This window comes from Bordetella petrii, assembly GCF_017356245.1.
GTDB lineage: Bacteria > Pseudomonadota > Gammaproteobacteria > Burkholderiales > Burkholderiaceae_B > Bordetella_A > Bordetella_A petrii_D.
In genome coordinates this window covers 956,900-1,135,150 of the sequence record NZ_JAFMZZ010000004.1, presented here as the reverse complement: position 1 = coordinate 1,135,150, position 178,251 = coordinate 956,900, and the positions used below count along the sequence as shown (strand labels likewise).

Below are 178,251 nucleotides of genomic sequence, written 5' to 3'. Positions count from 1 at the left end.
TCCTTCGGTTTCCCTCGCTCGGCCCCGAGGCGCCCCGCCCGCACCGCCAACGCCCAACCGACTCGCATTGGCCTCAAGCCCGGACATCGCCGGGGCGGGTGGGGTTCTTGCCTGTTTGGCTCATGCTTCTGGGAAGGGAAAAATTTTGCGGGGCCGCGATATCAGGCCGCCCAGCGCGGCCCGATATCGCATTCGGGCGGCGCAATGCGCAGTGCACGAATGGCCATCGGCGCCGCGCAGGGCGGCGCCGATGGCCGGCCCCGCACGATTTTTCTCTTTTCAAGGTGCAATCCCCCACGAAGGCAAGAACCCCAGCCGCCCCAGTGGTGCGTCGAATATGGACTACCGCGAGCCGAGGCGGCGCCCTGGGGGTGGGCGGGCGCCTCGGGGCCGAGCGAGGGAAACCGAAGGAGGCCGCAGGCCGACGAGGTTGACAACGCGTTGTCTGGCGCGAAGGCGCCAGACCGGTCCCGTGAAGCCCGCCCACCCCCAGGGCGCCGCCTCGACGCCCAGAAGAACCATCAACTACACAACAACTAGAGCACCACCCGCAAATGCTCATCCAGATGCACAGTAGGCGTCACTCGCCAGCCGCTTTGCGCGTATCGCAGCCAGCGCCCCAGCACCAGGTGGGTCAGCAGGCTGGCGTGGGCGGTGATGTTGGCGTCGGGGGCCAGGTCGCCGTCGCTGACGGCCACGCGCAGCGACTGCTTCAGCGTGGCTTCGATGCGGTCATTGATGTGGTTGATGCGTTCCTGCAGGCGGTTGTCTTCGGTGACCAGCGCGTCGCCGGTCAGCACCCGCGTCATGCCCTTGTTGCGCTCGGAAAACGCCAGCAGCATCGACACCGTCTTGCGCGCCTGGCCCAGGCCGTGGGGTTCGGCGGCGGCGATCTGGTTGACCAGCGTGAACAGGCTGACTTCGATGAACTCGATCAGGCCCTCGAACATCTGCGCCTTGCTGGCGAAATGGCGGTACAGCGCGGCTTCGGAAACCTGCATGCGCGCGGCCAGCGCGGCCGTGGTGATGCGCGCCGCGTGCGGCTGCTCGAGCATTTCCGCCAGGGTCTGCAGGATCTGGGTCTTGCGCTCGCCGGGTTTGCTTGCCATGGGATGACAATGGGTGGTGGAAGAGGGGCCGCGGCTAGCCGCGCAGCGGACGGCGGCGCAGCAGCAGGTCGCTGACCGAGTTTACCCGCAAGTCGACGTAGCCTGGCCGGTGGTTGGCGCCCCGTGCAAATGGCGTGCCCGGGTGATACACATGGACAGTGCGCAGCCCGGCCTGGCGGGCGCCGCGCAGGTTCAGCAGCGTGTCTTCGACCAGCACCGCGCGCGCCGCGGGCACCCCTTCGCGCGCCAGCACGTAGCGCAGCAGCGCGGGCGAGGGTTTGGGGCGGAACTCGCCATGCAGGCGCATGTGCTCGATGGCCCACAGGCTGTCGAAATGGCGCAGGATGCCCAGGCGCCGCAGCACGGCGCGCGCGTAATGGAAGGGCGCATTGGTCAGCAGCACCTTGCGGCCCGGCAGCTGGCGCAGCTTGGCCGCCAGGAATTTCTCGGCGCGCACCAGCGGATCGATGTCGAAATCATGGCTGCGGCGCAGGAAGGCGTGGGCGTCGATGCCGTGGTGGCGCACCAGGCCGATCACGGTGGCGCCGTAGCGGCGCCAATACTGGGCGCGCAGCCGGTTGGCGGTATCGATGTCCACGCCCAGCGTTTCAGCCACCGCCTCGGTCATGCCCTGGTCGATGCGCGGGAAAATCGCGTACGAGGTGTCGTGCAGGGTGTTGTCCAGGTCGAACAGCCACAGGCGGTCGGGCACGCCCGTGGCGGCGCGGCGCGAACGGCGCTGGCGCGCCGCCGGCCGCAGCAGGTGGCGATGCACCTGCATCAGTGCGAGCTGATCATGGTGCCGACGCCCTGGTCGGTCAGAATTTCCAGCAGCAGGCAGTGGGGAACCCGGCCGTCGACGATGTGAACCGAGTTCACGCCGTTCTTGGCGGCATCCAGCGACGAGGCGATCTTGGGCAGCATGCCGCCCGAGATGGTGCCGTCGGCGAACAGTTCGTCGATGGTCTGGGCCGACAGGCTGCGCAGCAGCTTGCCGCTTTTATCCAGCACGCCCGGGGTGTTGGTCATCATCAGCAGTTTTTCGGCGCCCAGCACTTCGGCCATCTTGCCGGCCACCACGTCGGCGTTGATGTTGTAGGCCGTGCCGTCTTCGCCGTAGCCGATGGGCGAGATCACGGGAATGAACTGGTCGTCTTGCAGGGCCTTGACCACCGCGGGCTCGACCTGGGTGATGTCGCCCACGAAGCCGATGTCGATGGGTTCGTCGGGGTTTTCTTTGTTGGCCATGAGCTTTTTGCGGGCCTGGATCAGCATGCCGTCTTTGCCGGTCAGGCCGACGGCCTTGCCGCCGACCTCGTTGATCATCATGACGATGTCCTGCTGGACCTGGCCGCCCAGCACCCATTCGACCACTTCCATGGTCTCGGCGTCGGTCACGCGCATGCCCTGCACGAAAGTGCCCTGCTTGCCGATGCGGCGCAGGGCGTCGTCGATCTGCGGGCCGCCGCCGTGCACCACCACCGGGTTCAGGCCCACCAGCTTGAGCAGTACCACGTCGTGGGCAAAGCTGCGCTGCAGGCGTTCTTCGGTCATGGCGTTGCCGCCGTACTTCACCACGATGGTCTTGCCATGGAATCGTCGTATGTACGGCAGCGCTTCGGAAAGAACGGCCGCTTTGACAGCGGGCGACGAGACGGCGGCAGGGTCGGGGGTGTCGGTCATGGCAAGAAGAGCTCGGCTAAAGAGTGAAAAAAGACGTGAAAAGGAAAAATGCCTGCGCCGGCGCGGGCTCGGCGCTGCCAGGGCAAGCATACGGCAGATTGTAGTCCGGGCTCGTTACTTATACCCAAAACCTATGATGTTATGCCCGACAAATAACCGGCATTCAGGTAAATTGGGGGCGTTTTTGCAACGGCCGCGGCCTATCCGGCCCAGGCGGCCCTTTCCGTTCCATCCCACGAGGTTACCTATGCGCTTTCTTCTTGCCCGGACAGCCCTGCTGGCGTCCGCTTTCTTCCTGGCCGGCGCCGCCCACGCCGACAAGCTCATCGTGGGGGCCACCCAGGTGCCGCACGCCGAGATCCTGGAAGTGGTCAAGCCCGTGCTGGCCAAAGAAGGCGTCGAACTGGACATCAAGGTATTCAGCGACTACGTGCAGCCCAACCTGCAGCTGGCCGACAAAGAACTGGACGCCAATTTCTTCCAGCACAAGCCGTACCTGGATACCTTCAACAAAGACCGCGGCACGCACCTGGTGTCGGTGGGCCTGGTGCACGTCGAACCCTTCGGCGGCTATTCGCGCAAGATCAAATCGGTGGCCGACCTGCCGTCGGGCGCCACGGTGGCCATCCCGAACGACCCGTCCAACAGCGGCCGCGCCCTGTTGCTGCTGCAGAAGCAGGGCCTCATCAAGCTGAAAGATCCGTCCAACATCGTGGCCACGCCGCTCGACGTGGTCGAGAACCCCAAGAAACTCAAGTTCCGCGAGCTCGAAGCCGCCATGCTGCCGCGCGCGCTCGACGACGTCGAGCTGGCGCTCATCAATACCAACTACGCGCTCGAAGCCGGACTGGTGCCCACCAAAGACGCGCTGTTCATCGAAGGCGCCGATTCGCCCTATGCGAACCTGGTGGCCGCGCGCCCCGACAACCAGAACTCGCCCGCCATCAAGAAGCTGGTCGATGCCCTGCATACTCCGGCGGTGAAGCAGTTCATCCTGGATAAATACAAGGGCGCGGTGGTGCCGGCCTTCTGATTTTTTCCGCCCGCCGGCCTGCGCGAACGCCCCGCTTATGCGGGGCGTTCGCCTTTCAGGGTGATGCGGTGCATGACCCGGCGGTGGCCGTGGTAATCGTTGACCGGATTGTGCTGGGTGCAGCGGTTGTCCCAGAAGGCGATAGTGTCGGGCTGCCAGGCGAAGCGGCAGGTGAATTCCGGCTTGACCTGGTGGTTAAACAAGAACTGCAGCAGGGGCGCGGACTCTTCGCGGCGCATGCCCTTGATGCCGATGGTATGCGCCACGTTCACGTACAGCGCCTTGCGGCCGGTTTCGGGATGCGTGCGCACCACCGGGTGTTCGGCCACGTATTCCTTGGGCGCCGCCTCGCGGCCATCGGTGCGGACGCGGTCTTCGCGCGTCTTGGACACGTCGGCCTGGGCCGAACTGCTGATGCCCACCAGTCCGTCCAGCAGGCCGCGCATCGTGTCCGACAGCGATTCGTAGGCCAGGTACTGATTGGCGAACATGGTGTCGCCGCCATAGGGCGGAATTTCCCGTGACAGCAGCATCGAGCCCATGGGAGGCTCTTCCAGGTAGGTGGTGTCCGAATGCCAGATGCCGCCGAAGTTCAGGGTTTCGTGCTCCAGCTTCTTGATTTCGATGATGGTGGGATAGCCTTCCAGGCCGCGCACGAACGGGTATTCGATGGGTTCGCCCATGGCCTGCGCAAACGCCAGGTATTGGGCAGGCGTGAGCTTCTGGTTCTTGATGAAAATGACCTGGTGGTCGAGCAGGGCCTGGCGCACGGCGGCGGCCTGAGCGGCCGTCAGGCCGGGGGCCAGGTCGATATCAGACAGTTCGGCGCCCAGCGCGCCGGCGATTTTCCGGATTTTCATGGCGGTCGGTTCCAGGGCGGGGCGCAGCGCGCCCCTGCAACGGACTACATGTTATGCCGGGCCGGGGGTGGGGACAAATCAAATAATATTAGGGATTATTCAGGGGGATTGAACAATTTCCACCCCTGGATGCCGCCGGGCCGCTAGCCGGCGGCCAGCGCTTTTTCGATGGCGGCGTGGAATTCGACGGGGTCGTATTCGCCCAGGTAGCGCTTGATGATGCGCCCCTGCTTGTCGATCAGGAAGGCGGTGGGCGTGAGCTTCACGTCGCCGAAGGCGCGGGCCACATCGCCCTTGACGTCGAGCGCCACGGGGAAGGGCAGCTTGCGCGTTTCGGCGAAATTCAGTACATAGTTGGGCGGGTCGTAGCTCATGGCCACGGCCACGGCTTCGTAGCCCTTGGGCGCGTATTCGTTATAGGTTTCGATGGTGCCGGGCATCTGCTTGACGCAGGTGACGCAGCTGGTGGCCCAGAATTTCACCAGCACCACCTTGCCGCGCAGGTCGTGCATGCTGAAGGTCTTGCCTTCGATGGTGGTGAAGGCCACGTCGGGTGCGGCGGGCGCCGGCCGCCACACGAACCAGGCGCCGATGCCGGCCGCCACCAGGATGGCCAGGGTGAGAATGAGCTTTTTCATTTACTTGATCGGTATGGCCTGCACGCCGTTGACCGCGCCGCCGCCGCCGGATTCGATGGGAGCGGCGTGCTGCTGCGTAGCAGTATTGGACTGGGCGCCTTGCGGCTGAGTTCCCGGGCCCGACAGCCGCAGGGCTTCGTCGCGGCTGATGACTTCGAACAGCTTGACCACCTTGGCCACGCCGCCGACTTCGGAGGCGGCGGTGGCGGCATAGTTGCCTTCGGCTTCGGTGACCAAGCCCATCAGGTATACCACGCTGCGGTCGGTCGTGACGGCGATGGTGGCCGACGGCACGTACTTGGTGTTGAGCAGCGCGGTCTTGACCTTGGAGGTCAGCCAGGTGTCGTTCGAGCGGGTGCCGAACGAGGCGGCCGGGCCGATGTTGAGCTGGTTGACCACCGACTTGACGTGCTGGATGCCCTGCGCCACCGTGGTGGCCTGGGCCTTGGCGGCCTCGGAGGGCACGTCGCCGGTCAGCAGCACCACACTGTTGTACGACATGGCATTGACGCGCGCGGCATCGCCCAGTTTTTCGCTGATCTGGCGCTCGGCCTTGAAGGCGATGTTCTGGTCTTCGAGCTGCGCGCCCGAGGTGCGGCGGTCGGTGATGACCACGGCGGTAGTGGCGGCGGCACCTCCGACGACCAGCGGCGCGCAGGCCGACAGGGACAGGGCGGTGCCGAGCAGGGCGGCCAGCAGCAGGGGGCGGGCAACCGTCTTGGCGTCGGGCATCATTCGGTGTCTCCTAGAAGAAGGGCATCTATACCGTCGCACAGCGCATGCAGCAGCAGGCCGTGGATTTCCTGGATGCGCATGGTGCGGTCATGCGGCACACATAGATGGACGTCGTGCGCAGCCAGGAGTTCACTGACCACGCCGCCGCCCTTGCCCGTGAGGGCGATGACGGACATTTCGCGCTCGTGGGCGGCCTGGATGGCGCGGATCACGTTGGCGGAATTGCCGCTGGTGGAAATCGCCACCAGCACATCGCCGGGCTGGCCCAGCGCGCTGACCTGGCGTTCGTAGATTTCTTCGAAGCCGTAGTCGTTGCCGACCGCGGTAAGAATGGCGGTGTCGGTGTTCAGGGCGACACCGGCCAGGGGCAGGCGCTCGCGTTCGAAGCGGCCCACCAGTTCGGCGATGAAATGCTGGGCGTCGGCGGCCGAGCCGCCGTTGCCGCACGCCAGTATCTTGCCGTTGTTGGCCAGGGCCGCGAACAGCAGGTCGACCGCGCCGGCCAGGGGGCCGGACAGCGCGTGCATGCTTTGTTCGCAGACGGCCATGGCGTCGCGGAAGTGCGACGTCATCCGAGAGGTCATATCCATGGCCGGCATTATCTCACGGCGCCGGGCAGGCTACAGGGTGAAGGCGGCCGGCAGCCAGTCCGCCTGGCCGGCCTCGAAGGCCACCACGTCGAAGCGCACCGGCGGAATCCGGCCGCCCCAATGGCGGCGCGCCAGGTCGGGCAGCAGCAGGGCGGCGCTGCGCAGCAGGCGGGCCCGCTTGGCCCGGCCGATGCTGGCCGCGGCGCCGCCGTAGCGGCCGCTGGCCCGGGCGCGCACTTCAACGAACACCAGCGTGTCGCCATCGCGCATTACCAGGTCGATTTCGCCGGTGCGGCAATGCAGGTTGCGCGCCAGCGGCACCAGGCCGGCGCCCGCCAGCAGCCGCAGGGCCTGGTCTTCGTGCGCGGTGCCGGCCCGCTGCGTGGGCGAAGCGCGCGGGGCCGGAGCCGGGGCGGGCCCGCGCGCGGCCCGCCGCGCGGCGGCCCGGCGCCGCTTGAGCAGGCGCTGCTGGGCCTGGCGGGCCCGCTCGTAGGCGATATCCAGGAAAAGATCGGACATGGGGGCTCCAGGGGGTGTTCGGGGCTTGGGTACGCGCTGGCCAGGGCGGGCGGCTACACTGGCACAATTTGCCGCCTAGCCGCCAGCCCCCCATGAATCAGAATGTCTCGCCCGAGCCCGCCGGCGACGCCTGGAGCCGCATGGCCGAGCGCGTGGCCGGCCAGCACTGGCCCGAAGCCGCGCTGTACGTCGTGGCCACCCCCATCGGCAACCTGGGCGACCTGGGCCTGCGCGCCTGGCAGGCCCTGGCGCGCGCCGACGTGATCGCCGCCGAAGATACGCGGTCCAGCCGCAGCCTGCTGGATGCCTGGGGAATCACCACGCCGCTGATGGCGGCCCACCGCCACAACGAAGCGGCCGCCGCGCAGGACATCTGCCAGCGCCTGGCGAAGGGGCAGCGGGTGGCGCTGGTGTCCGATGCCGGCGCGCCGGCTGTCAGCGACCCGGGCGCGCGCGTGGTGCGGGCCGTGCGGGCCGCGGGTTACGCCGTGGTGCCGGTGCCGGGCCCCAGTTCGGTTATTGCCGCGCTGATGGGCAGCGGAGCCACGTCCGACGAAAACCCGGCCTATGCGTTCGCGGGCTTCGCGCCGCCCAAGGCGGCGGCGCGCCAGCGCTGGCTGCGCTCATGGTGCGCGCTGCCCGCGCCGGTGGTGTTGTTCGAGTCGCCGCATCGGCTGGCGGCCTGCCTGGCCGACCTGCTCGAGGTCTGCGGCCCGGCGCGCATGCTGACCATCGCGCGCGAGCTCACCAAGCGGTTCGAGCAGATCGCCACGCTGCCGCTGGCGCAGGCGGCCGAATGGCTGGCCGCCGATCCGCACCGCGCGCAGGGTGAATTCGTGCTGATCGTGCATGCGGCCGAGGCCGCGGCCAGCGCCGCCGGCCCGGACGACCCGGCCACTGCGGCGCTGCTCGACGCCCTGCTCGAAAGCCTGTCGGTGCGCGATGCGGCGCGGGTGGCCGCCAAGGTCACCGGACAGCCGCGCGACGCCTTGTACGCGCTGGCCCTGGCGAGAAAGGAGTCCGCATGAAGCGCCTGGCGGCGAATGAAGCGGTGGCCTACCTGGACGCCGACACGCCGCTGGGCGGCTTGCGGCTGGCCGCCAGCGACGACGCGCTGCGCGGCGCCTGGTTCCTGGACCAATGGGACCTGCCGCCGCCGTCGCCGGCCTGGCGGCTGGCGCCCGACCATGCCGTCCTGGGCCAGGCGCGCGACGAACTGGCCCAGTGGTTCGCCGGGCGGCGGCGCGAATTCGACGTGGCGCTCGATCCGCAGGGCACGGCGTTCCAGCAGGCCGTGTGGCGGGCTTTGCTGGGCCTGCCTTTCGGCACGACTTGCAGCTATGGCGACCTGGCCCTGTCCATCGGCAGGCCGAAGTCGGTGCGGGCGGCGGCCCAGGCTATCGGGCGCAACCCCATTTCGATTTTCATCCCGTGCCATCGCGTGATCGGCCGCGACACCTCGCTGACCGGCTTCGGCGGCGGCCTGGCGCGCAAACAGGCCTTGCTGGCGCATGAGGGGCACCGCTATGCCGGGCGCAGCGCCCGGACCCGCCGCATCGACAACGGCCAGGCCGAACTGCCCTGGTAGTGGCGGCCCAGGTGTCTGACTCCCGCAGGGTGTCAGACACCGTACGACTGGGATGGCTGTGGCCTGCAGCGGTGTCAGGCACCTGCGGAGCCTGACACCTGGCTCCCCGGTTCAGGGAGTAGCCAGGCTGGGCAGGATGCCGGTGCGGTCGGCCACCTGACGGGCCGCGCCCAGGGCGGCGGCCCGGTCACTGTAGGGGCCGATGCGTACCCGGTACAGGCTGCCGGCCTGTTGCACCACGGCCGATGGTGTGCCGGCCGCGGCGTCCAGCTGGCTATTGACACGATGCATCAGGGTCTGGGCGTTGGCGGGCTGGCTGAACGCGCCCACTTGCAGGTACACGCCTTGCACCGTGGACGGCGCGGCAGCGGAAGCGGCCGCTGCCGGCGCGAGTTCGGTCATGGTCAGTTCGCTGCCGGCCGGCAGCGGGGCCGGATCGGCCGATGCCAGCGCGGTGGGCTTGCCGCCGGCCGTGCCCGCCGTGCCGGACACGGCCTTGCCCTGCGACTGGGCCACGCGGATTTCTTCGGGCAAGATGCGTTCGACCGTGACTTCGCCGCTGCCGGGCCCGATGATGCCCAGTTTGCGCGCCGCGGCATACGACAGGTCCATGATGCGGTTGCTGTGGAACGGCCCGCGGTCGTTGACCCGCACGATGACCGTGCGGCCGTTGATGCTGCTGGTGACCCGCGCATAGCTGGGCAGCGGCATGGTGGGGTGGGCCGCCGTCATGGCGTACATGTCGTAGATCTCGCCGATGGACGTGCGCTGGCCGTGGAACTTCTTGCCATACCACGAGGCAATGCCGCGCTCTTTGTAGGGATGGTCGTCGTCGGCCACCGGCACATAGCGCTTGCCGAACACGGTATACGGGCGGTTCGCGCCGCTGGCCAGCGGTTCGAGCCGGGGCACGGCATCGGGGATGTTGTCCAGGTCGGACGGCGGGTTGGCTCCCGGGCCGTCGTCCTGGTAATAGCCGCCGGCCTTGCGCGTGCCGGTCGACGAGCATCCGGTGACCAGCACGGCCAGCCCCACCAGCACCGGCGCGAGAATCAGGCGGCAGCGGTTCATGTGGGTTCTTCCGGGAATTGCGTGCGGTGGCGCACCAGCAGCGGATCGTGATCGGAAAAGCGCAGCGCCAGCTGCTCGACCACATACACCGAGCGGTGCTGGCCGCCGGTGCAGCCGATGGCGATCGTCAGGTAGTTGCGCGTATCTTGCGTGTACTGCGGCAGCCAGCGCCGCAAGTAGCCGGTAATGTCGTCGATCATCTGGCCGACGATCTCGAAGCCGGCCAGCCATGTGGCCACAGGCTCGTCGCGGCCGGTCAGCGGGCGCAGGTTGCGGTCGTAATAGGGATTGGGCAGGCAGCGCACGTCGAACACCAGGTCGGCGTCGCTGGGCACGCCGCGCTTGTAGGCGAACGATTCGAAGGTCAGCACCAGCGGCGGCCGATCGGCCTGGACCAGGTCGCGGATCCAGGCGCGCAGCTGGCCGGGCGTCAGGTCGGAAGTGTCGATGACGTGTTCCTGGTCGCGCAGCGGGGCGAGCAGGTCGCGTTCGAGCGCAATGCAGTCGAGCAGCGACGGCGCCTGGCCGCCGCGCGACAGGCGGTCGGTAAGCGGGTGGCGGCGGCGCGATTCGGAATAGCGCTGGGCCAGGGTGTGCGTATTGGCGTCGAGGAAGATCACGCGCAGCGAGGTGCCCATGGCGCGCATGGCGGTAATGACGCCCGGCAGTTCGGCCAGTTCGCCCGGCGAGCGCACATCGATGGCGATGGCGACGCGTTCCAGGCCGTCGTCGCGCGCGCCGGCGACGAATTCGCTGAGAAAACGCACCGGCAGGTTGTCGATACAGGTGTAGCCGGCATCTTCCAGCATGCGCAGCGCCACCGACTTGCCGGAGCCGGAGATGCCGGTAATGAGGACAACTTTTAGCATGGTCTTGATTGTTGCATGATTTTGCCGTCAGAATGCGCGCGCGATGTCATCTGATATGGCCGTAAACTGCACGACTGATCCTGTACCGCCCTGCCGCGGTGGCGTAACCTTGTGCCGCCCCGGGGGTTTCGCCCCGCTTATCGCATACGCAGCAATGTCAGCAATTCCCCTTTTCTACTATATGTCGCGGGTGCCGCGCTACCTTGCCGTGCTGGCGGCGGCTGGCGCGGCGCTGGCCTGGCCGGCCGCGCCGGCCGCCGCCCAGGATGCCGCCCAGGATGCCGCCACCCTGCGGCCCGGCACCATGCAGGCGCGGGTCGCGGCCTGTACGGCCTGCCATGGCGAACAGGGCAAGGCGGGGCCCGATGGCTACTATCCGCGGCTGGCCGGCAAACCGGCCGGCTACCTGTATCACCAATTGCTGAATTTCCGCGATGGTGTGCGCCAGTACCGTCCCATGGCGCATCTGCTGGCTGGGCTGCCCGACGCCTATTTGCGCGAAATTGCCGCTTATTTCGCCGATCAGCACGTGCCGTATCCGCCGCCGGTGCGGCCGGCCGCGTCGGCCGGCATGCTGGAACAAGGCCGCGTGCTGGCCATGCACGGCGACCCGGCGCGCGGGCTGCCGGCCTGCGTGGCTTGCCATGGCGCCGCGCTCAGCGGCCTGGACCCGGCCATTCCGGGCCTGCTGGGCCTGTCGCGCGACTACATCGGCGCGCAGATCGGCGGCTGGAAGAACGGCCTGCGCCATGCGGCCGCTCCTGATTGCATGGCGGACATCGCCAACAAGCTTACGCCGCAAGACATCGGCGCCCTGTCGGCGTGGCTGTCTTCGCGCCCCGTGGTCGAACCTTACGCGCCGGATCCGGCCGGTTCGACGAACTTGCCTGCCGAATGCGGCAGCCAGGCGCAACGCTAGGGGGCCGGCATGAAGCGCATCATCACCTATTGTCTGCTGACCCTGCTGCTGGCCTGCCTGGCGGTGGCGGCCACGCTGTACTGGATGGGCACGCGCGACGACACCTCGGCGGGCACCGCCGCGGCGCCGGCCGATGCCGCGCGCATGGTAGACCAGGGGCGCTACCTGGCGCGCCTGGGTAACTGCATGGCCTGCCATACGGCGCAAGGCGGCAAGGCCTATGCCGGCGGCACGGCAATTCCCACGCCGTTCGGCACGTTGTACGGCCCGAACATCACGCCCGACCCGCAAACCGGCATCGGCACCTGGAACGCCGACGATTTCTGGCAGGCGCTGCACAACGGCAAGTCGAAAGACGGCAGCCTGCTGTATCCGGCTTTCCCGTACACCGAATACACCCGCGTGTCGCGGGCCGACGCCGACGCGCTGTTCGCTTATCTGCGCACGGTCGAACCGGTCAGCCAGCCCAGCCGTCCGCATGAGCTGGCGTTTCCCTACAACCAGCGCGGCCTGCTGGCCTTCTGGCGCGCCCTGTATTTCCAGCCGGGCGTCTACCAGCCCGATACCGGCGAAACAGTGCCATGGAACCGCGGCCGCTACCTGGTCGAGGGGCTGGGCCATTGCGCGGCCTGCCACGCGCCGCGCAACAGCCTGGGCGCCACCCGCGCGGCGGACGGCCTGGCCGGCGGCCTGATCGCCGGGCTGGACTGGTACGCGCCGCCCCTGGGCAACGACCCCGCCACGGGGCTGGGCCGCTGGAGCGCGCAAGACATCGCCACCCTGCTGCAGACCGGCATGGCGCGGCATTCCACCGCCAGCGGGCCGATGGCCGAAGTGGTGCTGGGCAGTTCGCAGTACCTGAACGACGCCGATGCGCTGGCCATGGGCACTTACCTGAAATCTCTGCCGGCCGCGCCGGCGGCGGGGGGCGCGCAGCCGCCCGGGCCGTCGGCTGCGCTGATGGACATCGGCGGCAAGCTGTACCGGCAGCACTGTGCGGTGTGCCACCAGGACCAGGGGCAGGGCAGCGGCATCGCCTGGCCCGCGCTGGCGGGCAACCCCACGGTGACGGCGCCCTTGCCGGTGAATGCCATTCGCGTGGTGCTCGATGGCGGATTCGCGCCGGCCACGGCAGCCAATCCGCGTCCGCATGGCATGCCGCCGTTCGCGCCGGTGCTGGGCGACAACGACGTCGCCGCGCTGGTTTCCTATATTCGTTCCAGCTGGGGCAACCAGGCAGGCCGCGTCACGCCTTTCGAGGTCAAGCGCGTGCGCGATGCATCCACGCTGAATTAACCTGGCCCGGCCGCCGCCCGGCCGCGGCGCCGGCCAGCCAGGCGGCCCAGTTCGCGCACGGCGTTTTCCATGCGTTCGTCCCATGGGTGCCCGTAGTTCAGGCGCAGGGCATGGCCGAATTGCCCGCTGGCCGAGAAAATCGGACCAGGCGCCACGCTGATGCCCTGCGCCAGGGCACGGCGGTGCAGTTCCAGGGCCTCGGCGCCGGGCGGCATTTCCAGCCACACGAAGAACCCGCCCTGCGGACGCGTGACGCGCGTGCCCGAGGGGAAATAGCGCGCCACGGCATCCAGCATCCGTTCCTGCTGGGCGGCCAGCGTGCCGCGCAGCCGGCGCAGATGGCGGTCGTAGCCGCCCCGTTCCAGGTACTGCGCCAGCGCGCCCTGGGCCGGCCCCGAGGCCGACAGCGTGGTGGCCAGCTTCAGGCGCTGCACCGCCCGTGCGTACCGGCCCGCGATGGCCCAGCCGATGCGGAACCCCGGCGCCAGGCATTTCGAGAACGACGAGCAGTGCAGCACCAGGCCCTGCGTGTCGTAGGCCTTGGCCGGCAGGGGCCGCGCGTGGCCGAAATACAGTTCGCCGTACACATCGTCTTCGATCAGCGGAATCTGGTGGCGCGCCAGCAGCGCGACCAGGTCGCGCTTTTTCTGCTCGGGCATCAGGCTGCCCAGCGGGTTCTGGAACTGCGTCATCAGCCAGCAGGCCTTGGGGGCGTGGCGCGCGATGGCCGCTTCCAGGGCGTCCAGGGCAATGCCCTGGCGCGGATGGGTGGGCACTTCCACGGCCTTCAGCCCGCGCTGTTCCAGCGCCTGCAGCGCGCCATAGAAGGTGGGGGATTCGACGACCACCGCGTCGCCGGGCCGGGTGGCCACGTGCAGGCACAGGTTCAGCGCTTCGAGCGCCCCGGTGGTGATTACCACGTCGTCCGCGGCCACGGGCACGCCCGCCGCCCGGTAGCGCAGCGCGATCTGGCGGCGCAGGCGCGGGTTGCCGGGCGACAGGCCTTCTACAGTGTCGTGCGGGTCGAGGCGGCGCAGGTAGGCGGACATGGCCTGGCCCAGCCGCTCCAGCGGAAACAGCGTGGCGGCCGGGAATGCCGAGCCCAGCGGCGCGACCGCGCGGTCCTGCACGGAATCGAGAATGTCGAAGATGCGCTCGCTGATGGCCAGGGAAGTCGAGCCGCCCCCGGGGCGCGAGATCTCGGGCTCGGGCGGCAGGGCGCGGGGCAGCGCCCGCACGTAATAGCCCGAGCGCGGGCGGGCGTGCACCAGCCCGCGCGCTTCAAGCAGGTAATAGGCCTGGAATACGGTGGAAGGGCTGACGCCCCGGCTGGCGCAGGTTTCGCGCACCGATGGCAGCTTGTCGCCCTCGCACAGCAGGCCTTCGCGGATGGCGTGCGCGATATCGTCGGCCAGCGCCTGGTAGCGGGTCACGCCCATGGTGCCGGGGCCGCCATGGCGGCGCCCCTACTTGCTGCTTTGCAGGATCGCCATGGCCTGGCGTTCCATGAATTCGCCCAGGGTGTCGATGCCGCGCAGCTTCAGGATGGTGTTGCGCACGGCGGCCTCGACCAGCACCGCCAGGTTGCGGCCCGCCGCCACCTGCAGCATGACTTTGCGCACCGGCATGCCCAGCATGTCCTGGGTGATGTCCTGCAGCGGCAGGCGTTCGAATTTGTCCTGGGCGGTGGCGCGCACCAGGTGCACGATGAGCTTCAGGCGCATCTTGCGGCGCACCGAGGTCTCGCCGAAGATGGTGCGGATGTCGAGCAGGCCCAGGCCGCGCACTTCGAGCATGTTCTGCAGCAGCGGCGGACAGTGCCCTTCGATCATGCCGGGCGCGATGCGCGAAAACTCTACCGCGTCGTCGGCCACCAGGCCGTGCCCGCGCGAAATCAGTTCAAGCGCCAGCTCGCTCTTGCCCAGCCCCGATTCGCCGGTGATCAGCACGCCCAGGCCCAGCACGTCCATGAAGACGCCATGCACGGTGGTGGTGGGCGCCAGTTTCTTGCCCAGGTAGATGCGCAGCAGGTCGATGAGCTGAGCGGCCGCCACTGGGGTGGACAGCAGCGGCACCTGGTGCTGCTCGCACTGGTCGATCAGGTCTTGCGGCGGCGACAGGCCGTCGGCCAGCAGGATGGCCGGCACCCCGCCGATCAGCAGCTCGTCCATGTGGTGCGTGCGGCGGCGCAGATCGAAGCGGCTGTAGTAGGCCAGTTCTTCCTGGCCGAACACCTGGATGCGCGACGGGTGGATGAGGTTCAGGTGGCCGACCAGGTCGGCGGCCGCCATGCCGTCGTCGCGGATATTGCGTTCGGCGGCGCCGTGGCCCGCGATCCAGTTGAAGGGGATTTTGTCGGCGTTGTCGTCGACCAGTTCCTGCACGGTAAGCATGGCAGCGGCTCTGCGAGGGTCAGCGTTGGCCCGTGGTGAGCATCCGGTGGACTTCGGCCGGGTCGGTTTCGGTGGCCAGGGCTTCGCGCAGCGCCTTGTTGGACATCAGCTGGGCCAGTTCGGCCAGGATGTCCAGGTGCTGCTGCGTGGCGGTTTCGGGCACCAGCAGGCACATCAGCATGGTCACCGGCTGGCCGTCGGGCGCGTCGAACGGCACCGGCTGCGCCAGGCGCACGAAGGCCGCCAGCGGCTCTTCCAGCCCCTTGACGCGGCCGTGCGGCACGGCCACCCCTTGCCCCAGGGCGGTGGACCCCAGGCGCTCGCGGGCGAACAGGCTGTCGAACACGATGGTTCTGGCCAGGCCATGGTGGTTTTCGAAAAGCAGGCCGGCCTGCTCGAACGCCCGTTTCTTGCTGGTGGCGTGCATGTCGAGAACGACGTTGCCGGCGGGAAGGATGCGCGACAAATGATTCATGCGGGTCATTATATGGTTATATGCCGCAGTGCAAAAACCGCTTGCGGCCGCTCGCCTGTTGCAGAATCCGGCAAGCATAGTCGGTTCCGGGCGGCAGCGGGAGGGGGCAGGCAATGGGGGGTGATTTGCCGATGCCCCGGCGGGACAGGTACTGCATCTCGCGGGACACCGGGATCGGACAGATCCGCCAGTGGGATCAGGGTTCAAGCTCGGGTGTGTGTACGGCTCGAGCGGGGATGAAGCGCGGGACTACGGGGTTTGCTGCGTGGTCGCAGCGGCTTGTCGCTTCACTGACTCTGCCGTGTGGCTTTGCACCTTGTCTTTGTGCTTGAGGACCTGGCGGTCGATTTTGTCGGCCAGCAGATCGATGGCTGCGTAAAGGTTTTCATCCACGGCTTCGCAATGGATATCCTTGCCGCGCAGTCTCATGGTGATTTCGGCTTTATGCCGCAGGGGCTCTACTGAGAGCATGACCTGGGTATCGATCACGTGATCGAAATGCCGCAGCACTCGCGCCAGTTTATTCATGACATATTCCCGGATGGCCGGGGTGACGTCGAGATGACGACCGCAGATGCTCAGGTTCATAGTGCGCTCTCCTTCTGATAAGAGGAAATAGGTGCGCGGTAACGCGCGGGGTTTTTTAGGGAAGGGTCTCCTGTAGAGGGATGGGGATGGAGGGTGAAGCACCGGGCCGCCGCGGTGGTGCGACGGCCGTTAACACTAGTGTATAGACTCTGCCGGGTAAAACAAGCTGTCCCGGGACAAGCCCGGGACGCCCCTGGCGGGCGCGTCCCGGGCCTGGGGTTTTCCCAGGGGGCGGTTACATGCGGAAGTGTTCTCCCAGGTAGACGCGCCGCACGGCCGGGTCGCCGACGATTTCGTCGGGCTGGCCGTCGGTCAGCACCTTGCCTTCGCTGATGATGTAGGCGCGGTCGCAGATGCCCAGCGTTTCGCGCACGTTGTGGTCGGTGATCAGCACGCCGATGCCGCGGCCCTTCAGGAAACGCACGATGCGCTGGATTTCGATCACCGCGATCGGGTCGACGCCGGCGAAAGGCTCGTCGAGCAGGATGAAGCGCGGACGCGTGGCCAGCGCGCGGGCGATCTCGACCCGGCGGCGTTCGCCGCCCGACAGCGAGATGGCGGTATTGCCGCGGATATGGCCGATCTGCAGTTCATCGAGCAAGGCCTCGAGCTGTTCTTTGATCTGGGCTTCGGCCAGGCTCTTGCCCTGGGCGTCGACCTGCAGCTCGAGCACGGCCCGGATGTTCTGTTCGACCGTCAGGCGCCGGAACACCGACGCATCTTGCGGCAGGTACGACAGGCCCATGCGGGCCCGCTTGTGGATGGGCATCGCGGTGATCGGTATGTCGTCGATCTCGATGCGGCCCGCGTCGGCCGGCACCAGCCCGACGATCATGTAGAAGCTGGTGGTCTTGCCGGCGCCGTTGGGGCCGAGCAGGCCCACGACTTCGCCGCTGACCACCGACAGCGATACATCTTGCACCACGGTGCGGCCGTTGTAGACCTTGCGCAGGCCCGTGGCGCGCAGGCTGCCCTGCTTGACGCCGGAGGCGGATGGCGCGGGTGACGGCGTGGGGTTCTGAGTCATGTAAGTGCGGATGAAAACAGCGGGAAGGGGCGGTCAGCCGCCCTGCTTGGCGCCCGCGCCGCCCTTGGCGGCGCGGCATTCGGCAATGGCCGCGTCGGCCTTGGCGCGCGGCGCGGCGTACGAGCGCACGCGGCCGCCGGGCGCCGACGAGTTGGGCCCGCCCTGGGCCTGGTAGACGCCGGTTTTTTCGTTGTAGCGCACCCGCTCGCCGCGGATGGTGTCGAAGGGCTTGCCGCAGATGTAGCGGGTGACCAGCGCCTGGCCGATCAGGTCGAACTCGCCCTTGGTGCTGTTGTACTCGGCGCGCAGGCCCTTGCCTTCGATGACTTCGAAGGTTTCGGGGCGTTCCTGGCGGATGGTGACGAGCTTGCCCTTGTTGGCCGTGGCCGTGCCGAACTGGTTGCCGGCCTCGTCTTCATTGGCTTCCAGGCGGTCGGCCGTCAGTTTCATGAGGCCGCGCGTCAGCACGACATTGCCGGTGAAGATGCTTTGCCGCTTGATGTCGTCGTAATGCAGGGTATCGGACAGAATCAGCGTGCTGGGCTCTTCGGCGGGCTGCTGCTTCTGCTGCTGGGCGTGCGCGCAGGCGGCCGCGCTGAGCAGCACGGCGCCAAGGACGGCCTGCCACGGCCCGGCGGCAAAAGGCCGCCTCGAAGCGAGAGGGATGCGTGAGTGGGTCATGGTGAGTTCTGGGTGTTGCCGCCCGAGGGCCGCTTGCCTGTGTCGGAGCCGGCGATCTCGACGTCGGTGGAGGCCGACACCTGCAGTTGCCGGGTCGAGTTGTTGTAGCGCATGCCGGTGCCGCTCATGCGCGAATTGCCCTTTACCACCACCGCGGGCAGGTCGGTGTAGACCACGTCGTCGTCGGGCAGGATGATGAGCTGTTCGCTGCGCACGTCTAGCGCGTCGTTGTTGGCGTCCTGCTGGCGATGCACATGGGCGTTGCCGTTCATGACGATGCGCTTGCCGCCGTGTTCCATGATGGCGGTGTCCGAGGTGCCGACCGTGATGGGGTTGGCTTCCTGCTGGCCGATCGCCCGCGGGCTGGTGACGTGGTAGGAATCGTCGTCGGGGAAGTGCTCGGCGTATTTGCCTTCGAGGCGGTTGATCGGCTTGCCGGTGGGGGCGGTGCGCAGCATGACGAAATCGCGCGCCCAGGAGTCCATTTCGTGGGTCAGCCGCCGCGGCGGGTCGATGGGGATGGCGCGCTGGGCGTAGTCGGCGGCCCACCACGTGCCGACCACCAGGGCGATGAGCAGCGACAGTGCGATCAGGGCGGGGAAGCGTTCTTTCATGCCAGGTGGCGTGCGGTTACTGGATGGCGCCGGGGCCGAGCAGCCCGGGCGCCATCATGAAGGTGCCCAGCCGGCCCTGCGCGGCCAGCAGCAGGTCGCAGCATTCGCGCACCGCGCCGCCGCCGCCGGGCTGCGCGGCGACCCAGTGGGCCGCCTGGGCGATATAGCCGGGCGCATTGGCGACAGTGGCGGCAAAACCGGCCCGCTGCATGGCGGGCAGGTCGATGATGTCGTCGCCCATATAGCCGGTCTGGTTGAGTTCGACGCCGTTGCGCTGGGCAAGTTCCGCCAGGGCCGCGCCCTTGTCGCGCACGCCCTGCATGACTTCGGCAATGCCCAGTTCGGCGGCGCGGCGGTCGACAATGGGGCCCGACCGGCCGGTGATCAGCGCCACTTTCAGGCCGCCTTCGAGCAGCAGGCGCAGGCCGTGGCCGTCCAGCGCGTGGAAGCGCTTGAAGAGCTCGCCGTTTTCGCCGTAGTACAGGCTGCCGTCGGTAAGCACGCCGTCGACGTCGAACACCATCAGGCGCACGGCGGCGGCCCGTTCGCGCACCGCCGGCGTGATGCGGGCCAGCACCAGGGCTTCGGCGGGGTGGGTGGAAGAGCGTGGAGTTGTCATGGTCATACCACCTTGGCGGCCATCAGGTCGTGCATGTGCAGGGCGCCCAGCAGGGCGCCGTCGGTGTCCAGGACCAGCATCTGGTTCAGGCGCTGCTCGTCCATCTGGCGGGCCGCGTCCACGGCCAGCGCATCGGGGCCGATGCTGCGCGGCATGCGGGTCATGCCCTGGGCCACGGTCAGGCCGCGGATGTCGCCGTGGCGCTCGATCAGGCGGCGCAGGTCGCCGTCGGTGAAGATGCCGGTGGGCTTGCCGGCCGCGTCCAGCACGATGGTCATGCCCATGCCCTTGGCGGACATTTCTTCCAGCGCCGGGAACAGCGCGGACTGTTCGGCGACCGTGGGCAGCGCGGCGCCCTGGCGCATGACGTCGCGCACATGGGTGAGCAGGCGGCGCCCCAGCGTGCCGCCGGGATGCGAGCGGGCGAAGTCTTCAGGGCCGAAGCCGCGCGCTTCGAGGCAGGCCACGGCCAGCGCGTCGCCCAGCGCCAGCGCGGCCGTGGTGCTGGCGGTGGGCGCCAGGTTGAGCGGGCAGGCTTCCTGGGCCACGCTGGTATCCAGGTGCAGGTCGGCCAGCCGGGCCAGTTCCGAGGCCGGATTGCCCGTAATGGCCACCAGGCCGGCGCCCATGCGGCGGGCCACCGGCAGGATGGTCAGCAGTTCCTGGCCCGAGCCGGAGTGCGAGACCGCGATCAGGACGTCGTCGCGGGTGATCATGCCCAGGTCGCCGTGGATGGCTTCGGCGGCGTGCACGAAGAAGGCGGGCGTGCCGGTGGAGGCGAACGTGGCGGCGATCTTGCGGGCGATGTGGCCGGTCTTGCCGATGCCGCTGACCACGACGCGGCCGCGGCAGGCCATCAGCATGTCGACCACGCGCGTGAAACTGTCGTCCAGGCGCGCCGACAGGTCGGTAATGGCCTGGGCTTCGATCTGCAGGGTGCGGCGGGCCGATTCGAGCGCGGCGCCGGACGAGGAAGAGGGATGGTCGGTCATGGGCGGATTTTAATCGTAGTATCGCAGGTTGCCGCGGCCTGGGGGCTATGGCATGCTGGCGCGGAAAATTTCCGTTTCAACTCCCCCGATACAACTTTCGATCAGGTCCGCCATCATGTCCTCAGTTCCCGCGCCCGTGCTGGGCACGCCCCTGTCCGCTTCGGCCGTCCGCGTCATGCTGCTCGGCGCCGGCGAACTGGGCAAGGAAGTCACCATCGCCCTGCAGCGGCTGGGCGTCGAGGTCATCGCGGTCGACCGCTACGCCGATGCGCCGGGCCAGCAGGTGGCGCACCGCGCCCACGTCGTCCCCATGACCGACCCCGACGCCCTGCGCCGGGTTATCGAACAAGAACGGCCCGATGTGGTCGTGCCGGAAATCGAGGCCATCGCCACCGACGCGCTGGTCGAGATCGAAGCCGCCGGCATCGCGCGCGTTACGCCCACGGCCCGGGCCGCGCAGCTCACCATGAACCGCGAAGGCATCCGGCGGCTGGCGGCCGAAACGCTGGGGCTGCCCGTGTCGCCCTACCGGTTCGTCGATTCCGAAGCCGGGCTGCGCCAGGCCATCGACGACGGCATCGGCTATCCCTGCGTGGTCAAGCCGGTCATGTCTTCGTCGGGCAAGGGCCAGTCGGTCATCCACGGCCCCGACGACATCGCCGCCGCCTGGCGCTATTCGCAAGAGGGCGGCCGGGTGGGGGCGGGGCGCATCATCGTCGAAGGCTTCATCCGCTTCGACTACGAAATCACGCTGCTCACCGTGCGGGCGCGCGGCGCCGACGGCGCCATCCACACGCATTTCTGCGAACCCATCGGCCACCTGCAGGCCGACGGCGACTACATCGAAAGCTGGCAGCCCCATCCCATGCAGCCGCTGGCGCTCGAGCGCGCGCGCGACATCGCCCGCGCCATTACCGACGACCTCGGCGGCATGGGAGTGTTCGGCGTCGAGCTGTTCGTGGCGGGCGACCAGGTCTGGTTCTCGGAAGTCAGCCCGCGGCCGCACGATACCGGCATGGTCACCATGATCAGCCAGGTGCAGAGCGAATTCGAACTGCACGCGCGGGCCTTGCTGGGCCTGCCTGTGGACACCAGCCTGCGCCAGCCGGGCGCCAGCAGCGTCATCTACGGCGGCGTGGACGCCCGCGGGGTGTCGTTCCACCAGGTGGCGCAGGCACTGGCCGAGCCCGGCACCGACATCCGCCTGTTCGGCAAGCCCGAGTCCTACGTCAAGCGCCGCATGGGCGTCGCGCTGGCCGCGGCCGCCGACATCGACGCCGCGCGCGACAAGGCCAAGCGGGTGTCGGGAGCGGTGGCCGTCAAGGCTTGATGGCGCCTTCAAAAGCAAAGGCAAAGGCAGGCCGGGGCTTGGGGTAAGCCCTGAGCCCTGGCTGCGCGGGAGTCGGTTAGACTATTATTGAAATGTCGTTTCATACAATGAAATCAACGGCGCCCCTGGCTGCGCAATTCTGGAACGTCCATGCCGATCGATCTGCAGGCGCTTCGTGCCGCCGCAACGCTACAGTGCGCTGGAGATTTCGGCGGCGATGGCCTGTATGACGCCGCCGAACCGCTGTTCGAGCTCGGCGCGGGACATGGCCGAGGTATGCACGACGATGTTCACGCTGGCGATGGGTTCGCTGTCGTGCACGATGGCGCAGCCCAGGGCGCGCCCGTTGCTCAGCGTCTCGGTGTCGGCCACTGCGTAGCCGCGTTCGCGCGCCGTGGCCAGGATCGTTGCGAGTTCGGTTTTCGCCCTGGCGGGTTCGAAGTCGGGGCCGGGCTGCGCGGCCAGCTTGAGCAGGTGATCCTGCAATACCGCCGGCGCCAGGGCGGCCAGGTAGGCGCGGCCCAGCGCCGTGCGCAGCACCGGCACGCGCGAGCCCGGCTTGCGATTGATCGCCAGTACGCCCGCTTTGCGGCTGGTGTTCAGGATGACCATGGCGTCGTTGTCGAAGACACCCAGTTCGATGGGCCAGCCCACGGTTTGCCGCTGGGCGTCAAGAATGGGCGATGCCACCGCAAGCAGCTGAGCCTGGGCGTCGTAGCCGTTGGCCAGCGTCAGCACTTTCGCGGTCACGGTGTATTTGCGGCCGTCGTCGCAGCGCTGCACATAGCCGGTATGGGCCAGTGTTTCGAGAATGCGCACGATGGTGGGCTTGGCTATGCCGGTATGGGCATGCAGTTGGCCGACGCTGACGGGCCCCTGCTCATTGAGGCATCGCAAGACCTCGAGGCCCCGCATCAACGCGACCACCGGTTCGTACGAGCCCATCTTTTCTTTTCCTATTGCTGCCTGCTTGAATCAACGTCCTTGGTGCGCGCAGTGCCGTGCCCAGGGAACCCTGGAGACTACGCATGATACCTTACCGAAAAGCCCTGGCCGCGCTGGTTTGCGTTGCCAGCCTGTGTGCCGGCAATACCGCGTCTGCGGCGCCGGATGCCTATCCGCAGCAGCCTGTGAAACTGATCGTGCCTTATGCTCCGGGCGGCGGCACCGACAGCATGGCGCGCGCCCTGGCGCGCAAGCTCAGCGATATCTGGCACCAGAAAGTCATCGTCGAGAACCGGCCGGGCGCCAGCGAATCGATCGCGGCGTCGGCGGTGGCGCGCTCTCCGGCCGATGGCTACACGCTGCTGTTCGCGTCGGATTCCACCTTCCAGCTCAACCCGCTGCTCTACAACCACCTGTCGTACGACCCGGACAAGGACCTGGTGCCGATCACCCGCTTCGCCGCCAGCCCGTTCGCGCTGTTCGTCAATGCCGATACGCCGGTGAAGACGTTCCAGGATTTCCTGGCGTACGCGCGCCAGCACAAGGGCAAGACGTTCTACGGATCGTATGGCGTGTCCAATTCGACCAACCTGGGCCTGTCCTGGCTGTCGAAGCAGTTCGACCTGGACATGGTGCATATTCCGTTCGCGGGCCAGGGGCCGGCCATGATCGCCCTGCTGGGCGGCGAGATCCAGATCCTGTTCGGCAATATCATCCCGTCGAGCATCGGATTCATCGACCAGGGCAAAGTCAGGGTGCTGGTGGTGTCCGGCGAGCAGCGCCTGCCCAACGCCCCCGATGTGCCGACTTTCCGGGAGCTGGGCTACGACAATCTCGATACCGGCTATACGCTGGGCCTGGCGGCCCCGACCGGGGTGGATCCGCAGATCCGGCAGCGCATCGCCGACGCCGTGAAGCAGGCGGTGGCCGATCCCGAACTGATCAAATACGCGGCCGAGACGTTGTCGATCAGACTGTTCGCGGAATCTTCCGGGCAGTACCGCGACTTCATTGCCGACAGCCGGCGCATACTGCAGCAGCGCATCGAGGCCGCCGGCGTGGGCAAGCTGGATTAGCCATCACGAACAGGAGCACGCATGAGCAGGCAATCTTCCTCCCGTCTGAACAACCCCGAAGACGCCCGGCACGTGGGCCGTCCGCCCTTTGCCGGGCAGGGCGCGCTGTCGCTGGTCGCGCGCCCGCAGGCGTTGCACTTCGACCCCGCCTCGACCGCGCTGGTAGTCGTGGACATGCAGAACGCCTACGTGTCCGCGGGAGGCTATATGGACCAGGCGGGCTTCGACATATCCCTGGCTGCCGCGGCAGTGGAAGGCACCCGGCAGGCGCTGGATACGGCCCGCGCGGCGGGCATCCAGGTCGTGTATCTGCAGAACGGCTGGGATGCGCAGTACGTCGAGGCGGGCGGGCCGGGTTCGCCCAACTGGCACAAGTCCAATGCCTTGCGCGTCATGCGGCAGCAGGCTGGCCTGGACGGCAAGCTGCTGAGCAAGGGCGGCTGGGACTATGCCCTGGTCGAAGCGCTGGCGCCGCAGGCCGGCGATATCGTGGTGGCCAAGACTCGCTACAGCGGCTTCTTCAATTCCACGCTCGACAGCCTGCTGCGCGCGCGCGGCGTGCGCACCCTGCTGTTCGCCGGCATTGCCACCAATGTCTGCGTCGAGTCGACCCTGCGCGATGCCTATCACTACGAGTATTTCTGCGCGTTGCTGGCCGACGCCACCACGCAAGCCGGCCCCGCGTTCACCCTGCAGGCCACCCTGTACAACGTCGAGACTTTCTTCGGCTGGGTCAGCGACGTCGCCAGCTTGGCCCAGGCGGTGCAGCACAAGCCGGCCTGAATCTTGTCGCCTTGCAACAACGGCCGCCTGCGGGTGGCTTTTTTTCTGACTTGCTTTTGATTTTGGTTAATTCGATAATTTCAGTAATTTCTGAAATCAAAGTAACCAAATATGCCGCTAAGCCCCCAGACTGAGCGTTTCGTACTGCACTTCGGCGAAATGGGCAGCCGCTGGGGCGTGAACCGCACGGTGGGGCAGATTTATGCCCTGCTGTTCCTGGCGCCGCAGCCGCTGCATGCCGATGACATTGCCGAGGCGCTGGGATTCTCGCGCTCGAACGTCAGCATGGGGCTGAAAGAGCTGCAGTCGTGGCGTCTGGTCAAGATGGTGCACCAGGTGGGCGACCGGCGCGATTACTTCGAGACGCCTCAAGACGTCTGGGAAATCTTCCGCATCCTGATGGAAGAGAAGCGCAGGCGCGAAATCGATCCCACCCTGACGCTGCTGCGCGACACACTGCTCGAGCAGCCGGCCGGGGCGCCCGAGGCCCATGCCCAGCAGCGCATGCGCGAGATGCTCGAACTGATCGAACTGTGCACCGGGTGGTTCGACGAGGTGCACCAGCTGCCGCCTGAAACGCTGCAAAGCCTGATGAAGCTGGGCACCAAGGTACAGAAAGTGTTGGGTTTTGCCGGCAAGCTGCGGGGCCGGGAATGACATCGCTGCATCAAAAGGAAGACATCGCTATGAAGCTGCCTGGGAGGCCCTTATCATGGGTTACCTGTCGCGTCGGCGCGCGCGCGCCATCGTGGTTTGCCGTTCTTTCCTAAGGAACCTCCCATGATCGATCTCGACGTCGTCAACCTGTCGCGCTTCCAGTTCGCGGCGACAGTGATGTATCACTTCATCTTCGTGCCGCTCACGCTTGGCCTGTCGTTCATCCTGGCCATCATGGAAAGCGTGTATGTCATGACCGGGCGCGACATCTGGCGCCGCATGACCATGTTCTGGGGCACCCTGTTCGGCATCAACTTCGCGCTGGGCGTGGCCACCGGCGTGGTCATGGAATTCCAGTTCGGCATGAACTGGTCGTACTACAGCCACTATGTGGGCGATGTGTTCGGCGCGCCGCTGGCGCTCGAAGGCCTGATGGCGTTCTTCCTGGAAGCCACCTTCGTCGGCCTGTTCTTCTTCGGCTGGAACCGCCTGTCCAAGGTCGGCCACCTGGCGGTGACCTGGCTGGTGGCCTTCGGCACCAACTTCTCGGCTCTGTGGATCCTGATCGCCAACGGATGGATGCAGAATCCGGTGGGGGCGGTGTTCAACCCCGACACCATGCGCATGGAAATGACGGATTTCGCGGCCGTGGTGCTCAACCCGGTGGCGCAGGCCAAGTTCGTGCACACGGTCAGCGCCGGCTACGTGGCCGGCGCCATGTTCGTGATGTCGATCAGCGCGTGGTACCTGCTGCGGCGCCGCCACGTCGACCTGGCCAAGCGCTCGATGGCGGTGGCGGCCAGCTTCGGCCTGGCTTCGGCGCTGTCGGTGGTAGTGCTGGGCGATGAAAGCGGCTATCTCACCACCGAACACCAGAAGATGAAGATCGCGGCCATCGAAGCCATGTGGCACACCGAACCCGCGCCCGCCAGCTTCAACCTGTTCGCCATTCCCAACCAGGCCGAGCGCAAGAACGATTTCGCCATCGAGATCCCCTACGTCATGGGCATTATCGGCACGCGTTCGCTGACCACGCCCCTGCTGGGCATCGACGACCTGGTGCGGCGCGCCGAAGTGCGCATCCGCGAGGGCCTGGTGGCCTATGAGGCCATGCAGCGCATCCGCGCCAATCCGGAAGACACCGAGGCGCGCATGACGCTCGACCGCACCTGGCCGGAACTGGGCTACGCGCTGCTGGTCAAGCGCCATCAGCCCGATCTCAGCAAGGCCACCGACGCCGATATCGCGCAGGCCGCGCAGGACACGATCCCGAATGTGGCGCCGCTGTTCTGGGCGTTCCGCATCATGGTGGCGGTGGGCATGTACCTGATCCTGTTCTTCGCGGTGGCCTTCTGGCTGGCCTCGCGCGGCCGGCTGGACAGTCGGCCGGCGTTGCTGAAGGTCGCCTTGTGGAGCCTGCCCCTGCCATGGGTGGCCATCGAGGCCGGCTGGTTCGTGGCCGAATACGGGCGCCAGCCGTGGGTCATCGAGGGCGTGCTGCCCACGTACTACGCCGCCTCCGGGCTCACGCTGGTCGACCTGGCCATCAGCCTGACGATCTTCCTGGTGCTGTACACGGTGTTGCTGGTGATCGGCGTGAAGGTCATGCTGCATGCCATCAAGGCCGGGCCCAAGTCCGACCGGCCCGCGCCGCCTCCGTCGCCGGCCGACCCGGTGGCCGCGGCTGTCGATGCCTATTGATCACGGAGCGCGCAAATGGAAAGCTTGATTCCTTTCGACTATGCCACCCTGCGGGTGATCTGGTGGGTGCTGCTGGGCGTGCTGCTGATCGCCTTCGCAGTGATGGACGGCTTCGACCTGGGCATCGCGGCATTGCTGCCGGTCGTGGCGCGCACCGATACCGAGCGGCGCGTGGTGATCAATGTGGTGGGCCCCGTCTGGGAAGGCAACCAGGTCTGGCTGATCACCGGCGGCGGCGCCATCTTTGCCGCATGGCCGCTGTTGTATGCCGCCTCGTTCTCGGGTTTCTACCTGGCGATGATGCTGGTGCTGGTGGCCCTGATCGTGCGGCCGGTGGGCTTCAAATACCGCAGCAAGATGGAAGGCACCCGCTGGCGCGGCACCTGGGACTACGTCCTGTGCGCGTCGGGCGTGGTGGCCGCGCTGGTGTTCGGCGTGGCCATGGGCAACCTGCTGGTGGGCGTGCCCTTCGGCTTCGACCCGGCCGTGCTGCGGCCCGAATACCACGGGCACTTTTACCAGCTGTTCAGTCCCTTCGCGCTGCTGGCGGGCCTGCTCAGCCTGGCGATGCTGGCCATGCACGGCGCGGTGCTGCTGGTCTGGCGCACCGACGGGGCGGTGGCGGCGCGCGCGCGCCGCGCCGGGCGCCTGGCGGCCCTGCTCACCGCGGCGCTGTTCGTGGCCGGCGGCTTCTGGGTGGCCTACGGCATCGATGGCCACATCATGACCGGAGTGGCCGATGGCATGGCGCCGTCCAACCCGCTGCTCAAGAACGTGGTGGCGCAGCCGGGCGCGTGGATGGCCAACTTCGCCAAGTGGCCGCTGGCCTGGATCGCCCCGGCGCTGGGCGTGGGCGGGGCCCTGCTGGTCGCGGCCATGCTGGGCCGGCGCATGCAGGGCCTGATGTTCATCGTGTCGTCGCTGGCCGTGGCGGGCATCATCCTGACCGCCGGCCTGGCGCTGTTCCCGTTCCTGATGCCGTCCTCGACCGACCCCCGCTTCGGCCTGACCGTCTGGGATGCGTCGTCCAGCCGGCTGACACTGTGGATCATGCTGCTGTCCACGGCGTTTTTCCTGCCCATCATCACGCTGTACACCGCGTGGGTGTACCGCGTGATGCGCGGCAAGGTCACCAGCGAGTCGGTCGACGGCACGCCCAATTCTTATTAGGGAGTTTTCACGCATGTGGTATTTCTCGTGGATTCTCGGCCTGAGCCTGGCCTGCGCATTCGCCATCCTGAACGCCATGTGGTTCGAGCTGCGCGAAGGCGGCGAGCACGATCCCGCCAAGTCGCCCGGCGACGCGTGAGCAGTACGCCGGGCCTGGCGCCCGATTCCGCGGCCGCGCGGGGCCCGGCGCAGCGCGAGCATTCGCGCTGGCTGGCCGCGCAGGCGCGCGTGGTGCGCGCCCCGCTGGCGCTGGCGGCGGCCGCCCCCTTGCTGGGCGGCGCCTTGCTGCTTATCCAGGCCTGGCTGCTGGCCCGGGTGCTCGATGCGGCGATTGCGGGCCACGCGCCGCGCGCCGGCCTGGCGCCGGCCATCGGGGCAATTGCCGTGCTGATCCTGGCGCGCGCCGGGCTGGCCTGGCTGGGCGAGCGGGCCGGCGCGCGGGCCGCCGAGGCCATCAAGCAGCGCCTGCGGCTGGCCTTGTTCGACCGCCTGCTGGCGCGCGGGCCGGCCTGGTCGCGCGCCCGGGTGTCGGGCGAACTGGCCAGCGCCATGGTCGACCAGGTCGAGGCGCTGGACGGCTTTTTCTCGCGCTACCTGCCCGCCGCCGTGGCGGCGGCGGTGCTGCCGCTGGCCTTTGCCGCCGTGCTGCTGCCGTTCGACTGGATCGCGGGCTTGCTGCTGCTGGTGACCGCGCCGCTGATTCCGCTGTTCATGGCCCTGGTGGGTTGGGGCGCCGAAGCCGCCAGCCGGCGCCACCTGCGGGCCTTTGCGCGCCTGTCGGGCTTCTTTGCCGACCGCCTGCGCGGCCTGTCGACCCTGAAACTGTACGGCCGCGCCGAGGCCGAGGCGCAGTCGGTGGCGCTGGCCAGCGACACCGTGCGGCGGCGCACGATGGCAGTGCTGCGCATCGCCTTCCTGTCGTCCGCCGTGCTGGAGTTCTTTGCCGCGCTGGGCGTGGCCGGCATGGCGGTGTACTTCGGCCTGACCTACCTGGGCTTCCTGGACCTGCGCAGTTCGCCGCTGACCCTGCACGTGGGCTTCTTCTGCCTGTTGATGGCGCCCGAGGCCTATGCGCCGCTGCGGCAATTCGCCGCGCACTATCACGACCGTGCCGCCGCCCGCGCGGCCGTATCCCAGATTGCCGCGGCCTTCGACGGCTTGCCGGACCTGGCCCGCGCGGGGGGCGATGCTGCTGGCGGGCGTCAGCCCCCTGACACAGACGCGCCTGCCGTCCAAGCAACATCGTTCGCCGCCACCCTGGATGTGCAAGGCCTGACCGTGCGCGCCGCTGGCCGGCCGGCCGCGGTGCTGGACGATGCGCAGCTGAGGCTCGAGGCCGGCACGCATGCGGCCCTGATGGGGCCCAGCGGCAGCGGCAAGACCACGCTGCTGGAAACGCTGTGCCGGCTGCGCGCCGGGGCGGGCGCAGTCAGCCTGGATGGCGTGCCGTTGGTCGATTGGGACGAGGCCGCCCTGCGGCAGCGGGTGGCGCTGGTTGGCCAGCGCCCGTACCTGTTTGCCGGCAGCATTGCCGACAACATTCGCCTGGGCCGGCCGGACGCCACCGATGCGCAGGTGCGCGCGGCCGCGCGCCGCGCCTGCGTGTGCGAGTTCACGCAGGCCCTGCCGGCCGGGCTGGATACCCGGCTGGGCAGCCGCGGCGCGGGCCTGTCGGGCGGGCAGGCCCAGCGGGTGGCGCTGGCGCGCCTGTTCCTGCGCGATCCGGGCCTGATCCTGCTGGACGAGCCCACTTCCCATCTGGACGAGGCCACGCAGACGCGTGTGCTGGACGAGATTCTGGCGTTCGCGCAGGGGCGCACGCTGCTGCTGGCCACGCACGCGCAGGCCGTGGCGCGGCGCCTGCCGCAGACCGTGCGCCTGGCGCATGGCAAGCTGGACCGGGCATGAGGGCGCTGCTGCACCTGTTGCCGCTGTACCGGCGCCGAGCTGGCGGGCTGCTGGCCGCGTTGCTGCTGGCGCTGCTGACGATCGCCGCCGGTGTCGGCCTGCTGGGCGTGTCGGGCTGGTTTCTCAGCGCCGCGGCGCTGGCCGGCGCCGGCTCGGTGTTCAATCTGTTCGTGCCGTCGGCCCTGGTGCGCCTGCTGTCGTTCGCGCGCATCGCGGCGCGCTATGCCGAGCGCCTGGTGGGCCATGCGGCCACGCTGCGCCTGTTGACCGACTTGCGCGCCAGCGTATTCGACGTGCTGGTGGCCTTGACGCCGCGGCAATTGGCGCGCTACCGCGCCGGCGACCTGGTGGCGCGGTTGACCGGCGATGTCGATGCGCTGGACACGGTTTTCCTGCATGTGCTGGCCCCCATGGCGACCGCCGGACTGGGCGCCGCGCTGCTGGCCGCCGTAGTTGGCCATTGGGTGCCCGCCGCCGGCTGGACCCTGGCCTGGGCCATGTTGGCCGCCTGTCTGCTGGTGCCCGTCTGGCTGGCGTGGGCGACGCGCCGGCCCGGCCAGGCCATGCAGCACAGCCACGCCGATTTGCGGGCGGCCACGCTGGAAGCCGTGGAAGGGCATGCCGACCTGATGGCCTGGCATGCCGCCGCGCAGGTCCGCCAGGCCTACGCCGGGCATTGCGCCCATGCCGCGCGTGCGCGCGAAGCGCAGGTCAGGGCGGCCGCCGGCGGCCTGTGGATGCTGCAGGCGCTGGCCGGCGCCAGCCTGGTGGCGATGCTGTGGTTCGGGCTGGACGCCCTGCGGCAGCAGCGCCTGGACGGGCCGCTGCTGGCCGGCCTGTTGCTGGCCGTGATCGGCGTGTTCGAAGTGGCGGGCCCGCTGATGCGGGGCGCCGCCCGGCTGGGGGGCGCCATTGCAGCCGCGCAACGCATCCGGGCGCTTGCCCGCCTGGCGCCCGACCAGCGCGACCCGGCCGCGCCGCAGCCGCTGCCCGCGTTGGGCGCCATCGAATTCCGGTCGGTGCGGTTCGCCTATCCGACGGCGGCCGGCGAGCCCGGCCCGCCCGTGCTCGACGACGCCAGCCTGCGCATCGAACCGGGCGAGCACGTGGCCATCGCGGGCCCCAGCGGCGCCGGCAAATCCACGCTGCTGCATCTGCTGCTGCGCCTGGAAGATCCGCAGGCCGGCAGCGTGTGTTTCGGCGGCGTGGATGTGCGCCAGGCAGAACAGGCGCAGCTGCATCGGCGGGTGGCCTGGCTGGCGCAGGACGCACCGGTGTTTCTGGGCACTTTGCGCACCAATCTGCTGATCGGCGATCCCGGCGCCGACGATGCCGCGCTGTGGCGGGCGCTGGATGCCGCGGGGCTGGGGGATTTCGTGCGCGGCCTGCCCGACGGCCTGGACACCTGGGCCGGCGAAACCGGCGCCAGCCTGTCGGTGGGCCAGGCGCGCCGCCTGTGCCTGGCGCGGGCGCTGCTGGCGCCCGCGCCGGTGCTGGCGCTGGACGAGCCCACCGCCGGGCTGGACGAGGCCGCGCAGGCGGCGTTCTTCAGCGACCTGGCGCGGGCCGCGCGCGGCCGCACGGTGGTGCTGGTTACCCACGCGGCCTTGCCGCCGGGCGCGGTGCACCGCTGCCTGGCCTTGCGCGGCGGCCGCCTGGCGGCCGTTGATCTGGCTTAACCGCCATCGCACGGTTATAGTTCGCCTTGCTTTATTCTTCCCGGGGCGTGCCCATGCAGACCGACACCGCCGAACTCATCCGGCGCACCATCCGCAGCGTCCCCGACTGGCCCCGCCCCGGCGTGGTGTTCCGCGACATCACCCCGCTGCTGCAAGACCCGCGCACCTTCCGCGTCCTGATCGACCTGTTCGTCTACCGCTATATGCGCCAGCGCCTCGACCTGGTGGCCGGCGTGGACGCGCGCGGCTTCATCATCGGCAGCGTGCTGGCCTATGAGCTGAACCTGGGTTTCGTGCCGGTGCGCAAGCAGGGCAAGCTGCCGTACCGCACCGTGGCCGAGTCCTACACCCTGGAATACGGCAATTCGTCCGTGGAAATGCACACCGACTCGGTGCGCACCGGCCAGCGCGTGCTGCTGGTCGACGACCTGATCGCCACTGGCGGCACCATGCTGGCCGCCATCAAGCTGCTGCAGCGGCTGGGTGCCAACGTGGTGGAAGCCGCCGCCATCATCGACCTGCCCGAGCTGGGCGGTTCGGGCAAAGTCGCCACCACCGGCACGCCGCTGTTCACGGTGTGCAGCTACGACAGCGCCGAATAGTCCGCGTACCGCCAGCCGCGCCTAGGCGGCTTCGCTCATGGCCCACGAGCCGGGCTCGGTCAGCCGCGGCTGGATGAAATCGAGAAAGGCCCGCGTCTTGGCGGGAATGGTGCGCGACGGCATCAGCGCAAACAGCGGAATGGGCGTCAGGCTCCAGTCGGGCAGCACCGGCACCAGCCCCTTGCTGCGGATCGGCTGGCCGATCGTGTCGAATACCAGCAGCGGCGCAATGCCCAGGCCCTGGCTGGCCAGACGCGACAGAATGCCGACGTTGTTGGCCGCCAGGCGGCCCGACACCGAGACGCGCTCGATTTTTTCGCCCGAGTGCAGCACCCAGTACGAAAACGCCTCGCTCATGGCCGGACGCAGGCATTCGTGATGGCCCAGGTCGGAGGGCACGCGGGGCACGCCATGCAGCGCCAGGTACTGCGGCGAGGCATACAGGCGGTGTTCCATCAGCATGATCTGGCGCGCCACCAGGCTGGAGTCCGGCTGGCGGCCAAAGCGCAGCACCAGGTCGAACGGGTTGCTGATGGGGTCGATGTGCTGCATGTTAAGGTCGAAGTCGCACTCGATATCGGGGTGCTGCGCGCGGAACTCCTGGATCACGGCCGGCAGGAACAGCTGCGCCAGGCTCGACGGCATGGATACGCGCAGGCGGCCCTTGGGCTGGGCGGCCATGTCCAGCAGCTGGTCATGCGCCACCCGGGCCTCTTCGACAATGGGGCGGCATCGCTCGAAATACATCAGGCCGGCTTCGGTGAGCTCGATGCGCCGGGTGCTGCGGTTCAGCAGCTTCATGCCGATGTTCTGCTCAAGCTCGCTGACGCGCCGCGACAGGGTCGAGGCGGGCATGTTCAGGGCTTCGGCCGCGTGGCTGAAGTTCTTGCGCTTGGCGACTTCGACAAAGAGCGCGATGTCGTTGAGCTGGATGTCCATGGGGGATTCGGGGGCGATTCGTCTGTCTGATGGAGAAGATATCTCATCACGAGGAAGATATTGTTCGCCAAAAATGGAAAAGTCTGTTCCAGCGCCGCATGCCGGAGTTCGCCAAACGGACGGCGCCGGGTGCATCCAAGGGGCAGTATCATGAAAGCGCTGCCGGCCGCCCCGATGGCCGCAACCCTCACGGTGACAGGAATGTCCGCTCACGCCGAAGGTAAAACCCGCGCCCAGGTGCGCGCCGAACTCGCCGCCGCCAAGCAGGCCGGCGAAGTGTCGTTCGGCGAACTGGACTACCCGCCGGCCCGGCCGGCGGCCACGCACAAGACTCGCGCGCAGGTGCGCGCCGAACTCGACCAGGCCCGCGCGGCCGGCGAGCTCAGTTCGGGCGAGCTGGATTATCCGCCCGAACAGCCTCCCGCCACCCACAAGACGCGCGCCGAAGTGCGCGCCGAACTGGCGGCCGCCAAGGCCGCCGGCGAAGTCAGCTTCGGCGACCTCGACTACCCGCCCGACGGTCGCTGAACCTGTCGGGGCCGGCGCGCCGGATTCCTATAAGCGTTGTTGAATTGCAACGTCGACGTTGATGGCGGGCAAGTCGCCAGCGGCGGCGCCGGCCGTGCGCGGCCCGGCGGAAATCCGCGTCGCGCCTGGGCGGCGCGAACACCAAGGGCCGAGGTGCAAGGCTTTACCTTCATTTTTGAAAAACAACTCTCCAAATTCGTGGTTAATCCCTATTGCGCTTGGAAAGATACTTTTACCTGTGCATGCGCCGTCCGGCCTCGCCTCGGGCCAGCCAGGTAGCGCATGGCCTTTCCTGTCACTCTGCTTTAGGAAAACTCATCATGAAAAAAACGCTACTGGCCGTCGCGCTGGCTGCCGGCTTTGCAGGCGTGGCCCAAGCCGAGACCTCGGTTACGCTGTACGGGCTGATTGACGCAGGTATCGGTTACAACCAAGTCAAGGGCTCCAATGGCGACAAAGCCAGCCGTATCGGCGCTGTCGACGGCGTGAACAGCGGCTCGCGTTTCGGTCTGCGCGGCACTGAAGACCTGGGCGATGGCCTGAAGGCTGTCTTCACCCTGGAAGGCGGTTTCTCGCCCAACAACGGTGAGTCCTCGCAAGGCGGCCGCCTGTTTGGCCGTCAAGCCACCGTTGGCCTGCAAAGCGACAGCTGGGGCCGACTGGACTTCGGCCGTCAAACCAACCTGGCCTCCAAGTACTTCGCCGGCATCGACCCTTCGGGCATCAGCTACGACCAGGCCACTATGGGCACGTCGTTCAGCTCGGCCAACACCGTCCGTCTGGACAACATGGTGCTGTACCAAACCCCGTCGTTCTCGGGCTTCAAGTTCGGCGTCGGCTACTCGTTCAATGCTGACGACACCACCGCCACCGGTGGCGGCTTCCGCACCAACAACAACAACCGTGTTCTGACGGTTGGCGGCCGCTACCAAAATGGCCCGCTGGATGTGGCCCTGTCGTACGACAATTTCCGTCCGGACAGCAGCCGTACCAAAGGCCAATACGACACCGACAACGTTCAGTCGTACATCATCGGCGCTGCCTACGACTTCGAAGTGGTCAAGGTCTCGGCCGCGTTCGGCCAGACGTTTGACGGCTGGTTCGTCGGCACCAACATCGATGGCCTGGAAGACGTCGACGGCACGGGTCTGGGCAGCTGGAAACTGGCTGACGGCTCGCGCGTCAATTCGTACCTGCTGGGCATCAGCGCCCCGATCGGCGGCGCCAGCAACATCTGGGCTTCCTGGCAGCGTGCCGACGTCAACAACAGCCGTCTGGCTGGCGACGACGCCACGAGCAACACGTTCAGCCTGGGTTACACCTACGACCTGAGCAAGCGTACCAACCTGTACGCGATGGGCTCGTACGGCGACAACTGGGCATTCCAGGAAGACCAGCGCAGCACCGCTGTGGCGGTCGGCTTGCGCCACCGGTTCTAAGCGCGTCGTACGTCCGGCGCGGGTTGCCGAATGCACGGGTTGTCTCCGCTACCCGTCGAGTGACAACTGACCCCGCGAAGGTTTGCGCCGGACGTACGCGTGGCTGGAAAGGAAGGGCCCCTTGCGGGGCCCTTCCACTTTTTACGGCAGGCAAAAGGGCCCGCGGAAACCGGACGCCTACAAGAACAGCCGGTAGGCCGGGTTGTCGGTTTCGTTCCAGTGCGGATAGCCCAGTTCGGCCACGAAGGTCTTGAACAGTTTCTTGTCCGACGGCGGCACCTGGATGCCGATCAGGATGCGGCCGTAGTCGGCCCCCTGGTTGCGGTAGTGGAACAGGCTGATGTTCCAGTCGGGGTTCATGGCGTTCAGGAAGCGCATCAGCGCGCCCGGGCGCTCGGGGAATTCGAAGCGGTACAGCAGTTCGTGGCTGGCCAGGGCCGAACGGCCGCCCACCATGTGGCGCAAGTGGGTCTTGGCCATTTCGTCATGGGTGAGGTCGAGCGTGTCGAAGCCGTTGCGGCGGAAATTGGCCGCGATTTTGTCGGACTCGGCCGGTGAGTTGACCTGCACCCCCACGAACACATGGGCGCGCTGGGCATCGGAAATGCGGTAGTTGAATTCCGTGACGCTGCGGTGGCCAACCAGTTCGCAGAAGCGGCGGAAGCTGCCGCGCTGTTCGGGCATGGTGACGGCGAACACCGCTTCGCGCATTTCGCCGACTTCGGCGCGCTCGGCCACGAAGCGCAGGCGGTCGAAGTTCATGTTGGCGCCGCAGGCGATGGCGACCAGGGTCTTGCCCTTGAGCTTGTGCTGGGCCGCATATTGCTTGGCCGCCGCCACCGCCATGGCGCCGGCGGGTTCGAGCACGCTGCGGGTGTCCTGGAAGACATCTTTGATGGCGGCGCAGATGGCGTCGGTATCGACCACCACGAAATCGTCGACATACTGGCGTGTCAGGCGGAAGGTCTCGGCGCCCACCATCTTGACGGCGGTGCCGTCGGAGAACAGGCCCACGTCGTTGAGCTGCACACGGCGTCCGGCGCGCACGCTGCGCAGCATGGCGTCGGAATCTTCGGTCTGCACGCCGATGATCTTGATTTCAGGCCGCAGCTGCTTCACGTAGGCCGCCACCCCCGACACCAGCCCGCCGCCGCCGATGGCGACGAAGATGGCGTCGATGGGGCCCGGGTGCTGGCGCAGGATTTCCATGCCCACCGTGCCCTGGCCGGCGATCACGTCGGGATCGTCGAAGGGGTGCACGAAGGTGAGCTTTTCTTTCTTTTCGAGCGTCTGGGCATGCGCGTAGGCATCCGAGAAGCTTTCGCCGGCCAGCACCACTTCGCCGCCCAGCCGGCGCACCGCGTCGATCTTGACCTGCGGGCTGGTGGTGGGCATGACGATGACCGCCCGGCAGCCCAGCCGGGCCGCCGCCAGCGCCACGCCCTGGGCATGGTTGCCGGCCGAGGCGGCAATGACCCCGCGGCTGCGCGCCGCCGGCGCCAGGTTGGCCATCTTGTTGTACGCCCCGCGCAGCTTGAAGCTGAACACCGCCTGGGTATCTTCACGCTTGAGCAGCACCGTGTTCGAAATTCGCTGGGACAGCAGGGGAGCGGATTCGAGAGGGGATTCGACGGCGACGTCGTAGACCTTGGAGGTCAGGATGCGTTTCAGATAATCGGCGGACATGGCGACGCAAAGAGCGGTGACAGAGGGGAAAAAGGCGTCAGGCAGAATATCACACGGGGCCTTTTATGCTTCTTGCGTTGTGTGCGAGCAGTCGTTCTTGCGCCTACCCACCGCGACTCGCGGCGGATCCTGTTCGCCATATCGCTGGGAAGGGCAGGGTTCTTGCATTTTTGGGCCGCCGGGTGGGGAAGGGGAAAAAACTTGTGGGGCCGGCGCGCGACGCCGCCCTGCGCGGCGCCGCGCGCCATTCAAATGGCAGCATGCGTGCCAATACAAGGTGTCAGGCTCCCGAAGGGTGCCTGACACCGTATGACGGAGACGGCCGTGGCGCGAGGCGGTGTCTGACACCCTGGCGGGAGTCAGACACCAGATATGCCACTGAACAGCAGCCTTGGCCTTCCGCGCTCTGAATGGCATTCGCGGCCGCGCTGGGCGGCCGCGAATGCCGGCCCCACAAGTTTTTTTTCCCTTCCCCGCCCGGCGGCCCAAAAATGCAAGAACCAGATCGCCCCAGCGACGCCCCGATCATCCTTTACTGCGAGTCGTGGCGTGGGGGCGCGAGTGCCGCGGCGCCTCGGGGCCGGGCCCGGGCGCGCGGGGCGCCCGGACGGCACCGTGAAGCCAAGGCGCTCGCGCCCCCACGCCGCGACGCCAGAAGAAAGACGACCCATCGCACAACCCGACCCCCGCCCGGAACCAGCTAAACTGCCGCCCATCATGGAACAAAGCCTGCTGAACGCTGTCCACTGGCTGCTGGCGCTGGTGGCCCTGCCCGAAATCGGGTTGCCGGCCATTTTCCTGGTCAGCGTGGTCTCGGCGACTCTGCTGCCGCTGGGTTCCGAGCCGGCGGTGTTCGGTTTTGTGAAGCTGGCGCCCGACATGTTCTGGCCGGCGGTGCTGGTGGCCACGGCGGGCAATACCGTGGGCGGCGCCATCAGCTACGCCATGGGCCTGGGCGCCCACCGGGCGCTTGAGCGCTGGCGCGAAAAGCACCCGCATCCGGCCGATGCCGGGGCGGAACACCCGTCCGGGCGTCCCGGCGGGCCGGCCGACCGCATGCGGGGCCGCTGGCACCTGCGCGCCCACGACTGGCTGCATCGCATGGGGCCGCCGGCGCTGCTGTTGTCCTGGCTGCCCGCCGTGGGCGATCCCCTGTGCGCGGTGGCCGGCTGGCTGCGCCTGGCCTTCTGGCCCTGCGTGCTGTACATGGCCATCGGCAAATTCGCCCGTTACACGGTCATGACCGCCGGCCTGCTGTGGTTCTTTCCCCAGCCCGTCTGAGCCGGGCGGGAAGGGGGCCGGCGGCCGGCCCGCACAATGTCATAAAATGATTCTTTAAGGGCCTATTCCCCGGTTGTCCATGAACGCCCCCCTCGCCAGCCAAATTCTGTCCGCGGCGATTCCGCCTGCAGCTACCGCGCGTTTGCGCGAAATTCCGTACAACTACACGTCGTTCTCCGATCGCGAAATCGTCGGGCGCCTGCTGGGCGACGATGCCTGGCAGTGGTTGTCCGATTTGCGCGGCGAGCGCCGCACCGGCCGTTCGGCCCGCATGCTTTATGAAGTGCTGGGCGACATCTGGGTGGTGCGCCGCAACCCCTACCTGCAGGACGACCTGCTCGACAACCCCAAGCGGCGCAAGCTGCTGGTGGGGGCGCTGCACCATCGCCTGGGTGAGATCGACAAGCGCCGCGACCCGGATTCACCCACCCCCGATGGCCATGACCCGCAGCGCGACGCCAAGGTGGTGGAACTGCTGGCGCGCGCGCGTTCGGCCGTGGCGGCCTTCGAAAGCGAGTTCGACCAGACCGGGCACCTGCGCAAGCAGGCCCAGAAAGTGCTGGGCCGCATCACCGCGCGCGACAACATCAAGTTCGACGGCCTGTCGCGGGTGTCGCACGTTACCGACGCCACCGACTGGCGCGTGGAATACCCGTTCGTGGTGCTGACGCCCGACAACGAGGCCGAGACCGCCGCCCTGGTGCGCGCCTGTATCGAGCTGGGCCTGACCATCGTGCCGCGCGGCGGCGGCACCGGCTATACGGGCGGCGCCATCCCGCTGACCTGGAAGTCGGCGGTCATCAACACCGAGAAGTTCGACAGCCTGGGGCCGGTCGAGTCCTGTATTTTGCCCGGGCTGGCCGAGCCGGCCGCCGTCATCCATGCCGGCGCCGGGGTGGTCACCAAGCGGGTGGCCGAGGCCGCCGAGCAGGCCGGCTTCGTGTTCGCCGTGGACCCGACTTCGGCTGAAGCCTCCTGCGTGGGCGGCAACATCGCCATGAACGCCGGCGGCAAGAAAGCCGTGCTGTGGGGCACCGCGCTCGACAACCTGGCCTGGTGGCGCATGGTCGACCCCGACGGCAACTGGCTGGAAGTGACGCGCCTGGAACACAACCTGGGCAAGATCCACGACGTGGACGTGGCGCGCTTCGAGCTGAAATGGTTCGACGGCACCGCGCAGCCCGGCGAAAAGCTGCTGAAAACCGAACAGCTCGAGATCGCCGGCCGCGTGTTCCGCAAAGAAGGGCTGGGCAAGGACGTTACCGACAAGTTCCTGGCCGGCCTGCCCGGCGTGCAGAAAGAAGGCTGCGACGGCCTGATCACCTCGGCCCGCTGGGTGTTGCACCGCATGCCGCGCCACACGCGCACGGTGTGCATGGAATTCTTCGGCCAGGCGCGCGATGCCATTCCGTCGATCGTCGAGGTCAAGGGCTACCTGGACGGCGAGGGCCGGGCGCGCGGCGCCATCCTGGCCGGGCTCGAGCACCTGGACGAGCGCTACCTGCGCGCGGTGGGCTACGCCACCAAGAGCAAGCGCGGCACGCTGCCCAAGATGGTGCTGATCGGCGACATCGTCGGCGACGACGAAGACGCCGTGGCGGCCGCCGCCAGCGAGGTGGTGCGGCTGGCCAACACGCGGCACGGCGAGGGCTTCGTGGCCGTCAGCGCCGAAGCGCGCAAGAAATTCTGGCTCGACCGCTCGCGCACCGCGGCCATCGCCCGGCACACCAACGCCTTCAAGATCAACGAAGACGTGGTGATTCCGCTGTCGCGCATGGGCGAATACACCGACCACATCGAGCGCATCAACATCGAGCTGTCCACCCGCAACAAGCTCAAGCTGCTCGACGCGCTGGACGCGTACCTGGCGGGGCCGCTGCCGGTGGGCAAGGCCGAAGACGCCGAAGACGAGATCACGCGCGCCGAGGCGCTGGTCGAACGCACCCGCCAGGCCGTCGACGTGCTGGCCCTGGTGCGCAAGCGCTGGCAGTGGCTGCTCGACAACCTGGACCTGCCGGTGCGGCAGGCGCTGCCCGACCTGCCCGGCCTGGGCATGACGCCGCTGCAGGGCACGCTGTCGGACCGCGTGGCCGCCCAGCCGCAGGCCACCCTGTTCAACGTGCTGCAGGACCGCACCGTGCGCGTGTCCTGGAAGACCGAGGTGCTGGCGTCCATGCAGGGCATCTTCTCGGGCGCCACGGGCAAGCACGTTCTCGAAGAGTTCAAGGCCATCCACGCGCGCGTGCTGAAAAGCCGCGTGTTCGTGGCGCTGCACATGCATGCCGGCGACGGCAACGTGCACACCAACATCCCGGTCAACTCCGACGACTACGAAATGCTGACCGAGGCGCACCAGGCGGTGGCCCGCATCATGCAGATCGCGCGCGACCTCGACGGGGTGATCTCGGGCGAGCACGGCATCGGCCTGACCAAGTACGAGTTCCTGACCGATGCCGAGCTGGCGCCTTTCCAGGAATACAAGCGGCGCGTCGATCCGCGCGGGCACTTCAACGCCGGCAAGCTGATGCCCGGCGCCGACCTGCGCCACGCCTGGACGCCCAGCTTCAACCTGATGGGCCATGAGTCGCTGATCATGCAGCAAAGCGACATCGGCGCCATTTCCGAGTCCATCAAAGACTGCCTGCGCTGCGGCAAGTGCAAGCCGGTGTGCGCCACGCACGTGCCGCGCGCCAATCTGCTGTATTCGCCGCGCAACAAGATCCTGGCCACTTCGCTGCTGGTCGAGGCCTTTCTGTACGAAGAGCAGACCCGCCGCGGCGTCAGCCTGAAGCACTGGGAAGAATTCGAAGACGTCGCCGATCACTGCACGGTATGCCACAAGTGCTACAACCCGTGCCCGGTGGACATCGATTTCGGCGATGTGTCGATGAACATGCGCGCGCTGCTGCGCCGCATGGGGCGCAAGTCGTTCAACCCCGGCACGTCGGCGGCCATGTTCTTCCTGAACGCCAAAGACCCGGCCACCATCAACGCCACCCGCAAGGCCATGGTGGGGGTGGGCTACAAGGCGCAGCGCCTGGCCAACGACGTGCTGTCCCGGTTCGCGCGCAAGCAGACCGCGCACCCGCCGGCCACGGTGGGCAAGCCGCCGCTGCGCGAGCAGGTGGTGCACTTCGTCAACAAGAAAATGCCCGGCGGCCTGCCCAAGCAAAGCGCCCGCAAGCTGCTGGACATCGAAGACGCCGACTACGTACCCATCATCCGCGACCCGAAGGCCACCACGGCCGACACCGAGGCGGTGTTCTATTTTCCGGGCTGCGGGTCGGAAAGGCTGTTCTCGCAAGTGGGCCTGGCCACCCAGGCCATGCTGTGGCACGCGGGCGTGCAGACGGTGCTGCCGCCGGGCTACCTGTGCTGCGGCTACCCGCAGCGCGGCAACGGCATGAACGACAAGGCCGAGCAGATCATCACCGACAACCGCGTGCTGTTCCACCGGGTGGCCAATACCCTGAACTACCTGGACATCAAGACGGTGGTGGTCAGCTGCGGCACCTGCTACGACCAGCTGGCCGGCTACGAGTTCGACAAGATCTTCCCCGGCTGCCGCCTGATCGACATCCACGAGTACCTGCTCGAAAAAGGCATCAAACTGGAGGGGGCCAAGGGCGTGCGCTACATGTACCACGACCCCTGCCACACGCCCATGAAGCTGCAGGATCCGATGAAGACCGTGCGTTCGCTGGTGGGCGACGGCGCCATCAAGACCGACCGCTGCTGCGGCGAGTCGGGCACGCTGGCCGTCAGCCGCCCCGACGTGTCCACGCAGGTGCGTTTCCGCAAGCAGGAAGAACTGCAGAAAAACCAGGCCGCCTTGCGGCAGGACGGCTACGCGGGCGACGTCAAGGTGCTGACCTCGTGCCCGTCATGCCTGCAGGGCCTGACGCGCTACGAGGGCGACACCGCCATGGAAGCCGACTACATCGTGGTGGAAATGGCGCGCCACATCCTGGGCGAGCAGTGGATGGAAGAGTACGTGCGGCGCGCCAACTCGGGCGGGATCGAGCGGGTGCTGGTGTAGCTTCCTGGTGTCAGGCTCCGCAGGTGCCTGATACCGCTGTGTGCCGGGGCCGTCTCAGGTTTGCGGTGTCTGACACCCTTCGGGAGTCAGACACCTGCGGGCACACACCTGCCGGATACCGCCGGCCGCTTCAATCCTGCGGCGCCGCCCGCACTTCGATGCCCGCCGCGCGCAGCGCGTCGCCCAGCGCGCGGGCGAATGCCACGGCGTTGGGCTGGTCGCCGTGCACGCACAAGGTGTCGGCCTGCACCGGCACGTCGCGCCCGCTTACCGAACGCACCACGCCTTCGCGCACCATGCGCAGCACCTGCGCCACCGAGGTCTCGACGTCTTCGATCATGGCGCCGGGCTGGCTGCGCGGGGTCAGCGAGCCGTCGTCCTGGTAAGAGCGGTCGGCGAATACTTCGTGGGCGGCGCGCAGGCCGAGGTCCTGCGCGGCTTTGACCAGCTGGCTGCCCGCCAGGCCGTACAGCACCAGGCCGGCATCGACGTCGCGCACGGCGCGGCAGATGGCCTGCGCCAGCGCGGCGTCTTTGGCGGCCATGTTGTACAGGGCGCCGTGGGCCTTCACGTGGTGCAGGCGCGCGCCTTGCGTGGCGGCCACCGCCGCCAGCGCGCCCACTTGCACCACCACCATGTCGTAGGCTTCTTGCGGCGTGATCTGCATTATGCGCCGGCCGAAGCCGACCAGGTCGGGCAGGCCGGGGTGGGCGCCCACCGCGACCTGCTTTGCGACGGCCGCCGCCACCGTCTTGCGCATGGTGGAGGGGTCGCCGCCGTGGAAGCCACAGGCGATGTTGGCCGAACTGACGAGCTGCAGCACGGCTTCGTCATTGCCCATGTGCCAGGCGCCATAGCTTTCGCCCATGTCGCAATTCAGGTCGATGGCGGAACTCATGCGGGTGTCCTCAAGTGAAGAGCAGGGCGCGCAGCGGGGCCAGCGCGTCCTGCAATTGGGCGAACGCGTCTTCGCGTTCGCCATCGAGCTGCTGCGCCTCGTCCAGTTCGATGCGGGCGAACCGCAGCGCCTGGCCTGGCCCGCGCTGGGCCAGGGCCGGCAGGTCGGCCGAGATGACCTGGGCCAGCTTGGGGTAGCCGCCGGTGGTCTGGCGGTCGGCCATCAGCACGATGGCCTGGCCGCCCGCGGGCACCTGCATGGTGCCATAGCTGGCCGCTTCGGACAGGATCTGGCGCGGGGCCGTCATCGACAAGGGCGGGCCGTCCAGCCGGTAGCCCATGCGGTCGGACTGGGCGCTGATGCGGAATTCGGCATGCAGCAAGTGGCCGTGCGAGTCGGCGTCGAACTCGTCCCAGTGTATGCCCGGCAGCACGCGCAGGTGGCGGCGCGGGTGCGCGGCCAGCGTGGCCGGCAGATAGATGCGCTGCTGCCACAGAGCCTGGGCCAGGCGCTCCAGCGCGGCCGGCTGGCCGGGCAGCGCGGCCGCGAGGCCGATCGAATCGCCGCGGGCCAGCGCGCGGCCCGCGTGGCCGCCGAAGCCGCCGCGCAGGTAGGTGCTGGTGCTGCCCATGACCGGCGCGAGCGCGTAGCCGCCGTGCACGGCCAGGTAGGCGCGGATGCCGCCGTCGGGCCGCGCCGCGCCGAATGCCAGCACGTCGCCGGCGCGCGCCACCAGCGGCCGGTGGCAGGGCGCCGCGGCGCCGTTCAGGGTAGCCTGCAGGTCGGCCCCGCCTATGGCGAAACAGGCGGGCGCCTCGAACCGCAGGGTTGGGCCGGCCAGAGTGATTTCCAGGGTGGCGTGGTCGGCTTCGTTGCCGGCCAGCAGGTTGGCCAGGCGGTGGGCGCGGGCATCCATGGCGCCGCACACGGGGACCCCCAGGTGCTGGCTGCCGGTGCGGCCGGTGTCCTGGAAGCTGGACAGCAGTCCGGGCCTGAGTACGGTGATGCTCATTGCGCGGCCACGCGCAGGCGCTTGAACTCGGCCGCAGCAATGGGCACGAAGCGCACCCTGTCGCCGGGTTGCAGCAGCGCGGCCGGATCGCGCGCGGGGTCGAACAGCGCCACCGGCGTGGCGCCGATGATGTTCCAGCCGCCCGGCAGCTGGCTGGGGTACAGCACGCTCTGGCGGTTGGCCACGGCCACCGAGCCGGCCGGCACGGCCGTGCGCGGCGAGGCCCGCCGCGGAATGTCCAGCCGCGCGTCGTGCACGCCCAGGTAGGGCGCGCCGGGGGCGAAGCCCAGCATGAACACCAGGTTGTCGGAGCCGGCATGCAGGCCGACGACCTCGTCGGCGGAAATACCCGCGTGGCGCGCCACGTCGTCCAGGTCGGGGCCGTATTCGCCGCCATAACAGACCGGTATGTCGATCCGGCGGCCCGCCTGCGCGTCAGCCGTGACGCCCTGGGCCAGTATGCGCTCGACCTGCCCGGCCAGTTGCGGATAGCGGGGCCCCTGGCTGCCGGCCGGCCGGTAGTGCACGGCTACGGCGACGAACGAGGGCACCACGTCGATGACTCCGGGCAGCCCGGCCTGGCGCAGCATGCGCGCCGCGGCCAGGCACAGGCGGCCGGTGTCGATATCGATGCTGTCGCCGAAATAAACCAGCAGGCAGCGGTCGCCCTGCGGCTGGATGCGCCAGGCAGGGGGAATGGAAGCGGGCGGGGGAGTGTTCAACGGCGCAACCGCCTCCGGACGGATTTACTTGGCAAACAGCGAATCCAGGTTCTTGAACGACTTGAATTCCAGCGCATTGCCCGACGGATCCAGGAAGAACATGGTGGCCTGCTCGCCCACTTCGCCCTTGAAGCGGACGTAGGGCTCGATGACGAACTTGGTGCCTGCCTTGGTCAGCTTGCTGGCCAGCGCTTCCCAGTCGCCCATGGGCAGCACGGCGCCGAAGTGGCGCACCGGCACGTCGTGCGAGTCGACCGAGCTGGTGGACTTGTGGCCGCATTCGTCGGGCGACAGGTGGGCCACGATCTGGTGGCCGTAGAAATTGAAATCGACCCATTCGGCCGAGCTGCGGCCTTCGGGACAGCCCAGCAGTTCACCGTAGAACGCGCGGGCTTCGGCCAGGTCGCGAACGGGGAAGGCCAGGTGGAATGGGGGCAGGGTGGCGGTTGCGGTCATGCAGGGCTCCGGATTCGGCAAGATTAAAACAAAAAGGACAAACCCGGGCTGCCGGGCGGCCAACGGCGGCCGGCAAGCGCGGGAACGGCATGGCTATCAGTTTAGCGATTGTTTTTTTGATCGAAAAACGATATTTTTTTGACCTGAGCAGAAAGAAAATCGATTGTGATCCGCGAATTCAAGACCTTCATCGCCGTGGCGCGCGACGGCACCTTTACCGGCGCGGGCCGCCAGCTGGGGCTGACGCAGTCGGCCGTCAGCGCGCAGATGCGCCGCCTGGAAGACTACCTGGGGGTGGCGCTGTTCGAACGCACCGCCAAGTCGGCGGCGCTGAGCGCGGCCGGCCGCGAGATGCTGCCGCAGGCCGAAGAGCTGGTGGCGCTGGCCGAGCGCATGGCCAGTTCGGCCGGCGCCGGCCATGTCAGCGGGCAGTTGCGCGTAGGGGCCATCGCGTCGGTGCAGCAGAGCCTGCTGGTCGACGCCCTGGCGCAGTTCCGCGACACGTTTCCCGACGTGCGGGTGCGCGTGGTGCCCGGGGTGTCGCTGTCGCTGCTGGGCCAGGTGGACGCGGGCGAAATCGACATGGCGGTGCTGATCCGCCCGCCTTTCGCGCTGCCGCCCGAACTGGCCTGGCGGCCGTTGCTGCGCGAACCGGTCCTGCTGGCCGCGCCCGCCGGGCTGCCCGCGCAGCCCTGGCGCGAACTGCTGGCGGGCCAGCCCTTCATTCGCTACGACCGCTCGTCTTTCGGCGGGCGCTTGGTGGACATGTTCCTGAAGAAGCACCGCATTGCCGTGCGCGAGGCCGTGGAGCTGGACGAAATGGAAGCCATCGCCAACCTGGTCAGGCGCGGCCTGGGCGTGGCGCTGTTGCCGCGCACCCGGCAGTTCGATGCCACGGGCCTGCGCCTGTACGACCTGGGCGAAGCCGGCTTCAGCCGCGACATCGGCCTGGTGGCGCGCCTGCCGCACGATCCCGCCTCGCTGGCGGGGCACCTGGCCGAATGCCTGCTGCAGGCCGCGCAGGGGCGCGGGGCTGAAGGCGCCTGAGCTCGCCGCGCGGACCCGGTGTCAGGCTCCGCAGGTGCCTGACACCGTTGTGTGCCGAGGCTGTCTCAATGGCCCGGTGTCTGACACCCCCTGACGGGAGTCAGACACCGGGTCGGCAGGTCTCGACGCCTGGCATCGTTCCGCTACGCCAGGTCGCAGCGCACGGTGATGGGGTGGCTGCGCAGCGCCGCCATGACGGTGTCGCTGACCTGGCCGTCCACATCGGTGATCACATAGCCGATTTGGCCGCGGGTCTGCAGGCTCTGGCTGACGATGTTCAGGCCCTGTTCGGCCAGCAGGCTGTCCAGCGCGCCCAGCGCCCCGGGGGCGTTGCGGTGCATGTGCAGGATGCGGGCCGCGCCCACCCGTTCCAGGTAGGGCAGCTCGGGGAAGTTGACGGCGCTTTTGGTGGTGCCGGCCTGCAGGAAGCGCACCAGTTTCTCGGCCACTTCGCGGCCGATGTTTTCTTGTGATTCCTGCGTGCTGCCGCCGATGTGCGGCGTGAGCAGCACGTTGGGCATGCCGATCAGCGGGCTGGCCAGCGGTTCATCGACGCTCTTGGGTTCGGTGGGAAACACGTCCAGCGCCGCGCCCGCCAGGTGGCCCGAGGCCAGCGCCGCATGCAGCGCTTCGATGTCGACTACGGTGCCGCGCGAGGCGTTGATCAGGATGGCGCCGCGCCGCATGCGGGCCAGGGCATCGGCGTTGATGATGTTCTCGGTGCTCTTGCCGCCGGGCACGTGCAGCGTAACCACGTCGGCCTGTTCCAGCAGCTCGTTCAGCGAGCCGGCCGCGCGGGCGTTGCCCAGCGGCAGCTTGGCTTCCACATCGAAGAACACCACGCGCATGCCGATGCTTTCGGCCAGCGTGCTGATCTGCGAGCCGATGTTGCCGTAGCCGATGATGCCCAGGGTCTTGCCGCGCGTCTCGAAAGCGCCGGCGGCCGACTTGTCCCAGTGGCCCAGGTGCACGCGGGCGTTCTTTTCGGGAATGCGGCGCAGCAGCAGGATGGCTTCGCCCAGCACCAGCTCGGCGACCGAGCGTGTGTTGGAAAACGGCGCGTTGAACACCGGCACGCCGCGCTGCATGGCGTTGTTCAGGTCGACCTGATTGGTGCCGATGCAAAAGCAGCCCACCACGCGCAGGTCGGGCGCCGCGGCCAGCGCGTCGGCGTCGAGGTGCGTGCGCGAGCGGATGCCCGCCAGCTGCGCGCCGCGCAGGGCTTCATGCAGTTCGGCCGGCGGCAGGGCCCCGGCATACGTGGCGATATCGGTGTACCCGGCGGCGGTGAAAACTTCGCGCGCGCTGGGGTGGATGTTCTCGAACAGGACAATCTGGGCCATGGGTGCGACAGCAGGGAAAGTGAATGGGAATCTTTCCCTTATTGTGGCGCAGTTTGCCGCCAGGGCGGGCAGAGGCCATTTGGCCGGTGTGGCGATCAGGCGGCCACTACCCGTTCGGCCGGAAAGTGCAGGGCGAAGATGCTGCCCTTGCCGACTTCGCTGGTGATCAGCAGTTCGGCGTCGTGGCGGATGGCGATGTGCTTGGTGATGGCCAACCCCAGGCCGGTGCCGCCGGCGGCGCGCGAACGGCCCCGGTCGACCCGGTAGAAGCGCTCGGTCAGCCGCGGGATATGCAGCGCCGCGATGCCGATGCCGGTGTCCTGCACGCTGAAGCGCGCGCCGCCGTCGGCCTCGCCGTGCCAGTGCACCGTGATCTTGCCGCCGTCGGGCGTGTAGCGCACGGCGTTGGTCAGCAGGTTCGAGATGGCCGAGGCCAGCTCGGTTTCGGCGCCCAGCACATCCAGCGATTCGTCGATATGCCAGGTAAAACTGTGGCGCCCCGCCGACAAGGCCTCGATCTGCTGGCGCGTGGTCTGCAACAGGCTGGGCAGGTTGACCGCGCGCGGGTCCGTGCCGGGCGACGATTCCAGCGTGGACAGCGTCAGCAGGTCTTCCACGATGGCCTGCATGCGCTGGGCCTGTTCGTGCATCATGCCCATGTACTGGTCGCGCTGTTCGGTGCCCAGCGCTTCGGCCGGCATGTCGCGCAGTGTTTCCAGAAAGCCGGCCAGCACGGTCAGGGGCGTGCGCAGTTCGTGCGAAACGTTGGCGACGAAGTCGCGCCGCGTGGTTTCGAGCTTCTCGATCTGCGTGACGTCGCGCGAGATCAGCAGCCGCCGGTTGCTGGCATAGGCCGCCAGGTGCATCATCATGACGCGTTCCTGGCCGCCGTGCGCCAGCCGCACCAGAATGGGCTCGGGCCAGTCGTCGCGATGCGCGTAGGCCACGAATTCGGGCGCGCGCAGCAGGTTCAGCAGATTGTGCCCGCGGTCTGCGGGCAGGCTCAGGCCCAGGTGGTGGCGCGCCACGCGGTTGCACCATTCGATCTGGAAATCCTCATTCAGCGTCACCACGCCGTCGGGCAGGGCTTGCGCGGCCGCCAGCATGCCCTGCATGGTGCCGCGGGTTTCGGCCAGTTCGCGCGAGCGGGCCCGCGTGTAGCGGTACAGCGGCGCCAGGATGTCGTCCCAGGGGCCCACCGAGGCCGGCGGCGAGGTCTCGGGGTGGTGCGCCCAGTGCGACACCGCGCGCAGCCGCCAGCTGCGCCAGAACAGCATGGCCAGCAAGGCCACGCAGAACACCACCCAGCCGGCCGGGTCGCCGGCCAGCCATTGAATGAACAACGCCACGATCGCCCACAGGGCGACCAGGAACAAAGTGCGCAGCCAGATCATCGTGGCGATGTTTTACCGTGCCGGGACCTGTGCAGTAAACCGGTAGCCGCTGCCGCGCACGGTTTCGACGTGCGCGTCGTGGCCCGAGGGCTCCAGCGCCTTGCGCAGGCGGCGGATGTGCACGTCGACGGTGCGTTCTTCCACGAAGACGTGGTCGCCCCACACCTGGTCCAGCAATTGCGAGCGCGAGAAAACCCGCTCGGGGTGGGTCATGAAGAAATGCAGCAGGCGGAACTCGGTCGGGCCGATCGACAGCGACTGCTCGTTGCCCGACAGTCGGTGCGTGACCGGATCGAGCTTCAGCCCGCTGACATCGATGATGTCGTCGGTGAGCTGGGGCGCCCGGCGCCGCAGCACCGCCTTGATGCGCGCCATCAGTTCCTTGGGCGAGAACGGCTTGGTGATGTAATCGTCGGCGCCGGCTTCCAGGCCGTCGACCTTGTCCTGCTCGGCGCCCTTGGCGGTCAGCATGATGACCGGCACGGCGCGGGTGCGCTCGTCGTCGCGCAGTTTGCGCGCCAGGGTCAGGCCCGAGGTGCCGGGCAGCATCCAGTCGAGCAGGATCAGGTCGGGCAGTTCCGCGCGGATCAGGGTCTGGGCCTGTTCAGCGTCGAAAGCGCGCAGGACTTTATGGCCGGCGAACGAAAGGTTGACGGCGATGAGTTCCTGGATGGCGGGTTCGTCTTCGACAACAAGAATGGTGCTGGACATGGCGGTGGAGGCTGGCAGTGGGCGCCATGGGCGGCGCGAACATTGCGATAGTATGGCCGGAATATTTCAGGTATGTGACCGCTGGCCAGGTCGCTGCCCGGGTGTGGGGCTCCCGCGGCCCCCGATCGGCTACCATTGCCCCATACACCGGGGTTTCCATCATGCAACAACATTCCACGCCTTCTTCCGATCCGGACGCCAGCACCACGCACTTCGGGTTTCAATCTGTCCCCGAAAACGAGAAAGCCCGCAAGGTAGCCGAGGTTTTCCACTCGGTGGCGTCCCGCTACGATGTCATGAACGACTTGATGTCGGGCGGGCTGCACCGTGCCTGGAAGGCATTCACCATCGGCCGCGCCGCCATCCGGCCGGGCATGAAAGTGCTGGACATCGCCGGCGGCACGGGCGACCTGGCCAAGGCGTTCGCGCGCCGGGCCGGCGCCTCGGGCGAAGTATGGCTTACCGACATCAACGATTCCATGCTGCGCGTGGGGCGCGACCGCCTGACCGACGCCGGGCTGCTGCTGCCCACCGCCGTGTGCGACGCTGAACGCCTGCCGTTTCCGAATGGGTATTTCGACCGGGTCAGCGTGGCATTCGGCCTGCGCAACATGACCCACAAAGACCGGGCCCTGGCCGAGATGACCCGCGTGCTCAAGCCGGGCGGCAAGCTGCTGGTGCTGGAATTTTCGCGGGTGGCCAAGCCGCTGGCGCCGGTATACGACTGGTACTCCTTCAATATATTGCCCTGGCTGGGCAAGAAAGTGGCCGGCGACGAAGCCAGCTACCGCTACCTGGCGGAATCCATCCGCATGCACCCCGACCAGGACACCCTGGCTGACATGATGCGCACCGCCGGCCTGGAACGGGTGCAGTATTTCAACCTGACCGCCGGCGTCGTCGCCCTGCACGAGGGCGTGCGGCTGGGCTGAACGCCCGGCCGCGGGAACTTGTCGCCCGCCGGCTTGTCCGTTATTCTTCAGGTATTCAGTTTTCTGTAAGAAACCTGGCCAGAAAAAATGCCGGCCGCGCCGCGGCCCGGCGGCGTCCCCCTGATTAGGGGCGCCATTGCGCTCAAGGAGTCACGCAATATGTCCCGTCCCGGATTCACCCGGCTGCTCGCCGCTGCGCTGATCGCTGTCGCCGGAACCGCCATGCTGGCGGTGTCGTTCGACGCCGAGGCCCGCCGCATGGGCGGCGGCAGCAGCTTCGGCCGCCAGTCCACCAACATTACCCAGCAGCGCCAGGCCACGACGCCGTCCACCAGCACGACCACCACCACCAACCGGTCCACGGCGCCGGCCACGGGTACCGCCGCCGGCACCGCCGCCGCGGGCACGGCCGCCAAGAGCGGCATGTCGCGCTGGCTGGGCCCCATCGCCGGCATCGCCGCCGGCCTGGGCATTGCCGCGCTGCTGTCGCACCTGGGCCTGTCGGGCGCCTTCGCCGAATTCCTGTCCAGCATGCTGCTGATCGGGCTGGTGGTGTTCGCGGTGCTGTTCATCGTGCGCCGCCTGCGCGGCGCCGGCCCGCGCCATGCCACCCAGGGCGCCTACGGCGCCGGCTCGGCGCGCCAGGACGACGCTGGCCAGAGCCCGCAGCAGCCCCTGTGGCGCCAGTCGCTGGGCGCCTCGGCCGGCACGGCGCCGGCCGCCGCGCCGGCGGCGGCGGCAGCCCCCGCCGCCTCGCTGCCCGCCCAGGGCGACGACGACAACTGGTATATCCCTGGCGATTTCGATTCCACCGAGTTCCTGAAAAAGGCCAAAGAGCAGTTCGTGCAAATCCAGGCCATCTGGGACAGCGGCGATACCGACCGCCTGCGCGAATTCCTTACCGACGACCTCATCGCCGAACTGAAGCAGCAACTGGCCGAGCGCGGCGCCGCGCCCAACCAGACCGAAGTGGTGCTGCTCAACGCAGAAATGCTGGGCATCGAAACGGTGTCCGATGGCCACCTGGCCAGCGTCCGCTTCTCCGGCATGCTGCGCGAGGCCCCCGGCACCGAGGCCTTCCGCTTCGAAGAAGTCTGGAACCTGTACAAGCCCCAGCAAGGCGGCTGGCTGCTGGCCGGCATCCAGCAGATTCCCATCGAATACGCAAGCTGACGGCCGCCGGGCGCCATCCGCGCGCCCGGCCGTGCATGGCCTGCCGCCCCGCGCGCGGGGCAGGCGCGCGCCCGACCCGGTAAACTCCGGGTTTGTCCGTTTAATCGGCCGGGCCCGCGGCAGGCAGGCCCGCCCCGCATCGATGCTGCCCTTCTCTGTATTGCCCACTCCTCCGCGTCTGGCGGTTCGCGCGCTGAATGCCTTGCTGGCGCGCGAAGCCTGGGCGCGTGAACGCCTGGCGCGCCATGCCGGCAAGACTGTGCGTTTTGCGGTGGGCGGCTTCACGGCCGGCCTGGCCGTCAACAGCGAAGGCTACGCCGACCTGGCCGACACGGCCGTGGTGCCCGACGTCACCCTTACCGTCGATCCGGCCAAGTTCAATCCGCTGCGCCTTTTGCCCGGCCAGGACAGGCCCGACGTGGCCGAGGCCACCCATATCGAAGGCGACGCCGCGCTGGCGCGCGTGGTGGCCGATCTGGCCGCCAGCCTGCGCTGGGACCCCGAAGACGACCTGGCTCGCGTGGTGGGCGATATCCCGGCGGCGCGCCTGACGGCGGGCGCGCGCGCGGCCGGCGAGGGCATGCGCGCCGCGGCGGCCAGCCTGGGGCGCAACGTGTCCGAGTACCTGGCCGAAGAGCGTGGCGTGCTGGCCGGCGCGCCGCTGCTGGCCCAGTGGCGGCAAGACCTGGCCGAACTCGGCGCCCGCGGCGACGCCGTGGCGCGCCGGGCGGCCGACCTGGACGCGCGGCTGGCCCGCCTGGCCCGGCAGCGAGGCGCCTGAAGCCATGCCCAGTTTCCTGCGCGTGCTACGCATTTTGTATGTGGCGTTCCGGTTCGGCCTGGACGACCTGGTGCTGTCCAGCCTTGACCACCCGCTGGCCAACGGCCTGCGCTGGCTGATCCGGCTTGGCATGCGGCCGCGCGCCCCGCGCGGGCTGCGGCTGCGGCGGGCGCTCGAATCGCTGGGCCCGATTTTCGTGAAGTTCGGCCAGGTGCTGTCGACCCGGCGCGATCTCATCCCGGCCGACATCGCCGACGAACTGGCGCTGCTGCAAGACCGCGTGCCGCCGTTCCCGTCGGCGCAGGCGGCCGCCAGCATCGAGGCCGCGCTGGGCGCGCCGCCCGCCCAGCTGTTTGCCCAGTTCGACGTCGACCCGGTGGCTTCGGCATCGATCGCCCAGGTGCACTTCGCCGTGCTGCACGACGGGCGCGAAGTGGCCGTGAAGGTGCTGCGCCCCGGCATGCGCCAGGCGATCGAACGCGACCTGTCGCTGCTGCGCATCGTGGCGCGCATCGTCGAGCGCACCGGCCCCGACGGCCGCCGTCTGAAGCCGCGCGAAGTGGTGGCTGAGTTCGACAACTACCTGCACGACGAGCTCGACCTGGTGCGCGAGGCGTCCAACTGCAGCCAGCTGCGGCGCAATTTCGATGCCGCATCCGGGCGCGGCGACCTGCTGATCGTGCCCGAGGTCATCTGGGAATACACCGCTTCCACGGTGTTCACCATGCAGCGCATGTACGGCATTCCGGTGGGCCAGATCGACCGCCTGCGCGCCGCGGGCATCGACATTCCCACGCTGGCGCGCAGTGGCGTCGACATTTTCTTCACCCAGGTGTTCTCCGACGGTTTTTTCCACGCCGACATGCACCCGGGCAACATTTATGTGTCCGACCGGCCCGAGACCCTGGGGCGCTATATCGCGCTGGACTTCGGCATCGTCGGTTCGCTGTCCGAATTCGACAAGAACTACCTGGCGCAGAATTTCCTGGCCTTTTTCCACCGCGACTACCGGCGCGTGGCGCAGCTGCACATCGAGTCGGGCTGGGTGCCGCCGGACACGCGCGAAGAAGAGCTCGAAGGCGCCGTGCGCGCGGTGTGCGAACCGTATTTCGACCGTCCGCTGGCCGAGATCTCGCTGGGGCAGGTGCTGCTGCGGCTGTTCCAGACCTCGCGCCGCTTCAATGTCGAGATCCAGCCGCAACTGGTGCTGCTGCAGAAAACCCTGCTCAACGTCGAAGGCCTGGGGCGCCAGCTGGATCCCAACCTCGATCTCTGGAAGACCGCCAAGCCCTATCTGGAAAACTGGATGCGCCAGCGCATGGGCCTGGACGGCCTGCGCAAATCGCTGGCCAAAGAAGCCACGCAATGGTCGCAGATGCTGCCGGCCTTGCCGCGGCTGATGCACGAGCAGCTCAGCCGGCCCGACGTGGCGCCGCAGCTGCTGCTCGAAATGACCCGCCTGCGCCAGGCGCAGGAACAGGGCAACCGCCTGCTGGCCGCCTTGGCGGCCGTGCTGGCCTTGGCAGTGGGGGTGGCCCTGTGGGCCCTGACCCGCTGACCTGTCGCACCGCCGTGTCATGAATTCGTCACCAGACTGTCATGACAGTTTCGTACGGCGAGGCGATAAATAACCCTGCGCGATAGCGTGCAGGGCCCGGGCCGTGACAGCACGGCGTTTGTTTGAAGTCATAAGGCCCCACGCGGGACCAACAAGGGTACACCATGCTTTATCCTGAACTCTTCAAGACCATGGAAGCCGTACGCTGGAACATGGCAAGCGACATCCCCTGGGATGACTTCGACCGCAGCAAGCTGTCGGACGAGCAGGCATACACCATCAAGATGAATGCCATCACCGAATGGGCGGCGCTGCCGGCCACCGAAATGTTCCTGCGCGACAATCGCGGCGACAGCGATTTCTGCGCATTCATGTCGGTATGGTTCTTCGAAGAGCAGAAGCATTCGCTGGTGCTGATCGAATACCTGCGCCGCTTCTGCCCCGAACTGGTGCCCACCGAGGAAGAGCTGCACAAGGTGCGCTTCGAATTCGACCCGGCGCCCGAGCTCGAGACGCTGATGCTGCACTTCTGCGGCGAGGTGCGCCTGAACCACTGGTACCGCCGCGCGGCCGACTGGCATACCGAGCCGGTCATCAAGGCCATCTACCAGACCATCTCGCGCGACGAGGCCCGCCATGCCGGCGCCTACTTGCAGTACATGCGCCGCGCCCTGCACGACCGCGGCCAGCGCACCAGCGAGCAGGCCCGGCTGTCGTTCTCGAAAATCGGCGTGCTGATGGCCTCGGCCAGCCGCACGGCCCAGGCTATGCACCCCACCAACCTGCATGTGAACAAGGCGCTGTTCCCCAACGACACGGTGCAGTCGCGCCTGCCCGAGCCGGGCTGGCTGGAGCACTGGCTGGATACGCAGATCCGCTTCGACGGCGCCTGGGAACAGAAAGTGGCCAGCCGCATCCTGCACATCCTGTCGTCCCTGATGGGCCGCAGCTTCGAGTCGGTGAAAGACCTGAACCGCTACCGCAAGGAAATCGCCGGCCTGGCCGCGGCGGGCGCGCAGCCCGAGCTGATCGTTCCGGCCGGCGCCTGAGGCGCCGCCGGCGGGCGTGGGCGGCGGTATGGCGGCGTACAATCGCCGCATGCCTGCCGCCCGTTTCGAATCCAAGATCCTGTCCCGCCAAGCCTGCGCCGCGGCCATTGCCCAGGGCACGCTGCCCCGCCCGCTGGTGTTCACCAACGGCGTCTTCGACATCCTGCACCGCGGGCATGCCACCTATCTGGACCAGGCCGCGCAGCTGGGCGCCACGCTGGTGGTGGCCATCAACACCGACGACTCGGTGCGCCGGCTGGGCAAGGGCGCCGACCGCCCCCTGAACCGCCAGGAAGACCGCGCCGCGCTATTGGCGGCCCTGGGCTGCGTCAGCGCGGTGACCTGGTTCCATGAAGACACGCCGGTCGAGATCATCGGCGAACTGCGCCCCGACCTGATCGTCAAGGGCGGCGACTACGACATGGAAACCCTGCCGGAAACCGCGCTGGTCAAGACCTGGGGCGGGCGCGCGCTGGCGATTCCGTTTGAGTTCGAGCGGTCGACGACTTCGCTGGTGAAGAAAATCCGCGGCTAGGCGGTGTGTCTGCCCTTCAGGGTGCGGGCAGGCGCAGCAGCCGGTTGACGGCATCCAGGTCGGCTTCGGACAGGATGCCGCCCGCGGCCTTGAGCCGCAACCCGTTGAGCAGGGTGTTGTAGCGCGCCTGGGCCAGGTCGCGCTGGGTGGCATACAGCTGCTGCTGGGCGTTGAGCACGTCCAGGTTGATCCGCACGCCGATTTCATAGCCCGTCTGGTTGGCCTGCACGGCCGCGCGGCTGGACTTTTCGCCGGCTTCGAGCGCGGCGATGCGCGCCAGGCCGGACACCACGCCGGTGTAGTGTTGGCGGGCCGACTGGATGGCCTGGCGGCGCGCGGCCTCGTACTCTTTGCGCGCCTTTTGTTCCAGTTGGACTTTTTCTGTTACCTGAGAGGACACGCCGCCGCCGGAATAAATGGGCACCGACAGCACCAGGCCGATGGAGTTGTCGACGGCGCGGCCGCCGGCGGCGTCGCGATGCGAGCTGTCGGCGCTGCCGCTGGTGGCCCGTAGGCTCAGGGTGGGGTAGTGGCCGCTGCGCGCCACCTGGATATCGCGCTGGGCGATCTGCGTGTGCAGCTGGGCGCGCGCCACTTCCAGGCTGGCGGCCTCGGCCTGGGTGGACCAGTCGGCCAGGCGCGCCGGCTGCGGCGGCGGCAGCGGCACGCTGCGCGGCAGTTCGGCCAGCGCGCCGGGCGGCTGGCCGATGATCTTGCCGAGTTCGTCGCGCAGCACGTCCAGGGCGTGCTGCTGCAGCAGTTCTTGCGCCACCACCAGGTCGTAGCGCGCCTGGGCTTCGTAGGTGTCGGTAATGGTGGAATTGCCCAGCTCGAAATTGCGCCTGGCCGACTCCAGCTGGGCGGCCACCGCGGCTTTCTCGCCTTCGGTGGCGGCCAGGGTGTCTTGCGCGGCCAGCACGTTGAAATAGGCGTCGGCCACGCGCAGCAGCAGGTCCTGGTAGGCCTGCTGCAGCTGCAGTTCGGCGTCGGCCACGCCCAGCTTGGCCTGTTCGTAGCGCTGCCAGCGCGACCAGTCGTACAGGGGCTGGGTCAGGACCAGGTCCCAGGCGCCGCGGGTGCCGTCGCGGCTGCGCGACGACACGCTGCGCGTGGCGCGGGTTTCATCGTAGGCGCCGAGCACTTCGGCATTGACCGCCGGCAACAGGCTGGCGCGCGCCTGCGGCAGCTGTTCGATAGAGGCGCGGTAAGAAGCGCGGGCCGCGGCGTAGAGCGGGTCGCTGGCCAGCGCTTCGCGCCAGATCTGCAGCAAATCCTGGGCGGCGCCGGCCGGCGTGCTAAGGCTTGCGGCAAGCGCCAGGAACAGCGTGGCCGCAAGCGAACCGGCGCGCATGCGAAGTGGTTAGAACTTGAACTGCGAAACCGTGGCCCCGCGCAGCGGCTTGACGACCGTTTCGAACAGGTTGACGGTTTCGAAGCTGGCGGCCGTGGTGCGCGTGATGCGGCAGGCGGTCATGATGGGCGCCTGGCCCACGATGACCACCAGGCGGCCGCCGACGCGCAGCTGGTATTTCAGGGCGTCGGGAACCGTGGGCACCGAGCCGGTGACCAGGATGGCGTCGTATTCGGTGGTGCCCCAGCCGTTGCGGCCGTCGCCGGTCTCGACCTTGACGTTGGTGACGTTGTTCATTTGCAGGTTCTGCTGCGCGAACGCCACCAGGCGGTTGTCGATTTCGACCGAGGTGACCTGCTGCGCCAGGTGCGCCAGCAGCGCCGCCTGGTAGCCTGAACCCGTGCCGATTTCCAGCACGCAGTCGGTGGGGGTGAGCTGCAGTTCCTGCGCCAGGCGGGCTTCGACCTTGGGCGCCAGCATGGTCTGCCGGGTGTCGACCGCGTTGATCTGCAGCGGGATTTCCAGGTCGGAGAATGCCAGGGCGCGCAGCGCCGGCGGCACGAACTGCTCGCGGCGCATGGCGAACAGGGCGTCCAGCACCTTGGGGTCGAGCACATCCCAGGGGCGGATCTGCTGCTCAACCATGTTGAAGCGGGCTTTTTCTACGTCGGGCAGGGTCGAAGCGTTCATGACGGCAAAGGGGAAATCAGGAAGAAGCAACGGCACATTGTACTGATTCGTTGCATGTCTGGGCGCCTGGGCCGGCCGGGGTCAGACAAGTCTTACCACCAGGCATGGAAATGGTGCGTGGGGCCGTGGCCCGAACCCACCTGCAGGCGGTCGGCGTGGCGCAGCGCCTCGGCCAGGTAGGCCTTGGCGCGGCGGGCGGCCTCGGGCACGTCGCCGGTCTGCGGCAGCAGGGCGGCCAGGGCGGCCGACAGGGTGCAGCCGGTGCCGTGGGTGTTGCGGGTGTCGATGCGGTGGCCCGGCAGTTCGATCATGCGGTCGCCGTCGTGCAGCAGGTCGATGGTGTCGTTGCCGGGCAGGTGCCCGCCCTTCAGCATGACCCAGCGCTGGCCCGAATGCGCCATGATGCCGCGCAGGCGCTCGGCCACGCGGCGCATTTCTTTCACGGTCTCGACCGGGCGTTCGCCGAGCAGCACGCCGGCCTCGGGCAGGTTGGGGGTCAGCATGGTGGCCTGCGGCAGCAGGGCTTCGCGCAGCGCGCCCACGGCCTCGCGTTCGAGCAGCAGGTCGCCGCTTTTGGCCACCATGACCGGATCCAGCACCACATGGGGGGGCAGCCATCGGGCCAGCTTTTCGGCCACCACCAGGGTGACGGGCTGCTGGCCCAGCATGCCGATCTTGACCGCGTCGATGCGCACATCGGCGAACAGGGTGTCGATCTGCTGGCCGACAAAGGCCGGCGGCACCGGCGCGATGTCGGTAACGCCCTGGGTATTCTGGGCCGTGAGCGCGGCGATGACGGCGCAGCCGTAGGCGCCCAGCGCGCTCATGGCCTTGACGTCGGCCAGCACGCCCGCGCCGCCGGAAGGGTCGACCCCGGCGATGCTCAGCGCGTTGGGAATGGGCCGCTGCCCGGCGGCCGGCTGGCGCGCGGCAGTCATCGGGGGTTGGCCGGGGCGGCGGCGATCAGGCCTTCGGTGGGCGAGCTGGGCGCGCCGCTGTACAGCTTGCGCGGCATGCGGCCGGCCCGGAAGGCTTCGCGGCCGGCTTCCACCGCTTTTTTCATGGCGCCGGCCATCAGCACCGGATCTTGCGCGCCGGCGATGGCGGTGTTCATCAGCACCGCGTCGCAGCCCAGTTCCATGGCGATGGCGGCGTCCGAGGCCGTGCCCACGCCCGCGTCCACCACCACCGGCACGCGCGCCTGGTCGATGATCAGGCGCAGGTTCCAGGGGTTCAGGATGCCCATGCCCGAGCCGATCAGCGAGGCCAGCGGCATGACCGCTACCACGCCCAGGTCTTCGAGCATGCGGCACTGGATGGGGTCGTCGGTGCAGTACACCATGACCTTGAAACCGTCGGCCACCAGTGTCTTGGCGGCCTGCAGGGTCTCGGGCATGTTGGGGAACAGGGTGTGCGAATCGCCCAGCACTTCGAGCTTGACCAGGTCGTGGCCGTCGAGCAGTTCGCGCGCCAGGCGCAGCGTGCGCACCGCGTCGTCGGCGCTGTAGCAGCCGGCGGTATTGGGCAGCAGCGTGAACTGCGAAGGCGGCACGTAGTCGAGCAGGCTGGGCTCGCCGGGGTTCTGGCCGATGTTGGTGCGCCGGATGGCGACCGTGACGATCTGCGTGCCGCTGGCGTCGAGCGCGGCGCGCGTCTGCGCGAAGTCTTGGTACTTGCCGGTGCCCACCAGCAGGCGCGACGAGTATTCGCGCCCGGCGATGGTCAGGGTATCAGGAGTGGTCATGGCGATGCTTGCTGAGAAAAAGTGCGGCTGCCGGGGCCTGCGGCAGGCCGGCTACCCATCCATGATAAAGCACGCGGCGGTTCAGTCCGGCCGGCGCACGGTATCCAGCGCCGCGCACAGGCGCTCGGCCGCGTCGACCAGGCGCGGGCCGGGCCGGTACAGGGAATCGGCGTCCACGCTGAATACGTGGCCGTGCAGGGCGGCCGGCAGGCCGCGCTGGCGCCACGCCTGCCGGCTGGCCTGGGCGTCGCCGGGGCCCAGCACGCCCACCAGCACGGCGTCGGGGCGCGCCGCCAGCACGCTTTCCAGCGATACCTGCGGCGCCAGGATGGCGGCGCCGGCAAACACGTTCACGCCGCCGCACAGGTGCACGGCGTCGCTGACGATGCTGGCCCCGTTCAAGGTGTAGATGGGCTGCAGGCCGGCCTGGATGAACACCCGCACCGGCGCGCGGCCGGCATAGCGGGCCGACAGCGCCGCCAGCCGGGCGCGCAGGGCTGCCGCGGCGGGCACTGCCTGGTCTTCGGTGCCGAACAGCCGGCCCATGGCCTCGACCGCATCGGGGATCGCCGCCAGGGTGCGCGGATCGCTGTAGTAAACCGGCACGTCCAGCCGCCGCATCAGGTCGCCCAGCGGATCGGGCACGGCGGGCTGCCAGGCGATCAGCAGGTCGGGCCGCAGCGCGGCGGCGTGCTCCAGGCTGGGCCGCAGCGCGTCGCCGATCGAGGGCAGGGCGCGCGCGGCGGGCGGATAGTCGCTGCCGCGCGCGGTGCCGGCCAGGTAGCGGCCGGCGCCGGCCGCGTAGGCCAGCTCGGTGGCGTGGGGCGCGACGGTAATGGCGCGCCGGGCGGGCGCCGCCAGCGTGACCTGGCGGCCCTGGCCGTCGCGCACCGTGACGGGGTCTGCCTGCGCCGTGACCGCTGCCAGACTGGCCGCCAGCCCGGCGGCCAGCCACCACAGCCGTCTTGCTATTGCGGCAGCTGCCGCACGCTTCGGTGTCTGACACCCTTCGGGAGTCAGACACCTGGCGCGAGCAGTGCTTCGGGGGGGAAGCTTCATCTCAATAGCGGATGGTCAGCGCCGCCTGCACGTTACGGCCGGCGGCCGGGTACAGGTTGTAGGCGCCGGTCGGGCCGGTGCTGCCCGAGCGGATGCCGTAGGTGGCGTATTCGCGGTCGAACAGGTTGTTGACCGCCAGCGTGCCGGACACGTTTTCGGTAAAGGCATAGCCGATCTTGCCGTTGACCAGCACGTAGTCGTCGAGCTGCTTGTCGAATTCGTTGGCCTGGTCGTTGTCCATGCGCGCCTTGCCCACATACTGGGCCGCCAGACTGATGAACAGTTTGTCGTCCGGACGCCAGGTGGCGCCCAGGTTGGCCATCCATTTCGGCACCAGTGGCACGGTATTGCCCGCCAGATCCACGCCGTTGTCGGACCCCGAGCGGAACTCGGCCTGCAGCCAGGTCACGTTGGCGTCCATGGTCAGTGTGCGGGTCAGCGCGTGATGGCCTTCGAGCTCGACGCCCTGGCGGCGGGTGGGGGCCAGGTTGACGTTCGAGAACGTCACCGGGTTGTACTGGATCTCGTTGGTGAGATCGTAACGGAACCAGGTCAGCCGCGCGCTGGAGGCGCCCGACTGCCACAGGATGCCCAGTTCCTTGTCCACCGAGGTCTGCGGCTTGAGCGGGGTGGCCACGTACAGCACTTCGTCGGAATTGGCCAGGCGGAAGCTGCGCCCCACCTTGCCATACAAACTGAACCCGGCGCCGGCTTCCTGGCGCAGGGCCAGCTGCCAGGCCCCCAGGTGGCGGGTTTCGTCGGAATTGCCGCTGAAGCCCGACAGGGTTTCCAGCCGGTCGCGCGCGTACTGGCGGCGCCCGCCCAGCGTGATGCGGGTGGTGTCGGTGGCCTGCACCTGGGCTTCGGCGAACACGCCGTGCTGGCGCTGTTCGGCCCGCCAGTGGTCGCCCACCGGCGAGAACGAATAGGTGTTGGTGGCGTCCAGGTCGCTGTCGAGCATGTCCACGCCCAGGATCAGCGCATGCCGCTGCGCGATGGGCAGGTGGTAGCGCAGGCTGCCGGTGGTCTCGTCCAGGTCCTGGGTGCGCGTGGTGTCGCCGAAGGCGCTGCCGGTGAAGCCCGTCAGCGACTTGTCGCGCTGGCTCAGGTCGGCATACAGCGTGCCCGCGCCCAGGCGCTGCTCGACTTGCGCGCCGAAGGCGTCGGTGCGGGTCTCGATGTAGTCGTCGGGGGTCGACGTGCCGCGCGGGTCGTCTTCATATTCATCCAGGCCGGTGGCCGGGTCGACCCGGCGCGGGCCGGGCAGCCCCAGTTTCTGGTGGGTGGTGCGGGCGTACAGGCGCACCGTGCCGCTGTCGTGCTGGAAGCCCAGGCCCACGCCGCCGCTGTCGCGGCTTTCCCGGTTGTTGTCGCGGTAATTGTCGGTGCGCAGCGTCTGGCCGTACACATCCACGGTGACGTGCTCGTTCTGCAGGCCGATGGCCGCGTCGAGCTGGTGCAGGCCGTAGCTGCCCACGGTGCCGGTCACGCTGGCCGACACCGGTTTGCCGCTGGCATTGCCGCGCTTGGTGATGATGTTGATGACGCCGCCGGTGGTGCCGCCGCCATATTGCACCGAGCCGCTGCCGCGCACGATCTCGATGCGCTCGATGCGGTCCAGCGGCACCGTGCCCAGCGAGGGGGCCGACAGGTCGTTGTTGTTCTGGGGAATGCCGTCGATCAGGATCAACGTGTTGCTGGGGCCGGTCAGCCCGAAGCCGCGCAGGTCGACGGCCGCCTGCTCGGCGGCGCCGGTGCTGTTGATGACATGCACGCCGGACTGGGTGGACAGCAGTTCTTGCACGGTGACCGCGCTGCTGGTGCGGATCTGCTCGGCGGTCAGCACCGACACCTGCACCGGCTGGTCGCGGGCCTCGGTGGGCACGCGCGAGGCGGTGACGGTAACGGCATCGAGCTGGGGAACGGCGGCAGCGCCGGCGGGATCTTGCTGGGCGGCGGCCAGTGCGGGCACGGCGCAGGTCAGCATACCGGCTGCGCGCCGGAACAAGCGGGATTTCATCGGACGAACCTCGGTGTGACGCGCGACCCCGCACGTCGTTCTCGGTATGGGGGCGCGCAGGGCGCGTCCCCGGTGGGCGAACCGGCCGGTATCGGGCTGCCATGCGGCGCGGGGCGCGGCATGGTGACCGTTGCGGGGGCAGCACAGGCAGGGCGCGCGCGGCGCCTTCCTGTTTCCCGTTTACCTTCGGCGCGCAGGGCGCGCCGAAGCACCGGTTCGGGGCCGAACTGTATCACCTGCGGGCGGGGCGCGACCCATTTTGTTACCATCAAGTGTTGGTTTTCGGGCGTTTTTCGCCTTTTCGCCACATTTCCGAGACTTCCCGTGCCGTATCCCCGCCTGCCTTATCCGCCGTCGTCATATACCCGCGGCGGCGACTTCGCCCGCCTGCTCGGCCAGCGCATCCTGATTCTGGACGGCGCCATGGGCACCATGATCCAGCGCTACAAGCTGAGCGAGGCCGATTTCCGCGGCGAGCGCTTTGCCGACCACGGCAAGGACCTGAAGGGCGACAACGAACTGCTGTCGCTGGTGCGGCCCGACATCATCGATGAAATCCACCGCCAGTATCTCGAGGCCGGCGCGGACGTCATCGAGACCAACACCTTCGGCGCCACGTCGGTGGCGCAGGGCGACTACGACCTGCCGGGCCTGGCCTACGAACTGAACCTGGAATCGGCGCGGCTGGCCCGCGCCGCCTGCGATGCCTACAGCACGCCCGAGCGGCCGCGCTTCGTGGCGGGCGCGCTGGGCCCCCAGCCCAAGACCGCGTCGATTTCCCCCGATGTCAACGACCCGGGCGCGCGCAACATCACTTTCGACGAGCTGCGCGAGGCCTATACCGAGCAGCTCAACGGCCTGCTCGATGGCGGCATCGACATCGTGCTGATCGAAACCATCTTCGACACGCTCAATGCCAAGGCCGCCATCTTCGCCGTGGAGTCGGTGTTCGAGGCGCGCGGCGAGCGTCTGCCGGTCATGATCTCGGGTACGGTCACCGATGCTTCCGGGCGCATCCTGTCGGGCCAGACGGTCGAGGCGTTTTGGAATTCGGTGCGCCATGCGCGGCCGGTCACCATCGGCCTGAACTGCGCCCTGGGCGCCGCCCTGATGCGGCCCTATGTGGCCGAACTGTCCAAGATCTGCGACACCTACGTCTGTGTGTACCCCAACGCGGGCCTGCCCAACCCGATGGCCGAGACCGGCTTCGACGAAACGCCGGCCGATACGTCTGGCCTGCTGGAAGAGTTCGCGCGCGCCGGGCTGGTGAACATGTCGGGCGGCTGTTGCGGCACCACCCCCGACCATATCCGCGCCATTGCCGACAAGGTGGCCGCGCTGACGCCGCGCGTGGTGCCCGATATCGCGGTCAAGACGCGCCTGTCGGGCCTCGAGCCCCTGAACATCGATGAAGAGTCGCTGTTCGTCAACGTGGGCGAGCGCACCAACGTTACCGGCAGCAAGATGTTCGCGCGCCTGATCCGCGAAGAAAAATACGACGAGGCGCTGGCCGTGGCGCGCCAGCAGGTGGAAAACGGCGCCCAGATCATCGACATCAACATGGACGAGGCCATGCTGGATTCGGTGGCCTGCATGCGCCGCTTCCTGAACCTGATCGCGTCCGAGCCCGACATCGCGCGCGTGCCGATCATGATCGACAGCTCGAAATGGGAAGTGATCGAAGCCGGCCTGAAGTGCGTGCAGGGCAAGGCGGTGGTGAACTCGATCTCGATGAAAGAAGGCGAGGACGCTTTCCGCCACCATGCGCGCCTGTGCCGCCGCTACGGCGCCGCCGTGGTGGTGATGGCCTTCGACGAACAGGGCCAGGCCGACACCCTGGAGCGGCGCAAGGAAATCTGCGCGCGCGCCTACAAGATACTGACCGAGCAAGAGCAGTTTCCGCCCGAAGACATCATCTTCGACCCGAACGTGTTCGCCGTGGCCACCGGCATCGACGAGCACAACCACTACGCCATGGATTTCATCGAGGGCGTGCGCTGGATCCGGCAAAACCTGCCGCACGCGCGCCTGTCGGGCGGCATTTCGAACGTCAGCTTCTCGTTCCGCGGCAACGAGCCGATGCGCGAGGCCATCCATACGGTGTTCCTGTATTACGCCATCCGCGAAGGCCTGACGATGGGCATCGTCAACGCCGGCCAGCTGGGCGTGTACGCCGACCTGCAGCCGCAGCTGCGCGACCTGGTCGAAGACGTGATCCTGGACCGCGCCGAGCCCGTGGGCCGGCAGGACGCCGCCGACGAGCGCTCGCCCACCGAGCGCCTGGTGCAGTTCGCCGATAGCGTGAAAGGCTCGGGCGCCAAGAAAGAAGAAGACCTGGCCTGGCGCGCCGGCACGGTCGAAGAGCGCCTGTCGCACGCATTGGTGCACGGCATTACCACCTTCATTGTCGAAGACACCGAAGAAGTGCGCCAGAAAATCGACGCGCGCGGCGGCCGACCCATCGAGGTGATCGAAGGCCCGCTGATGGACGGCATGAACATCGTGGGCGACCTGTTCGGCGCCGGCAAGATGTTCCTGCCGCAGGTGGTGAAGTCGGCGCGCGTCATGAAGCAGGCCGTGGCCCACCTGATCCCCTTCATCGAAGAAGAAAAGCGCCAGATCGCCGCCGCCGGCGGCGATGTGCGGGCCAAGGGCAAGATGGTGATCGCCACCGTCAAGGGCGACGTGCACGATATCGGCAAGAACATCGTGTCGGTGGTTCTGCAATGCAATAACTTCGAAGTCGTGAACATGGGCGTGATGGTGCCCTGCGCGCAGATCCTGGAAAAAGCCAAGGAAGAGCAGGCCGACATCGTGGGCCTGTCGGGCCTGATCACGCCCAGCCTGGAAGAAATGGCCTACGTGGCTTCGGAAATGCAGCGTGATCCGTATTTCCGCGAGCGCAAGATTCCGCTGATGATCGGCGGCGCCACCACCAGCCGGGTGCACACGGCGGTGAAGATCGCGCCCAATTACGACGGGCCCGTCATCTACACCCCCGACGCCAGCCGCGCCGTGGGCGTGGCCGCCAACCTGGTGTCCGACCAGGCGCAGGCCTACATCGACGAAGTGGCGCAGGAATACATCGACGTGCGCCGGCGCCATGCCAACCGCAAGGCAACCCCGCTGGTCTCGCTGGCCGAGGCGCGCGCGGCGCGCCCGCAGATCGACTGGCCGGCCTATGTGCCGCCGCGCCCGAAGTTCATCGGCCGGCGCTCATTCAAGAGCTACGACCTGGCCGAGATCGCCAAGTACCTGGACTGGACGCCGTTCTTCCAGACCTGGAGCCTGTTCGGGCAGTTTCCCGCCATTCTGGAAGACAAGGTGGTGGGCGAGCAGGCGCAGAAGGTCTACGCCGATGGCCAGGCCATGCTCAAGCGCATTATCGAAGGCCGCTGGCTGACCGCCAATGGCGCGGTGGCGTTCTATCCGGCCAATACCGTCAACGACGAAGACATCGAGGTCTACGCCGACGAATCGCGCAGCGAGGTGCTGTTCACCTATCGCAATCTGCGCCAGCAGGGCGTCAAGCGCGAAGGCATCAGCAACAAGTGCCTGGCGGATTTCATCGCGCCCAAGTCCAGCGGAGTGGCCGACTACATCGGCATGTTCGCCGTGACGGCCGGGCTGGGCATCGAGAAAAAAGAGGCCGAATTCCAGGCCGCGCTGGACGACTATTCCGGCATCATGCTCAAGGCCATGGCCGACCGCCTGGCCGAGGCCTTCGCCGAATGCCTGCATGCGCGCGTACGCCAGGACCTGTGGGGCTACGCAGCCGACGAGGCGCTGTCCAACGACGAGATGATCGCCGAGAAGTACGCGGGCATCCGGCCCGCGCCCGGCTATCCGGCCTGCCCCGAGCACGTGGTCAAGCGCGACCTGTTCCGCGTGCTGGACGGCGACGACATCGGCATGCTGCTGACCGACAGCTACGCCATGTACCCGGCATCGAGCGTGTCGGGGTTTTACTTCAGCCATCCGCAGTCGCAGTACTTCAATGTGGGCACCATCGGGCCCGATCAGCTGGCCGACTACATCGCGCGCAGCGGGCGCAGCGAAGAAGACGTGCGCCGCACCCTGGCGTCCAGCCTGGGCTAGGGGCCCGGGCGCAGCGCGGCGGGTCAGTCGCGCTGCACTACCAGGGTGGCCGTGTCGCTGCTGAATGAGCCGTCCTGCGCGATGGCGTAGTGGCGGTGCACGGATTCCGGCGCGATGGCCAGCATGTGGCGCAGCGCCGCCACCAGCGCGGCCGGCGTGCGCATGCGCTCGACCCACGAGCCGAATTCCAGGGTGATGCGGCGCGGCGTGCAGCTGCGCAGCACGAAGCCCGCCTCGGCCAGCAGCCGCAGCCATTCGGCGACCGCGTAATTGCGCACGTGCGAGTTGTCGCGCAGCACTTCCAGCATCTGCAGCCAGGTATCGAGCAGCGGCTCGCCGGGCGAAACCACGTCGGCGAAGGCGGCGATGCCCCCGGGTTTGAGCACGCGCCGCGCCTCGCGCAGCGCCTGGCCGGGGTCTTGCCAGTGATGGGTGGAATAGCGGCACAACACCAGGTCGAACTCGCCGTCGGCGAACGGCAGGCGCTCGGCCTTGCCGCGGCGGGTGGCCAGGTTGTCCAGCCCGCGCCGCGCGGCTTCGGCTGCCACCACGTCCAGCATCGGCTGCGACAGGTCGTAGGCCACCACCTGGGCCACGCAGGGCGCCACCTGGAAACTGACATGGCCGCCGCCACAGCCCAGGTCCAGCACGCGCGCGCCGGGGTGTTCGCGCGCCAGTCCGGCCAGCTGGTCCAGGTCGGCGCCCTGCGCGTGCACGGCGCTGCTCAGGTAGGCGGCGGCGCGCGGGCCGAACTGGCGGTCCACGGCCTGGTCGTGGGAAACGAGAGAAGTCATGATTTTCCTGTCAGTCTGTAAAGCGTATGAAGCGGCCGGGATGGGCCGGGGCACGGTGTGCTGGGGGTAAGATAGGCATTCCGATATACGCGTACAAGACCATTACTTATCCTGGTATGAATGCCTCCACCCAAGCCGGTGCCCCGGCCGCCCACGAAAGCTCCGCACGCCGCCGCCATGCGCTGGGCGAATTCGTGCGGGCCGCGCGGGCGCGCATCACGCCGCAGATGGCCGGCCTGCCCGAAGGCATGCGGCGCCGCACGCCCGGCCTGCGCCGCGAAGAAGTGGCGCAGCTGTGCGGCATCAGCGTCACCTGGTACACCTGGATCGAGCAGGGCCGCGAGGTGTCGGTGTCGCCGGCGGTGTGGGCGCGCATTGCGGGTGTGCTGCAGCTGGCGCGCGCCGAACGCGCGTATTTGTTCGAACTGGCCGAATGCGCCGATCCGCAGCACCCGCGCGACGACGCCAGCGAGGCGCCCGGCCTGCTGCGCGAATGCGTGGATGCCATCAACGCGCCGGCCTACGTACTGGACCGCGCCTGGAACGTGCTGGTGCACAACGCGCCCATGCGCGACCTGTTCGACGACTGGCCGGTGCGCGATCCGCGTCCCAATTTGCTGCGCTACATTTTCCTGGACCCGGCCGCGCGCCATCTGGTGGTGGACTGGGACCAGCGCGCCCGCCGGGTGGTGGCGGAGTTCCGCGCCGACGCGGGCGCGCACCTGGACGAGGCCGACGTGCTGGCGCTGCTGGACGAACTGAACCGTGACAGCGATGTGTTCGCCCACTGGTGGACGCGCCATGCGGTGGTGGAGCGCGAAGGGGGCCTGCGGGAATTCCAGCATCCGCGCCGCGGCCGGCTGGCCTACCGGCAGACGACCTTCCGGCTGGCCACGCATCCGGACTTGAAGCTGGTGATGTTGCTGGAGGGGGAGTAGGTGGCGTGCGGAGGAATTGCGACGTGCGCAAAGGCGCGCCGCAAGCCTTGCTACCGGGTGGTGATGAAATAGACCGCGGCCGTCAACGCGCTGCAGATGCCGGTGGTCCAGGAGATGGTCCAGGAAATGATTTTCCAGGTTTGTTGGCTGATCTCGCGGTGCATGTCCGCCTTGGTGACGTAGTTCGACAGCACCACGGAGAGATCCTGGCGGATGAGCGCGACGTTATGTTCCAGGATTTCGACCCGGCTTCCCATGGGGCAGGTTTTTTTGCGTAGCCGTTCCATGACTGTGCGGTGGTGGTTGCTATCTGCCGCAGCATAGCCGCGGCCTGGTGGCCGGTCTATGCGTACTTCCCGATGTCAGACGGATCGCATGAGCGCACGCAAACTCAGTCTGGCAGCCCCGCGGCCAGCAGCCCGTCGAGCAGCTTGCGGATGGGCGCGGGCAGCGCCATGCCTGGCAGTTCGGCCGGGCCGGCCCAGCGCTGCGGCAGGCCCGGTTCCGCCAGGGTGGCGCCCGTTTTCACCGGCAAATACCAAGGCTTGATGTGCAGCCGGTAATGGGTGAAGGTGTGCGCGAAGGCCGCCAGTTCATACCGCTGCAGGGGTTCCAGGCCCAGCTGGCGCGAGGCCAGCGCCGGATCGCCGCCCGCCTCGAATTCGGGCAGGCTCCACAGGCCGCCCCAGATGCCCGGCGCCGGCCGCTGCTGCAGCAGAATGGCGCCGCCGCGCTGCAAGACCAGCATGCCGGTCTGGCGTTCGGGAATGGCCTTGCGCGCCTTGGGCGTGGGCAGTTCGCCCTGGCGCCCGTCGCGGCGCGCGATACAGGTGGCGGCCAGCGGGCAGCGCCCGCAGTCGGGCTTGCCGCGCGTGCATAGCGTGGCGCCCAGGTCCATCAGGCCCTGCGTGTAGGCGGCCATGTCCAGCCCGGGGGCGCCGGCGACCTGCGCCTCGGCCAGGGCCCACAGCCGCTGTTCGATTTCGCGCCGCGCCGGGTCGCCTTCGACGCCGAAATGGCGCGTGAACACGCGCTTGACGTTGCCGTCCAGAATGGGCGCGCGCTCGCCATAGGCGAATGCCGCGATGGCGGCGGCGGTAGAGCGGCCGATGCCGGGCAGGGTGGCGATCTGTTCGGCCGTGGGCGGGAACCGTCCGCCCCAGTCGCGCACGACCGCCTGCGCGCAGCGGTGCAGGTTGCGGGCCCGGGCGTAGTAGCCCAGGCCGGCCCAGTAAGGCATGACTTCTTCCTGCGATGCGGCCGCCAGCGCTGCCACGTCGGGAAAGCGTTCCAGAAAGCGCTGGTAGTACGGGATGACGGTGGCGACGTGGGTCTGCTGCAGCATGATCTCGGACAGCCAGATCCGGTAGGGGTCTTGCGTGCGCTGCCAGGGCAGGCCGTGGCGGCCATGAGCGGCCTGCCAGGCGATGATGCGGGGGGCGAAATCCATAATCGGGGATTATCGCATCGCGGGTTCCTTGTTAGTGTTCTTTAGCCGCCTGGGCGTGGCGGGCTTGGGGCCGGGCGTCGTCTCCGGGATTACTCAACGCAGTCTNGGCCTCGGGCTCGCTGCCCAAGGCGATCTGCATGATCTTGCTGGGCCTGCTGCTGGGCATGGTGGGCACCGACGTCAACTCGGGCGTGGCCCGCTACGACTTCGGCATCCCCGAACTGCAGGACGGCATCGACTTCGCCATCGTGGCCATGGGCGTGTTCGGCTTTGCCGAAATCCTGTCCAACCTCGAACAGAAAGAAAACCGCGTCGAACTGCAGGACAAGATCGGCTCGCTGTACCCCAACCGGCAAGAAATCCGCGAAGCCGCCCCCGCCATCGTGCGCGGCACGGCGCTGGGTTCGATGCTGGGCATCCTGCCGGGCGGCGGTTCGGTGTTGTCGGCCTTTGCGTCGTACACGCTGGAAAAGAAACTGTCGAAAGAACCCGAGCGCTTCGGCAAGGGCCACCCGGCCGGCCTGGCCGGCCCGGAATCGGCCAACAACTCGGGCGCGCAGGCTTCGTTCATTCCGCTGCTTACCCTGGGCATCCCGGGCAACGCCGTGATGGCGCTGATGGTCGGCGCCATGACCATCCACAACATCCAGCCCGGCCCGCAGGTCATGACCAGCCACCCGGACCTGTTCTGGGGCCTGATCGCCTCGATGTGGATCGGCAACCTGATGCTGGTGGTGCTGAACCTGCCGCTGATCGGCGTGTGGGTCAAGCTGCTGAAAGTGCCTTACCGCATCCTGTTCCCGGCCATTCTGGTGTTCTGCACGATCGGCGTGTATTCGCTGAACTACAACACCTTCGACATCTACACGACGGCCATCTTCGGCATCGTGGGCTACTTCTGGGCCAAACTGAAGTGCGAAGGCGCCCCGCTGCTGCTGGGCCTGGTGCTGGGCCCCATGATGGAAGAAAACTTCCGGCGCGCCCTGCTGCTGTCGCGCGGCGACTTCTTCACCTTCGTCGAGCGCCCGCTGTCGGCCTCGCTGCTGGCCGCCGCCGCGGTGCTGGTGGTGCTGGTGGCCCTGCCGTCGATCCGCAAGAAGCGCCAGGAAACCTTCGTCGAAGAAGAATGACGCCGCGGCCGGCGCCAGCCCTGGCGCCGGCACGCGAACAACGCTGTGCATGACCCCGTGCCAGACACTCCGGTGTCTGGCATTTTTTTTGCCCATGGCCGGGGCCGGACGCCCGGCAGCGCCTGGCATTCCGTACCTCATCAGCGCGGTTTTCACCTTGATCTAGGGCAATAACTAGTTGCGCCCGCAACCAGTCATGGATATAGTTGCGCACACAACCGCATCAAGGAGATGGCACGATGGAATCCGCGCCTCTGCCCGGGCACGTGCCCGTGCTGATCGCCGGCGGCGGCCCGGTCGGGCTGACGCTGGCGGCCCTGCTGGCCGAGTACGGCATCGCGTCGCTGACGGTCGAGGCCGACGACGGCTACTGCACCGGCAGCCGTGCCATCTGCATATCGCGCCGTTCGCAAGAGATCCTGGCCTGGATCGGCGCCGACCGGCCGCTGGTGGAAAAAGGCCTGCCGTGGAACAGCGGGCGCAGCTACTACCGCAACCAGGAAGTGCTGCGCTTCGAAATGCCCGGCGACCCCACCCAGCGCTATGCGCCCATGGTCAATATCCAGCAGTTCTACATCGAAGAGTACGCCCACCAGGCCCTGCGGCGCGGACGCGCGCCGGCGCAGGTGGCGTGGGCCAGCCGCGTGGCGCAGGTGCGGCCCGATGCCGATGGCGCCACGGTGCGCATCGACCATGCCGCCGGGTCGCACACGGTGCGGGCCGACTGGGTGGTGGCCTGCGACGGCGGACGCAGCACGGTGCGCGAGCAACTGGGCCTGGCCCTGCGGGGCACGCAATATGAAGGCCGCTACGTCATCGTCGACATCGAGCAGGCCTCGTCGCGCCCCACCGAACGGCTGGCCTGGTTCGACCCGCCCTCGAACCCGGGCTCGACCCTGCTGATGCATCGCCAGCCTGACAATGTCTGGCGCATCGACTACCAGATCGGCGACGACGAAGACGCGCAAGCCGCCGTGCTGCCGGAAAACGTGCTGCCGCGGGTGCAGAGCCACCTGGACATGATCGGCGAAACGGCGCCCTGGAAGCCGTTGTGGATCTCGATGTACAACGCCAAATGCCTGACGCTGGACAGCTACCGCCACGGACGCGTGCTGTTTGCCGGCGACGCCGGCCACCTGGTGCCGATATTCGGCGTGCGCGGCCTGAATTCGGGCCTGGACGATGCCGGCAACCTGGCCTGGAAGCTGGCCTGGGTAGTGCGGGGCCACGCCGGCGATGCGCTGCTGGACACCTACAGCCAGGAACGCGTGCATGCCACCCGCCAGAACCTGGGCTATGGCGCGAAAAGCACGGAATTCATGGCCCCGCCCGACTATGGCTTCCGCCTGCTGCGCGAGGCCGCGCTGCGCCTGTCGCTGGCCGACGCGAGCGTGCGTTCGCTGATCAACCCGCGCCAGTCGTCGGCGATTTCATACGAAGGCTCGGCGCTGAACGCCGCCGATGGCCTGCCCGAGGCCGGCCCGCAGGCCGCGCCGGGCCAACCCGCGCCCGAGGCCCTGCTGCGCCAGGCGGGCGCGGCCCGCCACCTGACCGAATACTTCGGCGGCGCATTCACGCTGCTGGCTTTCGATTGCGACCCCGCCGCCGTGGCGCAGCTGGACGACCTGACGCGCGCGGCAACGCCGCTGCGCGTGCTGCGCATCGGCTGCGGCGCCGGCGCGGCGCTGCACGATGCCGACGGCCAGGCATACGAACGTTACGGCGCGCGGGCCGGCACGCTGTACGCCATCCGGCCCGACGGCTATGTGCTGGGCCGCTGGCGGCAAGACGACATGCCGGCTGTCCGGCGCGCGCTTACGCCTTATCATCCACCTACGCAGGAGCCCCGCCATGACTGAATCCGACCTGGACCTGGCTTATACGCAATTGGCGCAGGCCCTGACGCGCGTGGGCGAAGCCCGGGCCCCCCTGTTCCTGTCGGCCCTGTGCCTGTCGCTGATCAGCCGGCAGGACGAGGCCGCGCCGGTGCTGGCCCTGATCGAGCAGGCCGAACACGCCCTGCGGGCCTGACCGCGCCGGCATTTGCCGTACCCTGTTTGCTGTATTCATTGCCAAGAACGCTGTACCCACAACACGGAGAGACAATTCATGAACCGTTACCTGAAAGCGGCCGCCGCCCTGTTGCTGGCCGCCGGTGCGCTGCAAGCGCAGGCCGCCGACTACCCCGCCCGCGCCATCGAATGGGTAGTGCCCTATCCGGCCGGCGGGGGCACTGACATCGTGGCCCGCACCCTGGCCGAAAAAATGACCACGTCGCTCGGCCAGCCGCTGGTCATCGCCAACAAGCCGGGGGCCGCCACCGCGATCGGCGCCGACTATGTCGCGCGCGCCCAGCCCGACGGCTACACCATGCTGTCCGGCGACACCGCCACCCTGGCCGCCAACCCGGCGCTGTACCCCAAGCTGTCGTACGACCCCGCCACCGATTTGAAATCGGTGGGCCTGATGGCGCGCTTCGCCATGATCCTGGTGGTGAACCCGTCGGTGCCGGCCAAGACGCTGGACGAGCTCGCGGCCTGGGTCAAATCGCAGGCCAAGGGCGTGGATTACGCCACCCCGGGCTCGGGCAGCCCGCACCACCTGGCCACCGAGCTGTTCCGCCTGCGCACCGGGCTGAACCTGGTGCACGTGCCCTATCGCGGCGCGGCGCCCGCCGTGCAGGACGTGATCGGCGGCCAGGTGCCCATGATGTTCGTCGATTCGGCCACTGGCCAGCAATACATCAAGTCGGGGCGGCTGCGCGCCATCGCGGTGGCCAGCGCCAAGCGGCTGGAATCGATGCCCGACACGCCCACCCTGATCGAACTGGGCCTGAAGGATTTCGAAGCCTATGCCTGGCAAGGGCTGCTGGTGCCCAAGGGCACGTCCGACGCCATTGTCGACCGCCTGAACACGGCCCTGCGCGGCGCGCTGGACTCGGCCGAGGTGCGCGAGAAGTTCAAGTCCATGGGACTGGAAGCCATTCCCAGCACGCCCCAGGAAATGACGGCTTATGCCGCGGCCGAGCGCGAGAAGTGGGGCAAGGTCATTCGCGACAGCAAGATCACCGTCAACTGATTCGATGGCGGGCCCGGCCCGCCGCCCCTATGCCCACTGAACCTTCCGGCGATGCCCTGCCCGCCCTCGAACGCTTCCTGACCTACCGGATGCACGTGGTCAACAAGATTTCCGACCGCGACTCCAACCGGGCGTACCAGGAAACCTGCGGCCTGCCGCTGGGCGAAGCGCGCTGCCTGGCGGCCATCGGCCGCTATGCGCCGCTATCGGTGAATGAGCTGGCGCGCGCCGCCAACCTGAACAAGGGCCAGGCCAGCCGCTCGGCGCAGGCCCTGGTGGACCGCGGACTGGTCAGCAAGCAAGCCTGCGAGAACGATGCGCGCGGCGTGCTGCTGGCGCCCACCGGCGCGGGCCAGGCGCGCTATGAGCAGATCGTGGCGCTGATTGCGCGCCGCAATGACGAGATCTTCGGCTGCCTCAGCGAGCGCGAGCAGGCGCAGTTCGGGGCGATGCTGGATCGGATCATCGCGCATATGGAAGGCGGCTGAGCAGCGTGGCGGTGTCGACGGCCCGGGCCAGCGCCTGGTAGCCGGCGTCGCCGGGGTGCAGGTGGTCGCCTGAATCGAAGCGCGGCAGCATGCGGGATGGAGCCGCGGGGTCGCGCAGTGCGGCGTCGGCATCCACCACGGCGTCGAATTCGCCGCTGTCGCGTATCCATTGGTTCAGCGCCTGCCGCAGGCGGTCTTTGGCGGGGCTGTAGTAGCCCGTGATCGGGGTGCCTTCCAGCGCGCCCTGGAATGGAGTCAGCGTCACGCCGATGACGCGCACGCCGCGCGCGTGCGCCTGGGCGATCAACTGGCGATAGCCGGCGATCAGGTCCGGCAGGCCGGGCGGCCTGCCATCGGGCACGAAGGCGCTGCCGGGCCAGCTGATGTCGTTGATGCCCAGCAGCACGATCATGGCCTGCACGTTGCGGTGCGCCAGCACATCGCGGTCGAGCCGCGCCAGCGCGCTGGCGCCCATGCCGTCCTGCAGCAGGCGCGCGCCCGAGATGCCGGCGTTCAGCACTGCCGTGCCCCCGGGCGCCAGCCGCGCCGCCAGGAAGTCGGGCCAGCGCCGGTCGGCTCCCGGCGTCGACCCCGCGCCGTCGGTGATCGAGTCGCCCAACGCCACCACCACCGGCGCGGGGACATCGGTTTGCACGCGGACTTCGGCCAGCAGCAAGTGCGCGCTGAGCGTGGCCGTGGGCGCCAGGCGGGCCTGGGTAGTTGCATTGCCGGCCGCCAGCCAGGCATCGCGGCGTCCTTCCCAGTGGAAGGTGCGCAGCGGCGTATCGTCGGGCAGGTAGATGCTGACCGCCACATGGCCCAGCGGCCGCACCGGCAGATCAGCAGGGTCGCTCAGCACCTGCGCCCCCGCGGGGATCAGCACCGAGGCCTGCCCGCCGAAAGTCAGCGGCCGCAACGATGCCGGCAAAATGGCCGGGCCCTGGCCCGCCGGCAGGGCCACGCTGGCCGCCCCGACCCGCAGCGGGGCTTTGCCATAGGCGTTGGACAGCAGCACCCGCAAGCGCGGGCCGCCAATGCTCAGCCGGGCCACTTCGCGCACCGTGCTGTCATGCAGGCGCTGGGGCACCTGGGTGGGCAGGGCAAAGCCAGAGGCCCACGTCGGCTGGGGACTGGCCATCCACGAGGGGCTCCAGGCGGGAACAGGCGCATCGGCGCGGGCTGCGCCGCCAGCCAGCGCAGCCATGGCGGCCAGGCCGGCCAGCCACCGGCGGGCGGGCGCCCGGCGCGACAAAAGCAGAGTGAAAAGCATAAGGGTTCCTGGGTTTGAACGGCGCGCCAACGCGCCAGGACGCCAAGATAGGTCATTCAATTTTTACGCGGTAGCCACTAGAATCGACTACAGCTAATTCCAATATGGAATGACATGGATACCTTGCAGGCCATGCGGGCCTTTGTGCGCGCCACCGAACTGGGCACGCTGTCGGCCGCCGCCCGCGAAGCCGGCATCGGCCAACCCACGCTCAGCAAATGGGTAGCCGGACTGGAACGCCAGTTGGGCGTGCGGCTGTTCGAGCGCTCTACCACCACGCTGGCCCTGACCGAACAGGGCCGCCGTTTTTACCAGCACGCCACCCGCGTGCTGGAGGAGTATGGCGAAGCCGTGGCCGATGCGCGCGGCCTTACCGAAAAGCCCCAGGGCCTGCTGCGGGTGAATTCCGCGCTGGCGGTGGGCGAACTGCGCCTGAACGGACTGGTGCACGAATTCATGGCGCAGTACCCCGACATCGAAGTCGAGCTCATCCTGAACGACCGCTATGTCGACCTGGTGGAAGAAGGCATGGACGTGGCGCTGCGGCTGGGCACGACGCTGCCGCCGCATGCGGTGGCGCGCCGCATCGCCCATTCGCCGCGCTACCTGGTGGCCGCTCCCGCGTACTTGCAGGGCCGGCCGGCCATTCGTGCGCCCACCGACCTGGCCGCCTGCCGGCAGGTGCGCTTTGCATGGCTGGGCAGCGGCGACACCATCGAGCTCGGTCGGCTCGACGGTGCCGGCGCGGCGCAGGCGGTGCAAGTGCCCAGCCGCTATCGCGTCAACAGCGCGCTGGCCGTTCGTGAAAGCATCATGCTGGGCGCCGGGCTGGGCCTGGTGCCGGCCTGGCTGGTGCACGACATGGTGGCCGACGGCCGGCTGCTGCGCGTGCTGCCCGATTGGCAGGCGGCGCCGCAGCAGGCGCATCTGCTGTATCCGTCGCGGCGCTACCAGCCGCTGCGCGCGCGCCTGTTCATCGATTTCGTGGCGCGGCGCCTGCCCACGCTGCCGGGCTTCGCGGCGGCGTAACGCGCCGGCCTCAGCGCGGCGGCAAGGCGCCCGATGGGTCTACCGGCTTGCCGCGGTAGCGCAGCTCGAAGTACAGGCCGGGGCCGCTGCGGTCGGTGCTGCCCATCTCGGCGATCTGCTGGCCCTGCGAAACTTTCTGGCCTTCTTTGACCAGCATTCTGTTGTTGTGGGCGTAGATGCTGAGGAAGTGGTCGGCATGCTGCACGATGACCAGGTTGCCATAGCCGCGCAGGCGGTTGCCGGCGTACACCACGCTGCCCGCGGCGGCGGCCCGCACCGGCGTGCCGGTTTTATTGACGATGGTGATGCCCTTCGACGAACTGCCGTTGTAGCGGTGCGTGACGGTGCCGTCGGCCGGCCATACCAGCTTGATGCCGCGCACAGCGGCGGCCGACGCCGCCGCCGACGGCGGCGGGCTGCTGGCGCTGGACGCGGAAGCGGCGGAGCCCTTGGCATTGACCCGCAGCACCTGCCCCTTGCTGATGCGATTGGGGTTGGACAGGTTGTTCAGGCGCATGAGCTCCGCCACGCTGGTATTGTGCTCGCGCGCGATCTTGCTCAGGGTATCGCCCGACTGCACGCGGTAAGACCCCGGCCCCACCTTGGTGGAACTGCACGCCGCCAGCAGCATGGCCAGGCTGGCGCACAGCACGGCGCCGGCCCGGCGCCATGCGGCCGTGGCCCAGGGGCGGCGCGGCGCCGCGGAAGAAACGGGTAGGGTCGAGATAACAGGCACTGACAGCGTATCGGTATGAAAGGCGGGGACCGGGAACATCCTCGCCCAGAAGGGTAACAAGAAACGATGTAACAGGCTTGTGCATTTGAATCAGGCCCGCTACGGCCGGCGGCTGAGCGCCTGCCGGCGCCAGGCGCGCGGCGCGCCTTGACAGCACCGGTGCGGTCTCAATAATATGATGACCATCATATAAATGGTTCATGCCATGGCCACCCAGCCCAGCCGCAAACAGCTCACCCATGACCGCATCCTGCAAACCGCGGCGCGCGCCATCCGCCGCGGCGGCTATGGCGGCGCGGGCGTGGCCGACATCATGCAGGAAGCCGGCCTGACCCACGGCGGCTTTTATGCGCACTTTCCCTCGCGCGATGCCATGCTGGCCGCCGCCGTCGAACGCGCCGGCCAGGAAAGCGCCGAACGGCTGGCGCGGCACCAGGACGCCCAGGCACGCCTGGGCATCCACCCCTTGCGCGCGCTGGTCGAATCGTATCTGTCCGATGCGCACCTGGCCGCCCCCGAGCGCGGCTGCCCGGTAGCCGCGCTATTGTCGGAAATGCCGCGCCAGGCCGCGCCGGTGCGCGATGCCTCGCGCGAACGCGTGCGCGCGCTGATGCAGCGGGTGCGCCAGGCCATGCCCGAGGCCACGCCCGAACAGGCCCACGCCGTGGCCGGCACGCTGGTCGGCGCGCTGCAAATGGCCCGCGCGCTGGGCGGCGCCGAAGGCAAGGCCGTGCTGTCCAGTTGCCGCCAGGTGCTGCTGAACCAATACGCCCATTCCTCGCCACACCGCGGCGCCTGACGTATCCAGGTTTGCCCGCCGTGTTTTCCTTCACCCAAAAATATGATGATCATCATATGAACTCGACTGCAGCTCCCTCCCCTTCCATCCCGGCCGACACAGGGCAGCGCCACGCCGGCCCCTGGCCGGTTTTCTGCATCGCCAGCATTGCCGTGTTTCTGGTGTCGCTGGACAGCACCATGCTGTTCGCCGCGTTCAACGCGTTGCGCGCGGGCTTTCCCGAAGCATCGGCCGCCGATCTGTCGTGGGTGCTGAACGCCTACACGGTGGTCTATGCCACCATGCTGATACCGTCGGGCGGGCTGGCCGACCGGCACGGCCGCAAGCGCGTGTTCATGACAGGCGTGGCCATTTTCCTGGCGGCTTCGGCCGCCTGCGGCCTGGCCGGCAGCGTGCAATGGCTGATCCTGGCGCGCGTCGCGCAGGCCATCGGCGCGGCACTGCTGACGCCGGCATCGCTGTCACTGGTGCTGGATGCCTTTCCGCAGGCGCGCCGCGCGGTGGTGGTCAGCATGTGGGGCGCGGTCAGCGCGCTGGCCGCCGCCGTAGGCCCCAGCCTGGGCTCGCTGGTGGCCGACAGCGCCGGCTGGCAATGGGCGTTTTACCTGAACCTGCCGCTGGGCGCCGTGTCGCTGTGGCGCGGCGCTTCCATGCTGCGCGAATCTTCGCGGCCCGAGACCCGGCGCCCGCTGGACCTGGTCGGCATGGCGCTGCTGATGGTGGGCGTGGGCGCCATCGCGCTGGCCATCGTGCAGGCCGACTCGCCCACGTGGCGGCGCGGCGATCTGCTTGCCGCGGCGGCCACGGGCATGGTGGCGCTGGCCGCGTTCGTCGCGTGGGCGCGCGCCGCGGCGGCGCCGCTGCTCGATCTGAGCCTGTTCCAGCATCGCACCTACCGCTACGTGAATCTGGCCACGCTGGCTTTCGGCATGGCATTCGCGATGATGTTCTTCGCGTTCTTCTTCTACATGATGGGCATCTGGCACTACAGCATGCCGCTGGCCGGCCTGGCCATCACGCCCGGCCCGCTGCTGGTGATACCCGCCGCGATCATCACCGGCCGGCTGGCGGCGCGGCACGGGCACCGGCCCTTTCTGGCCAGCGGCTCGCTGGTCTATGCCTGCGCGGGCCTGTGGTTCTTGCTGGTGCCCGGCGCCGAGCCCGACTACCTGCGCCACTGGTTGCCGGGCCTGCTGCTCAGCGGCCTGGGGGTGGGCATGGTGCTGCCCGCGCTGTCGGCGGCGGCGGTCAGCCGCTTGCCGGCCCGGCACTACGCGGTGGGCAGCGCGGTAAACCAGGCCACGCGCCAGATCGGTTCGGTAATGGGCGTGGCGGTGACTGTACTGTGGCTGGGCGCAGCCACGCTGCAGCGCGCCGACTTCACGCCGGTGTACGGCATGCATGTCGCGCTGGCCTTGCTGACGGGCCTGCTGTGCCTGGCGGTGGACACGCACCCGCGATCGCTGGCCGCGGCATCGCGCTGAACACCGTGTTGCGCAACGCGCCGCGGCGCGCCGCCGTTCAGCGCGCCGTCATGTTCGGCGCGCCCGCATACGTACCGATTTAAGCGGGCTTTCAGTTAGGCCCGCGAATCACGTCAATACATGCATTGGCGGGAACAAAATTCGCGCGGCCCTGCTCATATATCGCAGCAGGGCGCGCACGTGCGGCCACGCGCCGGCACAGCCACACCCTCGCTATCCGTTCTGTCGCCGACCGGCGGCGCCGCATCGCACCGATGCGCGGCCGCACCTGCCCGGCATTCGAGGAGACCCAAAAACATCATGCGAAAAGCGCTTTCCTTCCTGGCCCTTGCAGCGGCCATGCTGTTGTCCACGCCCGTGCTTGCGCAAGGCAGCAATATCAAGGGGCTGTACCTGGTCACCGACTATCCCGCCGTCACCGCGCAGCCCGGCACCACCTCATCCGTCAGGCTGCAGCTGCGCAACTACGGCCTGCCGCCCGAGCGGCTCGGGCTCAGTGTCGATGGCGTGCCCGATGGCTGGACCGCCACCCTGCTGGGCGGCGGGCAACCCGTCGCCGCGGCCATGCCCAGCACCGACGACAGCGTCTCGCTGCAACTGCAGCTGAAAGTGCCCGCCGACGCGGGCACGCAGCCGCGCACCCTGACCGTGGTGGCCGAAGGCGACGGCCAGCGCATCGCGCTGCCGTTGCACATCATGCTGGCCAAAGAACTTCCCACCAAGCTCACGCTGGACACCAAACTGCCGGCCATCAAGGGCGGCGCGCAATCGCCGTTCGACTACTCGCTGACGGTGAAGAACGACAGCGGCAAAGACCTGACCGTCAGCTTCGCGGCCAAGGCGCCGCAGTACTTCGACACGCGCTTCACCGAAGGCTACGGCAGCCAGCAGATCAGCGCGCTGCCGATCAAGGCCGGCGAATCGAAAGACATCAAGCTCACCGTGCGTCCGCCCGGCAACACCGAGCCCGGCAGCTATCCGGTGCAGGTCGTGGCCAGCGCCGATGGCATCGAAGCGTCCAGCCAGCTGAAGCTGGACATCGTGGGCCAGCCGCACCTGCAGCTGTCCGGCCGCGACGGCCTGATGAGCGGCAACGCGCAGGCCGGCAAGGCCTCGTCGATACCGGTGCTGATCCGCAACGACGGCGGCGCCGCCGCCGACAACGTCGCGCTGTCGGGCAGCGGCCCATCGGGCTGGAAAGTCGAGTTCGAACCCAAGACCATCGAACACCTGGCGCCGGGCCAGCAGGTTGAAGCGCAGGCCAGCATCACGCCGTCCGAGCGTTCGCTGGCGGGCGACTACATGACCCACCTTACCGCCTCCGCCAACGGCCAGTCGGCCAGCGGCGACTTCCGCATCACCGTTTCCACGTCCAGCCTGTGGGGCATCGTCGGTGTCATCATTCTGGCCATCGCCGTGCTGATCCTGGTGGGCGCCGTTGCGAGGTTCGGACGCCGATGAACGACTACCTGATCGAAGCGCAGGGCGTAACCAAGCGGTACGGCAGCCTGCGCGCCGTCGACGACGTGTCGTTCCAGGTCGGGCGCGGCGAAATCTTCGGCCTGCTCGGCCCCAACGGGGCCGGCAAGACCACCACCATCTTGATGCTGTTGGGCCTGACCGACGTCAGCGCGGGCTCGGTGCGCGTCATGGGCCGGGACCCCCAGCGCGATCCCCTGGGCGTGAAGCGCCAGCTGGGCTACCTGCCCGACGCTGTCGGTTTCTACGACTACCTGTCGGCGCGCGACAACCTGGCCTATACGGCGCGGCTGCTGGGGCTGGACGCGAGCGCGCGCGGCGCCCGCATCGACCAGGCCCTGGCGCGCATGCGCCTGTCGGACGTGGCCGACCGGCGCGTGGCCACGTATTCGCGCGGCATGCGGCAGCGGCTGGGGCTGGCCGAGATCATCATGAAAGACGCGCGCGTGGCCATCCTGGACGAACCCACCTCGGGCCTGGACCCGCAGTCCACCGAAGAATTCCTGGAGCTGATCCGCGCCCTGAAGGCCGATGGCGTCACCGTGCTGCTGTCGTCGCACCTGCTGGATCACATGCAGCGCATCTGCGACCGCGTGGCGCTGTTCCGGCGCGGCCGCATCGCGCTGATGGGCAGCGTGCCCGAACTCGCGCGGCAGGTGCTGGGCACCGGCTTCTCGGTCGACGTACAGGCCGACGGCGAAGGGCTGGATGCGCATCTGCGCCAGGTGCGCGGCGTGCACGCCGTCGATATCGTGGCGCCGGGCCACTATCGCCTGCTGGCCGAAGACGACGTACGCGCCGACGCCGCGCGCGCGGTCGTGCAGGCCGGCGGCGACCTGCATCGCCTGTCGGTCGACCTGCCCAGCCTGGACGCCATCTACAACCGCTACTTCCACGATGCCGAAGCCGGCACCCCGGAGAACCATCATGCAAAAGCGTAAAGGTTCGCCCTGGAAAGGGCTGGGCGCGGTCACGCTGAAAGAGTTCGCCGACCACCTGAGCAGCGCCCGCATGCGGGTGCTGGAATGGCTGATCGTGCTGACGGCCGCGGCCGCGCTGTACGGCGCCCTGCAGCAGATCCGCAATACCACGGCCGAAGATCCGTTCGTGTTCCTGCGGGTGTTCACCACGGCGCAGGCGCCCATGCCCTCGTTCGCATCGCTGCTGGGGTTCCTGATCCCCCTGATGGCGATCGGGCTGGGATTCGACGCCATCAACGGCGAATACTCGCGCCGCACCATGAGCCGGCTGCTGTCGCAGCCCATTTACCGCGACGCGCTGCTGCTGGGCAAGTTCCTGGCGGGCCTGGCCACCCTGGCCATCAGCCTGCTGTGCCTGTGGCTGATCGTCATCGGCGTGGGCCTGCTGGCGCTGGGCGTGCCGCCCAGCGGCCAGGAAGTGACGCGTTCGCTGCTGTTCCTGCTGATGGCCCTGGCATATGCGGGCGTATGGCTGGCCCTGTCGATGCTGTTCTCGGTGGTGTTCCGCTCGGCGGCCACCTCGGCGCTGGTATCGCTGGGCCTGTGGCTGTTCCTGGCCCTGCTGTGGCCGCTGCTGTCGTCGGCCCTGGCGCAGGCCATCGCGCCGCCGGACCTGGCCTCGCAGCTGCTGGGCCAGCCCAGCCTGCCCACCCTGGAATGGCAGCACGCCCTGCAGCGGCTGTCGCCGGCGCAGCTGTTCAACGAGTCCATCATCGCCATCCTCAGCCCCATGACCCGCGCCATCGGCCCGATTTTCCTGGATCAGCTCGAAGGCGCGGTGATGGGCGCCCCGCTGGCGCTGGGCCAGAGCGTGCAGATCGTCTGGGCCCAGGCGGTGGGCCTGATCGCCGGCGTCATCCTGCTGTTCGCGCTGACGTACGTGGTGTTCCAGCGGCAGGAGGTGCGAGCCTGAGCCTGGTGTGCATGCGCCGCCCCGGGTATGGCAAAATTTCTCCGCCATACCCATTCCCACGATGCCATGCCTACCCCACGCGCCGCCTTCCCGTACGACTATGCCCGTGTCGAGCAGGTGGTGGCCGAGTATGTGCCGCAGTGGCGCGGCATGCGGTTCGACGCGGTCGTGGCGATTGCGCGCGGCGGGCTGCCGGCGGCGCTGATCGCCAGCACCGCCCTCGACCTGCCGCTGCACGCGCTGTCGTACGAGCGCCGCACCCGCAAGGTATCGTGGTTCACCGCGCAGGTTCCGCCCGCCGGCGCGCGCGTGCTGCTGGTCGAAGACATCGCCGGGCGCGGCACCACGCTGTCGGACAGCATCGATTTCCTGGCCGCGGCGGGCTACGCATTCAAGGTCTTCACGCTGGCCTACGACGCCGAATCGCGGGTGCGGCCGGACTTCGGCGTCGAGATCCCGCCGGGCCTGCGCGCCTGGTTTCCCTGGGAACGCGAGTCGGTCACCCCGGCCTACGACGCCACCCGCAACCTGCCGCGCCAGCCCGCCGACGCCTATGCGTCATGGGCCATCGACCTGGACGGCATCCTGCTGCCCGATCTGTCGCCCGGCCTGTATGACACCGACCTGGCCGCCACGCTGGCGCGGCGCGACCTGCTGCTGCCCTGCGAGGTGCTGCCAGCGCGCGACCTGAGCCGGCTTACCATCATTACCGGCCGCCCCGAGCAAGACCGCGCCCGCACCCAGGGCTGGCTGCGCCGCCATGGCTTTCACGGCAGGCTGGTCATGCGCGACGAAACCCGCCACAGCGCCGGGCAGACGGCCGAACACAAGGCGCAGGCCATCATGGACGGCTGCCACACGCACTTCATCGAAAGCGACATGGCCCAGGCGCTGGAAATCGCCCGCCGCGTCCAGGTGGTGCGCGTGTATTGGTGGAACGGCCAGACCGCCCTGTCGGTATACGCCAGCCACGCCGCCGAACTGGGGCAGTAGGCGGCCGCCGGCGCTACAACGCCAGCGTGCCCTGCGCCGCCCCCAGCGGAAAGCGGCGGGTGTACAGCCGCACCACCAGCCCCGGCCCCCGCAAGGCCTGCACCAGGTCGGCGCGCAGGGCCAGCGCGCCCTGCGCCCTGTCTTGGCCGCGCAGCAAGTGGGCGATCACCGGGCCGCGCGCATCATGCCCCGACGGCGGCGCGTGCAGCGCCAGGACGATGACGGCATCGCCGGCCATCACCCCGGCCTGCGCATCGAAGCGCAGTGCCGCGCCGGGCAGATCGATTTCATAGCGCACCCGCGCGCCGCCCTGCCCCACGGTCTGCAGGCGCAGCGTGCCGCGCCGGGGCGCCGGCGCGCGGCCGTGCTGCAGGGGCGGCGTGGTAAACGGCGCGCGGCGCGGCCGCATGGCCTGTTCCCAGTGCCAGGCGCAGTCCAGCAATTGCTGTTCGGCGTAGTCGCGGCCCAGCAGTTCCAGCCCTACCGGCAGGCCGTCGCGCGTGAAACCGGCCGGCAGGCTCAATGCCGGCATGCCCGTGGCCGCGGCCAGCTGGCTGTTGGCGCCGGCCTGCGCGTCGCCGATCGAGGCCGGGCGGCAGCGCAGGGCGGGGTACGCCAGCACATCGACATTGTGGCGCTTCATGCAGGCCAGCACGGCGCGCCGCAGGCGGCGCCGCACCCGCAGCACGGCTTCGCGGCCCGAACCGTCTTCGTCGCGCAGCCCTTCACGCTGGCGCAGCACCGCATCCAGCCGCTCATGATGCAGGCCCTGCCGCAGGATGTCGGCCAAGCCGCTTACCGGCGCATTGCCCTGCGCCGCCAGGTGGCCGGCCAGCGCCTGGCGGAATTCGAAGGGCGTCAGGCTGCTGGCGGGCAGCAAAGACGCCAGCATGGGGATGTCCACCCCGGCCGGCCGGGCTCCCAGCTGCTCCATGGCGGCCAGCGCGTCGTAGGCCACCGCCGAGACATCTTCTTCGCCGGGCTGCGAGCCGAACAACACGTCGAGAATGCCGATGCGCAGGCCGGCCAGTCCGCCCGGCCGCAGGGCGGCGCGGTATGACGGCGGCACATGCCGCGCCGCGCGCGCCGTGCCGGGGTCGTCGGCGTCGGCGCCCGCGATGGCGTCCAGCACCAGCGCCAGGTCCGCCACCGAGCGCGCCAGGGGCCCCGCGGTGTCCTGGGTGCCCGACAAGGGCACCATGCCGGCGCGGCTGGCCAGGCCGCGTGTCGGGCGCAGGCCCACCAGATTGTTGGCCGCGGCCGGCACGCGTATCGAGCCGCTGGTGTCGCTGCCCAGGCCGGCCGCGGCGAAGCTGGCCGCCACGGCTGCCGCCGTGCCTCCGCTGGAACCGCCGGGCGCCCGGCCGGGCGCGTACGGATTGCACGTCTGGCCGGTCAGCGACGAGATATTGGTGATGCCGCAGGCCAGTTCATGCAGCGTGGCCTTGCCCAGGATGACGGCGCCCGCCGCGCGCAGGCGCCGCACCGCGCCGGCTTCGCGATCCGGCCGCCAGTCCGCCAGGGCCAGCGTGCCGGCGGTGGTGGGCAGCCCCGCCACGTGGTAGTTGTCTTTGACCAGCAAGGGGATGCCATGCAACGGCCCGCGCAGCCGGCCGGCGGCGCGCTCCGCATCCAGCGCGCGGGCCTGCCGCAGGGCGTCGGGATGCAGCGCCGCAATCGCGTTCAGCGCGGGCCCCTGCTGGTCGTACGCGGCAATGCGGCGCAGGCAGGCAAGCACCAGGGCCTGCGAGCTCAAGGCGCCCTGCGCCATCAAGGCCTGCAGGGTCGCGATGTCGGATTCGACGATCGCCCGGTCGGCATCCAGGATGCCGGCGGGTGCGGCGGGAGCATCGCGCATGCCAGCCACTTGGCCGTCAGGCAGCCGCGACGCGCTGATAGATGTGGTTGGCCAGGGCCACGTCTTCCAGGCCGATGCCCACCGACTTGTACACCAGCAAATCGCCCGCGCCCCGGGCCGCGTCGCCGTCCAGCAGCAGCGGCCCCAGCTCGACCAGCTTGTCGCGCGCGCCGGTGCCGGGCCCGGCCATGACCAGTTCGCCGCCTTCGCGCGCGGCCTGGCCGGCCGCCTCGACCACGATCACCGAGGCGCGCCGCAGCACTTCGTCGTCGAGCTCGCGCGTGGAGGGTTTGGATGAGCCGATCGCGGCCACCAGGGCGCCCGGCCTGGGCAGCTTGCCGTCGAACAGGGGCTCGGCCGCGCGCGTGGCGGTAATGATCACGTCGGCCCAGGCCGCCGCGTCGGCGGCGTCGGCGCACGCCACGGGCACCCCGTAGCGCTGCTGCCACTGCGCGGCCAGCCCGGCACCGCCGCTGCGCGAACACAGGCGGAACTCGGCCGCGTAGCCGTCCAGGGCGAAGGCTTCCACGTGCGCCTCGGCCTGCACGCCGCTGCCGTACACCGCCACGCGCCGGCCGGGTCCGGGCCGCAGGCGGTCGGCCGCCACCCGGGTGACCGCCGCCGTGCGCAGCCGCGTCAGGGCGTTGCCCGCCACCGTGCACAGCAGGCGCCCATCGGCGCAGGCGAACAGCGGAATAATGAAGTTGAACTGGCCGTTGATGGTGGGATACACCTTGGCCCCCATGACGCCGGCCCCGGTGTGGATGCCGCCCATCATCGACAGCGACACGCCCGCGTCATGCACGCGCACCCGCTCCTGGATCACGCCGGCATGGCGGCCCAGGTCTTCGAACAGCGCCCGCATGGCGGCCACCGCCTCGCGCATGGTGATCGACTGGGCGACCTGGTCATCGGAAATGAACAACATGGAAAGCTCCCTGCAGGCAATGGACGTTCAGCGGAAATGGCACGCCACCCACTGCGCCGGCTGTTGCGCGCCGGCCGGGCGCGGCGCCAGGGCCGGCTGCTGCTCGCGGCACACCGGCTGCGCCAGCGGGCAGCGCGTATGGAACCGGCAGCCCGAAGGCGGATTGGCCGGGCTGGGCGGGTCGCCCGGCAGCAGGCGCCGCTGCGCCGGCCGGTGCGGGTCGGGCACCGGCACCGCCGACAGCAGGATCTCGGTGTACGGATGCAGCGGGCGCGAAAACAGCGTGTCGCGGTCGGCCACCTCGACGATGCGCCCCAGGTACATCACGGCCACCCGATGGCTGATATGCCGCACCACCGCCAGGTCATGCGCCACGAACAAATAGGCTATACCCAGTTCGCGCTGCAAGTCCATCAGCAAATTGATGACCTGCGCCTGCACCGAGACGTCCAGCGCCGACACCGGCTCGTCGCACACGATCAGCTTGGGGCGCAGCGCCAGCGCGCGCGCAATGCCCAGGCGCTGGCGCTGCCCCCCGGAAAACTCGTGCGGAAACCGGGCCATGGCTTCGGGGCGCAGCCCCACCTTGGCGAACAGCCAGGCCAGTTCATCCTGGCGCGAGCGGCCGCGCTGCAGGTCCGGGAAATTGCGCATCGGCTCGGCCACGATCTGCCCGGCCGACATGCGCGGGCTCAGCGACGCGTAGGGATCCTGGAAGATGATCTGCATGTCGCGGCGGCGCTGGCGCAGCTGTTCGGGCGGCAGCGACAGGATTTCCTCGCCGTCCAGCTTCACCGACCCGCTGGTGGGCTGGATCAGGCGCAGCACCGACTTGCCGGTGGTGGTCTTGCCGCAGCCGGATTCGCCAACCAGGGCCAGCGTCTCGCCGCGCGCCAGCGAGAACGACACGCCGTCCACGGCCTGGACGACGCGCGCGGGCCGGCGCAGCAGCCCGCGCCGGCCCGCGAAGTGCATTTTCAGGTCGCGCACCTCGAGCAGCGGCGCTGCGGTGGAAACAGGCGGGCTGGCCGGCGCATCTTCGCGCCCGGCGCCGCGGTATTCGCCCTGCGTGCTCATACGACGGCTCCTTGCGGTTGGGCGGCCACGCGGGCGGCCTCGAAACAGGCCACCACGTGGTCGCCGCCATGCGCGTCCAGGCCGGGGATCTCGCGCCGGCAGCGCTCGGTGGCGTAGGCGCAGCGGGGGGCGAAACTGCAGCCCTGGCCCAGCTCGCTGGGCGCGGGCACCATACCCGGAATTTCGGCCAGGCGATCGGCCGAGGTATTCATCGACGGCATCGAGGCCATCAACGCGCGGGTGTACGGGTGCAGGGGCCGGTCGAACAGCTCGGCCACCGGCGCCTCTTCGACCTTGCGGCCGGCGTACATCACCACCACGCGGTCGCAGCATTCGGCCACCACGCCCAGGTCGTGCGTGATCATCACGATGCCCATGCCCAGCTTCTGCTGCAGCGAGCGCAGCAGGTCGATGATCTGCGCCTGTATGGTCACATCGAGCGCGGTGGTGGGCTCGTCGGCGATCAGCACTTCCGGATTGCAGGCCAGCGCCAGGGCGATCATGACGCGCTGGCGCATGCCGCCCGACAACTGATGCGGGTATTCGTGCACGCGGCGCGCGGGCTCGGCGATCTGCACCAGCCGCAGCATTTCTTCGGCGCGCCGGTAGGCATCGCGGCGGCTGGCGCCCTGGTGCACCATGACGGTCTCGGCGATCTGCCGGCCCACGGTCAGCACCGGGTTCAGCGAGGTCATGGGTTCCTGGAAGATCATCGAGATGCGGTTGCCGCGGATCCGCCGCATCTGCTTTTCGGTCAGGTCCAGCAGGTTGGCGCCGCGATAGCGCACCTGGCCGCCGGCGTAGCGGCCCGGCGGCGTGGGCACCAGGCGCAATATGGACAGGGCCGTGACGCTCTTGCCGCAGCCGGATTCCCCCACTACGCCCAGGGTGCGCCCGGCCTCTACCCGGTACGACACGCCATCCACCGAGCGCACCGTGCCGGCCACGGTATCGAAATAGGTCGACAGGTTGTCGACTTCCAGCAAGGGCGTGCCGGCCTGGGCCGGCGACGCTGAAGATACGGCCATCGCGGTCTCCTACAAGCGGTTGGCCAGGCGCGGGTCCAGCGCATCGCGCAGGCCGTCGCCCATCAGATTGATCGCCAGCACGGTCACGGCCAGCAGAATGCCCGGATACAGAATCGTGTAGAAGGCCACCGCCACGAAATTGCGGCCCTCGGCCATCATGTTGCCCCAGCTGGGCACCTGCGCCGGCACCCCCACGCCCAGGAACGACAGCACGGCTTCGGTCAGCACCGCGGTGGCCGCGATGAAGGTGGCCTGCACGATCAGCGGCGTGATGGTGTTGGGCAGCACGTGGCGCCACAGAATGACGGGCAGCCGCGTGCCGATGGCATGCGCCGCCTCGACGAACAGCTGTTCGCGCAAAGTCAGCGCCAGCGAGCGCACCAGGCGCACCACGCGCGGGATCTGCGGCACCGTGATGGCGATGATCACGGTTGTCAGGCTGGCGCGGATCACCGCCATCAGCGCGATGGCCAGCAGGATGTCGGGAATGGCCATCATGCCGTCCATGATGCGCATGATCACCGCGTCGGCCCAGCGCACGAAGCCCGCCAGCAGCCCCAGCACCACGCCCAGCAGGCTGGCCAGCACCGCCACGCAGACCGCCACCACCAGCGAGACCCGGCCGCCCCACACGGCGCGGCTGTACACATCGCGACCCAGCGCGTCGGTGCCGAAATAGTGCTCGGCCGAGGGCGGCTTCAGGCGCTGCAGCGGATTGATGGCCAGCGGATCATGGGTGGCTATCCAGGGCGCGGCCAGCGCAATGGCCGCCATCAGCAACAGCAGCAGCATGCCCAGCAGCAGCGTGGGATGCTTGCGTATCCAGCGCCAGCGCCGCGCGCCGGCCGACAGCGCCTGGTGCACCACGGCCGGGCTGTCCACCGGAGAAATCGTACTGTCGGACATTCGGGTCTTCCGGAAAGCAGGTCAGTAACGGATGCGCGGATCGAACAACCGGTAGCTCAGGTCGATCAGCAGGTTGATCAGCACGTAAGTGCCCGCCGAAATCAGCAGCACGCTCTGGATCACCGGGTAATCGTGGTGTTCCACGGCGTCGATCACCAGGCGCCCCAGGCCGGGAATGGCGAATACCGTCTCGGTGACCACCACCCCGCCGATCAGCAGGGCGATGCCCACCCCCACCGTGGTGGCGATGGGAATGGCGGCGTTGCGCAGCGCGTGCTCGAGCACCGGCAGCACCGCCAGCCCCTTGGCGCGGGCGGTGCGGATGTAGTCTTCATGCAGCACTTCCAGCACCGTGGCGCGCGTCATGCGGGTGATCAGGGCGATGTACACCAGAGCCAGGTTCACGCACGGCAGTATCAGGTTGCGCAGCCACGGCCACACGCCGTGCGACAGGCTGGTGTAGCCCTGCACCGGCAGCCACTGCAGCTTGACCGCGAAGCCGTAGATCAGCAGGTAGCCCACCAGGAACACCGGCACCGAAAAGGCCAGCACCGCGAACATCATCACCAGCCGGTCCACCCACGAGCCGGCGCGGTATGCGGCCAGCACGCCCAGCGGGATGGCGATCAGGATCGACAGCGACATGGTCAGCGCCGCGATCGACAGCGTCGGCTCGACGCGCTGCGCCAGCAAGTGGGTGACCGGCACATGCGTGAAGATCGACGTGCCCAGGTCGCCCTGCAGCAGCCGCCCCGCCCACAGCATGAACTGGCGCCACAGCGGCTCGTCCAGGCCCAGCGCCGTATGCAGGCGCGCGATGTCTTCGGCGGTGGCGAAATCGCCGGCGATCAGCGCGGCCGGGTCGCCCGGCGACAGGTGGATCAGCAGGAAGGCGATGACGGCCACCACCAGCATGACCGGCACCACCGACAGCACGCGACGGATCAGGTATCCCATGACGGCTCCGCCAGGACGCGAACGGACGCGGGCTTCACTTGTCCAGCACCCAGACGTTCGGCACGCTCCAGGCCAGGTCGAGGTTCTTCAGCGACTTGTCGGCGGAGAAAGTGCGCGAGAACTGGCCCACCGGGATATTCGGGAAGGCCTGGTAGGCGCGCTCCTGGAAGCGGTCGAGCAGCTGCTTGCGCTGGGCCGGATCCACCGCGGCGATCCATTGCGCGCGCAGGGCATCGAGTTCCTTGTCGCAGGGCCAGCCCGGCAGCGTGTTGCCGCAGCTGGCGGCCAGATAGGTGTTGTTCAGCGGCGAGTTCACGTTGAACTCGGACGCCGACGACAGGAACACATTCCAGCCGCCCTGGTTCAGCGGCGACTTCTTGCTGCGGCGCGCGGTCATCGAGGCCCAGTCCATCGACTGGATGTCCAGGTTCATGCCCAGTTCCTGCAGGGCCTGGACGGCGACCAGCGTGGCCGAATTCAGGTAGGTGGGCGTGGTGGGCAGCATCACGACGATTTTTTCGCCCTTGTAGCCCGACTCGGCCAGCGCCTGCTTGGCCGCGGCCAGGTCGGGCTTGGCGTACGGCTTGGAGCCGGCGTCGGTGGCGTTGGGCGAGCCGCAGATGAAGAAGGTGGCGCAGTAATCGCGGCGCAGGTCGGGCGGATACCCCATGGCGGCCACGAACTTGGCCTGGTCGATCACGTGCGCCACCGCCTGGCGCGCCTTGATATTGTTGAACGGCGGCAGCGCCTGGTTCAGCACCATGTAGGCCTGGTTCTGCTCGATGACGCCCACCTTGATGCCGGCTTCGGCGCGCAAGGGCTCGATGTAATCGGGCGGCGTCTGCTCGATCATGTCGACTTCCTTGTTCTTCAGCGCGGCCACGGCGCTGTTGGAGTCGGGCAGCACCACCCATTCGACGCGGTCGACATGCGAGCGCTTGCTGCCGGCCAGGCCCGACGGCGCTTCGCTGCGGGCAACGTAGCCGGGGTTGCGCACGAACACCACCTTGCTGCCCGGCAGCCATTCATCGCGCTTGAACAGATAGGGGCCCGAGCCCACCACTTCGGTCAGGGGACGGTCGGCCGGCATCTTGGCCAGCCGTTCGGGCAGGATGAACGCCGGGTAGCTGGACACCTTGGCCAGGCCGTCGAGCACCAGGCCGAACGGGCGTTCGAGCGTCAGCGTGAAGGTCTTGTCGTCCACGGCCTGCCACTTGCCGCCGGCCGCGCTCAGGGCGCGGCCGATGTTGTCGCGCGCCGTCCAGCGCTGCAGCGAGGCCACGCAGTCGGCCGCCTTCACCGGCTGGCCATCGCTGAACTTCAGGCCGTCGCGCAGGACGAAGGTCCAGGTTTTCTTGTCTTCCGAAGCCTTGTAGCTGTCGACCATCTGCGGCTGCGGCTCGCCCTTGGCATCCATGGCAAACAAGGTGTCGTACACCATGTAGCCGAAATTGCGCGTGATGTAGGCGGTGGTGAAGGTCGGGTCCAGCACCTTCAGGTCGGCGTGCGGCACGATGCGCAGCGTCTTGTCCTGGGCCTGCGCGCCGGCCGGCGCCAGCACGCAGGAAACAGCCAGCGCCGTGGCGGCAAGGGCGGTCAGCAGTCGGTTCTTTTTCATGGAGTCATTCTCCTGGGTATGTCGAATACTTCAATGGGTATGTCGAATACTGCTGGATGGGCCGCCGGCTACAGCGGCCACTTGGGCAGGCGGATTTTCTTGTACGGCAGGGTCTTCCAGTCGGGCGTGGCCACCCCGCGGCCGCCCACGTAGATGACGTGCCGCGCCACGGTCGAGAACGACGCGTAGAAATGCTGGGCCGATTTCACCACCACGATCTTCCTGGCGGACAGGTCGCAGTCGAGCTGCGTGAACAGGTTCACATTGATAGCCTGGTTGCGCACCGAGGTCAGCACGATCTCGATGCCCTGCGCCTCTACCAGCGCGCAGTCGCCCATTGCCGCGGGCGCTCCCGACAGGCCCGTCATGACCATGTCGCGCTTGAGCGCCTTGACCGTACAGCTCACGTCCACCGGATCGCCCGACAACGGGCCGATCTTGCCGCCCAGCCGCATCGGCAGAGTTGCGCCGGGCTGCGCGTCGAAAGCGATGCGCACCGCCACCGGATCCCACAGCGGGCCCAGCGCCACATTGCCGATGCCGCGCTCGAGCAGGCGGCGCAGAATGAAAGTGGAATCGCCGGGCGCGCCGCTGCCGGGGTTGTCGGGGCGGTCGGCCAGCACCACCGGCCCGCCATCGAATGCCAGGGCCTCGTCCAGCGCCTCGTCGATGCTGCGGTAGGGCACCATCAACTGTTCGCGCAGCCCGATCAGTTCGTCGGCCAGCTGGCGGGCCAGCCGGGCGGCCGCATCGGCGTCGCCGTCGCTGTACACCAGCACCTTGGTGCCCATCTCGGGCACGTCGCCGGTGGCGAAGCCCTGCGCCACCGATATCGACAGGATGCCGTCGCGGCCTTCCATTTCCTGGATGCGGCGCACAAAGCCGCGGGCCGGATCGCGCGAGGTGTGCATGGGCACGATCATTTCACAGTCGACCAGCGCGGCCCTGGGCGCGATGCGGCCTTCATGGGCCGCCACGCACAGGGTGACCAGCTCTTCGGCGCGCTCGCGGATATCGGTATGCGGGTATTCCTTGAACAGCACCAGCACGTCGGCCTGCTCTACCATGGCCGGCGTCAGGTGCGCGTGCGGATCGAGCTCGGCGCCCACGACCACGCCGGGGCCGACCAGGGCGCGCACGCGCGCCAGGATGTCGCCTTCGCAATCATCGTAGCCGTCGGCCACCATCGCGCCATGCAGACCCAGCAGCACGATATCGACCGGCATGGCCCGCCGCAGGTCGGCCAGCAGTTCGTCGCGCAGGGTCTCGTACGCCGCGCGGGTGGTGGTGCCGCCGGGCTGCGCCGACGTGACCATGCCTTCGTGCAGCTCCCAGCCCAGCGGCTTGCCGCGCAGCCGGGCCACGTACAAGGGCGCCCCGGCGAAGGTGACGGTATCGGGATGGGTGCCGGCGGGGTAGTAGTCGCGGTCGCGAAACGATGCCAGGCTGGTGGGCATCGGGGCGAAGGTATTGGTTTCCGTTCCCAGACCGCCACTGAATACGCGCATGATCGTCCTCTGCAAGCGGGAGAAGGACATGCGCGCCAGGACGCGGCGCGCCGGCGCGGGCCGGCGCGGCTGCATGCCGTGCCGCAGTGCGCGGCACGGGCCTGAATCATGTTTTCCCCCTGGGATTGTTGTTCAATCGGGAAAAGCCCCGCCTGCGGGTCGCGGCGGTCGCGTTATCGTCATCGCCCGCATGAACGGGCCGATGCAAGGCTCATCATGCAATCGTGCCCTGGCGCGGCACAAATAGCAAACGCAGCAGTACTCATAACCTTTTGGCATGGGGACCGCGGCGCAATGACCGCCTGGCGGCTCGCCTCAAGAAGCCTGCGCGGGGCCGGCGAGTTCGGCGATCAGGCGGCCCACGGCGCTCCAGTCGTCGTCGGCATGGCCGGTGTTGCACAATGCCTCGAGCCACTGCAAGGTGGCCGCGGCCATCGGCAGGCAGGCGCCGGCATCGCGCGCGGCATCCATCGCCAGGCGCAGGTCTTTGCGCATCAGGCCGGCGCGGAATCCCGGCTTGAAGTCGCCCTGCAGCAGGCGCAGCGCATTCTTCTCGAGAATGGCGCTGCGCGCCGCGCCGCCCAGCAGGGCCTCGCGCACGGCAGCCGGATCCACCCCGCTGCTGCGCGCCAGCGAAAATGCTTCGGCCACGCCCAGCATCACCGCGCTGACGGCTACCTGATTGCAGGCCTTGGCCACCTGCCCGGCGCCGTTGCCCCCCACACGCACCACGCGCGAGGCGATCGCCTGCAAGTACGGCAGGCACGCGTCGAAGTCCGCCTGCGCGGCCCCCACCATGCAACTGAGCGCGCCCTGTTCGGCGGCCTGCTGCCCTCCGCTGACCGGCGCGTCCAGCAGCGCCACGCCCTGTTCGGCCAGGCGCCGGGCATGGCAGCGGGTGGCCGACACCGCAATGGTGCTGGTGTCGATCACATAGCTGCCGGCAGGCAGCGTCGACGCCAGGCCCTGGGGGCCGAACAGCACGGCTTCGACCGCCGCGGTGTCCGACAGGCACAGCATCGCCACGTCTACCATGCCGCCCAGCTCGGCCGGCGTGGCGGCGCGGCGGGCGCCCGCCGCGGCCAGCGCGGCCTCGGCATCGCGGCCGCGATTGTGCACCACCACCTCATGGCCGCGGCGCAGCAGCGATGCGGCCATGCCGCGCCCCATGATGCCCAGGCCGATGAATCCGATGGCGCCAGGCTTGGTATGCGATGTCATGATGCGAGTCTCCTGTCCGGGAAATGCGCGGCCGGCTACTTGCGGGCCGCGCGTATGGCTTCGAGCGAATTGCCGATCAGCACGTAGCTGTCGTTGATTTCTTTCTGGAAGGCGGGGCCGTCGGCATAATCCGTGGTCAGTCCGCTGCGCTCGGCGTAGGCTTTCCACGACGGGCTCTGCAGGGCATCGTGGAATACCCGGTTCAGGTAGCGGTACACCGGCTCGGGCAGGCCCGCCGGCGCCAGCAGCCCCTTCATGTTGTCCAGCGCAATGGGATAGCCCAGCTCGGTCATGGTGGGGGTATCGGGCAGCGCCGGCACGCGCGACTTCGAAAACAGCGCAATGGGACGAATCTTGCCGGCGTCGATCAGACCGCGCACTTCCTCGGGCGCGCCGAAGGCCATGTCGATCTCGCCCGCGGCCAGCGCGGTCAGCGAAGCGGCGGCCCCCTTGTAGGGCACATGCAGGAAGCGCAGCCCGCTATTGGCCTCGAAGGCCAGCATGGTCGAGTGGAACAGGCTGCCGTTGCCCGTGGAGCCGTAGCTCAGCGCCTCGGGCTTGCCCTGCGCGGCGGCGATCAGCGCCTTCATGTCGCGATAAGGCGAGTTCACATTCACCGCCAGCACCGAGGGCAGGCGCGCCGCTTTCAACACAGGCGTGAAATCGCGGCGCGGGTCGTAAGAGATTTTCTGGTGGTTGCCCACGGACGTCGTTTCGCTGCCGCCGCCCACGAACAGCTTGTAGCCGTCAGGCTTGGCCGCGGCGATCTCCTGGGCGGCCAGCACGCCGGCCACGCCGGGCTTGTTGATCACCACCACCGGCACCGGCACGGTGTTCTTGACCGCCTCGGACAGCTGGCGGGCGATCTGGTCGGCCGAGCCGCCCGGCGCGAAGCCGACCAGTATCTCGATGGGATGGGTGGGGGTCCAGTCCTGCGCGGCGGCGGGGCTGGCCAGGGCGGCGGCCAGCGCGGCGCCGGCCAGCCATTTGAAGGCGGTGCTCATGAGTGTCTCCTCCGCTTCCGGGAAGCAGGGTTGTCGTTATAGGCCCAGGCACTCTAGCAACAACGATACTCAGAAGAAAGTGATAAATTTCCCTCGACTTTCATCGATTTCAGGCATCAATGCCGTGCCGGCCGGGCGGCGCGCCAGGACAGCCCGCATGACCTTCAAGCAACTCGAAGCCTTCTACGCCGCCGCGCTGTCCTCCAGTTTCGCGGCGGCGGCGGCGCACATCCATGTATCGCAGTCGTCGTTGTCCAAGCGCATCACCGAGCTGGAGGCCGACCTGGGCAAAACGCTGTTCGACCGCAGCGGCCACCGTTCGGTGCTGACGCGCGAAGGCGAGACCCTGCTGCCGCTGGCGCGCGAGATGCTCAGCGCCGCCAATCGCGCGCGCGCCGCCGTGGGCACCGACGACGGCCTGCAGGGGGTGTGCCGCTTCGGCATGGGCGAACTGGCGGCCATGAGCTGGCTGCCCAAGTTCGTGGCCCGCTGCCGCAAAGACTATCCCGAACTGCGCCTGGAACCGCATGTGGACGTGGGCCAGAACCTGGAGCGCCGGGTCGAGGCCGGCGAACTGGATTTCGCGGTGGTGGCGGGCTGGTCGTCGCGGCCCTCGATAGCCTCGCACACCATCGCCGAGGTGCGTTACACGTGGGCCGGCGCGGCCGCCCAGCTCGACGGCCTGCGCGTGCTGACGCCCGCCGGCCTGCAAGGCATGACGGTGATCACCATGCCCGCGGGCGCGGGGTCGACGCGCATCTTCGAAGCCTGGCTGCAGGAGAACAACCTGAGCGTGTCGCGCCAGCTGACCTGCAACAACATGGGCGCCATTGCCGGCATGGTGGCGGCCGGCGTGGGCGTAGGGTTCTTTCCGGAAGGCTGGATGCGCACCCTGTACGACAAGCACGCCATCCGCGCCATCGAGAGCGACCCGCCGCTGCGGCGGCTGCATTATTCATTCCAATGCCGGCGCGACGACATCCGGCCGCTGGTCACCGCCATGCGCGAGCGCGTCATAAGCGAAGTCGACTTCGCGGCCCCCCACCCCTTGTGGTGATGGCAGCGCGCCGGACAGGCGCCGGCTACATCAGGCAGGGCAGGCTGTCGAAATCGGCCGCCTGGGTCGCCAGCCTGCGCAGCTGCTGCACCATGGGGCGCGTATCGTCGCGCCGCCATTGGAAGGTGTAGGCCAGGGGCCGCAGCGGCGGCAGCCGGCCCAGCTCTTGCAGGTGGCCGCGCCGGACCAGTTCGGCCGCCCAGGCGCGCGGCAGAAAGCCGATGCCCAGGCCTTCTTTCAGCAGGCCCGCCACCGCGCCCAGGTTTTCGCAGGTCATGCGCCGCCCCGCGGCCACCTGGTGTTCAACCAGCCATTCATCCAGGATGCGCACCGTGCCGGCGCTGTTGGGCAGCGTCACCAGCGTCTGTCCGGCCACATCCTGCGCGCGCAGCGGCCGCTCTCCGGGGTACAGGCTGGGCGCGGCCACCCACACGAACTGCACCTGGCCGATGCTGTGCGAGGCGATGGCGGTGCGCGTGGACGGCCCGGCAATGATGGCGAAATCCAGTTCGCCGTCTTCCAGCCGGGTTTCCAGCAGCTGGCCCAGGCTGGCATGCGGCTCTACCGACAGGTCGGGATGCGTGCGCTGGATCAGCGAGATCAGGCGCGGCATCCAGGTCAGCGCGGTCAGCTCGCCCGCGCCGAAGCGGCAGCGCCCCGACAGCGTGCGCGCGTCGTTGGCCCGGCTCATGAAATGTTCGGCGCTGTGCAGCACGTCGCGGGCGTGGGCCAGCAGGCGGTCGCCCAGCGGCGTCAGCACCGCGCTGCGGCTGTCGCGGTTGAACAGGGCGGCGCCGATGGCCGATTCCAGTTCGCCGATACGCTTGGACAACGATGACACCGAGATATTCAGGCGGCCGGCCGCCACCGAAAAATTCTTGCAGGTGGCCGCCCAATAGAAGGCTTCGAGCTGCTTGAGCGTCATGACACTTGAAAAAAATAGAATGGATTTCACCAAATAAATTCGCTTTATTCTAACTTTTCGGCCCGCTATAGTGCGTCCATCCCGCCCGCCGACCGGGCATGCCTGCCGGAACCGCCATGACCCTGCCCGCCGAACCGAGCCCGTCGCCCGACCGGCCCCGCCCGCCCTATGTGCCGCCGCGCCCGGTGCGCCATTTCCTGTCGCTGCACGATTTCGAGGCCGCGGCGCGGCGCCACCTGCCCCGCCCCATCTTCGAGTATGTGGCCGGCTCGGTCGAAGACCGCCAGGCCGAGCACGACAACCGCAATGCGTTTTCCCGCTACGGCTTCCGCACCCGCGTGCTGGTGGACGTATCGGCCCGGCGCCAGGACATCGAACTGTTCGGCCAGCGCTACGCCTCGCCCGTGGGCATCGCCCCCATGGGCATCGCCGCCCTGACCGCCTACCGCGGCGACATCGTGCTGGCGCGCGCCGCGCGGGCGGCCGGCGTGCCCTGCATCATGAGCGGCTCGTCGCTGATCCGCCTGGAAGAAGTGATGGACGCCGCCCCCGGCACGTGGTTCCAGGCCTACCTGCCCGGCGACGAATCACAGATCGGCGCGCTGATCGACCGCGTGGCGGCCGCCGGCGTGCAGACGCTGGTGCTGACGGTGGACACGCCCGTGCAGGCCAACCGCGAAAACAACGTGCGGGCCGGCTTCAGCACGCCGCTCAAGCCCGGCCTGGGGCTGGCGTACCAGGGCCTGACGCATCCGCGCTGGCTGCTGGGCACATTCCTGCGCACGCTGGCCCGCCACGGCATGCCGCACTTCGAGAACAACTACGCCACGCGCGGCGCCCCCATCCTGTCCAAGCGCGTGCTGCGCGATTTTTCCGACCGCGGCCACCTGACCTGGACCCACGTGGCGCAGATCCGCCGCCGCTGGCAGGGGCCGATGGTGGTCAAGGGCATCCTGGGCGCGGCCGATGCGCGGCGCGCGCGCGAACAGGGCATGGACGGCATCATCGTGTCCAACCATGGCGGCCGGCAGCTCGACGGCGCGGTGTCGCCGCTGCGCGTGCTGCCCGAAATCCTGGAACAGGCGGGCGGCATGGCGGTCATGCTCGACAGCGGCGTGCGGCGCGGCACCGACGCCATGAAGGCCCTGGCGCTGGGCGCGCACGGCGTGTTCGTGGGCCGGCCCTTCAACTACGCCGCGTCGGTGGCGGGCGAAGACGGCGTGCGCCATGCCTTGCAGCTGATGCGCGACGAGATCGCCCGCAACATGGGCATGCTGGGCATTACCTGCCTGCAGGAACTCGACCGCTCGTTCCTGATGCCGCTGGATTGACGCCGGCGCGGCACACCCACCCGGACACGCGCCGGGCAATGTCGCCGCTGTTGTCGTCCATCATCAGCATGTGGGAATTGCCGCGCACGCCCATCTCGGCCAGCCGCCAGGTTTCGACAGCGGCGCCCTGGGCCGCCAGGGCCTGGGCGTACTGGCTGCCCGAGGCCGCCAGGCGCTGCCACAGCGGCGTGGCGTCCAGGTAGTCGCCGTACACAAACAGGAACGGCTTGCCGGCAACCGCCGGCCCCAGCACCGGCTCGGCAAAGCCCGAAGGCTCGATGGCGACCACGCCGCGCACCAGCGCCGGCCGTTCGTGCAGGGCGCGAAACGCCACTTCGCCTCCATGGCTGTGCGCCACCACCAGGCAGGGGCCGACGCGGTCCAGCACCGCGCACAGGCCGCGCAGGGCCGCATCGTTGTTGCCCACCCAGCGCGGCACGGCATGCTGGATGAACATGTCGAAGGCGGCCAGCGGGAACCGTAGCCCATCGAAGCCGCGCCGCTGCGCGAAGCCTTCGGGCGCCCCGAAACGGAACAGCGACCAGCTTTCTTCGGCATTGCGGATGATGGGCGCATCGGGCCAGACACTGCCGAACGGCGCCCAGCCGGCGCGGCCGCGCTCGACGTTGTCCACCACATACACCGCATGCCCCAGGCGCAGCAGGTGCTGCAGCCAGCCCGGCCGGCCGTCGGGCGTGGTTTCCCACATGGCGCCGGTCATGCCGCCGCCGTGCAGCAGCACCAGCGGCAAGGGCTGGCTGCGCCGCGCGGGCACGAAGTACTGCACGTAGGCCTGTTCGAAGTGGTAGTGCCCATTGGGGTCGTACTGCAGCGACGCCGTGCGCGTGAACGCCACGCTGCGCACGGGTTCGCCCGCGATGCGCACCGGCCTGCCGCCGGCAAAGAAGCTGCCGAAGTCGGCCAGTTCCAGCGGCTGCGTCATGGCTTGGCCAGCGGGCACTGGCTTTGCGCCAGCGGCCAGGCCAGCGCCTGGCCCGGAATGGTGCGCACCACGCGGTAGTAGTCCCAGGGCTGGCGGGATTGCGCCGGCGCCTTGACCTGCGCCAGCAGCATGTCGCGCACCACCAGCCCGTCGGCGCGGATGCGGGCGTTCAGGCTGAAGGCGTCGTCGATGGGCAGCGCCTTCATCTTGGCCATGACGGCCTGGCTGTCGGTGGTGCCCGCCGCCTGCACGGACTTCAGGTAGTGGCGCACGGCCCCGTACACGCCGGCCTGCAAGAAGGTGGGAGGATGGCCGACGCGCGCCTGGAATTGCTTGCTGAATGCGCGCGTGCCGTCATTCATGTCCCAATAGGACGGCACGGTCAGGTAAGTGGACTGCGCCGCCTGCAGGCCCAGGCTGTGCACGTCCGTCAGCAGCAGCAGCATGGCCGCCAGCTGCTGCCCGCCCTGGCCGATGCCGAACTCGGCGGCCTGCTTGATGGCCATGATGGTGTCGCCGCCGGCGTTGGCCACGGCCACGATCCGCGCCTTCGACGCCTGCGCCTGCAGCAGGAACGACGCGAAATCCGATGCGTTGAGCGGGTGATACACCGTGCCCAGCACCTTGCCGCCGTTTGCGGCGACCACCGCCGTGGTGTCGGCGGCCAGCTGCTTGCCGAACGCGTAGTCCGACGCCAGGATGAACCAGGTCTTGCCGCCTTCCTGCACCACGGCGTCGGCCGTGCCGCGCGACAGCGCATAAGTGGTGTAGGTCCATTGCACGCCATAGGGCGAACACTGCGCCTGCGTCAGCGCCGTGGTGCCTGGGCTGGAAAAGATCACCAGCTTTTTCTTTTCGCGCGCCACGGCCTGCACGGCCAGAGCCACGGACGAATTGGGCACATCCACGATCACATCCACGCCATCGGCGTCGTACCACTGGCGCGCCATGCTGCTGCCGATATCCGGCTTGTGCTGGTGGTCGCCCACCACCAGGGTGACAGGCTTGCCCAGCACCTTGCCGCCCATTTCCTGGATGGCCATGCGGGCGGCCTCGACCGAGCCCTTGCCGGTGGCGTCGGCCGTTACGCCGGCCATGTCGGTCAGTACGCCGATCTTGACGCCATCGGCGTCATTGGCGCGGGCCAGGCCTGCCGCCCCCAGGGCCAGGCACGCCAGCCAGGCCGCGGCGCGGCGGCTTGCGGAATTTTTCATGATTGATGTCTCCCCCGTCGCGGCGCCGCGCGCACATGCGAGCGGCCCCGGCCCGCATAAAGTACGGCGAAAGCCCGGGCCGCGCAATGGCCCGGTCAGGGTGTGGGCGCGGCGCGCAGGTCGGCCAGGAAACGGTCCTTCCAGGCCGCGAGGTCGTGCGTGCGTAGGCCCTGCAGCAAACTGCGGTGGCGTTCGGCGCGCTCGGCCAGCGGCATGCGCAGCGCCCGGTCGAGCGCAAGCGCCATGTCTTCCGGATCGTACGGATTCACGATCAGCGCGGCGTCTTTCATCTGGCAGGCGGCGCCGGCGAACTGCGACAGCACCAGCACCCCGGGGTCGTCCGCCGGCTGGGCGGCCACGTATTCCTTGGCCACCAGGTTCATGCCGTCGCGCAGCGGCGTCACCAGGCCGACCTGCGACGCCCGCAACAGCGGCATCAGGGTCGCCCTGGCGTACGAGCGGTTGATATAGCGCAGCGGCGCCCAGCCCAGCTCGCCCCATTTGCCGTTGATGCGGCCGGCGGAGCGGTCCAGTTCGCGGCGGATCTCGCGGTACCCCTGCACATCCGAACGCGACGACTGCGCCAGCTGCACGAACGACACATGGCTGCCATGATCGGGCTCGATTTCCAGCAACTGCTCGAATGCCGCGAAACGTTCCAGCAGACCCTTGCTGTAGTCCAGCCGGTCGACGCTGATGATCAGCTTGCGGTCGGCCAGCCCGAGCTTCAGCGCCACCACCTGGCTGGACCCCTTCTTGCCCGCCATGGCCGCCACGTCGTCCACGTCGATGCCGATGGGATAGGTGCCCACCTTCAACCGGCGTTGCGCCGTGCGCAGGCCGCCGGCTTCCTGCCCGGCTCCCAGGTGCCGCGCGCAGTATTCGCTGAAGGCCTGCGCGTCCGTCTCGGTCTGGAAACCCGCCACGTCATAGGCGCACATGGCCTGCGCCAGCGCCTGGTGCGGCGGAATCGTCCTGAATACCTCGGCGGCGGGAAAGGGAATGTGCAGGAAGAAGCCGATGCGGTTGCGCACGCCCAGCTCGCGGCAATAGCGGCCCAGGGCCAGCAGGTGGTAATCGTGCACCCAGACCACATCGTCGGGACGCAGCAGCGGCGCCAGCCGGCGCGCGAAATCGCGGTTCACCCGCAAATAGCCTTCGTAGTCGGCGCGGCGATAGCGCTGCAGGTCCGGCCGGTAATGGAACACCGGCCACAGCACCGCATTGGAAAACCCCCGGTAGTACCGGTCATAGTCGTGCTGCGCCAGCGGAAAAGTGGCGTACGTGACGTTGTCGCGCGTCATGGTCGACAGCGGGGCATCCGCGCCCGCGCCGCCGATCTCGCCGTTCCATCCCAGCCAGGTGCCTCCCGAATCGCGCAGCGCATCGTGCACGCCCACAGCCAGCCCGCCGGGCGCCCGCGCTCCGACGGGCAGGGCAACGCGGTTCGATATCACAATCAGCCGACCCATATATCTTCCTGTCTTGTATTGGCGGCCCGGCCTATGGCTCGCGCCGGGCGCCCAGCCTCCGCAGCCAGCCGGCCAGTGCTTGCGGGCCGTCCAGCCGCCACATGGCCGAACTGGGACCCGCGCCGATCTTGATGCCGTAGCCGCCGCCCTGGCGGGCCGCGATGAACCCCGCTTCGTCGGTCAGGTCGTCGCCGACCATTACCGGCACGCGGCCGGCATAGGGCGCCTCGCGCATGAAGGCCCGCAAGGCGCTGCCCTTGTCGATGCCGCGGGGCCGCAGCTCGAACACCATCTTGCCCGGCTGCACATCGAAGGCGGGCGCATGGCGCGCCGCGATCTCGCGCACTGCTGATTCCACGCGCGCGGCCATGCCGGGCGCCGCGCGGAAATGCACCGCCAGCCCATGGCCCTTGGGTTCGACCCAGACGCCCTGCCAGCCCGCCACGCGCTGGCGCAGCTGCGCCCTTGCCGCGCCCAGGCCCGGCGCAGCCGGCGCCTGCGCCACCACGCCATGGCGATCGCGGCGTTCCGCCCCATGGCCGGCGGCATACGGCAGCACCAGCGGATGCAGCAGGCGGTCCAGGTCGATGCCGGGCCGGCCCGACAATATGGCCAGCGCGCCGCCCAGGGCCTGGTCGAGCCGCCGCAGAATATCCAGCGTGTCGGGAGGAACCGACACCAGATCGGGATCGGGTTGTATCCCGGCCAGCGTGCCGTCCAGGTCCAGGAACAGGGCAATGCTGCCGGGATGCGGCACAGCGGGCTCCTGCCCTCCCTCTGGCAAGGCTTCCGACCGCGGCAAGAAGGCATCCTGCTTGCTGTGCATAGGCTCCCATCCGGCCGCCCCGCGGGGCGGCGCCTGGCGCATAATCGGCCAAGTGTGCAGTTTTCAACATACGGCAGATTCACCGGGTTGCGCAATGACACTCCGATTCATCACCTGGCTGCGCCGCCGCGCCACGGCGATCCGCAACCGATGGCGCTGGCGGGCGCACCTGGAAAACGGGTGCATCGTTGCCGTCCAGCCCGAAGGCGACCAGTGCAGCGTGCCGCTGGCAGACCTGCGGGCCATCGTCATCGAGACCAACGACACCGGTCCGTTCGGCGACGACTGCTGGTGGCAATTGCACCGGCAAGCAAACGGCGTGCCTGACTGCGTGTTTCCGCAAAGCGCCATCGGCAGCCAGGCCGTGGTGCAGGCACTGACCGAACTGCCCGGCTTTGATCACATGGACATGCTGATGGCCATGGGGTCGGTCGAAAATGCCCGCTTTCGGGTGTGGGTCCGTGCGCCGGAAAACTGAACAGGCCGCAGGCCGGCCCGAAGCGCTACCGCGCCATGCACTGCTTCCAGCGTCCGTGCACCCGGTCGGCAAACCACGCCGTGGTCAGATTGCGCGTGATCTTCGGGCTGGACAGCTTGATGCCGGGCAGCACGGCGCGCGGCACGCGCTTGCCGGCGTCTTTGTCGGCCAATTCGAATACGCGCCGGTACAACCGGGTGTCTTCGAATTCCAGAGTGCCGCCCTTTTCGAGTTCCGGCCGGATGCGGGCCTCGTTGATGTCCAGCCGCCGCCGGATTGCCCGCACCGCGCGTTCGGTGCGGCTGGGATCGATCGACCCGTGTATCAGCAGGTCGCCATCCAGGGCCAACTCGATGCCGGACAGGCGGCTGACCGCGGCCTGGAAGGCCGCATTGCGGCTGGCATACCAGCCCGCGTTGAAATCGGCGAACCGGTACAGCACCGAGTCGTAGCGGGCCGGATACCCCAGCAGGTGCGCGATGCCGAAGTACATGCCGCCGCGCCGCGTGAAGACCTCGCGGCGGATCGAGTCTTCGACTTCGTATGGGTAGTCTTGCGCATGCGCCTCGGCAAAGGCGATGCTGACCTGCATGGGGCCGCCGGTATGAACCGGGTTCAGGCCGCCGAACAGCTGCCGGCCCATGGGCACCATGCCGATGAAATCTTCGAAGATTTCGCTCAGCTGCTTTTCGGTGCGCACCGCGTCCAGCCGCTGGTTGTAGGTTTTACCGGTGGGCGACTTCACGTTCAACGCGGCATTCACCAGGAATGACGGCACATGCATGGCCTGCGTGCGGCGCTCGATCTCGCGCCGTGCAATGCCCGGCAGCCCCGGCACCACGGGGTCGGCGCGAAACGAGGATTCCTGCTCGGTGACGGCCACCACGGCGCACAGATTGGCCCGACTGGAATCCAGGCCTTGCGCGGTAAAGGCCACGGCGATGTCGCGCGCCCAGCCTGCGCGGTCGGGCACCTGGGCCGGCAGCAGGCGCTGCAGGTCGGCGCGTATGGCACTGGCGCCGCGGGTGGGTTCTTCGGGGATCTGGGTGGCGCAGCCAGCCAGCAGGACCAGCAGCAGCGCGCCCGCCCAACGGGCCTGGCGCAATGGGATGCGGGCAAGGGCGGATCGAAGCATGCGGGAGATTCTACCTGCGAATTTCAGCGCGCCGGCACGCGGCAGCGGAAGATATGAACTCGCGCGCATAAGGTCGTGCGCGCCATTTTATTTACCTGCTGATTACTTGACCCTGAAACCCGACTCATACACTCAAGCATCCGTACCCATTTCTTCGGGAAGCGCATAATGGTCCGGGTCTTCCCTAATGGAAGGCTCCAGCGATCTGTCGTTGGTGCTGTCTCAAGCTCGTAGTCCGTGTTTCCAGAATGCATGTTCTCAGTTGGGCGAGACAGCAGGAAGCAAACCTCGGAGAGTCATATGACAGAAGATACGCGGCCGCGCAGGCGATTCCTGCAGCAGGCATTGGCGCTGGTCCCCGCCTCGACGCTGGCGGGCGGCGTGGCGGTGACGCAAACGGCCTGTAGCAGCGAGACCGAACATGCGGCCGGCCCCGCCAAGGCCTATGAGCCCACCTACTTCACCCAGGAAGAATGGGCCTTCATCCACGCCGCGGTCGACCATCTGATTCCAGACGACGATTACGGCCCGGGCGCCATCGCCGCGGGCGTGCCCGAGTTCATCGACCGCCAGATGGAAACGCCCTACGGGCACGGCAAGCTCTGGTACATGCAGGGCCCCTTCCACCCCGATTCAGTCCCCGAGCTGGGCTACCAGATCAACCAGACGCCGCGCGACGTCTACCGCCACGGCATTGCCGCCTGCGACGCCTGGAGCAGGCAGGCTCACGGCAAGCCCTACGCCGAGCTCGACAAGCCCCTGCAAGAGCAGGCGCTGAAAGACATGCAGCTCGACAAGATCAAGTTCGATACGGTGCCCGCGTCCACCTTCTTCAGCCTTTTGCTGGCCAACACCAAAGAAGGCTTCCTGTCCGACCCGATGTACGGCGGCAACAAGAACATGGTGGGCTGGAAGATGGTGGGCTTCCCGGGCGCGCGCGGCGATTTCCTGGACTGGACCGACCAGCCCAACGCCAAGTACCCCTACGGCCCGGTCTCGATCTCGGGCGAAAAGGGGTAAGCCATGGCCATCAAAAAAGATAAAGTCGATGCGGTGCTGGTGGGGTTCGGCTGGACGGGCGCCATCATGGGCCAGGAACTGACCGACGCCGGCCTGCACGTGCTGGCGCTGGAGCGCGGCGCCATGCGCACCACCGCGCAGGACGCGCCCTACCCCAAGGTGCTGGACGAGCTGGCCCATTCGGTGCGCGGCAAGCTGTTCCAGGACCTGTCCAAGGAAACCGTCACGATCCGCCACGGGATCGACGACGTGGCCGTGCCTTACCGCCAGAACGGCTCGTTCCTGCTGGGCGACGGCGTGGGCGGCGCGGGCTTTCACTGGAACGGCATGCACTACCGCGTGCTGCCCGAAGAGCTCGAGCTGCGCACCCGCTACGAAACGCGCTACGGCAAGGATTTCATCCCGGAAGGCATGACTATCCAGGATTTCGGCGTCACCTACGATGAGCTCGAGCCGCACTTCACCCAGTTCGAATACGTGTGCGGCACGTCGGGCAAGGCCGGCAACCTGAACGGCCAGATCGTCGAGGGCGGCAACCCCCACGAAGGCCGCCGCAGCAAGGAATACCCGCTGCCGCCGCTGACCACCACGCTAAGCGCGCAGCTGTTCGAGAAGGCCGCCCGCGAAGTGGGCTTCAACCCGTTCCCGGCGCCCGCGTCCAACGCATCGGGACCCTACACCAACCCCTACGGCGTGCGCCTGGGTCCCTGCAATTTCTGCGGCTTCTGCGAGAACTACGGCTGCTACATGTATTCCAAGGCCTCGCCGCAGACCACCATCCTGCCGGTGCTGCTGAAGAAGCCCAATTTCGAGCTGCGCACCCATTCGCACGTCATCAAGGTGAACCTGGATTCCACCGGCAAGAAGGCGGTGGGCGTCACGTACATCGACGCGCAGGGCCGCGAGATCGAACAGCCCGCCGACCTGGTCATCCTGTCGGCCTATCAAATGCACAACGTGCGCCTGCTGCTGCTGTCGGGCATCGGCAAGCCGTACGACCCCAAGACCAATGAAGGGGTGGTGGGTAAGAACTACGCGTACCAGATGAACGGGTCGGTCAGCGTGCTGCTGCCCAAGGGCACGCAACTCAATCCGTTCATGGGCACGGGCGCGGGCGGGGTCAGCATGGACGACCTCAACGGCGACCAGTTCGACCACGGCCCGCTGGGCTTCCTGGGCGGAGCCAGCATCCGCCACGTGCGCACCGGCGGGCGCCCGATCAAGCAGGCGGCCACGCCGCCCGGCGCGCCGTCGTGGGGCACGGCCTGGAAGGGCGCCGTGCAGGATGCCTACCAGCGCTACATGGCAATCGGCATGTCCGGCTCGGTGATGTCGTACCGCGACGCCTACCTGTCGCTGGACCCCACCTACAAGGACATCTACGGCCAGCCGCTGCTGCGCATGACCTTCGACTGGCACGACAACGAGTTCAAGATGCTGGCCTATATGGGCGACCGCATGGAAGACGTGGCCAAGGCGATGAAACCGGAAAAGCACTTCCGGGGCGTGCGCAAGAAGGGCTCGCACTACGACACCCGCATCTACCAGAGCACCCACAACACGGGCGGCGCCATCATGGGGTCGAACCCGAAAGAGAGCGTGGTCAACAAGTATCTGCAGTGCTGGGACGTGCCCAACGTGTTCGTGATGGGCGCCTGTGCGTTTCCGCAGAACATGGGCTACAACCCCACCGGCCTGGTGGGCGCGCTGGCCTACTGGTCGGCGCAGGCCATACGCGAGCAGTACTTGAAAAACCCCGGCCCGCTGGTCCAGGCTTGAGGAGGCGCGCAAGATGATCAAGCACACCATCATCACGGCCGGCCTTGCCTTGCTGGCGGGCCCGGCCTGGGCCGCCGAAGGATCCGGCCAGGCCGACGCCCAGCTGCTCAAGCAGGGCGAGTACCTGTCGCGCGCGGGCGATTGCATCGCGTGCCACACGGCCCAGGGCGGCAAGCCGTTTGCCGGCGGCCTGGGGCTGGACTCGCCGCTGGGCACCATCTATTCCACCAACATCACGCCGGACAAGGACACCGGCATCGGCAACTACACGCTCCAGGATTTCGACCGGGCCGTGCGCCACGGCGTGGCCAGGGACGGCCATTCGCTCTACCCGGCCATGCCGTACACGGCCTATGCCCGCATATCGCCGGACGACATCAAGGCGCTGTACGCCTATTTCATGCACGGCGTGCAGCCGGTCAACCAGGCCAACAAAGACACCGACATCGTCTGGCCGCTGTCGATGCGCTGGCCGCTGGGGGTGTGGCGCTGGATGTTCGCGCCCGACGCGGTCGATGCCGCCCCGGCCAGCCAGGCGGCCGACCCCGGGCAGGCCGAAGTGCTGCGCGGCAAATACCTGGTGGAAGGGCTGGGCCATTGCAGCACCTGCCACACGCCGCGCGGCTTCGCCCTGCAGGAAAAAGCCCTGACCGACGCCGACGGCACGGCCTTTCTGTCGGGCGGCGTGGTCGAGGGCTGGCTGGCCAAGAACCTGCGCGGCGACGCCACCGACGGCCTGGGCAGCTGGTCCAGGGAAGACATCGTGGCGTTTTTGAAAGCCGGCATCAACAACCATTCCGCCACGTTCGGCGGAATGTCGCAGGTGGTGTCCGACAGCACCCAGCACCTGACCGATGCCGACCTGAACGCCATCGCGGCCTACCTGAAGACGCTGTCGCCGGTGAACAAGGACGCCACCCAGCCCCTGGCCTACGATGCCTCCGCCGCCCAGGCGCTGCGCACCGGCAAGGACCAGGGCGAAGGGGCCATCACGTTCCTGAACAACTGCGCCGCCTGCCACCGCAGCACCGGCAAGGGCTACGCGCAGACTTTCCCGCAACTGGCGCTGAGCTCGACGGTCAACTCGGCCGACCCGACCTCGCTGATCCACATCGTGCTCAAGGGCGCGCAACTGCCGGGCACGGCGGCGGCGCCCACGCCCTACGCGATGCCGGGCTTCGACTGGCGCCTGTCGGACCGGGAAGTGGCCGCGGTGGTCAGTTTCGTGCGGTCGAGCTGGGGCAACAAGGCGTCGGCGGTCAGCGCCGACGAGGTGGCCAAAGTGCGCAAGGACGTCGGGGCCGCGCCCCAGCCCCGCGCGCACGGCAACTGACGCCACGGCGCCTCCAGGCACCTGACGCCCGCGGGCGTCGGGTGCCGCGGGCACAAGGTTTGCGTCAGGCCACGCTCACGCCACCACTGGCCGCAGCCCGCCACCAATACCTTGAAGCGTACCGCACCCGCCCGGCGCTCTCCTGCGCATCAGGCTTTTCAGTTGTTGAAACAGCAGACGACCGCCTGCCGCGCAGTATTGGCGCTCGACGACATCCGGCTGCCGCTGCAGACGGCAGCCGCGGTGCTGCTGGCGTACGCCTGCATGAGATGGCGGGATTTGCCCGAGATCGCCTGGGGCGCATTCTCGGCGCTGTTCGTCGTAAGAGCCAGCGTAGAGGGCACGATCGGCGAGGCAACCGGCCGCATACTGGGGGCCTTGATCGGGATAGCCCTCGGCGTCTCGCTAGTGCTGCTGTCCCGGTTCGCGGAACTGGCGCCCGCCTGGGGCATCGCCTGCGGGGTGGGCCTGGCGGGCTACATTTCCATACGCTGGCCCATGCTCAGCTACAGCCTGGTCACCGTGACCATCCTGACCGTCACGCCGGACAGCGACATCGTTGCCGGGGCGATGCAGAAAACCATCGCCATCGCCATCGGCTCGGCGTCGGGCATCCTGGCCGCCGCCGCCGTGCTGCCGCTGTCGGCGCACCGCAACGTGTGCATCAACCTGGCCGCCTCGGTCGAGGCCTATGGCGACTTGCTGGCGCAATGGGCCGCGGCGTTCGGCCGCGGCGGGCGGCGCCCCCGCCTGTACAGCAAGACCGCCATGGAACAGGCGCGCCGCCGCGCGCGGGACATGTCGTCGCAGGCGCGCACGTTTCCGCTGGACATACTGTACCGGCACACGCTGGTCTACCAGCTGCATGACCGGGTGGAGCGATTGTGGCGCACCGCCGGGCTGATGGAACGTGCGGGCAGCCTGCCGCTTTCGGACCGGGTCCGCGGGCAGCTGGGCCCGGCGCTGGAAAAAGTCGCCGCGGCGGCCGGCGCGCAAATCGATGGCCTGGCGCAGGCCTTGCGCCGAGACGGCCGGGCCGCGATGCCGGGTCGGCAGCGCACGCCGCTGCAGCGCCTGGATGAAATCATCGAGGCGGCCGCGCGGCGGCAGAGTCTGGATGCGGCGGACAGGGAAGCGATAGAGGTCATCCGCTGGGCCTGGTGGGAAGTCGCCCAGGAGCTGGATTCGCTTGCCGATCACCTGGACAGCCAGCGTGCCCGGGCCAGGCGCCCGGGCAAGGGCCGATGACCCTCGCCGAGGGTCACTCGGACGCGCGCTGAGCGAAATGCTCGCGCGTCAGCTTCACCACCACGGGCGACAGCATGATCAGCGCAATCAGGTTGGGCACGGCCATCAAGCCGTTCAGGGTGTCGGCCAGCAGCCAGGCAAAATCCAGCTGCGCAATGGCGCCAAACGGCACGGCAACGACCCATATGATGCGAAACGGCAAGATGGCGCGCACGCCCACCAGAAATTCCCAGCAGCGCTCGCTGAGGTAGCTCCAGCCCAGAATGGTGGTGAACGCGAAGATTGCCAACGCAATGGCGATCACATAATGGCCGACGCCGGGCAAGGCAGCCTCGAAGGCCGACGACGACAGCACCGCGCCGCTGTCGCCGCTGGTCCACAGGCCCGAGCACACGATGACCAGACCCGTCATGGTGCAAATGACGATGGTGTCGATGAACGTGCCGATCATGCCGATCATGCCCGAACGTACCGCGCTGTTGCTGGTGCCGGCAGCCTGGACGATGCCGGCGGTGCCCAGCCCCGCTTCGTTCGAAAAAATGCCGCGCGCCACGCCGTATCGCATGGCGGCCATGACGGCCGCGCCGGCAAAGCCGCCAGTGGCCGCCACAGGCGAGAACGCGTGCGTGAAGATCAGCTGCAACGCCGCCGGAATGGCGTCGGCCATCAAGACCAGCGCGGCAACCGAAGCAACGATGTAGGCAATGCACATGAAAGGCACCAGCGCCTCGGCCACCGCGCCGATGCGCCGGATGCCGCCCAGCACCACCAGGCCGATCAGCACCATGGTAACCACGCCGGTCACCCAGTCGGGCACGCCGAACGAAGCCTGCAGCGCGTCGGACATGCTGTTGACTTGCACCATGTTGCCGATGCCGAATCCGGCCAGGCCGCCAAACAGCGCGAACAGCCATCCCAGCCATGCCCACTTGGGCCCCAGGCCGTTGCGTATGGCATACATCGGGCCGCCGGTGAATTCGCCGCGCGGATCTTTTTCGCGGTAGTGCACGGCCAGCAAGACTTCGCTGTACTTGGTGGCCATGCCGACCAGGGCGGTCACCCACATCCAGAACAGGGCGCCCGGCCCGCCCAGGAAGATGGCAGTGGCGACGCCCGCGATATTGCCGGTGCCCACGGTGGCGGCCAGGCTGGTCATCAGCGCCTGGAAAGGGCTGATCTCGCCCGTATCGTCGCCTTTCCTGGCCCGGCTGCGCCAGGCCAGCCGAAAGCCGGCGGCGATCTTGGTCAGGGGCATGAAGCCCAGGCGCAGCATCAGGAACAAGCCGGTGCCGAGTATCAGCACCAGCATGGGCGGCCCCCATACCAGGCCATTGAGGCCATTGACCACTGTGTCCAGCAATTGCACGGTCGTCTCCTGTTGAAATGGGCCGGCCGCAGGAGGACTTGGCCTACTGCGCGGCTCCGCATTCGCGACATCCTACATGACAAGCCCGTGCCTGGGCACCCGGCGCCGGAACGAGGCTACTTGCTTGCCTCGTAGCGGGCCTTGTTCTCGGCGTTGGGCGGATACAGCCCGGGCAGCGTGGCGCCGCCCTGCACTTCGTCCATGATCCAGCCTTCCAGCCGCTCTTGCTCGACCGCCAGGGCAACCACATCGTCGAGCAGCGCGGCCGGGATCACCACCGCGCCATCCTGGTCGGCCACGATCACGTCGTCCGGAAACACCGCCACGCCGCCGCAGCCGATGGGCTGCTGCCAGTCGACGAAGGTCAGGCCCGCCACCGATGGCGGCGCGGCCGCGCCGCTGGCCCAGATGGACAGGCCGGTGGACAGCACGCCGGCCAGGTCGCGCACCGCGCCGTCGCTGACCAGCCCCGCCACGCCGCGCCTGGCCATGCGGGCGCACAGGATGTCGCCCCAGAACCCGGCATCTTTGACGCCGTTGGCGTCCACCACGGCAATGCAGCCTTCGGGCATCTGCTCGACGGCGGCGCGGGTGGATTTGGGCGAACTCCAGGACTCGGGCGTGGCCAGGTCTTCGCGGGCCGGAATGAACCTCACCGTAAAGGCGCGCCCCACTTTGCGCGGCGTGCCCGGCGCCAGCGGAAACGCGCCGCGTATCCAGACATTGCGCAGCCCCTTCTTGAGCAGGATGGTGGTCAGGGTGGCGGTGGTGACGCCGGCCAGCGCCTGGAAGGCGGACGCGTCTTGCGGGGAAGTCATGGGCGGTCTCCGGTTCGGGATGGGCGCGCGCCGCTGCCGGCGCGCGTGTCCGAAAAAGTTATACCACCCGGCCGCCCTGCCGGCGCTTCATTCGCCCTGCAGCGTGGCCACTATCGTGCGCGCCCCGCCATGGTTGCGGTGTTCGCACAGGTAGATGCCCTGCCACGTACCCAGAAGCGGGCGGCCGTCGCCCACGGGGATGCTGAGGCTGGACCCGAGCAGGCTGGCTTTCAGGTGCGCGGGCAGGTCGTCGCTGCCTTCATAGGTGTGCTGGTAATACGGTTCGTTTTCGCGCACCGCATGGTTGAAATAGCGTTCGAAATCGGCGCGCACGGTGGGATCGGCGTTTTCGTTGATGGTGAGCGACGCCGAGGTGTGCTGGATGAACAGGTGCAGCAGGCCCGCCTTGATGCGCCCGATTTCGGGCAGCTGGCCCAGGATGTCGTCCGTGACCAGGTGGAAGCCGCGCCTGCGCGCGGCCAGCGTCAATGATTTCTGGATCCACATAGTGCCCGCCTGCCGGTACGCGCCCCCCGGTGCGAGGGGCGCTCAAGATTGTTCAATATGCACATTTGAACTATTATATGTTCAATATGAACATCAAGGCAGCCCCATGACCGCCCTGCACCGCACCCAGCCGTCTCCTGATGCCGTCCTGGCAAAGGCGGTGCTGCGGGCGGCCGATCAACTGGGCCTGCGGCAGGCCGACCTGGCCGCGGTGCTGGGCATACACCGCACCGCGGTCAGCCGCCTGAAGCAAAGCCTGTCGCTCGACCCCGGCACCAAGCAGGGCGAACTGGCCTTGCTGCTGGTGCGGGTGGCGCGCGCCCTGTACGCCGTAACGGGCGGCGACCCCGACTGGATCCGCCATTTCATGCACACCCCCAACAAGGTCACGGGCGGCGTGCCGGCGCGGCAAATCGAAACCATCCAGGGCCTGATGACCGTTCTGCGCTTCGTCGACGCCATCCGGGGCAAAATCTGATGATCTGGCAGGCCTGCCATGGGCCGCGGCACATCGGCCCCATCAGCGGCACCCTTTATCGCCTGGTCGAAAGCCAGGAGCAGGTCGCCACGCTGGGCTACGTCGATACGCTCGAAGAACAGGCGCTTCTGGAATCGCTCATCGACGCGGCCAAGCCGCCGTACCCGGAAGACGATGCCGGCTATCACTACCTGCTGAAAACGCCCTTCCGGTATCCGCCGCTGCCATGGGGCTCGCGCTTCGGACGCACGCACGAACCCGGCATCTTCTACGGCGGCCGCAGCGTCGGCACCACCCTGGCGGAATCCGCCTACTACCGCTTCGTGTTCTGGCATTCCATGGACGCGCCGCCGCCCAAGGCGCAAATCCACAGCCAGCACACGCTGTTCTCGGTGGCATACAAAACGCCGCAGGGCGTGCGGCTGCAGGCCCCGCCCTTCGACGCACACCGGGCCGAGCTGGCGCATCCCGCCCGCTATCAGGCCGCGCAGCAGCTGGGCACGGCCATGCGCGCCGCCGGCGTGCAGGCTTTCGAATACTTTTCCGCGCGCGATCCCGAAGGCGGCTGCTGCGTGGGCTTGTTCACGCTGCGCGCCATGGCGCAGAAGCGCCCGCGCGACACCAGCCAATGGCTGTGCCAGGCCAGCGCCGACACCATTGCCTTCAAGCAGGCCGGCGGGCGCGATGTCGCCACGTATCCGATAGCGGGCTTTCTGTACGAAGGCAGGCTGCCGATTCCGGCCTGACGCCGACGGTCAGCGTTTGCCCGGCGCCGCGCGGGCCCGCCGCCCCAGGCCCGCCGCCTGGCCGTCGCGGTCCCAATCGTACGATTGGGCCTGCTTTCCCACAAAGCGCTGCACCGCATCCCGATGCGCCGGCGTCGACATCGCCACCGCCTGCGATAAAGACTCCATATTGGCCATGGTGGCGTAGTCGGCGTCGAAACTCAGGTTGAGCAGGCGCTTGCTCATTGCCAGGGCATCGGCCGGCCCGCGGCATATCTGCTCTGCCAGCGCTTGCGCGGCCTGCGCCAGCTGCCCGGCGGGATGCAGGGCATGCACGATTCCCAGCGCATGGGCTTCGCGCGCATCGAGGGTGCGGCCGGTCAGCAGGATGCCCCGGGCGGCGGAAAGGCCCACGATGCGCGGCAGCAAATAATGGGCGCCGAAATCGGCCACCGCGCCGATCCGCGGAAACGACATGCTGAAACGCGCGTCCTGCGAGGCGACCACCAGGTCGGCGTGCAGCGCCAGGCTGAAGCCGGCGCCCGCCGCCGGGCCATCCACGGCCGCGATGACAATGGCGTCGAGCTCCAGCAGCCGGCGCAGCCACGGAGCGGATGCGCCAATCCGCCGGCGAGTGGCGGCGGGTGAACCATCGGCCGGGTCGCGCAGGCGATCCGCCATTTCGCGCAGGTCGCCGCCGGCGCAGAAGCTGCCCCCCGCGCCGCGCAGGATCAGCGCGCGCACCGAGCCGTCGGCCGCGACGGCGTCCAGCATGCGCGCGTAGTCGGCGCGCAGAGCCGTGGACATCGCATTGCGCGACGCCGGATGATGGTGAACGAACTCCGCAATCCCGTTCTCGATGGTAAGCGAGGCGGCATGAAAGGTCGGTGTGTCCATGTTCTGGGCCCGGGCAAATGGTTGGACGAAACGGCGCGGCCCGCGGCGGGCCGGCCCGAAACTTACGGCGCGGCGCGCCGGCCCAGCGCGGCCAGGCTTTCCCAGGCCTGGTCCATTTCCTGGACCAGCTTGCGCATCTGCTCGGCCACGCACGTCTCGCCGTCGATGCCGAACACACTCTGGCCCGCCGCTTCGTAGATAAGCCGCGGATCGCCGTGCTCGTGCAACGACGCAAACACGTCGCCCGTCAGCACCTGCTGCAACGGCATTTTCAAGGGCGCCGGCGAGCCGGCGGCTTCCCAGGCGTCTATCCATTCGCTGCGCACCACGCGGCAAGGCTTGCCGCTGTGGGCGCGCGAGATCAGCGTGTCTTCGCTGCCGCTGGCCACCAGGCGCTGCAGCAATGCCGCCGGCGTATGGTTTTCACGGGCCGCCATCCACAGCGTGCCCAGCCAGGCGCCCTGGGCGCCCATTCCGATGCAACCCAGCACCTGCCCGCCCGTGGCGATGCCTCCGGCCGCCAGCACCGGCTTGCCGCCTGCCGCCGCGATAACCTGGGGCAGCAGCGACATGGTGCCGACGGGCCCGGTGTGCCCTCCCGCGTCGTATCCCTGCGCCACCAGCACGTCCACGCCCAGCGCCAGCGCTTTCTGCGCATGCCGCACCGAGCCGACCAGGGAAAAGCTGAACTTGCCGCGCCGGCGGGCTTCCTGGATGAGCTCGGGCCGCAGGCCGATGGCTGTGGCCACCACGCGCGCGTTGGACTGCAGCACGGCATCGATCTGGGCGTTGAAAAGCGCCTCGGAGCGGGCATGCGACGTGAAGAAACTGGGCTTGAGCGGCGGCTTGATGCCGAAGCGCCGCCGCAAGCCGTCGACGAACTCGACATGCGCCTGCGGCAGCGATGCGCGCAAACTGGCCAGGTCGGCCCGTTCGGGCACATTGGCCGGCAGCATCAGGTCGATGCCGTAGGGCAGCCCCGCGAGCCGGCGCTCGACTTCGGCCACGATGTCCGGAATGCGCGCGGGCTCGTCACGCCCCAGGCCGAGCACCGGGAATCCGCCGGCCTGGGCGATGGCCACCACCACATCCGGCTCATGTGAAAAACCGAAGACGGGGTGGCGGATCTCCAGCAGATCGCAGATCGGCGTGCGGATGCGCGACATCTCAGTTCGCCTCGATGCCGGCCTGCTTGAATACCTTGCCCCATTTCTCGAATTCCGCCGCCACGAAGGCATCGAATTCGGCGGGCGACTGCAGAGCGAGTTCCATGCCCAGCGCAGCGAACTTGGCCTGCACGTCGGGCATGGCGACAATGGCGCTTACGTCGGCGGCCAGCTTTTCGCGCACTTGCGCCGGCGTCTTGGCCGGCGCAACCAGCCCGAACCAGGTGCCCACCGCGTAGTCGGGCAGGTTCGCCGCCTCGGCCACGGTGGGCAGGTCAGGCACGGCGCTGGCGCGCTTGGCGGTGGTCACGGCCAGCGCGCGCAGCTTGCCCGCCTTGACCTGCTGAATCGCCAGGGCCGCCGTCAGCGGCATCATTTCGACCCGACCGGCCAGCAAATCGTTCAGCGCGTCCGTCTGGCCCTTGTACGGCACATGGGTCAGCTTGATGTGGGCCTCTTGGGCCAGCAGCTCTCCGGAAAGATGATTCGACGTGCCCACGCCCGCCGTGGAATAGGTCATCGGGGGGTCGCTCTTCTTGGCCAGGGCAATCAGCTCGGCCATGGTTTTCACGGGCACGCTGGGATGCACGACGATGATGTTGGGCACGATGCCGAATCCGGCAATGGCCTTGAAGTCGCGCACCGGGTTCCAGGTGATGTTCTTGCGCAGGCTGGGCGCCACCGCGTGGCTGGGGCTGACCAGCAGCAGCGTGTACCCGTCGGCCGGCGCGCGCGCGACATAATCCGTTCCGATGGCGCCGCCCGCGCCGGTCCGGTTTTCCACCACGACCGCCTGGCCATACCGGGCGGCCAGCTTGTCGCCGATCAGCCTGGCGACCGAATCGACAATGCCGCCCGCCGAGAACGGCACGATGATCTTGATCGTCCTGCTCGGGTAATCCCCTTGCGCCATGGCGGGCGCCGAGGCAAATGCGGCAAGCGCGCAGGCCGCCAACAGGTGCGTGATTTTCATGGTGTCTCCTTGCTTTTTTATGGATATGGGCCGGGCATTCAACCCGGCATGGCCGCCATGGTCCGCTTTGCGATATTGGCAATGTGGATCTGGCTGGTTCCCTCGTACAGGCGGAACACCCGCACATCGCGGTAGAAACGTTCCGCCACGTTGCCGGCGATGTAGCCGGCGCCGCCGAAAACCTGCACCGCGCGGTCGGCGACCTGGCCGCACATTTCGGACGCGAACAGCTTGCACATGGACGCCTCCAGGGTCACGTCCTGGCCGTCGTCGCGCTTGCGCGCCGTCTCGAGCACCAGCGCCCGGGCCGCATGGACCGCCGTATTGCTTTCGGCAATCATCTGCTGCACCAGCTGGAACTCGCCGATTGCCTGGCCGAACTGCTTGCGCTCGTGCGCCCGCTGCACCATCTCGCGCACCAGGCGGATGGCGGGGCCGACGCACAGCCCGGCCAGGTTGATGCGCTGCTTGTTGAGCGCCTTCATGGCCGTGCGGAACCCCTGTCCCTCGACTCCGCCGACAATGGCGCTTTCGTGCACGCGCACCCGGTCCAGCACCACCTCGCCCACCGGCGACCCGTGCTGCCCCAGCTTGCGGTAGGCCGGCGGCGTGCTCAGCCCGGAAGCGCCGCGCTCGACCAGAAACGCGGTGATGCCGGCCGAGCCCTTGCTGCCGGGGTCGGTGCGGGCGAATACGGTGAACAGGTCGGCCACCGGCGCGTTGGTAATAAAGCACTTGCGGCCGGTTATCTCGTAGTAGGCGCCGTCGCGCACCGCCTGCGTCTTCTGCGCGGTGGCATCCGATCCGGCCTCGGGCTCGGTCAGCGCGAAGCACCCCGTGACTTCGCCGCTGGCCAGCAGCGGCAGGTACTGGCGCTTCTGCTGCGGCGTGCCGTCCACCACCAGCGATTCGGACGCGATGCCCGTGTTGCCGCCGAAGCGCGCCCGGAACGCCGTGGCCACCTGCGAGACCTCGATGTTCACCAGGGCCAGCTCTTCGGTGGTAAGGCCGGCGCCGCCGTACTCTTCGGGAATGCTGTGGCCGAACAGCCCCAGGTCGCGCATCCGCTGCACTACGGGCTCGGGAATGGCATCGGTCTCGTCCACCTGTTGTTCGATCGGCAGGCATTCGGCGCGCAGGAACTCGCGCACTTCGCCCAGCATTGCCTCGAATTTGATCGGATCTCGGATCATGGATTTCCTTGCATGAAGTGGGTTCAGTTCAGGCCCTGCTCGAATGCGAGCTTGTGCACCGCCTCTTTCAGCAGCGGCACGACCTCGTTCGCCAGCCTGTCTTTCTGCACCCGATGGGCCGCGATCGTGCAGTTCAGCGCCAGCGGCGGCTCGCCGTGGGGCCGGCGGATCGGCACGGCGACGGCGTGTATGTCCTTTTGCCAGTCACCTTTGGAATGGCAGTAGCCGTGCGCGGCGAAGCGCTTCAGGTCGGCTTCCCACACGCCGCGGTACTGTTCGAAAGAAGCGCGGTTCTGCACTTTCAGGTAATTGAGAATGGCGGTCCGTTCCGCGGCCGGATACGCCAGGATCAGCGCGCGGCCGATCGAACTGGCCAGCAGCGGGCGCGACGTGCCGATATCGGGCAGGTGCTGATTGGCCGAATCCGCGCGCACCGAGTCGATGTAGACCACGTTGTCCCGGTCCCGGATGCCCAGATTGACGGTGCAGCCCGTGGTCCGGGCCAGCGCCTCCATGATGGGCTTGGCGAGCTGGCGCACGTGCATGCTGGCAAGCAGCGGATGGCCCAGGGCCAGCACGCCCGGCCCCAGCCGGTACTTCTGCAGCTGCGGATCGCGGCTCAGGTAGCCCAGCAGCGTCAAGGTGTAGGTCAGCCGCGAAACGGTCGGCTTGGGCAAACCGGTGCGGTCGGCGATCTCGCGGTTGCCGAGCAGCGGCGCCGAGGCCGAGAACGCGCGCAGCACTTCCAGCCCGCGCGCCAGGTTCATGGCGAACTGGCGGTCGGAGGACAGGTCGTGCGGGTTGACCAGACCGGGAAGAGAGATGGCGCTCACTTTGCGATTTCGTTGTGTCGGCGCAGGCATGATTGGTCCTTCGAAATAAGCAGTCAACGATTCGAGAGTACTGTTTCGCTGTGCAAAACACATCATTGCTGGACGCCCCCGGCTCGGGCATAACGGGTGTCTGACACAACCTCGCTTCATGCCCGCATGACTCAGACACCCTTCTCTTCCGGCGCGCTGGCCGGCGTCCGGATCCTTGATATGGCGACGGTGCTGGCTGCTCCCAGCGGCGCCACGCTGTGCGCCGATCATGGCGCCGACGTCGTCAAACTGGAACTTCCCGACGGCAGCGATGCGCTGCGCCACATGCAGCCCATCAAAGACGGCTCGCCGCTGTGGTGGAAGGTGGCCAATCGCGGCAAGCGCGGCATCACGCTGGACGTGCGCAAGGAAAAGGGGCGGCAGATCCTGCTGTCGATGCTGCCGCGCTTCGACGTGCTGGTGGAAAACTTCCGCAGCGGCAGCATGGACCGCTGGGGCCTGGATATCGAAACCCTGCACCGGGCCAACCCCCGCCTGATCGTGGTGCGCCTGACGGGGTTCGGCCAGACCGGGCCGTACCGGTCGCGGGCCGGGTTCGCGCGCGTTTTCGAGGCGATGAGCGGATTCACCAACCTGACGGGCGAAGCGGGCGGCTCGCCGCTGCACAGCAATTTTCCGCTGGGCGACTCCATCGCCGGCATCTTCTGCGCGTTCGCCATCGCGGCGGAAGTGGCGCGCCTGCGCGGCGACCCGGCCTTGCTCGGCGCGGAAGTCGATCTTGCCGCCACCGAAGCGCTATTCCGCATGCTGGATCCCCTGCCGGTAGAACACGAGCAGCTGGGGCAGGTGCGGCATGCCGCGGGCAACCGCACCACGTATACCTCGCCTTCGAATATGTACCGCAGCAGCGATGGCGTCTATTTTTCGCTGGTCGCGTCATCGCAGGCGGTCTACGTCCGGCTGTGCAATGCCGTTGGAAGGCCGGACTGGATCACCGACCCGCGCTTCGATACGCTGCCCAGGCGGGTGCAGAACATGGACGCGCTGGACTGCGCGCTGGCGCAATGGTTTGCGTCGCACGCGTTCGCCGACATCTGCGCGCAGCTCGAGCCGCACGAGATTCCCTTTACCAAGGTCTACGACATCGAAGACATCAAGGCCGATCCGCATTTCCAGGCGCGCAACGCCATCATCCGGCTGCCCGACCCCGACCACGGCAGCCTGCCCGCCCCCTGCATCGTGCCGCGCATTGTCGGCCGCGACATGCCCATCCCGCGTTCAGGCCCTTCGGTGGGCGAACACAACGCCGAGGTATATGGGGAACTGGGCATCACCGCCGATCAACTTGCTGAACTGCGCGCGCAACGCGTGATCTGAGGCCCACCGCCATGTCCATTCTTCAGCTACCCGACACCTTCCAGGCATTGGTGACTCGCCGCCCCGATGGCAAGGTGCAGTCCGCCATGGAAACCGTATCCCTGCCGCAGCTGTCGGCCGGCGAGGTCGTGGTGCGCACCCGCTATGCCGGCATCAACTTCAAAGACTGCCTGTCCATCCGGGGCAAGGCGAAGATCATCGCGGATTACCCGCGCATCGCCGGCATCGAAGCGGTGGGCCGCGTGGCGGCCTCTGGCGTCGATGCGTTCGCGCCGGGCGACGAGGTGCTGGTCCACGGATTCCAGACCGGCATTGCGTTCGACGGCGGATTCTCGGAATGGATGCGGGTGCCGGCGGGGCACCTGCAAAAACTGCCGCAAGGCCTGTCGGCGCGCGAAGCGGCCATTATCGGCGTGCCGGGCTTCACCGCGGCCATGGCGCTGGCGCGATTCGAGTCGCACGGCCTCGGCCCGGCCGCCGGCCCGGTTGCCGTGTCTGGCGCCAACGGCGCGGTCGGCATGCTGGCCATCTCGATACTTGCCAGGGCGGGCTATCAGGTTGCCGCGATCACGCGCCGGCCGGAGCAGGCCGATGCGCTGCGCCGCCTGGGCGCCGCCGAGATCGTGGACGCCCGCGCGGCGCTGGATTCCACTCGCCCGCTGGAAACCGCCCGCTACGCGGCGGCCATCGACAACGTGGGGGGCGGCGTGCTGGCGTGGCTGCTGCGCTCGATGAAAGACGAAGGCCTGGTGGCTTCCGTGGGCAATGCCGGCGGGAACAGCTACGACGGCAGCGTGCTGCCGTTCATCATGCGCCGGGTGCATCTGTTCGGCATCGTGGCCAACGCCGGCTGGCCCCAGCGCAAGCGCCTGTGGCAGAAACTGGCCGCCGAGTGGGCGCCCGGCTTCGAGGCGCTGGCGCCGCACGTTCACACGATCGCGCTGGACGAGCTGCCCGCGCACGCCGACCGGCAGCTGCAGGGCGCCACCAGCGGCAGAACCCTCATAGACTTCGGCGAGGCGCCATGAAAGGCCCGCTGGCCGGATTTCGCGTGCTGGAGCTGGAAACGCCTGGCCCGGTTCCCTGGGCAGGGATGATGCTTGCGGACATGGGCGCCACCGTCATTCGCATCGAAAGGCCGACGCCCGCCGACATGGGCATCCCGCGCGACGCGCGCTTCGAACTGACCGCGCGCGGCAAGCAGGCGGTGGCCGCCGACCTCAAGACCGAAGCAGGCCGGCAGGCGGTGCTGGACCTGGTGGCGGATGCGGATGTCCTGCTGGAAGGCCTGCGCCCGGGCGTCATGGAGCGCCTGGGCCTGGGGCCGGACGCCTGCTGGGCGCGCAATGCCGCCCTGGTGTACGGGCGCGTCACCGGATGGGGCCAGACCGGCCCCCTGGCCCAGGCAGTGGGCCACGACATCAACTATCTGGCCGCCAGCGGCGTGCTTCATGGCATCGGGCCCGAGGCCGGCCCGCCCGCGGTTCCGCTGAACCTGATCGGGGATTTCGGCGCGGGCGGCATGCTGCTGCTGACGGGCGTGCTGGCCGCGCTGCTGGAAGCGCGGCAAAGCGGCAAGGGCCAGATCGTCGACGCGGCCATGGTCGACGGCGCGCTGTCGATGCTGGCGCCCATCCTGGGCCGCTGGCAGTGCGGACAATGGCGCGACCGCCGGGCCAGCAACCTGCTGGACGGCGGCGCGCCTTTCTATACGACTTACGCCACCTCTGACGGCAAGGCGGTCGCGGTGGGCGCCATCGAACCGCGCTTCTATGCCGCGCTGCTCGCGGGCCTGGGCCTGGACCCCGGATCGCTGCCCGGCCAGCACGACCAGGCCAGCTGGCCCGGCATGCGCGCCAGGCTGGCCGGCATCTTCGCCGGGCATACGCGGGATCACTGGGCCGGAGTGTTCCAGGATACCGAAGCGTGCGTCACTCCGGTGCTGTCGCTGTCGGAAGTGCCGCGGCATCCGCACTTCGTGGCGCGCTCCAGTTTCGAACGCATCGATCAAGTGCTGCACCCCGCGCCCTCGCCGCGGTTTTCCCGCACGCCCGGCGCGATATCCGCGCCGCCCGCGAAGCGCGCAGGCTGAACGGGCCGCCCACGCGGACGCACGCTAGCGCGCCACCGGATCGCCGCGCAGCCGGATCTCGGCCACGATCCGGTCGCCTTGCTGGTGCAGCGAAAATTCGTAGCGGCCCGGGTAGCACAGGGCCAGGCGGCGGCACAGATTGCCCAGCCCGCCCCCGCCTTTCGCCAGGTCGTACGGCGCGCGCAGCTGGCCCGGGTTGTCCACGGCGATGACCAGTTCGTCGTCCTGGCGCCGCGTGTGCAGATTGATCAGGAAGGATTCGCTGTCCGAGCGCATGCCGTGCTTGATGGCGTTTTCCACCAGCCCCTGCAGCGTCATGTGCGGGATCAGCCACCCAAGCGAGGCCGGGTCGATGTGGCAGCGGTATTCGAGCTGCCGGTCAAAACGCAGGGCCTGGATGCGCACATAGGCCTCGGCGGCTTCGATTTCCTCGTCCAGCCGGCACAAGCCCTGCCCGCGGCGGTCGAGCGAATAGCGCAGGTAGTCGGCCAGCCGGCGCGTCATTTCTTCGGCGATGGCGGGGCGCGCTTCGATTTCGGCCACGATGGTGTTAAGCGCATTGAACAGGAAATGCGGTTCTATCTGCGACTGCAGGTGCTCCAGTTCCAGGCGCAGGGCGTGCGTTTCGGCCTTCATCTTGGAAATGCGCTCGGTGCGCGCGGCAAGCTCGGCCGCCACGCCGAAATACACCAGCGTCCAGATGGACAGTATGCCCATGTAGTAAAGAAACCCCAGGCGATACTGGTTCCCGGGCATCACCCGCAGGCTTTGGGGCGGGAACAATTGATGGATGGCGTAGGCAATCGAGGCCAGCAGGACCGATGCCGCCACGCACAGCAACACCGAACAGGCCAGCACCAGCAGGGGCGAATGCTTGTTGGGCGCGCCGCGCCCGTGCCACATGGCTGCCGCGCTGGTCAGCAGGAAAGCCAGCGGCTCCAGGCTGAGGGTCAGCCAGAATGCCGCCTCGGGGCTGCCGAACACGGCCAGGCGGATGCAGAAGCCGATAATCGCCAGGAACAGCCAGCCCAGCACCTGGGCGCGCCAGAAGCCCACCGAAGACTCGCCTCGGCTGAGCTCCTGGCTGGCTGAACTGAACAGGGCGGAGGGGGAGTCGGGAAGTGCCATCGCGCCCCGATTATGTTGTTTGGGGTCTTGCGGAACAAGGCCTTTTCGACGAAAAGGCCCATTCACTCGACGAAACCGTTCGCCTGTCGCGGCGCGGGGCCGCGCTGGCGCCCTACGATGCGCGCGGCAGCGTGGCGCCGGTGTCCGCCATGATGGCCTGCACGCACGCGAGCAGGCGCTGCGCCACGGCGCCGGCCAGTGTTTCGGGCGGCAGCTTGAACGCGGGGCCGCCGCAGTTCAGGGAATAGATTTCGCCATCGGGCATCACCAGCGGCACGGCAATGGCGTTCACGTCGGGATGCCAGTCGCCGTACGACGCCACATAGCCGGCCTGGCGATATTGCGCGATGGCCTGGCGCAGATGCGGCGCGACGGCGGGCCAGCGGTTTTCCATGCTGATGCGCAAGGTGTCGATCAGGCGCTCGCGGTCGTCATCGGGCAGCGCCGCCAGGTAGGCCCGGCCGGACGCCGATGTGGCCAGCCCCAGCCGGTCACCCACGCCGATGCGCATGACCAGCGCGGCCGATACCGGACGCACCGTTTCAAGCAGCACCATTTCCAGCCGGTCGCGCGTGCCCAGGTGCACGGTGGTGCCCGCTTCCTCGGCGAACGCCCGCATGTGCACGCGCGCCTCGGCGCGCATGTCCAGCTTGTTCAGGTACGAATGGCTGAGCGCCATGATGCCGGGGCCCAGCGCGTAGCGTTCCGAGCCCGGCACGCGCTTGAGCAGGCCGGCCGCCAGCAGCGTGCCGACCAGGCGCAACGCGGTGGGCTTGGGAATGCCCGTGCCTTCGGATATTTCCTTGAGCGTGGCCGCGGCGTCGCTGGCGCCGATATAGCGCAGCACCGCCAGGCCGCGCGCCAGGGCGCTGACTTCGCCCTCGGCGGGTTCCCCTTGGGGGGCTTCGTGCATCAACACACTCCGATTCATGGTTCGCAGGCAGACAGGCGCGAAATTGTGGAATCAACAACCAGATAAGTGATTCTATCTGGCCTGAAAAATCCTTGCGCATTGATTTTTATCAAATATAATAAAATCAAATTTCATTAAACGGAGGACACATGCCGCTGTCGCTTACCCCCATCATGCCCGGCTTCGCGGCCGAGGCCGGTGGCCTGGACTTGTCGTCCCCCCTGGATTCCCCGGATATCCGCGCCATCGAAGCCGCCATGGACGAACACGCCGTGCTGGTGTTCCGCGGGCAGGCGCTGGCGCCGGAAGCCCAGCTCCGGTTCGCCCAGAACTTCGGAAAACTGGACCTGGGTTTCAAAAAAGCATCAAAAGCGCCCAACCGCCTGGCCCACGAAGCGCTGCTGGACATCTCCAACGTGGACGAGACCGGCCAGGTGGCCGATCGCAATCACCGCAAGATCGTGGGCAACCTGGCAAACCAGCTGTGGCACAGCGACAGTTCGTTCCAGAACCCGCCCGCCCGCTATTCCATGCTGCATGCCGTGGTGCTGCCCGCGGCGGGCGGCGAGACTGAATTCGCCGACATGCGCGCCGCCTGCGACGCCCTGCCGCCGGCGCAGCGGCAGCGCCTGCGGGAGCTGCGAGCCGAACACTATGCGCTGCATTCGCGCTTCCTGCTCGGCGACGACGACTATTCCGAAGCGCAGCGCCAGGCCATCCCGCCGGTGGTGTGGCCGCTGGTGCGCCGCCATCCCGGCAGCGGCCGCGAGCTGCTGTTCATCGGCGCCCACGCCAGCCGCGTGCTGGAACTGAGCGTCGCCGAAGGGCGCCTGCTGCTGATGGATCTGCTGGAACACGCCACCCAGCCGCGCTTTGTGTACCGGCATGCCTGGCGGCCGGCGGACCTGGTCATGTGGGACAACCGCAGCACGCTGCATCGCGGCCGGCCTTTCGATCTCGCGGCCCGGCGCGAACTGCGCCGCACCACGACCCTGGAAGCCGCCTCGGCGCAATAGCCGTCCCTTGCACAACGACATCATCCGCGCCAAGCGGAGAAGAACGGAGACAACCATGAAAAAAACACTGATCGCCATCCTGGCCTGCATGGCCGCCATCGTGTCGCCATTGAGCTGGGCGGCGCCGGCATTTCCAGACGGGCCGGTCCACCTGGTGGTGCCGTTTCCCGCGGGCGGACCCACCGACACGCTGGCCCGGATGCTGGCCGAGGGACTGCAGGCGCGCTGGAAACAGCCCGTCATCGTCGAGAACAAGCCCGGCGCCGGCACGCTGATCGGCACCGATCACGTCGCCCGGGCCGCGCCCGACGGCCGCACCATGGGCATCGTGATCAGCGCGTACACCATCAACCCTTCCGTGCGCCGCTCCATGCCATACGACACGCTGGCCGACCTGCAGGGCATTACCCAGCTGGCCGAATCGAAGCTGGTGCTGGTCACGCGCGCCGACGCGCCCTTCAACACCGTGGCCGAGCTCATTGCCCGGGCGCGCCGGCATCCCGGCGAGCTGACGTACGCCTCGCCGGGCGCGGGCACCTCTACCCACCTGGCGGGCGAAATGTTCAAGCAGGCCGCCGGCATCGACATCGTGCACGTGCCGTACAAGGGCAGCGGCCCCGCCCAGACCGACTTGGTCGGCGGACAGGTCGACGTGATGTTCGACGTGCTGCAATCGGCGCTGCCCATGGTGCGCAGCGGCCGGCTGAAAGTCATTGCCCTGGCGTCGCCGCAGCGCGATGCGGCGTTCCCCCAGTACCCGACGGTGGCGGAAACGCTGCCGGGCTTCGAGGTGGGCAGCATGTTCGGGCTGATCGCTCCCGCCAGGACGCCGGCGGCAACCGTGGCGGCGATCCGCGATGCGGCCGCCGCGGTGGTTCATTCGAAGCAGGTGGCGCAGACCATGGCCGGCCTGGGCATGACGCCGGTCGGGTCCACGCCCGCCGAGTTCAACCGCTTTCTGCGCGACGAAATCGAAAAATGGCGCAAGGTGGCGCAACAGGCCAACGTGCGCATCGACTGACCGCCCCGCGCCGCGCTATGGCGCCTTCACGATCTCTTGCGCGCACTGCAGCAGCGTGCGCACCCAGCGCCCCCGCTGCGACGGATTGCGCCACAGCAGGCCCAGTTCGCGCGGCGGCGGCGCCAGCGCGCCGCCCTCGCCCGGCACGGGCGGAACGGCGAGCTTGCGCAGGTGCTGGCCGGCCAGGCCCTGGCCGATATCGGGCACCAGCCCGACGCCCAGGCCCCGTTCCACCAGCAAAGCGATCGCCATGACGGAATTCAGCTCGATCCGCTCGTGCGGGCGTATGCCCTGGGCCTGCAGGTAGCGCTGCGCCAGGCTGCCGCCGGCCAGCTGCCTGTCGTAGCGCACCAGCGGCTCGTTGCGCAACAGCTCGAGCGGATCGCGCCCGGCATCGCGCGCATGCGCCAGCACCACCAGCGGCTCCTGGCGCAGCGGCGTCCAGCAGACGGTCTTGGGCAGGTCGAACGACAGCTTCAGGCACAGGGCTGCGTCCAGCTCTGACTGCACCAGCGCGCTGTACAGCGCCGGCGTGATGCCGATGCGCAGCGCGATGCGCACGCGAGGCTGCCGCTCGGTGAAGGCCTGCAGGATGTCGGGCAGGAAACCGTGCAGCGCCGTATTGACCGTGCCCAGGCGCAGCTCGCCCGCCTCTTCATCGGTGGCGACCCAGTCGCGCAGCGCGTCGGCGTCCTGCACCAGGGCGCGGCCGCGTTCGACCAGCCGCTGCCCGGCGGCGGTGGGCCGCACGCTGCGCCCCTGGCGCACCAGCAGGGAAACGTCCAGTTCGCGCTCGAGCGCGCGCATCTGCTGGGCCACGGCGGCCGGGCTCAGGCCAAGCTGGCGCGCGGCTTCCGACATCGAGCCGACGGCGACAACCTTCAGGAAGTGATTCAGGTAGCGGATATCCATTGCCTGTATTTTCTTTCATTTGATGAAAGCAGCGCATACTGTATTGCCATGGCCGCGGCGCACGACAATGTTCTGTTCGGCCCCTGCCGGCCCCCTATACGCAGAACAAGGAAATCCAATGAGCCGCCCCGCCCCGTCTTCACCTTCGCGCCGCCATGCGCTGGCCGCCGCGCTCGGGCTGGCCGCCGCGTCGCTGGCGCCGGCCTGGGCGCAGGGCGCCAGCCCCGCCATGCGCATCATCGTGCCCTTCGCGCCGGGCGGCGGCAACGACGTGCTGGCCCGCCAGCTGGCGCACGGTCTGAACGAAATGTTCAAGCTGGACGTGATCGTGGAAAACAAGCCGGGGGCCGGCGGCAACGTGGGCACCGAGCAGGTGGTGCGCGCCTCGGCGCAGAGCAACACCTTTTTGCTGGGCCATACCGGCACGGTGTCGATCAACCCGGTGCTGTACAAGAACCTGAAATTCAATGCCTCGACCGACCTGCAGCCGGTCGCCATGTTCGCGTCTTCGGCCCTGCTGCTGGTGGTGCCGGCCGAATCGCCCATACAGAGTGTGGCGCAGCTGGCCGACGCCTTGCGCGCCAAGGGGTCCGACATGGATTACGCGTCCAGCGGCACGGGCACCGGCGGCCACCTGACCGGGGAAATGTTCCTGCAGACCCTGGGCGCGCGGGCGGTGCACGTGCCCTACAAGGGCACCGCGCCCGCGCTGGCGGATGTGGCCGGCGGGCAGGTCGACTTCAGCTTCAGCGTCATTCCGGCCGCCATGTCGCTGGTCAAGTCCGGCAAGTTGCGCGCCCTGGCCGTCACCAGCGCCAAACGCATGCAGCTGATGCCCGATGTGCCCACCATGATCGAATCGGGCGTGCCGGCGCTGGCCGATTTCGAAAGCACGCTTACCTACGGCATCCTGGCCCCCAGGGCGGCGCCCGCCGACGCGGTGCGGCAGCTCGAGGCCCGCATACTCAAAGTTGCCGCCACGCCCGGCTTCCAGTCCAGGCTGGCGGTGGAAGGCGCCGAGCCCATGCTGGGCAACACCGCCGAATACGCGCGCCGGATCCAGGAAGAAAGCCGCAAGTGGGGCCACGTAATCACGGTCTCCGGTGCATCGGTATGAACACCGGCAAGCCCGCGATGGCAGCGTCCCTGATCGACCAGTGCCTGGATCCGGCCGGCGATACTGAACTGTTCTCGGACCGCCAATGGCTGGAGGCGCTGCTGCGCTTCGAGGCCGGGCTGGCCGCCGCCCAGGCCGCGGCCGGCCTGGTGCCGGCCGCGGCGGCGGCCGCCATTGCCGAGGCCTGCGCGGCCGTCGAGCTGGACCGCGGCGATTTCATCGAACGGGCGCGCCGCACGGGTGCGTTCGGCATCGGGCTGGTCGATCCCATCCGCGGCTTCCTGGCCGGCCAGGCCCCCGACGCGCTGCCCTACCTGCATTGGGGCACCACCACGCAAGACGCGGTCGACACCGCGCATGCCATGCTTACCAAGACGGCGCTGGCGGCCCTGCTGGACGAGCTGCAGGGGCTGGTGGCCGCGCTGCGCGCGCTGGCGCATGCCCATGCCGCCACGCCGATGATGGCGCGCAGCCTGCTGCAGCCGGCCCAGGTCACCAGCTTCGGTTTCAAATGCGCGCAGTCGGCCGCGGCCCTGCAGCGCAGCGCCAGCCAGTTGCGCGCGCTGGCCCCGCACGCGCTGTGCGTGCAGCTGGGCGGGGCGGTGGGCAACCGCGCCGCCATCGGCCAGCGGGCCGCGCAAGTAGAGCTGGTGCTGGCCGCCGAACTGGGGCTGTGGGCCAGCGGGCAAAGCTGGCATACGCAGCGCGACGCGTGGATGCGGCTGGCCATGGAAGCGTCCGTGTGCGCCGGCAGCCTGTCCAAGCTGGCGCGCGACTGGTCGCTGATGTCGCAGTTCGAAGTCGGGGAACTGGCCGAGGCGCCGCGCGGCCGGACTTCCAGCGCCATGCCCCACAAGCGCAATTCCGTGCACTGCATGCAGGCCATCGCCCTGACCCAGCCGGTGCCCGGGCTGGCCGCGTCGCTGCTCGGCGCCATGACGCAGGCGCATGAACGGGCCATGGGCGAATGGCAGGCCGAACTGTCGAGCTGGGCGCCGCTGTGGCGCCGCGTGCACGGGGCTGCCGCCGCGCTGCGCCTGGCCGCCGAAGGCGTGCAGGTGGATGCGGCGCGCATGCAGTCGCACATCGACGCCTTGTGCGAAGTCATTTTTTCCGAAGCCTGCACCGATGCGCTGGCTCCGCTGGCCGGCCGCGAAGCGGCGCAGCAGGCCATCGAGCAACTGGCGCCGCAGGCCCTGGCGCAGCGCCGGCCGCTGTCGGCCTTGCTGCGGCACTGGGTCGAAACCACCCGCGGCCCCGAGCCGGCGCGCGCCGCCGACCAGGCGCTGGCCGCGGCCACCGACCCGCAGCGCGCCGTGCACGCCTCGGCCACCTGCTGCGTGGAACTGTTGCGCACGCTCGATGCGGCCGAGCCCCCTTCTTCTACCCTGGAGCCCCATCATGTCTGATTCCCTTCCCCACGACGCGCTGGAACGCGGCCTGGCAAACCGGCGCAGGATTCTCGGCGACGCGTGGGTGGACCGCTCGGTCGGCAACGCCAACACCCTGAATGTGGAATTCCAGCGCATGATCACCTGCTACGCGTGGGACAGCATCTGGAGCCGGCCGGGGCTGGACCCCCGCACGCGCCGCATCCTGGTGCTGGCCATCACGGCCTCGATGGGGCGCTGGGAAGAATTCGAACTGCACATCCGCAGCGGCCTGCAGGCGCCGGCCGACGCGCCCGACGCGGCGGCGCTCGACCTGGACACGATCCGCGAAGTGCTGCTGCAGACGGCGGTGTACGCGGGCGTTCCGGCCGGCAATACCGGCATGGCCATCGTGCTGAAAGTACTGGCCGCGCTGGACCGCAGCCCGCCCAAAGCGGATTTCTGGAGCGGCGAGCCCGCCGCGTAGCAGGGCCCGGGCCGGCGCCCTAGCCCGGCGCCACCCGCGCCTGCTCGCGCTGCAGGCCTGCCTGGCGCACGGCGTCCAGCAGACTCAGCGCGGCGGGCGACTGCGCCACGTCGGTGCGCCGCAGCAGGCCCATGGGTTCATCGGTGCCGCCGAACGGCATGGGCAGGCGCACCAGCTCGTTGCGCGCCACGCGTTCCTCGACCAGGCTGGACGGCACGAACCAGACCGCGTCATTGCGCAGCGCCAGTTCCAGGCTCAGCGACACCGACAGGCTTTCCACGCGCGCCACCTGGCGCGGCAGGCCGAACGCGCTGATGACGCTTTCGGCCGACTGGCGGATCAGCGTGCCTTCGGGCGGCACCACCAGCGGATAGCGCGCCAGCGCCAGCGGAGCCAGCGCCCCGTCGCCCAGCAGGGCATGGCCGGCCCGCACGACCACCGTCAGGGGTTCGCGGAACAGGTGCTCGAAGCTCATGCCGGCCATCGCGTCCGGCTCGCCCAGGCGGCCCACGGCGAATTCGATATCGGCCGCCTTCAGTCTTTCCAGCAGTTCGGCATTGCGGCCCGTGTGCACGCGCAGGCTGGCCATCGGCCAGGCCTGCCGGAACACCCGCAGGGCCGCGGGCAGCAGCACGCTGGCCACGGTGGGCAGGATGCCCAGCGCCACCGTCACCGACGAGCCGTCGTCGGCATGGGCCAGCTGCCCGATGCCATCGCGCAGGCTGCCCAGGCAGGTATGGGCATAGGGCGCGAAGATCCGGCCGTCGCGGGTCAGCTCGGCGCCGCGCCGCCCGCGCTCGAACAGCCGCACGCCCAGCACGGACTCAAGCTCGGACAATGTCTTGGACACCGCCGGCTGCGTGATCGACAGCCGCTCGGCGGCGCGCTGCAGGTTGTTCAGCTGGGCGACCGCCAGGAAACACTGGATGTGCCGCAGCTTGATGCGCCCGCCCTGAAAGGGATTTTCCATAACTTTTTATGCAATTCAAACGCACGAAACATCACTTACCATAACTTTATAGCCCGATTACAGTGACGGCTCAATCCATCCTGAGCAGCCGGAGTGTTTCCCCATGGACGGTTCCACGCCACGCCACACGATTCTTACCCCTCGGGACTGGGACGCGCACCCGCCCTACCGCTACCCCGACTACAAATCGTCGGTGCTGCGCAGCCCCACGCTGCCCCTGATTCCCCTGGATGAATCGCTGAAGAACCGCCGGGCGCCCGTTTACGGCGCCAGCTGTCTGGGGCCGCTGGACCACGACCTGACGCGCAATGCCGCCAAAAACGGCGCGCCGCTGGGCGAACGCATCGTGGTCACCGGCAGGGTGCTCGACGAAGGCGGCAGGCCGGTGCGCAACACCCTGGTGGAAATCTGGCAGGCCAACGCGGCAGGCCGCTACGTGCACAAGGGCGACCAGCACGACGCCCCGCTCGACCCGAATTTCCTGGGCGCGGGCCGCTGCCTGACCGACAACGAAGGGCGCTACCGCTTCCTGACCGTCAAGCCGGGCGCCTACCCCTGGGGCAACCACAGCAACGCGTGGCGGCCCAACCATATTCATTTTTCGCTGTTCGGCGACTACTTCGGGTCGCGCCTGGTCACGCAGATGTATTTCCCGGGCGATCCGCTGCTGCAGCTCGATCCCATTTTCCAGGGCACGCCCACGGATGCGCGCGAACGCCTGGTGTCGCGCTTTTCGCTGGATGCCACCCAGGAAGGTTTCGCGCTGGGCTATGAATTCGACATCGTGCTGCGCGGCGCGCGCCAGACCCCTACGGAGTAAGCCATGCCTGTCCTGAAGCAGACGCCTTCCCAGACCATCGGCCCGTTCTTCGCGTACGGGTTGTGCCCCGAGCAATACAACTTCGAGCTCGCCAGCCTGTTCACGCCCGTGCTGGCCGAGCGCCACGCGGCCGGCCAGCCCATCACGATCGAAGGGCGCGTGTACGACGGCAGCGGCAAGGCCGTCGACGACGCCGTCATTGAAATGCTGCAGGCCGACGCGGCGGGGCAGTACGCCGAATCGCTGGAAGGCATTGCCGCAAGCGGGTTCAAGGGATTCGCGCGCGTAGGCACCGGCACCGATGCCCAATCGCGGTTCGTGGTCGAGACCATCAAGCCGGGTGCCCTGGGGCCGGCGTCGGCGCCGCACATCGATGTCATCGTCATGATGCGCGGCATGTTGCTGCACGCCTACACCCGCATCTATTTTGAAGACGACGCGGCGGCCCACGCCCAGGACGCCGTGCTGGCCGCCGTGCCGCCGGAACGCCGCGGCACGCTGATCGCCCGCCGCCTGCCGTATGCTGGCCGCAACGCCTACCAGTTCGACATTCATCTGCAAGGCCCGCACGAAACCGTGTTCTTCGACGTGTGAAAGCCCCCCCCGAAACACAGCCCGCGGTGAAGCCCTGACGCCCGGCTGACCTGAAGACGCCGCCCTTCCCTGCCCGCGCAGCCAGCCTGCAGCGGGCTTTTCGGCGTTGCTTCGCGCCCCCCGCAGAGGCAGGGAAATCCCCATTCTGAAAAACATTTTCTTGCGTCTCGACTCGTTGAATTATTCTTAGCTATCTAATATTATTTGGCTGCACGTCACGACATCGCTGGTTGCGCAAAAGGCGCACGACGCCCAGGCCTATCCCATTAAAGAACGTGCCAAGAAAAACGGAGAGAGACTCATGATTCACAATCGATCAGCACTTCGCCGCCAGGGCTGTAGCGTCATCCTGGCATCGCTGCTCAGCGCTTCGCTGGGCCTTGCGCTGCCGGCCGCCGCGCAGGCCGAACAGGCCTCGCAGTTCCCGTCGCGCCCCATCCGCTTCATCGTTCCCTATGCCGCGGGCGGCCTGCCCGACACCGTGGCGCGCGTGGTGGCGCAAGGCCTCACGATCAGCATGGGCCAGCCCGTCGTGGTGGAAAACAAGCCCGGCGCCAACGGCGTCGTCGCCGCGCAGGCGCTGGCCAGCAGCCCGGCCGACGGCTATTCGTACCTGGTCACCGACGGCTCGATGATGTCCATCAACCCGTCGCTGTACAAGAACCTGCCCTATGACCCCAAGCGCGACTTCGTGCCGGTTTCGCTGATCGCCACCTCGCCGCTGTTCCTGGCCACCAGCACGCAAACCGGCATCACCTCGCTGCAGGATTTCGTGAAGCGCGTGAAGGCCAAGCCGGGGGTCATGAACTACGGCTCGTCGGGCGTCGGCAGCTCGCACCATCTCACCATGGAAGCCATGAAGATCGCGCTGAAGCTCGACATCAGTCACGTGCCGTTCCGCGGCTCGGGCCAGTCGGTGCCGGCCATGATCGGCAATCAGGTCGATGTGGTGTTCGCCGCCCTGCCCTCGCTGTCGGGCTTCGCCGACAAGGGCCAGGCCAGGATCCTGGCCACCAACGCCGGCAAGCGCTCGGCCCTGGCGCCCGATATCCCGGCCATTTCCGAAATCATTCCCGGCTTCAACTTCGCCGTCACGGTGGGCGCGCTGGCCCCCACCGGCACGCCCGATTTCGCGGTGCAGAAGCTCAGCGCGGCCATCGCCAAGGCGGTCAAGGACGCCGCCGTCGTGAAACAGTTCAACACGCTGGGCATCGAGCCCGTCGGCGGCACGCCCGCCGAATACGAAGCCGCGATCGATGACGAAGCCAAACGCTATCAAAGCGCGATCCAGGCGGCGGGGATCAAGGCCGACTAGCCCTGTCCCCGGGCGGCGCGCGGGGCGGAACACCCCGGACCCGCGCGCCGCGGCCCATCGCGCGCCTTATCCCGACATGAAGGAGCCCCTATGTTGACGACTGAAGAAAATGAACTGCTGTGCCGGGTAGTCGGCGACGCGCCCATGGGCCAATTGATGCGCAGGCACTGGACACCCGTGTGCCTGAGCGAAGAGGTCAGCGAGCCGGACGGCGACCCGGTGCAGGCGCGCGTGCTGGGCGAAGACCTGGTGGTGTTCCGCGACACCGACGGCCGCGTCGGCGTCATGGACGAATACTGTCCGCACCGGCGCGTGTCGCTGGTGTACGGCCGCAACGAAGAATGCGGACTGCGCTGCCTGTACCACGGCTGGAAGATGGACGTGGAGGGCACCGTGATCGAAATGGTGTCCGAGCCGGCCGCCAGCACCATGGCGCAGAAAGTCAAGCACAAAGCCTACAAGGTGCAGGAATGGGGCGGCGTCATCTGGGCCTACATGGGCCCGCAGGACGACATTCCCGACTTCGCGCCGCCGCCCTGGGCGCCCACCGCCGACGCCAAGGTCAGCATCGCCAAAGTGATCATTCCGTGCAACTGGGCGCAAATCCTGGAAGGCGCGATCGATTCCGCGCACAGCTCCAGCCTGCACTCGTCGGATTTCGTGCCGGCGCGCGTCGGCGGCGCCGAGGCCACCGACAAGAACTGGCTGCGCCCGTCCACCGACAAGGCGCCGCGCCTGCAGGTGCAGCGCGCCTCGTTCGGCTTTCGCTACGCGGCGATCCGCCGGCCGATCACCAACGCGGCGCAGAACGACTATGTGCGCTCTACCGTGTTCGTGGCGCCCGGCACGGTGCTGATTCCGCCCAATAACCTGTACAACGTGGCCAACGTCAACGTGCCTCGGGACGACACCAGCACGGCGTTCTATTTCATCGCCTGGGGCGAAAAAGCCACCACGCCCGATACCGAGACCTGGCGCCGGTTTCTGGGCACCAGCGTGGGCATCGACCTGGACGAGCGCTACCGGCCGCTGCGCAACCCCGAAAACCGCTTCTGGCAGGACCGCCAGGCCATGAAGGCCGGCAACTTCACCGGCATACGCGGCTTTCCGAACCAGGACATCGCCATGTGGATCACCATGGGTCCGCTGGCGAACCGCGCGGAAGAGCGCCTGGGCGCCAGCGACCTGGCCATCGTCGAATTCCGCCGCCAGATGCTCGAAGCCGTGCAGGCGTTCCAGAAAGGCGAAGCCGCGATCGGCACGGGCGCGCTGCGCATTCCCGCCGAAGTCTGCTCGTTCCAGGCCATCGTGCCCAAGACCACAGACTGGCGCGAGTTCACCGCGCGGCCGGCCGGCGCGCAGCCCGGCAACGACCCCGAACTGGCCGGCAACTACCAGACCACCGCTTGAATCCAGGAGACCACGTTGGCCAAGCTACCGCTTTCCATCGCCATGGGCGACTACGACCGCAACCGCGCGCTGTACGACGGCGCCGTGCAGATTGACGGGGTGGACCCCACTTTCATGCTGCTGAACCCGGAAGAGATGTTCTTCCGCGCATTCCGCTTCCAGGACTTCGACATCAGCGAGCTGTCATTCAGCAGCTACCTGGTCAAGCATGCCCGGGGCGACTGTCCCTACATCGCGCTGCCCATTTTCCTGTCGCGCGCGTTCCGCCATACCTCTATCTATGTGCGCAAAGACCGCATCAAGTCGCCGCAAGACCTGAAGGGCAAGCGCATCGGCATCCCCGAATATCAGCTCACCGCCAACGTATGGGCGCGCGCGCTGCTGCACGACGACTACGGCGTCAGGCCGTCGGACGTGACCTGGGTGCGCGGCGGCATCGACCAGCCCGGCCGGCCCGAGAAGATCAAGCTGCAGCTGCCGGACGACGTGAAAATGATCGACGCCCCGCCGTCGACCACGATTTCGGACATGCTGGACCGCGGCGAGATCGAGGGCTTCATGGCGCCCCGCGCACCCTTCGGCGCGGCGCGCGCCAACCCCGACGTCGGCTGGCTGTTCGACGACCCCACCGCGGTGGCCAAGGACTACTACAAGCGCACGGGCATTTTTCCCATCATGCACGTGGTGGGCGTGCGCAAGACCCTGGCCGAGCAGCACCCGTGGCTGCCGGGCGCGCTGCTGAAGGCTTTCGAGCAGTCGAAGGCGGCGGCGCTGGCCAAGCTCGAAGACACGTCCGCCACCAAGGTCACGCTGCCCTTTGTCGAAGAACAGCTCAAGGCCGCGCGCGACACTCTGGGCGAAAACTACTGGGCCTACGGCGTCGACGCCAACCGGCCCACGCTGGAGGCATTCACCCGCCATCACCACGCGCAGGGCCTGTCGTCCCGCCACGTTGCGGTGGACGAGCTGTTCCATCCCGGCACCTACGAAACCTACAAGATCTAGGCGGCCCCCCGCAGTACGAGATTGCCATGACAGAGTCCATACCGGGCCAAGACGCCCTGATGCCGCTGCGCATCGCCAGCATCGTCGACGCCGCCGACGGCATCCGCTCGTTCGAGCTGCGCGATGCCGGCGGCGGCGAACTGCCGCCCTTCACGCCCGGCTCGCACGTGAAAGTGCGCGTGCCCAACGGCGAGCTGCGCAAGTATTCGCTGTGCAACGACGCCGCCGAACGCGACCGCTACGTCATCACGGTCAAGCGCGATGCACAGGGCCGCGGCGGCTCGATCAGCCTGGTGGACCAGGCCGCCGTGGGCGACACCCTGCCCACGTCCATGCCGGACAACGCCTTCGCGCTGGTCGACAACCCCGGCAGCCTGATCTTCATCGCGGGCGGCATCGGCATCACGCCCATCCTGTCCATGATCCGCTCGCTGGGCGAACTGCCCGAAATCGGCTGGAAGCTGTATTACCTGAGCCAGTCGCCCGCCACCACGGCTTTCGTGGACGAACTGGGCCGCCCCGAATGGAAGGGGCGGGTGCGCATCCACCACGACCACGGCGACCCCGCGCAGTCGCTGGACCTGTGGCCGGTGCTGGAAAAACCCAATCGCGGACACGTGTACTGCTGCGGCCCGCGCGGGCTGATGGAGGCGGTGCGCGACATGTCCGGCCACTGGTCGCCCGCGCGCATCCATTTCGAAAGCTTCCTGGAAGGCGGCGGCAAGCAGCCCGACGACCGGCCCTTCACGGTGGAACTGGCGCGCTCGGGCGGCGAGCTGGTGGTGCCGGTGGGCAAGTCTATTCTGTCGGTGCTGCTGCAGGCCGGCGTGCGCGTCGGCCACTCATGCGAAAGCGGCACTTGCGGCTCATGCCGCACCGGACTGCTGGCCGGCACCGCCGACCACCGCGACATGGTGCTGCTGCCCGACGAGCAGGACAGCCAGATCATGGTGTGCGTCTCGCGCGCAAGCTGCGACAAGCTGGTGCTGGATCTGTAGCCACATACCTGGAGCCGCCACATGGCCACTTCCGTTCTGAATCTGGGCGTCATCGGGCTGGGCCGCGCGTTTTCGCTGATGCTGCCGTCGTTTCTGGGCGATGCGCGCGTGCGGCTGGTGGCCGCCTGCGACCCGCGCCCGGCGGCCCGCGCGCAGTTCGCGGCCGATTTCCAGTGCCCGGTGTATGAATCCGCCGAAGCGCTGGCCCGCGACCCGAACGTGCAGGCCGTGTATGTTGCCAGCCCGCACCAGCATCACGCCGAGCATACGCGCCTGGCGGCCGCGCACGGCAAGCATGTGCTGGTCGAGAAACCCATGGCGCTGAGCCTGGAAGAATGCGACGCCATGATCGCCGCCTGCGATGCCGCCGCGGTGCACCTGGTGATCGGCCACTGCCACAGCTTCGACACGCCCTACCTGCATTGCCGCGAACGCATCGCGCAGGGCGAGTTCGGCGCCGTGAAGATGGTGCATGCGCTGAACTACACCGACTATCTGTTCCGGCCGCGTCGGCCCGAAGAGCTGGCCACCCGCGAGGGCGGCGGAGCCGTGTTCAGCCAGGCCGCCCACCAGGTCGACATCGTGCGCATGCTGGTGGGCCGGCGCCCCACCCGCCTGCGCGCCGCGCTGGGCAACTGGGAGCCCGGGCGCCCCACCGAAGGCGCCTACAGCGCGCTGCTGTGGTTCGAAGGCGGCGCCTATGCCTCGCTGAACTACAACGGCTACGCGCACTTCGATTCTGACGAATGGATGGACTGGACCGGCGAAATGGGCCACCCCAAAGACCCGGACGACTATGGCGCGGCGCGGCGCAAGCTGCACAGCCTGGGCGACCCGCGCGACGAGGCCGCGCTGAAAGCCGCCGGCACCTACGGCGGGCCCAGCTACCGCGCGCCGCCCGCCCGGGCGCCCGGCGCCGCCCCGGCCCGGCACCAGCACTTCGGCGCGATCCTGGTGTCGTGCGAACGCGCCGACTTGCGGCCCATGCCGCACGGCATCCTGGTGTATGGCGACGAACGCCGCGAATTCCTGCCGCTGCCCCCGCCGGCCGCGCCGCGCCTGGAAGTGGTCAGCGAACTGCACGACGCCATCTATCAAGGGCGCGCGCCCCTGCATGACGGGCACTGGGCCAAGGCCACCCTGGAAATCTGCCTGGCCATGCTGCAATCCGACGGTTCGGGCGCCGACGTGCCCCTGCGCCGCCAGGCCCGCGCCGCCCCATGAGCACCCCGTGGCCGCGCCGCGGCCGGCGAAACGGCTGGCGCGTTGCGTTATCATTTCCCGCGACTTTCCGACATCATCACGCTGCCCGCGCATGACTTCCAAAGAAACGAGAAAAGTCCTTGCCCACTGGCGCGAGGCCGTTCCCCATGACCGCCTGGCCCACCTGATCAAAGACGCCACGCGCGCCCTGGTGCGCGGCCTGCAAATGCGCCTGTCGGATCACAACGTCTCGTTCGGCCATTGGGCATTCCTGCGCATCCTGTGGGAACAGGACGGCCTGACGCAGCGCGAGCTCAGCGAGCAGGCCGGCGTCATGGAGCCCACCACCTATGCGGCCATGAAGGCGATGGAAGCGCTGGGCTATATCGAACGCAAGCACCTGCCCGGCAACAACAAGAACATCCACGTGTTCCTCACCCGCAACGGCCGGGCCCTGAAGAAAAAGCTGATTCCGCTGGCCGAAGAAATCAACGCCATCGGCACGCACGGCCTGACCAGCGCCGAGATCAAGACGGCGCGCAAGGTGCTGCTGACCATCATCGCCAACATGGCCGACGATGAAGCCTCGATGGAAAACGCCGAACGGCGCGTGCCGTCCACCCGCGAGATGTCGCGGCGCATCAACGAGACCGCCGAATCGCAGGCCTGAGCCTGCACGCGAACGCTAGCGGTACGTCACGTCGATCACATAGCGGCGCGGGCCGTCTTGCCGCCCAGGCCGTGCCTGCAACGGCCGCACCGCCACATCGGCCACCGGAATGGCCGGCGCGGTGTGCGCCGCGGCGGCACTGCCGTGCCCGCCGCAATCCAGCGTGGCGGTGGGCAAGCGGCCGCGAACCCGCACATCGGTCCGGCAGTCCGCCGGCACCACAATGCTGCCCGTGAAGTGGATTTTCCCGCCCGCTGCGATGGCCGGCATGGCGATCGCCGCTCCCAACATACCGACCCACAGTGCTCGCACGGCCTTCATGTCTGCTCCTGGCGTGTGGTGGAATCACGTATGCACAGACTGCGTGCCTATCTGGCTGGTTTACGTCACCTGCGCGTCCCAGCTTAAGGCAGAACGTTCAAAAACCATAGAGCCGCGCGGGGTTGTCGACCAGGATGCGGTGCGCGGCCTGCACGGTGCCGCACCAGCGGTACAGCAGGTCGACCAGGTTCGCGTCGTTGACGCTGTCGGCCGGCTGGGTGGTGTGGGGCCAGTCGCTGCCCCACACCAGCCGTTGCGGCGCATGCCGCGCCAGCGCGCGCCCCAGCCACAAGGTGTCGGCGTAGCCGGGCTCGCCGGCGCCGGACCGCATGTAGGCTCCCGACAACTTGACCCAGGTGTTGCCCGCGTCCAGCAGGCGGCGCAGCGCGGTGTACGCCGCGCCCTGCTCGCCTTCGGCTGGATCGATGCGGCCCATGTGGTCCACCACCAACGGCACGGGCAGGCCCGACAGCACCGGCGCCAGGCCAATCAGCTGTTCCGGATGCATGAAAACCTGGATGTGCCATCCCAGCCGCGCGGCCTTGCGGGCCAGGGTGGTCAGCATCGGCACGGCCGTGTCGCCCCACGACTGCGGCGTCACGAAATTCACCCGCAGGCCGCAGATGCCGCCGGCGGCCAATCGGTCCAGCTCGGCTGCGCCCACGTCCGCATCCACCACCGCCACGCCGCGTGCCCGCGGGCCCAGCCTGGCCAGGGCATCCAGCGTGCAGGCATTGTCGGTGCCGTAGGTGGACGGGTTGACGACCACGGTGCGCGTGGTGCCCAGTCGCTGCTGCAGCCGCTGATAGGCGGCCACGTCGGCCACCGGCGGCGTGCGCCGCCAGTGCGGAGACGGCGCAAAGCGCGGGTCGAAGACATGCATGTGGCTGTCGCATGCACCGTCCGGCAGCGCGTGCGCCGGCCGGTTGGTGCCGAGGGAATGCGCAGGCGCGTGGGCGCGGGCCTGCTCGCCGCCGTGGGGTGTGCTCATGGGCAGGCAGTGTAGGAACGCGCGCCGCGCGGCACAACGGTGTTCCGCAGCGGGAAACACCGTGCGCCACGAGAAACAGGCGGCTCAGGCCGGGCCGCCGCGGCGCCCCGCCGTGACGGCCCCCTGCCGCACGCCCATCATGGCGCGAGACAGGCGGTTGGCCGCCGACAGCACCGTTTCTTTATGCTGGTGCAGCATTTCTTCTGTCAGCCGCGACAAGGGCCCGGAAATGCAGATGGCCCCCAGCAGGGTCCAGTTCACCGTGTACACGGGGGCCGAAATGCTGGATACCTCGGGGTCGCGTTCGCCCAGCGACATCATGTAGCCCGCGCGCCGGATGGATTCGTAGGGCTCGCCCTCTTCGCCCGAGAAGGCCAGGATGACGCGGCCGGGGCTGCCCAGGTTCAGCGGCAGCCCGGCGCCCGCGCGGACGTGGTGGCGGATGGACTTGGGGCCCTCGACCCGCGCCACGCAGATGCGCTGGTTGCCTTCGCGCACATAGAACGTGGCGCTTTCGCCGGTGGCGATGGACAGTTCGCGCAGCACGGGCTCGACCACGTCGTGCACATTGAACGTGGCCTGGTAGCACGCCCCCAGCCAGCCCGCCGCGCGCGCCAGCCGCCAGGTGCCGTCTGCGCGCTGCGCCAGGTAATCGTCCATGGCCAGCGTGCGGGCCAGGCGCAGCACCGTGGACCGGTGATAGCCCGTGCGGCGGCTGAGTTCGGCCAGCGACAGGCTGGCATCGTCCACGCCGAAGGCTTCGAGGATGTGCATGGCCCGCCGCACGGCCACGACGCCTTCTTCGGCCGGTTCGTCGGCCGGGTCTTCCGGATTTGATTTCATATGGCAGAACATGTTCCGAGATACGGAATGGCATTGTAATGTACGGAACACAATCGCACAATGCGCGGACCAAAACCAACACCGGAGACATCCATGAACTTCCTGCCCCGCCTGCTGGCCAGCGCCCTTCTGGCGTGCGCGGCGCTGCCCGCCGCCGCCCAGGACTTTCCCGCCAAGGCCATCCGCCTGGTCGTGCCGTTTCCCCCGGGCGGCGGCACCGACACCCTGACCCGCGAAGCGGCCAACAAAGTGTCGACCGACACCGGCTGGAGCATCGTGACCGAGAACCGCCCCGGCTCGGGCGGCAACATCGGCGTGGACGCCGTGGCCAAGGCGGCGCCGGACGGCTACACGCTGGTCATGGGCCAGACCAGCAACCTGGCCATCAATCCCACGCTGTACAAGAACCTGCCGTACGACCCCGAGAAAGACCTGGCGCCCGTGGGGCTGGTCGCCAGCGCGCCGCTGGTCCTGGTGGTGTCGGCCCAGTCCCCGTACAAGACCCTGGCCGATGTCGTGGCCGCGGCCAAGGCCGATCCCGGCGCGCTGAATTGCGCCACGTCGGGCAACGGCACGGTGTCCCACCTGGCCAGCGAAAAGCTGCAGAAGGCCGCCGGCGTGAAGTTCACGCACATTCCCTACAAGGGCGCCTCGCAAGGCGCCAACGACCTCATCGGCGGCCAGATCGAGATGTACATGTCGTCGGTGCCCACGCTGATCGGCCATATCCGCAGCGGAAAAATGCGCGCCCTCGCCGTCACCTCGCTGAAGCGTTCGCCCGACCTGCCCGATGTGCCCACGGTGGCGGAGTCCGGCTACCAGGATTTCGAGGCGATCACCTGGTTCGGCCTGGCCGGCCCGGCCGGCGTGCCGGCCGAGATCGTGGCGAAGCTGAACACCGCCTTCAACAAGGCGCTGAATACGCCCGACATCCGGCAGAAGTTCCAGAGCCAGGGCGCGGAAGTGCTGACCAGCACGCCGCAGGAATTCGCCCAATTGATCCATGACGACCGGATCCGCTGGGGAGACATCGTCAAGGCCTCGGGCGCCCGCGTCGAGTAAAGGCGATACCGAGCTGCCGCCATGGCCACCTTCGCCTACTCGTCCGGCGCCGGCAAGCCCACCGCGGGCATTCCGGCCCACGCCTGCGACTGCCACATCCATGTGTACGACGCGGCCTGGCCGGCGGCGCCCGGCGCCAGCCTGCGCCCGCCGGACGCTTCCATCGCGCAGTACCGCGCCCTGCAGCAGCGGCTGGGCACCACCCGGGCGGTGCTGGTCACGCCGTCGACATATGGCGCGGACAACCGCGGCATGCTGGCGGGCCTGGCCGGCATGGGCGGGCAAGCCCGCGGCGTTGCCGTCATCGACGGCCGCGAAAGCGATGCGGCGTTGCAGGCGCTGCACAATGCCGGCGTCCGGGGCGTGCGGCTGAATCTCTCGCTGGGCGTGTCCGGCGGCATCGGCATGCTCGAACCCCTGGCGGCGCGCATCGCGCCGCTGGGCTGGCACATGCAGCTGCTGATGGCGCCCGACCAGCTTGCCGGCATCGGCGCGCGCCTGGCGAAGCTGCCGGTGCAGCTGGTGTTCGACCACATGGCGCGGCTGCATCCGGACCAGGCATTCGTGCACCCCGCGCACGCGCTGGTGCTGCGCCTGCAGCGCGAGGGGCGGGCCTGGGTGAAGGTGTCGGGCGGCTACATCGTCAGCCGGCACGGCCAGGCGGATGACCCGGCGCTGGACACGCTGGCCCGCAGCTATATCGACGCCGCGCCCGATCGCGTGCTGTGGGGCAGCGACTGGCCGCATGCCACCGCATCGGCGGGCCGCCAGCCGATGCCCGACGACGCCCTGCAGCTCGACCGGCTGGCCGCCTGGGCCGGCGGCACATCCACATTCGAACAAATCCTGGTCCGCAATCCTCAGGCGCTATATGGCTTTGCCTGCGCGGCGGCCCGGGAATCTCTGGAGACATCATGAACGCATCCCGATCCGGCATCCGCTTTTCCCGCCGCCAGTTCCTCGCCGCCAGCGCCCTGCTGGCCGCCTGCGGCGCCGCCCGCGCCACGGGCGGCTGGCCCGGCGGCAAAACCATCGACTGGGTCGTCCCCTATCCCCCGGGCGGCAGCACCGACGTGCTGGGCCGCGCCATCGCGCAGCAGCTCGACGCGCTGCTCAAGACCACCGTGATCGTCGACAACCGGCCCGGCGCCACCGGCACCATCGGCGCGGCCCGGGTCGCGCGGTCGGCGCCCGACGGGCTGACGCTGCTGGGCACTTCGATCGGACCGCAGGCGATCGCGCCGCACATCATGGGCAAGCTGCCGTACGACCCGATCGAAGACTTCGCGCCGGTGATTACCGTGGGCACCATTCCCCACATCCTGGTGGTCGGCGCCAAGCAGCCCTACCGATCGGTGCAGGCCTTGATCGAAGCCGCGCGGGCCCAGCCCGACAGCATCGCCTATGCCTCGGGCGGCACCGGCACCGTGCTGCACATGCAGGGCGCGCTGCTGCAGCTGACGACCGGCGCCCGCTTCATCCACGTGCCCTACAAGGGCGACACGCCCGCCCTGCAGGACACCCTGGGCGAGCAGGTGCAGTTCATGTTCGCGCCAGCGGCCGCGTCGCTGCCGCACATCCGCAACGGCTCGCTGCGCGCGCTGGCGGTGACCTCGGCGCAGCGGCTGCCCGCGCTGCCAGACGTGCCGACCATGGCCGAAGCCGGCTTCGACAATTTCGTGGTCGAGCAATGGCAGGCGGTGTTCGCGCCGGCCGGCACCCCGCCGGCCGTCATCCAGCAGCTGAACGCCGCCATCGGCAAGGCGCTGGAGACGCCCGCCCTGAAAACGCTGTCCGACAAGCTGGGCATCACCCTGGTGGGCGGCTCGCCCCAGCAGCTGGATGAGATGCGGCGCGCGGATTTCGCGAAGTGGGGCAAGGTGATCCGCGACGCCCAGATAAAAGCCTGAGGCTGCGCAGCCGGCCTTTCACATCCATCTACTTCCCGCCGTTCAAAGGATTCGAGCATGACGCTTCCCGACATCATCAAGGACTTTCCCCGTGTTCCCGCCGACATCGTCGAGCGGGCCGCGGCCTTCCAGCCGGCCATCCTGGCCGATGTAGCGGGCCGGCGCGGCGCGCTGCACGGCCGGATCCGGCCGCTGCATTCCAGCATGAAGCTCGCCGGCCCGGCGCTGACGGTCGAGGTGCGCCCCGGCGACAACCTGATGATCCACGCGGCCATTTCGCTTGCCCGGCCCGGCGACGTGCTGGTAATCGACGGCAAGGGCGACCTGAACTCTGCCCTGATGGGCACCATCATGATGAACGCCTGCCGGCAGCTGGGCATCGCCGGCGTGGTCATCGACGGCGCCGCGCGCGACAGCCTCGACATCATCGAAATGGACTACCCGGTCTTTGCCGCCGGCACCAACCCCAATGGCCCCACCAAGAACATCGGCGGCCGCATCGGCCATCCGGTCACGGTTGGCGGCGTCACGGTGCATCCCGGCGACTTCATCATCGGCGACAGCGACGGCGTGGTCGTGGTCGAACGCGAAAAAATCGAAGCCCTGCTGCCCGCGGCCGAGAAAAAGGTCAGGGACGAAGCCGCCCGCATCGCCGCCATCCAGGCGGGCGATACCGCGGCCAAATGGCTGGGCGCCGCCCTGCGCAACGCCGGCGTGCTCAACGAAGGAGAAACCCTGTGACCACCGCCGCCCCCGCTGCCCAAGACAGGCCGGCCGTCCTGGTAACAGCGGCGGACCTTGCGCCCGAGGCGCTGGCGCTGCTGGACGGCTACCGCATCGTCTATGCCGGCAAGACCCCCTCCGACCAGGACATCGTCGACCTTTGCCGCGCCCACGACCCCGCGGCCATCATCGTCCGGTACGGCAAGGTCGGCGCCGCGGCCATGGATGCGGCGCCATCGCTGCGCGTCATTTCCAAGCACGGCAGCGGCACCGACACGATCGACAAGGCCGCCGCGCAGGCGCGCAATATCGACGTCGTCGCCGCGGTGGGCGCCAACGCGGCGGCCGTCGTCGAGCAGGCCTTGGCGCTGCTGCTTGCCTGCGCCAAGTCTGTCATTGCGCTGGACGTGCGCATGCGGGCCGGCCATTGGGACAAGGCCACCCACAAAAGCGAAGAACTGGCCGGCAAGACCCTGGGCCTGGTCGGCCTGGGCGCCATCGGCCTGCGCATGGCGAAAATGGGCGCGGCCCTGGACATGCGCGTCATCGGCCACGACCCGTTTGCAAAGAACCTGCCCGCCGACGTGCGGCAGGTCGACCTGGATACCATCTGGCGCGAATCGGATGCGATCTCGCTGCACTGTCCCTTGACCGACGACAACCGGGGCTTGCTGAACGCGCGCACGCTGGCGCAATGCAAGCCCGGCGTCATTCTGGTAAATACGGCGCGCGGCGGCCTGATCGACGAAGCCGCGCTGATCGACGCCGTGCGTTCCGGGCAGGTAATGGCCGCGGGGCTGGACAGCTTCGCGGTAGAGCCCATGACCGCGGGCCACCCGTTCCAGCACGAGAAGAACATTATTCTCAGCCCGCACATCGGCGGCGTGACCCGCGCGGCGTACGTCAACATGGGCATCGCCGCCGCCAGAAACGTGCTGGCCGCCCTGGCGCGCCAGGCCGCTGCCCGCTGATTCAGTAAATTTACAGGAGGAGACCCCACATGAAATCCGCAACCCTGCTGTGCGCCCTGGCGCTCGGCCTGGCCGCCGGCGCCGCGCAGGCCAAGTACCCCGACCATCCCGTGCGGCTGGTGGTCGGCTTTTCCGCGGGCGGCCCCACCGACGTGGTCGCGCGCGCCTTCGCCGACCAGGCATCGCGCAGTCTGGGCCAGCCCTTCGTGGTCGAAAACAAGCCGGGCGCCAACACCATCCTGGCCGCAGAGGCCGTGGCCAGCGCCAAGCCCGACGGATACACCCTGCTGCTGGGCGCCACCAACCACACCATGATCCCCGCCCTGTACAGCACGCGCATCAAGTTCGACGCGCTGAAATCGTTCGCGCCGATATGCACGCTGGCCATCAGCCCGACCGTGCTGGTCGTGGGGCCGTCGATGCCCGTCAAGACCCTGGACGAATTTCTGCGGCAGGTAAAGGCCGAACCCGGCAAACGCACCTACGCCACGCCCGGCACGGGCAGTTCGGGGCACTTTGCCAGCGAACAGTTCCTGCGCCTGACGGGCGCCTCGATGAACCACATTCCGTACAAGGGCGCCGCGCAGGCCGTCACCGACCTGATGGGCGGCCAGGTGGACAGTTCCCTGGCGACCCTGGGCTCGGTCCTGCCGCAGATCCAGTCCGGCAAGCTGACCGCGCTGGCAGTCGCCGCGCCCAGCCGTTCGGCGCTGCTGCCGGATGTGCCGACCTTTGACGAAGCCGGTGTCAAGGGCTACGCCGCCGACGCCTGGTACGGGCTGCTTGCCCCCGCGGGCACGCCGCCCGAGGCCCTGGCGGCGCTGCAGCAGGCCGCCACCGATTTCGCGCAATCGGCCGACTCGGCTTCCAAGCTGCGCTCGCTGGGCATGGCGCCCCAGAACACCTGCGGCAGCGCGTTCGCCGCCCAGCTGGCCCGCGAGATCGACGCCAACGGCGCCCTGGCGCGCGAACTGGGCCTGCGGGCAGACTGAGCCGGCTCGCCGCATATCCACTGACCGCAACGCCGAATAGGCCATCGCCATGTTTCTTCTTGCGCCGCCCCAGGTGGGCGATTTCGAACTGTTTTCCGCCATGCCGGACGCATTCAGGCGGCGCGCGCGCAGCGCGTGGGCCGACGCCAACCGGGGCGGCGCCATCGCGGACTCGTTCCTGGAAGGTCCGGTCTTCGATGACGCGGGCAATCTCTACGTGACCGACATCCCCTGGGGCCGCATCTTCCGTATCGATCCCGCGGGCCGATGGACGCTGGTGGCCGAGTATGACGGCGAGCCCAATGGCATGAAGTTCCTGGATGCCGGCACGCTGCTCATTACCGACTACAAGAACGGCCTGATGCGGCTGGATGTCGCCACCGGCAGCGTCACGCCCTATCTCGAACGGCGCAACAGCGAACGCTTCAAGGGCGTGAACGACCTGGTTTTCGATACCCGGGGCAATCTCTATTTCACCGACCAGGGCCAGAGCGGCCTGCACGACCCCACCGGACGCCTGTACCGGCTGAAGCCCGACGGCCAGCTCGATACGCTGCTGTCCAATGTTCCCAGCCCGAACGGCGTAGCCCTGGCGCCCGACGGCCGTGTGCTTTACCTTGCCGTCACCCGCGGCAACTGCGTGTGGCGCGTGCCCCTGCTGCCGGACGGCAGCGTCTCGAAGGTCAGCCAGTTCTTTACCTCGTACGGGCCCAGCGGCCCGGACGGCCTGGCCGTGGACGAGGCGGGCAACCTGGCGATGGCCAATCCCGGCCTGGGATACGTCTGGCTGCTGAATTCGCGGGCCGAGCCGGCCATGGTATGGCGCAGCGGCGCGGGCGGCTCGACCACCAATATCGCGTTCGGAGGCGCCGACCGGCGCACGCTGTACTGCACCGAATCGGCATCCGGCTCGATCCTGCGCGCAACGGCCCCGCATGCCGGCCTTGCCCTGAACCGGCCGCGCTGAGCGCGGCGCCTAGATGAACAGGTCCTGCGCGCGCCGCAGCAGGTCGCTTTTCTGCACGAAGCCGATCACGCGGCGTTCGACGGCGTCGCTGAGCACGGGCGTGCGCTCGGCGGGGGACTCGACCACGATCTGCCAGGCCTCGCGCAGCGGCTGGCCCTTGTACACCACCGGAAATTCATCCAGGACCAGGTCGCGCAGCAAGGGCGCCGGCGCATCGCCGGCGCGGGCCAGCAGGTCGTTGGTCCAGATCGCGCCCACGAATCGCCGCGCCTCGTCAACCACGAAGACAAAGCGCTTCTTCCGGTCTACCCCGGCCTGCAGCGCCTGGCGCGCCGAAGCCGATGCGGACGCCAGCCCGCCGGACGGGCGCATGACGGCGGCCACCGTGTCATCGGCCAGGCGGTTGCGGCGCTCGTCGCGCGCGCGATGCCGCGAGGTCACCTCGTAGGCCCCCGATTGCCCGAACAGCTGGGAAACCGCATAGGCCGCGGCGGTGGCGATCATCAGCGGAAACACGAAGGCGGATTCCTGGGTCATCTCGAACACCATCAGCGTCGACATGAACGGCGCCTTGGTGGTGGCCGACAGCGCCGCCGCCATGCCCAGCACGCCCAGCAGCACCCCGTCGTGCACGCCGAACCACTGGCCGGCCAGGGGCGCGCAGGCGCTGCCGGCCAGCGCGCCGATCAGCAGCGAAGGCGTGAACATGCCGCCGATCGCGCCCGAGCCCACCGTGGCCGCGGTGGCCGCGACCTTCAGCGCCAGCAGCAACAGCAGCGATGTTTCCAGCGTGCCCGCCGCAAGCAGCCGCTCGATGGGGGCAAAGCCGTTGCCCGTGACTTCGGGGGCCGCCAGGGTGATCAGCCCGACGATCAGGCCGCCCGCGCTCATGCGCACAATCGGCGACCGGTGCAGCCGCGCGAAGCCCGACCGCGCCCAGCGCGTGGACCACAGGAACAGCGAGCCCGCCAGCCCCGCCGCCAGGCCCACCGCCCCCACTCCCAGCATGCCGGCGGTCGTGACCGTGAAGGTGTGCGCCGGCAGCGCATACAGGGGCATGAACGGCTCCATCGTGCTGGTCATCCACGCCGATGCCGCCGCGGCGGTAAACAGATAGCCGGTGCGCCGCAGCGCGAATCCGCCGAAGGCGATCTCGTTGACGAAGATCGCGGCGGCCAGCGGCGTGTGATAAACCGCGGCCAGGCCGCCCGTGGCGGCCATGGCCACCGCCAGGCGGAAATCGTAGCCGCGCAGGGCGCGCACCCGCGCACCCAGGGCCGACCCGACCGTGGCGGACAGCTGGACCATGGCCCCCTCTTTGCCGATGGACCCGCCCGAAACGATCGACACGAACGAAGACACGCAGCGCATCAACGACGGCACGACCGGGATGCGCGCCATTCTGCCGTCGATGGTTTCCAGGTATTCCGACACCACGCCGGCGGCCTTTTCGCGCCGCTGGGCGCGCACCAGGACCAGCGCGGCGATGGCGCCGCCCAGCGTCGGAAAAGCAATGCGCGCATACCAGGGCAGATCGCCGAACAGCAGGGTGATGTCCTGCCTGCGGCCGAACAGGAGTCCGGTGGCGTAATCCAGCCCCCACCGGAACACGTGGGCGGCCAGCGCCCCCGCAATGCCCAGCACCACCGCCAGCCCGACCAGGCGCAGGTAGTATCCGATGGGCTGGCGCGCGGCCGCGGCCGGGATATCGCCGCTCGACACTATGCCTTGGGCACCACCGACACGGATGCCTCGCTGGTCAGCATCAGGAAGGTCAGTGTTTCGCGCAGGTACAGGCGCACGGTGTTGTCGGTATGGCCCTGGTAGCCGATGGAGAGGTCCTGGCCCAGGTGCAGCTCGTAATCGCCGCCGCGCGTGGACAGCACGCTGCCGCCGTTGATCGCCGGCGCCCAGATGATGTCGCCGCTGACAATGCGCTTGATGTGGTCGATGATGGGGTAGCCGCCATTGCGGCCCTCGGCAAGCGCGGTGTAGGCATCGGCGCCCAACAGCACCGAATACGGGCCGTCCACCCCCGCCAGGCGCAGCGCTTCGAGCGCATTGCCGATAGCGGCGGGATAGTCGGCGACGTCGGCCGGCAGCTTGATTTTCGCGTTCGACGACCCTTCGCGGATGCCGACGATGCCGGCCGCCTTGTAGCCGTCGAAAATCGCCCTGTCTTCGGCGTAGGCCAGCTCGATGGCGGCATCCTTGGCCGGCTGCCAGTCGGAATCATTGGCGCCGCGCTCGACGTCGTCGATGGCGTCGCGCTGCAGTTCGAACGGCACCGTCAGCTCGACCAGCGCCCTGACTTCGCGCACTTTCGCGCCTACCCCTTTCTGGGGGGCCGCGATGGCGCGCATGTGCCCCGTTCCCACGCCGGCCAGCCCCGGGCCGGCGGCATCCTTGACGTCGACCACGCGCCGGCCGGCAACGGAACGCTTGAACGTGCGCGCGACTTCGTCTTCGATCTGCGACCAGGCGGCGCTGGAAATGGGGGCAAGTTCGCGATGCAGATTATTCATGCTGGGAATTTCCTTTTAAAGAACCGATGTTCAGCGAGCCGTCCAGACGCGGGCCGCCGGGCGGCGCGGGGTCCGGCTGCCCTGCGCCGCCGGCCTGCGGCTCGCGCGCCTCGAGCGCTTCGAGCAGGTTGGCGGAGGGAACAAAGAACAGCCCGCCCGTGACCGCGCGGCTGAAATCCAGCAGCCGGTCATAGTTGCCCGGAGGCCGGCCGACAACCATGTTCTCGAGCATTTGTTCCATGGGCGCGGGCGAGCGCGCATAGCCGATGAAATACGTGCCGAACTCGCCCGAACCGGGGCGGCCGAACGGCATGTTGTCGCGCACGATCTTCACCTCTTCGCCGTTTTCGGTCAGCGTGGTCAGCGAACTGTGCGACGACGTCGGCTTGACCGATTCGTCGAGCTCGATGTCGGACAGCTTCGTGCGCCCGATGATGCGTTCCTGTGTTTCCACGGGCAGCGCATTCCAGCCCGCCATGTCGTGCAGGTACTTCTGCACCAGCACGTAGCTGCCGCCGGCGAAATCCGGGTCTTCGCCGCCCACCAGGGTGAAGTCCAGCGCTTCCTGGCCTTCGGGGTTTTCCGTGCCGTCGACGAAACCCACCATGCTGCGCAGGTCGAAATAGCGAAAGCCGTGCACTTCGTCGACCACGGTCACGGCCTCGCCCAGCTGGCCCAGCACCTGCGTGGCCAGCTCGAAACACAGATCCATCTGGTCGGCGCGGATGTGCAGCAGCAGGTCGCCCGGCGTGGCCATGGCATGGCGGCCATCGGCGCTGAACTCGCGGAACGGATGCAGGCCGGCGGGGCGCGGCTCGCCGAACAGGCGGTCCCAGCCGCTGGAGCTGAAACCGAACACACAGGACAGGTTGCCGGACGGCACGCGCTTGCCTACCGAACGCACCAGGGCGGCCAGGTTGCCGCACATGGCGCGCACCTTGCCGGCATGATCGTCGCCGGCCGCCAGCGTGGCGACGATGAAGATGGCGCTGCGCGTGATGGCGCCGACGACAGCCTGCGGCTGGATATTATTGTTGGGCATGGGATCCAGAGACGGGTTTCCAGACGAATTGTTGTCGGTGCATTTTATGCCCGCGGCAAGCCGCGCCGCAGGCCGGGCGGTCAGGGATAGGCCAGCGTGCCGTCGGCCTGGACGACCGCGCCCGGCGTCAGGCTGGCGGGGTCGATGCGGCCCGGCCCCATGATGTGGAAAACCGCCAGTCCCCGGGCCAGCAGATAGTCGGCCACGATGCGCCGGTGGCAACGCCACCATACCGCCTCGGAACACATCAGCACGCTGCGCTGCCGGCCGCCGCGGTCGACCAGGTGATCCAGTCCGGCGCGGAACGCCTCCGACAGCGCGTAATCCGCATAGTTGTGAAAGCTGTCGTTCTCCCAGAAACGGTTGACGTCGCGGGACACCTCTTTGGATTTTCCCCGCAACCCGCCCAGCGCCGCCATGTGCTCGTAGTCGACGTGCAGGGGCGCCAGCGCGGCGGGCAGGATATCCTGGTTGAACTGGGGGTTGGCCCGCGAGCGCGGCACCGTGCGGATATCGGCCACCAGTTCGATGCCGGCCTCTTGCAGCAGTTCGGCAAACGCGTCCAGGCCGCGGTTCGAATGGCCGATGGTAAAGAACGGCAGCGTCATGTCCGGCCCTTGCCGCGCACGTGCTCCAGCACCTCGCCCCGATGGGCCGCGACGTGGTCGGTCTTGTCGCTCTTGATTTCGTACTGGGGATGTTCCGGCGAGGCGCGGTGCGTGTGCCCCTTGTAGTCGAAATCGCGGGTATGGATGGCGATGATGGTGCCCGACACCTTGCCCGCCTCGGAATTCCAGGCGACGTGATCGCCGATCTTGAACGTCTTGCCCATGTCAGTGTGCTCCTTGTCAGCTGGCCGCGGAGTCGATCCATTGTGATCGAATTCCGGCGCCGGCGCCAAGAGGCGGGCCCGTTCCGGCGCCGCGGCGGCGCGCCGGGGGTATCATGAGGGGCAGAAGATGGCTGGCGCGATCAGGTTCGCCCTGCCGCCTCCGTCCAACAAGAACACCCCAGAGATTCGATGACCCGCGTAGCGCCTACTTGGCTTATGCCTGTAGCGGCCATTTTCACCCTGCAGACCACCTCGGCATTCCTGAACCGGCTTATCCCCATCATCGCCCCGGCCATGTCCGACGAGTTCGGCTGGAGCGGCAGTTCCATCGGCTACCTGACCGCCAGCAATTCGCTGGGCGGGCTCGCCATCCTGGTGGCGGGCTCGGCGCTGCTCAAGCAGATCGGCGGGATGCGCACCCTGCAGCTGACCCTGGTGCTGGGCGCGGCCGGCATGGCGTTCCTGCTGTTTCCCAGCGTGGGCATCGCCCTGATGGCCTGCTTCATCATGGGCCTGAGCAACGGCGCGGCCAACCCGGCCGGCAGCGAAGTCCTGCAACGGTTTTCCCCGCCGGGCAAGCGCAACCTCATCTTCTCGATCAAGCAGGCCGGGGTGCCCCTGGGCGGCGTGATCGCGGGCTTGCTGGTTCCCATAGTCGTGGCGCTGGCGGGATGGCGCATCGCGCTGTTTGTCTGCGCATTCGCCGTGGTGCTGCCCACCGCGCTCACCTGGCGGCTGAGCGCCAACCTGGACGAAACCCCGCCCAGAAAGCGCCGCGCCCTTCCCCTACCCACGCTGCGCACGCTGACCGTGCCGCTGGCTTCACTGGCGCATAACCGCGGCCTGATGAAAATGTCGGTGGTGGGCAGCCTGTTCGCCGTATCCCAGAGCTGCTGGTTCACCTTCACCGTCATCTATCTGATAGACCGCCTGGGTTTTTCGCTGAGCCTGGCCGGCGCGGTCTTTGCCGTGATGCAGGCCGGCGGCGTGATCGGCCGGGTGGTGCTGGGCTGGCTGTCGGACCGCCTGCGCTCGGCCACCGCCACCCTGTCGATCGCCGCGATTCTGTCCGCGGCCACCACCGCGCTGCTGGGCCTGACCAGTCCGGCCTGGCCCCTGTGGGCCGTGGTGTTGCTGGCGTTCGTGGCAGGCTGCTCGGCGGCCAGCTGGAACGGCGTGCAGATCGCGGAAGTGGCGCGCCGCTCGCCGGCCCACCTGATTTCCGAGACCGCGGCCGGGTCCAGCATCCTGGTCAACCTGACCAACATGGTGGCGCCCACGCTGTTCGCGGCCTTTGTCGCCATCGGCGGACACTACGACTACGCCTTTATCTGCACGGGGGCCTGCTCGCTGCTGGTGCTGGTGTGCCTGCCGCGCGACCCGCGCGACGATGCCGGCGCGCCGGCGCGCGCCTGAGCCGCACGGCAGGCCCCGCGGTCCGGTCAGTCGGCCGCCAGGTGCGGGGCGCCCTCGTCAGCGGCGCGCGCTCAATCGCGATGGCGCTTGTGCCAGTGGCTGTTGCCGCGATGCCGGTCGTGGCCCCGGTAGCTTGCTCGCTTGTAAGAGCGGTCGCGGTCCCAGTGGCGGCGATGGCCGCGGTCGTCATCATCGGTGATGACATTGCCCAGCACTCCGCCGGCGGCCGCGCCGCCCAGGGTAATCAAGGGGTCGCCGTCCGACAGCAATGCGCCGGCCACGCCCCCCAGCCCGGCGCCGATGATGGTGTTGCGCGTCTGGTCGTCGGCCAGCGCCGTAGTGCTGATGCCCAACGCCAGCGTGCCGGCGAATACAGCGTGGATAAATCGTTTGGTGATGGTCATAATTGTTCTCCTTGTAGCCGGCTGCCCCTGCGATGCAGCCATGCCAGGCGGCGCGCCGGTTTGAACCGTGGATCGGCCGCCTGGGAAAACAAATTAGCACTTCAGGTTCGTGTCAGTCCTGCAGACTGAGATACGGGGTGTATAAGGTGTTTCAGCCGCTTTCCCGGCCCTGGCCGGCGCCGCGCATGGACGCCGCCAATTCATGGCTGCCGCGGGCATCGAGCATGTCGGCCGCGCCCAGGCGATCGCGCGTTTCTTTGTTCTGGCTGAGCTTGATCTTGCCCACCAGCGAGGTAATGGCGATTTCAATGCCGACAATATTGCGCAGCATGCCGTCGATGAAATCGGGCGGGGCGTCGCCCATTTTCCAGGGCCGCGGCTCGGACGCTTCGTGCCGGCGGGTCAGGCGCGCGACAAGGCCGCGCACGAAGCGTTCGTCGTCGCGTATGGCCAGAATGCCGTGCGCGTGCACGACTTCATAGTTCCAGGTGGGCACCTGGCGGTGCGCCTCGTGCTTGCTGGGATACCAGCTGGGCGATATGTACGCCTCGGCCCCGCGAAACACCACCATCACCGGCGTTCCGGCGGGACAGCTTTGCCACACGGGATTGGCGCGGGCCACATGGGCCGAAAGCAGGCCGTGCGGCCCCTGGGCGGGGTCGATTTCAAACGGCAGGTGGTTGGCGTCCAGCCCGCCGGACCCGTGCGTGACCAGTACGCCCAGGGGGTGTTCGCGGATGATGCGATGCAGGACCTCGGGCCGGGTTTCGGCAAAATGCTCGGGAATGTACATGGCTGAAAACAATGCAGGGCTGGCGGCGCAAGCGCCGGACGTGGCCACTATGGCGCAAAACAGGCACAATTAAAAGAACCAGTTTTTGCTATTTAATATGGGCCAGATTCAACTGCCGCCCGGCCGCAGCGCGGGCCCTACCGGAGCGGGGCGACGCATCTATGATCTGCTGCGCGCGCAAATCGCCGATGGCACGCTCGCCGCCAAGGGGCGAATGCCTTCCACCCGCGCACTGGCCATCGAACTCGGCGTGTCGCGCACCACCGTCACCGCCGCCTACGAGCAACTGGCGGCCGAGGGATTCCTGGTGACGTCTCCGGGGCGCGCCGCGCGGGTCGCGGCCCGGCTTGCGGCAGCGGCCCCGTCGGTTTCACCCGGCAAATCGCGCAGCCGGCCGCCGCCGCGCCTGTCCGAGTTCGGCCGCCGCGTGGCGGCACTGGACCTGCCCAGGCTGCCGTCCGCACAGGCGCCGGTGGCCATCGACTTCCGCTACGGCGCGGTGGCATCGCGCGACTTTCCCACCCTGGCCTGGCGGCGCGCGTACCAGGCCGAACTGCTGCGCCCGCCGCGCAGCCTTTGCTATATCGCGCCGGAAGGCGACAGCTCGCTGCGCCGCGCGGTGCAGGGCTACCTGGCGCGCGCCCGGGGGCTGTCCTGCGATGCGGCGCAGATCGTGGTGGTGCACGGTTCGCAGCAGGCCATCGACCTGTGCGCCCGGCTGCTGCTGGACGCACAGGACGCTTTCGTGTTCGAGGAACCGGGCTATCCGATGGCCAGGCGCTGCTTCGAAGCCACGGGCGCCAGGCTGCTGGCCATGCCGGTGGACGAACACGGCCTGGACACTGCCCGCCTGCCCGGCGACAGCCGCGCCCGGCTGGCCTATGTGACGCCCTCGCACCAGTTTCCGCTGGGCGGGGTGCTGCCGGTGGGCCGGCGGATGGCGCTGCTGCAATGGGCGCAACGGCACCAGGCCTGGATCATCGAAGACGACTACGACGGCGAGTTCCGCTACGGCCAGCGCCCCATCGACGCGCTGCAGTCCATCGACGTGAATGGCCGGGTCATCTATATCGGCACTTTCTCGAAAACCCTGTCGCCGCAGCTGCGGCTCGGCTATCTGGTTCTGCCTGCCGACTTGGTGGCGGTTTTCCGGCAGGCCAAGCAATTGGCCGACCGCCACGCGCCGGTGCTGGACCAGCGCGTGCTGGCGTCGTTGATCGACAGCGGCGCCTACGAGCGCCACGTGCGGCGCGTACGGCGCGAAAACGACCAGCGCCGCGCGGCGCTGCTCGACGCCGTCGCGCGCCACCTGGGCGACTGCGCCCGCATCACCGGCACCGCCGCCGGCCTGCATGCGGTGCTATGGCTGCCCGGCCTGGGCGCGCAAGACGAACCCGCGCTGGTGGCGGCCTGCCATGGCCGGGGCGTGGGCATCTACCCGGTTTCACCGCTGTTCACCGCACCACCGCCGGCGCCGGGCGGTCGGCCGGCGGGGCTGATCATGGGCTACGCCGGGCTGGCGCCGCAGGAAATCGAGCGGGGTATTCGCATACTTGCGACGATTGTGAAGCACTGGCGAGGCTAGGCGGCTGCGCCCGGCATCGCAGGCGCCTGCCGTTTCGTCGGGCAGATATGTATTTTCATCGAAAAAGACTGGCTCAGCCGGCGTCGTTCAGGTAGTTTTCCCGCATTATCCGTAGCGTCCCGAGATGCGTCAGCCAACCATGGCGGAAAAGATGAAACAGCCGAGAAAAATCCAATATCCGAGCTGGGGCAGACTGTGGCGGGCCATCGCCTTGGCGGCCGGCCTGGCGATGGCGCTGGGGGCATGTTCCGATGGCAATTCGCTGTCCACCGACGGCGAAACCCTGAAGCTTTCGGGCCGGGTCCAGAGCAGTTCGGCCGGCCTGGCGGATTACCGGGTGGAACTGTATGCCAGCTTTTCCGGCGATGGCGGAACCTGGGTGCGGCTGGGTTCGGGCACAACCGGCAATGACGGCGGCTTCGCCATCAAGTATTCGCTGTCCGAAAAACAAAAAGGCCAGTCAGCAGTCCTGTTCGTGCAAGCCACGTCGGGGCCGGCCATGCTGGCCAGCGCGATCGGCAGCGACAACGGCGAGCTCGCCCGCCCTGTCACGGTAAACGACCACACCACGGTCGCCACCGGCAACGCGTTCGCGCAGTTCATCAGCGCAGCGGGCATCGCGGGCGACGCCATCGGCATGCGCAACGCCTCGCAAATGGCGGCCAACCTGGCGGACCCGTTTTCCGGAGCGGTCGGGACGGTGCTGGCCTCGTCGCCCAATGGCACGGAAACCTCGACACTGGCAACCTTCAACTCGCTGGCCAATGTCGTCGCCGCCTGTGTCGCGGCCGAGGCCGACTGCGCCAGGCTGTTCGCCGCGGCAACCCCGCCCGGCGGCGCGCCCGCGGCCAACGTGCTGCAGGCGCTGTCCAATATTGTGAAATATCCCGCGTACCCCGGCTATCCGGACGATTCCGCCGATCCGCTGTTCGGCCTGGCACAGGCATCGCCGGCGCATTACCTGGGGCTTGCCGCGCGCCCCACCAACTGGCTGCTGTTCCTGAAAATCACGGGTGGCTTCTACAGCGATCAAAGCCCCACCAATCTCGTCAACGGCGTGGGCAACATTGCCTTCGATGCGCAGGGCTACGCATGGGCGAACGACAATTACGAACCGCAGTACGAAGGCCAGCCGGCCTGCGCCGGCCTGCGCCTGATCAAGTTCACGCCCGCGGCGCAGGTCGTGTCCGGCGCGCCCTACTTTGGCGGCGGCCTCAGCGGCGCCGGCTTCGGCATTACGCTTGACCCGGCCGGCAACATCTGGACCGGCAATTTCGGCTTCCAGGATCCGCCCTGCATCGGCACGCCATCAGAGGCTCCCCACAACAGCGTGTCGGTATTCCGGCCCGACGGCACGCCTATTTCCCCCAGCACCGGATTCACCCAGGGCGGCATATCGTGGCCGCAAGGCACCTCGTCGGATCGGGCGGGCAATATCTGGGTGGCCAACTGCGGCAATGACACGGTCACCAAAATTCCGAACGGCGACCCGGCCCAGGCCATCAGCATCCCGCTGAGCGCGCTGCCGCCCGGCGCGCCGCCGACGCTCAAGCCCTTCAGCACGGTGGTGGACCTGGACGGCAACGTCTGGGTCACCACCAACAAGGGCGACACCGTGGTGGTCATCGCGCCGAACGGCGCCATCATCAAGACGCTGACCAATGCCAGCGCCGATCCCGCGCGCCCGTTTCTCAACCACCCCATCGGCAACGCCGCCGACAGCAGGGGGAACATCTGGATCGCCAATTCAGACTGGCTGGACGCCCCGTGCCCCGACAGCCTGAGAGAGGGCCCGGCCACCAGTCCGTCGATCACGATGTACCGGCGGGATACCCGCGAGCCGCAACCGGGCTCTCCGTTCACCGGCGGCGGCCTTACCGTGCCCTGGGGCATCTCGGTGGACGGCAACGATACGGTATGGGTGTTCAACTTCGGACCCGACGGCGTCGAACCCACGCCCACCACCGCCCTGACCGGCGTCAGCCGGTTCTGCGGCGCGGACACCAGCAAGTGCCCGCCGGGCATGCAGGTGGGCGACCCCATTTCGCCTTCAACCGGCTATACCAGCAATGCCCTTGAACGCATCACCGGCGGCCAGATCGACCGGTCCGGCAACCTGTGGGTCATGAACAACTGGAAGCAGAACCCCAACCCCGACCTCAACCCCGGCGGCAACTCGATCGTGATCCTGATCGGCGCGGCCGCGCCCCTGGACACCCCCGTGATCGGCCCGCCGGTGCCATTGGCTTCGGTGGCGCCCGGGCCGTGAGGCCTGCTCGGCTGTGCGCTGCCGGCGGCACGGCTTGCTTTCAACTGCGATTTGCTGAAACGCCATAAAAGGCGCACAGTCAGCGTCAGATACAGCCAAGGGCTGATACCCGCTCGCAAGGAAAACGACATGGAAATTGGACTGATTGGCCTGGGCGCCATGGGACGCGCCATGGCGGCCAATTTGGTGGCCGCCGGGCACAGCGTCATATGCTGGAACCGCTCCGGCGGCCAAGTGGATGGCGTCACGATGGTGGCCGCCCCGGCCGACGCCTTTGCCGCCGACGCCGTACTGACCATGCTGTCCGACGATGCCGCCATACGCGGCGCCCTGCTCGATGCCGGCGTGCTGAAGCAGGCCCGGCCCGGCGTGGTGCATGTGGTGAGCTCGACCATCTCGGTAGCGTTCTCCCGGGAACTGGCCGAGCATCATCGCCAGGCAGGCGTCGCCTACGTGGCCGCGCCGGTATTGGGGCGCCCGGATGTGGCGGCCAAAGGAGAACTGAACATCCTCGCGGCCGGCGCGCCCGCCGCGCTGGAGCGGGTGCGGCCGATGCTGGAAGCCATTGGCAAGCGCACCTGGCTGCTGGGCGAACAGCCCGCCGGCGCGCATGCGGCCAAAGTGGCCTGCAACATGATGATCGCCATGGCCATCGAAGCCATGGCCGAAGCGGCGTCACTGACCGACGCCAACGGCGTGCCGCGCGCTGATTTCTTCGAACTGATCCTGGGCACGCTGTTCGGCAGCCGTTCGTACCAGGTCTATTCGAACCTTATCAGCGAAGGCGAGTACCAACCCGGCTTCAAGGCTGCGCTGGGCCTGAAAGACCTGCGGCTGGCGCGCGAAGCCGCGCAGGCCCTTGCCGCGCCGCTGCCCATGCTGGCCGCCGTGCATGAGCAAATGCGCCAGGCCGTCGAGGCCGGCGGCGCGGAGCGCGACTGGTCGATCATGGCCGACTACACCTTGCGCAGCGCGGGTGGACAGGCCGGCAGAGCCTGAGGCCCGGCGGCGCAGCGGCGGTATCTACCCGGGCTTCAGGAAGATCTCACCCGGGGCACCCCGTCCCGGCCCGCGGCTCGGGCCGTGGCGTACGGCCGGCCGTATTCCCTGCAAACTGGCGGATTCTCTCGGCCAGCTCCGGTGTCGGCCGCTCATAACCGTAGCAGTACGGGGGTACCGGCGCCGCCTCGGGACGATAGTCCTGCAATACAGGTTCCGCATCGCCGAGATATAAATTGTCTTTCACGCGCAGAAAGGCCTTGTAATCACGCGTGTAGCCGTACTGAGCCTTGCGCTTCTCGTAGGCCCCCCGATCGGATGCGCCGTTTTCCAGCGCGCTTCGTCCAGAGGCGACAGGTATATAGCGGCAATAATTCACGTTGATGCCCTCTACCGTGGGGAAAAACTCGGGCTCCACGCATTTGCGCTGCGTAACGTTGCTGAATATGTTCCCCTCTACAAGAGCCTTGGCCTCCAGGCTGAAGCTCATGCCGTAGAAATCCCAGTTCTCGAGAAGGTTGTTGAACACATGGAACGTGCCGAACTGCCCTCTTGGATTGCGCTGCACGGTATTGAAGAAATAATTGTGGTGCAGGGTCACTCTCGCGATCGAATCTCGCCCGTAGTTCTTGAAAAGATTCTTCGAGGTAATGTTATTGAGCAGCATGACCTTGTTCGAGTCATGGAACTTCGTCCATGAGATCGTAACGTCGGTCGAACCGTTCTTCACATTGAGCAGCCGATCGGACATCCGTGAAAGATCGAGATGGTCGACCCACACGTCTCGACTGCCGTTGGCGACATTCACCGCCTGCGTAAGCCTGTTCAAGCGCCCGTCTATCGTAAGGTGCGTAAGAATGACGTTCTTGCTGCCATACACGCCCAGCCCGTCGTCGATCAAGGTAACCCGCTTGCCGCGCCCGTCTATGGTGATATTCGACGGCACGCGCAGCTGCGAATTCAGGACGATAGTCATATCCGACGCAAAGCGGATCCACGCAGGCCCTTTCCTGGCCTGCGCCAGCGCGGCGCGCAGCGTTCCCGGTCCCGCGTCCTGGTCGGACGTGACCACCACCAGCCTTCCGCCCAGCCCGCCCGTGGCCTTGGCCCCATAGCCTTCGCGTTGCTGAAGAAGCGAAGAAACGAACGGGCAGTGTTCATCCGGGCTTTTGCACGGTTCATCCGCGGCCGCCGCGCCGCCATGCAACGCGGCCAGCAGAAACAATCCACGCGCCGTATTCAACACCGAGATCATCGAAACCGCCCTCTATCGCTGCGTGGATCGGTCCACGGGCTGCACATGGCGCCAGATTCCTCCGCTCAGACGCAGATTTTCCGCAGGGCCGGCCAGATGCTCTTTCAGCCGTTCAAAATAGGCCGCCTGCCACCGCCGCGAATATGCATCGGCGTCTTCGCCGGGGGCCGCCGCGGGCAGCATCTCCAGCGTATAGGCCACGCGGCCGTTGTCCCAGCGGGGCGCGTAGAACACCGAAGGCACGCCAAGGCGATGCGCCAGATGAGAGGCGAAACTGGAATATGTCACCTCCTGCCCTTCAAAAGTCGTTCGCGGCGCGGCCGGATTCGCCGCGCCGTCTACGGCCAGACACAGCACATAGCCGGCCCCCAGCGCACGGATGCAAGCCTTGGCGACCTGCGCCTCGGTCTGGTCCGATGTGGAAATCAATGCCGCGGCGTAGCTGCTCTGGGCGATGCTGGGCGCCGTTGCCAGCCAGCGCGACGGAATGCCCAGCAGTTCCAGGGCCATGAGCCCCGCGTACATCGGGCCGACGTGCGCCGTGGCGACCACGACGCCGCGGCCGGCCGCCAGCAAAGGCGCGAAAAAGCGCTCGCCGGTGTCCAGCTCGCCAAGCAGGTGCATGGCCTCTTCGACGCTGTCCTCGCGGCATTCGAGCCAATCGAGCAGAAGATGATCCACCAGGTGGCCCCAGCGCGCCCGGCGCTCCCATTGCGCGCGATCCGCATCGGCTTCGCCGCGCAGCGACCAGGCCCAGTCCAGGCGCGCCTGCGGTATCGGGGCCGTATCCAGCCGCTCTTCCAGCCGGCTCATGGCCTCTTGGAAAGTCTTCGGCAGATGCGTGCTGCGCTTCGCGAGATACTGCTTGAACAGCGCTTCGGCATCCTGTGCGCGGCCCGCCTGGGACAGCGCGCCGATGGCCGAACGCTGCCAGAGCAGCTTCTCGGGCGACTTCTCGGCCAGTTTCACCAATTGATCGGCGGCCTCGTCGTATTGCAGCGTATAACGCAGCGCGCGTGCATAAAGGCCCCGCGTCTGTTCCAGGTCCGGCGCCAGGTCGATGGCCTGCTTCAGCGGCGGCACGGCTTCCTTGTAGCGCCCGGCGCGCAATAGCGTTTCGCCATAGAGCGACAGCAGCCTCACGTCCGCCGGCGCCGCGCGCAGGCCCGCCTCGAAATGCGCCAGAGCGTGCACTTTTCGATCTTCTTCGGTACCGCGCCGAAGGTGCGACAGCCCAAGGGATGAGCGCAGCGCCGGGCAATCGCAGCCCGCGCTCAACGCCGCGTCACCAAGCCGGATTGCCGCCTCTGTCCTGCCGTCGTCGATCAAAGCGCGCACGGCCGCCGTCGCCACGCGTTCGTTCGGCAGCTTGTCCGCGTCCAGGCGCGCGGCAATGTCTGCGGCTTCGGCCACGTCGCCGTTGCGCGCGAAGGCCAGCATCCAGAAGTGCGCTTCGCCAGGCTCGCTGGCCGCCATGCCGATGGTGGCGCGGGCGATCTCGGCGGCATCGGCCACCCGTCCGGCCTGCATGCGCAATTGAATCCGCGCCGCATGCAGCGCGACGGCATCGGGCTCGATGCCGGCGGCAGCGTCTGCTTCGGCGATGGCGCGTTCCCATTGCTCCGTGCGGCCCAACAAACTCGCGAGCAGGCGGCGCTCTTCGGCGCGCGCGGGGTAGGCGGCGACTAGCGTCTCGAGCGCCGCGATCGCGGGAACGAGCCTGCCCTCTCGCACGAACGGAGAAACCAGCAACCGGCGAACATCACGCCAGCCGTCCGTCACCTGCGCCAGCGCCGGCCCCAGCGCGGCCATTTCAGGCACAGGATCCGCCGACGAATGGATTTTCTTGATGACATCGCGCAGGCCGGCAGCGGCGTCGGCCTCGCGGCGATGACTTTCAACTGCGGCGTCAACCATGGCGCAGCCCCCTCAGCAAAGCAATCGTCACGCGCGTGACGAACATCAGCGCGAAGCCTATCGCCAGGGCCTGCAACAGCAGAATCACCGTGCGCGGGCTGCTGGGCCGGTCGGTAGGAACCGGCTGCGCGATAATGGACAAATAGCGCTGCAGTCGCAGGGCGTCCGTCAAGGCCTGCTGATACGACTGCTGCGCCAGGGTCAGGTTCGAATCCGCGAAGGCCTGGGCATTCCTCAACGCCTCGTACTCTTTGAGCTGCTGCGCTTCCGTATTGCCTTCGCCGCTTAAGCGATGCCGCAACGCCGTAATCCGTTTTTTCAGGGCCACGACCTGCAATTCGGCGGGCCTCAACATGAAATGGTCCTCATTGCCAAGCGCGCGGATCTTGTCCAGATTGATCTGCGCGGTACTGAGCTCTGCTTCGAGCTGGCTGGACAGATTCAGCAGCATCGCCACCGTGGCGGTCGGATCGATATTGCCGTGGGCGGTTCGCCACGACGTCAGGTCCTCTCTGGCGGCAAGGGCTTTTTTCTCCGCGAGCCTGACTGATTCTTCGCTTACCTTCAGTTTGTCGGCAACGCCTTTTTCGTTCATGGAGCTGACGAAGTTCTCTGCCAGGACGATAAGCGCCTTCGACAGGATCTCGGCATCTTCCGAAGAAAACGCGCTTACACGCAACACGTCTATCTGTTCCAGCGCATTGAAAGAGACGTCGACCGACGCCTGGTAGGCGCGATAAAGTTCGTCTTCGCTGGAATCCGCGGAAAGGCGATTGAGCGGGTCGATTCCGGCGCGGGTCAGATACTGGCGCAGGCCGACTTTCTCATCGAGCTGCCGCATGCAGTCCCGCGATTTCAGAAAGTCATTGACCGCCCATCCGTCCACGAAACCGCCGAGCATGCCGCCCATGCTTCCTGTCGTGATAAGGCTCGCCGCCCCGCCTCCTCCCTGCTGGCCGGCTCCGGACTGGACGAAGAATCGTGACTCCGCTTCGTAGCGAGGCGTCGCGATCCAGAACACGTAAACGAAGGCGAGCGCAACCGGCGTGAGGACGATCAGCGCATTGACCCAGCGGTGGCGACGGCGCTCGCGCGTCGATGCCTGCCGTTCGCGGCGGCGGCGTTCGATCTCGGAGCCGGCCTCAGAGGCCGAGGCCGTCTTCGAAGCCGCCTCCGAAGACGTCTTCGCCTGCTCCGGTTTCGCTCCTTGATCGTCTCGGCGGGAACCTGCGGATGCATTGGTCGAGGTCGTCTTCGATGTTGAGAACGCTTCGTTCATAAATCAAGCCTTTGAAGCAATAGTCCGCCATCTGATTGTGGCGATAACTGGATAAAATAAGAGTCCGGCCAACCAGCCGCTCTTCGAACAATGCCTGCCATAGCCGGGTGAAGCGACAGGGCTCGAAAGGAATGGCCCCTTCAATCACGTACACGTCAAAAGCCGGCGCCAGCGCCAAGGCAAAAGAGAATTCCTGGCGCGCATAGATCGGCCAATGTTCCATGGGCTTGGCCAGGCACTTGGGGTCGCTGACAAGATCCGCGACCAATTCGTACGTGACGTCCGCGTCGACTTCGTACATATCGCTTACGAACTCGATCATGCTCAGGCCGCTTGCCTTGCCACGGATGAACCCCTGCCGCCCTATCGCCCAGGAAACCTTGCCGTCATGCTTGACGAAGCCCTGGCGCGGCGGACGCAGGCAGCACAGCACGTCGACAATCTGGCGATGCAGTTCCGGCGCGGCAGAAAGCAGGGCGTAGCGCCCGACAGGAATGTCCAGATTGGCATTGGCGAGCAGCGGCTGCCTGCTTCCGAAGGCATAGGGCTCGTCAGTTACGCCATTAAGATGGATCATCATCTTCTCTCACATCGGCTGAATATTGGGGCGGGCAAGGCGCTCGGCCGCCAATGCAAGCACCATCAGGAAAACCAGCGACGTCAGGAAATACCCCAGGCTTGCATCCTGCGACGTGTAGGCGCTGAAGTAGGCAGAACGCAAGAGCTGCATGCCGTGCGCGAACGGAGACCAGAGCATCCAGATGCGCAATTGTTCCGGCAGTTGTTCCGACACGAAGAAGACACCCGAGAATATCTGGAGAAATCGCTCGATCACTGGCGCCAGCCTGAGATAGAAATGCCAGAACGTCGCAATCGCGCCGAACAGCACGCCCATCGCGGCGCCACAGCCTCCCATCAACACGACGTAAAGAATGGTTCCCGCCCAGCTTTGCGGCAGCGTGATGAAATCCAGCGCATGGCCGGCGAAGACCAGCACGGCGAAAGCCACGAGATACACCAGCAGGTAGATAAGCGCCTGCACCAGTGCGCACATCAGGGGGGTGACGCCCTGGAAGTTCAGCAAGCCGCGGGCCGATACATATGCGGAGCTGCTTCTGAAAATAATCTGCCGGAACATGATCCATACCGTTGCTCCCGACAGCGAAAATGAGCGCACGTCCATGCCAAGGATGTAATGCGTGCCCATCAGGATATACAGCGACGAAATCAGCGTAAGCAGCACCACGGGGCCGACCAGCGCCCATAGCAAGGCAATCCGGCTTTCGCCATGTATCACGCGCAGCTGATAGACGAACATCGCCAGCAGCGTGCGCCCGGTCGCCGAGCCCCCGCTGGCGCTGCGCGAATGATGCTGTTCATGCAGCACATGCAAACGGTCCCGAAATATCGCGAGATCGTAAGCCTCGTCAGGAGGCAACTCGATTTCCAGCGCAATGTCGTTGCGCGACGCATGGCGGCGTGCGTCGCGCGCCTCGTCTTGTTTGCGCCGCTGCACGCGCCTGGCATGCGCTGCGGCCAGGCGCTCGTCGTCCGCCGCCAGCCTGGCCGGCATGTATCCGGGCGCGAACACGTCGACACCTGCCCGAATATCCTGTTCAAGCAGGCGCACGATGATACGAAGGCGTCGCCGGGAGAAATCGGCAAGCGTCTCGTCGACCCCGCTGCGCGCTATCTCCGCATCCAGCTCTGCCTGTACAGCCTCGTATACCGCCCTGCGGGCAGCCACGGAATCATGCGGCTCGCCTTGCAGGCGCGCAAGCAAGGGCTTGAGCAGGACCTCCGGCGCGGCCTTTGCCTCAAACAGCGCGGCCGGATCCAGACGCCAGGCCGCGACGCCGGATCCCACCGCGTAATTGCCGCCGCTGCGGCGCGTACGCCAACTCTTGATCCGGTCCTCGTTGCTCATCGACACGCTACTGGGTTACGTTGGTCGAACTGGCGCCCGAATCACTATCGATGGCCCGCGTGGCGCTGAAGCCCGCACTCATGGTGACCCGGAAGGCCGACAGGACTTTCTGCACCTGGGTGAACGGCGCGTCCGATATATAGATGGCCTGGCCCTCGTGTACAGAGAATTCACGCGCCAACGCCACCTGCTCCGGACGAGTGAGGTCGAACTGGTAGACAACCGGCACGCTGTCCGGCTTTCCGTCCACACCGGCCTTCGCGGGCGTGAACAGGAACACGGAACGCGGGTCGGCGGTCTTGTCGTCCAGCCCCTTGGAGTCGGCCAGGGCATCCAGCACACTGTAGTTGCGCTTGCTGATGGCCACGCGCCCCTGAACGCCGGCCGCGCCCAGTACGGTCAGATACTCTCTTGCGTCATAGGCGGTAATCACGTCTCCCGGCCGCAATAGAATGTCGTTCTTCTGGTTGCGGTAGATATCCGACAGCCGGACCGAAGCAACATGGTTGTTGCGGCGCAGGCTGATGACGAGCTGCTCGGGGTTGGTCTGCACCGGCGCCGCCTGCGCCAGTGCGCTGCTCAAGCGCTGGGAAGTCTGCGTAATGGGATACATGCCGGGGCGGGTCAGATTGCCCTGGACAGTCACCATTTGCCCTCGCGTATCGGCCACGCGCGTCACGCTGACGTCGGAACCGAGGACGAGTTTGCTCAAGCGTGCGGAGATGGCGCCATGCAGCTGCGCCAGCGTCAAGCCCGCGGCGTGGAACTTTCCGAGAATGGGAAAATAGATGTTCCCGGCCCGGTCAATCTGCTGATTTCCAAGGTCGCTCACGCCAGAGGGGTCAACCGCGAACACGCCCAGCCCGTCGCGCTCCCAGACTTTCACGTTTATGCCGTCGCCTGGAACCAGGCGGTCGAACCCGGCCTGCGTCAAATCGCGATAGTACGCGGGAAAATCGGCAACCTCGGGCATCTTGCTCGCCTGCACGAGTTCGCGCGAAACAGGCATCACCAAGATGTCCTTGTCGTCGTTGGCCCCGGTCATCTCGCTCAGCATCGGGCCGGAACGCGGCAGCTGGCATCCTGTGAGTGCAATTGCGGCAAGCAATACCATGGCCAGGGCCGCGTGGCGCCGCGGGCCCGAAGCCGGGACGTTCGTATGCATAGCGTTGTTTATTCTCAGTATCTGGAAAAGATAAGCGGGTGATCAGGCAAGCATCCGGCGCATCGGCATATCCATCCGCTCATCGTTCTCCGACATGGGCATGATGGGTACGCACAGGCTCAGGAATTTTGCCAACATCGCGTCCAGCGAAAACAGCTTCTGCGCCCGGTGGCGGCTGTGCTCTCGCAGTGCTTCGTTCGTGCGCACCTGGTCCACAATCGATGCGACTTTTTCGCAGGCCTCGTTCAAGTCCGGGTGCTCGACATCCGCAAGCAGGTGGCCCGTCACATTCTCGACGAAGCACTCTCCCGCGCCGCCGGCCGGCGTCGAAACTACCGGCACACCCAGCAGCTGTGCTTCTATCAGCACATTCGGCAGGCCCTCGTACCGCGAAAGCAGGACGCTGGCGTCCATTTGCGAGTACCAGTAGCCCACATGATTCGACAGGCCCACGAGCAGCAGCCGGTCTGTCACACGCAACTCGTGCGCCAGCGCCACGATGTTCTCGTGCAGGCGCCCGTCACCCACGATGACGAAGCGCGCTTTCGGGCGCCGTTTCAGATACTGCGCCGCCAGCTTGATCCAGAGCTGCGGCCGTTTGTCCGGCTCAAGGCGGAACACGCCGCCTACCGTTTCTGTGGCGTCGGCCGTGCTTTTGCGGAACGCCAGCCATTTTTTTTTATCCCCCGCCGAAGCATCGGTCGCGAGGTCCGGCACGCCGTTGTACAAGACATGAAAGCGCACGATCGGGATGCCCAGCCATTCCGCATAGGCTTCCGCCGCCTTGACGCTGTTGCTGACAAAATATACCCCCGGCACTTGCGCCAGGGCCTGGTACAGCTCGGGGTACTCTTCGCGAAAGCGATCCTTGCGGATATTCGGCGGCAGCCCGCGAAACACGAGATGAATGGTCGGCGCACCGGCGAGCAGCGCCGCCAGCGCCCCGAACAGGCACGTGCCATCCTGCCACAAGCTCACCACATCAAACGGGTTGTCGCGCAAGACCGGCGCAAGACGCGTCACGCCATAGTGAACGGGGGGCGGCAGCTGCTCCAGCAAACGCGCCAGGGTTTCATCGGGAACGGATTGATGCGATACCGAAACGGCGGGCAGCCTGTTGATTTCCGTGACCGGAATCTGGGCTTCGGCCAGAACCGGCAGGAAGAAATCCAGCCCCTGCTTTTTGCCGGTTCCAGTAGGCTCGGTGTGCTGCTTGACCAGCACTTCGACTTTTTCGGGCCTCATGAGCACATCGGCCGGCCGGTGATCGGGCGATTCCGCCATGCGGGTCAGCTCGCCGGCAAGCCGCGTCAGCTGTCGTTCGGCGCCGCCGGGCCCCAGGCTGCCCGTCACCAGCGCGACCGAGACCGGTCTTTCCGGTGGCTGGTCGCCAATCTGCCGGTCGCGGAAGTGCAGAATCGCATGTTTCATCGATACGATCCTGATGTCCTTTCCAGCCAACCCTTCTTCCGGTTCGAAGCCCTGGTAGAAGGCGTAGTCGCTCTCCAGTTCGCTGGCAAGTTCCGCCGCCTTGCTGCCAGGAGCGAGCTGGTCCGCAACGGGCATGATGGTCTCGAACGCGTCCGCCAGCAGGCCGCGCTTGCGCAGGCGCTTGGCGAACTCGACACGCATATTGCGATCCGAGTGCTGCGAAATCAGCTGGTGAAACAGCTCGTCCGACTGTTCATGCGCGCGGATGTCGCCAAGCAACTTGGCCCTGGCGAACAGCTTGGCGGTGCTCTTCGTCGACGCCGGAAGATGGCGTTCGACCAAGGACAAGGCTTCATCCAGGTGCCGTTCCTTCACGAGACGGGTCGCGCAATAGCGGACAATCTGGAGGTCGTCCGGGCATTCCTGCAATAGCGTCGACCACTGCTCGGACAGGCCCTCGTTCAAGCCCGCCGCTTCTTTCAGCCGAAGCAGAAGAAAGCGGACCTTCGAGTCTTCCAAGTAGTCGCGCGCCAGCGCTTGCGCACGCACCAGGTTTTCCTGCGCGATCTGAACCCGTCCGGATGCCGTGACGATCTCCTCCAACTGGGCCTGAACCCGTTGGAGACCGGACGCAACGTGATCCCGCCCGGTCATCAGCGCCGGGCTCATGCCGCCTTCCTGCGGTTGGCCTTCTCGATCCACGCAAGGCAGCGTTGGATATAGTGGTCGAACTGCTCGGGATTGTCGGAACGCTCTTTGAGCAATCGCCAGTAGGGCAAGGCCTGCTCGAAGCGATGCAGGCGCATGGCGCCGACGGCGGCCAGGCGCAGGCCGACGGGATCGTCAGAAACGAGTTTCAGGATCCTTTCGCCGAGAGCCAGGCGTTCGGTGGTGCTGGAAGGGTCCAGCGCGCGCGCTTCGGCATACAGGACAGCGAGGACGCGCCGCTTTTCGTGATCGATCTCCGCCATCTGCGGCCACGACTTCGCGACGCGCTCCAGCAGGTTCCAGGCTGCCTGATGATCGCCGGCGGACAGTATCTCCCGGGCGCCGCGTATGGCGCGCGGCCCTAGCCTGCCGAGCTGGCGCTGCGCTTCGTCTTTTGCGCCCTGGTCGGCCGACGCATGGGCGAGAACCATCTTGTAGGCGTCTATGGCTTCGCCAAACCAGCCGCCATTGAACGCCACTCGCGCAAAGTACAACTGCGTGCTGAGAGGGGCGGATTCGCTGGCGGCGGCCCGCTCGAGATGCCGCATCGCCGTTTTCTTGTCGCCGAGCGCGTCGGCCGCCCGGCCCCGCATGGTGTCAAGCTCGGGAAAATCGACGCGGGTATCGATTGCGATATCCGTCAGGTCGATCACTTCTTTGTGGTTGCCCGCCAACAGCGCGGCCCGCGCGTCCAGGCGCATCGCGCGTTCGAGCGCCCTCTGGGCGCGCACTCCGGCCAGGGCGTCGGGATTGAGCAGGCGATGCGCGCAGATTCGTTCGGCGGCATCGCGCAGGCGCCCTTCCTCCATTGCGCGGGCGCCTTCTTCGGCCCAAGCTGACGACTGCGCGAGCAGCCACGCACGAATGTCTTCTTGTTCGCTGTCGGCCAGGCCGCAAGAAGCCGCCAATGTCGCCGCGGCCACAATGCAACCCCGCCACGACGCTTCCTTGACGAGCTCCAGTGCATCGGGATCGTCAAGCGCGGGCGACTCGGATGCCAGGGCGCGCAACCCGGCACGGTCCGCGGCCAGCAGCCGGTCTCGCCACAGTACCGCGAAACCCCGGCCATACGAAGGGATGGCCGCCCGGACCTCGTGGACCCAGCGGATGGCGGCCTGCATGTCGTCGCTTGCCTGCAGCATCGAAAGCACCGTGTCGGCCGCTTCTACCGCCCCCGCGTCGTCGGGAGCAGAAATGCGGAACAGTTGCTTCCAGTTGACCAGGGCCTCGTCGACGTACCCCAATTGGCCCGCGGAAACCGCCGCGATCCTTACGATTTCCGGGGTTTCTATCTCGTCGCCCAGCAGGCCGGCCGCGAGCGAGTACGCCACATCATGGCGCCCCAGTTTGAACTGGTTTCGCATCAGAATCTGCTCGGCTTTGCTGCCGGAGGCCAGCGCGCCATCCGCGCCGCTCAACAGCGCGAGCGATCCTTCATAATCACCCAGTTCCTCTTGAATCCGCGCAAACAGCAGCACGTGGTCGGGCAAACCGGGATAACGGCGCAGCACATCGCGCACCCGCCGCGACGCCGCGCGCAGGTCACCCGCGTCCCAGGTTTTTTCGATGCTCTCGGCGCTGTCGTCGGCTCCGAGCTTGGGCACTGCCGGCTGCGACGTCGACGTGTCCATTTTCGGACGCATGAAGTTCTTGAACCACTCCGCGCACAGACGCTCCGCGAAAACCGGCGTGTAGTGGGTCAGGTCAAGCCCGCCGTTTTCCATCGCATCGGCTTGCCCGATCTTGTTCATCAGCGGCGTCGGATCGTAGCAAGGCACGCCGATTCGCTGCGCACTGGCAGTCACCGCGGCAATCAGCTGCCCTCGCTGTTCGATCGGCGTATTGTCCGGCGTCAGGGCATTGACGTGAGTGACGAAGACCACCTTTTCCCTGCCGAGCAGGCCGACGAGCTGGCGCATCTCGCTCTCGATCTGGTCGTCCGCCAGATCGCGCTTGACGATACGGGACAGCAAGGATCCGTCTTCCTGCGACAGACTCTTGAAGGCCGGGTCTTGTTCCAGCAATGCGCGCCGCTCGGCAAGCCGGTCGGCGCTGGCCAGCGACCAGAACATCCGGGTGCGCGCACGATCGGCGAAGAACTCGCTGAAATACCGCACCAGGTAGTTGGACTGTATGGGATAGCCGTCGATGGTCAGCAGTTTGCGCGAAGACAGTTCGACCATGTACAGGTCGGCAGGCTTGTGCGTCCCTTGACGGGCCTGTTCGCCATTCGACGGGCGAAAGATCAGGCGCTGGACGTCAGCGGGAATCTCGGCCTCGCCGAACATGAATCGCGCCTGCTGAAGCGCCTCGGCGCTGGTGTGCACGAAGCCATAGTTGCGCCCGAGTTGTAGCTTGATCGGGTAGCGCCCAACGGCATCGCGCAGCGGCGTGTGGATACGGCAGGTTCCAATCGGAGCGATGGTAAAAGCGGCCATTCAGGGTCTCTCCTGTAGTGTGGATAGCGAACCTGAACTTAAAGAGTCCAGTACGAAAGGTCGGGCTGAAGCCGCTTGCTGTCCAGCGCGGACTTCAGGTCGCACACCATGCCGCCGCTCTTGACCAGGTGCGGCAGGTCATCCCAGATGGAGTCCATGGTTTCGCGGTGCGGAACCGCAAGGATCAGCACGTCCATGTCGCGGAATTCGTCGCGCTTTACCAGCTTGATGCCGTACTCATGCTCCATCTGGTCCGCATCGACCATCGGGTCGCACGCGACCGGGGTAATGCCGTAATCGCCCAGCGCGTTGTACAGATCGACCACTTTCGAATTGCGGATGTCCGGCACGTTCTCTTTGAACGTCATACCCAGGATGCCGACCCGTGTCGAAGCATTGAGGCGGCCGTTGCGGGCCAGGGCCTGGACGATGCGCGCGGCGACGTGATTGGCCATGCCGTCGTTGATGCGGCGGCCCGACAGGATGACTTCGGGGTGATACCCGAGCTCCTGCGCCTTGGACGTCAAGTAGTACGGATCGACGCCGATGCAGTGGCCGCCCACCAGGCCGGGCGCGAACTTGAGGAAGTTCCACTTGGTTCCGGCGGCGCTCAAGACCTCCGAGGTGCGGATGCCGACAAGGTCGCAGATTTTCGACATCTCGTTCATCAGCGCGATATTGATATCGCGCTGCGTATTCTCAAGCACCTTCGCAGCCTCCGCCACCTTGATGGAGGAAGCGCGGTGTACACCCGCGTCGATGATTTTTTCGTAGACGCCCGCGATGATTTCGAGCGACGCTTCATCCTGGCCGGACACGATCTTGACGATCTTCTCGAGCGGATGTTCCCGGTCTCCCGGATTGATCCGTTCGGGGCTGTAGCCCAGCTTGAAATCAACGCCGCAGCGCAGGCCCGACGCTTTCTCCAGTTCCGGGCCGCAGATTTCCTCGGTCGCGCCCGGGTGAACGGTGGACTCGAAAACAACGATGCAGCCCGGACGCAGCACGGGACCGATCGAGCGGCAAGCGCGGACCAGCAGGGAAAAATCCGGATTATTTCTTTCGTCAACGGGAGTCGGCACGGCCACGACGAAAAAATCGCAGCCCTGCAGTTCCGTCACCTGGTCGGTGAACCTCATGGAGGACGCAAGCAATACGTCGCGTTCGATCTCGCCCGTCCAGTCGTGCCCCTCTTTCAGCCGTGCGATGCGCCGCTTGTCTACATCAAAGCCGATGACATCAAAGCGCTTGGAAAATGCCACGGCTACGGGCAGGCCGACATATCCAAGGCCACACACTGCAATTCTCTTTACCACGGGGAACCTCACTGTTTTCATCGTGTCGCGGACACTAGAAATCGACGCCCGGAGACAGGTAATTCGATAGAAAAATCGAAGTACGTTTGCCTCGTTTGGGCAGACATATTGCTGAAAATCATTACAACTCGACACCCGATTGACTGCGGTGGGCGGCGAACCAGCGAATCGTAGATGGGATGCGCAGCAAATTTTTTTCTAAAAATTTTTATTGCTGTAGAAGTAAGTCAGAGTGGCCGCAACAAACTCGGGAAATCGTCCGAAAAGAATTACATCCATTACATAAACCGCAACATAAACGGCCGATGAGTTTGTAATTAATATTAAAAGGCGTATTTCTTATTTTTCTTTAATCAAACTGAAAAAGCATAAGCAAAAAAGCCCACCGCGCGCGGTGGGCCAAATACATGATCCGTCAGAGAATTCGAGGGCAGCGAGAACAGCGGCGCTTCGTTTAAATCTCTGGTGCCGGCAGCTATGCCGTCTTTCTTGCCATCTCTTTGATGACAGAATGAATAATGGTTCTCAGGCATCGAGATTCCCCTGCCATGGTGGCGGCCAGATCAGGGCGCGCATCCAGAATTTGCGCGTTTTCAGCCTCGATCTCCTCATAGAGCATCTCGGCTTCCGGTATCACCCGGCTGGTCAGGCTTTGCAAAAGCCTGTTGGCGGTGCTGTTGGCGATATTCAATGCAGCGCCGGCTTCCACCAATAGCTGTCGATCCACCTGAGAAAAGTTTCGCGCCCCCAGAATCGGCCATGCCAGCTGCGTGTCGGCCGGCCAGCCCTTCTTTTCGAATGCCGAGGTGTCGTAGGCGGCAACACTGAGCAGATCATAGAACGGAGCCAGCTCGATCCCCTCATGAGAAACCAGGAAACTCAGGTTCTTCAGATGTGCGTCGGCGTTTCCGACGAGCACATTGAATACAAGCCAGCCAAAGAGCCGGGGCCGTGCCAGGGCGGGGCTTCGACAAGCCCGGGCCAGGGCCGAGAGGCTCTCCATGCTGCCTTGCGCGTATTTGAAAGTCCGGTCGAGCCCAAGCAGCTGGCAAGCGTCGATCGCGTGCCGACGCTGCCACGCGCCCTGCGGATCAGCGGTCCGGTCAAACCGATCGATCAGGTAAACAGGCGCGGGCACATAGCGTCGATGCACCTCGGGAACGATGAGTCCAAGGCGCTTGGCCAGACGCATGACGAACCATTCATTGACCACCGAATGCGGGTAGTCATCGTCTGGATGGTCGGGCTTCAGAATATGGGTCGAGGGCGTCGAACCGGCGGGTTCAAATAAAACACCATCTCGAAGCACCACAGCCAACTTATGCTGGGCGCCTGCCAGTGACATGCGCTTGACTGCGCCGTGTGTCAGGGGCGCTTTCGGCAAGTTCCGAATGCGCGAATCCAGGACATCATCCGGCAACTCCCGCAGCGGTTCCGGCCCTTGCGGAGCGTTCTCCGGGGCCAACAAGGTCAACGAACCCGCGGACTCTGCCCCGTACCAGGCCAGCAGGCCAAAGGCGTCCGCGGCTTCCAGTTTGGCATCCTTGGCGAGCAGGACGCGCTGACCTTCTTCCGGCAGCAAGTTATCGAAATACCACTGCACAGGACGCCGCGATGCGCCGTCTACCAGAGCTTCGGGGGCCAGCGGCAGATAAGGACTAAGCGGGAAACGCCGGGGGTTGTCCAGCCACGCGGGGGCGTACCGGAAGGACCACAGACCGCCAACCTCTTCCAGCGTGCCGACCTCTGCCTGATTGATAGAGGCAAGTAGAGACCGGCCCTTCATTGCTTGCTGCGCCCCTGGTCAGAGGCCGCCAAATAGTCGGCGACACTTTCGGGCACATCCAGGATGACGCGCACCCCCAGGCCTTCGAGCACCTGGAAGAGCTTTCCCCATTGAACGGAATCGCTTCCGCGCTCGATCTTGCCCAGGAAGTTTTCGCTGACACCGATACTGCCGGCAGCATCGTCCTGGCGTACCTTCTGGGCCTTGCGGCTGGCTCGAACTACCCGGCCGATATCGCCCGGGCTTTCAAGGGGAATCTTCATAGATAATCCTCACAATTGTGAGGATTATGCTTGGGGTCAAGCGAATTAGCAAGAAATCCGCACAGCCATGCGGATTTCTTGGCGATCAAGCTCGTTCAGGCGTAAATCCGCAAGGTTGCAAGGATCAGGGCCTAAACCAGCAAGCTTCATCCCTGGCGAAGGTGAAGCACGCCCCCCGCCCCCTACTCCACCGTCACGCTCTTCGCCAGATTCCGCGGCTTGTCCACATCGGTGCCCCGCGCGCATGCCGTGTGATACGACAGCAGCTGCAGCGGAATCGTGTGCAGGATGGGCGACAGCATGCCGTAGTGCTCGGGCATGCGGATGACGTGCATGCCGTCGCCGCTGGCGATGCGGCTGTCGGCATCGGCGAACACATACAGCTCGCCTCCGCGCGCGCGCACTTCCTGCATGTTGGACTTCAGCTTTTCCAGCAGCGAGTCTTTGGGCGCGATGGTCACCACGGGCATCTGCTCGGTCACCAGGGCCAGCGGGCCGTGCTTGAGTTCGCCGGCCGGATAGGCCTCGGCGTGGATGTAGCTGATTTCCTTCAGCTTCAGCGCGCCTTCCAGCGCGATGGGGTAATGCATGCCGCGCCCCAGGAACAGGGCGTTTTCTTTATTGGCGAAGCGGTCGGCCCAGGCCATGATCTGCGGCTCAAGCGCCAGTACCGCGCCAATGGCCACGGGCAGGTGGCGCAGCGCCTTGAGGTGCTCGGCTTCCTGCTCGTCGGTCAGGTGGCCGCGTGTTTGCGCCAGGGCCAGCGTCAGCAGGAACAGCGCCGTCAGCTGGGTGGTGAATGCCTTGGTGGACGCCACGCCGATCTCGACGCCGGCGCGGGTGATGTACGACAGCTTGCATTCGCGCACCATGGCGCTGGTGGCCACGTTGCAGACGGTCAGCGTCTGTTCCATGCCCAGCGAGCGAGCGTGCTTCAGCGCGGCCAGGGTGTCGGCGGTTTCGCCCGACTGCGAAATGGTGACCACCAGGGTGCGCGGGTTGGGCACGCTGTCGCGGTAGCGGTATTCGCTGGCGATTTCGACCGCCACGGGAATTCTGGCGATGGACTCGATCCAGTACTTGGCGGTCAGGCCGGCGTAGTAGCTGGTGCCGCAAGCCAGGATCAGCAGCGAATCGATTTCCTTGAAAATCTTGTGGGCGCCGTCGCCGAACAGTTCGGGCGTGACGGCCTCGATGTCCTGCAGGGTGTCGCCCACGGCGCGCGGCTGCTCGAAGATTTCTTTCTGCATGTAGTGGCGGTACGGGCCCAGCTCGGCCGCGCCGGTATGCACCTGCACGGTATGCACCTCGCGCTGCACGGGTTTGCCTTCGGTATCGGTGATCCACACGCGCGACAGCTGCAGGTCGACGACGTCGCCGTCTTCCAGGTAGATGATCTGGTCGGTGGTGCCGGCCAGGGCCAGCGCGTCGGAAGCCAGGAAGTTCTCGTTCTGGCCCACGCCCACCACCAGGGGCGAACCCTGGCGCGCGCCCACTACGCGGTGCGGCTCGTCGCGGCAGAACACGGCAATGGCGTAGGCGCCATGCAGGCGGCGCACGGCCTGTTGCACGGCTTCGAACAGGTCGCCGTTGTACAGGTGGTTGACCAGGTGGGCAATGACTTCGGTGTCGGTCTGGCTTTCGAACACATAGCCGGCCGCTTCCAGTTCGGCGCGCAGGTCGTCGTGGTTTTC

165 protein-coding genes and 1 pseudogene (1 of these 166 running past the window's edge) are annotated in these 178,251 nt (G+C 67.8%); 76 read left to right on the top strand and 90 right to left on the bottom strand.

Features of this window, described 5'->3' with window-relative positions; all coding sequences use genetic code 11:
- Nucleotides 1-536 precede the first annotated feature (536 nt).
- From slmA to argB, 3 genes are read right to left on the bottom strand one after another with little or no spacing between them, the layout of a single operon-like run.
- A complete protein-coding gene (gene slmA / locus J2P76_RS23470) occupies nucleotides 537-1,109 on the bottom strand; it encodes a nucleoid occlusion factor SlmA (RefSeq protein WP_207410539.1) in 573 nt (190 codons plus the stop codon).
- A gap of 34 nt (nucleotides 1,110-1,143) precedes the next feature.
- On the bottom strand, nucleotides 1,144-1,890 hold the full coding sequence (locus J2P76_RS23465) for a pyrimidine 5'-nucleotidase (RefSeq protein ID WP_207410538.1): 747 nt from the start codon (nucleotides 1,888-1,890) through the stop codon (nucleotides 1,144-1,146).
- Nucleotides 1,890-2,792, bottom strand: coding sequence for an acetylglutamate kinase (gene argB / locus J2P76_RS23460; RefSeq protein ID WP_207410537.1), 903 nt, complete (start codon nucleotides 2,790-2,792; stop codon nucleotides 1,890-1,892). The genes J2P76_RS23465 and argB overlap by 1 nt, the downstream gene beginning before the upstream one ends.
- A gap of 247 nt (nucleotides 2,793-3,039) precedes the next feature.
- Here argB and J2P76_RS23455 point away from each other — a divergent pair, with 247 nt between their 5' ends.
- Complete coding sequence (locus tag J2P76_RS23455; protein ID WP_207410536.1) at nucleotides 3,040-3,825, top strand: MetQ/NlpA family ABC transporter substrate-binding protein; 786 nt, start codon at nucleotides 3,040-3,042, stop codon at nucleotides 3,823-3,825.
- Nucleotides 3,826-3,860: 35 nt separating this feature from the next.
- Here the strand turns inward: J2P76_RS23455 and J2P76_RS23450 are convergent, their stop codons facing one another.
- The 5 genes from J2P76_RS23450 to J2P76_RS23430 form a co-directional block, all read right to left on the bottom strand.
- The gene (locus J2P76_RS23450; RefSeq protein ID WP_207410535.1) at nucleotides 3,861-4,685 is read right to left on the bottom strand and encodes a TauD/TfdA dioxygenase family protein; all 825 of its coding nucleotides are present in this window, start codon (nucleotides 4,683-4,685) and stop codon (nucleotides 3,861-3,863) included.
- 143 nt (nucleotides 4,686-4,828) lie between these two features.
- Complete coding sequence (locus J2P76_RS23445) at nucleotides 4,829-5,323, bottom strand: peroxiredoxin family protein (protein ID WP_207410533.1); 495 nt, start codon at nucleotides 5,321-5,323, stop codon at nucleotides 4,829-4,831.
- The gene (locus J2P76_RS23440) at nucleotides 5,324-6,058 is read right to left on the bottom strand and encodes a BON domain-containing protein (protein WP_207410531.1); all 735 of its coding nucleotides are present in this window, start codon (nucleotides 6,056-6,058) and stop codon (nucleotides 5,324-5,326) included.
- A complete protein-coding gene (locus J2P76_RS23435) occupies nucleotides 6,055-6,648 on the bottom strand; it encodes a phosphoheptose isomerase (RefSeq protein ID WP_207410529.1) in 594 nt (197 codons plus the stop codon). Before J2P76_RS23435 ends, J2P76_RS23440 begins: the two co-directional genes overlap by 4 nt.
- Nucleotides 6,649-6,678: 30 nt before the next feature.
- The gene (locus J2P76_RS23430; RefSeq protein WP_207410527.1) at nucleotides 6,679-7,167 is read right to left on the bottom strand and encodes a YraN family protein; all 489 of its coding nucleotides are present in this window, start codon (nucleotides 7,165-7,167) and stop codon (nucleotides 6,679-6,681) included.
- Between the two features lie 92 nt (nucleotides 7,168-7,259).
- On the opposite strand from J2P76_RS23430, the gene rsmI reads away from it, so the two are divergent.
- The gene (gene rsmI, locus J2P76_RS23425) at nucleotides 7,260-8,195 is read left to right on the top strand and encodes a 16S rRNA (cytidine(1402)-2'-O)-methyltransferase (RefSeq protein WP_207410525.1); all 936 of its coding nucleotides are present in this window, start codon (nucleotides 7,260-7,262) and stop codon (nucleotides 8,193-8,195) included.
- A complete protein-coding gene (locus J2P76_RS23420; RefSeq protein ID WP_207410524.1) occupies nucleotides 8,192-8,755 on the top strand; it encodes a methylated-DNA--[protein]-cysteine S-methyltransferase in 564 nt (187 codons plus the stop codon). Before rsmI ends, J2P76_RS23420 begins: the two co-directional genes overlap by 4 nt.
- A 111-nt stretch (nucleotides 8,756-8,866) precedes the next feature.
- On the opposite strand, the gene J2P76_RS23415 is transcribed toward J2P76_RS23420, so the two are convergent.
- Entirely contained in the window at nucleotides 8,867-9,826 is a 960-nt protein-coding gene (locus tag J2P76_RS23415) for a septal ring lytic transglycosylase RlpA family protein (RefSeq protein WP_207410522.1), read from the bottom strand.
- Entirely contained in the window at nucleotides 9,823-10,695 is an 873-nt protein-coding gene (gene rapZ / locus J2P76_RS23410) for an RNase adapter RapZ (RefSeq protein WP_207410521.1), read from the bottom strand. Before rapZ ends, J2P76_RS23415 begins: the two co-directional genes overlap by 4 nt.
- Nucleotides 10,696-10,999: 304 nt before the next feature.
- Between rapZ and J2P76_RS23405 the strand changes: the two genes are divergently transcribed.
- Both J2P76_RS23405 and J2P76_RS23400 read left to right on the top strand, forming a co-directional pair.
- Nucleotides 11,000-11,614 (top strand): c-type cytochrome, encoded by a 615-nt coding sequence (locus J2P76_RS23405; RefSeq protein WP_242697719.1) that lies wholly within the window; start codon nucleotides 11,000-11,002, stop codon nucleotides 11,612-11,614.
- A gap of 9 nt (nucleotides 11,615-11,623) precedes the next feature.
- Nucleotides 11,624-12,910: a cytochrome c gene (locus tag J2P76_RS23400; protein WP_207410517.1), complete on the top strand. Its 1,287-nt coding sequence runs from the start codon at nucleotides 11,624-11,626 to the stop codon at nucleotides 12,908-12,910.
- On the opposite strand, the gene J2P76_RS23395 is transcribed toward J2P76_RS23400, so the two are convergent.
- From J2P76_RS23395 to J2P76_RS23355, 9 genes are all read right to left on the bottom strand, one after another.
- Nucleotides 12,907-14,349, bottom strand: coding sequence for a PLP-dependent aminotransferase family protein (locus tag J2P76_RS23395; RefSeq protein ID WP_242697656.1), 1,443 nt, complete (start codon nucleotides 14,347-14,349; stop codon nucleotides 12,907-12,909). The two genes, J2P76_RS23400 and J2P76_RS23395, sit on opposite strands and share 4 nt — an antisense overlap.
- A gap of 27 nt (nucleotides 14,350-14,376) precedes the next feature.
- A complete protein-coding gene (hprK, locus tag J2P76_RS23390) occupies nucleotides 14,377-15,303 on the bottom strand; it encodes an HPr(Ser) kinase/phosphatase (RefSeq protein ID WP_207410516.1) in 927 nt (308 codons plus the stop codon).
- Between the two features lie 19 nt (nucleotides 15,304-15,322).
- Nucleotides 15,323-15,778: a PTS sugar transporter subunit IIA gene (locus tag J2P76_RS23385; protein WP_207410515.1), complete on the bottom strand. Its 456-nt coding sequence runs from the start codon at nucleotides 15,776-15,778 to the stop codon at nucleotides 15,323-15,325.
- Nucleotides 15,779-16,027: 249 nt separating this feature from the next.
- Nucleotides 16,028-16,366 carry a ribosome hibernation-promoting factor, HPF/YfiA family gene (gene hpf, locus J2P76_RS23380; protein ID WP_207410513.1) on the bottom strand — a complete coding sequence of 113 codons (339 nt, stop codon included), beginning with the start codon at nucleotides 16,364-16,366 and terminating at the stop codon, nucleotides 16,028-16,030.
- Nucleotides 16,367-16,601: 235 nt separating this feature from the next.
- Entirely contained in the window at nucleotides 16,602-17,393 is a 792-nt protein-coding gene (lptB, locus tag J2P76_RS23375; protein ID WP_207410512.1) for an LPS export ABC transporter ATP-binding protein, read from the bottom strand.
- Between the two features lie 33 nt (nucleotides 17,394-17,426).
- Nucleotides 17,427-18,074 carry a lipopolysaccharide transport periplasmic protein LptA gene (gene lptA / locus J2P76_RS23370; protein WP_242697655.1) on the bottom strand — a complete coding sequence of 216 codons (648 nt, stop codon included), beginning with the start codon at nucleotides 18,072-18,074 and terminating at the stop codon, nucleotides 17,427-17,429.
- Nucleotides 18,071-18,688, bottom strand: a complete 618-nt coding sequence (gene lptC / locus J2P76_RS23365) for an LPS export ABC transporter periplasmic protein LptC (RefSeq protein ID WP_207410510.1) — start codon at nucleotides 18,686-18,688, stop codon at nucleotides 18,071-18,073. Before lptC ends, lptA begins: the two co-directional genes overlap by 4 nt.
- 16 nt (nucleotides 18,689-18,704) lie before the next feature.
- The gene (locus tag J2P76_RS23360; RefSeq protein WP_207410509.1) at nucleotides 18,705-19,313 is read right to left on the bottom strand and encodes a KdsC family phosphatase; all 609 of its coding nucleotides are present in this window, start codon (nucleotides 19,311-19,313) and stop codon (nucleotides 18,705-18,707) included.
- On the bottom strand, nucleotides 19,310-20,299 hold the full coding sequence (locus tag J2P76_RS23355) for a KpsF/GutQ family sugar-phosphate isomerase (RefSeq protein WP_207410507.1): 990 nt from the start codon (nucleotides 20,297-20,299) through the stop codon (nucleotides 19,310-19,312). The genes J2P76_RS23360 and J2P76_RS23355 overlap by 4 nt, the downstream gene beginning before the upstream one ends.
- A gap of 115 nt (nucleotides 20,300-20,414) precedes the next feature.
- Here J2P76_RS23355 and purT point away from each other — a divergent pair, with 115 nt between their 5' ends.
- Nucleotides 20,415-21,629, top strand: coding sequence for a formate-dependent phosphoribosylglycinamide formyltransferase (gene purT / locus J2P76_RS23350; protein ID WP_207410506.1), 1,215 nt, complete (start codon nucleotides 20,415-20,417; stop codon nucleotides 21,627-21,629).
- Nucleotides 21,630-21,818: 189 nt separating this feature from the next.
- Here the strand turns inward: purT and J2P76_RS23345 are convergent, their stop codons facing one another.
- On the bottom strand, nucleotides 21,819-22,574 hold the full coding sequence (locus J2P76_RS23345) for an IclR family transcriptional regulator domain-containing protein (protein ID WP_207410504.1): 756 nt from the start codon (nucleotides 22,572-22,574) through the stop codon (nucleotides 21,819-21,821).
- Nucleotides 22,575-22,657: 83 nt separating this feature from the next.
- On the opposite strand from J2P76_RS23345, the gene J2P76_RS23340 reads away from it, so the two are divergent.
- The 9 genes from J2P76_RS23340 (at nucleotide 22,658) to J2P76_RS23300 (ending at nucleotide 32,150) form a co-directional block, all read left to right on the top strand.
- Nucleotides 22,658-23,650, top strand: coding sequence for a Bug family tripartite tricarboxylate transporter substrate binding protein (locus tag J2P76_RS23340; protein WP_207410503.1), 993 nt, complete (start codon nucleotides 22,658-22,660; stop codon nucleotides 23,648-23,650).
- Between the two features lie 21 nt (nucleotides 23,651-23,671).
- A complete protein-coding gene (locus tag J2P76_RS23335; protein ID WP_207410501.1) occupies nucleotides 23,672-24,433 on the top strand; it encodes an isochorismatase family protein in 762 nt (253 codons plus the stop codon).
- Nucleotides 24,434-24,544: 111 nt separating this feature from the next.
- Complete coding sequence (locus J2P76_RS23330) at nucleotides 24,545-25,090, top strand: GbsR/MarR family transcriptional regulator (protein WP_207410499.1); 546 nt, start codon at nucleotides 24,545-24,547, stop codon at nucleotides 25,088-25,090.
- 123 nt (nucleotides 25,091-25,213) lie between these two features.
- Nucleotides 25,214-26,791, top strand: a complete 1,578-nt coding sequence (locus tag J2P76_RS23325; protein WP_207410497.1) for a cytochrome ubiquinol oxidase subunit I — start codon at nucleotides 25,214-25,216, stop codon at nucleotides 26,789-26,791.
- Nucleotides 26,792-26,806: 15 nt separating this feature from the next.
- Nucleotides 26,807-27,961 (top strand): cytochrome d ubiquinol oxidase subunit II, encoded by a 1,155-nt coding sequence (cydB, locus tag J2P76_RS23320; protein ID WP_207410495.1) that lies wholly within the window; start codon nucleotides 26,807-26,809, stop codon nucleotides 27,959-27,961.
- 13 nt (nucleotides 27,962-27,974) lie between these two features.
- The gene (gene cydX, locus J2P76_RS23315; RefSeq protein ID WP_207410492.1) at nucleotides 27,975-28,100 is read left to right on the top strand and encodes a cytochrome bd-I oxidase subunit CydX; all 126 of its coding nucleotides are present in this window, start codon (nucleotides 27,975-27,977) and stop codon (nucleotides 28,098-28,100) included.
- On the top strand, nucleotides 28,097-29,869 hold the full coding sequence (gene cydD, locus J2P76_RS23310; RefSeq protein ID WP_207410484.1) for a thiol reductant ABC exporter subunit CydD: 1,773 nt from the start codon (nucleotides 28,097-28,099) through the stop codon (nucleotides 29,867-29,869). Before cydX ends, cydD begins: the two co-directional genes overlap by 4 nt.
- The gene (cydC, locus tag J2P76_RS23305; RefSeq protein WP_207410482.1) at nucleotides 29,866-31,548 is read left to right on the top strand and encodes a thiol reductant ABC exporter subunit CydC; all 1,683 of its coding nucleotides are present in this window, start codon (nucleotides 29,866-29,868) and stop codon (nucleotides 31,546-31,548) included. The genes cydD and cydC overlap by 4 nt, the downstream gene beginning before the upstream one ends.
- 53 nt (nucleotides 31,549-31,601) lie before the next feature.
- Entirely contained in the window at nucleotides 31,602-32,150 is a 549-nt protein-coding gene (locus J2P76_RS23300; protein WP_207410481.1) for an adenine phosphoribosyltransferase, read from the top strand.
- A gap of 21 nt (nucleotides 32,151-32,171) precedes the next feature.
- On the opposite strand, the gene J2P76_RS23295 is transcribed toward J2P76_RS23300, so the two are convergent.
- Nucleotides 32,172-33,089: a LysR family transcriptional regulator gene (locus J2P76_RS23295; RefSeq protein ID WP_207410479.1), complete on the bottom strand. Its 918-nt coding sequence runs from the start codon at nucleotides 33,087-33,089 to the stop codon at nucleotides 32,172-32,174.
- Nucleotides 33,090-33,239: 150 nt separating this feature from the next.
- Between J2P76_RS23295 and J2P76_RS23290 the strand changes: the two genes are divergently transcribed.
- Both J2P76_RS23290 and J2P76_RS23285 read left to right on the top strand, forming a co-directional pair.
- Nucleotides 33,240-33,617 (top strand): DUF4148 domain-containing protein, encoded by a 378-nt coding sequence (locus J2P76_RS23290; protein WP_207410478.1) that lies wholly within the window; start codon nucleotides 33,240-33,242, stop codon nucleotides 33,615-33,617.
- 320 nt (nucleotides 33,618-33,937) lie between these two features.
- Entirely contained in the window at nucleotides 33,938-35,056 is a 1,119-nt protein-coding gene (locus J2P76_RS23285; protein ID WP_207410477.1) for a porin, read from the top strand.
- A gap of 177 nt (nucleotides 35,057-35,233) precedes the next feature.
- On the opposite strand, the gene ilvA is transcribed toward J2P76_RS23285, so the two are convergent.
- Entirely contained in the window at nucleotides 35,234-36,787 is a 1,554-nt protein-coding gene (gene ilvA, locus J2P76_RS23280; protein WP_278253217.1) for a threonine ammonia-lyase, biosynthetic, read from the bottom strand.
- Between the two features lie 672 nt (nucleotides 36,788-37,459).
- Between ilvA and J2P76_RS23275 the strand changes: the two genes are divergently transcribed.
- Entirely contained in the window at nucleotides 37,460-38,023 is a 564-nt protein-coding gene (locus J2P76_RS23275; RefSeq protein WP_207410475.1) for a YqaA family protein, read from the top strand.
- 79 nt (nucleotides 38,024-38,102) lie between these two features.
- Nucleotides 38,103-42,062, top strand: a complete 3,960-nt coding sequence (locus tag J2P76_RS23270) for a DUF3683 domain-containing protein (protein ID WP_207410474.1) — start codon at nucleotides 38,103-38,105, stop codon at nucleotides 42,060-42,062.
- Nucleotides 42,063-42,192: 130 nt separating this feature from the next.
- Here the strand turns inward: J2P76_RS23270 and J2P76_RS23265 are convergent, their stop codons facing one another.
- From J2P76_RS23265 to J2P76_RS23250, 4 genes are read right to left on the bottom strand one after another with little or no spacing between them, the layout of a single operon-like run.
- Complete coding sequence (locus tag J2P76_RS23265) at nucleotides 42,193-42,960, bottom strand: LamB/YcsF family protein (protein WP_207410473.1); 768 nt, start codon at nucleotides 42,958-42,960, stop codon at nucleotides 42,193-42,195.
- A 10-nt stretch (nucleotides 42,961-42,970) separates the two neighbouring features.
- The gene (locus J2P76_RS23260) at nucleotides 42,971-43,972 is read right to left on the bottom strand and encodes a biotin-dependent carboxyltransferase family protein (RefSeq protein ID WP_207410472.1); all 1,002 of its coding nucleotides are present in this window, start codon (nucleotides 43,970-43,972) and stop codon (nucleotides 42,971-42,973) included.
- Complete coding sequence (gene pxpB, locus J2P76_RS23255; protein ID WP_207410471.1) at nucleotides 43,969-44,694, bottom strand: 5-oxoprolinase subunit PxpB; 726 nt, start codon at nucleotides 44,692-44,694, stop codon at nucleotides 43,969-43,971. Before pxpB ends, J2P76_RS23260 begins: the two co-directional genes overlap by 4 nt.
- A gap of 24 nt (nucleotides 44,695-44,718) precedes the next feature.
- A complete protein-coding gene (locus tag J2P76_RS23250; RefSeq protein WP_207410463.1) occupies nucleotides 44,719-45,150 on the bottom strand; it encodes a VOC family protein in 432 nt (143 codons plus the stop codon).
- 165 nt (nucleotides 45,151-45,315) lie between these two features.
- Between J2P76_RS23250 and J2P76_RS23245 the strand changes: the two genes are divergently transcribed.
- Nucleotides 45,316-46,197 (top strand): LysR substrate-binding domain-containing protein, encoded by an 882-nt coding sequence (locus tag J2P76_RS23245; protein WP_207410461.1) that lies wholly within the window; start codon nucleotides 45,316-45,318, stop codon nucleotides 46,195-46,197.
- 143 nt (nucleotides 46,198-46,340) lie between these two features.
- On the opposite strand, the gene serA is transcribed toward J2P76_RS23245, so the two are convergent.
- From serA to phoB, 3 genes are all read right to left on the bottom strand, one after another.
- Entirely contained in the window at nucleotides 46,341-47,540 is a 1,200-nt protein-coding gene (gene serA, locus J2P76_RS23240) for a phosphoglycerate dehydrogenase (RefSeq protein WP_207410459.1), read from the bottom strand.
- A 95-nt stretch (nucleotides 47,541-47,635) separates the two neighbouring features.
- A complete protein-coding gene (gene phoR, locus J2P76_RS23235; protein ID WP_207410457.1) occupies nucleotides 47,636-48,934 on the bottom strand; it encodes a phosphate regulon sensor histidine kinase PhoR in 1,299 nt (432 codons plus the stop codon).
- Nucleotides 48,935-48,946: 12 nt separating this feature from the next.
- Nucleotides 48,947-49,645 carry a phosphate regulon transcriptional regulator PhoB gene (gene phoB / locus J2P76_RS23230; RefSeq protein WP_207410455.1) on the bottom strand — a complete coding sequence of 233 codons (699 nt, stop codon included), beginning with the start codon at nucleotides 49,643-49,645 and terminating at the stop codon, nucleotides 48,947-48,949.
- A gap of 161 nt (nucleotides 49,646-49,806) precedes the next feature.
- Here phoB and ubiE point away from each other — a divergent pair, with 161 nt between their 5' ends.
- The 6 genes from ubiE to J2P76_RS23200 all read left to right on the top strand — a co-directional run bounded on the left by ubiE (nucleotide 49,807) and on the right by J2P76_RS23200 (nucleotide 55,673).
- A complete protein-coding gene (gene ubiE / locus J2P76_RS23225; protein ID WP_207410453.1) occupies nucleotides 49,807-50,577 on the top strand; it encodes a bifunctional demethylmenaquinone methyltransferase/2-methoxy-6-polyprenyl-1,4-benzoquinol methylase UbiE in 771 nt (256 codons plus the stop codon).
- Between the two features lie 159 nt (nucleotides 50,578-50,736).
- On the top strand, nucleotides 50,737-51,750 hold the full coding sequence (locus J2P76_RS23220) for a Tim44 domain-containing protein (protein ID WP_207410451.1): 1,014 nt from the start codon (nucleotides 50,737-50,739) through the stop codon (nucleotides 51,748-51,750).
- A gap of 142 nt (nucleotides 51,751-51,892) precedes the next feature.
- The gene (locus J2P76_RS23215) at nucleotides 51,893-52,531 is read left to right on the top strand and encodes a ubiquinone biosynthesis accessory factor UbiJ (protein WP_207410449.1); all 639 of its coding nucleotides are present in this window, start codon (nucleotides 51,893-51,895) and stop codon (nucleotides 52,529-52,531) included.
- Nucleotides 52,532-52,535: 4 nt separating this feature from the next.
- Nucleotides 52,536-54,089 carry a ubiquinone biosynthesis regulatory protein kinase UbiB gene (gene ubiB, locus J2P76_RS23210; protein WP_207410447.1) on the top strand — a complete coding sequence of 518 codons (1,554 nt, stop codon included), beginning with the start codon at nucleotides 52,536-52,538 and terminating at the stop codon, nucleotides 54,087-54,089.
- A 164-nt stretch (nucleotides 54,090-54,253) separates the two neighbouring features.
- On the top strand, nucleotides 54,254-55,138 hold the full coding sequence (locus J2P76_RS23205; RefSeq protein WP_207410445.1) for a ferritin-like domain-containing protein: 885 nt from the start codon (nucleotides 54,254-54,256) through the stop codon (nucleotides 55,136-55,138).
- Between the two features lie 49 nt (nucleotides 55,139-55,187).
- Nucleotides 55,188-55,673: an adenylyltransferase/cytidyltransferase family protein gene (locus J2P76_RS23200; protein WP_207410444.1), complete on the top strand. Its 486-nt coding sequence runs from the start codon at nucleotides 55,188-55,190 to the stop codon at nucleotides 55,671-55,673.
- A gap of 16 nt (nucleotides 55,674-55,689) precedes the next feature.
- Here J2P76_RS23200 and J2P76_RS23195 read toward each other — a convergent pair whose 3' ends face one another.
- The 6 genes from J2P76_RS23195 to J2P76_RS23170 form a co-directional block, all read right to left on the bottom strand.
- The gene (locus J2P76_RS23195; protein ID WP_207410442.1) at nucleotides 55,690-57,024 is read right to left on the bottom strand and encodes a TolC family outer membrane protein; all 1,335 of its coding nucleotides are present in this window, start codon (nucleotides 57,022-57,024) and stop codon (nucleotides 55,690-55,692) included.
- Nucleotides 57,025-57,033: 9 nt separating this feature from the next.
- A complete protein-coding gene (locus J2P76_RS23190; RefSeq protein WP_207410440.1) occupies nucleotides 57,034-57,714 on the bottom strand; it encodes a protein-L-isoaspartate O-methyltransferase family protein in 681 nt (226 codons plus the stop codon).
- 92 nt (nucleotides 57,715-57,806) lie between these two features.
- Nucleotides 57,807-58,652, bottom strand: coding sequence for a bifunctional hydroxymethylpyrimidine kinase/phosphomethylpyrimidine kinase (gene thiD / locus J2P76_RS23185; RefSeq protein WP_207410438.1), 846 nt, complete (start codon nucleotides 58,650-58,652; stop codon nucleotides 57,807-57,809).
- On the bottom strand, nucleotides 58,649-59,458 hold the full coding sequence (locus J2P76_RS23180) for a thiazole synthase (protein ID WP_207410436.1): 810 nt from the start codon (nucleotides 59,456-59,458) through the stop codon (nucleotides 58,649-58,651). The genes thiD and J2P76_RS23180 overlap by 4 nt, the downstream gene beginning before the upstream one ends.
- 81 nt (nucleotides 59,459-59,539) lie before the next feature.
- Nucleotides 59,540-60,517, bottom strand: coding sequence for a cobalamin-binding protein (locus tag J2P76_RS23175; RefSeq protein WP_207410434.1), 978 nt, complete (start codon nucleotides 60,515-60,517; stop codon nucleotides 59,540-59,542).
- A gap of 1 nt (nucleotide 60,518) precedes the next feature.
- The gene (locus J2P76_RS23170) at nucleotides 60,519-62,504 is read right to left on the bottom strand and encodes a TonB-dependent receptor (protein ID WP_242697654.1); all 1,986 of its coding nucleotides are present in this window, start codon (nucleotides 62,502-62,504) and stop codon (nucleotides 60,519-60,521) included.
- A 357-nt stretch (nucleotides 62,505-62,861) separates the two neighbouring features.
- Between J2P76_RS23170 and metH the strand changes: the two genes are divergently transcribed.
- On the top strand, nucleotides 62,862-66,635 hold the full coding sequence (gene metH / locus J2P76_RS23165) for a methionine synthase (protein WP_207410430.1): 3,774 nt from the start codon (nucleotides 62,862-62,864) through the stop codon (nucleotides 66,633-66,635).
- A 23-nt stretch (nucleotides 66,636-66,658) separates the two neighbouring features.
- Here the strand turns inward: metH and J2P76_RS23160 are convergent, their stop codons facing one another.
- Nucleotides 66,659-67,429 carry a class I SAM-dependent methyltransferase gene (locus J2P76_RS23160; protein WP_207410422.1) on the bottom strand — a complete coding sequence of 257 codons (771 nt, stop codon included), beginning with the start codon at nucleotides 67,427-67,429 and terminating at the stop codon, nucleotides 66,659-66,661.
- A 116-nt stretch (nucleotides 67,430-67,545) separates the two neighbouring features.
- Here J2P76_RS23160 and J2P76_RS23155 point away from each other — a divergent pair, with 116 nt between their 5' ends.
- On the top strand, nucleotides 67,546-68,367 hold the full coding sequence (locus tag J2P76_RS23155; RefSeq protein WP_207410420.1) for a helix-turn-helix transcriptional regulator: 822 nt from the start codon (nucleotides 67,546-67,548) through the stop codon (nucleotides 68,365-68,367).
- Nucleotides 68,368-68,417: 50 nt separating this feature from the next.
- On the opposite strand, the gene J2P76_RS23150 is transcribed toward J2P76_RS23155, so the two are convergent.
- Together J2P76_RS23150 and mutY are read right to left on the bottom strand one after the other, a co-directional pair.
- The gene (locus tag J2P76_RS23150; RefSeq protein ID WP_207410417.1) at nucleotides 68,418-68,654 is read right to left on the bottom strand and encodes a hypothetical protein; all 237 of its coding nucleotides are present in this window, start codon (nucleotides 68,652-68,654) and stop codon (nucleotides 68,418-68,420) included.
- 104 nt (nucleotides 68,655-68,758) lie between these two features.
- Complete coding sequence (mutY, locus tag J2P76_RS23145) at nucleotides 68,759-69,817, bottom strand: A/G-specific adenine glycosylase (protein WP_207410415.1); 1,059 nt, start codon at nucleotides 69,815-69,817, stop codon at nucleotides 68,759-68,761.
- Between the two features lie 86 nt (nucleotides 69,818-69,903).
- Here mutY and J2P76_RS23140 point away from each other — a divergent pair.
- The 5 genes and pseudogenes from J2P76_RS23140 to J2P76_RS23120 form a co-directional block, all read left to right on the top strand.
- Nucleotides 69,904-70,947: pseudogene (locus tag J2P76_RS23140) on the top strand (tripartite tricarboxylate transporter permease); the annotation flags it as partial.
- A 239-nt stretch (nucleotides 70,948-71,186) separates the two neighbouring features.
- On the top strand, nucleotides 71,187-72,806 hold the full coding sequence (locus J2P76_RS23135; protein ID WP_207410413.1) for an FAD-dependent oxidoreductase: 1,620 nt from the start codon (nucleotides 71,187-71,189) through the stop codon (nucleotides 72,804-72,806).
- The gene (locus tag J2P76_RS23130; protein WP_207410412.1) at nucleotides 72,799-72,978 is read left to right on the top strand and encodes a hypothetical protein; all 180 of its coding nucleotides are present in this window, start codon (nucleotides 72,799-72,801) and stop codon (nucleotides 72,976-72,978) included. Before J2P76_RS23135 ends, J2P76_RS23130 begins: the two co-directional genes overlap by 8 nt.
- A gap of 78 nt (nucleotides 72,979-73,056) precedes the next feature.
- Nucleotides 73,057-74,025: a Bug family tripartite tricarboxylate transporter substrate binding protein gene (locus J2P76_RS23125; RefSeq protein ID WP_207410410.1), complete on the top strand. Its 969-nt coding sequence runs from the start codon at nucleotides 73,057-73,059 to the stop codon at nucleotides 74,023-74,025.
- 29 nt (nucleotides 74,026-74,054) lie between these two features.
- Nucleotides 74,055-74,513 (top strand): MarR family winged helix-turn-helix transcriptional regulator, encoded by a 459-nt coding sequence (locus J2P76_RS23120; protein ID WP_207410408.1) that lies wholly within the window; start codon nucleotides 74,055-74,057, stop codon nucleotides 74,511-74,513.
- Here J2P76_RS23120 and J2P76_RS23115 read toward each other — a convergent pair.
- A complete protein-coding gene (locus J2P76_RS23115) occupies nucleotides 74,488-75,783 on the bottom strand; it encodes an SGNH/GDSL hydrolase family protein (protein ID WP_207410407.1) in 1,296 nt (431 codons plus the stop codon). The genes J2P76_RS23120 and J2P76_RS23115 overlap by 26 nt on opposite strands.
- 114 nt (nucleotides 75,784-75,897) lie before the next feature.
- Between J2P76_RS23115 and J2P76_RS23110 the strand changes: the two genes are divergently transcribed.
- Nucleotides 75,898-76,812: a LysR family transcriptional regulator gene (locus tag J2P76_RS23110; protein WP_207410406.1), complete on the top strand. Its 915-nt coding sequence runs from the start codon at nucleotides 75,898-75,900 to the stop codon at nucleotides 76,810-76,812.
- A gap of 10 nt (nucleotides 76,813-76,822) precedes the next feature.
- On the opposite strand, the gene J2P76_RS23105 is transcribed toward J2P76_RS23110, so the two are convergent.
- Complete coding sequence (locus J2P76_RS23105; protein WP_207410405.1) at nucleotides 76,823-77,587, bottom strand: LysM peptidoglycan-binding domain-containing M23 family metallopeptidase; 765 nt, start codon at nucleotides 77,585-77,587, stop codon at nucleotides 76,823-76,825.
- 166 nt (nucleotides 77,588-77,753) lie between these two features.
- On the opposite strand from J2P76_RS23105, the gene J2P76_RS23100 reads away from it, so the two are divergent.
- The 6 genes from J2P76_RS23100 to J2P76_RS23075 all read left to right on the top strand — a co-directional run bounded on the left by J2P76_RS23100 (nucleotide 77,754) and on the right by J2P76_RS23075 (nucleotide 84,196).
- Nucleotides 77,754-78,347, top strand: coding sequence for a TetR/AcrR family transcriptional regulator (locus tag J2P76_RS23100; protein ID WP_207410404.1), 594 nt, complete (start codon nucleotides 77,754-77,756; stop codon nucleotides 78,345-78,347).
- Between the two features lie 56 nt (nucleotides 78,348-78,403).
- Entirely contained in the window at nucleotides 78,404-79,831 is a 1,428-nt protein-coding gene (locus tag J2P76_RS23095) for an MFS transporter (protein WP_207410403.1), read from the top strand.
- 300 nt (nucleotides 79,832-80,131) lie between these two features.
- Entirely contained in the window at nucleotides 80,132-81,292 is a 1,161-nt protein-coding gene (locus tag J2P76_RS23090; RefSeq protein ID WP_207410402.1) for a COG1470 family protein, read from the top strand.
- The gene (locus tag J2P76_RS23085; RefSeq protein ID WP_207410400.1) at nucleotides 81,289-82,251 is read left to right on the top strand and encodes an ABC transporter ATP-binding protein; all 963 of its coding nucleotides are present in this window, start codon (nucleotides 81,289-81,291) and stop codon (nucleotides 82,249-82,251) included. The genes J2P76_RS23090 and J2P76_RS23085 overlap by 4 nt, the downstream gene beginning before the upstream one ends.
- Complete coding sequence (locus J2P76_RS23080; protein WP_207410399.1) at nucleotides 82,238-83,203, top strand: ABC transporter permease; 966 nt, start codon at nucleotides 82,238-82,240, stop codon at nucleotides 83,201-83,203. The genes J2P76_RS23085 and J2P76_RS23080 overlap by 14 nt, the downstream gene beginning before the upstream one ends.
- Nucleotides 83,204-83,269: 66 nt before the next feature.
- Nucleotides 83,270-84,196 (top strand): phosphoribosyltransferase family protein, encoded by a 927-nt coding sequence (locus tag J2P76_RS23075; RefSeq protein WP_207410397.1) that lies wholly within the window; start codon nucleotides 83,270-83,272, stop codon nucleotides 84,194-84,196.
- 13 nt (nucleotides 84,197-84,209) lie between these two features.
- Here J2P76_RS23075 and J2P76_RS23070 read toward each other — a convergent pair whose 3' ends face one another.
- The 10 genes from J2P76_RS23070 to J2P76_RS23025 all read right to left on the bottom strand — a co-directional run bounded on the left by J2P76_RS23070 (nucleotide 84,210) and on the right by J2P76_RS23025 (nucleotide 96,301).
- Nucleotides 84,210-86,054 (bottom strand): amidase, encoded by a 1,845-nt coding sequence (locus J2P76_RS23070; protein ID WP_242697653.1) that lies wholly within the window; start codon nucleotides 86,052-86,054, stop codon nucleotides 84,210-84,212.
- 16 nt (nucleotides 86,055-86,070) lie between these two features.
- Nucleotides 86,071-86,982 (bottom strand): ornithine cyclodeaminase family protein, encoded by a 912-nt coding sequence (locus J2P76_RS23065; protein ID WP_207410394.1) that lies wholly within the window; start codon nucleotides 86,980-86,982, stop codon nucleotides 86,071-86,073.
- 27 nt (nucleotides 86,983-87,009) lie between these two features.
- Nucleotides 87,010-87,957: an ABC transporter ATP-binding protein gene (locus tag J2P76_RS23060; RefSeq protein WP_207410691.1), complete on the bottom strand. Its 948-nt coding sequence runs from the start codon at nucleotides 87,955-87,957 to the stop codon at nucleotides 87,010-87,012.
- A gap of 98 nt (nucleotides 87,958-88,055) precedes the next feature.
- Nucleotides 88,056-89,087: an ABC transporter ATP-binding protein gene (locus J2P76_RS23055; RefSeq protein WP_207410391.1), complete on the bottom strand. Its 1,032-nt coding sequence runs from the start codon at nucleotides 89,085-89,087 to the stop codon at nucleotides 88,056-88,058.
- Nucleotides 89,088-89,096: 9 nt separating this feature from the next.
- The gene (locus J2P76_RS23050; RefSeq protein WP_207410389.1) at nucleotides 89,097-89,993 is read right to left on the bottom strand and encodes an ABC transporter permease; all 897 of its coding nucleotides are present in this window, start codon (nucleotides 89,991-89,993) and stop codon (nucleotides 89,097-89,099) included.
- Between the two features lie 21 nt (nucleotides 89,994-90,014).
- Complete coding sequence (locus tag J2P76_RS23045; RefSeq protein WP_207410387.1) at nucleotides 90,015-90,950, bottom strand: ABC transporter permease; 936 nt, start codon at nucleotides 90,948-90,950, stop codon at nucleotides 90,015-90,017.
- A 34-nt stretch (nucleotides 90,951-90,984) separates the two neighbouring features.
- A complete protein-coding gene (locus J2P76_RS23040) occupies nucleotides 90,985-92,568 on the bottom strand; it encodes an ABC transporter substrate-binding protein (protein ID WP_207410385.1) in 1,584 nt (527 codons plus the stop codon).
- Nucleotides 92,569-92,636: 68 nt separating this feature from the next.
- Nucleotides 92,637-94,076, bottom strand: a complete 1,440-nt coding sequence (locus J2P76_RS23035) for a M81 family metallopeptidase (protein ID WP_207410383.1) — start codon at nucleotides 94,074-94,076, stop codon at nucleotides 92,637-92,639.
- Between the two features lie 315 nt (nucleotides 94,077-94,391).
- On the bottom strand, nucleotides 94,392-95,297 hold the full coding sequence (locus tag J2P76_RS23030; RefSeq protein WP_207410381.1) for an NAD(P)-dependent oxidoreductase: 906 nt from the start codon (nucleotides 95,295-95,297) through the stop codon (nucleotides 94,392-94,394).
- Between the two features lie 35 nt (nucleotides 95,298-95,332).
- A complete protein-coding gene (locus J2P76_RS23025; RefSeq protein WP_207410379.1) occupies nucleotides 95,333-96,301 on the bottom strand; it encodes a Bug family tripartite tricarboxylate transporter substrate binding protein in 969 nt (322 codons plus the stop codon).
- A gap of 157 nt (nucleotides 96,302-96,458) precedes the next feature.
- On the opposite strand from J2P76_RS23025, the gene J2P76_RS23020 reads away from it, so the two are divergent.
- On the top strand, nucleotides 96,459-97,358 hold the full coding sequence (locus J2P76_RS23020; RefSeq protein WP_207410377.1) for a LysR family transcriptional regulator: 900 nt from the start codon (nucleotides 96,459-96,461) through the stop codon (nucleotides 97,356-97,358).
- A 25-nt stretch (nucleotides 97,359-97,383) separates the two neighbouring features.
- Here the strand turns inward: J2P76_RS23020 and J2P76_RS23015 are convergent, their stop codons facing one another.
- The gene (locus J2P76_RS23015) at nucleotides 97,384-98,283 is read right to left on the bottom strand and encodes a LysR family transcriptional regulator (protein WP_207410375.1); all 900 of its coding nucleotides are present in this window, start codon (nucleotides 98,281-98,283) and stop codon (nucleotides 97,384-97,386) included.
- A 116-nt stretch (nucleotides 98,284-98,399) separates the two neighbouring features.
- Between J2P76_RS23015 and J2P76_RS23010 the strand changes: the two genes are divergently transcribed.
- Complete coding sequence (locus J2P76_RS23010) at nucleotides 98,400-99,614, top strand: alpha-hydroxy acid oxidase (RefSeq protein ID WP_431603446.1); 1,215 nt, start codon at nucleotides 98,400-98,402, stop codon at nucleotides 99,612-99,614.
- Here J2P76_RS23010 and J2P76_RS23005 read toward each other — a convergent pair.
- The 4 genes from J2P76_RS23005 to otsB form a co-directional block, all read right to left on the bottom strand.
- On the bottom strand, nucleotides 99,565-100,557 hold the full coding sequence (locus J2P76_RS23005; protein WP_207410371.1) for a hypothetical protein: 993 nt from the start codon (nucleotides 100,555-100,557) through the stop codon (nucleotides 99,565-99,567). The two genes, J2P76_RS23010 and J2P76_RS23005, sit on opposite strands and share 50 nt — an antisense overlap.
- Complete coding sequence (locus J2P76_RS23000) at nucleotides 100,554-101,771, bottom strand: ABC transporter substrate-binding protein (protein ID WP_207410369.1); 1,218 nt, start codon at nucleotides 101,769-101,771, stop codon at nucleotides 100,554-100,556. The genes J2P76_RS23005 and J2P76_RS23000 overlap by 4 nt, the downstream gene beginning before the upstream one ends.
- 95 nt (nucleotides 101,772-101,866) lie before the next feature.
- Nucleotides 101,867-103,243, bottom strand: coding sequence for an alpha,alpha-trehalose-phosphate synthase (UDP-forming) (locus J2P76_RS22995; RefSeq protein ID WP_207410367.1), 1,377 nt, complete (start codon nucleotides 103,241-103,243; stop codon nucleotides 101,867-101,869).
- 31 nt (nucleotides 103,244-103,274) lie between these two features.
- The gene (gene otsB / locus J2P76_RS22990; RefSeq protein ID WP_207410358.1) at nucleotides 103,275-104,000 is read right to left on the bottom strand and encodes a trehalose-phosphatase; all 726 of its coding nucleotides are present in this window, start codon (nucleotides 103,998-104,000) and stop codon (nucleotides 103,275-103,277) included.
- 163 nt (nucleotides 104,001-104,163) lie between these two features.
- Between otsB and J2P76_RS22985 the strand changes: the two genes are divergently transcribed.
- Nucleotides 104,164-104,547, top strand: coding sequence for a hypothetical protein (locus tag J2P76_RS22985; protein WP_207410353.1), 384 nt, complete (start codon nucleotides 104,164-104,166; stop codon nucleotides 104,545-104,547).
- Between the two features lie 25 nt (nucleotides 104,548-104,572).
- Here J2P76_RS22985 and J2P76_RS22980 read toward each other — a convergent pair whose 3' ends face one another.
- Entirely contained in the window at nucleotides 104,573-105,682 is a 1,110-nt protein-coding gene (locus J2P76_RS22980; protein ID WP_207410352.1) for a DUF1615 domain-containing protein, read from the bottom strand.
- Between the two features lie 300 nt (nucleotides 105,683-105,982).
- On the opposite strand from J2P76_RS22980, the gene J2P76_RS22975 reads away from it, so the two are divergent.
- From J2P76_RS22975 to J2P76_RS22960, 4 genes are all read left to right on the top strand, one after another.
- Nucleotides 105,983-106,702, top strand: a complete 720-nt coding sequence (locus J2P76_RS22975) for a gluconate 2-dehydrogenase subunit 3 family protein (protein WP_207410351.1) — start codon at nucleotides 105,983-105,985, stop codon at nucleotides 106,700-106,702.
- A 3-nt stretch (nucleotides 106,703-106,705) separates the two neighbouring features.
- A complete protein-coding gene (locus J2P76_RS22970) occupies nucleotides 106,706-108,481 on the top strand; it encodes a GMC family oxidoreductase (RefSeq protein ID WP_207410350.1) in 1,776 nt (591 codons plus the stop codon).
- A gap of 13 nt (nucleotides 108,482-108,494) precedes the next feature.
- A complete protein-coding gene (locus J2P76_RS22965; RefSeq protein ID WP_207410349.1) occupies nucleotides 108,495-109,814 on the top strand; it encodes a c-type cytochrome in 1,320 nt (439 codons plus the stop codon).
- A gap of 165 nt (nucleotides 109,815-109,979) precedes the next feature.
- Nucleotides 109,980-111,062: an FUSC family protein gene (locus tag J2P76_RS22960; RefSeq protein WP_242697651.1), complete on the top strand. Its 1,083-nt coding sequence runs from the start codon at nucleotides 109,980-109,982 to the stop codon at nucleotides 111,060-111,062.
- Nucleotides 111,063-111,075: 13 nt separating this feature from the next.
- Here the strand turns inward: J2P76_RS22960 and J2P76_RS22955 are convergent, their stop codons facing one another.
- From J2P76_RS22955 to J2P76_RS22945, 3 genes are all read right to left on the bottom strand, one after another.
- Nucleotides 111,076-112,428, bottom strand: coding sequence for an alanine/glycine:cation symporter family protein (locus J2P76_RS22955; RefSeq protein WP_207410348.1), 1,353 nt, complete (start codon nucleotides 112,426-112,428; stop codon nucleotides 111,076-111,078).
- 116 nt (nucleotides 112,429-112,544) lie between these two features.
- Complete coding sequence (locus tag J2P76_RS22950; RefSeq protein ID WP_207410347.1) at nucleotides 112,545-113,246, bottom strand: ribonuclease activity regulator RraA; 702 nt, start codon at nucleotides 113,244-113,246, stop codon at nucleotides 112,545-112,547.
- A gap of 87 nt (nucleotides 113,247-113,333) precedes the next feature.
- Nucleotides 113,334-113,753, bottom strand: coding sequence for a secondary thiamine-phosphate synthase enzyme YjbQ (locus J2P76_RS22945; RefSeq protein WP_207410346.1), 420 nt, complete (start codon nucleotides 113,751-113,753; stop codon nucleotides 113,334-113,336).
- A 106-nt stretch (nucleotides 113,754-113,859) separates the two neighbouring features.
- Between J2P76_RS22945 and J2P76_RS22940 the strand changes: the two genes are divergently transcribed.
- On the top strand, nucleotides 113,860-114,231 hold the full coding sequence (locus tag J2P76_RS22940) for an MbcA/ParS/Xre antitoxin family protein (RefSeq protein WP_207410345.1): 372 nt from the start codon (nucleotides 113,860-113,862) through the stop codon (nucleotides 114,229-114,231).
- Nucleotides 114,231-114,977 carry an RES family NAD+ phosphorylase gene (locus J2P76_RS22935; RefSeq protein ID WP_207410343.1) on the top strand — a complete coding sequence of 249 codons (747 nt, stop codon included), beginning with the start codon at nucleotides 114,231-114,233 and terminating at the stop codon, nucleotides 114,975-114,977. The genes J2P76_RS22940 and J2P76_RS22935 overlap by 1 nt, the downstream gene beginning before the upstream one ends.
- 9 nt (nucleotides 114,978-114,986) lie before the next feature.
- Here the strand turns inward: J2P76_RS22935 and J2P76_RS22930 are convergent, their stop codons facing one another.
- The 5 genes from J2P76_RS22930 to J2P76_RS22910 all read right to left on the bottom strand — a co-directional run bounded on the left by J2P76_RS22930 (nucleotide 114,987) and on the right by J2P76_RS22910 (nucleotide 120,018).
- Nucleotides 114,987-115,853: an enoyl-CoA hydratase/isomerase family protein gene (locus tag J2P76_RS22930; RefSeq protein ID WP_207410341.1), complete on the bottom strand. Its 867-nt coding sequence runs from the start codon at nucleotides 115,851-115,853 to the stop codon at nucleotides 114,987-114,989.
- Between the two features lie 62 nt (nucleotides 115,854-115,915).
- On the bottom strand, nucleotides 115,916-117,019 hold the full coding sequence (locus J2P76_RS22925; protein WP_207410339.1) for an NAD(P)H-dependent flavin oxidoreductase: 1,104 nt from the start codon (nucleotides 117,017-117,019) through the stop codon (nucleotides 115,916-115,918).
- Nucleotide 117,020: 1 nt separating this feature from the next.
- Nucleotides 117,021-117,992, bottom strand: coding sequence for a tripartite tricarboxylate transporter substrate binding protein (locus tag J2P76_RS22920; RefSeq protein ID WP_207410336.1), 972 nt, complete (start codon nucleotides 117,990-117,992; stop codon nucleotides 117,021-117,023).
- Nucleotides 117,993-118,030: 38 nt separating this feature from the next.
- Entirely contained in the window at nucleotides 118,031-119,185 is a 1,155-nt protein-coding gene (locus tag J2P76_RS22915) for an acyl-CoA dehydrogenase family protein (RefSeq protein ID WP_207410335.1), read from the bottom strand.
- Between the two features lie 23 nt (nucleotides 119,186-119,208).
- A complete protein-coding gene (locus J2P76_RS22910; protein WP_347565359.1) occupies nucleotides 119,209-120,018 on the bottom strand; it encodes an IclR family transcriptional regulator in 810 nt (269 codons plus the stop codon).
- 156 nt (nucleotides 120,019-120,174) lie between these two features.
- Between J2P76_RS22910 and J2P76_RS22905 the strand changes: the two genes are divergently transcribed.
- The 3 genes from J2P76_RS22905 to J2P76_RS22895 are packed head-to-tail and all read left to right on the top strand — an operon-like array spanning nucleotide 120,175 to nucleotide 123,478.
- Nucleotides 120,175-121,386, top strand: coding sequence for a CaiB/BaiF CoA transferase family protein (locus tag J2P76_RS22905; RefSeq protein WP_207410333.1), 1,212 nt, complete (start codon nucleotides 120,175-120,177; stop codon nucleotides 121,384-121,386).
- Between the two features lie 11 nt (nucleotides 121,387-121,397).
- A complete protein-coding gene (locus J2P76_RS22900; protein ID WP_207410328.1) occupies nucleotides 121,398-122,414 on the top strand; it encodes a YhdH/YhfP family quinone oxidoreductase in 1,017 nt (338 codons plus the stop codon).
- Nucleotides 122,411-123,478, top strand: coding sequence for a CaiB/BaiF CoA transferase family protein (locus tag J2P76_RS22895; protein ID WP_207410326.1), 1,068 nt, complete (start codon nucleotides 122,411-122,413; stop codon nucleotides 123,476-123,478). Before J2P76_RS22900 ends, J2P76_RS22895 begins: the two co-directional genes overlap by 4 nt.
- Nucleotides 123,479-123,502: 24 nt before the next feature.
- Here J2P76_RS22895 and J2P76_RS22890 read toward each other — a convergent pair whose 3' ends face one another.
- Both J2P76_RS22890 and J2P76_RS22885 read right to left on the bottom strand, forming a co-directional pair.
- Nucleotides 123,503-124,606 carry a sensor histidine kinase gene (locus J2P76_RS22890; protein WP_207410324.1) on the bottom strand — a complete coding sequence of 368 codons (1,104 nt, stop codon included), beginning with the start codon at nucleotides 124,604-124,606 and terminating at the stop codon, nucleotides 123,503-123,505.
- 112 nt (nucleotides 124,607-124,718) lie between these two features.
- Nucleotides 124,719-125,519: an IclR family transcriptional regulator gene (locus tag J2P76_RS22885; protein WP_207410322.1), complete on the bottom strand. Its 801-nt coding sequence runs from the start codon at nucleotides 125,517-125,519 to the stop codon at nucleotides 124,719-124,721.
- A 149-nt stretch (nucleotides 125,520-125,668) separates the two neighbouring features.
- Here J2P76_RS22885 and J2P76_RS22880 point away from each other — a divergent pair, with 149 nt between their 5' ends.
- Both J2P76_RS22880 and J2P76_RS22875 read left to right on the top strand, forming a co-directional pair.
- A complete protein-coding gene (locus tag J2P76_RS22880) occupies nucleotides 125,669-126,535 on the top strand; it encodes a TauD/TfdA dioxygenase family protein (RefSeq protein ID WP_207410319.1) in 867 nt (288 codons plus the stop codon).
- A 55-nt stretch (nucleotides 126,536-126,590) separates the two neighbouring features.
- Nucleotides 126,591-127,556, top strand: a complete 966-nt coding sequence (locus tag J2P76_RS22875; protein WP_242697650.1) for a tripartite tricarboxylate transporter substrate binding protein — start codon at nucleotides 126,591-126,593, stop codon at nucleotides 127,554-127,556.
- Between the two features lie 15 nt (nucleotides 127,557-127,571).
- Here J2P76_RS22875 and J2P76_RS22870 read toward each other — a convergent pair whose 3' ends face one another.
- Nucleotides 127,572-128,468: a LysR family transcriptional regulator gene (locus tag J2P76_RS22870; RefSeq protein ID WP_207410317.1), complete on the bottom strand. Its 897-nt coding sequence runs from the start codon at nucleotides 128,466-128,468 to the stop codon at nucleotides 127,572-127,574.
- Between the two features lie 118 nt (nucleotides 128,469-128,586).
- On the opposite strand from J2P76_RS22870, the gene J2P76_RS22865 reads away from it, so the two are divergent.
- The 3 genes from J2P76_RS22865 to J2P76_RS22855 are packed head-to-tail and all read left to right on the top strand — an operon-like array spanning nucleotide 128,587 to nucleotide 131,442.
- Nucleotides 128,587-129,585 carry a Bug family tripartite tricarboxylate transporter substrate binding protein gene (locus tag J2P76_RS22865; RefSeq protein ID WP_207410316.1) on the top strand — a complete coding sequence of 333 codons (999 nt, stop codon included), beginning with the start codon at nucleotides 128,587-128,589 and terminating at the stop codon, nucleotides 129,583-129,585.
- Nucleotides 129,586-129,602: 17 nt separating this feature from the next.
- The gene (locus J2P76_RS22860; protein ID WP_242697649.1) at nucleotides 129,603-130,994 is read left to right on the top strand and encodes a lyase family protein; all 1,392 of its coding nucleotides are present in this window, start codon (nucleotides 129,603-129,605) and stop codon (nucleotides 130,992-130,994) included.
- Nucleotides 130,987-131,442 (top strand): carboxymuconolactone decarboxylase family protein, encoded by a 456-nt coding sequence (locus J2P76_RS22855; RefSeq protein WP_207410314.1) that lies wholly within the window; start codon nucleotides 130,987-130,989, stop codon nucleotides 131,440-131,442. Before J2P76_RS22860 ends, J2P76_RS22855 begins: the two co-directional genes overlap by 8 nt.
- Nucleotides 131,443-131,461: 19 nt before the next feature.
- Here the strand turns inward: J2P76_RS22855 and pcaQ are convergent, their stop codons facing one another.
- Nucleotides 131,462-132,412, bottom strand: a complete 951-nt coding sequence (gene pcaQ / locus J2P76_RS22850; RefSeq protein ID WP_207410313.1) for a pca operon transcription factor PcaQ — start codon at nucleotides 132,410-132,412, stop codon at nucleotides 131,462-131,464.
- A 103-nt stretch (nucleotides 132,413-132,515) separates the two neighbouring features.
- Here pcaQ and pcaH point away from each other — a divergent pair, with 103 nt between their 5' ends.
- From pcaH to J2P76_RS22810, 8 genes are all read left to right on the top strand, one after another.
- Complete coding sequence (gene pcaH, locus J2P76_RS22845) at nucleotides 132,516-133,232, top strand: protocatechuate 3,4-dioxygenase subunit beta (protein WP_207410312.1); 717 nt, start codon at nucleotides 132,516-132,518, stop codon at nucleotides 133,230-133,232.
- Nucleotides 133,233-133,235: 3 nt separating this feature from the next.
- Complete coding sequence (pcaG, locus tag J2P76_RS22840) at nucleotides 133,236-133,826, top strand: protocatechuate 3,4-dioxygenase subunit alpha (RefSeq protein ID WP_207410311.1); 591 nt, start codon at nucleotides 133,236-133,238, stop codon at nucleotides 133,824-133,826.
- Between the two features lie 301 nt (nucleotides 133,827-134,127).
- On the top strand, nucleotides 134,128-135,141 hold the full coding sequence (locus J2P76_RS22835; protein ID WP_207410310.1) for a Bug family tripartite tricarboxylate transporter substrate binding protein: 1,014 nt from the start codon (nucleotides 134,128-134,130) through the stop codon (nucleotides 135,139-135,141).
- A gap of 90 nt (nucleotides 135,142-135,231) precedes the next feature.
- A complete protein-coding gene (locus J2P76_RS22830; protein WP_207410309.1) occupies nucleotides 135,232-136,551 on the top strand; it encodes a Rieske 2Fe-2S domain-containing protein in 1,320 nt (439 codons plus the stop codon).
- Nucleotides 136,552-136,566: 15 nt separating this feature from the next.
- A complete protein-coding gene (locus J2P76_RS22825; protein WP_207410302.1) occupies nucleotides 136,567-137,556 on the top strand; it encodes an ABC transporter substrate-binding protein in 990 nt (329 codons plus the stop codon).
- A gap of 26 nt (nucleotides 137,557-137,582) precedes the next feature.
- A complete protein-coding gene (locus tag J2P76_RS22820) occupies nucleotides 137,583-138,554 on the top strand; it encodes a PDR/VanB family oxidoreductase (protein ID WP_207410300.1) in 972 nt (323 codons plus the stop codon).
- A 21-nt stretch (nucleotides 138,555-138,575) separates the two neighbouring features.
- Nucleotides 138,576-139,778: a Gfo/Idh/MocA family protein gene (locus tag J2P76_RS22815; protein WP_207410298.1), complete on the top strand. Its 1,203-nt coding sequence runs from the start codon at nucleotides 138,576-138,578 to the stop codon at nucleotides 139,776-139,778.
- 91 nt (nucleotides 139,779-139,869) lie between these two features.
- Nucleotides 139,870-140,427: a MarR family winged helix-turn-helix transcriptional regulator gene (locus J2P76_RS22810; protein ID WP_207410296.1), complete on the top strand. Its 558-nt coding sequence runs from the start codon at nucleotides 139,870-139,872 to the stop codon at nucleotides 140,425-140,427.
- Nucleotides 140,428-140,442: 15 nt separating this feature from the next.
- Here the strand turns inward: J2P76_RS22810 and J2P76_RS22805 are convergent, their stop codons facing one another.
- The 3 genes from J2P76_RS22805 to J2P76_RS22795 form a co-directional block, all read right to left on the bottom strand.
- Entirely contained in the window at nucleotides 140,443-140,748 is a 306-nt protein-coding gene (locus tag J2P76_RS22805; RefSeq protein WP_207410294.1) for a hypothetical protein, read from the bottom strand.
- Between the two features lie 97 nt (nucleotides 140,749-140,845).
- A complete protein-coding gene (locus tag J2P76_RS22800; protein ID WP_207410292.1) occupies nucleotides 140,846-141,739 on the bottom strand; it encodes an amidohydrolase family protein in 894 nt (297 codons plus the stop codon).
- Between the two features lie 84 nt (nucleotides 141,740-141,823).
- A complete protein-coding gene (locus J2P76_RS22795) occupies nucleotides 141,824-142,582 on the bottom strand; it encodes an IclR family transcriptional regulator (RefSeq protein ID WP_242697648.1) in 759 nt (252 codons plus the stop codon).
- Nucleotides 142,583-142,675: 93 nt separating this feature from the next.
- Here J2P76_RS22795 and J2P76_RS22790 point away from each other — a divergent pair, with 93 nt between their 5' ends.
- The 7 genes from J2P76_RS22790 to J2P76_RS22760 are packed head-to-tail and all read left to right on the top strand — an operon-like array spanning nucleotide 142,676 to nucleotide 149,207.
- Complete coding sequence (locus J2P76_RS22790) at nucleotides 142,676-143,644, top strand: Bug family tripartite tricarboxylate transporter substrate binding protein (RefSeq protein ID WP_207410288.1); 969 nt, start codon at nucleotides 142,676-142,678, stop codon at nucleotides 143,642-143,644.
- 21 nt (nucleotides 143,645-143,665) lie between these two features.
- Nucleotides 143,666-144,562, top strand: a complete 897-nt coding sequence (locus J2P76_RS22785) for an amidohydrolase family protein (RefSeq protein WP_207410286.1) — start codon at nucleotides 143,666-143,668, stop codon at nucleotides 144,560-144,562.
- Nucleotides 144,559-145,554, top strand: coding sequence for a Bug family tripartite tricarboxylate transporter substrate binding protein (locus J2P76_RS22780; protein ID WP_207410284.1), 996 nt, complete (start codon nucleotides 144,559-144,561; stop codon nucleotides 145,552-145,554). Before J2P76_RS22785 ends, J2P76_RS22780 begins: the two co-directional genes overlap by 4 nt.
- 57 nt (nucleotides 145,555-145,611) lie before the next feature.
- Nucleotides 145,612-146,295: an RraA family protein gene (locus J2P76_RS22775; RefSeq protein WP_207410282.1), complete on the top strand. Its 684-nt coding sequence runs from the start codon at nucleotides 145,612-145,614 to the stop codon at nucleotides 146,293-146,295.
- Entirely contained in the window at nucleotides 146,292-147,248 is a 957-nt protein-coding gene (locus J2P76_RS22770) for an NAD(P)-dependent oxidoreductase (RefSeq protein WP_347565356.1), read from the top strand. Before J2P76_RS22775 ends, J2P76_RS22770 begins: the two co-directional genes overlap by 4 nt.
- Nucleotides 147,249-147,277: 29 nt before the next feature.
- A complete protein-coding gene (locus tag J2P76_RS22765; protein WP_207410278.1) occupies nucleotides 147,278-148,240 on the top strand; it encodes a Bug family tripartite tricarboxylate transporter substrate binding protein in 963 nt (320 codons plus the stop codon).
- A gap of 49 nt (nucleotides 148,241-148,289) precedes the next feature.
- Nucleotides 148,290-149,207 (top strand): SMP-30/gluconolactonase/LRE family protein, encoded by a 918-nt coding sequence (locus J2P76_RS22760; protein WP_207410276.1) that lies wholly within the window; start codon nucleotides 148,290-148,292, stop codon nucleotides 149,205-149,207.
- Nucleotides 149,208-149,216: 9 nt separating this feature from the next.
- On the opposite strand, the gene J2P76_RS22755 is transcribed toward J2P76_RS22760, so the two are convergent.
- The 5 genes from J2P76_RS22755 to J2P76_RS22735 all read right to left on the bottom strand — a co-directional run bounded on the left by J2P76_RS22755 (nucleotide 149,217) and on the right by J2P76_RS22735 (nucleotide 153,606).
- Nucleotides 149,217-150,929 (bottom strand): chloride channel protein, encoded by a 1,713-nt coding sequence (locus J2P76_RS22755; protein ID WP_207410274.1) that lies wholly within the window; start codon nucleotides 150,927-150,929, stop codon nucleotides 149,217-149,219.
- On the bottom strand, nucleotides 150,929-151,732 hold the full coding sequence (locus J2P76_RS22750; RefSeq protein ID WP_207410273.1) for a family 1 encapsulin nanocompartment shell protein: 804 nt from the start codon (nucleotides 151,730-151,732) through the stop codon (nucleotides 150,929-150,931). Before J2P76_RS22750 ends, J2P76_RS22755 begins: the two co-directional genes overlap by 1 nt.
- On the bottom strand, nucleotides 151,725-152,774 hold the full coding sequence (locus J2P76_RS22745) for a Dyp-type peroxidase (RefSeq protein ID WP_207410272.1): 1,050 nt from the start codon (nucleotides 152,772-152,774) through the stop codon (nucleotides 151,725-151,727). Before J2P76_RS22745 ends, J2P76_RS22750 begins: the two co-directional genes overlap by 8 nt.
- An 80-nt stretch (nucleotides 152,775-152,854) precedes the next feature.
- Entirely contained in the window at nucleotides 152,855-153,382 is a 528-nt protein-coding gene (locus J2P76_RS22740) for a DUF488 domain-containing protein (RefSeq protein WP_207410271.1), read from the bottom strand.
- Complete coding sequence (locus tag J2P76_RS22735; protein ID WP_207410270.1) at nucleotides 153,379-153,606, bottom strand: DUF2945 domain-containing protein; 228 nt, start codon at nucleotides 153,604-153,606, stop codon at nucleotides 153,379-153,381. Before J2P76_RS22735 ends, J2P76_RS22740 begins: the two co-directional genes overlap by 4 nt.
- Nucleotides 153,607-153,822: 216 nt before the next feature.
- Here J2P76_RS22735 and J2P76_RS22730 point away from each other — a divergent pair, with 216 nt between their 5' ends.
- Nucleotides 153,823-155,022 carry an MFS transporter gene (locus tag J2P76_RS22730; protein WP_242697647.1) on the top strand — a complete coding sequence of 400 codons (1,200 nt, stop codon included), beginning with the start codon at nucleotides 153,823-153,825 and terminating at the stop codon, nucleotides 155,020-155,022.
- Between the two features lie 71 nt (nucleotides 155,023-155,093).
- Here the strand turns inward: J2P76_RS22730 and J2P76_RS22725 are convergent, their stop codons facing one another.
- Nucleotides 155,094-155,426 (bottom strand): glycine zipper 2TM domain-containing protein, encoded by a 333-nt coding sequence (locus J2P76_RS22725; RefSeq protein WP_207410268.1) that lies wholly within the window; start codon nucleotides 155,424-155,426, stop codon nucleotides 155,094-155,096.
- A 151-nt stretch (nucleotides 155,427-155,577) separates the two neighbouring features.
- Nucleotides 155,578-156,219, bottom strand: a complete 642-nt coding sequence (locus J2P76_RS22720) for an FMN-binding negative transcriptional regulator (RefSeq protein WP_207410267.1) — start codon at nucleotides 156,217-156,219, stop codon at nucleotides 155,578-155,580.
- A 97-nt stretch (nucleotides 156,220-156,316) separates the two neighbouring features.
- Here J2P76_RS22720 and J2P76_RS22715 point away from each other — a divergent pair, with 97 nt between their 5' ends.
- From J2P76_RS22715 to J2P76_RS22705, 3 genes are all read left to right on the top strand, one after another.
- Nucleotides 156,317-157,804, top strand: coding sequence for a PLP-dependent aminotransferase family protein (locus J2P76_RS22715; protein WP_207410266.1), 1,488 nt, complete (start codon nucleotides 156,317-156,319; stop codon nucleotides 157,802-157,804).
- 151 nt (nucleotides 157,805-157,955) lie between these two features.
- Nucleotides 157,956-160,073 (top strand): hypothetical protein, encoded by a 2,118-nt coding sequence (locus J2P76_RS22710; RefSeq protein ID WP_207410265.1) that lies wholly within the window; start codon nucleotides 157,956-157,958, stop codon nucleotides 160,071-160,073.
- A gap of 51 nt (nucleotides 160,074-160,124) precedes the next feature.
- Complete coding sequence (locus J2P76_RS22705) at nucleotides 160,125-161,072, top strand: NAD(P)-dependent oxidoreductase (protein WP_347565355.1); 948 nt, start codon at nucleotides 160,125-160,127, stop codon at nucleotides 161,070-161,072.
- A 46-nt stretch (nucleotides 161,073-161,118) separates the two neighbouring features.
- Here J2P76_RS22705 and J2P76_RS22700 read toward each other — a convergent pair whose 3' ends face one another.
- From J2P76_RS22700 to glmS, 12 genes are all read right to left on the bottom strand, one after another.
- Nucleotides 161,119-162,327 carry a pectate lyase family protein gene (locus J2P76_RS22700; RefSeq protein ID WP_207410262.1) on the bottom strand — a complete coding sequence of 403 codons (1,209 nt, stop codon included), beginning with the start codon at nucleotides 162,325-162,327 and terminating at the stop codon, nucleotides 161,119-161,121.
- A gap of 12 nt (nucleotides 162,328-162,339) precedes the next feature.
- On the bottom strand, nucleotides 162,340-164,244 hold the full coding sequence (locus tag J2P76_RS22695; protein WP_207410261.1) for a tetratricopeptide repeat protein: 1,905 nt from the start codon (nucleotides 164,242-164,244) through the stop codon (nucleotides 162,340-162,342).
- Nucleotides 164,237-165,265: a sugar ABC transporter gene (locus J2P76_RS22690; RefSeq protein WP_207410678.1), complete on the bottom strand. Its 1,029-nt coding sequence runs from the start codon at nucleotides 165,263-165,265 to the stop codon at nucleotides 164,237-164,239. The genes J2P76_RS22695 and J2P76_RS22690 overlap by 8 nt, the downstream gene beginning before the upstream one ends.
- A 121-nt stretch (nucleotides 165,266-165,386) precedes the next feature.
- Nucleotides 165,387-166,100: an ATPase gene (locus tag J2P76_RS22685; protein WP_207410676.1), complete on the bottom strand. Its 714-nt coding sequence runs from the start codon at nucleotides 166,098-166,100 to the stop codon at nucleotides 165,387-165,389.
- Nucleotides 166,101-166,109: 9 nt separating this feature from the next.
- Entirely contained in the window at nucleotides 166,110-167,450 is a 1,341-nt protein-coding gene (locus J2P76_RS22680) for an ABC transporter permease (RefSeq protein ID WP_207410260.1), read from the bottom strand.
- 7 nt (nucleotides 167,451-167,457) lie between these two features.
- Complete coding sequence (locus J2P76_RS22675) at nucleotides 167,458-168,615, bottom strand: polysaccharide biosynthesis/export family protein (protein WP_207410259.1); 1,158 nt, start codon at nucleotides 168,613-168,615, stop codon at nucleotides 167,458-167,460.
- Between the two features lie 42 nt (nucleotides 168,616-168,657).
- Nucleotides 168,658-170,715 carry a glycosyltransferase gene (locus tag J2P76_RS22670; RefSeq protein ID WP_207410258.1) on the bottom strand — a complete coding sequence of 686 codons (2,058 nt, stop codon included), beginning with the start codon at nucleotides 170,713-170,715 and terminating at the stop codon, nucleotides 168,658-168,660.
- A complete protein-coding gene (locus J2P76_RS22665; protein ID WP_207410257.1) occupies nucleotides 170,712-173,192 on the bottom strand; it encodes a hypothetical protein in 2,481 nt (826 codons plus the stop codon). The genes J2P76_RS22670 and J2P76_RS22665 overlap by 4 nt, the downstream gene beginning before the upstream one ends.
- A gap of 38 nt (nucleotides 173,193-173,230) precedes the next feature.
- Nucleotides 173,231-174,490 (bottom strand): nucleotide sugar dehydrogenase, encoded by a 1,260-nt coding sequence (locus J2P76_RS22660; protein WP_207410674.1) that lies wholly within the window; start codon nucleotides 174,488-174,490, stop codon nucleotides 173,231-173,233.
- Nucleotides 174,491-174,983: 493 nt separating this feature from the next.
- Entirely contained in the window at nucleotides 174,984-176,294 is a 1,311-nt protein-coding gene (locus J2P76_RS22655) for a HipA domain-containing protein (protein WP_207410255.1), read from the bottom strand.
- Nucleotides 176,291-176,557 (bottom strand): helix-turn-helix domain-containing protein, encoded by a 267-nt coding sequence (locus J2P76_RS22650; RefSeq protein ID WP_207410253.1) that lies wholly within the window; start codon nucleotides 176,555-176,557, stop codon nucleotides 176,291-176,293. Before J2P76_RS22650 ends, J2P76_RS22655 begins: the two co-directional genes overlap by 4 nt.
- Before the next feature lie 182 nt (nucleotides 176,558-176,739).
- A protein-coding gene (glmS, locus tag J2P76_RS22645; protein WP_207410251.1) for a glutamine--fructose-6-phosphate transaminase (isomerizing) crosses the window boundary here: on the bottom strand, nucleotides 176,740-178,251 show its 3' portion. Its footprint extends 321 nt past the window's final position; only the last 1,512 of its 1,833 coding nucleotides appear in the window; the start codon falls outside the window, past its right edge — the gene reads right to left on this strand; the stop codon is at nucleotides 176,740-176,742.

Coding starts and splice junctions, on each gene's coding strand:
- slmA (WP_207410539.1), bottom strand. CDS start 1,109: ATGGCAAGCAAACCCGGCGAGCGCAAGACCCAGATCCTGCAGACCCTG.
- J2P76_RS23465 (WP_207410538.1), bottom strand. CDS start 1,890: ATGCAGGTGCATCGCCACCTGCTGCGGCCGGCGGCGCGCCAGCGCCGT.
- argB (WP_207410537.1), bottom strand. CDS start 2,792: ATGACCGACACCCCCGACCCTGCCGCCGTCTCGTCGCCCGCTGTCAAA.
- J2P76_RS23455 (WP_207410536.1), top strand. CDS start 3,040: ATGCGCTTTCTTCTTGCCCGGACAGCCCTGCTGGCGTCCGCTTTCTTC.
- J2P76_RS23450 (WP_207410535.1), bottom strand. CDS start 4,685: ATGAAAATCCGGAAAATCGCCGGCGCGCTGGGCGCCGAACTGTCTGAT.
- J2P76_RS23445 (WP_207410533.1), bottom strand. CDS start 5,323: ATGAAAAAGCTCATTCTCACCCTGGCCATCCTGGTGGCGGCCGGCATC.
- J2P76_RS23440 (WP_207410531.1), bottom strand. CDS start 6,058: ATGATGCCCGACGCCAAGACGGTTGCCCGCCCCCTGCTGCTGGCCGCC.
- J2P76_RS23435 (WP_207410529.1), bottom strand. CDS start 6,648: ATGGATATGACCTCTCGGATGACGTCGCACTTCCGCGACGCCATGGCC.
- J2P76_RS23430 (WP_207410527.1), bottom strand. CDS start 7,167: ATGTCCGATCTTTTCCTGGATATCGCCTACGAGCGGGCCCGCCAGGCC.
- rsmI (WP_207410525.1), top strand. CDS start 7,260: ATGAATCAGAATGTCTCGCCCGAGCCCGCCGGCGACGCCTGGAGCCGC.
- J2P76_RS23420 (WP_207410524.1), top strand. CDS start 8,192: ATGAAGCGCCTGGCGGCGAATGAAGCGGTGGCCTACCTGGACGCCGAC.
- J2P76_RS23415 (WP_207410522.1), bottom strand. CDS start 9,826: ATGAACCGCTGCCGCCTGATTCTCGCGCCGGTGCTGGTGGGGCTGGCC.
- rapZ (WP_207410521.1), bottom strand. CDS start 10,695: ATGCTAAAAGTTGTCCTCATTACCGGCATCTCCGGCTCCGGCAAGTCG.
- J2P76_RS23405 (WP_242697719.1), top strand. CDS start 11,000: ATGCAGGCGCGGGTCGCGGCCTGTACGGCCTGCCATGGCGAACAGGGC.
- J2P76_RS23400 (WP_207410517.1), top strand. CDS start 11,624: ATGAAGCGCATCATCACCTATTGTCTGCTGACCCTGCTGCTGGCCTGC.
- J2P76_RS23395 (WP_242697656.1), bottom strand. CDS start 14,349: ATGGGCGTGACCCGCTACCAGGCGCTGGCCGACGATATCGCGCACGCC.
- hprK (WP_207410516.1), bottom strand. CDS start 15,303: ATGCTTACCGTGCAGGAACTGGTCGACGACAACGCCGACAAAATCCCC.
- J2P76_RS23385 (WP_207410515.1), bottom strand. CDS start 15,778: ATGAATCATTTGTCGCGCATCCTTCCCGCCGGCAACGTCGTTCTCGAC.
- hpf (WP_207410513.1), bottom strand. CDS start 16,366: ATGAACCTGAGCATCTGCGGTCGTCATCTCGACGTCACCCCGGCCATC.
- lptB (WP_207410512.1), bottom strand. CDS start 17,393: ATGACTCAGAACCCCACGCCGTCACCCGCGCCATCCGCCTCCGGCGTC.
- lptA (WP_242697655.1), bottom strand. CDS start 18,074: ATGACCCACTCACGCATCCCTCTCGCTTCGAGGCGGCCTTTTGCCGCC.
- lptC (WP_207410510.1), bottom strand. CDS start 18,688: ATGAAAGAACGCTTCCCCGCCCTGATCGCACTGTCGCTGCTCATCGCC.
- J2P76_RS23360 (WP_207410509.1), bottom strand. CDS start 19,313: ATGACCATGACAACTCCACGCTCTTCCACCCACCCCGCCGAAGCCCTG.
- J2P76_RS23355 (WP_207410507.1), bottom strand. CDS start 20,299: ATGACCGACCATCCCTCTTCCTCGTCCGGCGCCGCGCTCGAATCGGCC.
- purT (WP_207410506.1), top strand. CDS start 20,415: ATGTCCTCAGTTCCCGCGCCCGTGCTGGGCACGCCCCTGTCCGCTTCG.
- J2P76_RS23345 (WP_207410504.1), bottom strand. CDS start 22,574: ATGGGCTCGTACGAACCGGTGGTCGCGTTGATGCGGGGCCTCGAGGTC.
- J2P76_RS23340 (WP_207410503.1), top strand. CDS start 22,658: ATGATACCTTACCGAAAAGCCCTGGCCGCGCTGGTTTGCGTTGCCAGC.
- J2P76_RS23335 (WP_207410501.1), top strand. CDS start 23,672: ATGAGCAGGCAATCTTCCTCCCGTCTGAACAACCCCGAAGACGCCCGG.
- J2P76_RS23330 (WP_207410499.1), top strand. CDS start 24,545: ATGCCGCTAAGCCCCCAGACTGAGCGTTTCGTACTGCACTTCGGCGAA.
- J2P76_RS23325 (WP_207410497.1), top strand. CDS start 25,214: ATGATCGATCTCGACGTCGTCAACCTGTCGCGCTTCCAGTTCGCGGCG.
- cydB (WP_207410495.1), top strand. CDS start 26,807: ATGGAAAGCTTGATTCCTTTCGACTATGCCACCCTGCGGGTGATCTGG.
- cydX (WP_207410492.1), top strand. CDS start 27,975: ATGTGGTATTTCTCGTGGATTCTCGGCCTGAGCCTGGCCTGCGCATTC.
- cydC (WP_207410482.1), top strand. CDS start 29,866: ATGAGGGCGCTGCTGCACCTGTTGCCGCTGTACCGGCGCCGAGCTGGC.
- J2P76_RS23300 (WP_207410481.1), top strand. CDS start 31,602: ATGCAGACCGACACCGCCGAACTCATCCGGCGCACCATCCGCAGCGTC.
- J2P76_RS23295 (WP_207410479.1), bottom strand. CDS start 33,089: ATGGACATCCAGCTCAACGACATCGCGCTCTTTGTCGAAGTCGCCAAG.
- J2P76_RS23290 (WP_207410478.1), top strand. CDS start 33,240: ATGAAAGCGCTGCCGGCCGCCCCGATGGCCGCAACCCTCACGGTGACA.
- J2P76_RS23285 (WP_207410477.1), top strand. CDS start 33,938: ATGAAAAAAACGCTACTGGCCGTCGCGCTGGCTGCCGGCTTTGCAGGC.
- J2P76_RS23275 (WP_207410475.1), top strand. CDS start 37,460: ATGGAACAAAGCCTGCTGAACGCTGTCCACTGGCTGCTGGCGCTGGTG.
- J2P76_RS23270 (WP_207410474.1), top strand. CDS start 38,103: ATGAACGCCCCCCTCGCCAGCCAAATTCTGTCCGCGGCGATTCCGCCT.
- J2P76_RS23265 (WP_207410473.1), bottom strand. CDS start 42,960: ATGAGTTCCGCCATCGACCTGAATTGCGACATGGGCGAAAGCTATGGC.
- J2P76_RS23260 (WP_207410472.1), bottom strand. CDS start 43,972: ATGAGCATCACCGTACTCAGGCCCGGACTGCTGTCCAGCTTCCAGGAC.
- J2P76_RS23250 (WP_207410463.1), bottom strand. CDS start 45,150: ATGACCGCAACCGCCACCCTGCCCCCATTCCACCTGGCCTTCCCCGTT.
- serA (WP_207410459.1), bottom strand. CDS start 47,540: ATGGCCCAGATTGTCCTGTTCGAGAACATCCACCCCAGCGCGCGCGAA.
- phoR (WP_207410457.1), bottom strand. CDS start 48,934: ATGATCTGGCTGCGCACTTTGTTCCTGGTCGCCCTGTGGGCGATCGTG.
- phoB (WP_207410455.1), bottom strand. CDS start 49,645: ATGTCCAGCACCATTCTTGTTGTCGAAGACGAACCCGCCATCCAGGAA.
- ubiE (WP_207410453.1), top strand. CDS start 49,807: ATGCAACAACATTCCACGCCTTCTTCCGATCCGGACGCCAGCACCACG.
- J2P76_RS23220 (WP_207410451.1), top strand. CDS start 50,737: ATGTCCCGTCCCGGATTCACCCGGCTGCTCGCCGCTGCGCTGATCGCT.
- J2P76_RS23215 (WP_207410449.1), top strand. CDS start 51,893: ATGCTGCCCTTCTCTGTATTGCCCACTCCTCCGCGTCTGGCGGTTCGC.
- ubiB (WP_207410447.1), top strand. CDS start 52,536: ATGCCCAGTTTCCTGCGCGTGCTACGCATTTTGTATGTGGCGTTCCGG.
- J2P76_RS23205 (WP_207410445.1), top strand. CDS start 54,254: ATGCTTTATCCTGAACTCTTCAAGACCATGGAAGCCGTACGCTGGAAC.
- J2P76_RS23200 (WP_207410444.1), top strand. CDS start 55,188: ATGCCTGCCGCCCGTTTCGAATCCAAGATCCTGTCCCGCCAAGCCTGC.
- J2P76_RS23195 (WP_207410442.1), bottom strand. CDS start 57,024: ATGCGCGCCGGTTCGCTTGCGGCCACGCTGTTCCTGGCGCTTGCCGCA.
- J2P76_RS23190 (WP_207410440.1), bottom strand. CDS start 57,714: ATGAACGCTTCGACCCTGCCCGACGTAGAAAAAGCCCGCTTCAACATG.
- thiD (WP_207410438.1), bottom strand. CDS start 58,652: ATGACTGCCGCGCGCCAGCCGGCCGCCGGGCAGCGGCCCATTCCCAAC.
- J2P76_RS23180 (WP_207410436.1), bottom strand. CDS start 59,458: ATGACCACTCCTGATACCCTGACCATCGCCGGGCGCGAATACTCGTCG.
- J2P76_RS23175 (WP_207410434.1), bottom strand. CDS start 60,517: ATGAAGCTTCCCCCCCGAAGCACTGCTCGCGCCAGGTGTCTGACTCCC.
- J2P76_RS23170 (WP_242697654.1), bottom strand. CDS start 62,504: ATGCTGACCTGCGCCGTGCCCGCACTGGCCGCCGCCCAGCAAGATCCC.
- J2P76_RS23160 (WP_207410422.1), bottom strand. CDS start 67,429: ATGACTTCTCTCGTTTCCCACGACCAGGCCGTGGACCGCCAGTTCGGC.
- J2P76_RS23155 (WP_207410420.1), top strand. CDS start 67,546: ATGAATGCCTCCACCCAAGCCGGTGCCCCGGCCGCCCACGAAAGCTCC.
- J2P76_RS23150 (WP_207410417.1), bottom strand. CDS start 68,654: ATGGAACGGCTACGCAAAAAAACCTGCCCCATGGGAAGCCGGGTCGAA.
- mutY (WP_207410415.1), bottom strand. CDS start 69,817: ATGGATTTCGCCCCCCGCATCATCGCCTGGCAGGCCGCTCATGGCCGC.
- J2P76_RS23135 (WP_207410413.1), top strand. CDS start 71,187: ATGGAATCCGCGCCTCTGCCCGGGCACGTGCCCGTGCTGATCGCCGGC.
- J2P76_RS23130 (WP_207410412.1), top strand. CDS start 72,799: ATGACTGAATCCGACCTGGACCTGGCTTATACGCAATTGGCGCAGGCC.
- J2P76_RS23125 (WP_207410410.1), top strand. CDS start 73,057: ATGAACCGTTACCTGAAAGCGGCCGCCGCCCTGTTGCTGGCCGCCGGT.
- J2P76_RS23120 (WP_207410408.1), top strand. CDS start 74,055: ATGCCCACTGAACCTTCCGGCGATGCCCTGCCCGCCCTCGAACGCTTC.
- J2P76_RS23115 (WP_207410407.1), bottom strand. CDS start 75,783: ATGCTTTTCACTCTGCTTTTGTCGCGCCGGGCGCCCGCCCGCCGGTGG.
- J2P76_RS23110 (WP_207410406.1), top strand. CDS start 75,898: ATGGATACCTTGCAGGCCATGCGGGCCTTTGTGCGCGCCACCGAACTG.
- J2P76_RS23105 (WP_207410405.1), bottom strand. CDS start 77,587: ATGTTCCCGGTCCCCGCCTTTCATACCGATACGCTGTCAGTGCCTGTT.
- J2P76_RS23100 (WP_207410404.1), top strand. CDS start 77,754: ATGGCCACCCAGCCCAGCCGCAAACAGCTCACCCATGACCGCATCCTG.
- J2P76_RS23095 (WP_207410403.1), top strand. CDS start 78,404: ATGAACTCGACTGCAGCTCCCTCCCCTTCCATCCCGGCCGACACAGGG.
- J2P76_RS23090 (WP_207410402.1), top strand. CDS start 80,132: ATGCGAAAAGCGCTTTCCTTCCTGGCCCTTGCAGCGGCCATGCTGTTG.
- J2P76_RS23085 (WP_207410400.1), top strand. CDS start 81,289: ATGAACGACTACCTGATCGAAGCGCAGGGCGTAACCAAGCGGTACGGC.
- J2P76_RS23080 (WP_207410399.1), top strand. CDS start 82,238: ATGCAAAAGCGTAAAGGTTCGCCCTGGAAAGGGCTGGGCGCGGTCACG.
- J2P76_RS23075 (WP_207410397.1), top strand. CDS start 83,270: ATGCCTACCCCACGCGCCGCCTTCCCGTACGACTATGCCCGTGTCGAG.
- J2P76_RS23070 (WP_242697653.1), bottom strand. CDS start 86,054: ATGCGCGATGCTCCCGCCGCACCCGCCGGCATCCTGGATGCCGACCGG.
- J2P76_RS23065 (WP_207410394.1), bottom strand. CDS start 86,982: ATGTTGTTCATTTCCGATGACCAGGTCGCCCAGTCGATCACCATGCGC.
- J2P76_RS23060 (WP_207410691.1), bottom strand. CDS start 87,957: ATGCACTTCGCGGGCCGGCGCGGGCTGCTGCGCCGGCCCGCGCGCGTC.
- J2P76_RS23055 (WP_207410391.1), bottom strand. CDS start 89,087: ATGGCCGTATCTTCAGCGTCGCCGGCCCAGGCCGGCACGCCCTTGCTG.
- J2P76_RS23050 (WP_207410389.1), bottom strand. CDS start 89,993: ATGTCCGACAGTACGATTTCTCCGGTGGACAGCCCGGCCGTGGTGCAC.
- J2P76_RS23045 (WP_207410387.1), bottom strand. CDS start 90,950: ATGGGATACCTGATCCGTCGCGTGCTGTCGGTGGTGCCGGTCATGCTG.
- J2P76_RS23040 (WP_207410385.1), bottom strand. CDS start 92,568: ATGAAAAAGAACCGACTGCTGACCGCCCTTGCCGCCACGGCGCTGGCT.
- J2P76_RS23035 (WP_207410383.1), bottom strand. CDS start 94,076: ATGCGCGTATTCAGTGGCGGTCTGGGAACGGAAACCAATACCTTCGCC.
- J2P76_RS23030 (WP_207410381.1), bottom strand. CDS start 95,297: ATGACATCGCATACCAAGCCTGGCGCCATCGGATTCATCGGCCTGGGC.
- J2P76_RS23025 (WP_207410379.1), bottom strand. CDS start 96,301: ATGAGCACCGCCTTCAAATGGCTGGCCGGCGCCGCGCTGGCCGCCGCC.
- J2P76_RS23020 (WP_207410377.1), top strand. CDS start 96,459: ATGACCTTCAAGCAACTCGAAGCCTTCTACGCCGCCGCGCTGTCCTCC.
- J2P76_RS23015 (WP_207410375.1), bottom strand. CDS start 98,283: ATGACGCTCAAGCAGCTCGAAGCCTTCTATTGGGCGGCCACCTGCAAG.
- J2P76_RS23010 (WP_431603446.1), top strand. CDS start 98,400: ATGACCCTGCCCGCCGAACCGAGCCCGTCGCCCGACCGGCCCCGCCCG.
- J2P76_RS23005 (WP_207410371.1), bottom strand. CDS start 100,557: ATGACGCAGCCGCTGGAACTGGCCGACTTCGGCAGCTTCTTTGCCGGC.
- J2P76_RS23000 (WP_207410369.1), bottom strand. CDS start 101,771: ATGAAAAATTCCGCAAGCCGCCGCGCCGCGGCCTGGCTGGCGTGCCTG.
- J2P76_RS22995 (WP_207410367.1), bottom strand. CDS start 103,243: ATGGGTCGGCTGATTGTGATATCGAACCGCGTTGCCCTGCCCGTCGGA.
- J2P76_RS22985 (WP_207410353.1), top strand. CDS start 104,164: ATGACACTCCGATTCATCACCTGGCTGCGCCGCCGCGCCACGGCGATC.
- J2P76_RS22980 (WP_207410352.1), bottom strand. CDS start 105,682: ATGCTTCGATCCGCCCTTGCCCGCATCCCATTGCGCCAGGCCCGTTGG.
- J2P76_RS22975 (WP_207410351.1), top strand. CDS start 105,983: ATGACAGAAGATACGCGGCCGCGCAGGCGATTCCTGCAGCAGGCATTG.
- J2P76_RS22970 (WP_207410350.1), top strand. CDS start 106,706: ATGGCCATCAAAAAAGATAAAGTCGATGCGGTGCTGGTGGGGTTCGGC.
- J2P76_RS22965 (WP_207410349.1), top strand. CDS start 108,495: ATGATCAAGCACACCATCATCACGGCCGGCCTTGCCTTGCTGGCGGGC.
- J2P76_RS22950 (WP_207410347.1), bottom strand. CDS start 113,246: ATGACTTCCCCGCAAGACGCGTCCGCCTTCCAGGCGCTGGCCGGCGTC.
- J2P76_RS22945 (WP_207410346.1), bottom strand. CDS start 113,753: ATGTGGATCCAGAAATCATTGACGCTGGCCGCGCGCAGGCGCGGCTTC.
- J2P76_RS22940 (WP_207410345.1), top strand. CDS start 113,860: ATGACCGCCCTGCACCGCACCCAGCCGTCTCCTGATGCCGTCCTGGCA.
- J2P76_RS22935 (WP_207410343.1), top strand. CDS start 114,231: ATGATCTGGCAGGCCTGCCATGGGCCGCGGCACATCGGCCCCATCAGC.
- J2P76_RS22930 (WP_207410341.1), bottom strand. CDS start 115,853: ATGGACACACCGACCTTTCATGCCGCCTCGCTTACCATCGAGAACGGG.
- J2P76_RS22925 (WP_207410339.1), bottom strand. CDS start 117,019: ATGTCGCGCATCCGCACGCCGATCTGCGATCTGCTGGAGATCCGCCAC.
- J2P76_RS22920 (WP_207410336.1), bottom strand. CDS start 117,992: ATGAAAATCACGCACCTGTTGGCGGCCTGCGCGCTTGCCGCATTTGCC.
- J2P76_RS22915 (WP_207410335.1), bottom strand. CDS start 119,185: ATGATCCGAGATCCGATCAAATTCGAGGCAATGCTGGGCGAAGTGCGC.
- J2P76_RS22905 (WP_207410333.1), top strand. CDS start 120,175: ATGACTCAGACACCCTTCTCTTCCGGCGCGCTGGCCGGCGTCCGGATC.
- J2P76_RS22900 (WP_207410328.1), top strand. CDS start 121,398: ATGTCCATTCTTCAGCTACCCGACACCTTCCAGGCATTGGTGACTCGC.
- J2P76_RS22895 (WP_207410326.1), top strand. CDS start 122,411: ATGAAAGGCCCGCTGGCCGGATTTCGCGTGCTGGAGCTGGAAACGCCT.
- J2P76_RS22890 (WP_207410324.1), bottom strand. CDS start 124,606: ATGGCACTTCCCGACTCCCCCTCCGCCCTGTTCAGTTCAGCCAGCCAG.
- J2P76_RS22885 (WP_207410322.1), bottom strand. CDS start 125,519: ATGCACGAAGCCCCCCAAGGGGAACCCGCCGAGGGCGAAGTCAGCGCC.
- J2P76_RS22880 (WP_207410319.1), top strand. CDS start 125,669: ATGCCGCTGTCGCTTACCCCCATCATGCCCGGCTTCGCGGCCGAGGCC.
- J2P76_RS22875 (WP_242697650.1), top strand. CDS start 126,591: ATGAAAAAAACACTGATCGCCATCCTGGCCTGCATGGCCGCCATCGTG.
- J2P76_RS22870 (WP_207410317.1), bottom strand. CDS start 128,468: ATGGATATCCGCTACCTGAATCACTTCCTGAAGGTTGTCGCCGTCGGC.
- J2P76_RS22865 (WP_207410316.1), top strand. CDS start 128,587: ATGAGCCGCCCCGCCCCGTCTTCACCTTCGCGCCGCCATGCGCTGGCC.
- J2P76_RS22860 (WP_242697649.1), top strand. CDS start 129,603: ATGGCAGCGTCCCTGATCGACCAGTGCCTGGATCCGGCCGGCGATACT.
- J2P76_RS22855 (WP_207410314.1), top strand. CDS start 130,987: ATGTCTGATTCCCTTCCCCACGACGCGCTGGAACGCGGCCTGGCAAAC.
- pcaQ (WP_207410313.1), bottom strand. CDS start 132,412: ATGGAAAATCCCTTTCAGGGCGGGCGCATCAAGCTGCGGCACATCCAG.
- pcaH (WP_207410312.1), top strand. CDS start 132,516: ATGGACGGTTCCACGCCACGCCACACGATTCTTACCCCTCGGGACTGG.
- pcaG (WP_207410311.1), top strand. CDS start 133,236: ATGCCTGTCCTGAAGCAGACGCCTTCCCAGACCATCGGCCCGTTCTTC.
- J2P76_RS22835 (WP_207410310.1), top strand. CDS start 134,128: ATGATTCACAATCGATCAGCACTTCGCCGCCAGGGCTGTAGCGTCATC.
- J2P76_RS22830 (WP_207410309.1), top strand. CDS start 135,232: ATGTTGACGACTGAAGAAAATGAACTGCTGTGCCGGGTAGTCGGCGAC.
- J2P76_RS22820 (WP_207410300.1), top strand. CDS start 137,583: ATGACAGAGTCCATACCGGGCCAAGACGCCCTGATGCCGCTGCGCATC.
- J2P76_RS22815 (WP_207410298.1), top strand. CDS start 138,576: ATGGCCACTTCCGTTCTGAATCTGGGCGTCATCGGGCTGGGCCGCGCG.
- J2P76_RS22810 (WP_207410296.1), top strand. CDS start 139,870: ATGACTTCCAAAGAAACGAGAAAAGTCCTTGCCCACTGGCGCGAGGCC.
- J2P76_RS22805 (WP_207410294.1), bottom strand. CDS start 140,748: ATGAAGGCCGTGCGAGCACTGTGGGTCGGTATGTTGGGAGCGGCGATC.
- J2P76_RS22800 (WP_207410292.1), bottom strand. CDS start 141,739: ATGAGCACACCCCACGGCGGCGAGCAGGCCCGCGCCCACGCGCCTGCG.
- J2P76_RS22795 (WP_242697648.1), bottom strand. CDS start 142,582: ATGAAATCAAATCCGGAAGACCCGGCCGACGAACCGGCCGAAGAAGGC.
- J2P76_RS22790 (WP_207410288.1), top strand. CDS start 142,676: ATGAACTTCCTGCCCCGCCTGCTGGCCAGCGCCCTTCTGGCGTGCGCG.
- J2P76_RS22785 (WP_207410286.1), top strand. CDS start 143,666: ATGGCCACCTTCGCCTACTCGTCCGGCGCCGGCAAGCCCACCGCGGGC.
- J2P76_RS22780 (WP_207410284.1), top strand. CDS start 144,559: ATGAACGCATCCCGATCCGGCATCCGCTTTTCCCGCCGCCAGTTCCTC.
- J2P76_RS22775 (WP_207410282.1), top strand. CDS start 145,612: ATGACGCTTCCCGACATCATCAAGGACTTTCCCCGTGTTCCCGCCGAC.
- J2P76_RS22765 (WP_207410278.1), top strand. CDS start 147,278: ATGAAATCCGCAACCCTGCTGTGCGCCCTGGCGCTCGGCCTGGCCGCC.
- J2P76_RS22760 (WP_207410276.1), top strand. CDS start 148,290: ATGTTTCTTCTTGCGCCGCCCCAGGTGGGCGATTTCGAACTGTTTTCC.
- J2P76_RS22750 (WP_207410273.1), bottom strand. CDS start 151,732: ATGAATAATCTGCATCGCGAACTTGCCCCCATTTCCAGCGCCGCCTGG.
- J2P76_RS22745 (WP_207410272.1), bottom strand. CDS start 152,774: ATGCCCAACAATAATATCCAGCCGCAGGCTGTCGTCGGCGCCATCACG.
- J2P76_RS22740 (WP_207410271.1), bottom strand. CDS start 153,382: ATGACGCTGCCGTTCTTTACCATCGGCCATTCGAACCGCGGCCTGGAC.
- J2P76_RS22735 (WP_207410270.1), bottom strand. CDS start 153,606: ATGGGCAAGACGTTCAAGATCGGCGATCACGTCGCCTGGAATTCCGAG.
- J2P76_RS22730 (WP_242697647.1), top strand. CDS start 153,823: ATGCCTGTAGCGGCCATTTTCACCCTGCAGACCACCTCGGCATTCCTG.
- J2P76_RS22725 (WP_207410268.1), bottom strand. CDS start 155,426: ATGACCATCACCAAACGATTTATCCACGCTGTATTCGCCGGCACGCTG.
- J2P76_RS22720 (WP_207410267.1), bottom strand. CDS start 156,219: ATGTACATTCCCGAGCATTTTGCCGAAACCCGGCCCGAGGTCCTGCAT.
- J2P76_RS22715 (WP_207410266.1), top strand. CDS start 156,317: ATGGGCCAGATTCAACTGCCGCCCGGCCGCAGCGCGGGCCCTACCGGA.
- J2P76_RS22710 (WP_207410265.1), top strand. CDS start 157,956: ATGAAACAGCCGAGAAAAATCCAATATCCGAGCTGGGGCAGACTGTGG.
- J2P76_RS22700 (WP_207410262.1), bottom strand. CDS start 162,327: ATGATCTCGGTGTTGAATACGGCGCGTGGATTGTTTCTGCTGGCCGCG.
- J2P76_RS22695 (WP_207410261.1), bottom strand. CDS start 164,244: ATGGTTGACGCCGCAGTTGAAAGTCATCGCCGCGAGGCCGACGCCGCT.
- J2P76_RS22685 (WP_207410676.1), bottom strand. CDS start 166,100: ATGATCCATCTTAATGGCGTAACTGACGAGCCCTATGCCTTCGGAAGC.
- J2P76_RS22680 (WP_207410260.1), bottom strand. CDS start 167,450: ATGAGCAACGAGGACCGGATCAAGAGTTGGCGTACGCGCCGCAGCGGC.
- J2P76_RS22675 (WP_207410259.1), bottom strand. CDS start 168,615: ATGCATACGAACGTCCCGGCTTCGGGCCCGCGGCGCCACGCGGCCCTG.
- J2P76_RS22670 (WP_207410258.1), bottom strand. CDS start 170,715: ATGAGCCCGGCGCTGATGACCGGGCGGGATCACGTTGCGTCCGGTCTC.
- J2P76_RS22665 (WP_207410257.1), bottom strand. CDS start 173,192: ATGGCCGCTTTTACCATCGCTCCGATTGGAACCTGCCGTATCCACACG.
- J2P76_RS22655 (WP_207410255.1), bottom strand. CDS start 176,294: ATGAAGGGCCGGTCTCTACTTGCCTCTATCAATCAGGCAGAGGTCGGC.
- J2P76_RS22650 (WP_207410253.1), bottom strand. CDS start 176,557: ATGAAGATTCCCCTTGAAAGCCCGGGCGATATCGGCCGGGTAGTTCGA.